This window comes from Deinococcus maricopensis DSM 21211, from assembly GCF_000186385.1.
In the GTDB taxonomy this organism is placed as follows: domain Bacteria; phylum Deinococcota; class Deinococci; order Deinococcales; family Deinococcaceae; genus Deinococcus_B; species Deinococcus_B maricopensis.
Window position 1 is genome coordinate 1,614,704 of the sequence record NC_014958.1, and the last position, 223,678, is coordinate 1,838,381.

Genomic DNA, 223,678 nt, shown 5'->3' on the forward strand with positions numbered 1-223,678 from the left:
CGGGCCATGCACCCCAGCATAGCAAGGGGCGCGGGCCGCAGACGGCCCGCGCCCCTTGCCGCGCCCTGCTTACAGGTTGGCGATCAGCGCGTCCGCGAACTCGCTGCACTTCACTTCGGTGGCGCCGTCCATCAGGCGCGCGAAGTCGTACGTGACGGTCTTCTGCCCGATGGTCTTGCTCATGCTCGCCACGATCAGGTCCGCCGCCTCGTTCCAGCCGAGGTGACGCAGGAGCATCTCACCGCTGAGGATGACGCTGCTGGGGTTCACCTTGTCCTGACCGGCGTACTTCGGCGCGGTGCCGTGCGTCGCCTCGAACACCGCGTGGCCGGTGAGGTAGTTGATGTTCGCGCCCGGCGCGATACCGATCCCGCCGACCTGCGCGGCCAGGGCGTCGCTGATGTAGTCGCCGTTGAGGTTCAGCGTGGCGATCACGTCGTACTCCGCGGGGCGCAGGAGGATCTGCTGCAGGAACGCGTCGGCGATGCTGTCCTTGATGACGATGCCGTTCGGGAGCTGCAGCCACGGGCCGCCGTCGAGTTCCACGCCGCCGAACTCCTCCTTGGCGACCTGGTAGCCCCAGTCGCGGAAGGAGCCTTCCGTGAACTTCATGATGTTGCCCTTGTGCACCAGCGTGACGCTCTTGCGGCCGTTGTCCACGGCGTACTGGATGGCGGCGCGCACGAGGCGCTTCGTGCCTTCCTCACTCACCGGTTTCACGCCGAGGCTGCTCGTCTCGGGGAAGCGGATCTTGTTCACGCCCATCTCGGTCATCAGGAAGTCGCGGAGCTTCTGCACTTCCGCGGTGCCCGCCTGAAACTCGATGCCGGCGTAGATGTCCTCGGTGTTCTCGCGGAAGATCACCATGTCGATGAGCTGCGGCTCCTTCACGGGGCTGGGCACGCCGTCGAAGTACGTGACGGGGCGGACGCAGGCGTACAGGTCGAGTTCCTGGCGGAGCGCCACGTTGATGCTGCGGATGCCGCCGCCGACGGGCGTGGTGAGCGGGCCCTTGATGCCGACGAGGTACTCGCGGATCGTGTCGACGGTGCTCTTGGGCAGCCAGACCTGCTCGCCGTACACCTCGTTGGCTTTATCGCCGGCGTACACTTCCATCCACGCGATCTGGCGTTCGCCGCCGTACGCTTTCTCGACGGCGGCGTCGAGGACGCGCACGGACGCCTGCCAGATGTCCGGGCCGGTCCCGTCGCCTTCGATGAACGGCACGATGGGCTGGTTCGGGACCGTCAGTTTCCCGTTCTGGAGCGTGATCTTCTCGCCTGCGGGGACTTTGATGTGTTGATCCATAGCCGCACCACTGTACCCCACGCGACGCGCGCGCGGCACGCGCCTGTCCACGTTTGAACAGCGTCCAGACTGAACACTCAGGAACCCCCAAGGGAGGGCTCAGGAGCCTGGGGCGCTCGGGAGCCCTGTCACGCCGTTGTGCGGGGAGGCTGGCGGTCCTGCCAGAACAGGCCATCCTGACGCCTACGGACAGTGCGCGGACGGGGTCTAGAGAGCAGACTGTCGCATGATCAGCGCCTCGGGAGGGAGCGCACGGGCTGATTCCGCGGTGCTTGAGCCAGCGCATGGCTCGTGGTCGGATGCCGAGCTCACGAGGCTTTACGGGTCGGTGGCCCCTAAGACCCGCCGTGAAACAGGGGAGGGGCGCAGTGGCGGCGCATGTTCATGCTGCATCAAGGGGCCATACCTTCCGCTTCGGAGCTACAGGTCAAACCATTCACGGATTTAAAACATGTGAACTCTCGCACTGTTAGAAAAATGCAACTGTTTCAGAGTGGCGAGCATGGAGGTGCCCGACACGCCCGAACCCCACACGCCCGATCCGGCCCAGCAGCTCGGCCAGGCCATGCGCCGCCTGCACCGCATCATCTCCACCAACGTCCTCAGCACCATGCAGGACGAACTGCACGACAGCGACGTCGGCTTCACGCAGATGACCGCCATGCACCACCTGCGCGCCCACGCCCCCCTGAGCGTCACGCAGCTCGCCGAACGCACCCGCCTGAGCGTGCCCGCCACCAGCCACCTCGTCGAAAAGATGGTGCAGCGCGGCCACGCCGAACGCCGCGAGAACCCCGAGAACCGCCGCGAGAAACTCGTGGCCCTCACCCGCACCGGCGAGCACCTCGTCACGCGCATGGACGACGCCTTCATCGGCACCTACACCCGCGTGTTCGGCGCCGCGCACCCCGACACGCTGCAGCGCGCCACGGACGCCATCACGGCCCTCATTCACGAGGTCGTCCCCGACGCCCCCCTCTGCGCCCCCCAGGAGAACGCATGACCCACCCCGCCCCCGAGCGCATCAACTACGCCGAAACGCTCGACTTCCCCACCAAACGCATCATTTTGTTTGGCACCCTGCTTGGCCTGTTCCTCGCCGCCCTTGACCAGACCATCGTGAGCACCGCGCTGCCCAAAGTCATCGCGGACCTTCAGGGCATCGACCTGTACTCCTGGGTGACGACCGCGTACCTGCTCACCAGCACCGCCATGGTGCCCATCTACGGGAAGCTCAGCGACATCTACGGCCGCAAACCCATCCTGCTGGTCGGCATCACCGTCTTCCTGCTCGGCAGCGTCCTGTGCGGCGCGGCCGGCGAGGCGTTCCTCGGCAACCTCTTCGGCGGCGGCATGATGCAGCTCATCGTGTTCCGCGGCGTGCAGGGCCTCGGCGCCGCCGCGCTCACCAGCGTCGCCTTCTCGATCATCGCGGACATCTTCGCGCCCGCCGACCGCGCCAAGTACCAGGGCCTGTTCGGCGCCGTGTTCGGCCTGTCCAGCGTCATCGGGCCGCTGCTCGGCGGGTTCCTCACCGACAACATCAGCTGGCGCTGGGTGTTCTACGTCAACGTTCCCATTGGCCTGCTCGCCCTCGCGTTCATCGCCACGCGCATGCCGCGCCTCGCGAGCGGCCTGAAACCCAAGATCGACTACCTCGGCGCGCTCATGATCGTCGTGTTCAGCGTGCCGCTCCTGCTCGCCCTGACGCTCGGCGCCGACAAGACGTACGGCTGGGGCAACACGCTCGTGCTCGGCCTGTTCGCCCTGAGCGTCGCCGCGCTCATCGCGTTCCTGTTCGCTGAACGCCGCCACGAAAGCCCCATCATTCCCCTGACGCTGTTCCAGAACCCCACGTTCCGCTGGGGCGTCATCGCGCGCTTCATGATCGGCGCGGCGTTCCTCGGCGCGATCCTGTTCCTCAGCCTGTACCTCGTGCAGGTGCAGGGCGTGAGTGCCACCGCCGCCGGCACCGCCACCATTCCCCTCACGGTCGGCCTGATCATCGGCAGCGTCGTGTCCGGCCAGATCGCCTCGCGCATCGGGCATTACAAGCCGCTGATCCTCACGGGTCTTGTCGTCATGATCTTCGGCTTCTGGTGGCTGAGCACCCTCAGCGCCGACACCCCGTACGGCCTGGTGATCGTCCGCATGATCATCCTGGGCCTCGGTATCGGTCCCGCCCTGCCGCTGTACAACCTCGCGCTGCAGAACGCCGTGAAACCCTACGAGATCGGTGTGGCCACCAGCGCCGGGCAGTTCTTCCAGCAGATGGGCAGCACCATCGGCACCGCCGTGTTCGGCGCGCTCCTCACCGCGGGCCTCACCGCGAACCTCAGCACGCAGTTCCGCGCGCAGGCGCAGGGGCAACCCCAGGCGGTCGCGGACACGCTCGTGAAAGCCGCCGACAGCGTCAAGAACAGCACCGACAGCGCCAGCCAGGAGCGCGGCCAGACGCCCAAGACGACCGCGCAGATCAAGGCGGACTTCGACGCGCTGCGCGCCAACGTCACCAAAGCCATCCGCGACAACGACCCGAAAGCCATCGCCGCACTCAAGGCCAACAAGGACCTGCCGGCCAGCATGACCAGCCGCCTGGGCGGCCCCAGCATCGCCGATCAGGTGCGCAGCGGCTTCCAGCAGACGTACGCGACCATCGCGGGGGCCGTGAACAGCGGCAACGCGCAGGCCCTCGCCGGCGTCGCCGCGAACCCGCAACTGCCAGCGGAACTGCGTACCCGCCTGAGCCAGATTCCGCCGCAGGCGCTGCGGAGTCCGCAGGCGCGCGCGCAGATCCTGAGCGGCATCCAGCAGGGCCTGAACGCCGCGCAGGGCCAGGCGACGCAGGCTGCGACGGACGCCGCCCTCAAGAGCGCGCTGCAGGGCGTCGACACCGGCGAGAAGGTCACGCTTGCCGTGGCGCGCGCCAGCAAGGTGGCGTTCGCGGACACCATCGCCAGCATCTACCGCGCGGCGATTCTGGTGGCGGTCCTCGCGCTGCTCGCGACGCTGATGATGCCGAACCTGCGCCTCGAAACGCGCAGCCCGGGTGAGCGCCGCGCGCCCGCCCACGTGGAAATCTGACCTGCTCTGCCAGGACGGTCTGAGCCCCGAACTTCAGGCTACACCGTGGGCCGCTGGGAATACCCGGCGGCCCATGGCCTTGCGCCGCTCAACAAACCCAGCGCGCTCAGGAGCGGTGGAACAACCTGCATAGCGTGGCTGGGGGAGACGGCGTTGAGCTATGTACTGAGGAACTGCTGGGGCGCCGACGGTCAGCCGCAGCCCTGCTGACTTTCGCCGCGTGGCCCCACCCGGCCCCTGTAACATGAGCTGATGATGAAAAAAGCATTACTGATCTTAAGCCCCCTCCTCGGCACCGCCACGGCCGCCGCCACCCCCAGCGCGCCCCTGCAGTACCAGACCGGCACCATCAACATCCTCGCCGGCAAAGCCACCATCCAGGCCGACCCCACCCTCCGCTACCTCGACGCCACCAGCGCCCGCCACGTCATCGTGGACCTCTGGGGCAACCCGCCCAGCGCCGCCGAGGACGTCGTCGGCATGCTCATCCCCGGCACCGCCGGGCCCGACACTCAGGCCGGCTGGGGCGTCGTCCTCACGGAAAGCCTCGACGGGCACGTCAGCGACAACGACGCCAGCCGCATCAACTACACCAACCTCCTGCACGACATGCAATCCGGCGAAGCCGACGACAACGCCGAACGCGAGAAAGCCGGGTACGAGGCCGTGCGCCTGCTCGGCTGGGCCGAACAGCCCACCTACGACGCCGCGCAGCACAAGATGATCTGGGCGCGCGAAATCGCGTTCGGCGACGCCAAAGCCGACGAGCACACCCTGAACTACGCCGTGCGTGTCCTGGGCCGCGACAGCATCCTCGAACTGAACGCTGTCGCCGGCATGAACCAGCTGCCGCTCGTGAAGACCGGCATGCAGAACGTCCTGCAGAAGGTCAGCTTCACGCCCGGCCACCGCTACGAGGACTACAACGCCAGCACCGACAAGCTCGCCGCGTACGGCCTCGCCGGCCTCGTCGCGGGCGGCGTCGCCGCGAAGAAGTTCGGCCTGCTCGCCCTGCTGCTCGTCCTCCTCAAGAAAGGCTGGGTGCTTCTGCTGGCCGTGCCCGCGGCCCTCTCGCGCCTGTTCGGCCGCAGCAAGACCGCCTGAACCCAGCCGAATGAACTGCGCCCCGGGTATCCCCCGGGGCGCAGTTCATTCGGGCACGACCGCGAGGGCCCGCAACCGCACGTAATCACTCACCCACGCCGACCCGTCCCACAGGCGCGGCCGAGCGAACGCCTCCGCCTCCCGCAGCACCGCCGCGTGCGCGTCCGCAGCGAGGGGCGCCAGCCACGCCTGACCGAAACTCTCCAGCCACACCCGGAAGCCGTCCTCACCGTCCAGCCGCGAGGGCCGCTCGAACAGCAGCGTGCGCTCTACCCGGAAGCCCGCGCCCTCCAGCAGCGCGCACAACTCCGCCGTGGACGGGAACACCCACGGCGACGCCAGGTCCGGCAGCCCCAGCGTGCGGGTCGCGTGCGCCACCGCGTCCAGCGTCACCTGCACGTTCCCGGCGCCGCCCATCTCCAGCGCGAACCGCGCGCCCGGCCGCAGCGCCGCGCGGATACGCGCGAACGCCACGTCCAGCGGCCGCATCCAGTGCAGGGCCGCGTTGCTGAACGCCGCGTCGAACGGCGCCGGCACGCTCAGCACGTGCACGTCCTGCACCTCAAACGGCACGTCCGGGAATCGCGCGCGCGCCCCGTCGACCATCGCCGCAGACGCGTCCACGCCCAGCGTCTGCGCGCCGCTCCGCGCGATGCGCGCCGTCAGCTCCCCCGTCCCGCACCCCACGTCCAGCACCGCCTCGCCCGCGCGCGGCGCCAGCCACCCGTCCACCAGATCCGCGCTCGCCTCGAACACGAACGCATGCCGCGCACGGTACGTCCCTGCATCCCATTCCGTCATGTACCCTCCCGACCGGCCCCGGGTCGCCCCGCAGGCCCGCTCAGTCCAACGTTCGAAAGTCCCGCTGCGCCGCGCGCCACTGCAGCCGCACGGGCCGCAGGGTCAACGCCACATTCACGTTCGTTTTCGTGCACGCCGCGCGCGCGCCGTCTGGCACGACCGCCAGCGCCGTGAGCGTCGTGTCGAACCTGGACGGCACGTACTGCACGCCCAGCTTCACGCCTCGCAGGCACGCCGGCGCCCCCGACTTCGGCAGGAACGCCGACGGCGGCAGTGCCGGCACCACCTGCGCGTCCGCGACGGGCAGCGGCGCCTTCCCGGAACGCAGCAGTACGAACCGCGACCGTGCCGAGCACGTTCCCGCGCACCACTCGTCGTTCACGACCAGCAGTGCCTCGCCGGCGTTCCGGCGGTACAGTGCCGCGCGCTGCACGCCCACCGTGTCGCGCCCGTCCGGCAGGCGCAGCCCGCCGCGCAACTCCGCGTACGCGTGCTCGTCGTCGAACAGCGACGAGTTCAGCAGCGGCACCGCCGTATCCCAGGGCACGTCCTGCCGCCGTAGCGTCGCGAGCGGCGACGCGTCCCACGCCGCAGGCGACCACGCGTCGTACTGTGCCCGCAACGCCGCCCGGATGCCGCCCGCGGCGGGCGCGGCCAGCACCACGGCCGAGCCGAGGGCCAGCAGCGTCACCGCGCGCAGCAGCAGCATGTCCGGCCATTCTAGCGGGCGGCGCGGCGTGGTCCAGCCGCGCCGCGCCTCACACCAGCACGGCTCCGCGGCTGCCGCTCGTCACGAGGCGCGCGTACCGCTTCAGCCACTTCCCGGGAATCGGCTTCACGACCGGCACCCAGCCTTCACGGCGCGCGTCGAGCTCCTCGGCGCTCACGAGCAGTTCGAGCTGACCGGCGTCCATGTCCACGCGGATGCGGTCCCCGTTGCGCACGAACGCGATGGGGCCGCCCGCGCTCGCTTCCGGGCTGATGTGCCCGATGCTGCCGCCGCGCGTCGCGCCGCTGAAGCGCCCGTCCGTGAGCAGCAGCACCGACTCGCCCAGGCCCATCCCGGCGATGTTCGCGGTGGGGGAGAGCATCTCCTGCATGCCCGGCCCGCCCTGCGGCCCCTCGTACCGGATCACCACGACGTGCCCGGCGCGCACCTGGCCGCCCAGGATGCCCTCGTTCGCGGCTTCCATGCTGTCGAACACGATCGCTTCGCCCTCGAACTGCCGCATGCTCGGCACCACCCCGGCGTACTTGATGACGCCCCCTTCCGGTGCGAGGTTCCCGAACAGCAGCCGCAGGCCGCCCGTGCGGCTGTACGCGTTGTCCCACGTGCGGACGACCTGACCGTCCGCGTCGGGCGCGTCCGCGACGTTGTCCTCCAGCACCTGGCCGGTGGCGGTCATGCAGCCGCGGTGCATGATGCCCTCGTGCTCGAACAGCGCCTTGATGATCACGCTCACGCCGCCGACCTCATCGAGGTCCTGCATGTGGAAGTTGCTCATGGGCGCGAGCTTGCAGAGGTTCGGCACGCGGTCGGACACCTCGTTCAGGCGCGACAGCGGGTACTCCACGCCGATCTCGTGCGCGATCGCGAGGGTGTGCAGCACGGTGTTGGTGCTGCCGCCCATCGCCATGTCGAGCGCGAACGCGTTGTCGATCGCCTCGGCCGTGACGATCTGACGCGGCGTGATGCCCCGCTCGAGCAGCACCATCACCTGTTTCGCCGCCGCGCGCGCGAGCTCGTGGCGGCGCGGGTCGGTGGCCGGGATGGTGCCGTTGCCGGGCAGGGCCATGCCGAGCGCCTCGCACAGGCAGTTCATGCTGTTCGCCGTGAACATGCCCGAGCAGCTCCCGCACGTCGGGCAGGCGTTCTGCTCCATGTCCGTGAGGGTCTCCATGTCGAGCTTCCCGGCCTGGTACGCGCCGACCGCCTCGAACATCTTCGTGAGGTCCAGGCGCTCGCCGGTCTTGCTGAGGCCGCGCATCATCGGCCCGCCCGAGATGAAGATGGTCGGGATGTCGCAGCGCATGGCGCCCATCAGCATGCCCGGCACGATCTTGTCGCAGTTCGGGATGCAGATCATCGCGTCGAACTGGTGCGCTTCCACGACCGTCTCGACCGCGTCCGCGATCAGTTCGCGGCTGGGCAGGCTGTACTTCATGCCGGTGTGCCCCATGGCGATGCCGTCGTCCACGCCGATGGTGTTGAACTCGAACGGCACGCCGCCCGCCGCGCGCACCGCTTCCTTCACGATCCGCCCGAACTCCTGCAGGTGCACGTGCCCGGGGATGATGTCGATGTAGCTGTTGCAGATCGCGATGAAGGGCTTCCCGAAGTCACTTTCGCGCTCGATGACGCCCGTGGCGCGCAGGAGGCTGCGGTGCGGCGCGCGCTCGAACCCTTCCTTGATGGTGCTGGACCGCTGCTTGAGTTGCGGTTTGTCCTTGATGGTCATGCTGTGCCCTCCTGGCGGTGATTGCTTCTGAATGTAGATGGTGCGTGGCGGCGCGCGCGATGGAACACTACACAAGCGGGCGCGCGCGCTAACGTGCAGGTATGCCGACGCCGCTCGTGTTCGTGTACAACGCCGACAGCGGCGTCCTGAACGGCCTCAGGGACCTGTGGGTCAAGACGGTCGCGCCCGAACGGTACGACTGCCCGTTGTGCGCCGTTACGTACGGACCGCTGGGCATGCACCGCCGCTGGCGCGACTTCACGTGCGCACTGCGCCGCGACGTGACGTTCCTGCACCGCGATGAACTCCGGGCGCAGTACGGCCTGAGCGGCGTGCCCCTGCCGTGCGCGTTCGAGCTCACGCCCGGCGGCCCGCGCGTGTGGCTGAGCGCCGAGCAGCTCCGCGCCGCCCGCACCACCGACGACCTGATGGCGCTCGTCCGGGCACGCGCCGAGCAGGACCGTTGAGATTCGCGTGCGCGCACGCCGGGCGTATGCCACGCTGACCGCATGCGCCTCCCCCTTGCCGCCCTCGCGCTGCTGACCCTGACGGCGTGCGCGCCGGACCGCGCCGTCATTCACCGCGAGGTGCCCACCACGAGCGAACTGGCCGCCATTCTCGGCAACGTCCAGACGCTCGCGGTGCGCCCGCCGCCCGGCGCGCGCAGCGTCCTGCTCAGCAGTGGCATCGGCGGTCCTCTGAAGGACGCCGACCTGCCGGGCGGCGCGCTGCGCGTCACGGTGGGCGTCAGCGGCCTCGACTGCCCGGACGGCGGGCGGAACGTCAGGGTGGTCGGCCCGTTCGGCTCCTCGGGCACCTGCGTGCCCATGACGCCGAGTTTCGGCCTGCAGCCGCTCCACGACGGACGAACCACCCCGCTGCCCCTGAACCGCTGGGTGCCCATGGCGGCGCTGCAGCCCACAGTCGCCCGGGGCCTCGGCGTCGTGAGCGACCCTGACCCCGCCCACTGGCACCTCGTGAGCGTGTACTTCAGCGACGCGCCGAACATCCACGCGGACGCGGTGCCCGACGCGTCCACCGCCGCGCAGACGCTCAAGTGACCTCATGACGCGCCCCGCAGGCGCCGGAACTTCTCCAGGCGCGGCGGCACGAGGCGCGCCAGCAGGTCCACGAGGTCCGCGTCCATGAAGTCGTATTTGTCCGGAATGCCGAGCGTGACGAGGCGGTCATCCGGGAGGACCCCGCGGAAGCGCGCGCGGATCAGGTCCCGGTGGCGCTTCTCCATGCACACCGCCACGTCCGCCCAGGCCAGCAGGTCACGTGTCAGGACCGTTTCCGCGTCCCGGTTCGTGCCCGCCGAGGTGACTTCCAGCGTCGCGTCCGCCCGGAAGACCGCCTCGGCGGTGGGGCTGCGCAGCTTGTTCTGCGCGCACACGAACACCACGCGCAGCGGCCCCGGCGTCCGCTCATCAAGCATGCGGCACGCTCACGTCATGCTGCGCCACCGGGAACGGCGCGTAGAAGTGATGCAGCTGTGCCCGCCACGACGCGTACGCGGGCCGCCCGCGAAACCCGACCTTGTGCGCCTCGACGCTGTCCCACTCCACCAGCAGCAGAAACTGATGGTCGTCCTCCACGCAGCGGCGCAGTTCGGTGCGCCGCTGCCCCGCCATGCCCTCAAGGAGGGGCCGGGCGCCCGCGAACGCGGTTAGGTCTGCCTGGCCGGGTTTCACGTTCAGGACCGCCATTTCCAGCACGCCCTCCGCGTCCGTGGTGCTCATGGCGTCATCTGCGTCACGCTGCGGCTCTTCCCGGCGCCCGCGACGATCTGGTTGATGACGCGCAGCCACGCCCGCGCGGACGCCTCCACCACGTCCGTGGCGACGCCCGTGCCGTGCACGCTCATCTCCCCGAACCGCGTATTCACGCTCACCTCGCCGAGCGACTCGGTGCCTTTCGTGACGGCCTGCACGCGGTAGATTTCCAGTTCCGGCGCGATGCCCGTCACGGCGTTGATCGCGTGGAAGATCGCTTCCACCGCGCCGTCCCCGCTCGCCGTCGCCTCGCGCGCCCCGTCGGGCGTGGTGAGGCGCACGAACGCCAGCGGTTGCAGGTCCGTGCCGCTGGTGATCTGGAACTTCTCCAGCGCGAACGCCTCGGGCACGTCCGCGCGGGCCTCCACCAGCGCGCGCAGGTCATCGGCGTAGATCTGCCCCTTGCGGTCCGCGAGGTCTTTGAAGCGCGCGAACAGGTCCTTCACGCGCTCGTCGCTGATGGTGTACCCCAGGTCCCCCAGGGCCTTGCGGAACGCTGCGCGGCCCGAGTGTTTCCCCATGACCAGCACGGCCGCCTCGCGCCCCACCAGTTCGGCGTTCATGATCTCGTACGTTTCGCGCGCCTTGATCACGCCGTCCTGGTGGATGCCGCTCTCGTGCGCGAACGCGTTGTCCCCGACGATGGCTTTGTTCGGCTGCACCGGCATGCCGCTCAGGCGGCTCACGAGGCGCGAGGAGCGGTACAGCTCGCGGGTGCGGATGCCCGTCTCGAACGCGTATACGTCGCGGCGCGTGTGGAACGCCATCACAATCTCCTCCAGGCTGGCGTTCCCGGCACGCTCCCCAATGCCGTTGATGGTGCACTCGATCTGCCGCGCGCCGCCCTCCGCTGCCGCGACGCTGTTCGCGACCGCCATGCCCAGGTCGTCGTGGCAGTGCGCGCTCAGGATCACGTGCGCCGGCAGCTCACCGCGCAGGAACGCGAACAGCGCGCGCATCTCCTCCGGCGTGGTGTACCCGACGGTGTCCGGCACGTTGATGGTCGTCGCGCCCGCGTCCACCACCGCCCGGAAGATGCGCGCCATGAACTGCGGGTCGCTGCGCGTCGCGTCCTCGGCGCTGAACTCCACGTCGTCCACGAACGACCGCGCGAACGTCACGGCTTCCACGGCGCGCTCCACCACCTGCTCCGGCGTCATGTTCAGCTTCTTGGCCATGTGGATCGGGCTGGTCGCGATGAACGTGTGGATGCGGGGCCGCTCGGCGTCCTCCACGGCGCGCGCCGCCGCCTCGATGTCCGCGCGGTTCGCGCGTGCCAGGCCCGCGATGATCGGGCCGCGCACCTCCCGCGCGATGCGCGACACGCCCTCCAGGTCCCCCGGCGACGCGATCGGGAAGCCCGCCTCGATAACGTCCACGCCCAGGCGGGCGAGCTGGTGCGCGATTTCCAGTTTCTGCGCGTGGTTCAGGGCCACGCCGGGGGACTGCTCGCCGTCACGTAAGGTCGTGTCGAAAATGCGGATGCGGTTCGCGTCAGTCATGGGTGTGCTCCTGTCGGGATGAGGGGCGGTAAAAGAAGACCCCCGGAGTTCTTCACTCCGGGGGCGGCTTGGCGTACGACCTTCTGACGCTTCACTCCCACCGGGTGAGCGTCAGAAGAAGTCGGCCGAACGCGTTCATTGCCCGCACTGTACCCGCTCGCCGCGCCCCGCAACGCAAGTTGTGTAGGAGAACAAGCGTTCGTGCTGCGCGCCCATACTCTATTTCCGCGCGTTCCGCCACAGCACATGCGTGCCGCGCCGCCCCGCGCAGACGCTATCCCTGACAACCGTGAACCACCGCACCCTCACCCTGACCGCCCTCATCGCCACCCTCACGCCCGCCGCGAGCGCCGCCACCCTCGTGGACTGCAGCAAGGACGCCCGCAACGTCCACTGCGCGCGCCCCGCCGACCTCGCCCAGAGCGCTGGCACCCTCGGCAGCGGCCCCGCCTTCTACCAGGGCGGCTCCACCGACGACGTCACCGGCGGGTTCGTCACCGCCGACGGCCGCACCTTCATCGGCGCCATCGAGACGCTCAGCGACACCGACGCGTTCGGCGCGATCATCGCCGTGGACCTCAACACCGGCGACCGCCGCCTGATCTCCGGCCGCCTGAACCAGCTCGAGCAGCGCGGCCGGGGCGTCATGAGCGCCCTTGACTACGGCGGTAGCGCCGAACTGTACGACCTCGGCAACATCCGCGACGTGCAGCCCCTCCCGAACGGCGACTACGCCGCCATCAACCGCGACGGCGTCATCATCCGCGTGAACGGCCAGACCGGCGACCGCACCCTGCTGTGGCGCCCCGCCCTCAGCAGCGACACCAAGATCCGCGACGGCGCCGAAGCGAAATACGCGGGCGACCGCGCGCCCGCCACGACCGCCGGGACCGCCAGCACCCCGAACCTCCCGACCATCAATACGCCGCTCGGCAGCGTCAACCTCGGCGGGCTGTTCGCGGCTGCCACGGCACCCGCGCCGACCCCGAAAGCGCCAGCCGCCCCCACGTACTTCTGCCCACCCGCCGTCGCCGACTCCCGCCCCGCCGCGCCCCTCAACCACCTCAGCGCCGACGCGCAGGGCAACCTGTACCTGCTCGGCGGGAACAACCCGCTCGGCAGCGGCTTCGCGCTGTTCAAACTCGACGCGAACGACGACTACCGCTGCAAAGCCGTCACGCAGTTCACGAACGACGGCACGAATGTCCTGGGCAGCGGCCCCACCTGGAACGGTTCCAGCGTCATGACGACCGGCCCGCTGTTCGCGAACCTCGCCCGGAACGGCGACGTCCTCTACGCCGCCGGCGGCCCCAACCCCAACTACATCGTCGTCGGCGTGAACACCCGCACGGGCGAGCGCAGCCTGGTGTCCGGGCAGCGCAGCGGCAACGGCGCGCAGGTGTACAAGCGCGGGAGCGGCGAAGCCCTGATCGGCAGCGCCCTCACGTTCAGCGGCGGCAACCTCTACACCACGCAGGAACAGGTGACCGCCGACGCGTTCACGCTCGTGCGCATCAATCCCGCCACGGGCGACCGCACCGTCATCACGCCCGCGAAAGGCTCCTCGCTGGCCGTGGCCGGCAGCGCCTCGGACAGCGCCCTGTTCGCCATTCCCGGCAGCCCGCTGCTGCTGGTGTGGTTCGCGGACGGCCTGCACCTGCTGGACCCCGCCACCGGCATGAGCAACCTGCTCTCCCGCTGAACCCCACAAGGAGGAAGGACGGGCCGACAACGGCCCGTCCTTCCTCGCGTGCGCTTAGACTTCCAGTTCCTTCTTGCTGATGAACGGCATCATGTCGCGCAGCTGCTTCCCGACCACCTCGAGCGGGTGCTCGCGCATCTCGGTGCGCCACTGCTTCATGTTGCTGAAGCCACCTTCGGCTTCCGCGATGAAGTCCCGCGCGAACTCGCCGCGCTGGATGCGCGCGAGCGCTTCCTCCATCGCCTGACGGCTGGGCTCCGCGACGACCTTCGGGCCGGTCACGTAATCGCCGTACTCGGCGGTGTTGCTGATCGAGTGGCGCATGCCCTCGAAGCCCTTCTCGTAGATCAGGTCCACGATGAGCTTCACCTCGTGCAGCGTCTCGAAGTACGCGATTTCCGGCTGGTACCCGGCCGCGACGAGCGTCTCGAAGCCGTTCTTGATGAGCTGCGTCACGCCGCCGCACAGGACCGTCTGCTCACCGAACAGGTCCGTTTCGGTTTCCTCCTTGAAGGTCGTCTCCAGCACGCCCGCGCGGGTACAGCCGATGCCGCGCGCGTACGCCAGCGCAATGTCGCGCGCCTGACCGGTCGCGTCCTGCTGCACCGCGAAGATGCCGGGCATGCCCGCGCCGTCCACGTACACGCGGCGCAGCATGTGCCCGGGGCCCTTGGGCGCCACCAGGAACACGTCCACGTCCGCCGGCGGCGTGATGCGCCCGAAGTGCACGTTGAAGCCGTGGCCGAACGCGAGGGCCTTCCCAGCGGTCAGGTGCGGCTGGATGCTCGCCTCGTACGTGGCAGGCTGGTTCTCGTCCGGGATGAGCAGCATGATGACGTCCGCCTCGCGGGTGGCGTCCTCGATGCTCGCCACGCGCAGGCCCGCCTGCAGCGCCTTGGCGCGGCTGGGGGAGCCCTCGCGCAGGCCGACGACGACGTTCAGGCCGGTGTCGCGCAGGTTCTGCGCGTGCGCGTGCGCCTGGCTGCCGTAGCCGATGATGGCGATCAGTTTCTCTTCGATGGGGGCGAGTTGGACGTCACGGTCGTAGTACATTTTTGCGGGCATGGGGTTCTCCTTGAAGTGCGCGTGAATGAGGGCGGAAGGGGAGGTCAGAAGAGGTTGCCGACCTCGCGAGCCTGCTGCTCGCGGGCCTGCGGTTCGAGCGCCTGCGTCTGACCGTCGTGGTACACGTGGCTGGGAATGTCGGCGTTGCTGCCGCGCGTGAGCGCCACGCGGCCCGTGCGCATCGTCTCGATGATCCCGAACGGGCGCATCTGCTCAATGAACGCGGTGATCTTGCCCTCGTCGCCCGTCGCCTCGAACGTGAGGGCGTGCCGACCCACGTCCACGATGCGCGCGCGGAAGTCCTCGGCGATCTGCCGCACCTCCACGCGCGTCTCGGGCGTGATGCGGACCTTCACGAGCACCAGCTCGCGGTCCACGAACTTCTCCAGGCCGTGGTCGATGACCTTGATGATGTCGTGCAGCTTCTCGACCTGGCGGATGGCCTGCTCCACGATGCCTTTGCTGCCGCCCACCACGAAGGTCATGCGGCTCACGCCGGGCGCCTCGGTCGCGCCGACCGACAGGCTCTTGATGTTGTACCCGCGGCGCCCGAATAGTTCGGTGATGCGGGTGAGCACGCGCGGTTCGTCGCGCACGAGGACGCTGATCAGGTGGTCCTGGCTGGGGTGTTCGGCCGTCATTTCGTCGCGCCCTCCTGCTGACGTTGCGGTTCCGTTTCGATCATCTCGTGAAGCGCGGCGCCCGCCGGGACCATCGGGAACACGCCGTGTTCGTTCGGCACGACGACTTCCAGCAGGCTGCTGCGCGGGTCCGCGAGCCACGCGTCAATGGCGCCCGGCAGTTCGTCGGCGTTGCTCGCGCGGTACCCGCGGATGCCGTACGCGTCCGCGAGCTTCAGGAAGTCCGGGTTGCTGTCCCCGAGGTACACCTCGCTGTAGCGCCGCTCGTGGAACAGCTCCTGCCATTGCCGCACCATGCCCAGGAAGCTGTTGTTGATGATGGCGATCTTCACGTTGCGGACGTCGTACTTCGTGAGCGTCGCGAACTCCTGAGCCGTCATCTGGAACCCGCCGTCCCCGGCGATCACGACGCTGCGCACGTCCGGCTGCGTGAGCGCCGCGCCGATCGCGGCGGGGAACCCGAACCCCATGGTGCCCAGTCCGCCGGACGTGAGCCAGCGGCGCGGCTTCTCGAAGCGCGCGAGCTGCGCGGCGAGCATCTGGTGCTGGCCGACGTCGGTGCTGAGAATGTCGTCCGGCGCAAGGCGGTCCGTGATGGCCTTCACGCCGTACGCCGCGCCCCACGCGCGCGGCGGCGTGTTCCGGCCCTTCCAGTCCTCGATCTGCGCGCGCCACTCGTGGGACAGGAGGGGCGTGGCGCCGTCCATCAGGGCGCGCGCCGTAAGGGCTGCGTCGCCGCGCACCGGCAGGTGCGCCGTGACGATCTTCCCGATTTCCGCGGCGTCGATGTCCACGTGGATAATGCGCGCGTTCGGCGCGAAGCCGTTCACGCGGCCGGTCACGCGGTCATCGAAGCGCAGGCCGATGCCGAGCAGCACGTCCGCCTCACTGATCGCGCGGTTCGCGGCGACCGATCCGTGCATGCCCGGCATGCCCAGCCACAGCGGGTCCGACGCGGGGAACGCGCCGAGGCCCATCAGCGTCGTGATGGTCGGAATCTGCCATGCCCGCGCGAGCGCCGTGATGTCCGCGGACGCGTCCTGCGACCCGCCGCCCACCATCAACACCGGCTTGCGCGCGGCCCGCAGCACCTCCAGCGCGCGCTCCACGGCGTCCGCGCGCGGCGCGAGCGGCGCGGGCCGCGCGTGCGGGTCCGGGATCATCCCGCCGAACGCCGCGAGCTGCACGTCCTTCGGGATGTCCACCAGCACCGGCCCCGGGCGGCCACTGCGCGCAATGAAGATCGCCTCCGCGATGATGCCCGGCAGGGCGTCCGCGCTGCGCACCACGTAGTTGTGCTTCGTGACCGGCAGCGTGATGCCGGTGATGTCCGCCTCCTGGAAGGCGTCCGTGCCGATCAGGTGCTGCGCGACGTTCCCGGTGATGGCGAGCAGCGGGATGCTGTCCATCATGGCGTCCGCGAGGCCCGTCACGAGGTTCGTCGCGCCCGGGCCGCTCGTGGCGAGCACCACGCCGAGCTGCCCCGTCGCCTTCGCCCAGCCTTCCGCCGCGTGAATAGCGCCCTGCTCGTGCCGCGCGAGGATGTGCCGCACTTCCGGGTGGAAGGTGAGCGCGTCGTACACGGGCATGATCGCGCCGCCCGGGTATCCGAACACCGTGCCCACGCCGTGCGCCGCGAGCGTCGCCCACAGCGCCCGCGCGCCGTTGAAGCCGGTCATGCCCGCCCCCCTGAATGGCGCGCGCGCCACGTGCTCCCGGCAACGTGGCGCGCGACTCCCCGCCCCTGCTGGGCTGAGCCTTGCTGATGCGTGCCTCGTTCACTCATGTCGTCGTCCTTCGTGTGCCCCGGGAAACCGAAGACCCCCGCCCTGGGTGTGGGGCGGGGGTCTGTGCGATACGCGCGCGCTTAGCGTCCAGAGCCCCGGCAGCCAAGAAGTACAAGAATGTTCAGCGCGTTCACGTTCATGACCCCCCCAGCCTAAGAGCACGGGCAGGCCAAAAGCAAGGCGCGTGGCCGTCGCGGTCTACACAAACGAGCGTTCGTCCCAGACGGCATTTTCACCGACTCACGCCGCCCGGCGAGCACCATGAGGCAGGGGAGACCCCCACCCTGCGCCGCATGAACAGGGCGGGGCGAGCATGCGCTCGCCCCGCCCCACCATGCCCGGTTCAGCCGACGGCCGGCTGCCCCAGACCCTCCAGCACCGCCCGCGTGAACTGCGTCGTCGTGGCCGTGCCGCCCAGGTCCCGCGTCGCGTTCCCGCGCATCGCCTGCGCCACCGCGCTTTCCACGCGGTTCGCCGTGTCCGGACGCTTCAGACCGTGACGCAGCAGCATCGCCACACTCAGGATCGCCGCCGCCGGGTTCGCCACGCCCTGACCCGCGATGTCCGGCGCGGACCCGTGAATCGGCTCGAACAGCCCCGGGCCGTCCCCCAGGCTCGCCGACGGCATCACGCCCAGGCTGCCGGGAATCACCGCCGCGAGGTCACTCAGGATGTCCCCGAACAGGTTCTCCGTGACGATCACGTCGTACCGCGCCGGGTCCTTCACGATCAGCATCGCCACGCTGTCCACGTACTCGTGGTTCAGCTTGACGCTCCGGTACTCCCGGTCGCGCAGGTCCTGCACTGTGCCGCGCCACAACTCTGACACCTCCAGCACGTTCGCCTTGTCCACGCTCGTCACGCGGCCCCGGCGCTGCTCCGCCGCCCAGAACGCCACGCGCGACACGCGCTCCACCTCGCTGCGGGTGTACCGCATGGTGTTGTACGCCGTGTCCCCCTCGATCCTGCGGTCCCCGTCGAAGTAGATGCCGCCCAGCAGCTCCCGCACGATCAGGATGTCCACGCCGCGCGCGACCTCCTCCTTCAGCGGCGAGAGCTTCTCGAGGCCCGGCAGGACCCGCACGGGCCGCAGGTTCGCGAAGCAGCCCATCGCCTTGCGCAGCGCCAGCAGTCCCGTCTCCGGCCGCAGCGGGCGCGGGTTGCCGTCCCACTTCGGCCCGCCCACCGTGCCCAGCAGCACCGCGTCTGCACCCAGCACCGCGTCACGCGTCACGTCCGGGAACGGTGACCCGTGCGCGTCCACCGCCACGCCGCCGATCAGGTGCTCTTCGAGCGTCACGTCCGGCGCGACCTCGCGCAGCACCTCCACGGCTGCCGCCGTCACTTCCGGCCCGATGCCGTCCCCCGCCAGTACAACCACCTTAGGCATGCTGATCCTCCTGCGCTTTCATGTACTCCAGCCAGCCGCCCGCGCGCTGCACGTCCAGCGCGAACGGCGGGACTGGCACGAACGTTACCACCTGACCCGTCCGCTTGTTCGTGACAGTCCCGCCCGTGAGGTCCAGGTCCGCCTCATCGCCGTCCATGAACGTCTCCACGATGCCGTCCGCCTCCAACGCCAAGAAGCCGTTGTTGATGGCGTTCCGGTAGAAGATCCGCGCGAAATTCGGCGCGATCACCGCCGCGACGCCCGCGCCGCGCAGCGCCCACACCGCGTGCTCCCGGCTCGACCCGCACCCGAAGTCCGCGCCCGCCACGATGATGTCGCCCGGCTTCACGCGCCGCACGAAGTCCTTGTCGTAATCCTCCATCGCGAACTTCGCGAGTTCCGATTCCACATCCGTCGTGAGGTGACGCGCGGGAATGATTTCGTCCGTGTTGATGTGAGCGCGGCCAAATACGTGCACTGTAGGCATACCTGAACTCCTGAAAGAAAAACGAACCCTGAATTTACTCGCGGGACGCCAGCAGCAGCGCCCCGAACCCAGCCATGAGCGTGCCCGCCACGCGGTCAATCACGCGACGGCCCCGCAGGTACGCGGCCTGCAGGCGCGCCGTGGACATCCCCAGCGCCACCAGCGTGAACCACGCGGCGCTCAACGCCACGATAATCACGAACGCCGCGAGCTTCAGGCCCGGTGCGCTGTGCGCGCCCAGCACGCTCGAAAAGACACTGCCGAAAAACACTGCCGCTTTCGGGTTCGCGATGTTCGTCAGGAACCCGGAACGCACGGCGCGCAGGTCACCACTCGGGGTGTCCACGCCACCGGCTGACGTGTGCACCGGCTGTGGGCGCAGGCTGGCACGCCACAGGGTGTACCCCATGTACAGCAGGTACAGCCCGCCCGCCACCTTGATGAAGCCATGCACCCACGTGAAGTGCTCGAACAGCACCTGAATCCCCAGCAGCGCCAGACCCGCCCAGCACGCAATGCCCATCACGATCCCCAGACCCGCGAACAGCGCCGCGCGGCGCGACCGCGCCACCGCCGTCTGACTGACCAGCAGCACATCCGGCCCGGGCACGACCAGCACCATGATGTGCAGCGCCGCAATCGCCAGCAGGGTCTCCACGCTCAGTCCGCCGCTTCCGTGCCGTCGTTGTACGCGCGCGGGTCGCTGATCACGCCCGCCACGGCACTCGCCGCGACCGTCGCCGGCGACGCGAGGTAGATCTGCGCGGACGGGTCGCCCATGCGGCCCACGAAGTTCCGGTTGCTGCTCGAAATGCACACGTCATCCGGCCCGAGTACGCCCGAGTGCATCCCCAGGCACGCCCCGCACGACGGGTAACTCACGCTCGCGCCCGCTTCCACGAAGATCTCCAGCAGCCCCTCCTGCGCCGCCTGCTTCCAGATCGCCTGCGTCGCTGGCACCACGATCATCTGCACGTTCTCCGCCACCTTCCGGCCCTTCAGGATGCGCGCCACCTCCCGCAGGTCCGAAATGCGACCGTTCGTGCAACTCCCCACGTACGCGTGCGTCACCGCAATCGCGTCCGTGCCCGCCACGCGCCCGTTGCTCGGGATGTGCGGGTACGCCACCGTCGGCTCCACCGCCGACGCGTCAATCTCCACGACGACCTTGTAATTAGCGTCCGCGTCCGACTGGTACTCCGTGTACTGATCAGGCGTCACGCCGCGCGCCGCCATGTATGCCCGCGTCGTGTCGTCCACCGCCACGATGCCCGTCTTGCCGCCCGCCTCGATCGCCATGTTCGTCAGCGTGAAACGCCCCTCCATGTCCATGCGGTCGATGGTCTCCCCGACCCACTCCATCACGAGGTAGTTCGCGCCGTCCGCGCCGATCCGCTTGATGACTTCCAGCACCAGATCCTTCGGCGTTACGCCCGGCTTCAGCTCACCCGTCACGCGGATCAGCATGGTGTCCGGCACCTTGAACCACACCTTCCCGGCGTAGATGGCGCCCGCCAGGTCCGTGCTGCCTACGCCCGTCGCGAACGTCCCGAGCGCCCCCGCGTTACAGGTGTGGCTGTCGCCGCTTACCAGCGTCTGCCCGGGCTTCATCAGGCCCGTGTTCTCCAGGACCACGTGCGCGATCCCGCCGCGCCCCACATCAAAGAAGTGCTTGATGCCCTTCTCCTGCACCCAGCTCTTGAGCTTCTGGTACATCTTCGCCGCCTTGATGTTCATGGCGGGCACACTGTGATCCGGCACGGCCACGATCTGGTCCGGGTTGAATACGCGGTCCATGCCGCGCTCCTCCAGCATGCGCAGCGCCGCCGGCGTCGTGATTTCATGGCACAGCACCCAGTCGGTGGCGCACTCGATAAGCTGCCCTGGCACGACGGTCTCATTGCCGCTGTGGGCCGCCAGAATCTTCTCCGCGATGGTCATTCCCATGTCCCGCACCTCCAACCTGAACGTGTAACGAAAAACCCCCGAACCCTGGAGGTTCGGGGGCGATACGCGAGCGTCAGGGATCAGCTCGCCGCCCCCCAACGAAGAAGAAGAAGACCAAATGTCTTCCCGACCCGCGAGATGAGCGCAACGAACATTGCAGGGAGTGTAAACCCACCCGTCCGGAGAGGCAACAACGCTTGTTTGGATGACTGCCTCAAGCCTGCGCGATTTTCTCGTATTCCTCGATGTCTTTACGGATGACGTCGAGGCTGCTGGTCCAGAACGCTTCGTCGCGCGTGTCGATGCCGAAGCGGGCGGCGAGGGTGGCGGCGTCGGCGAGGCCAGTACTGGCGAGCAGGTCGTCGTACTGGTCGTGGAAGCCGTCGGGTTGCTGCTGGTAGCGGGCGTACAGGCCGAGGCCGAACAGCAGGCCGAAGGTGTAGGGGTAGTTGTAGAAGCTGCGGCCGTAATAGTGGGGTTTCACGGCCCACATGTAAGGGTGCAGCGCGTCGGGGCGGAGGGAGTCGCCGTACGCCCCGCGTTGCGCCTGGAGCATGAGGTCGTTGAGTTCCTGGGGGCTGAGGTCGCGTTCGGCGCGGCGTTCGAACACGGCCTGCTCGAACAGGAAGCGGGAGTGGATGTCGACGACGACCTGGGCGTGCCCGAGGAGTTGCGTTTCGAGGATGTAGAGGCGTTCGCTGCCTTGCGCGTGCTGGAGGGCGGCGCCGACGGTGAGGGTTTCGCAGAAGATGCTGGCGGTTTCCGCGAGGGTCATGGGCGTCTGCCGCTGGATGGGCGTGCGGTTGGCTTTGCAGAGGTTGTGGTAGGCATGGCCGAGTTCGTGCGCGAGGGTACTGACGCTATCGAGGTTCTCGGCGTGGTTGAGGAGGATGCGGCTTTCGCCGAGGTCGGGGCGCCAGCCCATGCAGAACGCGCCGCCGCGTTTGCCGGCGCGGGGGGGCACGTCGAGCCAGTCCTCGCGGAAGGCGCGGGCGGCGAAGTCGCCGAGTTTCGGGCTGTACGCGCGGAACTGCGTTTCGACGAAGTCCTTGGCGGCGTCGTACGTCCATTGGGTGCGGCTCTCGCCGAGGGGGGCGAACAGGTCCCACCAGGGGAGCAGGCCGTCGGCGTGGCCAAGCAGGCGGGCTTTCGCGTGGAAGTACCGGTGGAAGTCGGGGAGGCTGGCGCGTACGGCGCCCGTCATGGCGTTGAGGGTGTCGCGGTCGATGCCGTTGGCGACCAGGGTCGGTTCGAGGTCGTCGGTGTAGCCGCGGCGGCGGTTGAGGGTGCCGACTTCGCCTTTTACGCCGTTCATGCAGGCGGCAAAGGTGACGTCCTGCGCGGCCCAGGCGGTGAGTTCCGCGCGGTACGCTTCCTCGCGGACGGTGGGGTCGGCGTCGCCGGCGAGGTTGCGGATGGCCGTCATGGGGAGCTGCTGGTCGCGGAAGGGGACGCTGAGGTGGCTGCTGACGTTGCCGTGCAGTTTCGACCAGGCACTTCGGCCGGAGAGGCTGAGTTGCGCGGCGAGGTCTTCTTCGCCGGCGGGCATCTGGTGCTGCGCGGCGTACGCGGCGAGGTGCAGGGCGTGCGCGTGCGCGCGGGTGGTGTCGTTGTGGTCGGTGAGCGCCTGGAGGTCCTGTTCGCCCACCCACGCCTGGAAGCGGGTGGTGAGGGTCTGAAGGGGGAGGGCGTGGCGGCTGAGTTCGCTGGCGAGGGCCTGCGCGCGGGCGTTGCTGGCGTCGGTGGTGACGAACGCCTGCACGTACGCGCTGAGGGGCGTGAGGCGGGTGTGGACGGCGTTCAGGCCGTCGAGGGCGCGTGCGGCGGTGGCGCCTGCATCGGTTCGGGCGCTGCCGGCGTGGATGCCGAGTTCGTCGAAGAGCGCGGTGAGGCGCGTGAGGTCCGCGATGAATGTGTCGATGTCGGCCTGCAGGGCGGGGCTGTGGAGGTCCGGGTAGAGCGTCTGGGTGTCCCAGTGGGGCATGGCGGCCGGCGTTGAGGTCATGCGGCAGTCTAACGGGCGTTCGGCGTGAAAGGCGAGGGGTCTTTCGGCGCCTCGCCTTTCACGTGACAGGTTTTGCGCCTTCAGTTGTCGACGGGGTTCGCGTCGAGCTTCGCGAAGACCATGCGGCCCACGTTCGTCTGCACGTTGTTCACGACGATCACGCGCACGCGGCGGTTGCGGTACTTCGCGCCGTCCTCGACGACGATCATGGTGCCGTCGTCGAGGTGCGCGACGCCCTGCCCGGCCTGCTGCCCCGCCCGCGTGATGTTCACCGTGAGGGGGTCGCCGGGCTGCAGCTGCGGGCGGAGGGCCTGCGCGGCCTCATGCAGGCTCAGCACGGGAATGTCATGCAGCTTGGCGATCTTGCTGAGGTTCGCGTCGTTCGTGAGGAGCTTCGCGCCGCTTTCCCGCGCGAGACGCACGAGCTTGTCATCCACGGCGCTCAGTTCGGGCGCGTCCCAGTCCTCCACGCGCAGCGTCGTCACCTGCCGCAGTTCCTCGAGGACGTTCAGGCCGCGTTTGCCGCGCGCGCGGCGTTGCGGTTCGGCGTGGTCCCCGAGGAACTGCAGTTCGCGCAGCACGAACGCGGGTACGACCAGTTCCCCCTCGATGAACCCCGCGCGGGCGAGGTCCAGAATGCGGCCGTCGATGATGATGTTGGTGTCGAGCAGTTTCCCGCCGGGCTTGCGGCGCGGCTGGCCAGTCCAGGCGATCGCGCCGAAGGTGTCGGCGTTGCGCACGGCGAACACCACGAAGAACGCCCCGAGCACCAGGGTGACGAGCAGGTTCCACACCCACGAGTAGAAGGGCACGCTGGCGAGCAGGGTGTTCAGGAGGACGCTGAGCAGCAGCGCCACGACGGCGCCGACGGTGGCGGCCGCGACTGTGCGGGGCGCGAGCGAACCGTACCATTTGCCGAACCGTTCAATCAGTGCGTACGCTCGCCGCTCAATACGGGCTGACAGCAGGAAGCCGGTGAGCAGGCCCGCCAGGCCGAGCGAGACCGTGCCGAACACGTGGTTCAGCCCGTTCCCGCTCGGCAGGAACTGCCCCAGGACCACGCCCAGCAGGAGACCGAGAAGCAGCACAAGCGCGCGAACGAACGACATCCCCGGCAGTCTAACGCACCGTCCCGCGTGAGGTTTGCCACAGCGTCCCGAGGGCCGCCTCGACGCTGGCCGAGCCGCTCACGCCGTCCAGGCCGGGCGGGACGATCAGCTGACGGTATCCGGCGCGGCGCGCCTCCTCGGCGCGCCGCAGGGCGCCCTGCACGGTGCGGACCTCGCCGGCCAGGCCGACCTCACCGAACACGGCCGCGTGCTCCGGGAGGGCCTTGCCGACCACGGCGGAGTACACGGCGAGCGCGACGGCGAGGTCGAGGCCTGGGTCAGGGACCTTCAGGCCGCCGGCGAGGTTCACGTACACGTCGAGGCCGCCGAGGTTCAGGTCGAGGCGGCGCTCCAGCACCGCAAGCACCACGTCCACACGGCGGGCGTCCAGGCCGACCACGACGCGGCGCGGGTTCGGGTACGGCGTTTTCGCGGCGAGCGCCTGCACTTCCAGCAGCAGCGGGCGGTGCCCGTCCATGGTGGCAGCCACGACCGAGCCGGGCACGCCGAGCGGCCGCTCCGCGAGGAACGCGAGGCTGGGGTTCTCCACGGCGACGAGGCCCGTTTCGCGCATCTCGAACACGCCGAGCTCCCCGGCCTGGCCGAACCGGTTCTTCACGCTGCGCAGCAGCCGGAACGACCCGACGGTTTCCAGGAACACGGTGGTGTCCACGATGTGCTCCATGACTTTCGGTCCGGCGACGGTGCCTTCTTTCGTGACGTGCCCGACGAGGACCGTGGCGCTGCCGCTTTCCTTCGCGGCGCGGGTGATGGTGCTCGTCGCCTCGCGCACCTGCGCGACGCCGCCGGGCGCGCCGTCCCCCTCGACCTGCACCGTCTGGATGCTGTCCACGATGGTCAGCGCGGGCGTGTGCTCGCCCATTAGCGCGGCGATGTGCTCCGCGCGGGTGTCGCGCGTCATCTGAATGTCGCCGGTCACGCCGAGCCGGTCGGCGCGCAGGCGAATCTGCTCCAGGGATTCCTCCCCGGCGACGTACAGCACGGGGCGGCCCTGCTGGCTCATCAGGTCCGCGACCTGCAGCAGCAGCGTGCTCTTCCCGATGCCGGGCTCGCCACCAATCAGGGTGACGCCGCCCGCCACGAGCCCGCCGCCGAGCACCCGGTCGAGTTCCGGGATGCCGCTCGGGAGGCGCGGCTCTTCACGCCGCCCGACGGTGGAGAGCGGCGTGAGCTTTCCGCCGCTGATGCCGCCGTACGCGCCGCCCAGGCCCCCGCCGCGTGACGCGATGGCCGGCAGGACCTCCTCGAAGGAGTTCCACGCCTGGCAGTTCGGGCAGCGCCCCAGCGGTTTCGCGGACTGATACCCGCAGGACGTGCAGACGTACTTGGTGGTGCTCTTAGCCACCCTGCGCGTCCCTCGGGGCGCCCGGGCGGCCGCTCGCGCGCCAGTACGCCCGGCCGTCCGGCGTGCGCGTCAGGTAGTCGCCTTCCACTAGTTCGCGGCGCAGCAGGACGTAGTCCTCCAGCGTGCTGTGTTCCTGCAGCAGGGCGTTCACGTCCTGTTCCGTGTAGGAGCGGCCATTCTCGAACAGGTTCACGAGGTGGTCCAGCACGGCCAGTTGGTGCGCGCGGCGCCGTTTGGACGGCCAGGTGGTCACGCGGCCGTACTCGTCAAGGAAGGTGGTGATGCTTTTCGTCATTCGGCCATGGTACGTCACGGACCGCACCCCAATTGGAGCGTCCGCCCGGGTAGCCAAAAAGGGGAGAGTCCGGCCGGACTCTCCCCTGAGGTGGCGCGCTTACGCGAGGATTTGCGGCGGGGCGTTCTTCTTGCGTTCGAACTTCAGGCCTTCGTTGTCGAGGGCGACATGCAGGTCCGCGCTCTCGTCGCCGCTGAGTTCCAGCGCGAGCGGGTCTTCCAGTTCGTCGCGCACGAGCGTGCGCAGCTGACGGCTGCTGCCGAGCGCATGCTTGCTGCTGCGCGCGCGCAGCTTCCCGACCAGCCACTTCGGGATGCCCGCGTCGAACGTGACGTTCAGCTCGCGGCTCGCCAGTTCCTCGCGCATCTCGTCGAGCAGCTGCCCGGCCACGCGCACGAGTTCGTCCTCGCCGAGCGGCTTGAAGCGGATCACGTCGTCCAGGCGGTCCAGGAATTCCGGCGTGAACACGTTCCGCAGCGGCTGCGTGTCTTCGACCGTCACGGGCGAGAAGCCCACGCCCGGGCCGGTGTTGAAGCCGGTGTTGCTCGTCATGATGATGATCGTGCGGCGGAAATCCACCGTGCGGCCCAGGCCGTCCGTGAGGCGCCCATCGTCGAAGACCTGCAGGAACGCGTTGTACACGTCCGGGTGGGCCTTCTCGATCTCGTCGAGCAGGATCACGCTGAACGGCTGGCGCCGCACCGACTCGGTCAGGCGACCGCCCTGCTCGTACCCGACGTAGCCGGGAGGGGAGCCGATCAGCTTGCTGATGCTGTGCGACTCCTGGAATTCGCTCATGTCGAAGCGGATCATGCTGCGCTCACTGCCGAACAGCGAGCGGGCGAGGGCCTTGGCGAGGTGCGTCTTGCCGACGCCGCTCGGGCCGACGAACAGGAAGCTCGCGGCGACGCGCGTGCGTCCACCCAGGCCGACCTTCGCGCGGCGCAGCGCGCTGGACAGCGCGCGGATCGCGTCCGGCTGGCCGTACACCTGCTCGGCCAGGTCACCTTCGAGGTCGGTCATCTGCGTGAACTGCGTGTCGCTGTACACGCCGCCCATGCTGTTGATGACGGCTTCGATGTCTTCGCGGCTCACGAACGGCTCGCCCGTTTCGTCCTCGCTCACGGGTTCGCCGAGGCTGAGGTTCAGGCGCACGCGGCTCGCGGCCTCGTCGATCAGGTCGATGGCCTTGTCGGGGAAGTTGCGGCCCGGCAGGCTCCGCTCACCGATGCGCACCGCGAGTTCGAGGGCGCTGTCGGGGATGTTGACGCCGTGGTGCTCCTCGTAGCGCCCACGCAGGCCACGCAGGATCTGCAGGGTGTCGGCGGGGCTGGGCTCCAGCACGATCACCGGCTGGAAGCGGCGCTCCAGCGCGGCGTCCTTCTCGATGTAGCGGTGGTACTCGCCGGTGGTGGTCGCGCCGATCACCTGAATCTCCCCGCGGCTCAGCGCGGGCTTCAGGATGTTCGCCGCGTCGAGGGTGCCTTCCGCGCCGCCCGCGCCGACGAGCGTATGCAACTCGTCGATGAACGCGATGACCTTGCTGTTGCGGAGTTCCTCGATGATCTGCCGGAGGCGCTCCTCGAACTCACCGCGGTACTTCGTGCCGGCAACAACGCCGCTCAGGTCCAGGCTGACGAGGCGCGCGCCGTGCAGGCTCGCCGGAACACGCTTCTCGTGAATGGCGATGGCGAGACCCTCCACGATGGCGGTCTTGCCGACGCCAGGGTCGCCGATCAGGACGGGGTTGTTCTTGCTGCGGCGCGACAGGATCATCGTGACGCGGCGGATCTCCTCGGCGCGGCCGATGACCGGGTCGAGTTTGCCCTCGCGGGCCTGCTTGGTCAGGTCGCGGCCGTACTCGTCGAGGAACGGCGTGTGCACGGGCTTCGCGGCCTTCTGACCTTCACCGCCCTGCGCGAGAATGCGCCAGCGGATCGTGTCGACGTCTTTGGTCAGCTCCTGCAGGATGCGGTGGGCGACGCCGTCGCCCTCGCGGATGATCCCGAGGAGGATGTGTTCGGTGCTCGTGACTTGCGCGCCGAGGCTGCGGGCCTCGGACGACGCGAGTTCCATCACGCGGCGCGCGCGCGGCGTGATGCTGGGCGCGGCGTCCAGACGGTTGCCTTCACCACGGCCGATAATGTCCTCCACGCGGCGGCGGAGCGTGTCCAGGGACGCACCGAACTCCGCGAGGATCACGGCGGCGGTGCCGCCTTCACGCATCAGGCCGAGCAGCAGATGCTCCGGCCCGACCATCGCGTGGCCCAGGCGGTTGCCCTCCTCGCGGGCGTAGTGGAAGACAAGACGTGCGCGGTCATCGTATCTGTTCATGGCCTCACCCCCAGGTCGGGCGTTGAGCTCGGCGTCAGGGCGATTCCCTCAGCTTGACGTTTTCCTGCTCGACTGGATTCTAGAGTAGCGGTGCATTCCTAAGCGCGTGACATGTCACGTTACGACGAGTCTTCTGACACCCTTGTGACAACGTGAAGGACGCGAAAAACCCCACACAAAACCCATACACGCCAGCCACGCATGTTCGGCCCCAGGGCGTCCCCCTGCCTTCAGGGTCACCATGAGTGGCAGAACGCGCGCTAGACCATGCCCGCCGGCCCTTCGTCAGCCCTGGCTGTACGGGCTGGCGTGCGCCAACGCGGACGGCGTAGCGGGCACGCCGACCACCGCGCCGTCACGCTCTAGAATGGCGCGTCCGCGCGGCACCCCTGCCGCGCCCCAGAAAGGAACCCCCGCCCCCGTGCCCCTCACCCGCATCGACCTCAGCACCGACGGCCTCGACCCTCACCTCCGCGAAGCACTCCTCGAAGTCATCTGGGACACCCTGCGCATCAGCCCCGGCATGGTCAGCGCCGACGGGAACTTCGAATTGACCCTCACGCGCGGCAAGGACGATCCCGAGGACGCCCCGGTGGTCCGCCTGAACGGCCTGCCGTACATCCGCGTCACACCGCAGCGCCTGCACGAACTGCTGCGCCGCCGCGTCCGCTGAATTTAACGGCGGCCCACGTCACTCTGGATGATGTCGTGCAGGATGCGCGCCGTCATGCCCCAGATGTCATGACCCCGCCACGGGTACCGGTACAGCGGATGCCGCGTGCCGTCCGGCAATGCGCGCCACTCCTCACGCACACGCAGCGCCCGCAGCTCCGTCAGGGACGGCATGATGATCTGCGCGACCTCCCCGGTCACCGTGAGCGGCGCGTCCGCGGGTATCCGCGCGAGCACCGGCGTCACGTGAAACCCGACCGGCGTGAACGCGTCGTCCAACTCACCGAGCACCGTCACGCTCGCAGGGTCCAGGCCGACCTCCTCGTCCGCCTCGCGCAGCGCCGCACGCACGACGCTCTCACCCTCCTCCAGGCGCCCGCCCGGAAAGGCGATCTGCCCGCGGTGCGTGGGAAGGTCCGACGAGCGGACCGTCAGCAGCACGCGCGGGTCCGCTTCACGCGTCAGGGCCACGAGGACCGCCGCGCGCCGGTAGTGCGGCAGGTCCAGCGCCTGCCGCTCGCGCGCAGCGAGCCACGCGGACCACGGGTCCGGGTAGGCGTCCCCGGTGGTGGCGTCCGTCACGCGCGCTCCACGTCGACCTCAAGGGCGCGCGCGGTGCGGGCCCGCAGGGCCGTTTCCGGGTCCACGCCGCACGACCGCGCCCACGCGACGACGGCCGCGAGCACCCCCGCCACGCCCGCTTCGTCGTCCGCCGCGCCGTCCACCACGGAGCGCACCGCATCCTTCGTGCCCTTGTCCTGCCCGAGCACCTTCTGCGCCTTCACCTCGCGGGCCAGGGCGCCCAGCTCGCTTGGCACGCGCGCGTTGCCGCGTTTGACGGCGCCACCCTCCTGCGCCTTGATGGCCTGCCAGTTGCGGACGACCTCGTCGGCGTCCTCCACCTGCACCTCGCCGAACACGTGCGGGTGACGCCGCTCCAGCTTCTGCACGATGGCCCCCTCCACGTCCGCGTACGACCAGCGCCCCGCCTCCTCGGCGATGGTGGCGTGGAACGCGACCTGCAGCAGCACGTCCCCCAGCTCCCCGACGATCTCGCGATCGTCCCCGAGCGTGATGGCGTCCACCGCCTCGGCCGCTTCCTCCAGCAGGTACGGGCGCAGGCTCTCGTGCGTCTGCTCGCGGTCCCAAGGGCACCCGTCCGGGGCGCGCAGGTGACGCATGGTGTCCAGTAAACGGTTCATGAGGCCCACTGTACGGCGCGTTCCGGACGTGTACAGCGGCGTAGGGGTGATTTTCCGTGCTCCTTATAGGGCACGGTCCTCATGCGGGGGTCACGTCGCGTCAGAACGCCCGTGGTGGGATGAGCCCATGAGCCGACGCTTTCTTTCCCTGATGCTGCCTGCGCTGCTCGGCTTCGCGGGCCCCGCCACCGCCCAGACCGACCCTGCCCCCATCACGCTCACGAAGGCCAGCCTGAGCGGGGCGCGCTTCGTGGTGCTGCCCGCGCGCGTGGAGGGCGACACGAACGTCGTCTCGTCCGTTCAGCTGCAGCAGGCGGTGGCCGCCATCAACCGCAACCTCCCGGTGTCCCTGAAAGGCCGGTACCCGGGCGCGACCATCACCACCGACGTGAACGACGCCGGCGCCGTGCGCGTCACGCCCGTGCTCGTGGCCCCCAAGGCGCTGAACATCTTCAACCAGCTGGACGCCCGACTGGAACTGCAGATGCCCGGCGACGCCCGAACGTACGTCGTGAAACGTTCGTACGGCCTGCTGAGCCTCGTGACGGCCGGCGGGAACGCCGACATGGTCGTCCTGAACGGCCTCACGACCCAGTTGCCCTGAGCGAGCCCTGCGGGACCGGGGGGAGGGCCGTGGCCCTCCCCCCGGTCCTGTTGACCTTCAGGTCGACGTCAGGGGCGCGGAGCCTCAATTGTGTGTCGGCTTCACGCACGGCGTCCTCACAGGCGTGTTACCTTGCCGCGCATGAAGAGCGCACTGATTACTGGCGGCAGCAAAGGCATCGGGTACGCCACGGCAGAAGCCCTGATCCGCGAAGGGTACGGCGTGACCATCACGGCCCGCAACGCCGCCGAAGTGGAAGCGGCCGCGAAGGCGCTCGGCGAGAACGCCCTCGGCGTCGTCTGCGACGTGCGTGACCCGCAGGCGGTGCAGGACGCCGTCCAGCGTCACGCAGAACGTTTCGGCGGCCTCGACTTCCTGTTCGCGAACGCGGGCGTCGGGCACTTCGCGCCCGTGCAGGACCTCACGCTGGAGCAGTGGCAGCAGGTGATCGACACCAACCTCACCGGCGTGTTCTACAGCGTGAAATTCGCGTTCGAGCACCTGAAGGCCAGCGGCGGGTACGTGATCACCCTGTCGAGCCTCGCCGGCAAGAACCCCTTCGCGGGCGGCGCCGCGTACAACGCCAGCAAATTCGGCTTGAACGGCTTCACCGAGGCGATCATGCTCGACTTGCGCGCGCACGGCATCAAGGTCAGCCAGATCATGCCCGGGTCCGTCAGCACACACTTCAATGGGCACACGCCCAGCGACGCGGACGCCTGGAAGATCCAGCCGGAAGACGTCGCGCAGATCGTCGTGGACCTCCTGAACATGCACCCCCGCACCCTGCCGAGCCGCGTCGAGGTGCGGCCCGCGCAGCCTGCCAAACGCTGAACGCCTCCCGCACGTAAAGGAACATTTGCGCGCGCCCCGGTCCGCACTCAGGGGCGCGGCGCATCATGGCCGCCATGAACCTCATGGACATGCTTTCCGGCGTCATGGCCGGCCCGCAGGGGCACATGATCGGCCAGCAGCTCGGCCTCAGCGACCAGCAGACGCAGGCCGCCATGACCGCCGCTGTGCCCCTGCTCGTGAACGCCCTCGCGCAGAACGCCGAGCAGCCCGGCGGGGCACACGCCCTGTCCGGCGCGCTCGCGCAGCATAACGGCGAGGCCCTCGACCGTCTGGCGAGCGGCACCCTTCCTGACCAGACGGACGGGCAACGCATCCTGGGGCACATGTTCGGCGCGCAGGACACGCAGGCGGCCCAGGCGGTCGGGCGCGCGGCAGGCATCAACCCGCAGGTGGCCATGAGCGTCCTGCAGTTCCTCGCGCCAATTATCCTCGGGGCCCTCAGCCGCCGTATGGGCGGCGCCAGCACCGGCGGGAGCGCGACCCTGCCCGGGCAGGGCGACGCGCCGTTCGACCCATCCGTGCTGGGCGGCGTGCTCGGACAGGAGCGCGCGCACGTCCAGAATCAACTGCCGGGCCTGCTCGGCACGCTCGGGCGCCTCGTGGACCGCGACGGCGACGGCAACCCCCTTGACGACCTCGCGCGCATGATCGGGGGCCGCTGACCATGCGCCGCCCTTACCCCGCGCACGCTTCGCGCAGGACGAATGCTCCTGGCCCTCTCATGTCAGCGCCGTACAATGAAGCCATGAAGGCGCTTGAAGACTTCCTTCAGAAACTGCGCGAGCTGATTCGCGCGGGCACCACCCCGAAACCGGCCCTCGTGCCCGTTCCGGTGCGTACCCGCCAACCCCGCCGCTGACCCCCACCACACCGACGCCCGCCCCGCGCGGGCGTCTGCCGTTGGATTGACGCTAAGATGGCGTGGTGCACGGCATGGAGGACCTAAGGCGCGCAGTGCAGGAGCGCAGCCTGGAGGAACGCGAAAAGATTGAACGCGCCTACGAGTTCGCTCGAGACGCCCACGACGGCGTGCTGCGCAAAAGCGGCGAGCCCTACATCACCCACCCTGTCGCCGTTGCGCTGATCCTCGCGGAACTCGGCATGGACACCGACGCCATCTGCGCCGGATTCCTCCACGACACCGTCGAGGACACCGACGTCACCTTCCAGCAGATCGAGGACCACTTCGGCCGCGACGTTCGCCGCATCGTCGAAGGCGAAACCAAGGTCAGCAAACTCACCAAGCAGACCACCAGCCTGCAGGACCAGCAGAGCGAGAACCTCCGCCAGATGCTCATCGCGATGACGGACGACATCCGCATCATCGTCGTGAAACTCGCGGACCGCCTGCACAACATGCGCACGCTCGGCAGCATGCGCCCCGACAAGCAGCAGCGCATCAGCCGCGAAACCATCGAGATCTACGCGCCCCTCGCGCACCGCCTCGGCATCGGGCAGATCAAATGGGAACTCGAGGACCTCAGCTTCAAGTACCTCGAACCTGAAGCGTACGCGGACCTCGCCCGCCGCCTCCGCACCCGCCAGGACCAACGCGAAGCGCACGTGAAGCTCGCCCTGCAGCAACTCCGCGAGGCCCTCACCGAGGACCTCGAGCTGCCCGAGTGGATCGACAACATCGACATCGCCGGGCGCAGCAAGCACCTCTACAGCATCCACACGAAAATGCGCAAGGAAGGCAAGGCGCTCGAGCAGATCTTCGACCTGCTCGCCATCCGCGTCATCCTCACGCCCAAACCCGTGAACGCCCCCGAAGGCAAACAGAAGGACCGCGCCGAGGAAGTCCGCGAGAAACGCGTCTGCTACCACAGCCTCGGCATCGTCCACAGCATGTGGACGCCGATCCCCGGACGCTTCAAGGACTACATCGCCGTTCCGAAACCCAACGGATACCAGAGCCTCCACACCACCGTCATCAGCACCGAAGGGCAACCCATCGAGGTGCAGATCCGCAGCCGACGCATGCACGAGGTCGCGGAGTACGGCGTGGCCGCGCACTGGATGTACAAACAGGGCGACCGCCTCGGCGAGAAGAACCGCGAAGGGTGGATCGCGCAACTCAAGCAGCTCCAGAGCGAAATCGCCGACGCCAGCGACTTCGTGGACGCCGTCAAGAGCGACATCCTGTCGGGACGCGTGTTCGTGTTCACCCCCAAAGGCGACACGGTCAGCCTCCCGCAGGGCAGCAGCCCGGTGGACTTCGCGTACCACATCCACAGCCGCATCGGCGACACCACCGTCGGCGCGCGCGTGAACGGCAGCATCGTCCCGCTCGGCTCGGAACTCAAGAACGGCGATATGGTGGAAGTCATCACCAGCAAGAACGCCAAACCCAGCCAGGACTGGTTGAAGTACGCCAAGACCCGCAGCGCCCGCAGCAAAATCCGGCATCACTTCCGCCTGCAGGAACGCACCGAAAGTCTCCAGAGCGGCCACGACAGCCTGGAGCGCTACCTGCGCAAACGGCAACTGCCGGTGCGGCAGCTCATGCGCACCAAGCACCTCGAGGAAGCCACCGAGAAACTCCTCGGCACTCGCAACCCCGACGACCTGTACCTCGCCATCCACGCCGGGAAGCTCCAGAGCGCGCAGGTCGCCCGCACGCTCGCGCCGCAACTCGCGCAGGAGCAGCAGCCCAGGAAGGCCGTCACCACCCCCCGCGCCCCGGACGGCGGCACCGTGTACGTGGACGGCATGACCACCGTCACGAAAATGGCGAACTGCTGTAAACCCATCCGCGGCGATCAGGTGATGGGATACCTCACGCGCGGACGGGGCGTCACCGTCCACCGCATCGACTGCCCGAACATGGTCCGCCTCCTGAAGGACGAACCGGAACGCTGCGTGTCCGCCTCCTGGGACCCCGGCAGCAAAGGCAACATGCTCGTGGACCTTGACGTGGTCGCCAGCGACCGCCCCGGCCTGCTGAACGACGTGCTCGCCCTGCTCGTCGAGCAGAAACGCAGCCCGGACCGCGTGGAAGCCGGCGTGAACGGCAAAGGCGACGCGCACATCCACCTGCGCGTCGCGGTGGACGACGGCCGGGACCTGAGCGCCCTCGCGGATGCCATCCGCACGGTCGGCGCGGTCCGCGACGTCCTGCGCGTGCAGGGCCGCAGCAGCAAACGCATCCCCGCGTTCCGCACCAGCGGCGACGACTGAAGTTCGTAGAGCAGCACGAAGGCCACCGCTGGCAGCGGTGGCCTTCTCTGGCGGCGCAGGTCCGTGCAGGTGGGCAGGGGAGAGCTCCCTCAGCGACCGTGACCCTACGCCCGGAACCTTCCAGCGGAACGGCGCCTCACAGGCTGTACAGTTCGCTGTACTTCCCACGCAGGTACGTGAGGTACGGACGCGCGGACAGCGCCTCCCCCGTGGCACGCTGCACCAGCTCGTCCGGCGTGAACCGGCGACCGTGCGCGTACACGTGCTCGCGCAGCCATCCGTGCAGGCGCCCGAATTCGCCGCGCGCGATGTCGGCGTCCAGCGTGGGATGCGCGGCCTGTGCCGCCGCGTAGAACTGCGCACTCAGCACGTTCCCGAGCGTGTACCCCTGGAACGCCCCGCCGATCTGCCCAAAATACCAGTGCACGTCCTGCAGCACGCCGTCTTCGTCACTGGGCGCGCGGACGCCGAGGTTCTGTTCGTACGCGGCGTGCCACGCGTCCGCCAGATCCCGCACGGCGAGGCGTCCGCTCAGCAGCTGCCGTTCCAGCTCGTAGCGCGTGATGACGTGCAGGTTGTACGTCAGCTCGTCGGCGTCCGTGCGGATCAGGCTGCGCGACACGACGTTCACGGCGCGGTACAGCTCCTCCTCGGTCACGTCGTGCAGCTGCTCCGGGAACGCGTCGCGGAACTTCCCGAAGTACGCCGCCCAGAACGCCCGCGAGCGCCCCACGAGGTTCTCCCACAGGCGCGACTGGCTCTCGTGCACGCCCGCGCTGGCGCCCTGCCCGAGCGGGGTGCCCAGGTACGCGTCATCGACGCCCTGCTCGTACAGGGCGTGCCCGGCCTCGTGCAGCGTGCTGTACAGGCATTCCGTCAGATCATGCGGCTTCACGCGCGTGGTGATGCGGACGTCCCGTTCGCCCAGGCGCGTCATGAACGGGTGATGGGTGAGGTCCTGTCGGCCCCGGTCGAAGTCGTACCCGTACGCCCGGATGACGTCCTCGCCGAACCGCAACTGGGCGTCCTGCGGGTAATGCCGATGCAGGAAGTCCGTGCGTGGCGCGGGCGCGTTCGTGACGGCCTCCACCAGGGGCACGAGGGTAGCGCGTAATTCCGCGAAGACCGCGTCGACGCGCGTAGCGTTCATGCCTTCGTCGGACTGGTCCACGAAGTAGTCCATGGGGTCGCTGAACTCCGGGAAGAACGCAGCGGCCTGCCGGCTGAGGTCCAGGGACTTCTCCAGGTACGGGACGACGCGCGCGAAATCGTTCGCGGGCCGCGCCGCCACCCAGGCGCTGTAGCTCTCGCCGCCGTGCTGCGTCCACGTCGTGACGAACGCAGCAGGGACGCGCGCGGCGTCCTCGAAGTGCTTGCGCGCGAGTTGAACGGCGCGCCCCTGCTCGGGGGTGAGGTCCGTGCGGCGCTCGGCGGCGTCCAGCAGCCGCCCGTACGCGGCGTCCGTCGCGCGGGCGTGATGCAGGCCGGACAGCAGCGCCCGCTGCCGCGCGCGGCCTCCGGCCGACGCGCGGGGCATATACGTGCTCTGGTCCCAGCCGAGGAGCGCGCCGATACCGCTGAGGTCCGCCAGTTCCTGCCAGTGTGCCTGCAAGGCCTGCCAGGCCGTGTCATTGTTCGTCATCGCCGTATCGTAAGCCCTCGCTGGGGCGCGGCAGGCTCAACATGCCGCGCGCAGGAACGGCAACGAGGGGGCGGACCGTCCGCCCCCTCATGACGGTTCAGCGGTGTTAGAGGACCTGGAAGGCCGGAACGTACCGGTACGCGTTGCCGGCACGCTGCACGTACCCGACGCCCGGCCACGCGAAGTGGTAGCCGACGACCATGGTGCGGTCGGTGGCAAGTTGGTCGAACAGGCGCGCGCGCGTCGCGGCGGCCTGCGCCTTGTCCATGTCGAACCCCAGGTACTGTCCGGGAAACTGGAACGACAACACGTAATGCCCGCCGGCGTCCGCGAGGTGCAGGAGGCTCGCGCCGCCGTTGTCCACATGCACGGCCAGGTGCCCGGGCGTGTGCCCATACGCGGGGACGGTGGTCACGCCGGGCACAATGCTGGCCCCCTCGCCGACCAGCGTGAAGCGGTCCTTGAGGGCGATCAGGTTGGCCTGCACGGCGGCGTTCGGTTGCGCCTGCGACGCCCACGAGTTGAATTCGGTTTCACCCATCACGAGGCGCGCATTTGGGAACGTCAGGGCGCCGCTCGTGGTGACGCCGCCGATATGGTCACCGTGCCCGTGCGTCAGGAACACCGTGGTGATGTCGGCCGGGGCGTACCCGGCGGCAGCGAGGTTCGCGAGCAGGCGCCCCTGCGTGGCCCCGCGGCCCGTGTCGATCAGCACGCGTTCATTGCCCGTGTCGATCAGCATCGGGTTGAAGTTGTTGATGTACTGCGCGGGATCGAGGAAGTTCTCCCGCAGCGCGGCCACGAACTGGTCCTGCAGTTCGGGGTTCGCGCCCCAGTTCGGCAGGGCCGGGCCGGGGGCGCTCTGACCGTCGCTCAGGACGATGGCGCGGTACGCCCCGACGGGCAGGGTGTAGAAGCCGGGGTTGGTGCGCGCGGGTGCGGTGGGCGCCGACGATGCGGTGGCGCTCTGAGCGCCGGCGAGCGGACTGGCGGCGGCGATCAGCCCGGCGGCGCCCAGGAGTTTCAGGGTGTCGCGGCGTGAACGGGGGTCGTGGGGTTCACTCATACGTTCCTCCTCAAAGACAGCGGACCGTTTCATCTTGAACGATTCCCTGACCGAAACAACGCATCATTCACGACAGAAGCCGCCGAACACTTCCAGTAAAGCGACACAGGTCCTGAGAGTCACACCAAAAAAGAACCGCCCCTGAGGGCGGTTCCGAAGTCCGTGCGGGGTTCAGCGCTTGCTGAACTGGGGCGCGCGGCGGGCCTTTTTGAGGCCGTACTTCTTGCTTTCGACTTCGCGAGCGTCGCGGGTCAGCAGGCCACGGCTCTTGAGCGCGGGGCGGTAGTCGGCGTTGACCTTCAGCAGCGCGCGGGCGATGCCGAGCTTGATGGCGTCCGCCTGACCGCTGGGGCCGCCGCCCGTAACGGTGATGACCGCGTCGAAACGGCCCATGGTGCCCGTTTCACGGAAGGCCTGCAGCGCGTGCACAGCGCGCAGAATGCCACGGAAGTACATCTGGAATTCCTTGCCGTTGACGACGATCTTGCCTTCGCCGGGCTTCAGGAACACGCGGGCGACAGCGGCCTTGCGGCGGCCAGTACCGTAGAACTGCTCCATTACTTGATCTCCAGTTGGGTGGGCTTCTGAGCGCTGTGCGGGTGCGTTTCGCCCGCGTAGACTTTCAGGTGGGTGTGCAGGGCGCGGCCGAGGCGGCCCTTAGGCAGCATGCCGAACACGGCGTGCTCGATGACGCGCTCCGGGTGCTTGGCCAACGCCACACGCGCCGTTTCGGTCTTCAGGCCGCCCTGGTAACCGGTGTAACGGGTGTACACCTTGTTGTCCAGTTTCTTGCCGGTCAGTGCGACCTTGTCGGCGTTCACGACGACCACGAAGTCACCGGTGGACAGGTTCGGCGTGAAGTCCGGGCGGTGCTTGCCACGGATGCGGCTCGCGACAACGGTCGCGAGGCGGCCCAGCGGGATGCCCGCCGCGTCCACGACAATCCAGTTTTGCTCAACGTCTTTGGGAACGTAGGTTTTCACCGTTCACTCCAGAAAAAGGGGATTTGGCGCTCAGCGTCGTCGCTTCACTTCGGGGAAAGATCCACGCGCGCTCCGGTGCCTCCCGGCTGCTTCGGCTCTACCAAGCACGAAACACTAGCGAGGAGTGTACCAGACGCGCGCGCGCAAAAGCAAGTCTGGGCGCACAAAAACCACCCACGAGCGCCACGGGGGCGCTGCCTCAGTGGCGTCCCCCGTGGCGCTCGGCAGTTCAGCCCGTCAGCTCCGTGAGTTCTTCCAGCGCGTAGCGATACCCGCGCGCGCCCAGACCACTGATCTTGCCGCGGCACACGCCCGCCGTGACCGACACGTGACGAAACGCCTCGCGCGCATCCACGTTGCTGAGATGCACCTCCACCACCGGCAGGTCCTGCCCGGAAATCGCGTCGCGCAGCGCGTAGCTGTAGTGTGTCAACGCGCCCGGATTCAGCACGATCCCCCGGAAGCCCTGCTCCGCCGCCTCATGCACCCACTCCAGCAGCTGCCCCTCGAAATTGCTCTGCCGGCACGTCACCGTGACGCCCAGTTCTGCGCCCCACTCCTCGCACTGACGCTCCAGATCTTCCAGCGTGCCCGAACCGTAGACGCCCGGTTCCCGCCGACCCAGCAGGTTCAGGTTCGGGCCGTTCAGGACCAGAATCATGCGTGTTCCTCCGCGTTCATATCGGCCCCTGTCATACCACGCACGTCCGCGCGCCACGCGTCAAAGCACGCGCGCAGCGTGCCCTCCGGCACCCGGGCCAGGTACGGCCGCCCAACCTCGTGCAGCAGCACGAACCGCACGCCCGCATGATCCGCCTTCTTGTCGCGCGCCATGAACGGCCACACGTCCTCGAACGTCAGCTCCGGCAGGGGAGCAGGCCGCTGCCACGCCAGGAACGAGCGTGTGTGCGCCGTCACATCCGCGCCGCCCACCGCAAGGGACAGTAGTGCCGCGTAATGCAGCCCGTACCCGACCGCCTCACCGTGCGGCACCCCATGACGCGTGACCGCTTCCAGGGCATGCGCGAGCGTATGCCCGAAATTCAGGAACGCCCGTTCCCCCTGCTCCGTCAGGTCCCGCGTGACCACGTCCGCCTTCACACGAATCGCGTCCGCGACCGTCCGCGCCAGGCCCGGCCCGCCCGCCCGGAAATCCGCATGCAGCACCCTCGGCAGCAACGTCGCGTCCGCGATCAGGCCGTGCTTGAACACCTCCGCTGCCCCCTCGCGGAACACCCACGCGGGCAGTGAATCCAGCGTCCCCAGATCGCACGTGACGCTCGCCGGCGGCCAGAACGCCCCCACCAGATTCTTCCCCTCCGGCAGGTTCACACCCGTCTTTCCACCCACCGCCGCGTCCACCATGCCGAGCAGCGTCGTCGGCACCGTATGAAACGCCACGCCACGCAGGTAACTGGCCGCCACGAACCCGGCAAGGTCCGTGGTCGCTCCCCCACCGAGGCCCACCACGGCCCCATCACGCGGAAGGTTCGCGCGCGCCAGGCGAGACAGTACCTCCGTCATCACCGCCAACGTCTTGCACGCCTCCCCACTCGGCAGCGCCACCTCAACCGTCGGCCCGAGCGCGCCCCGAACGGACTGCACCAGCGACGCGGGCAGGCGCTCGTCATACAGCAGCGCCCGCGCCAGCTGCGGCACCTCCAACGAGGCGAGCAGCTCCGTCCCTACCTGCACGGCATACGGCGCCGCGCCGCCCACCTCGACGCGCAGTGCGTCATGCTGAGCTTCAGTCACTCGCGCGCTCCCCCTCGTCCCGCGCTTCCGCCCACGCCCACAAGCGCTCCACGATCTCCTCCACGACCTCCTCGCTCGCCCGACCATCGCTGCTCACGTGAATCGTCCCCTCGCGGTACGCCCCCTCCCGCTCTGCCATCAACGACGCAATGCGCGACAACGGATCCTCCGTCTGCAACAGCGGACGCGCGCTGTGCCGCGTCCGCGCGAACACCGTCTCCGGCGTCGCCCACAGCACCACCACCGGCCCACGCGACAACAGCGCCCGGCGGTTCACCTCATTCACGAACGTCCCACCGCCCAGGCTCACCACCGCGTAATCCAGGCGCGTCACGCGCTCGACAACCTCCTGCTCACAGGCCCGGAAGTACGCCTCACCCATCGACGCGAACACTTCCGGCACCGAACGGCCCATCACGCGCGCAATCAACTTGTCGGTATCCACGAAATGCAGTGCGAGCGCCCGGGACAACTCCCACCCGATCCGACTCTTCCCGGTCCCCATAAAGCCCGCCAGTGCGACCCACGTGACGGGGCGCTCGATCAGGCCGGGCTTGTCCATGCCCCGCAGTGTAGTGCTTTCTGCGAGTTCCGCGCTGAGCGCACCCTCCAACGCCGCACGGTCTATCACTGCGCCGTGCGCGTCCACGTCATGCAGCACCGCTCAGTACGCCCGCGCGAACGCCCGCGCCGCTGCCACACGCTCCTGAAGCTCCGGCAGCGTGTCCCCACCGAACTTCTCCAGCATCGCCTCCGCCAGCACCCACCCGATCACCGTCTGCAGAATCACGCCCGCCGCCGGCACGGCCGTCGTATCACTGCGCTCCCGCGCCGCATCTGACGCCTCATGCGTCACCACATTCACGGTCGGCAGCGGCGTCATGAGCGTCGCGATCGGCTTCATCGCCACCCGCACGATCAACTCCTCGCCGTTCGTCATGCCCGCCTCCAGGCCCCCCGCACCGTTCGTGTCCCGCGCGTACGTCCCCTCACGGTAATACACCGCGTCATGCACGCGGCTGCCCGGCTCCACCGCATTCTCGAACGCCCGGCCGATCTCCACGCCCTTCATCGCCTGCACGCTCAGGCACGCCTGCGCAATTCGCCCATCCAGCTTACGGTCCCAGTGCACGTAACTGCCCAGACCCACTGGCAGCCCCCGGAAGCGCACCTCCAGAATCCCCCCGAGCGTATCCCCGTCCTTTTTTGCCTGATCGATCCGCTCCCGCATCCGCGCCGCCGCGTCCACATCCAGCGTCCGCAGGTCGCTCTCCTCGATCTCCTGCACGCGCGCCCACGAGAACGCCTCCTGCGCCTCGATGCCGCCCAGGCTCGCCACGAAATTCGCGCCTTCCACGCCCAGCTCAGACAGCAGCTTCAGCGCAATGCTGCCCACTGCCACCCGCGCCGCCGTCTCCCGCGCGGACGCCCGCTCCAGCACATCCCGCAGGTCCTTATGCCGGTACTTGATGCCGCCTGTCAGGTCCGCGTGGCCCGGGCGCGCGTCCGTCAGTGCCTTTTTGCGCGGCTCCCCGCCCGTTTCCGGACTCATGATCTCCGTCCAATTCCGGTGATCGCGGTTCTCGATCACCAGCGTGATCGGCGCGCCCGTCGTGCGGCCCGCCCGCACCCCACTCATGATCTGCGCCTCATCTGTCTCGATCACCATGCGGCGACCCCGCCCGTACCCGCCCTGACGCTTGCGGAGCCACGGGTCAATGTCCGCGCGGCTCAACGGCAACTGCGACGGCAGCCCCTCCACGATGGCAGTCAGCTGCGGCCCATGCGATTCACCGGCGGTCAAGTACCTCATGCGCGCACACTACCAGACCCCCAACGCCCACCCGGACACTTGACCAAACAAAAGGGGGTGGGCCTGAAGCCCACCCCCCTTGACGCGACGTTCTTAGCGAACGACTGTGCCTGTGATGACCACCAGCAGCTGCGACTGCGTCTTGCTGGTCTGCTCCGTCCCGAACAGGCCTCCGATGACCGGGAGACTCGACAGGAACGGCACGCCCGTGCGGTTGCGGCTCTCGTTCGTGCCGAGCAGGCCACTCAGCAGAACCGTCTGCCCGCTCTTGAACGTGATGGTCGTCTGCGCCTCACTGTTCGTAAAGTTCAGCAGGTTCGGCAGCGTGCCGCCCGTGATCGGGCTCGCCGGCTGGTTCACCTGACCACGAACACGCAGCGTGATGGTGCCGTCTGGCGCGACCTGCGGGTCAATGAAGTCGAGGTTCACGCCGTAATCAATCTGGCGCACGATGTTGCCGCTCTCCGACGGAATCGTCACTTCCAGTCGCCCACCAGACTTGATGGTGGCCGATGCACCGCTTGACGCGTTCTGGGCGCCACCGGCCGTCCCGACGGAGCGCTGACCACTCTGCATGGTCACACTGCCGTCGTAGACGCGCTTGGTCATGTTCTGCGTTTCGAGCGCGTTCAGGGTCGCGCCAAGGTTGATGCCCGCCAGGGCGCGCGTCGGATCGAACAGCGCCTGCAGACCCGTCTGCGCGATGCGCACCACGAAGTTCCCGAAGCCCGCATTCCAGTCCACGCCGAGCGTACGTGCCGCCGTCTCATTGATTTCCTGGATGCGGACCTGCACGTTGATCTGCGGCACCACCTGATCGAGCTGCGGAATGAGTTCCGCAATCTGCGTCACCTGCGCTTGAGTGCCGCGCACGATCAGGCTGTTCGTGCGCTTGTCGCTGATGATCGTCGCGCCGTTCCCCGTCGTGGCCGCGGTTGTGGCCGAAGCGCCCGTCTGAGCGGGGCTGGTGGTCGCCGCGCCACTGGTTGTGCTCCCAGCCGTGTTGCTGGTGGTCGTGGCTGCGGAGGAGGCGGGGTCACCAGTCAGGTCACGTTGCAGGGTGCCTTCCAGCGTCGCTTTCACCTCATCAGCGCCCGCGTTGACGAGCTGGAACACACGCTGCACCACCTGCGGCCCGGACTGTGCCACGACCGGACGGTCCACCTGCGCGAGCAGGCCGAGCGCCGCCTCAATCTGGTTTTGCGGACCGGTGATGACGAGCTGCCCCGTGGACCCGACAGGCGTGACGCGCAGGTTCGGGTATTGCGCGCCCAGCAGCGCCGTAATATCCGCCTGCTGCCCGAGAACGCTGTACACGCGCTGCACAACCTGCGCCCCGGGCGCGGCGGTGGTGCTGCTGCCCCCAGTGGTGGTGCTGGCCGCGTCGAGTTGCGAGGCGAGACGCTGCACTTCCGTTACCTCGCGGTTCGTGCCGCGCACGATCAGGCTGTTCGTGCGGGTGTCCGCGACGATGCGCAGCGTCGGCGAGTCGAGTTTCACGTCCGCGAGCGTGCGGTTCACGCCGGTCACGTTGCCCTGCGCGTCACGCACCTGCGTCTCGCTGTACGTCGGCGTGCCGAAGAACAACTTGATCTGGTTCACGGCGTCGGCAGCACTGGCGTTCTGCAGTTTGATGACCCGCTGAATGGGCGTGGCGCTCACCCGCAAGACCGGTTGTCCGCCAATGGTCTGAATGTCGTAGCTCAGGCCATAAATGTCCATCAGCAGCGGCCACACTTCGTTGAAGGGCTTGTTCGCGAAGTTGTAGACGACGGGGCGGGTACCGCTGGTGGTGCCCGTGGCGGTGGTACCGGTGGTGGCCGTCCCGGCCGCCGGAGTCGCTGCGCCCGTGGTGCCGGGAGCGGCGTCCGTGGTGGTCCCCGCAGGGGCGAGCGCGTCCACGTTCGCGTCCAGGATCAGTTCGTACCCGGCACTCTTGGCGATGGCTGCGAGGAGGCTGCTGAGCGGCCCGGCGTACCGGCCGATCTCAATGGTGACGTTCGCGGTGCTGAGACGCGTGTCAGTGGCGGTCGGAACCGTGGCGGCGGTGCTGGTGGACGGGGTCTGCGCGCTCGCCACACCGAGGGCGGCCGTGAGCAGGAGGGTCAGGGTGCGTTTGTTCATGGCTCACCTTTTGTCGAGTTCAAGGGTTTTGGTGTCGGAACCGAGCGCGAGGGTCACGGATGTGGCGGTCACCTCGCGGATGACGACGTTGCTGTCAGGCAGCGTCTGTCCAGTGGCGACGACCAGGAAGCCGTCGCGGGTCTTGAGGATGCTGGTGTTGACCGGACCGAGGACAACGGCGTTGAAGCTCAGGTCGCGTTCGGTCACGAAGCGGTCGAGGGCGTTGACCTGCGGACCCGTGTCGATCTGGCTGATGACCGGCGGCAGGCTGGGGGTCGTGGTGGGCGCGCTGCCGACCACACCACCTGCGGCCGGAGTGCCCCCCGCCGTGGGACCCGCACCAACGTTGCCGCCGGGCGTGGTGGGCGTTCCCGCAATAGCTTCCCCACCAGGAAGGTCGATGGTACTGACACTCGGCACCTGCACCTGCGGACGCGGGGTGTTGATGGGCGGACGCGGCGTCGCCACGGGCGTGGAAGCTCCCGGATTGCTGGTCGCTCCACTCGTACCCGACGTGCTGGTCGGGCCACCCGTCCCGGTGGCGGTGCTGCCCGGACGTGACGTCGCACCCTGACCGGTGGTCGCCGTCAGAGGCGTACCATCAAACGTTGTGGCGCTCGGGAGGCGCACCGGCGTGCTGACGCCCGGAACCTCAGGTGCCGGCAGCGCGCCCGTCCCCAGGCCCGTCGCCACGGTGGTGGTCGTCGTGGACGTGCGACCCGGCGTGGTGGTGCTGCCGGTCGTCGTACGCACCGGGGTGTTTACCGTGGCGACCGTCCCCGTGGGGGCCGTCGAGATTGGTCGCCCAGCATCGTCCACCGCGCTCGTACCGTTCGCGGTGGCGTCCACCCGCAGCGGCTGGAAGGGGTTGGCCGTAGGGGTCGCGTCACTGCTGGCCAGACTTGGCGTGGCCGTCTCGTCCGTAGAAGTGGTGGCGCCACCTGTGGTGGTTCCTTCGGGCGTCAGGAAGGGAATCTGCTGCACCTGCGCATTCGCATCCGGGCGGACAACGCTGACGCCGCCGTTGCTGGAGGTACTGCTGGACGTTCCGGTGCCGCCAGGTGCGGGGACACTCGTGGCGCCAGTCTGCGAGGTGGTGCCCGTTGACGTGCCTGCGTCGGTCGTGGTTGTGTCGGCGGGGGCCTGCATGTTGCTATAAGCCAGCCATCCACCGACGCCGCCGAACAGCAACAGCCCAGCAAGGGCAATCTTCATGTTGTTCGACAGGCCCCGCTTGCCGTCGCGTGGGGTCGTTACGTCAGTGTCTTTGGTCATTGCGCGCTCCCAGACGCAGGCGTGGTCGGCGCGGCGGGCGCGGCCGGTGCGGCGTTCGGCGTGCCGGCCTGCGGGGTCGCGGCGTCCGGATTGAAGGTGTACACCGTAACGTTCACGTTGCCCGTCAGGTCCGGGTTGAGGCTGGTGGCCTGGCCCAGGTTCATGCTGATCCCCGACACCGTCGTGAAGCGGCTGAGATTCTCCGCGGAACGCACGAACTGGAACAGGCTGCTGAACGGACCCTTCACTGCCAGCGTCACGCCCAGGGGAGAGACACCGGTCGGCAGCGTGGTTGGGCCGTTGGCGGCCTGCGTGACACCGTAAGAGGTGACTTCTGCGCCAGCAAGTTCTGCATTGCTGCGCAGCTCCTCAATGACGGAGCCGATGTTGGCGGTGCGGGGCAGGGCGCGCAGGAAGCTGGCGCGCTGCTCTTCGAGGCGAGAAACCTCAGTGCGCAGATTGGGCAGTTGCGCCGCGGCCTGCTGGTAAAGCGTGAGCTGCGTTTGTGCCTGCGCGAGCGCCTCACGCTGCGTGTCGATACGGGTTTTGATGCCTGAGAACAAAAGGAAGTACCACAAGAGGCCCAGAACCACTGTGCCCAGCAAGGACAGCAGGAACAGATCGCGGCCTTTCAGGTTAGCGAACATCCGTGCTGCCTCCTGTCGCGGGGGGAGTGGCGGGCGCGGCGGGTGCCGCCGCGGGCGTTCCCGCAGCCGCAGTCGTGGTTGCGCTGGCGGGTTGTGCCGGGGCGACAAGGCCAACCACAGCGTTGAATGTGTAGTCCTGGGTCTGCTCGTCGCGCGTGGCGTTGTTGAAGGTAATACCGAACTCCGGACTGCGTTCGTACGCATTCAGGAAACGGACGAGTGCCTGCGTGGAGCGTGCGCGACCGTTCAGGGTGAAGGTTTTGCTGATGGCTTTGCCATCGAAGGGCGTGGCCCCACCGACAGGCGTTGCAGCTGTGGTGGCGGTCCCGACGGTCAGGGACGTCAGAGCGACATCCTTGACCGTCGGAATCTGGTTCACGAATCGCGCCAGGTCACTGCTCCACGAGGTTTTGGTGGCCAGCAGCTGGTCAGCAGTGTTCGTCACCGCCTGCAGTTCCGTGCGGCGGCGGCTGAGCGTATCGAACTCGGTTTTGCTGGGCTGCAGGGCAGCGATCTGCGAGTTTGCATCGTCAACCTGCCGGTTGAGTTCGCTCTCCTGCAAGCTGTACACGACCGTCACCACGCCCATGATCAGCAGCCCGGTGATCGGTAGGCCGATGGCGGCGAACTTCCAGATGTTCGGCTCATTGCGGCGCCGCATGTTCTGCGGCAGCAGGTTGACTTCAACCACGTTGTTGCACCCCCCGCAGCGCCAGGCCGAGCGGCACTGTGAATTCGGGGGCGTTCACCTGGAGGTAGCCAGTGTCGATGTTCGCCTGGTCGGTCTGTACGGTCAGCCAGGGGCTCGCGACTTCCACGCGGTACCCGAGGGCGTCGCTGATCGCGGCCGGCAGGCCGCGCAGTTTCGCGCCGCCACCTGCGAGGAACGTCCGGTCAATGACGATCTCGCCGCTCTGCACGCGGTAGTACTCCAGGGAGCGGCGAATCTCGGTGAGCAGGTCGCCGAGCACGGGACGGATCACTTCGAAGACGCGTGCGGGGCTGTACTGATCGCGGCCCGCGTCGAAGTTCAGCAGGTCCTCTTCGTCCTCGGTGGGGGTCGTGGCGGTCGCGTACCCGACCTTCACTTCTTCCGCTGCGGTGAAGTCGAGGTCGAAGGCGCGTTGCAGGGCCGTGGTGAAGTCGTCGGCGGCGACGCTGATGTTGCGGGTCATCAGGACGCGTTCGCCGCGTACGAGAGCCATCACGCTGCTGCTCGCGCCGATTTCCAGCACCAGCGCTACCTCGTTGTTCTCGGTGTAGTTGCTGCCGGACAGGGTGCTTTTGTTGAGGTGCTCGCCGAGCAGGTTGCCTTTGAGGGCGCGCAGGGTCGCGAACGGCTTCATGTCAACCACGACCGGTTCGAGCCCGGCGAGGCGCAGGACTTCCACCTGGCGAGCGACCGCTTCGGTGGGAGCGGCGGCGATCACGACTTCCATCTGGCCGTCTTCGGGGATCTGGGCGACGTCGTCAAGGACGTCGAAATCCACGGTGACTTCGTCAATGGGGTAGGGGATGTATTTCTCCGCTTCCCATCGAATGGCTTCCTGCAGGTCCTTGAGTTCCATGCGGGGCACCATGATGTTGCGGGTCACGGCCGACTGGTTCGGAATGGACGTGACGGCGTAGCGCGCGTTGATGCGGTGCTGAGCGAGAGCGTTCTTGAGTTCGGTGGCCACCGCCTGTGGCTCGACGACGAGGCCGTCGCGGATGCTGCCCACGGGTGTGGGGATCATCAGGGCGTGCTGCAGGCTGGGCGGTGAACCAGGCTTGAGTGCGACAATCTTGATGGCGCTGGTGCCAATTTCCACGCCGATAGCATTGGGGCGCGGGTTGAGCAGGCGCTGCATGAAACTCGACATAGTGCCTCCGGAAGACGCGGCAAGTTTAGCATTCTTTCATACGGCTTGGATGCAGAGAAATTCATGCTTTTCCGGGCATTCACGGCGTGTGCACTGCACCGTTTGCACGCGCGCGCCAGCTGTGAACCTCACATGTTTCTCGTGTTCCTCATGGGGTGCATTTACTGTACCGAGCAGCTTCTATGCTCGCAACAGCACAGTGAAAAACGCCACATCGCACGATCTGGCCTGATGTACCACCGTAGAGGCCACCAAGGAAAGCGTTGAGGCGTGGGGGTACGGCTGTGCTGCACTCATACCAAGGCAACCAGGAGCAAACTGCGCGCCTCGGAGTCAACCGGTGTGGGCCTCTTTCAGGCAACGAAGAGGCCCGGCGCAGATGCCGGGCCTCCCAACGGACAGGGTTATTTCAGCTGGGCGATCAGGGCGTCCGTGAATTCCTGCGTGCTGGCGGTGCCGCCGAGGTCGCGGGTGCGCGGGCCCTCGACGAGCACGGTGTTCACGGCGTCGTCGAGCTTGCGGGCGATGTCGTGCGCGCCAATGTGGTCGAGCATGAGCACCGCCGCGAGGACCGTCGCGGTGGGGTTCGCGATACCCTGACCGGCGATGTCGGGCGCGCTGCCGTGCACGCTCTCGAAGATGCCGAACTTGTCGCCGACGTTGCCGCTCGCCGCGATGCCGAGGCCGCCGACGAGGCCGGCTGCGAGGTCGCTGAGGATGTCGCCGAACATGTTCGTCATGACCAGCACGTCGAACTGGCTGGGGTTGCGGACCAGCTGCATGGCGGCGTTGTCGACGATCATGGTGTTGACGTTCAGGCCCTCAACAGCCTTGGCCTGTTCCATGACGGTGTTCAGGAAGAGGCCCTGCGTGACGGGCAGCACGTTGGCTTTGTGCACGACCGTGAGCTTCTTGCGGTTGCGTTTCGCGGCGAGGTCAGCGGCGAACTTGCCGATGCGTTCGCTGGCGTCGCGGGTGATGACGGTGTCCGCGATGGCGGTGTCGCCGTACTGACGTTCCTGTTCGACGTACAGCCCCTGGGTGTTCTCGCGGACGATGACGAGGTCGACGTTCTCGTACGCGCCGGGCACGGGGCGGGTGCGGGTGGGGCGGACGTTTGCGTACAGGCCGAACTTGCGGCGCATGAAGCGGATGGCGCCGTAGAAGCCGGGCACCTTCTCGTTGGGGCTGGTGGCCGCGCCGAACAGCGTGGCGTCCGAGGACTGAACGGCTTCCAGGGTCGCTTCGGGCACGCTGGTGCCCGCTTCGAGGAAGTGCTCGTACCCGGCTTGCGCCTCGACGAATTCGGCGTCGAGGCCGGCGGCCTCCAGGACGCGGCGGGCGGCGGGTACGACTTCGTGGCCGATGCCGTCGCCTTCAATTAAGCAGATTCTGTACTTCGCCATAGCGTCCACCAGTCTAGCTGAGTTCGATGTGCTCCTGACACAATCGGCCCTGCCGTCACTCGCGTGGTAACGCCTCCACCAGCGCGCGCGCCTGGAGCGGTCCGAGCAGAAAGCCTTTGCTGCCGAGCCCACACAGCGCCCACCACCCGCCCGGCGTCCGCCCGAACGGCAGCGTGCCTGACAGCCGCGAACCGGTCCACGTGCCCACGACGTTCTGGGGAGGCGAGCCGGTCAGGGCCTGGACCTTCCCGTCCAGCCAGGCGCGTGACGATGCCGGGATCGGCGCCTCCTGAAACGTGTCGGTGGGCGCCTCGAAGGTGGCGCCCACTGCGCCGCCGCGCGCGGCGGGCGTCAGGTACGCCCCGAAGCTGAGGGGCGCCGGGGACAGGGGGGCGGAGGTAAGCAGCACGGACCCGCCCCGGTGCACGCCTCCGAGGCCGGCCCAGGTGGCCCCCACGCTGCCGCCGCACCACACGACCGTGTCCCCTGTGAGGGCCACGCCGCTGGACAGGGTGACGCTCGTCGCCGACCACCCCAGCGCGCGCGCGCGAACGACCCGCGCCTGCGCCGCCCCCAGAAGTGCCCGCGTGAATGCCCCACCATCCAGCCAGCCGCCCTCTGGAAGGCTCAGCGCGTGCGCCCACCCGGGGGCGAGGCCGGACACGCCCGCCGGATCAACCCACGCGTGCAGCAGATCCAGTGGGAGGTTCCGCTCGAACTTCATTCGCGTCCGGTCATCCGGCACGGGCCTCACGATCCCCTCGCGCCCATGCGGAATGTCGAACCCGGCGCGGATGAGTGCCTCCACGAGCGACCACGTGAGGCGCATGCCGGACACGGCGTCTGCGTCCACCCGGCCGCTCTGGCCACGCACGGGGTTCACGAGCGCGCTCGGCACGCGACTTGCGGCGCTCACGCCCGCATCCACGACCGTCACCTCGAACCCAGCCGCGTGCGCGAAGTACGCCACGCTCGCGCCCGCCACGCCCGCCCCGATGATCAGCGCGCGCATCTACGCAGGCCGCTCCGCCACCAGATGCTCGCGCTTGCCCGGCGGGCCCGCTCGTTTCGTCACCTGTAGCCCCGCAGCGAGGAGCGCGCGGCGCACGTCCCCGGCCGCGCTGTACGTGGTCAGCACGCCCCCCGGCGCGAGAGCGCCCGCCAGCCGTTCGGTGAACGCCGGCGTCCACACCTCCGGGTTGCGCGCGGGGGAAAAGCCGTCCAGGTAGATGGCCGTCGCCCACCCCGCCGGCAGGAGCGCGGCCGTCACATCGTCCACGCGCACGTCCAGATGCACACCCGGGTGGTCCACCGTGAGCGGCGCCCCCCAGCTGGCCAGCACTGCAGCCCAGACGTCATCGTTCGTGTCCTCTGCGGCGGCCTCCAGCACCGAGCGGGGCGCCGGGTCGAACTCGAACGCCACGTACGTCAGCGGCACGCCACGCGTGCGCGCGTCTGCGAGGGTCGCGCGGAAGTTGATGCCCAGCCCGAACCCCACCTCCAGCACGCGCGGCGCACCCTGCAGATGGGTGCGCGACCCCTCCACAAAGACGTGCCGCGCCTGCGTGCGCGCCCCGTGCCGTGAGGAGTAATGCTCCCCGAACCTCGCGCTGTACGCCGTGACGCTGCCGTCCGGCGTGCGCAGCAGCCCGTCCGCGCGGGCGTCTTCTGAATCCACCACCCGCTCACTGTAGCGCCGCCCCCTCCGGTACACTCGGGCCATGCGCGTTTCCCGTACTCTTCGCCTGCTGCTGCCCGCCGCCCTGCTGGGCGCCGCCGCGCTGTTCGTGCGCCGCGTGTGGGCCTACCGTGACCCCATCCGCATCACCCCGCGCGAAACGGACGTGCTCGTCAGCCCGACTGACGGCGTCGTCGTGTACCTCCGCCGCATCGAGAATGGCCTCATCCACGCGGACGGCCTGGCTGAGCCGCTGCGCGTGCAGGAGCTCACGCACGCGCCCTGGCCGGCCGACCCGGCACCGGGCAGCGGCTGGCTGCTCGGCATTCACCGGGGCGTCATGGACGCGCACTTCACGTACGCCCCCCTGGAAGCGGACGTGACCGGGAACATGCACCTGGGCGCCCGCGCGAACCTGCGCGCGCTCAACCTCGCGGACGCCGTGCAGCTGAACGCCATGCGCCGCCCCGTGAACCTGCTGGGCCGCCGCTACGCCCTGGAGAACGAGCGCCAGACGTTGTTCCTGCAGCGTGGCGACCTGCCGGTCGCCGTGGTGGACGTCGCCTCCGGCGCCAGCAGCGGTCAGACGTACGTCCGCGCGGGCGAACGCGTCCGCGCCGGTCAGAAGGTCGGATTCCGCGCGCTTGGGGCGCACGTGGACGTCCTCGTGTTCCGCGAGGACGTGGAGTGGCTCGTCGGCGTGGGCGACACGGTCGTGGGGGCGGAAACGCCCCTCGCGCGGCTGAAGTAACCCCGGCAGGCCCGGGCGGACTGGTCGGTCCGCCCGGGGAGCGGTTCGGGAGCGTACGTCCGGGACGTACGGCAGCATGGCGTCCCGGTTCATTCTGAGTGAGGTTCAAGAGGCTCAGGTGGGCGTTCGCAGTCGCTGCGGGTTCTGCAACGAGCGGCACGGGGCGGCTAGTGATGATGAGCTTAGCCCGACCTTCAGGACACCTGACCTGGATGCCGAGCGCGGCCACCATACAGGGACGTCGCCTCCGTGTAGGTTCGCGGAGCCGCCACGAACCCGCATGCACTTGAGCGGCCCTGATCGGTGCATCAGGGCCGCTCGGAGGGGGAGCGTTTCAGAGGCTGCCGAACGTCATGTCGCGCAGCAGGTTCCGGGCGGCGTCCAGCTCGTCACGGATGATGGTGTGCGGCATGCCCGGGTAAATGCGCGCGTCCACCTGCGCGCCCTGTCGGGTGAGGACCTCCACGGTCTGTTCGTGCCGCGCGAGCGGAATGTGCGCGTCACGGTCGCTGTTGCCGATGAAGACGGGCGTGCCGCTTAAAGTGCGGGTGTGGTCGAGCGTGATGAGGCCACCGCTGAACAGCACCAGCGCGCCGAACCGTCCGCCGCGCCGCGCCACGAACTCGGAGGCGAGGCACGCGCCCTGTGAGAAGCCCAGTACCGCTACGCGCTCCGCCGGGATGCCTGCTTCCGCGAGCTCGGTGAGGGCTGTTTCGAGGCGGGCGAGCGCGCCCTCGAGGTACGGCTGGTTCTGGGCGACGGGCGCCAGGAAGGAATGTGGGTACCACGTGTGCCCGTCGGCCTGTGGGGCGACGTACGCAAACGCGGAGAGGTTCAGGTCGTCGGCGAGGGTCAGGAGGTCAGCGGCGCTTCCGCCCCGGCCGTGCACCATGAGGCACGCGACGCGGGCGTCATGGAGGTCGTGGCCAGCGGTGAGGGTGGGTCCGCCCGCGTGGGGGAGGGCGGTCACTGGGCGCCGCCGATCTCGGTGTGGTACTCGCGGTTCACGATGCGGGGGACGTGCCGTTCGATCAGGTGACGTTTGCTTTCGAACCACGCGGGGAGTTTGAGGGTGCCGCCGAGCTGCTCGACGGGTTCGTCGTCAGGGAAGCCGGGGGCGTCCGTGGCGATTTCGAACAGCACGCCGGACGCGTCGCGGAAGTAGATGCTGTGGAAGTACTGTCGGTCTTGGACGGGTGTGGCGGCGTACCCGGCGGCGCGCAGCTGCGCCATGTACGCGGCTTGTTCGGCGTCGTCACGGGTGCGGAGGGCGACGTGGTGGATGGTGCCGGCGCCGCTGCGGCCGGCGCTCTGCCCGGGGCGTTCGACGGCGTCGACGTACAGGCCGACCTGGGCGCCGGCGCCGCGGAAGCGGTAGCGGGTGCCGCCGGCGGCGGCGTCGGGTTCGTGGCCGACTTCGGTGAAGCCGAGCTGGCCGACGAGGAGCGCGCGGATGCTGCGGACGTCGTCCACCCAGGCGGTGACGCTGTGGAAGCCGCCCAGCATGTGTTCGGTGGGGACGGGGCCGTTGGGCCAGGGGTGGGGTGCCTGGACGTCCTGGTCCGCGATGAGGTCCACGAGGGTGCCGTCGGGGTCTTCGACGGTGAGGGTGGCGGCGCCGAAGCGGGTGGCGTGCTGGACGGTGAAGCCGGCGTCTTCGAGGCGGGCCTGCCAGTAGGGGGCGCTGCGTTCGGGCATGCGGTAGGCGGTGGCGACGACCTCGCCGTTGCCACGGGTGCCGCGTTTGGCGTGCGGCCAGGGGAAGTGGGTCATGATCGTGCCGGGGGTGCCGACCTCGTCGCCGTAATAGAAGTGGTACGTGCCGGGGTCGTCGAAGTTGACGGTGACCTTCACGAGGCGTTGGCCGAGGGTGACGCTGTAGAAGTCGATGTTGTGTTGGGGGTGGCTGGCGATCACGGTGACGTGGTGCAGGCCCTGAACGGGGGATGGGGTCGTGGTCATGCCCAAAGCATAATCGTTCAATGTTAAACGAATATGTGAGGCGTGACACAACGAAAACACATGCATTGTGGTGGCGCGCCCAACCACCGTCATCCCCGCGCGCCTAAGCTGACAGCAACCACGGCCATGACCACGCCCGCCCCCCCACGCCGCCACCCCGACCGGCTGCTGCTGGCGGCGCTCCTTGCCGTCGCCATCGCCGAACTGATCTTCACGCACCTGCCCGGCCGCACCGACACCCTCCGCAGCGTCGTCGGCAACCTCGCCTTCCTGCCCCCCTACCTCCTCGGCGCCACCCTCGCCCTGCGCGCCGCCCGGCGCGTCCCCACCCAACGTCACCTCTGGGCCGCCGTCGCCACCGGCCAGCTCCTCTGGACCGCCGGCCAGGTCCTCTACACCTCCCAGCACCTTAACCGCACCGCCCAGCCGTTTCCCTCCATCGCGGACCTGTTCTTCCTGCTGCTCGCCCCCTGCGTCCTCATCGGCCTCCTCACCCAGCAGCGCCGCCCCATCCCCACCGCCCAGCGCCCCCTGTTCCTCCTCGACCTGATCATCTGCCTCGCCGCCTTCGCCGCCGTGTCCTGGTCGGTCAGCAGCGCCCCCACCACCCCCTTTGAACTCGCCATCGCCGTCGCGTACCCCATCGCGGACCTCGCCACCCTCGCCACGCTGTTCAGCCTGATCGTCTGGCGCCCCCGCGACTTCGCCTCCCCCAGTACCCTCGCGCTCACCCTCGGCCTGCTCAGCCTCCTCACCGTCGACGTCCTGTACCAGCGCCAGATCGCCTGGGGCGCCTACAACATCGGCTTCCCCCTCGATAACCTCTGGGTGCTCGCCAGCGTCTGCTTCGGCCTGGCCGCCGCCCTCGCCACCCGCCAGACCACGCTGCACGCCTGGCTGCGCGCCGCCGCCGTGCTCCGCCTGGCGCTGCCGTACCTCGGGCTCAGCGGCGCCGTCCTCCTCGCCCTCACCAGCCCGCAACTCAACCTCATGCGCGCCCACGGTCACATGGACACCCCACTGCTCATCGCCGTGCTGCTGCTGCTGCTGTCCGGTGCGCGTCAGCTGCTCACGCAACTCGAAAGTCGCCGCCTGCACCGCCAGCTCCGCCAGCGCGAACAGTACGACGCCCTCACCGGCCTGCTCAGCCGCACGCACTTCACGCACGTGCTGCACGGCGCCCTGCGCCGCCCCCTCGCCCTGCTGCTCGTCGATCTCGATGGGTTCCGCCGCGTCAACGACACCCTCGGCCACCCCACCGGCGACGCCCTCCTGCAGGAAACCGCGCGCCGCCTGCGCCGCGCCACCCCGCCCGACGCCACCCTCGCCCGCCTCAGCGCCGACGAATTCGCCGTCATCCTCCCGCACGAAACCGCCGCGACCGCAGGACGCGCCGCCCACCGCGTCCTGAATGCCCTGAACGAACCCTATCCGCTCGATCAGGACACCGCCCCCGTCCGTGTCACCGCGAGCATCGGCCTCACCTTGTGCCCTGACGAGGCCGTCGACGCCACCAGCGCCCTGCGCAACGCCGAATTCGCCGTGCAGGACGCCAAGCGCCACGGCCGTCAGCAACTGCGCGCCTACAACCCCGCCCGCCAGGCGGACGTCACCGCCCACCAGCGCCTCGAAACGCACCTGGAACGCGCCGCCGACCGTGGCGAACTGCACCTCGCGTACCAGCCCATCGTGGACCTCGGCAGCGGCCGCATCGTCGCCGCCGAGGCGCTGCTGCGCTGGACGTCCGCCGATCTGGGCCGCGTGCCCCCCACGCAGTTCATCCCCGTCGCCGAGGAGCGTGGCCTGATCGGCGACCTCGGCTTGTGGGCGCTGAACGCTGCCATCCGTCAGGCGCGCGCGTGGCGCGACCAGGGGCACACGCACCTGCGCGTCAACGTGAACGTCTCCCCGCTGCAGTTTGGCCACGGCGACTTCGTGCAGCACGTGCAGCGCGCCCTCGACCAGCATGGCGTGCCGCCCGCCGCGCTCGCCCTCGAACTCACCGAAGGTGCCCTGATCCGCGACGTGCACGCCTCCAACGACACCCTGCGCCGCCTGCGCGCGCTCGGCGTGTGCATCGCCCTGGACGACTTCGGCACCGGCTACAGCAGCCTCAGCTACCTGCAGGCGCTGCCCGTCGACGACGTGAAGCTCGACAAGTCCTTTGTGTCCGCCATGACGCAGAGCGGCCCGGCGCTCGTCGAGGCCATCGTGCGCGTCGCGCACCACCTGGGCCTCAGCGTCGTTGCCGAAGGCGTCGAGACGCCCACCCACCGCGACGACCTGCGCGCCCTCGGCACCGACCGCGCGCAGGGGTTCCTGTTCGCGCGGCCCCTGGACGCCGAGGACCTCACGGCGCGCCTCGCGGTGACGCCGGCACTGCTGTGAACAGCCGCGCCCCGCTCAGGCAGGGTCGTCCATCAACGACAGGCCCAGCTTGCGCGTGAGCGCCGCGAGCTGCGCGAGCTCCGCTGCGTCCAGCGCCGCGAACACGTCCACGATGCCCGCCACGTGCGGCGGCATCACCCGCATGATCAGCGCCCGCCCCTGCTCCGTGAGCGACACCGTGAACACCCGGCGGTCCCGCGCGTCGCGCTCGCGCCGCACCAGCCCGTCGCGCTCCAGGTTGTCGATCACCAGCGTGAGGTTCCCGCTGGACTTCAGGATCTTGCGCGCAATGGCCCGCTGACTCAGCGGACCAACGTGATACAGCGCCTCCAGCACGCTGAACTGGCTGAGCGTCAGTCCGTACTCGCTCAGGTGCCGGTTGGCCTGCACTTCCACGGCGTGCGCCGCGCGCCACAACTTGATGTAGGCATCCAGCGCGGCGCGCTCCGCTTCCGTTCCTTCAAAACGCGTCGGCATGAGCCCCCACTTTGCGGGGTGCGCCGCATGAAATCAAGGGTGGTTTCACATCCAACGAACGGGGGAGAGCGCCGGCGAGCCCTCCCCACGCTCCACCCCCGGTCGCGCGCCGGACCGTCACTGCACCCGCACGACGTGCGGCGACAGCAGCAGCGTCCGCTCGCGGAACAGCTCCGCCAGCACCGGCGTGAACGTCACGCCCGCCGCCTCCCGCGCGAACTCCGGCAGCTTCCCGCCGCGCGGCGCGTCCACGTGCCACACCGCGCTCCCGTACGGCAGCCCTGCCAGCTCGCACGCGCGCTCCACGCCCGCCCGCAGGTCACCCAGCTCGTCAATCAGGCCGTGCGTCAGCGCGTCCTGCCCGCTCCAGATGCGGCCACGCCCCAGCTCGTCCACGCGCGCCACACTCAACTTGCGGCCCGCCGCGACGCGCGCCGTGAACCGCGCGTACACCTCCTCGATGCTGCGTTCCACCAGCGCCAGCTCCCCTTCCGAGAACGGGCGGCTGCTGCTGTACATCAGCGCGTGCTCCTGCCGCGCCACCCGTTCCGGGTTCAGGCCGTGCCGCGCATTGAACGCCTCCAGCACCGGCTTGCCCGTCACGACGCCGATACTCCCCGTGATCGTGTACGGGCTCGCCAGGATGCGTTGCGCGCCCGCCACCACGTAATACCCGCCGCTCGCCGCGACCGCGCCCATCACCGCCACGACCGGCTTCTCGGACGTCTGCACCTCCCGCCAGATCAGGTCGCTCGCGAGCGCGCTTCCCCCCGGCGAATCCACGTACAGGACAATCGCGCGCGTGGCCTTGTCCGCCTTCGCGCGGCGCAGCGCCGCCACGACCGTATCGCTGCCCGCCATCGCGCCGCCCACCAGCGGAATCGGCAGCGGGTTGTTGCGGCTGCGGCCCGTCACGATCGACCCCTCCACCGATACGACCGCCACGCGCCCGTCGCCCTTCGCGCGGCGCGGCGCCTGCGGCTTCGCGGTCAGGTACTGCGCCGTCTGCGCGAACGTCCGCACGGCCGGCGTCACCAGCTCGTCCTCGTACGCCACGCGGTCAATCAGGCCACGCGCCCGCGCGCCGTCCGCGCTCGTGACCGGGTCCGTCAGCCACCCGCGCACCGTGTCCTCCGGCACGCGCCGCGCGCGCGCCAGTTCCTCCACCCACGCCGCCTCCGTGCCCGCGAGCAGCGCGGAGAGCTGCTCGCGGTTATGCGCGTCCATGCCCTCGTCACTGAAGCGCGTGAGCGCCGCCTTGAACTCGCGGATGCGGACGTTCTCGAACGCCACCCCATGCTTCTTAAGGAACGCCCCCAGGTACGTCGTTTCCATCGCGAAGCCCTGCAGCATCACCTCCGCGCTCTCCGGCGACGTGATTTCCCGCGCGCCGCTCGCCGCGAGCAGCGTCGTCGCGTTCAGGTGTGGCACGAACGCCACAGTGCGCTTGTGCTCGTTCAGGCGCGCTATCGCGCGCGCCAGGGCACGCGCGCGCACCAGGCCGCACGTCAGCTCCCCGAAGCGCAGCAGCACACCGTGCAGCCACGGCGCGTTCCCGAGCTTCTCCAGTTTCGCCTCGAACGCCGCGAGGGTGTCCTCGCGGCTCAGGAGCTGCTGAACGGGATGCCCGCTGCCGCGCAGCTTGTACTCGCCCGCGACGTCCACCACCACCCAGGTGGGGCGCGTCACGCCTTTCGGCAGGTCGGCGGGCGCGTCGTCGGAACGGGAGAACGGCAGGTTCTTGAAGACACTCATGCCCTACGGTACGCGCCGCTCATGAGCGCCGTTCCCGCGCAGCCGCGCCGCCATCGCGCGCGCCCGGCCCGACAGGGCCTGCGCTGCCGCGGCAGGCAGGTGCGCCGCGCACGCCGCCTCGAAGTGCGCGAGCCAGCGCGCCACGTGCTCGCCGCGCACACCCAGGCCCGCATGCACCCCGTTCAGGTTGCCGCGCCACGCGGGCGGGCCGCCCAGCATCGTCACCCAGAACGCCGTCACGCGCGCCTCGTGCGCCGCCCAGTCCTGCACGTGCGCGGCGAACACCGGGCCGAGCACTTCGTCTGCGCGGCACCGCGCGTAGAAGTCCGCGACGAGCGCCGCCAGGCCCGCCTCGCCGCCCACCTGCTGCAGCAGGGACGGCGCGCGCGTCGTCGCCTCGGGCAGCTCCCCCAGGAACGCGCGCAGCAGTGCCGGGGGTGGGGCCTGGCTCACCACGGCGAGCGCGGCACCGTGACGCCACCGGGCTGGCACGTCACCCCACCCGGCCAGCAGCGTCGCCCCGCGCGGCACGGCGCTGATCTCGGCCGCCAGGGGCGCGCGCGGAGGGGGCGCGCCGTCATCCGCCCACCAGCGGCCCAGCGGCCCAGCCGGGTGCACGGGCGCACCCAGCGCGCGGCCCAGCAGCGCCGCCCCGGAGCCCCAGGCGAACACCGGCACGCCCGCGCGCACCGCGCCGGCCACCACGCTGAGCGTCGCCCAGCGATCCGGGCGGTCCCGCACGTCCGCGACGGGCAGCGCGTCGTGCGGCACGAACAGCGCCCGCGCCGACGATAACGCCCCCGCGCTCGCCGGGGTGGCCGGCACCGGGAAGTCCACCGGAAGTGGCGCCGTCGTCAAGAACATAGCCACAGGATACGGAAGCGCCCGGCATCAAGGCCGTGCGGGCTCGGGGGTGCCCCCGAGCCCGCACGGCCTTGATGCTTCAGTCCAGCGTGCGGATGTACGCCTGCAGGTCCGGGATGGCCTCGTCCGGAATCTGCTCTTTCGAGAAGCGCGGCATGGCCGTGCTGAGCTGCCGCTCGGGCGTCTTGCCTTCGCGCAGCGTCGCCGTGAACTGCGCCAGCGTCCACGTTTTCGGGCCGTCGTTGCCGTTGATGGCCGGGCCGACGACGCCCTCGCCGTTCGAGCCGTGGCAGCCCGCGCACGTCGCGAAAATGGCCTTGCCCTGCTCCGGGTTGCCGGTCCGCGCGACCTGCTCGGCCTCGCTGGTGTTGCTGGCGGACGGCGCGCCGCTGCCCGCCGGGGCGCTCGCGTCCGGCTGGGCCGTCGCGGTGCTGCTTTCCTGCGCTTCCTGGACGGTCGCGCCGTTCGCACCGTTCTCGGTCTGGCCGGTCGTGGAGTCGCTCGCGCCCGTGCCGCTCTGGCCGTTCGAGCTGGTGCCCTGGTCGTCCGGGTTGTTCCCGTCGTCGCTGCCGCTGCTGCCCGCCGCACTGCCCGGCGTGCCCGTGGCGTCCGTGCCGGTGTTCCCGGCCTGCTGCCCTTCCGGCGACGCGTCCTGCGACGGGTTCGTGCCGCCCTCCAGGGCCGTGCCGCCCTGCGCACCCGTGCCGCTTTCGGCGCCCTGCTCGTTGCCTTCAGGCTGGCCCATTTCGCCGTTCGCCTGGTTCTGGCTGCCCTCGCCGGTGTTCGCCGTGTTCGGCGCCTTGTCGCCCTCGGCGCTGCTCTCGGCGCCCGGCGGTTCCGCCGTGGCCACGCGGTACCCGAACACCCCGCCGCCCACCGTCAAGGCCAGCAGCAGGGTCACGCTCACCCAGAATGTGCTTTTCGTGCCGTTCATGCCGTCAACGTACCACACGGCCCCAGCAGGATTGTCCCGCGCAGCACGCCCTCAAGGCCCCATGAAGCCCCACGCTCAGGCGTAGCATGGATGCGTGCGCGTCGCCTCCCTCACCCCCAGCAACACCGAGATCGTCACGGCCCTCGGGCTCGCCCACACCCTCGTTGGCGTGGACGACCACACCGACGACCCGCAGGCCGCGCACGCCGCGCGCCTCGGCCCGGACCTCAGCATCGACGTGGACCGCCTCGCGGCGCTCCGCCCGGACCTGGTCCTCACGTCCCTCAGCGTGCCCGGCATGGAACGGGTCGTGGAGGCCGTGGAGCGCGCCAGCCTCCCGCACCTCACCCTCGACCCAGTGACGCTCGCGGACGTCACGCGTGACCTGCACACCGTCGGCGCCGCCCTCGGCGTGCCGGACCGCGCCGACGCCCTCGCCCGCGACTTCGAACGTGACCTCGCCGCGTGGCGCGTGCACGCGCCCACGCCGCCACGCGTGCTCGTCGAGTGGTGGCCCAAGCCTGTGATCGGCGCCGCCCGCGACTCGTGGATCACGGACCTGCTCGCGGGCCTCGGCGCCCAGAACGCCCTCGCGCACCTGCCGGTGCGCAGCGCGCCCCTCACGCCCGAAGCGCTGCGTGACCTGCAGCTCGACCTGCTGGTGCTGTCCTGGTGCGGCGCCCGCAAGCTCCGCCCTGAAGTCGCGCACGCCCGCGGCCTCGGCGTGCCCGTCGCGTGCATTCACGAGCGTTACCTCGGGCGGCCCGGCCCGAACCTGCGTGAGGGCGCGCGGCTCATCGCTCAGGCGCTCGGCGTGCCCGCCTGACCATGCTGCGCGCCGCCCTGCTCGCCCTCGCCCTGAGCGCGGCCCCCACCACCTTTGACGCGCCGCGCGGCTCCGGCGACCGCCTGTACCCGAAGCTCGGCGACGCCGCCCTGGACGTCACGCACTACGACCTCGCGCTGCGCACCGACCCCGGTGTGGATCACCTGGACGGCCAGGCAACCCTCACGATCACCGCGCGCGCCGCCCTACAGCAGCTGAACCTCGACCTGCTCGGCCCCACCGTGCGCACCGTCACGCTGAACGGCGCGCCCGCCTCGTTCCGCCACGCGAACGGCAAACTCATGATCCGCACACCCGCAATCATCCCGACCGGCCGGACCTTCACTGTCCGCGTCACGTACGCCGGGCCGAGCGGCGTGGTCACGGACCTCACCAGCGTGGGCGGCGACCGCATCGGCTGGCTCACCACCACGCGGGGCAGCTACGTCCTCGCGGAACCTGACGGCGCGCGCACCTACTACCCCGCGAACGATCACCCCGCCGACGGTGCCACGTACACGCTGCACGTCAATGCCCCCCGCGCCGTGCAGGTGGTCGCGAGCGGCGAACCCGCGGGGCAGGACACGGCCGGCGCGCGCACCACACACCACTTCCGCGTTACGCAGCCCATCCCCTCGTACGCCCTCACGGTCCACGTGAACCGCCTCGACGTCGTCACGCGCGCCGGCCCGGACGGCATCACCCTCCGCGACGCGTACCCGGTGGGCCTGCCCGCCGCGCAGCGCGCCCCGTTCGCCCGCACCAGCGAGATGCTCACGTTCCTGCAGGACCTGCTCGGCCCGTATCCGCACCGCACGTACGGCGTGGCCATCACGGGCGAGCGGCACTCCGCGCTCGAAACGGCCACGCTCAGCACCTTCCCAGGCGGCCCCACGAGCGAACGCGTCGCCGTGCACGAACTCGCGCACCAGTGGTTCGGCGACAGCCTCCGCCTCGGCGACTGGAGCGACATCTGGCTCAACGAGGGCTTCGCCACGTACACCGAACTGCTGTGGGACGAAGCGCACGGCGCCAACACCGACGCGCTCGTGGCCCGCTGGGTGCGCCGCGCCCGCCAGGCACCCCGGCCGCTGCTCGCGCGCACGCCCGCCGAGCTGTTCGATGCCACCACCTACGACCGGGGCGCCCTGACCCTCCACGCGCTGCGCCGCACCGTCGGCGACCCGCCCTTCCGGCGGATCCTGCGCGCGTACGTGGAACGCTTCACGGGCCGCGCCGTCCGCACTGACGACTTCCTGAGCGTCGTGCGGGACGTGGCAGGGGAGAGCGCCGTCACCACCCTGCGCCCCTGGATCGACGCGCGCGAGGTGCCCGCCCTCCCCTGAGGGGCGCGCCGCTCAGCCCGCCCGCGCGCTCGTAAAGCCCAGCAGCGCCCGCAGCCCCGCGAGGCACACCGCGCGGTATACGTCCAGGTCCGGCGCGTCGTCCGCCAGGAAGCGCAGGCTCAGGCCGTCCACCAGCGCGCGCAGCTGCTGCGCGCGCGCTTCCACGCCCGCAGCGCCACTCAGGCGCGCGAGCTCCTCGTCGAGCGCGCGCGACTCCGCCAGGAACGCCCGCTGTACCCGCATCAGCGCGTCACTCTTCGTGCTGGCCGACAGGAAGTCCACGTACACCGTGTAGAACCGCCGCGTGCTCTCCAGCCCGTAGAACTGATGCTCCACGAACGCCACGAGTTTCGCGTCGGGCGTGCCCGCGAGGCGCACCGCGCGGCGCGTGCTGACCGCCACGGTCCGCACGAACCGCCGCATCACCGCCTCAATCAGGCCCTCCTTGCTCCCGAAGTGATAGGCGAGCGTGCCCTTCGCGACGCCCGCGTGCCGCGCGACGTCCGCGAGCGTCACCCGCGCGTACCCGTGCTGGTAGATCGCGAGGTACGCCGCTTTCTCCAGACCTGCGCGCCGCCGCCGCTCCGCCACCACGTCCACCGTTCGCGCCATCCCGCCCAGAGTACGACGCGGCACCCCCATAGGGGCGCCGCGTCGGGGTGCGCGCGGATTACTCTTTCGGAGCGGCTTCGGTCACGAGGTCCTTGAAGACCTCCACCTTGACCTTCACAAGCTGCGCGTTGATGTACTTCTGCGCGGCTTCGTTCGCGAGCGTGTCGCGGATCTGATCGGCGGCTTCCGCGAGCGGCGCGAGGCCCGCGTCCGTGCGCTTCGTGACGACCACGAGGTGCGTGCCGAACTGCGTCTTGACGGTCTGCACGGTGTTCAGGGGGCCTTTGAAAACCGCCGCGTCGAACTCCGGCACGGTGTCGCCCGGCGCGAGGCAGCCGAGGTCGCCGCCCTGGCCCTTGCTGCCCGGGTCCTCGCTGACTTCAGCCGCGACCTTCGCGAAGTCCTCGCCCTTGCTCAGGCGCGCCGCGACGGTCCGCGCGGTCGCGTCGTCCTTCAGCAGGATGTGCTTCGCGCACGCCTCGGCGGGCCGCGTGAAGTCCGCCTTGTGCGACAGGTAGTAACCGTTCACGACGCTGTCGCTGAACTTGAACTTCCCGCGGATGGTGTCGAGGTACGCGCGGTACAGCTGCGCGTCCGCGATGCTCTGGCGGAGCGCCGCCTCGCTCACGTACCCGCTGCCTTCGAGGGCGTCGGTGTAGTCCGCGTCCGCCGGGTACTCCTTGCGGAGGTCCTCGATGGACTGATCGACTTTCGCGGTGTCCACCTTCAGGCCGCTGTTCGCGGCGAGCTGCAGGACCGCACGCTGACGCGCAACCTGCTCCAGGATTTCCGGGCGGTACTGCACGAAGTACGGGAGCACGTCGGCGCTGAGCGGCACGCCCTGCGCGTTCACGACCTGCGCGACCGCCTGGCGGTACGCGCTCTCGAAGTCCGCGAGCGTCAGCGTCTGCGTGCCGATGCGCGCCACGACCGTCTGCGGGTCGCGGGCGGGCGCCGCCGCGGTCGTGGCGGGGGCAGGCGTGGGCGCCGGAGTGGTTTGCGCGAGGGCCGCGCCGCCCGCGAGCAGCGCGAACGTCAACAGAACTTGTTTCACCCGCCCAGGATACCCCAGGCCCCCACGGGGCGCGCGTGAGGCGGCGGTGAGGACACCTCCACGTGCGGCAACGCGGACCGCAAGGGGCAGTACAATTCACGGCGTGCGCATTGAGCTGCAGGAAATCACCGACGCCCACGCCTACGACGCCGTCGTCGCCGCCCTCCCCATCACCAGCGCCCTGCAGGGCTGGGGCTACGGAGAAGCGCGGCGCGTGCTGGGCCAGACGCCGCAACGCTACCTGCTCCGCAAGGCCGGTCGCACGGTCGGCGCGCTGCAACTGCTGCGCAAGCCGCTCGTGGCCGGCCTCACGACCCTGTACGCGCCGCGCGGCCCCGCCCTGGAAACCCTGGATGACCTCCCGCTCGTCGCCGACGCCCTCAAACGCGTCGGCGGCGTGAACGTGAAAATCGAACCGCCCGTCCCCGTGGACGCCAGCGACGTCATCCCCGAAGCGCTCGGGCCGTTCACGCGCGCCGAAGCGGAACAGCCGGAACACACCATCCTGGTGGACACCACCCGCACCGAAGCGGAACTGCTCGCGGACCTGCACAGCATGGCGCGGCGCAACGTGAAGGCCTACGCGAAAAACGGCGTGACCGTCGGCCGCGACGACGACTTCGAGGCGTTCTGGGAGATCTTCACCGCCACGAACGAACGCGCGAAACTCGGCGCGTTCCCCCGCGCATACTACGAAACCATGCTCCGCGAGGGCGGCCGGTACGGCGGCGAGGCGTACCTGATTCTCGCGCGGCACGAGGGGCGCGCCCTCGCCGGGGGGTTCTACCTCGCGCTGGGCGGCACCACCAACTACCTGTACGGCGGCAGCATCCGCGACGACCGCCCCGGCGAGAACGGCGAGCCCCGCAAGGACGTGAAGGCCCCCACCGCGTTCTACTGGGGCAGCATCCTGGACGCCAAGGCGCACGGCTACCGCGCACTGGACCTGTGGGGCATCCCCCGCGTCCTCGACGAGAGCAAGCACAGCTTCGGGGTGTTCAAGATGAAGGAGAACTTCGGCGGACGCAAGGTCTGGTTCCCCGGCTACCAACTGGCCCTCAGCCCGCTCGCCGGCGCGCTCACGCGCGCGCAGCGCCTCCGCAAGGACCTGAACAACTACCGCAAGCGCGGCACCACCAAAGACGTCCTGTGAGCCCGTACCGTGCGGAGGCGCCCGCACGGTACACTCGCCATTGATGACGTCCCCCCTCGACGCGCCCATCGCCCTGGTCGGGTACGCCGCCGACCAGGCGCGCGCCCTGCGTGACCTCGGCCTGCTCGCTGTCGCCGTGCCCACCGCGCCCCTCAGGGACGTGCTGGACGCCGCCCGCACCCTGCGCTTCGCGGGCGCGCTCGTCGCGCCTGCCCACGAGGACGACGCGTTCGGCGCCGCCACGCCCGACGCGCCCGCCCGCAAGGTCGGGCGCGTCGACGCCGTCGCCTTCGCGGGCGGCGCGCACGGCACGCACACCTTCGAGGACGCCCTCGTGAGCGCCGTGGAGGACAGCGGGTACGCCGTGCGCGGCGCCACCGCCCTGCTCGTCGGGGACGGCGCCCCGCTCGTGAGCGCCCTCGGGCTCGCGCGCCTCGGCCTGCGCGAACTGCTGATTCTCGCGCCGGACCGTCCCGCCGCGGAACGCGCCGCGCGCACCGTCCCGCACGGCGTGCGCGCCCACGCCGTCGCGCACGCCGACCCTGCCGCCGTGGCGTTCGCGCAGCGCGCCGACCTCGTGGTCATCGCCGGTACCCGCGCGGCCCTGCCTGCCGGGCTGCTGCAGCCGTACCACACGCTGCTCGACCTGGGCGGCACGTACGCCGCCGACGCGCACGCCGCGGGCGCGAGCAGCCTCCCCATCGGCGACCTGCACGCGCGGCACCTCGCGGCGCGCCTGACGCACGCCACCGGGCAGCGCTTCACGCCCGAAGCGCTCATGGACGCCGCGCGCGCCCTCCAGGCCACCTGAACCCAGGCGGCCTGGGGGACCCACACTCGGGCCGCCTGCACACGGGCGCGCCCGGAGGGTACACTCCGCGCATGAACCTCAGCCGCGTCCGCGACATCAGCCGCAGCCTCACGCCCGGTCACCCGAACTGGCCCGGCGACGCCCCGTTCAGCGTCGAACCGGCCGCGCGCATCGCGAACGGCGACACCGTGAACACCGGCGTACTCAGCACCAGCACCCACACCGGCACGCACGTGGACGCCCCCTGGCACTACGACGACGCGGGCGTGCGCCTGCACGACGTGCCGCTGGACGTGTACCTCGGGCGCGCGCGCGTCATCCACGCGACCGGGCATGCGTTGGTGCCCGCCAGCGTCCTCGACGGCCTCGACGACCTGCCCGAGCGGCTGCTCGTGTACACCGGGCAGCCCGCGCACTGGGCGGACTTCCCGCAGGACTTTACGGCCCTGTCGCCGGAGTTCGTGCGCGCCGCCCACGCGCGCGGCGTGCGTCTGGTCGGCACGGACAGCCCCAGCGTAGACCCGCTGGACAGCAAGACGCTCGACGCGCATCACACCTTCGCGGAAACGGGCCTGTTCATCGTGGAGGGCCTGAACCTCGCAGGCGTGCCTGAAGGGGAGTACGACCTCGTGTGCCTCGCGCTGCCGCTGCACGGCGTGGACGGCTCGCCCGCCCGCGCGATCCTGCTGGAGCGCGACGCTTGAAGCGCGACGCGTTCCCCCTGCCGCCCGGCGTGTACATGGACGGCAACAGCCTCGGCCTGATGCCGCACGCCGCGCGCGCCGCCGTGCTGCGCCGCCTCGACGAGTGGGCGACGCGCGCCGTGAACGGCTGGGACAGCTGGTTCGGCCTCGCGGAGTCCCTCGCGCCGTCCGTTGCGCGCCTGGTCGGCGCGGAGCCGCACGAGGTGGCCGTGACGGGCAGCATCACCTCGAACCTGCACGCCCTGCTCGCCACCCTGTACCGCCCGCACGGCGAGCGGCGGCACCTGCTCGCCACCGCCCTCGACTTCCCCAGCGACGTGTACGCCCTGCAGTCCTGGGCGGAACGGTACGGCGCGGAGGTGCGTTTCGTGCCCAGCCGCGACGGCCACACCCTCGACGACGCGGACATCGAAGCCAGCCTCACGTACGACGTCGCCGTGGCGCTCCTCCCGAGCGTCCTGTACCGCAGCGGCCAGCTGCTCGACATCCCCCGCCTCACGCGCGCCGCACACGAACGCGGCATCCTGATCGGCTGGGACGCCGCGCACTCCGCCGGCAGCGTCCCGCACGAGCTGCACGCCTGGGACGCGGACTTCGCCGTGTGGTGCCACTACAAGTACGTGAACGCCGGCCCGGGCGCGCCCGGCGGGCTGTTCCTGCACGAACGGCACCATGACCTCGCGCCCGGCCTGCGCGGCTGGTGGGGGAACCACAAGGGCACGCAGTTCGACATGACGCACACGTACCACAAAGCCGAAGGGGCGGGCGCGTACCAGCAGGGCACCCCGCCGATCCTCGCGCTCGCCGCGCTCGAAGGGGCACTGGAGGTGTTCGACGAGGTCGGCATGCCCGCCATTCGCGCGCGCAGCCTGGACCTCACGGCGCACTTCATGCGCGCCGTCGACGCGCACCTGCCGGAACTGCGCGTCGTGACGCCCCGCGAGGAGGCGCGCCGGGGCGGGCACGTGGCCCTCGCGCACCCGGACGCGCACCTGCTGTCGCTGGGGTTGCGCGCGCGCGGCATCACGCCGGACTTCCGCGCGCCGGACATCCTGCGCCTCGCCCCCGTCGCGCTGTACAACGACGAGCGCGACATCGACCTGACCGTGCAGGCGTTGCGGGCGCTGCTGGACGCCGGTCACCTGGAGCAGTACCGCGCGCACGAACAGGCCGTGCGGTAACGCCACGCCCAGGGGCGCCCGGAGTTTCAGGGCGCCCCTGACGCGCTGGGCTCAGCGGGCTGTTTCCGGGTGGAAGCCGAACCGCGCGAGCAGTTCCGCGGGGGGCGCCTTGGGCCGCCCCGTCTCGGGATGCACCCACACCCACTGCGTCTCGCACGACGCGAGCAGCGTCCCGTCTGCGCGGTTGGCGGTGTACGTGCGCGTGGCGCGCACCCCGCGCGACTCGGTGATGACGGTCGTCACGTGCACCTCGTCGCCGAGCAGGGCGGGGCGGTGGTAATGGATGGTGTGCGTCCGCGCGACGGGCACCACGCCGAGCGCGCGCAGCGTCGGGAGGTCCGCGCCGACGCGGTCCGCGTGCGCGCGCGCGACGCCCTCGAACCAGCTGAGGTACACGGCGTTGTTCACGTGGCCGAGGTCGTCGATGTCTGAGGGCTGCACGCTGAGCGTGAGCGTGTGCGTGCGTTCCGGGGTGAGGGCGTCGGTCACGCCGCGCACGCTAGCACGTCATGGGCGAGCCGGACCGTGCGGGGTGGGGGCGTCGCCGGGGTCGGCGCGGTCCGGCTGCTGCACGTGAATTTCGCGTTCGAGGAAGTAGTTGAGCAGCGTGCGGAGCGCGGCGATGGCGGCGAGCTTGCCGATGTCGTCCCATGAGGGCGCGACGGCGGTGCGCAGGATGTCCGCGGCGAGCAGCAGCTCCAGCGCGACCGCCAGCCAGCGGCCCAGCATGAGGCGCAGGTGCTCCGGTCGGTCCCGGCCCACGAACGCGAGGGCGGTGCGCACGCACGCCTGAATGACGGCGATGGCGATGATGATGGCCGCGGCGCCCTCCACGAGCGAGGAGAGAACGAACGTGCCGTCGCGGATGACGTGGTCCATGCGTGCATCTTGGCAGGACAAAACGGCCTTGACCGCCCGGCATTCGTGAGTGTTCACTTACGAATGAGGTGGCGAACCCCCTTCTTTCGATGGATGACGCCCCGAAACGTCCACGCCAAAGATGAGCGCGACCTGTGACGACCCTCACGGCCGCCCACCCCCAGAACGCCGCGCCCGCCGCCGGTCACGCTGCAGCCCGCCCGACGCCATGCGGGACAACCCCACCCACCAAGGAGCCCCATGCACCCACCCCGCCCGCCACGCCTCACACTGGCCCTCACGGCCCTACTGTGCGCCGTCGCGCATGCCCAGACCACCACGACGCCCCCCGCCGCCCCGCTCACGCTGCCCGACGTGCTCCGCGACCTGCACGCCGCGCCCGCCTGGCAGAGCGCCGACCTGCAGTACCTCGCCGCGCAGCAGGCCCTCGACGCCGCCCGCGCCCGCACCGGCCTGACCCTCACCACGGGCGCGGACCTCGTGAGCGCCGGCGCGGACGGCACGTGGCAGACCGGCCTGACCGCCAGGGTGAACGCCTCCGCCACGGTCCTCCCCTGGAGCCCCGCGTACGACGCCGTCCGCAGCGCCCAGCGCGCCCTGGAACGCGCCGCCCTTGAGCGCCGCGACGCGCGCGCGACCCTCGTGATCAACGCCGCGCAGCAATACACCGCCGTGCGCCTCGCCGCGCTCGACGCGGACCTCGCCAGCGCGCAGCTGCGCCTCGCGCGCCGCGCCCTCGACATCACCGCCGCGCAGCGCGCCGCCGGCGCCGCCACCGCCGACGCCGTGCTGGAACGCGAAGCGGACGTCGGCAGCGCCGCCGCGTCCGCCGACGCCGCGCAGGCCACACTCACCCTGAACGCCGCGACCCTCGCGAACACCCTCGGCCGCGACCTGACCGGCGCGGCCCTCACCACCACGCCCGACGACGCGCCCGCCCCCGCCCCCCTCGCGGACCTGGTGGCGCGCGCCCTCACCCAACGCGGGGACGTGCGCGGCGCCGAAGCGGCCCTCGCGGACGCCCGCGCGCAACTCGCCGCCGCCACCCGTGAACGCGCCCTCCCGAACCTCACGGCGAACGCGCAGTACGGGCAGCTGAGCGCCGGGCAGGGCGCCGCCGGCACCGTCGTGAGCGGCGCCCTTGACCTGAAAAACGGCGTGGCGACCGGCAGCGTCAGCGTGCCCCTGCGCGCCAGCAGCCAACCAAACGCCGTCGCGCTCGGCCTGAGCGCCAGCTTCAACCTGCTCGACCCGGTCGCGGACGCCAGCGTGAACAGCGCCCGCACGGCCGTGGCGAGCGCCGAACGCGCCCTGAACACCGCCCGCGCCGCCGTCACCCTCGACGTGCAGGCCCGCCGCGCCGACCTCGAGGCCGCCCGCGCGCAGCTGCCCCTCGCGGCCGCCGCCGTCAGCCGCGCGCGCGCGAACGCCGACACCGCCCGCGCGCGCGAAGCCGCCGGCGTCGGCACCGCCCTCGACACCAGCCGCGCCGACCTGGCCGTCACGCAGGCCGAACGCGCCCAGCTCGCCGCGCGCGTGAACGCGTACCTCGCGCAACTCCGCCTGCAGGCCGCCACCGGCGACCTCACCCCCTGACCCGCGCCCCCTCACCCTCAGGAGCCCTCATGAACCGCACCCTTGCCTTCACGCTCACCGCTGCCCTGCTCGCCGCGCCCGCCAGCGCCCAGAGCGCCCTCACGCTGCCCGGCGCCGTCACGCGCGCGCTGAACGCCAACGCGGACCTCGTCACCGCCGCCGCGAACCTCCGCAAGGCGCAGGCCACACTCAGCAGCAAACAGGCCGACCCGACCACCCTGATCCTCGACCTGACCGCCGCGCAGCAGGACGTCGCCCGCGCGCAGGCGACCGTCGCGGGCACCCGCCTGAACGTCCTCCAGACCGTCGTCACGCAGTACACGGCGCTCGCCGAAACGAACGCCCGCATCGAACTCAACACCGCGCAGATCAACCTCGACACCAAGAACGTCCAGATCGCGCAGGCGCGGCTGCGCGCCCGCAGCGGCACCGCCCTCGACGTGACCCGCGCGCAGAACACCCTCGACCAGGACCGCCAGGAACTCGCGAACGCCCGCGCCAGCCTCGGCGTGCAGAGCGCCCAGTTCGCCAAGACGCTCGGCCTGAACGCAGGCGCGACCTTCACGCTCGCCGCGGCGCCCGCCGCGCCCGCCCTGAACACCCGCCTCGACGCCCTCCAGACCGGCCTCGACAGCCGCCTGAGCAGCCTCATCGGCGCGGGGCAGGCCGTGCAGACCGCGCAGCTCCAGGTGCAGCTCAGCAACAACGACTACACGCCCCGCCGCACCCTTGAGGACGCCCGCACCGCCCTCGCCAACGCCGAACGCGACCTCGACACCGCCCGCGCGGGCGCCGTCACGCAGGTGCGCGACGCGTACCGCACCGCCCAGGACGCGCAGGAACGCGTCGCCCTGGCGCGCGCGACCCTCCGCACGCAGCAGACCACCCTCGCCCAGACGCAGACCCGCTACCGCAGCGGCACCGTCGCCCAGATCGACGTGCAGAGCGCCCAGGTGAACGTCCTGAACGCGCAGTTCGGCGTGACGCAGGCGCAGCACACCCTCTGGAAGGCCCTCGCGGCGCTCAGCGTCGCCGCCGGCCGCGACGTGACCGGCCTCGCCGGCCAGTAACCCCCACCCCTGGAGAGCCCATGAAAACCCCCGCCCTGCTGCTCACCCTCACGCTCGCGCTCGTCGCGTGCACGCCGCCCGGCCCGAAAACCACCGACGCGAACACCATCAACCTCGACGCCAAACCCGCCAAGACCGCCGCGCTGAGCGTCACCACGCTGAGCGCCACGCGCGGCACCCTCGACGCCACCCGCACCGTCACGGGCACCGTCAACGCCGCGCGTGACAGCAACGTCGCTGCGCGCGCCAGCGGCGTCGTCACGCGGGCCCTCGTGCAGGAAGGCGACGCCGTCCGCGCCGGGCAGACCCTCGTGCAGCTCGACGACACCGCCCTGCGCCAGGCGGCCGACAGTGCCCGCCTGAGCCTGCAGAGCGCCCGCATCAACCTGCAGCAGGCGCGCACCACCACCGCCGGGTCCGGCACGGCCCTGCAGAGCGCCGTGCAGGCCGCGCAGGCGAACCTGCAAAAAGCGCAGGCGACCGCCGCGGCGAACCGCGACCTGTACGCCCTCGGCGGCCTCAGCCGCGCCGACCTGAACGCCGGTGAGGCCGCGCTCGCGCAGGCCCAGGCGGACCTCGCGCAGGCCCGCAACAACCTCACGCAGAACGGCCGCAGCGGCAGCGGGAGCCTCGCTCTGCTCGAAAACCAGGTGCAGAGCGCCCAGGTGGCCCTGGCGCAGGCCGAATCGAACCTCGCGAACGCCCGCGTGCGCGCGCCGTTCGCGGGCGTCGTCGCAGGCGTCACGGCGAAAGTCGGCGAGTTCGTGAACACCGGCGCCAGCGTCGCGCGCATCGTGGACCCCGCCACGCTCGACGTGGACTTCAGCGTGCCGCCCACCGACGCGGTCAGCCTCGGCGCCGGACGGACCGTCACCCTCAGCAGTGGAGGCCGCACCTTCACCGCCCGCATCCGCGAGAGCAGCCGCGTCGCCGGCACGGACCGCCTCGTGCCTGTCACCGCGCGCCTCACGGACGCCGCCCTTCCCGTCGGCGCGACCCTGCAGGTCCGCTACACCGTGCAACTCGGCAGCGGCACCATCATCCCCGCGTCCGCCCTGCAGAACGACGACGGCGGCAACGCCGTGTTCGTCGCCGAGAACGGCGCCGCCCGCCGCGTGAACGTCACCGTCATCGGCGAAAGCAACGGCCGCGTCGCCGTGACGGGCCTGCCGAGCGGCGCGCGCATCATCAGCCCCGTGCCGCCCAGCCTGCAACCCGGCGTGGCCATCAACGTCACCAACAGCGCGGAGCGCGCCAAATGACCGACGAGCACCGCCCGCCCGTCACGGACGCGGTCAGGCCCGAGGAGGCCGAGGTCCGCATCAACCCGGCTGTGGGCTTCAGCGTCCGCCGGTACGTGTTCAGCATCGGCGTGTTCCTCGCGGTCGTCCTGTTCGGCCTGCTCGCCACCACCCGCCTCGGCGTGGAACTCCTGCCCAGCTTCGAGGTGCCCGTCGTCGCCGTCAGCACGCCCTACACCGGCGCGACACCCGACCAGGTGGACCGTGACGTGTCCCGACAGATCGAGGACGCCGTCAGCACCCTGTCCGGCGTGAGCGACATCAGCAGCACCAGCACCACGGGCCGCAGCGTCGTCATCATCACCTTCACGAACGACACCGACATCAACAGCGCCGCGAACAGCGTCTCGCAGAGCGTGGCCGCCATTCGCGGCGCACTCCCGAGCGGCAGCGACGCGCCCATTGTGCAGAAGTTCGACCCGAACGCCCAGCCGATCATCACGCTCGCGCTGTTCGGCGGCGCTGCTCCCCTGCGCGACGTCACCACCTACGCGAACGACACCATCAAAACGCGTCTCGAACGCGTGAACGGCGTCGCGGACGTCACCGTGAGCGGCGGCCCGGAACGCCAGGCGCAGGTGCTCCTCGACCCCGCCCGCCTCAGCGCGTACAACCTCAGCCCGAACCGCGTGTCCGGCGCGATCAGCGCGTCCGCCCTCGACGTGCCCGCCGGCAGCCTCACGCAGGACGGCAACCAGGTCGGCTTCAGCACCCGCACCACCCCCACGTCCCTCGCGGACATCGGGAACATCCTGCTCGACCCGGCGCGGGGCCTGCGCGTCCGCGACGTCGCCACCATCCGCGACAGCACCGAACCCATCACGCAGTACGCCCGCGTGAACGGCCAGCCTGCCGTGCTGCTCGGCATCCGCAAAGGCAGCGGCACCAACAGCGTCCAGGTGGCCGACAACGTCCGCGCCGCCATGCGCGAACTGAACCTGCCCGGCGGGTATCAGCTGATCGCCGCGAGCGACGAGACGACCGTCACGCGCGCCACCGTCGAAGACACCTTCAAGGAGTTCCTGATCGGCATCTTCGCCGTGGGCGTCGTCGTCCTGCTGTTCCTCGGGCGCCTGAACACCGTGTTCGCGGTGATTCTCGCCATCCCGATCAGCGTATCGGCCGCGCCGCTGCTCTACAGCCTGTTCGGGTTCACGTTCAACATCATCTCGCTGCTCGCCATCATCGTCGCCATCGGCATCGTCGTGGACGACAGCATCGTCGTCGCGGAGAACGTCCAGCGGTACCGCGACAAGGGCTACAGCCTGATGCGCAGCGTCCTCGTGGGCGGCAGCGAAGTGTTCAGCGCCGTCACCGCCGCGTCCTTCTCGCTGCTCGCCGTGCTGATCCCCCTGTCGTTCATGCCCGGCATTCTCGGGCAGTTCTTCCGGCAGTTCGGCCTCGGCCTCGCCGCCGCCATCGCGTTCTCGTGGCTGGAAAGCCTGCTGTTCCTCACGGTCCGCATGGCCTACACCAGCGACCCGGAACCCATCGACTGGCGCACGTACGGCGCGCGCCTGCGCCGCCTGCCCGACAGCTTCCGCTGGGGCCTGCGCGCGTGGCGCGCCCCGTGGGGCCTCGTGGGCCTGCTGGTCCTCGCGGGCGCGCTGTTCGCCGCGAGCCGCACCGCCGGCCCGGCCGTGTGGGCTGCGCTGCTGCTGTACCCACTGCTGCTCGGCCTGGTCCGCGCCGTGCTGATCATGCTGCTGGGCCTGCTGGAAGCCGTCACGCACACCCTGCACGGCGCCACCGAACGCGTCGTCTCCCGCATCGCGGACGTGTACGCCCGTAGCGTCGCCGCCGTCCTGCCCCGCAACCTGTGGGTGATCCTCGGCGCCGTCGCGTTCCTGCTGAGCGGCGCGCTCGCGGTGAGCCGCGTCGGCTTCGCGTTCACGCCGCAGAGCGACAGCGGCCTGTTCAGCGTGGACGCCACGCTCCCCAGCGGCACCAGCCTCGACGCCACCAACGCCCTCGCGCGCCGCCTCGAAGCGAACCTCCTGAACCGCGACGAAGTGGACCTCGTGAGCACCACCGTGAACGCCGGCAGCGCCAGCTTCACCGTCACCCTCAAACCCCGCGACGAACGCCCGAACCTCTTCACGCTGCTGCCCACGTACCGCCGCGAACTGCAGGCGCTCGCGCAGAACGTGAACGGCGCGAACGTCACCGTCGGCGCCGAAGACGTCGGCCCGGGCGGCACCAGCGACATCAGCCTCGCCCTCACCGCGCCCACCCAGGCGCTGCTCGAAACGCGCAACCGCGACCTGCTGCGCCTGCTCGGCCGCGACCCGAACCTCGCCAGCGTCAAGAGCAGCCTCAGCGAAACCCGCCAGGAACGCAACTTCGTGCCGGACGCCGCGCGCCTCACCGGCACGGGCCTCACCAACGACGACCTCGCGCAGGCGCTGCGCACGTACAACAACGGCACCACCGCCGGCACCCTCCGCGCCGCGGATGACAGCGTCGACATTGTCGTGAAACTCGACCCGGCCCTCGTGAGCAACGAGCAGAGCCTGCTGTCGCAGACGGTGTACGCCCAGCAGCTCAGCGCGAACATCCCCCTCAGCCAGCTCGGCACCTTCCAGCTGCAGCAGGCGCCCGCCACGCTGCGCCGCTACAACAAGGCGTACACCAGCACCATCGACATCAACCTGAACCCCGGCGCGCCCGGCGCGTTCGAGTACCAGAAGACCGTCGTCAAGAACGCCCGCGACGCCGGCCTGCTCCAGAACGGCGTGACACTCGGCGACAGCAGCAGCTTCGGCGCGAGCGGCCTCACCGGCGACCTGCTGTTCTACGGCCCGGTCGTGATCGTCCTCGCGGTGCTCCTCACGTACCTGGTGCTCGGCTCGCAGTTCAACAGCTTCCGCTACCCCGTGTACCTGATCCTGCCCGTGCCGCTCGCCATCGTCGGCGCGCTGTGGACGCTCGCGCTGTTCCGCACGAACCTCGACGTCATCACCGTGCTTGGCATGGTCATCCTGCTCGGGTTGTCCACCAAGAACAGCATCCTGTACCTGGAGTTCGTGGTGGAGCGCCTGCGCGTCATGCCGCTGTACGAGGCGCTCGTGGACAGCGCCCGCCTGCGCTTCCGCCCGATCCTCATGACGACCCTCACGGTCCTCGTCATCAGCGTCCCGCTGGTGTTCGGGCACGGCGAAGGCGCCGAATTCCGCCGCGGCCTCGGCATCGTGATTCTCGGCGGCGTCATCACCAGCACGCTGCTCACCTTCTACGTGATTCCCAGCGTCTTCTACCGCTTCGAGCGCAAACGCCAGCCCATCCTGGGCGGCGCGCCCGCCCCCGCCACCGACTGACCCCGCGCGGGGCGCCCTTGCGCCCCGCGCCGAAAGGACCCCAGCATGCCCCGCCCCCGCGTGATCCCCGACGAGCAACTCCTCGACGCTGCCCGCAGCGTCTTCGCGGAGCACGGCTACTCGGCGACCACCGCCCAGATCGCCACGCGCGCCCGCGTCAGCGAAGGCACCCTGTTCAAACGCTACGCCACCAAAGAAGCCCTGTTCCTCGCGGCCGTCGGCGTGAGCGGCACCCCCGCATGGCACGACCTTCTGCGCGACCCCGGCACCGGCGACGCCGTCGCGGACCGCCTGGAACGCGCGTGCCTCGCCGCCGTCGCGTACGCCCGCGCCGTCGTCCCGCAGCTCGTGGCGTTGTGGTCGCGCGGCACCGCGTCCGCCACGTTCAACCCGGAGGCGTTCGGCGACCCGGTCAGCCGCGACCTGCGCGCCTTCGAGGCGTACCTGCACGGCGAAGTGCAGGCGGGCCGCCTGCGGGCGCACCACACGCCGTCCGTCGCGCGGCTGCTGCACGGCGCCCTGCTGCACCACATCATGCTGGAGCTGCGCGCCGAAGCGTGCGCGGTGAGCGCCACCCCCCTCGACCGCGCCCGCATCGACGACGCCACGTTCGTCCGCACGGTCGTCCACGCCCTGATCGGCGGCCTGCACCCCGCCGCATAGCCTTGACGGGCCGTGCATACCACGGTACTCTGAAGGTATCAGCGCCCCAAGTGGGCGCTTTTGCTGTTGGGCGCGCAGACCGGGGCCTCAGCTGTCCGTCGTGTGCTGCAGCCCCAGGTACCGCACCTCCGGGAACCCCGCCGCGAGGTCCGCCCAGAAGCCCGCCCGGAACACGGCCGGGCGGACCTCCAGGTCCGCCCGTTCCGCGCACGTGAAGAACCGCGCGTCCACCAGGAAGTCCCGCTCGTCCTCCACGCGGTGGGCGAGCGACAACGCCCCGCCCACTTCCGTGCACAGCACGAAACTCTTGAAAATCCGCTTGCCCGGCTCCAGCAGCTCCTGCACGTACAGCAGCCGCTCCGCGCGCACCACCAGCCCCGTTTCCTCGTGCACCTCCCGGGCCGCGCCCTCCAGCAGACTCTCGTGCCCCTCCAGCCCGCCGCCCGGCGGCAGCCAGAAGTCATACCGCCCGGCCCGCCGGTGATGCACGAGCAGCACCCGCTCCTCCCGCAGGACCACGCCTGCAACACTGATTCGGTGACGCATCCGCTCAGGGTAACGCCGGGCAGTATGCTGGGCCGCATGACTGTCGTGACCCGCATCGCGCCCAGCCCGACCGGCGACCCGCACGTCGGCACCGCGTACATCGGCCTGTTCAACTGGGCCGTCGCCCACCAGAACGGCGGCCGCTTCATCCTCCGCATCGAGGACACCGACCGCACCCGCTACGTGCCCGACAGCGAACGCCGCATCTTCGAAATGATGCAGTGGCTGAACCTCACGCCCGACGAGAGCCCCCTGCAGGACGGCCCGAACGGCCCGTACCGCCAGTCCGAACGTTTCGACCTGTACGGCCAGTACGCCGAGCAGCTCGTCGCCAGCGGCCACGCGTACCGCGCGTTCGAAACGCCCGAGGAGCTCGCCGCGCTGCGCGAAACCGCGCAGGCTGAAGGGCGCGTCATTCACGTGCCCAGCCGCGACCTCAGCCCCGAGGACGCCCAGCGCCGCGCCGACGCGGGCGAAGCGCACGTCATTCGTCTGAAGGTCCCCCGCGAAGGCGTGACCGTCGTGCGCGACCTCCTGCGCGTGAAAACGGAAGAGGGCCAGCCGGACCGCTACATCGAGATCCAGAACGCCGAAATCGACGACAAGGTCCTCCTCAAGGCCGACGGCTTCCCCACCTACCACCTCGCGAACGTCGTCGATGACCACCTCATGCAGGTCACGCACGTGATCCGCGCGGAAGAATGGATCAGCAGCACCCCCATTCACGTGCTGCTGTACCGCGCGTTCGGCTGGGACGAGCCGGTGTTCGCGCACATGCCGCTGCTGCGTAACGCCGACCGCAGCAAGATCAGCAAACGCAAGAACCCCACCAGCGCCGAATGGTACCGCCAGCAGGGCTACCTGCCCGAAGCGCTCCTGAACTTCCTTGCCACCATGGGCTGGACGCACCCGGACGGCCGCGAGATCTTCGACCGTGACGAGTTCGCCCGCGCCTTCCGCCTGGAGGACGTGACGCTCGGCGAGCCCGTGTTCAACCTCGACAAGCTCAAGTGGATGAACGGCAAGTACCTCCGCGAAGTCCTCACGCCCGAGGACGTGGAGGGTCGCCTGCGCGCGTACCTCACTGAACTGAAAGCCGACGTGCCGAGCGGCGAGGCGCACGGCCCCGTGGACTTCAGCGCCGTGGTGCGCATGATGACGCCCCGCATGGACGTGTTCGCGGATTTCCTGCCCAAAACCGCGTTCTTCTGGACGGAACGCTACCCGTTCGACGAGAAGGCCCAGAAGGCCGTCCGCGACGCCCGCGACCTCCTGCCGGAGATCGCCGCGCGCCTCCGCAACCTGCCGGACTTCACGCCCGAAGCGATCAAGGCCGCGTTCGTGACGCTCGCCGAAGAACAGGGCCTGAAGCTCGGCAAGGTCATGCCGCCCGCCCGCGCCGCCGTCGCCGGCACGAACGAAAGCCCGGACCTCGCCGAGATGCTCGCCGCGCTCGGACAGGCGCGCGTCGTCGCCCGCATCGAACGCGCCCTGAACGAAGTGCAGTAACCCAAGCGTGGGAGAGGGGCGCCCGGAGGTTCGGGCGCCCCTCTCGCCTACGCCCTCAGCGGCTGAACACCCAGGTGTGCCCCTGCCCTGTCAGCGTCAGCACGTCCGCGTTCACGCTGAACGTCGCGCCCGCGCGCAGCAGCGCCGTCAGGCTCGGGAAGTCCGCCGGTTCCGGGCAGGCCATCAGCGTCTGCGGAAGCGGCCCGGCCGCACGCAACGTCGAACCGCTCACACGGTACGTCCCGCCGAACGCGTTGCAGCCGTCATTGCCGCCCACCTGCGGACCTTCGAAGTTCAGCGTGATCGCCCGCGGACCCTGCGGCGCGCGGTCATCCACCGTCCGCAGCGTCCAGCCGCCCTCCAGCGACGCGCCCGTGACCGCGCCCGAACCGCTCGCCCGGCGGAATGTGAGGGTCGTCCCGTCGCGCGCCACCACGACCAGTTGCTCCCCGCGCAGCTCGAACGCCCGCGCCGCACGCAGCGCTCCCAGGAACGCTGTCTCCAGCTGGTTGCCCGCGTCGGTGGTGCACAGGCGCCGCGTGCTCGCCACTGGCCCCACCTGAATGGCGCCGTTCACCACGCCGAACGTCGCGCTGTACGTGTTGCACGGCGCGTTCCCGCTGAGGCGCGCGCCCTCCACGGTCAGCGTCACGGGCCGGTCACCCTGCACGTTCAGGGCGCGCCCCGCCACGTTCACGCCCGCGAGTTCCCACGCGCCCGCGTAGCGCGTCGCCGTCTGCGTGACGTCGCTCACGCGTCCGCCCTGCACGAACTCCATCCGGTCGTTGCCTGCATGCAGCACCAGCGTACGCCCGCGCAGCTCGTAGCGCCGCACGCCGCGCAGCACGTTCAGGTACCGCTCCTCCAGGCTCAGCACCTGATCCGGGCAGGCCTTCTTCGTCGTGATGACCCGCGCGAACGTCAGCAGGTCCGCGCGCGCCGCGTACGACGCCGTGTACGTGTTGCACCCGGCCAGGCCGGAGACGCGCGTGGCGTCGAACCGCAGGGTCGGCGCGACCTGCGCGTTCACGCTGATCAGCCGTCCCGCATCCGTGATGCTCGTCAGTCGCCACTCCCCGGTCGGCTGGGCGTTCGCCGCGCCGAGCAGCAGCGCTCCAAGCGCCATGAACTTCAAAGGTCCTCGAATCATGCGCCCGTTGTACCCGGCGGACATGACGCGCGTATGAAGTGCCGCGTCACCTCCCGCTCACCCGCCGCCCGTCGGGACGAACGCCGCGCGCACACGCGTCGCGCGTGCCGTATGGTGAGGGCATGTCATGGTTCGACCGTCTGCGTGACGGCCTCAGCAAGACCCGCCAGCAACTCAACACGTCCGTCGGGTTCCTCGGCACGGACCTCAAAGACGTCTTCACCAACCGCCTCGACACCCTCGAGGACCTCGAGTACGCCCTGATTGCCGCTGACGTCGGCCGCGCCGCCACCGAGGAAATCCTCGAGGACATCAAGAACAGCGGCAAGACCAACCTGCAAGAAGCGCTCATGGACGCCATGACGCTGCAGCTCGAGCCGGACGCGAAACGCGCGCAGTTCCGCAAGCTCGGGTTCACGCCCGACGCCCGCCGCAGCACCGTCCAGCCCGAAGGGCGCGTGATCATGATGATCGGCGTGAACGGCGTCGGCAAAACGACGACCATCGCGAAGCTCGGCCAGTACTACGGCTCGCGCGGGCAGAGCGTCATGTTCGCCGCCGGCGACACCTTCCGCGCGGCGGCCGGCGCGCAGCTCGGCGTGTGGGGCGAACGCCTCGGCATTCCGGTCGTGCAGGGCCCTGACGGCGGCGACCCCGCCGCCGTGGCGTTCGACGCCGCGCAGGCCCGCCGTGCGCGCGGCACGGACTTGCTGTTCGTGGACACCGCCGGACGCCTCCACAACAAACACAACCTCATGGAGGAACTCAAGAAGGTCCGCCGCGTCATCGACAAGGCCGATCCCGGCGAGCCCGCCGAGGTGTGGCTGGTGCTGGACGCCGTCACCGGCCAGAACGGCCTGCAGCAGGCCAAGAAGTTCCACGAGAGCATCGGCCTGACCGGGGTGGTCGTCACGAAACTCGACGGCACCGCGAAAGGCGGCATTGTCGTCCCCATCGTTCGCGAGCTGGGCGTGCCCATCAAGTTCATCGGGGTGGGGGAGAGCGCCGACGACCTGCAGCCCTTCGACAGCCGCGAGTTCGTGCGCGCGCTGTTCGACGTGAAACTCCCCGAGGACCGTTGACGCTCCCGCCGGACCTCCTCGCGTACCACGCACGCCTCGCCGCGCTGCGCCGTGACCTGCGCGGCGCGACGGTCCTGCACGCGCCCGGCACGCCCCTGATCGGCGCGAACGCCGCGTACGTCGAGTCCGACGAGGGCCTGCTGCGCGCACGCCTATGGTTCGCCGGGCAGGGCGTGCCCGCCGTGTTCGCGGACACGCGCGCCCTCACCGGCGCGCGCACCGTGCTGGACGCCAGCGTCGGCACGTACGCGCCGCAGGCCGCTCCCGGCAGCGTGCGCGTGGAGCAGACGAGCCGCCTGCACCTGCGCGCCGCCGCCGACCTCCTCGCGCGCGTCTGGGACGCCCCGGACTGGGCGGACCCGCTCGCCGCGCACCTGAGCCGCACCCTGGAAGGCGCCCGCGACTTCACGCTGCTGCTCGCGTACGACGCGGGCGAACCGTGCGGCGCGCTGCTGCTCCTGCGCGAAGGCGCGCACGTGTGGGGCGTCACGCACGCGCCCGCGCTGCCCGCCCTGCTGAACGCCGCCGCCGACCTGAACGGCGGAACCGTCCGCACCACCCTCACGCCCGAGCATCCGCTTACCCTGTCGGACGTCACGCGCGTCACGTACAGCCACGCCGACACCCCGGCATCACAGGAGCCCACATGACTGCCCCCCGCCCGTTTGGCGCCGTGCTGTTTGACATGGACGGCGTGCTCGTCGACAGCGAGCACGCCGCGAACCAGGTGTGGGTGCGCCTGCTCGCGCAGCACGGCCTGCACCTCACCCCCGACGTGTTCATGACGTACAGCGTCGGCGCGACCCTGACGACCCTGTACGCGCACCTGGAACGCGACCACGGCTGGACCCGCCCCGGCACGTTCGACGCGCTGCTCGACGCCGAGATGCACGAAACGTTCCGCGGCGTCCCGCAGGTGCCCGGCGCGGAAGACACCCTGCGCGCCCTCGCGCACGCCCACGTGCCTTTCGCGGTGGCGAGCAACAGCCGCGCGGACCGCCTGCAGCACAAACTCACCGAAGCGGGCCTCGCCGACCACACGGCCGGACGCGCGTACCACCCGCAGGACGTCGGTGGGCACGGCAAACCCGAACCGCACCTGTACCAGCACGCCGCGCGTGAACTCGGCGTGGACCTCACCCGCTGCCTCGTGGTGGAGGACAGCGTTCCCGGCGTCACCGCCGGCGTCGCCGCTGGCGCGACCGTGTGGGGCTTCCTGGGCGGCAGCCACGGCGCGAACGGCGAGGCGCTGCTCGCTGCGGGCGCGGCCCGCCTGATCGCCAGCCACGCCGACCTCCGCGCGGCCCTCGGTGTGCACGTTCCCGAAATCGCCTGAGTGACCTTCACGCAGGGGCGGCACGACCAATGGCCGTGCCGCCCCTGCAGGTTCGGGCTTCCGCGCGTTACTTGCGTTCCATGTCCGCCATGACGCGCAGGCCGGTGGGCGTCTGCGCGAGGCCGCCTTCCGCCGTTTCCTTGAGCTGCAGCGGCATCATGCGGCCCACCTGCGCCATCGCCGTGATGACCTCGTCCGGCGGAATGAAGCTCTCCAGCTGCGCGAGCGCCAGCTGCGCGCTGCTGACCGCGTGCACCGCGAAGAACGCGTTGCGGCTCACGCACGGCACCTCCACGTACCCGCCCACCGGGTCGCACACCAGTCCGATGGTGTTCATCAGGGCGAGCGCGGCCGCGTGCGCGCTCGCGCGGCTTGTGCCGCCCAGCAGTTCCGTGACGGCGGCGGCGGCCATGGCGGCGCTGCTGCCGATTTCCGCCTGGCAGCCGCCCGCGGCGCCGCTGATGAACATCTGGCGGCTGATGGCGCGCCCGACGCCCGCCGCGAGCACCATGGGCATCACGAGCGCCTCGTCGTCCAGACCGAGGTGGTCTGCGACGCCGATCAGCGCGCCCGGGATGGTCCCGGCACTGCCGGCGGTGGGCGCGGCGACGATGCGGCCCATGCGGGCGTTCTCCTCGTTCACGGCCATCGCGTAGGCCTGCACGCGCTTGAGGAGCGGCGCGTCGAGTTTGTCCTGGGCGTTCCACAGGCCCTTGGCGTTCCAGCCCACCATGCCGGTGATGCTCTTGGCGTCGCTGTTCAGGCCGCGCGTGATGCTGTCGCGCATTTCGCGGATGCGGCCCCGCATCACGTCCTTGACCTGTTCCGGGTCGAGGCCGCTCTCCTGACAGTCGGTGGCGAGCACCCAGGCACTCGCGGGCGTGGGGGCATTTTGAATGTCGTCGAGCGTCATATAGACATACTTCCAAACACTTGTTTGGTTCTCAAGCCGTCAAGTGACGTTTGATGCCAGTCCAAGCGCGCCGCCGCGCCGGTTCAGCCGTCCATCACCTTCGGCAGCATCCGAATCCACGCCATTTCCGGCCAGCGAGACAGCATCCGCACCGCCTCGTCACTGAGCGGCGCGTCCAGCTCGATGCTGAGCATGGCCGCGCCGCCGCGCTTCTCGCGCGTGCAGTTCAGCGTGGCGATGTTCACGCCGTCCGACGCGATCAGGCTCGCCACGCGCGCGATGATCCCGATGGCGTCCGTGTAGCGCGTCAGCAACGTCGGCGAGGCGCCCGTGAACTGCACCCGGAACCCATCCACGCGCACCACCTCGATGGCGCCGCCGCCCGTACTGCTCGCGGTCACGTCCGCGCTGCCGCCCCCGCCGGTCACGCGCAACCGCGCCGTGTTCGGGTGCACGTCCCCCAGGTCCACGTCCTCGAACGTGAACGCGAGGCCTGCCGCCTGCGCCTCCTCGAACGCGCGCGGCAGGCGAGGGTCGTCCGGCGCGAACCCCAGCAGGCCCGCCACGAGCGCGAGGTGCGTGCCGTGCCCCCGGCCGGTCTTCGCGAAACTGGCGTGCAGGCCAATCACGGCGGATTCGGGGCGGTGCCCCAGCAGGTGCCGCGCAATCAGCCCGATGCGGCACGCGCCCGCCGTGTGGCTGCTGGACGGGCCGATCATCACGGGGCCGATCATGTCGAGCAGGCTCATGCCCCTAGTATAGGCAGCGCCGCGCGCGCGAGCGCCCGCGCCGACACTCCCGGCGCCGTGCACGCCGCGCGCGCCAGCGGCGCCCGCACCCGCATGGGCGCCCGCGCGAACAACCGCAGCATAATGCGCGCCAGTTCGCCCGCCGGCGTGCGCGGCGCCAGGAACGCCCGCCACTGCGCGGCCGGCAACGCGAAGAACGCCTCGAAGAACGCCGGCAGGTGCGCGCCCGGCAGGCCCAACAGCGCCTCCACGCCCAGCAGCTGCACCGCGCGCGTCTCACGCCGCGCCGCCGGCCACAGCGCCGCCCACCCCGCACGCGACGCCGCGTCCGGCCCGAACGGCAGGTGCGCCGCAAGCGCGTCCGCGACCAGGGGCGCGTCCGCGAGCGCCCCCGCCACCTGGAAGCCCGACACCGGCTGCACCAGCCCCCCGGCCGCGCCGAACGCCAGCAGCCCCCCGCCCGCGTCCGGCGCGGGCGCGTTCATGGGGAACGCGCACACCTCGGTGCTCAGCACCTCCGCGCACGGCGTGCCCTGCGCTTCCAGGCGCGCGCGCAGCCGCGCGCGCAACGCCTCCACGCTCAGCGCCGGCCGCGCCACCAGCGACGTCTCCTCCACGAAATACACGTCCCCGCCGAGGTGCATGGCGTACAGGAAGGACGGCGCCGCGCCGAATGCCCCGCCCGGCAGATGCGGATGCCGGTAATCCATCCACACCATCGCGCCCGGCGCGCTCGGCGGCACCCGGAAGCGCCCCACCAGGCCGTACGCCGTCTGCAGCGCCGCCCCGCGCCGGAACGCCACGCGCCGCAACGTCCCCCCGTGCCCGCTCGCGTCCACCACGACCCGCGCGCGCCACGACCGCCCGCCCTCACTGTGCACGCGCCACACGCCCGCGTCGCGCTGCGCGCCCACCACCCGCCCGACGTCCCACCACAGGCCGCCCGGCTCCGCGCGCCCCAGCAGCGCCGACAGCAGCTGCGCGTTCTCCAGCAGGGCGTAGGGCCGCAGCAGCGGCGTGACCGCCCGGCCCGCATGCACCCGCACGTCCGACCACGCGTGCGCCACGCTCCCCCGCGCCCACTCCGGCAGGTCATCGAGCCACGCGCCGTACGTCGCCGGGAACGGCTGCGGCGCGTGCGGCGCGACCACCCGCACCGTGAGGTTCCGCGCAGCGACCTCCGCCGCGAGCGCCACGCCGGACGGCCCGCCCCCCACCACCAGTACGTCCGTCACCGTCCCGCCGGCCTTCATGACGCGCAGCGTAGCAGCGCGCCGCGCCCGGGAGTGTACGCGACCCCCTCGTTTTTAAACCGCTCTTAAGCGCACACGGGGAGGCGCCGCACCTCCCCCCGCTAGCCTGGGTGGATGAACCGACCCCTGATCGCCGCCGGCCTGCTGCTCGGCGCGGCCGTCACCTTCACGGCATGCTCCCCGGTCGGGGCGCTCAACGCCGTCACGAACACCGCCGGCCTGCGTGTCACCCGCGACCTCAAGTACGGCCCGGACGTCCGCAACGTCCTCGACGTCTACGCGCCCGACAACGCCAGGAGCGCCCCCGTCATGCTGTTCATCCACGGCGGCTCCTGGACGAGCGGCAGCAAGGACGAATACAAGTTCATCGGGGACAGCTTCGCGCGCGCCGGGTACGTCACCGCCGTCATGAGCTACCGCCTCGCCCCCCAGAACCGCTACCCCACCTACATTCAGGACGCCGCGCAGGCGCTCGCGTTCCTCCGCAAGAACGTCCGCGCGTACGGCGGCGACCCCGACCGCCTGTTCGTGAGCGGCCACTCCGCCGGCGCGTTCAACGCCGTCGAGGTCGTCATGAACGAACGCTGGCTGCGCGAAGCGAACGTGCCCCGCAGCGCCATCCGCGCCGTCGTCGGCATCGCCGGGCCGTACGCGTACGACTACCGCAGCTTCCCCAGCCGCAACGCCTTCCCCGAAGGCAGCTCCCCCGAGCAGACCATGCCCGACCGGCACGTCCGCAAGGACCCGCCGCCCACCCTGCTCGTCGTCGCCGCGAACGACCGCACCGTCGCGCCGGAAAATGCCACCCGCATGGAAGAAGCCCTGCGCGCCGCTGGCGCGGACGTCACGCGCACCGTCATCCCCAAACTCGACCACTACACCATCATCGGCAGCGTCGGCCGCACCCTCACGTTCCTCGGCCCGACCCGTCAGGTCATCCTCGACTTCCTCAAACGCCACCCCTGACCCGAAGGCCAACAAAGGAGCGGGCCCGCGCGGGCCCGCTCCTTTCGGCCATCCGGCCGCGTAAACGTTCATTCGTAAAAGCCACAAGTTCCCCAAACGCGCCGCGCCCACACTGACGCCATGAACGTCCTCTCCCCACGTCAGCACGGCCTGGTGGACTATGCCGCCTGCGCCGCCATGCTCGCCGCCCCCACCCTCCTCAACCTCAACGGCGCCGCCCGCACCGCCTCGTACGCGTTCGCCGGGTCGTACCTGCTCGTGAGCGCCCTCACGGACTACCCCGTCGCGCTGCGCCGCGTCCTCCCGTTCCCCATGCACGGCAAGATCGAACTGGCCAGCGCTCCCGCCCTGCTCGCCGTCCCCGCCCTGCTGGGCGCCCTCAAGGACAACCGCGCCCGCGCGTACTTCGTGGGCCTGACCGGCATGGTGCTGGGCACGTATGCCCTCACCGACTGGGACGCCGACCCCGACGAGTAACCCCCGGACGCCCCGTACAGGCGCGGGAGGCTGCCGGTTCAGCCCGGCGGCCTCCCGCGTCCGGCTTAAGGGCGCGTCAGGTGCCGTTCACGCCGGGCGGACCCCCGCATGCTTCCCTGGGAGGCATGCCCTGGCCCCGACGTGTGCCCCCCCTGCTCGCGGCCCTCGCTCTGCTTACCGCGACGGTCGCGCACGCCGCGACCGTCACCGTCCGACCTGGTGACACGCTGTTCCGCATCGCCACGCGCGCCGGCACCACCGTCCAGAACCTCAAACGCCTCAACGGCCTGCGCGGCGACACCATCCGCGCCGGGCAGGACCTGCGCGTCAGCGGTGCCCCCACCCCCCGCGCCACGCCCGCGCAGTTCGCGATCATCACTGTCCGCCGCGGCGACACCCTCGGCGTCCTCGCCACGCGCGCCCGCACCACCGTCGCCGCCCTCAAAGCCGCGAACGGCCTGCGCAGCGACACCATCCGCGTCGGGCAGGTCCTGCGCCTCCCCGGCGCGACCGTTCGCGCGGCGCCCAGACCCACGACCGTCACGCGCGTCATCTACTCGTTCGTGACCGTCACCCCCGGCCAGGACCTCACCTTCCTCGCCCGCACGTACCGCACCAGCGCCGCGCACCTGCGCAACATCAACCACCTGCGCGGCAACAGCACCTACGCCGGCCAGCGCGTCCTCGTGCCCAAACGCGTGCCCGTCGCCATCCCGCCACGCCCCGTCCGCGCGCCCATCACGCTCGCGCGCGGCGTGAGCCTCGGCGTGCCCGTCCGCATCGTCCGCGTGGACCTCCGCCACCCAGACGTGCGCGTCACGCCCATCGCGCCCCCCAGCGGCTTCGGGACCGGCCTGCGCGTCGGCGACCTCGCCCGCACCACCGCCGCGAGCGCCATCATCAACGGCAGCTACTTCCACCCACGCACCTACGCGCCCGCCGGCGACCTCGTGCTCGGCGGACGGCTCCTCGCATGGGGCCGCGTGCCGTACGCCCTCGCCATCACCCCCGACAACCGCGCCACCATCCGCGCGAAAAGCGCCACGTGGCGCGGCTTCGAAAGCGTCGTCGCGAGTGGCCCCCGCATCCTCGTCGGCGGGCGCGTGCAACGCACGTTCAGCCCCATCTTCCGCGATCAGGCGCTGTACCGCCGCGCCGCGCGCAGCGCCGTGGGCGTGCGCGGCAACCGCGACCTGATCTTCCTGAACACCAGCGCGGCCCTCACCGTCACCGAAACCGCAAAGATCATGCAGCGCCTCGGCGCCACAGACGCCCTGCTCCTCGACGGCGGCAGCAGCGCCGGCCTCGCCTGGAACGGCCACGCCCTCAAGGACAGCGCCCGCCGCGTCGCGTACGGCATCGCCATGTACGCCAACTACACCGGCAAACGCTACGCCCGCTGAAGCGCCACGGCCAGGCCGAGCCCGCCCACCGACCACGCGGGCCTACAGCCGCTTCATTCGCTGACGGCGCGACGCTCGGCACGCTGCAGCCGCCACGCGATCACGAACGCCGTCAGCGCCCCCGCCACATTCACGATCAGGTCCTGCATGGTGTCCCGGTACAACACGCTCACGTCCACGCCCCCGCGCCTCAGGCGCCACGCGAACTCGAACATCTCATTCGCGTTCCCGATCAAGGCACTCAACCCCAGCACGAACACCAACGCGAACCCCACCGAGCCGCGCAGCACCCCACGATACGTGGGCAGCAGCAGCACGAGCACCGCCGTCATCCACCCCCAATGCTCCAGGCGATTCAGCCACCACCACGAGTACGCCATGACGTCCCGACTGATCAACCACTTCAGCGCGAACTCCCACGCGGGAAAAACCAGCAACGTCACCCACCACGCCCGCCGCGCACCGGGCGGCGCGCGCCGCATGGCGGACCACGTGCCCAGCGCGAGCGCCGCCCACGCCACCATCACCAGCACATCGAAGCGCGCGAACGCCCACGCGTACGCCACGACGCTCACGGCGCCCCACGCCGCCACGATCAGCAGGGACGGCCGGAGCATGCGCGCTCAGCGGCCCTCGCGGGCGTCTTCCAGTAATTGCCCCGCGAGGTGAAGCGCCGTCGGCCCGAGCGGGCTGCGCGTCAGCCCGAGCAGCGTGCTGAGCTTGTCGCGCTTCGCGGCGGACAGATGCCCCCAGTTCGACACGTCCCCGCCGTGCGTGCGCGCCGCCTCATCCCGTAGGTACCGGACACTCCCGTCGTAATACCCCGCCTGGAACGCCGCGCGCGCGCGCTTCTCCTGCGCGACCAGCCCCAGCCCGCGCGTCGCGAGCAGCACCTTGCGCGCCTCGTCCTCCCCGCCGAACCCGTACAGGCCGTCCAGGTGGTACACCGCCTTCGGGAACCGCAGGCCCGAGGCCGCCCGCCACGCGTGCGGCAGGCGAATCTCGAACTCCGGCCACGCGTGGATGTGCGTCAGCAGCGCCGGGTACAGGTCCTCCAGCGCCACGCTACGCGCCAGGATCAGGCACTGAATCTGCTCGGGCACGCCATGACCGGGCCGCGCGAGGTCCCGCCGGGCAGTCGTGAGGCGGTCCAGCCCGCGCGTCAGCAACTCCTCACGATGCGCGGCGCGCTTCTCGTCACTCAGGGTCCACAGCGTCCGCTGAATGCGGCCATAATGCCCGGTCGGATCGTACGCTACGCGGCTGGTGGCCAGCATGGACAGCGGCGCGTCCTGCCGCGCCTGATCCCAGTCGCGCCACGCCTCCAGGCTCTCGTACGGGAAGCGGTGCACGGTCACGCCCGCGCGGGACTCCACGTGCGGCGAGAGGATGCCGCGCTCGAAGGTCACGAAGGTGGGTTCGCTGCCACCCCAGGCGTTCTCGGTGCCGTACCCGCCCGCCCACGCGACGGCGCGCACCTTGCGTTCCGCCACCAGGCGTTCCAGGGTTTTCTCGGCATCAAACACGAGCTTCAGGATAAAGCCTTCACATGAGCTGTGCGCGTCCTGCATCACGAACCGCGCCTCAGGGCCTGCGCCGGTTCACCCTGATGCCTTCGAAACAAGTGAAGTTCAGTTATGGTTGCTGGACAGGCGTGCCGCTCGGGAGAGATCCCGGGCTCCTGTCTGCCTGTGCGGACTTACCGTTTCTTGGGCTGCTGGACTCTGCGGGAGTCGCAGGGTCCAGCAGCCCTCAGAGGACAAAAGCAGCATGAAGCAAGGCCCGCTCTCATTGAATGACGAGGAGCGGGCCCGCGTGAACCGACCGCCGGGGCGTTACAGGCCCAGCCAGTCGGTCGCTTCGGCTTCCACGTCGTCGCGTTCCGTGGCGGCCTGCACCTCGTCACGGCGCGTGGCCCATGCGGGGAACGGGAAGGTGACCGTCACGGGGCTCGGCACGTCCGGCTGCATGACCAGCATCGTGCCGGGCTGCAGGATGCCGGCGCGCACGCGGTAGCTCTGCGGCAGGAACCGGTACTCGGGCCGTTCCGCTTCCGCGAGGTCCAGGCGGCCCACGACGCGCACGGCGGCGTTGCTGACGATGCGGCGTTCCACCTCGCTGGCGGTCTGCTGAGCGCCGATCAGGATGATGCCCAGGCTGCGTCCGCGTTCCGCGATGTCCAGCAGCACGTCCTTGATGGGGCTTTCGCCGTCGCGCGGGGCGTACTTGTTCAGCTCGTCGAGGACCACGAACACGGTGTTCTGCCGTCCGACGCGTTCCTTGTGCTCGAACAGCTCCTTGAGCAGGACGCCCACCACGAACATCTGCGCGAGCGCGCCCAGCTGGTGGATGTCCACAACGCTCACCTGCGCGTCCGCGCGCAGGACGTCCGGTTTGTACCGCGCGGCCTGCTGCGGGGAGACGTCGCCGCGCACGAGCGGGGACAGGTGCTTCTGCACGCCGCGCAGGCGGCGCAGGAACGCCTGCACGGTCCCCTGGTTCTGGTTGCTGAGCCATTTGGGGTCGCCCGCGCCGTCGTTCTGCTCGCTGAGCTTGTACTGCAGGTAATCGATGAGGTCCTCGAAGCTCATCAGGCTCGTGACGCCCACGGCGCCCCACGACGCGGTGTCCGGTACGGGGCCGCCTGCGCGGAGGTCCTCGCCGGCGCTGCGGTCCCAGTCGGGTACGCGCACGCCGGCCGCGCCGTCCGGCGTGGCTTCCGCGAGGCGCGCGAGGCGCTCGGTGACGTTCGAGATCAGGAACTCGACGTTGGCGCTCACGTCCTTCCCGACGAACGCGTACGGCAGCATCCGCCCGGTGCAGAACGCCCGCACGGTCCACAGGTACGGCGTGACGCCCATGGACCGCTGCTCCACGTTCGGCACGATGGTGGTGCCCGTGCCGGGGCGGGGCGGCGCCATGAACTGCACGTCGGTGAACGGCGCGCGGGGGAGCCCCATGATGGTGTAGCGGTCCGAGAGGCCGCGCGAGCGCGTCACGCGGCCCTCAATTTCGTTCAGGCGCGCGTTCGGCTTGTCGAGGAAGAACAGGTCCTCGCCTTTCACGTTGAAGATCACGGCTTTGGCGTTCGCGCGTTCCGGGCCGACCGCGCCGGAGTTGAAGATGCTGTACAGCAGGAACAGCGCGTAGCTGGTTTTCGTGGCGACGCCGCTGATGCCGCTGATGTTGATGTGTCCGCCGCGCGCGCCGTTCACGAACTCGTAGTTCAGCGGCACGACCTCCCCGGCGCGCGTCACGCCTGCCGGGAAGGAGCGGTCCATCTGGTCCTGCGACAGGGCCCGTCGCAGGTCCTCGCCGCGCGCGTGCCGTACGGCGTCGCCCGGCTGCGGCGGAATGAAGTCCTCCGGGTCCACGCGCGTCACGAGCACGCGCGCGGCGTAGGCGACGCTGGCCGGCAGGACGCCCGCGACGACGTCCTCGACGTCTGATTCGAACGTAACGCCTTCGTGCCGCTTGCGCACCTGATCCACCACGCCGTAGAACGCGACCTCGCCGCCGTCCGGCTTGGTGGTGCGCGCCACGACGAGGTCGTCGAGTTGCACGCTCGCGCCGTGCCGCACGGAGAACCAGAAGTTCAGCGGCGTCGCTTCCTCGGTGCCCAGTACCCGCCCGATGGGGGAGACGTCATTGAGCGGGGCGCTCATGCGCTCAGCCCCACGGCGACCCCCAACTCCTGCGCGATGTGCGCGCGGATGCGGCGCGTGATGAGCGTCGCGTCCCCCATGGCGCGGCCCATGGCCTGCTCCAGCGCGCCTGTCGGGATGAGGTTCTGCGGCGCGCGGGGGTCCTTGTGGGCGTGCCCGGCGAGGCGGCACAGCAGCGTGCCGCTCAGGTCCGCGATGCGCTGCACGTTCACCGGCACGAAGTCCTCGTCGTGCGGGGCGTGCATCTCGAGGCGCATGACGCCCGCGAGGGGGTGCAGGTAGAACGGCGCGTCGCACAGGCGCACGAACCACGTGAAGCGCGCCTGCCGCCCGCCGCCGTACTCGAAGCGCATCACGGGTGTGCGTTCGCCCGGCTTGAGGCTGGTGAGGAGGCCCATGCGGTCCGCGCCGAGGTAGTCGGTGTGCAGCGTCTTCACGCACCCGACGACCGCGCGGCCCGCCTGGCCGACGCGCACCGGTCCGTCCTGCAGGATCAGGGCCGTGAGCGGCGCGGCTTCGTCGGTTTCGTCGAACTGCACTTCCGCGGCGAGGTCCTGCGCGAACGTCTGTTCCTGCTCCAGCATCAGGCGCTGCACCTGCGCGCGCGCGCCTTCCACGTGCGCGCCCTCGAACGGCGCGGGCGTGTACTCCAGCTGCCCCGTGTGCGGGTTGCGCGGCGACAGGCGCGTGGGTTCCACGCGCGCGTCCCCGGCGTACGCGAAGACGCGGCGCGCGCGGACGTTCAGCAGCTCGGCGGCGCGCGAGCCGTGCGGGCACAGGTCCACCGCGCCCACCACGTACGCGCCGTATCCCGCGACCGAGAAGCCGCCGTGCTCGTCTTCGAGCAGCAGCCGCGCTTCCATGCGGGGTTTGCCGTCCACGACGCACACGCGCGTCAGGGACTCGGGGATGGGCCGCGCCGGGATGGCGGCCCAGGTCGGCGTTTCCGCGTCGAACACATCGCCCGCGAAGGGCGTCAGCTTCAGTTGCCCATCCATGGTGTCAACGGGCCAGGGGTCAAGGCGGATGCGCATAACGGGCATTCTACGCGAGCCGCGTACTCGGCCGCTTCCGTTTCGGCGTGGGGTGCTGGCCTCAACAGAAGGGCGCGGGCCATGGCCCGCGCCCTTCTGTGACGTGAATCAGTGGAAGTTGATGCCGAGGCGCGCGCCGAGCGTGAAGGGCAGGACGGCGGAGCCCGCACCGAAGTACACGCTGGGGCCGCCGTTCAGTTCGAGGAACGGACGGACGCTGCCCTGCGTGTTGAACTCGGCGTTCAGCAGCGCGAACGGACGCACGAAGCCCACGCCGGCACTCGAGCCGCCAGACGTGGCAAACGCGACGCCGGCGCCCAGGCCCGCGCCGTACATCCAGCGGCCACTGTCGCTCAGGTTGCCGCCGCGCGCCAGGTACGAGACGTCGCCCGTGAGGGCCAGGGCGATCCCGTCCCCGCCGGCGTAGCCGAGGGGCAGGCCGATGCCGTAACGGACGGCGCTGTCGCCGTTCTCGACGGTGTACTGGCCGCCGAGCACGTACAGACCGTAGTAGGATTCCGCCGACGCGACGGACGCACCGGTGGCAAGGGCCAGCATCATTAAGGCTTTTTTCATGAGAACCTCCGATGAGGAAGGTAGCACGTGCGCTGGGCGGTGCAAGCCAGAATGTTGCAAATCGCACCATGACGAGGTGCGGGGGGCGCACCCTGGCGCGGCCTCCATGAACGAGGGGCCGTGTGATCTCCACACGGCCCCTCAGGGCAGGCCTTCAGTCCAAGACTTCGGGGTAATTCAGTTGCAGGTCATTCCAGGTGAGCAGGCGCATGCTGCCGCCTTCCTCGTCGACCAGCCAGTAGCGGTCGACGCTGTCCCGGTAGATGACGCTGCCGTCCGTTGCGACGCGCGTGCGTTCGCATTTCTTGAGGTGCGCGCGGCACTCCTCACCTTGAACCACGAGTTCTTTGATCATAGGGATCGCCTCGCGCCGATGGCGCGGCGTACCCCCATCGTACGCCCTCGCGCGCCCAAACGTGTGAGCAACCTGACGCGCACCTCAAGAAAACCCCGCTTGAAAAGTTAAAGCAGCCCTGCCCTGAGGGCCTTTACGGCCGCGTGCGTCCGGTCGGACGCGCTGAGTTTCGTCAGGATGTCCTGTACGTGCACCTTCACGGTGCTGACGCTCACGCCGAGATCCCGCGCGATCTCCTTGTTGCTCAGGCCGTCCGCGACGCGCCGCAGCACCTCGGTTTCCCGGTCGGACAGCGCGCTCACCTCGCCGTCCGGCGCGCGCACGACGCCCAGCACGAGATGCGCGACCTGCGGATCGAGGTACGCGCTGCCCGCCGCCGCCGCCTGAATGGCGAGGGGCAGCAGCGCCGGGTCGCCGCTCTTGAGGCAGTACGCGTCCGCGCCGGACGCGAGCGCCGCGAACACCTCCTCGCGCAACTGATGCGCGGTGAGCATCACGATGCGCAGCGCCGGGAACGCGGCCTTCACGCGCGCGGCCGTTTCGACGCCGTCCATGCCGGGCAGGCCGATGTCGAGCACAACGACGTGCGCGTGGGCGTGCGGAAGGCGCTCCAGGGCCTCCTCGCCGCTGCGCGCCTCGCCGGTCACGCGCAGGCCCGGCGTGAAGTTGATGGCGGCGCGCAGACCCTCGCGCGTGAAGGCGTGATCTTCCACGAGGAACACGTGAATGTGGGGCTCGGTCATGCTGGGTCTCCTTGTGCGGGCGGGCGGAGGGGCACGCGCACCTCGAAGCACGTGCGGTCCCCGCGATGGTAACGGACGGTGCCGCCGTGGGCCTCCACGATGCCGCGCGCGAGGTACAACCCCAACCCGCTGCCCGCGCCCGCCCCGGCGCCCCGGAAGCGCTGGAACAGCCGGGCGCGCACCTCACCCGGCACGCCCGGCCCGTCGTCCAGGACCTGCAGAACGGCCTCCCCGCCCTGCGCGTCGGTGCGGACGGTGACCGTGCCGCCCGGCGGGGTCCACTTCCCGGCGTTCTCGATCAGGTTCTGCACGACGCGGCGTAACTCGGTCGCGTCCCCGTGCACGGGCAGCGGGCCGGGCGCGTGCACGTCAAGGTGCGCGCCGTGCGCAGTGAGCGCGGCGCGCATGGCGTCGGCGCGGTCCACGGCGAGCGCCGCGAGGTCCAGGGGGCGGTGCTGCAGGTGGAACTCACCGCCCTCCAGCTTCGCGACGAGCAGCAGGCGTTCCGCGAGGGCGAGCAGGTCCTCGTTCGCCTGGACGCTGCTGCCGAGCGCCGCGCGGTACGTGTCGCCGAGCGGGCCGTACGCGCCCGCCAGCGCGAGGCGGGCGCTCATGAGGTTCGCCAGGATGGGCGTGCGCAGGTCATGCGAGAAGGCGTACACGAGGTCCCTGATGACCGCGCCGCGCCGCTCGGCGCCCTCGCGTTCCGCGCGGACCTGCGCGAGCAGCGCGGCCGTGTCGAGCTGCGGCGCGACGAGGGCCGCGCCCTCCGCGAACAGGCGCGCACTCCCGGACGGGCCGAACGCGACCGCGAGCACGTCCTGCCCGGCCCGCTGCCGCCACCGCACGGCGAGCGTGCCGCGCGCATCCACCACGAGCGCCTCGCCCGGCTGGGTGGGGGAGGCCAGCCACGCGCCCGGCAGTGGCACGCCCGCCTGCACGCCCGGGAACGCCGGCGGCTCCACCGCAGCGCCCGGCGCGAACACGTTCCCCTGCACGACGCCGACGGCCACGGCGTCCGCGCCGATCAGGCCGCGCAGGCCACGCGCGGCGCGCGCGAGCAGCTCCCCGGGCGTGTGCGGGCCACTCACGCCCTCCACCAGCGCCCGCAGCGCCCGTTCCTCACGGGCGCGCGCGTCCGCGATGCGCAGCGCCGCCACGCGCGCGGACGCCTCGCGCAACTGCAGCGTCAGGACGCCCACCAGCAGGTACGACAGCGCCGTGAACGCGCGGTTCACGAGCGCGGTGGTATCCCAGCCGCCCTGAGCGGGGCCGTTCAGCACGCCGCTCAGGACGTTCGCGGCGAGCGCGAACAGCATCATGCGTTGCGTCAGCACGCGTGACAGCGCCAGCCCGGACAGCGCGATGGGAACGTTCAACAGAATGCTCACGACCAGCGACGCAGGCGTGAGCACGTCCAGCAGCAGCCCGGCCACCAGCAGCAGCGAACTGAGCAGCGTAATGAACCTCGGGTGCACGCCCAAGTGTAGAGGCCGGCGGCTCGTCCCTCCTGGCCAGATGGCCACCGGCGCTGCCCAACCGGGGATGAGCGGCGCGCGCGGCGCGGCGCAGCATGGGCGCGTATGAGCCTGTTTCTGCTGGTGCTGGTGGTGGCGCTCGGCGCGTACCTGCTGTACGCGCTGCTGCGCCCGGAGAAGTTCTGATGCCCGGCGTGCTGATCGGCGCGCTGGTGCTGCTGGCGCTGTTCGCGGCGTGTTTCGCCTTCCTGCTCCTCGCTGAGCGCCTCGACTGAGCGGCGCGGAAAGAGTCCTGATGACCATTCTCTTTACGTACCTGCTGGTGTTCGCGCTCGCGTGGCCGCTGGGCGGGTACATCGCGCGCGTATTCCGCGGCGAACGCACCCTCACGGACGCGCTCGCGCCGCTGGAGCGCGCCCTGGTGCGCCTGATCGGCGCGAACCCCGACCGCGGCATGACGTGGCAGGCGTACGGGCGCGCGCTGCTGCTCAGCAACATCCCGTTGGCCCTGCTCGCGTTCCTGGTGTACGCCTTTCAGGCGCCGCTGCCTCTCAACCCGGACCGTATCGGGAACATGCCGTGGTTCGTGGCGCTGAACACCGCCGCGAGCTTCATCACGAACACGAACTGGCAGAACTACAGCGGTCAGGCGCAACTGGGTTACCTCGCGCAGATGTTGGGCGTCACGGCGCTGCAGTTCATTACGCCGGCCGCCGGCATCGCGGTGCTGTTCGCGATCCTGCGTGGCCTGAACGGCGGCGTGAACGCGGACGCGCCCGCCGGCGCCCCGCGCGACTTCGGGAATTACTACGTGGACGTGGTGCGCGCCCTGACGCGCGTGCTGCTGCCCGCGTCGGTCGTGCTGGCGCTGCTGCTGACGTGGCAGGGTGTGCCCAGCACCTTCAGCGGCGCGAAAACGGCGGCGCTGCTGGAACCGCAGACCGTGACGGTGAATGGCGCGGCGCAGCCGGTCACGACGCAGACCATCCCGGTTGGCCCGGTCGCTGCGATGGTCGCCATCAAGCAGCTCGGCACGAACGGCGGCGGCTGGTACGGCCCGAACAGCGCCGTGCCGCTCGAGAACCCCACGGCACTCAGCAACGTGCTGGAGGGCGCCGCAATCCTGGTGCTGCCGGTCGCGCTGGTGTTCGCGACGGGCGCGTTCCTGCGCCGCCCGAAGTTCGGCGTGATGATCCTGGGCGTCATGACGCTCCTGAGCGCCGCGCTGGTCGCGCTGAGCGTCGTCGCGGAGCGCGCCCCGAACCCGGCCTTCGCGGGGCTGGCGAGTGGCGCGAACCTCGAAGGGAAGGAGTTGCGCCTCGGCGTGGACGCAAGCGCCTTCTGGGCGGCCATCACGACGCAGACCAGCAACGGCAGCGTGAACGCCATGCATGACAGCCTCAACCCCCTGACGGGGGCCGTGCCGCTCGCCGGGCTATTCCTGAACGACGTTTACGGCGGCCTGGGGGTGGGCGTCATCAACTTCCTGCTGTTCGTGCTGCTCACGGTGTTTATTGCGGGCCTGATGGTGGGCCGCACGCCGGAACTGTTCGGCCGCAAGATCGAGGCGCGCGAAATCAAGCTCGTGTCGCTCGCGCTGCTGCTGCAGCCCCTGCTGATTCTGGGCTTCACGGCGGTGACACTCGCCATGCCCGCCGTCACCGCGAACAGCAACCCTGGCTTCCACGGCCTCTCGCAGGTGCTGTACGCGTACACGAGTCAGTTCGCGAACAACGGCAGCGCCTTCGCGGGCCTCGGCACGGCAAACAGCGTCTGGCATAACGTCACGGGCGCCGCCGTGCTGATCCTCGCGCGGTACATCCCGATGCTCGCGCCGCTCGCCATCGCCGGGTCCCTCGCGCGCAAACGCGTCGCGCCGCACACGCTGGGCACGCTGCGCGTAGACACGCCCGTGTTCGCGGGGACGCTGCTGAGCGTCATGCTGATCCTCACCCTGCTGAACTTCCTGCCCGCCCTGATGCTCGGCCCGGTCGGTGAGCACGTCACCGCCCGCGCGGGCACCTTCCAAGGAGCCCCCAGATGACCGCCCCCGCCCAGACGCCCGGCGCCACCCCCGCGCCGAGCAGCGTGTTCGCGCCGGACCTCCTGCGCGCCGCCGCCCTCGCCGCCTTCACGAAACTGAACCCCGTGCAGGTCGCCCGTAACCCCGTCATGTTCGTCGTGGAGGTCGGCGCGCTGCTCACCGCGTACTTCACGGTGGCCAACGCCGTGGCGGGCCGCGCGTTCGGGTACGAACTGAGCGTGACACTGCTGCTGTTCGCCACGGTGCTGTTCGCGAACTTCGCGGAAGGCCTCGCGGAAGCGCGTGGGAAAGCGCAGGCCGCGAGCCTCCGCCACGCCCGCGAGGGCACCGTCGCGCGCCGCCTCGCGGGGGGCCGCGAGGAACACGTCAGCAGCGTGCAGCTCCGCAAGGGTGACCTCGTGATCGTCGAGGCCGGGCAGCTGATTCCTGGTGACGGCGAGATCGTCGAGGGCATCGCCACCGTCGACGAGAGCGCCATCACGGGGGAGAGCGCGCCCGTCGTCCGGGAGGCCGGCACGGACCACAGCGGCGTCACCGGCGGCACGAAGGTCCTCAGTGACCGCATTGTCGTGCGCGTCAGCACCGAGCCGGGCGAGAGCTTCCTGGACCGCATGATCGCGCTCGTGGAAGGCGCCAGCCGCCAGAAAACCCCGAACGAGATTGCGCTCAGCATCCTCCTGAGCGCCCTCACGCTGGTGTTCCTGATTGTCGTCGCGGCGCTGCCCGCCATGGCCGGGTTCGTGCACCTCCGTGTGCCCGTCGTGACGCTCGTCGCCCTGATCGTGTGCCTGATTCCCACCACCATCGGCGGCCTGCTGCCCGCCATCGGCATTGCCGGCATGGACCGCGCCCTGCAGGCGAACGTGATCGCCAAGAGCGGCAAGGCCGTGGAGGTCGCGGGCGACGTGGACACGCTGCTGCTCGACAAGACCGGCACCATCACCGTCGGGAACCGCATGGCGACGGCGTTCCGGCCGGTGGCGGGCGTGGACGAGGCGGACCTGGCGCGCGCCGCGCTGCTCGCGTCCCTCGCGGACCCCACCCCGGAAGGCCGCAGCATCGTGACGCTCGCCGGGGAGCGCGGCGTGCGCGAGGCGCCCGGCGACGTTGCTGACGCGCAGTTCGTCGAGTTCACCGCGCAGACCCGCATGAGCGGCGTGGACCTGCCGGGCGGGCGCCGCATCCGCAAGGGCGCCAGCGACCGCGTCACCCGGGACGCCCGCGACCTGGGTCAGCCCATCCCGGCGGACCTCGCGGGGCACGTGGACGACGTGGCGCGCGGCGGCGGCACGCCCCTGGTCGTCACGGACGACGGGCGCGTCCTGGGCGTCGTGGCGCTCAGCGACATCATCAAGCCCGGCATTCGCGAGCGCTTCGCGCAGCTGCGCGCCATGGGTCTGCGGACTGTCATGATTACCGGCGACAACCCCCTGACCGCCGAGGCCATCGCGCGCGAGGCGGGCGTGGACGGCTTCCTCGCCGAGGCGACGCCCGAGGACAAGCTGCGCATGATCCGCGAGGAGCAGGAGAAAGGCAAGCTGGTCGCCATGATGGGCGACGGCACGAACGACGCGCCGGCGCTCGCGCAGGCGGACGTGGGCCTCGCGATGAACAGCGGCACGCAGGCCGCCAAGGAAGCCGGGAACATGATCGACCTCGACAGCGACCCGACCAAGCTGCTGGAGGTCGTTGAGATCGGCAAGGGGCTGCTGATCACGCGCGGGGCGCTTACCACGTTCAGCATCGCGAACGACGTCGCGAAGTACTTCGCGATCCTGCCGGCGCTGTTCGCTGCGCAACTTCCGGCGCTCGGCGTCCTGAACGTCATGCGGCTGCACTCGCCCACGACGGCCATCCTGGCGGCCGTGATCTTCAACGCGCTGATCATTCCCGCGCTGATTCCCGTGGCGCTGCGCGGCGTGCGCTACACCGCCAGCAGTGCCGACGCGCTGCTCGCCCGGAACCTGCTGCTCTACGGCCTGGGCGGCGTGATTGCGCCGTTCGTCGGCATCAAGCTCATCGACCTGGCCCTGGCGGCCCTGGGAGTCTGATCATGTCCTCACCTCATGCGGAACTCGACACGCGCGGCGGCAGCGCCCTCACGTTCCTGCGGTTCACGCTGGTGCTTGTGGCCCTCGCGGGCCTGGTGTACCCGGTCGTCACGACGCTGCTGGGCGGCGCGCTGTTCCCCCGCCAGGCGAACGGGAGTCTGCTGGAGCGGGGCGGGCGCGTGATGGGTTCCCGCCTGGTCGGGCAGCCGTTCTCGGGCGCGCGGTACTTCATCGGGCGGCCCAGCGCGGCGGGCGCGGGCGGGTACGACCCGATGAGCGCGAGCGGCAGCAATCTGGCGGCCAGCAACCCGGCGTTGCGGGCGCGCGTGCAGGCGACGGCTGCGGCAATCGCGGCGCGCGAGGGCGTCCGGGCGGAGCAGGTGCCGCTCGACCTGCTCGCGGCGAGCGGCAGCGGCCTGGACCCGCACATCAGCCCGGCGTCTGCGGCGTTGCAGGTGCCGCGCGTGGCGCGTGCGCGCGGCGTGAGCGACGCTGTGGTGCGCGCGGCGGTCGCGCGGCACACGCGGGGGGCGGTGCTGGGTGTGGGGGAGCCGCGCGTGAACGTTCTCGAACTGAACCTTGAGCTGGACGGCGGGCGGTAGGACCGAACGGGACGGAGGGCCCGCGCACGTGCGCGGGCCCTCCGTCCTGGCGGTTCAGTTGACTTTGAGGCTGTTGCGGAACGCCAGGATGGTGCCGAGGTTCTTGGTGTAGTCGGTGGCGAGGCCGCTGATGGTCAGGATCAGCATGCGGCCGCCGGCGCTGGTGACGAGCATTTCGCGGCGGACGTCGCCGGTCTTGCCGGGCGCGGTGATCACGAATTGCGCCCACTGGGTGCCGTTGAGTTGCAGGGCGCCCTGCGTGAGGCTCTTGAGGTTGGGGACCTGCTTGCGCAGCACGGCGGGGAACTGCTGCACGAGGGTGCCCACTTCGGTGGTGCGGAGGCTGGTGGGGCGCCACTCGAAGCTCATGACGACGCGCTGGTCGCCGGTGAGCAGGACCGCTTCGGGGCGGTTGACGCCCGGGAAGAGTTTGGAGATGCCCCCGGCGTTGAGTTCCAGCAGGCTGGGTGCGTCCACGCTCACCGGCAGGTTCGGCAGCGCCACGCGTTCGGCGTGGGCCGCGCCTGCAGTGAGGAGGGCGGCCAGGGTCAGAGTCAGTCGGTTCATCCCAATGAGATTACGTGGCTGAACATGACGCCTCGTGTGCGGAACATGAGTGAATTCAGCGCGCTGTGGTGGGGCCTGCTGGAGTGGTGGCCGGTGGAGGAGACTGGACATTCGTTCGTTATTTCGCTAAACTCCAAATTAGCAAAACGCCGAACTACGGCGTGGAAAGGTGCCCCATGCCCCTCACGACCCTGACCCTCACCACCCTGCTCGCCACCTCGGCCCCCTCCTTCACCGCCGAACCCACCACCCTCACCATTGGCACCGTCACCCTCCACGGCACGCTCGACCGGCCGACCAGCCCAGGCCCGTACCCCGTCGCGCTGATTATCGCCGGCAGCGGCCCCACCGACCGCGACGGCAACAGCGCCGCCCTGCCCGGACGCAACGACAGCCTCAAGGCCCTCGCCGAGGACCTTGCCTGTCAGGGCGTCGCCACCCTCCGCTACGACAAACGCGGCATCGGCGCCAGCACCACCACCCAGCAGGAACAGGACATCACCCTCGACACCTTCGTAAACGACGCCACCGCCTGGCTTCAGCAGCTCCAGCGCGACCCCCGCTTCGCAAGCGTCAGCGTCATCGGCCACAGCGAAGGCAGCCTGATCGGCATGCTCGCCGCGCAGCGCACCCCCATTCGCGCGTTCATCAGCCTCGCCGGCCCCGGCGAGAACCTCGCCGACACCCTCCTCCGCCAGCTCCGCGCCAACCCCAACAACCCCGCCGACCTCATCAACGACGCCGAACGCATCCTCGGGAACCTCCGCGCCGGCCACCCCACCCCCGACGTCCCCCCGCTCCTCGCGCCGCTCTTCCGCCCCAGCGTCCAGCCCTACCTCATCTCCATCCTCCGGCACGACCCGGCGCAGGCCCTCACGCGCGTGCCCGCCCGCATCCTGATTCTCCAAGGCGACCGCGACCTCCAGGTCACCCCGGACGACGCCCGCGCCCTCGCCGCCGCCCGCCCCGACGCGAAACTCGTCATCCTTCCCGGCATGAACCACGTGCTGCGCACCGTCGGCGACGACCCCACCCTGAATGTCCGCAGCTACACCGACCCCTCCGTCCCGCTCGCCGGCGACCTCGCCCGGCACATCGCCACCTTCATCCGCGGCACCATGACCCCATGAACGACGTCTTCAAAGCCCTCGCGGACCCCACCCGCCGCGAGATCCTGCGCGCCCTCAAGCAGGGCGAGAAAAGCGCCGGCGAACTCGCCGCGCTGTTCCCCCTGAACAAAAGCACCCTCAGCGGCCACTTCAACGTCCTCAAGGCCGCCGACCTGGTCATCACCGAAAAACGCGGCACGACCGTCATCTACCGCCTGCACACCACCGTCTTCGAAGACGTCCTCGCCAGCCTGCTGCACCTGTTCAGCCGCGACCCCACCACGGAGGACCCCCAGACATGACCCGCGAACCCCTCACCATTCTCGGCTTCGCCGCCGCCCTCCTGATCGGCGCGGTCCTCTGGTCCAGCACGCCCGAGACCCTCCCCGTCCACTGGGGCCTGAACGGCCAGCCGGACCGCTACGGCACCCGCCTCGAGGGGCTGTTCGCGCTGCCGGCCGTGCTGCTGCTCGCCGCACTCATGACGCGCGTCATGCAGCGTTTCAGCGAGAGCGGCGCCCGCAACGCCACCATCCTCCGCACCGCCCGGCTGTCCCTCGCCCTGCTCGCGCTCCTGCTGCAGCTCCGGCTGCTGCTCAACGCGGACGTGCCCCGCAGCGCCACCCTCGGCCTGGGCCTGACCTTCCTGCTCATCGGCAACGTCCTCGGCAAAGCCGAACCCGACGCCCGCCTGGAACGCGCCCCCACCTGGACCGACGAGCGCCGCCGTGCCTGGTACGTCGCCGCGCGCCGCAGCGCCCACCGCCTGTTCGCCCTCGGCGCCCTCCTGCTCCTCGCGGGCCTGTTCACCCCGCAGGCCTGGCTGGTCCCCTGGGTCTCCCCGGTCGGCCTGATCGCCCTGGTGCTCGTGTTCGCCGTCTGGACCGCCGTCGAACACCGCGCCCTCCGCCCCGCCCGCTGACCCCACGCCGCGCCGGCCCGTCCGGCGCGGTAGACTCGGGGGGAAGCCGCACGCGGCCCGCCTCCCATGAGCGACCCCACCCCCGAACGACAACCGGAACGCCTGACGCGCCCCGACGCCGAACGCGCCCGCGGCCACCACAAGATCTTCGTCGGCGCCGCCGCCGGCGTCGGCAAAACCTACCGCGCCCTCACGGAACTGCGCGAACACCGCGAAGCCGGACAGGACGCCATCATCGGCGTCCTCGAAACGCACGGCCGCCAGGACACCGCCCGCGCCGCCGACGGCCTCCCCATCCAGCCGCGCCGCGAAGTGAAATACAAAGGCGTGCAGCTCAGCGAAATGGACCTCGCCGGCCTGCTCGAACGCCGCCCGGACATGGTCCTCGTGGACGAACTCGCGCACAGCAACGCGCCCGGCAGCAAGAACGAGAAACGTTACGAGGACGTCGAGGAACTGCTGCAGGCCGGCATCAACGTCATCAGCACCGTCAACATCCAGCACCTCGAGAGCCTCAACGACCTCGTCGCGCGCCTCACCGGCGTGCGCGTCCGCGAACGCGTGCCGGACCACGTCGTTCAGGACGCCGACGAGGTCATCCTCGTGGACGTCACCCCGCAGGTCCTGCAGGACCGCCTGCGCGCCGGGAAGATCTACGCCGCTGATAAGGTCGAGCAGGCCCTCAAGAACTTCTTCACGGACGAGAACCTCGGCGCGCTGCGCGAACTCGCGCTGCGGCAGGTGGCCGAAGCCGTGCAGGCCGAAACCGAGGAGACCACCGAGCACAGCAGCGGCGTGAAGGAACGCATCCTCGTGGCGCTCGGCGCCGAGCCGGAAAGCGGACGGCTGCTGCGCCGCGGCGGACGCATGGCCAAACGCCTCGGCGGGGACTTGATCGCGCTGTACGTCAGCACCGGCCGCCTCTCGCGCGACCAGAGCAAGACCCTTGACGGGCTGCGCGCCATCACGGAAAGTCTCGGCGGCACGTTCGTCACCGCGCCTGCGCGCGGCGGCGTCGGCCACACGCTCGTGCAGTACGTCCGCGAGCACGGCGTCACGCAGGTCATCCTCGGCGAAAGCAGCCGCACGCGCTTCCAGGAGTTCCTGCGCGGCAGCATCATCCATCAGGTGCTGCGCGACACCCGCAACGTCGACGTGTACGTCATCAGCCGCGACAAGTAGACCCGGCGATCCCGCCCGGCCACGCCGCGCGCCGGCCTGGCCGGGCGAGCATGATGACGCCCGCATGAACGGCCCTTGGGGCAACCGAGGCAGAGGGGTGGACGTCGCTGAAGGAACGGCAAGTCCTGGCGCGGCGACCGGCCCCTAGGCTACAGACGGGCCACCGCCCGAAAGGAGCCGCCATGTCCGACCCCCGCACGCTCGACTTTGACGTGCAGCGGTACCGCGAGGACTTCCCGATGCTGCGCCAGACCGTTCACGGTCGCCCGCTCGTGTACCTCGACACGGCCGCGACCGCGCAAAAACCCCAGGTCATGATGGACTGCCTGAACGCCGTGTACACCACGCACTTCGCCAAGGACGCCGAGCAGCACACCTTCAGCCAGGGCATCACCGACGCTGTGGAGGCCGCGCGCGCCACCATCGCGCGCTTCGTGCACGCGCCCGAACCCGACAACATCGTGCTCCTCCAGAACGCCACCGAGGGCCTCGCCATCGTTGCCGAGGGCCTCCAGCGCACGCACCTGCGCGCCGGCGACGAGATCGTCCTCACCGGCCTAGAGCACCACTCGAACATCATCCCATGGCTGATTGCCGCGGAGCAGACCGGCGCGGTCCTGCGCGTCGCGCCCGTAAGTGATGCCGGCGAGGTCCACGCGGACGACGTGGCGGCCCTGCTGAGTGACCGCACGAAAGTCGTGGCCGTGTCGCACGTATCGCACGTCCTCGGAACGATCCTGCCTGTCCGCGAGATCGCCGAGGTGGCGCACGCCCGCGGCGCCGTCGTCGTCGTGGACGGCGCGCAGGCCACCCCGCACGTGCCCCTCGACCTGCAGGCGCTCGGGTGCGACTTTTACGTCATGTGCGGCCACAAGATGTACGGCCCCACCAGCGTCGGCCTGCTGTACGGCACGCGCGAGTGGCTGGAGCGCCTCCCCGCGTGGGAGGGCGGGTCCGACAACGCCAAAACGGTCACGTTCGGCGGCTGGACGCCCAAGGCGCCCCCGAAGAAGTTCGAGGCGGGCACGCAGGCGCTCGCCGACATCATCGCGCTCGGGCAGTCCGTCGAGTACCTGAGCGGCATCGGCATGGACCGCATCCTCTGGTACGAACAGACGCTCGCGCAGGACATGATCCGGCGCCTGCGCGACGTTCCCGGCGTGCGCGTCCTCGGAGACCCGCAGGAACGCGTCGGCCTCGCGTCGTTCGTGATTGACGGCGTGGACGACCCGAAGACCGTCGAGCAGTTCCTTGACCAGGAGTACGGCGTGGCCGTGCGCGGCGGGGACCTCACCGCGCAGCCCCTTATGGAGCGCTTCGGGGTGCCCGGGGCGGTCCGCGCGTCCCTCGGGCTGTACAGCACGCGCGCGGAAATCGACACGCTCATCGAGGGCGTCGAGGCGTTTGTGCGCGCGCACCGCGCCTGAGCGGCAGGGGAGGGGCGCGGGGCCGCGGCCCCACACCCTTCAGGCGCGCGCGATGAAGTCCGCGGCGCGCGCGCCGATCATCATGGCGGTCGCGTTCGTGTTCGCGTGGATGATGCGCGGCATCACCGACGCGTCCGCTACCCACAGGCCCGGCACGTTGCGGACGCGCAGCTGCCGGTCCACGGCGGCGCCGTCGTCGTCGCCCAGGCGGGCCGTGCCGACTGGGTGGTACAGCGTCGCGGCTTCGTGCCGGACGTGGTGGACCGTGTCCGGGTGAGCGGGCAGCACCTCCCCGCCGTTCGCGCGGCCCAGCTCGCCGGTGCGCGCGATCTCCCGCGCGAGCGCCACGCCGCGCACGAGGGCGTCCACGTCGCGTTCATCCGCGAGGTAGTTCGGGTCGATGAGGGGCGCGGTCGTCGGGTCGCTGCTGGCGAGCGTGAGGCGACCGCGCGAGTGGACGTCCACGAGCACCGGGCCGACACTGAAGTGCGGGCCGCGCGCCAGCTGAAACCCGTGGTCCCGGAAGTACAGCGGCCCGAAGTGGAACTGGATGTCCGGGTCGGGCAGGTCCGGGTGCGTGCGCGTGAACGCGCCCGCTTCCGCGAGGTTGCTGGTGAGCGGTCCGCTGCGCCGCGCGAACCACTCCGCGAACGCGCCCGCAAGGGCGGGCGGCGTGAGCCGCTCGTTCAGGCTCGGCTGCGTGGAACGGAAGATGACGGGCACCGCCAGGTGGTCCTGCAGGCCCTCGCCGACGCCGGGCACGTGCGCGTGCACGTCCACGCCGTGGCGGGTCAGTGCATGGCGCGCGCCGATGCCGGACAGCAGCAGCAGGTGCGGCGTCTGCACGGCGCCCGCCGTGAGCGCCACCGCGCCGCCCCGCAGGTCCTCGGTGACGCCGTCGGCGCGGCGCACGCGCACGCCGGTCGCGCGGCCGTGGTCCAGCAGGACCTTCAGGGCGCGCACGCCGGTGCGGACGGTGAGGTTCGGGTGGTGCAGGACGGGCTGCAGGAACGCGCGGAACGCGGAGTACCGCTCGCCGCGCAGGTGGTTGCTTTCGTACAGCCCGGCGCCCTGCAGGTTCCCGTCATTGAAGGAGCCCACGACGGGGACGCCCAGGGCCGCGCCGGCGCTCTGCACGAAGGCGTGCGACAGCGGGTGGCTGGCGTGGCGGTGCCCGACGGGCAGGCCGCCGCCCTCGCCGCGCGTGCCGGCAGGGTCGCCGCTGTACGTTTCGAGGTCGCGGAAGGCGGGGAGCACGTCTGCCCACGTCCACCCTTCACCCCAGGCGTCGAAGTCGCGTTGGGACCCGCGGATGTAGATGGTGGCGTTGATGGCGCTGGACCCGCCGAGCACGCGTCCGCGCGGCCAGAAGAAGCTCCGCCCGCCCGCGTGGGGTTGCGGGACGGTGTGAAACGCCCAGTCGAAGGGGGTGCGGAACAGTTTCGGGAAGGCGGCGGGTGCGCGCACGAGAGGGCTGGTGTCCGCGCCGCCCGCTTCGAGGAGAAGCACGCGGGCGCCTGCGTCAAGGAGGCGCCGCGTGAGGATGCAGCCGCCGGAGCCGGCGCCGACCACTATCACGTCAGGATGCATGTGCGTTCAGTATACGCCCCTGCACGCCTACTGGTCTGACCTCTGCGGGCGTGCTTGCCTCAAGGGCGCCCCTGCAAACGATGGCTGCCCCTTAAGGGCACTATTACCTTTCAACATCTCCCGCCACCTGTAATAGCAACCTGTAAGGTCCGGCGCACCCCGCGCCCCTCACGCACACCGCACCCCACGGGAGGGAACCATGAACGCACCCCAAGTCGCGCGCGCCCTCGGCTGGTTTAGCCTCGGCCTCGGCCTCGCCGAACTCATCGCCCCCGGCAAACTCGACCGCGCCCTCGGGCTCGGCGGCCACACCGGCCTCGTCCGCAGCTACGGCGTCCGCGAAATCGCCGCCGGCGCCGGCCTGCTGCTGCAACCCAACCCCACCCCCTGGCTGTGGTCCCGCGTGGCCGGCGACGTCCTCGACCTCGCCTCCCTCGGCCGAGCCGACCCCCACCACCCCCACCAGCGCTACCGCCTGAGCCGCGCGATCGCCGCCGTCACCGCCATCACCGTCGTCGATGTCCTCACCGCCCGCGCCCTCACGCCCAAGCCCGCCTAAGGAGCCCCGCATGACCCGCGACAACCACCCCCAGAACGCCAGCGCCACCGAACGCATCGTCTTCGGCGGCCTCGGCGCCGGCCTGATCTTCCTCAGCCTCCGCCGCGCCGACAAGCTCGGCCTCCTCCTCGGCACCAGCGGCGCCCTGATGCTCAGCAGCGCCGCCATGGGCAAAGGCCCATACAACAGCGCCGTAAACCTCCGCCGCTCCAAGCAGGACGGCGGCATCCAGGTGCAGAAGGCCATCACCATCGGCGTGCGCCCCGAACAGCTCTACACCTTCTGGCGCAACTTCGAGAACCTCCCCAAATTCATGACGCACCTCCAGAGCGTCACCGTGCAGACGCCCGGCGGCACCCGCTCCCACTGGATCGCCAACGCCCCCGCCGGCCTCAAGGTCGAGTGGGACGCCGACATCACCGAGGACGTCCCCAACGAACGCATCGCTTGGCGCGCCCTCGAAGGTGCCCAGGTGCCCAACGAGGGCCACGTCGAATTCCACGAGGCGCCCGGCGGGCGCGGCACCGAACTCCGCGTGAATCTCACCTACCACCCCCCCGGCGGCACCCTCGGCGCCGGCGTCGCCCGCATGTTCGGCGAGGAACCCAACCAGCAGATCACCGACGACCTGCGCCGCCTCAAACGCATCATCGAAATCGGGCAGGAACCCACCACCGAAGGGCAGAGCGCCGGCCGCAAGAGCCCCATCGGCAAAGCCGCCGCCGCCATGTACGACAACCGGAGGACCTCGTGAAAGCACTCATCTGGCAGGGCATCAACCGCGTCAGCGTCGAAAACGTCCCCGACCCCGAACTCATCCAGCCCACCGACGCCGTCGTGCGCGTCACCGCCACCGCCATCTGCGGCTCGGACCTGCACCTCGTCGACGGCTACGTTCCCAGCATGGCGCCCGGCGACATCCTCGGGCACGAATTCATGGGCGAAGTCGTCGAAGTCGGCAGTGACGTCAAACGCATTAAGGTCGGCGACCGCGTCATCGTCCCGTTCCCGATCTCCTGCGGGAAATGCTGGTACTGCCAGCGCGGCGAAACCTCCCTGTGCGACAACAGCAACCCCAACCCCAAACTCGCCGAGGCCCTCTGGGGCTATTCCCCCGCAGGCATCTACGGGTACTCCCACATCACCGGCGGGTACGCCGGCGGGCAGGCGCAGTTCGTCCGCACCGCCTTCGCCGACGAGAACCTCTACAAGGTCCCCGAAGGCCTCACCGACGACCAGGTCCTGTTCCTCACGGACATCTTCCCAACCGGGTACATGGCCGCCGAGAACTGCAACATCGAACCCGGAGACACCGTCGCCGTGTTCGGCTGCGGCCCCGTCGGCCTGTTCACCATCATGAGCGCCTTCCTGCTCGGCGCGGAACGCGTCATCGCCATCGACCGCTTCCCTGAACGCCTCGACCTCGCCCGGCAGTGCGGCGCTGAAACCATCAACTACGAAGAAACCGAAGTCTTCGAGGCGCTCAAGTTCATGACCGGCGGTCGCGGCCCCGACAGCGTCGTCGACGCCGTCGGCCTCGAAGCGCACGGCACCGGCGTGGGCGGCGTATACGACGCCGTCAAGCAGACCACCCGCGTCGCCGAAACCGAACGCCCACACGCGTTCCGCGCCGCCATCATGGCCTGCCGCAAGGGCGGCACCGTCAGCGTCCCCGGCGTGTACGGCGGCCTCGCGGACAAGATCCCCCTCGGCGCGTTCGTGAACAAGGGCCTCACGCTGCACACCGGCCAGACGCACGTGCACCGCTACCTCGACCGCCTCACCGACCACATCGTGCGCGGCGACGTGGACCCGACCGTCATCATCACGCACCGCATGCCGCTCGACGAGGCGCCCGAAGCGTACAAGCTCTTCAAGCACAAGCACGACAACTGCATCAAGTGCGTCCTCGACCCCTGGGCCGACCCGAAGGACCACGCGCCCATGAAGGCCAGCGAGGCCATGCCGCAAGCGAACGACTGAACCCAGCAAAGAGCCGCAGCGGACCCCAAGGGGTCCGCTGCGTTTACTTCGCCTGGATGCGTTCCAGCAGGTGCGTGTGCCGGGCGTCGCGCGCGCGGGTGGCAGCGGCGCGCCACGCACTCTCCGACCCGACGCCGATGAACCGCTCGCGCGCCCGCGTGAGGGCGGTGTACGCGAGGTTGCGGTTCAGCATGGGGCCGTGCGCTTCGTGCAGCACGCCCAGCACGGTCGGCCACTCGCTGCCCTGACCGCGGTGGACGGTGAGGGCGTACGCGAGGTTCAGGTTCCACAGTTCCGCGCCGCTGAGCGTGACGACGTTGCTGTCGAAATCGATGGTGAGGGTGTTGCCTTCCATGTCGAGGACCGTGCCGACCGTGCCGTTGAAGATCTCGTTCTGGTAGTCGTTTTTGGTCTGCACGACCAGGTCGCCCGGGCGGGCGTGCGTGTCGCCGATACGGACGCCGCCGTCCCCCGGGTTGAACAGCGTCTGCAGGTGCGTGTTCAGGGTGTCCATGCCGAGCGGGCCCTTGCGCATGGGCGTGAGCACCTGTACCTTGCCGGGCCCGCCGAGTTCGCGGACGAGCAGGGCCACGCGGCGCGCGCCCGTGTCCGTCTCGACCGCGTGGAACTGCAGCCGGGGGTCGCCGAACGTCGGCGCCTGCGCGTGCATGATGGCGTGTGCCGCCCCGATGATGGGGTTGTCCATCGCCTGGCGGTACACGCGGCTGAGGCGCACGGTGGGCGCGGCGGCGGTGAGTGCCGCGAGCGGCAAGCCCGCGTCCACCGGGGGGAGCTGGTCACTGTCGCCCACCAGCAGGATGCGCGCGCCGGGCGGGACGGCCTGCAGCAGCGCGAGCATCAGCGTGTCGCCCATCATGCTGACTTCGTCGACGATGATCAGGTCGAACATGACGGGTTCCATCGCGCCGAACCGGAAGCCTTCCGGGCCGTACCCGAGCAGGCGGTGCACGGTGCTGGCCGTGCGGCCCGTCACCTCGCCGAGGCGCCGGGCGGCCTTGCCGGTCGGCGCGCACAGCCCGACTTCCAGGCCGAGCTTCTCCGCGAGGTCCGCGACGGCGCGCGTCGTGGTGCTCTTGCCGGTGCCCGGACCGCCCGTCAGGACGACCAGGCGGTGGTGTTCGAGCAGGTGCAGGACCTGCTCCTGCTCGTCACTGAGGCCTTTCGCGGCGCCCCGCTTGACGGTCCATTCGTCCTGCGGGGGCGTGGCGAGCAGCGTGCGGACCGTCTGCGCGAGTTTTTTCTCGGCGCGCAGGGCGTGCGGGAGGTAGATGCGGCCATCGTCGTCGGCGAGGCGGCCGAAGGTGGTGGCGTTCTCCAGCGCGGCTTCCGCGAGGCCCTCGTTCACGCGGGTGTAGTGCATCAGGCCGCGCACCGCGCGCGGGCGGGGGAGGTAGGTGTGCCCGCCGCTGGTGCCCGCGAGTTGCAGGGCGTACACGGCGGCGGCGGTGAGGCGGCGCGGGTCGTCCTGCGGCATGCCCTGTTCCTGCGCGAGCTTGTCGGCGGTGAGGAACCCGATGCCTTCGACTTCGGTGAGGGCGTACAGGTCCGTCTGGAGGCGTTCGATGGCGGCGACCCCGAAGTGTTTCAGGGCGCGCTGCGCCTGCCCGACACTCAGGCCCATGCCCTGCAGGGCGGCCAGGGTGCGGCGCTCCCCGCCCTGCTCCTCCCAGGACACGAGGATCTTGTGCAGGGTGCTCTGGGTGACGCCGGGCACCTGCAGCAGGCGTTTGGGGTCGTCGGTGAGGATGTCGAAGGTCGCGGACCCGAACGCACGGGCGATGCGTCCGGCGAGGACGCGCCCCACGCCGCCGACGCGCGCCTCCAGGTACGCGGCGACGCCGGCCTCGTTCAGGTCCGTGGGGTGCGCGTCAAGGATCATGCCGATGACCTTGTATTGCGGGCCGTATTCGCGGTGCTCCTCGACGACGACGGTGGCGGTGAAGGCGTCACCGGCTTCGAGGGGGGGGACGGGGCCGACGAGGGTGGCGTCGGGGTCCTCGCCGTGGTCGTTGCGGATGCTGGCCGTGAGCACGGCGAAGCCGCTGTCCGCGCGGTAGCGGACTTTCTGGACCGTACCGGTGACTTGCAGGTGGGGTTGTGCGGTGGGGGTGCGCTCGGTCACGTTACGTGTGCAGCATAGCGCGGGGTGGGGGGATGAAGTGTCGAGCATGCACCTCCTCCGGCCGGCACGCGGACCCGGGCACTCCAGCCTGGTCAAACCTGTGTGCGGGCCTTCCAGAAACCTTCTACACTCGCGTATGCGGAAGTTCACCATCGAGGACGTCGCCCGCGCCGCCGGCGTCAGCACCGGCACCGTCAGCCGCGTCCTCAACGGCCACAGCAACGTCGCCGCCCGCACGCGCGACCGCGTCCACGCCGTCATGAACGACCTCGGGTACGCTCCCGACCCCGCCGCCCGCCACCTCTCGTGGCGCACCGGTCGCACCCTCGGCGTGTCCAGCCACCTCACGCTCAGGCCGTACAGCGTCCCGTTCGCCCGCGCGCTCGAACGCGCCGTCGCCACCAAAGGCCTCCAACTGCTCACGTTCAGCGACGACCTGCGCGGCCTCCAACGCTTCCCGAGCGCCATGCTGCTCCTGCACGTCCTCGACGACGACCCACGCGTCCCCCTGCTCCGCGCGCGTGGCGTGCCCGCCGTCGTCGTCGGCCACCACCCCGGCGGCAGCTGGGTCGCGCCGGACGACACGCCCGGCGCGTACCTCGCCACGCAGCACCTCACGCTCGCCGGGCACCGCCGCCTCGCCCTGCTCGGCGACGGCCCCAGCCAGGTGCAACGCGCGCGCCGCGCCGGCTTCGAAGCCGCCGCCCGCGAGGCCAGGGCCCACACCACCCTGCTGCCCGGCGGCTTCAGCATGCTCGGCGGCTACCGCGCCGTCCGCCAGGCCTGGGAGGGCGGCGCGCGCTTCTCCGGCCTGTTCGCCGTCGGCGACGAACTGGCGGCCGGGGCCATCGTCGCCCTCGCGGACCTGGGCGTGCGCGTCCCCGAGGACGTCAGCGTCATGGGCTTCGACGGCCTGCCCGAACTGCCCCTGGACCGCGCGCTCAGCACCGTCGTGCAGGACATCCCCCGCATCGCCGCCGAAGCGCTCACGCTCGTGCTCGAAGCCCTGCGCCACGAAGCGCCGCGCGGCGTGCGCGTCCCCGTACGCCTCCACCCCGGCGGAACCGTACACCCCGCCCCGCGCAGCGCATGAGCGCGTCCATGTCCGGCGGCCGCCCCCCCGCCCCCCCGACGCCCGCGTCCGCCGAGGTGCGCGCAGCGGTGCTGCGCGGCGACCCGCCGCGCGCCTGGGCCGCCTACACCCACCTGCACGCCCCCGCGCCCGCCGACACCGTCTGGGCCGTGCGCGCCCTGATGCTGCTCCGCGAGGAGCACCGCGCCCACGACCTTATCCGCGCGCCCGTCGGCGCGGACGCCCCCGGCGCCCGCGCCGAACTGGCCCGCATCCTGCTGTTCCTCGGCCGCCCCGACGACGCCCTCCGCACCCTCGACGCCGAACGACCCGAACGCCTCACGCCGCTCGACGAGGCCGTCTGGTGGCGCACCCGCGCCCGCACGCTCGCCTTCAGCCGCTCGTACCGCCTGGGCCTCGATCACGCCGAACGCGCCTGGGACGCCCTGCAGCGTGCCGCGCCCGACGAGATCGCCTGCTACGCCCCCATGGTTCTCGGGCAGGTTGGCGAATTCCAGCTGTACACCGGCGACGCGCACGGCGCGCACCTCACGCTCAGGCAGGCGCTCGCCCGCGTCACCGACGGCAGCAGCGGCGCTCCATACCTGCACGCCATCCTCGTGGAAGGCGCCCTGCACCTCGCCCGCTGGGACGACGCGCTCGACCACCTCCTGAAACTCGGCGCGGCGCGCGGCGCGTGCCAGCAGTACCGCACGCGCTACAGCTGGGGACGCTACTTCCTGGCCATCGGGGACCTCGACCGCGCAGAACGAGAAATGCAGCTCGTGGCGTCCGCCGCGTTCGAACAGGTGCACCGCGACCTCGAATTCTGGGCGCGCCTGACCCTCGCGTCCCTGCGCGCCCACGCCGGCGACGCCCCCGCCTGCGAGGCCGCCCTGCTGCGCGCCGAGGAGCTGCTGCGCACGCTGCCCTCCAAGGAGCACCACGCCGGGTTCGCCCTGCGCCGCGCCGCCTGCCTGCTGCGCCTCGGCGCGCCGCCCGACGCGACCATTGAGGACCTGCTGACCCGCGCGCACGACGTGCACGCCCACATCGATCTGCCCCTGGACGCCGGGGTGGCGCTGCTGCACCAGTGCGAACTGTACCGCTGCCGCGGCGACGCGGCCCGCCTGGGCGCCACCGTCACGGCCCTGCGGGCGCTGTGCGCGCGCCTGCGCAACCCACGCTTCCTGGACCGCGAGTTTCCGCTGCTGCCCGAACTGCGCGCGGTCCTCGCCGGCACCCTCGAAGGGCTGGGGCCGGAGCGGCCCGTGCTGGAACTCACGACCCTGGGCGCGGAACGCCTGCACCTCGCAGGCCACGCCGTGCACATCCCGATGCGGCGCGCGCTGGAGGTGCTGGCGTACCTGACGGAACACGGCGCGGTGCCCCTGAACGTGCTGCTCGCCGACGTGTTCGGGGAGATGTCCCCCCGCGCGGCCCGCAACTACTTCCATCAGGTGCGGCACGAGGTCGCGCAGCGCCTTCCGCAGGTGCGCGTCCTTTACGACGCGGCCAGCCGCGAGTACCGCCTGGAAACGTCCCTGCGGATCGTATGGGACGTGGCGGAGGTGCGCGCCGGGCGGCGCGCGCTGGGTGGGCGGCTGTTCCTGCCGGGCAGCGGATCGTGGTGGGCGGAACAGGTGAACGCCGAACTGCAGGCTGCGTGGGACCCCAGCGGCTGGCCCTGAGGACCGACGGCGCTTGCCGGGCGTGGGCGAGCGCCAGACCGGTCAGAGCCGCCTCCAGGTTCATGTAGAACGCACACTAAACGCGCACTAAACGCCCACCGCGTACAGTCAGCGTCACCCCCACTGACCCACCGCGCCGGGCCTGCCGCCCGGCCGGACGAACATCCACGCCCCGCTCTCCACGCGCCGCAGGCCCGTGGTCGCGCCCGTCATGCGCCCCTCAGGAGGCCCCATGCTCACCCGTCAACTGCCCATCGGTCTGGCCCTCACCCTGCTGCTCGCCGCCTGCCAGACCACCACCACCGCCCCCATCCCCACGACCGTCGCCGGCACGACCGGCACCGCCGCCGCGCTGCCCGCCGGCACCTGGACGTTCGCCGGCACGCCCGACCAGTACGCGTACGTGCAGCTCACCCGCGACGAGCGCGGCGCGCGCGTGAACGCCACCATGCCCGGCGACTACCGCCTGCGCGACGGCGACCGCACCCTCACGTACCACGCCGAAGGCCCCCGCACGGGCCGCCTGAACCTCACCGAAGTCAGCCTGAACGCCCGCCCGGACGCGAGCGGCTGGGTGGAACTCTACAACGGCACCGGCGAGCCCCTGAACCTCCGCGACTACGCCCTGCGCGCCCCCGCCCGCACCACGAACGGCGCCACCGCCCCCCGGACCTTCGCGCTGCCCGACCAGACGCTCGCGCCTGGCGCGTACGTCCTCGTGACCGGCCGCCTCGACCCGAATGCGCAGAACGGCCCCCAGGCCGTGTTCATCGGCGACGCGGACCACCTGCCCGCCTGGCAGGACCACGCCACCGTGCAGCTCCTGCGCGGCGAGGCCGTGCAGGACACCCTGCAGTTCAACGAGGGTCTGAGCGCCAGCAGCGCCGGTACCGTGCGGGTTGCCCGCGTGGGCGCGTCCGCCGTCAGCTCCGTCGCGCGCACCCCCGACGCCCTCCGCTCGGCCCTGGGGGCCAGCAGCGCCGACCAGTGGACGCAGACGCTCGCCCCCAGCCCCGGCGCGCCCAACAACGACGCCCTCAGCAGCGCCGCCGCGCAGGGCCTCGCGCCGCTCGCCACCGGCGACACTGACAACGACGGCATCCCGGACACGTACGAGACGGCCACGTCCGGCCCGTACAACGGCATCTACGTGTACAACCTGGGCGCCCGCGTGAACCAGCGCGACATCTTCCTGGAACTCGACTGGATGAACTCGTCGTCGGCGTTCATCCAGCCGCAACGCGCGGGCATCGACAAGATGGTCAACGCGTTCCGCGTCGCCGGGTACGCGCTGCACGTGGACGCCGGGTACGCCTTCAGCGCCGGGTTCTCACCCGAGAACTACAACCTCGGCGGCGGCAACCAGCTCGGGTACAGCGCGTGCATCAGCATCGGGTTCGCGTCGTCGAGCTGTGGGGGCATCCTGAATTACAAGTACGGCACGACCCGCTACAGCGACGGGTCCACCCGGAACAACTTCAGCCTGAACCGCCTGAACCTGTTCCGGTACGGCGTGATCGGCAACTCCCAGCAGTCCAACGGCTCGAACGGCAGCAGCGGCGTCGCGGAAATCGCCGGGAACGACTTCGTCGTGACCATGGGCGGCTGGTCGTACGCGAGCCTCACGCAGGTGGCGAACCAGCAGGGGTCCACGATCATGCACGAGTTCGGGCACACCCTGAACCTCCGCCACGGCGGGTTCGAGAACACCAACAACAAACCCAACTACTACAGCATCATGAACTACACCTACCAGCTCGCGGGCCTGGACGACACGCCGGACCGCGTGTGGGAGCGCGCCAAGCAGCGCCTCGGCAGCTGCTCGGCCCTCACGTACAACGACCCGTGCATGACCAGCTTCAAAATGGACTACTCGTACGGGCAGGGCGGACGCATCGACGAGGGCGCCGTAAACGAGAACAACGGCATCAACCGCGGCGCCGCCTGGATCGACTGGAACAACAACGGGTACGTGAACACGAACGTCCGTGCGGACGTGAACGGCGACGGGTACGTTTCGACCGGCACGTACAGCCTGAACGACTACAACGACTGGGCGAACATCCGCGCGACGTTCGGGTACGTGAACCCGAACGACCCGAACACCGACGTGAACGGCGCGGGCGTGGCCCTGCCGCGCCTGGACGTCGCCGCGAACGACACGCAGCCGGCCATCACCGAAACCAACCACGAGTAAGCCGTGGCAGGAGGGCCGGGCGCACGCGCCCGGCCCTCCTGCCTTTGTGGTTACTGCGGTTGCTGGAAGCGGCGGATGTTCCCCGACGCGATGTACGATTTGCCGTCCGGCCCGGTGTTGACGGTGTCCACCACGAACAGCGTGCCTTCCTGGCGGATGCCGCGCGGGAAGCGCATGTTCCAGTTCGGGTCGTACCCGTCACTCACGACGCGCGCGCGCAGCTTGCCTTTGTCCTTCACGCACTGGATCAGGACGCCGGACCCGACGGTGTCCGTCTCCTCCAGGTCCGCGAGGGTGGTGGGGGCCTTCACGGCGCGCGGGGCGCTGCTGACGCTGCCGCGCGTGAACGACGCGAGCGGGTCGCTCTCGCCGGGGCGCACGAGGCGCGTGATCTGCCCGCGCGCGCGGTAGAAGCTGCCGTCCAGGCTGCGTTCCAGCGACTCCACGACGTAGTGCGCGCCTTCCGCGCGGATCGTGCGGGGGAACTGCACGTTCAGCGTCTCGTCGTGGCCGGGCGTGATGACCTTCACGCGCAGCTTCCCGCCTTCGCGGAAGCACACGAGTTCCACGCCGCTGCCGACGTCGCTCACAACCGGCAGGGCGCGCGCCGCGTCGTCCACGGTCACGCCGCGGCCGCTGAGGTCCGCACGCGCGCGGCGCCCCTGGAACGCCTGATCGCGGAGTTCCTTGCGGTCCGCGTTGCCGAGCGTGCGGCGGGCGAGGCGGTCCGCGTAGTGCGTGAGCTGGTCGATTTCCTCGGCGATCTCGAAGTGCTCGTGCAGGCCGCGCGCGGTCAGGCTGGCCGTCAGGGCGCGCAGCAGTTCGGCGGCGTCCGCGTGCTGCCCGGCGTCCGCGAGGTCCACGGCGCGTTCCTTGTCGCGCGCGATGCGCAGCCGCGCGAGGTCCAGGGTGTTGCCCGCGCCGGCGGCGGCGACCGCCTCGATGCCGGCGGCGGTCGCCTGCAGGGGCAGTTCGCCCGTGAGCGTCTCGATCTGGCCGTCGCGGATGGCGTCCGCGCGGTACGTGACGTGCAGCAGGTCGTGGGTGCCCGCGGCGAGCGCCGACACGTGCAGTTGCACGCCGAGGAGTTTGTCCTCGTTCTCGTATACGTCGCCGAGGTGCAGGGTAACGCGGCCGTCCGCGCCGGTGTCCGTGCGGGCGAGGCTGAGGATGTCCGCGATCTGCACGCCGGGCGCGGGCGTCAGCGTGACCGTGAGGTTCTGCGCGGCAACGGCCTTCATGGTGTCGAGCTCAATGCCGAACACGTCCGCGGCGTCGTCCATGCTCTGAATGAAGTAGAAGTTCCCGCCGGACGCGCGCGCCATGCCGATCAGCAGGTCCTCCTCGAAGGAACTGCCGAACCCGAGGGTGGTGGTGCTCACGCCCGCCTCGGCCTTGCTCGCGGCGGTCTTGATGAGGACGCCGGTGTCGGTGACGCCGTGGTTCGCCTGTCCGTCCGTGAGCAGCAGCACGCGGTTCACGGCGTCGGCGCGGCGCGCGCCCGCGACGAGTTCGCAGCCGCGCAGCCAGCCGCCGCTGAGGTTCGTGATGCCGCCGGCGCGGACGCCCTTCAGGAGGTCCTTGATGGCGGCCTTGTCGCGCACGGGCTGCGCGTCCAGCAGGGTGTCCACGTCGTCGTCGTACACGACGATGGACAGCACGTCCGTTTCGGTGAGGCGGTCCACGAAGTCCGCGGCGGCCTTCAGGGCGTACCGGAGGGGCGAGCCGGCCATGCTGCCGCTGCGGTCGATGACGAGCGCGACGTTCAGGGGGCGGCGCGTGGCGTTCGGGACGTCCTCGCGGAAGCGCAGGAGCAGGTCGGTGGGGGCGGGCGTCCCTTCGAGGACGACGGGCGTGGCGGGCGTGGCGGTGATCTGCATGGGGGCCTCCTGGGTCGGCAGCGCCGGAGCGCTGCGCGGTGCTGTCAAGGTAGACGCTCGCGCGGTGCTTGGCGCGCGAACTTGGGAAATTGGCGGGAGGCTCAGGCTTCCTGCACGGGGCGGTAGTCGCGTTCGTGCTCGAACCCGGCGAGCCACGCGGCGGCGCGGCGGCACGTGCGGATGTGCGGTGGGACGCGCAGGACGTAGGCGTGCCCGGTGGACGGGCAGTGGACCTTCACGGCGATGATCGGTTCGTCGTTGTCGAGAGGAATCATGATCAGTTGGCGTTCGCCGCCCGCGTCGCGGTCCCGGTCCATGATCAGGCCGCCGACCTCGCGCACGAACCGGTCCAGGCCGAAGCGGTCGAGCAGGACGCGGCGGCGCGTGACGTTGCGGGTGTGGAGGATGTCGGCGGCGCGCAGCTCATCCGGGTGGAACGCGGCGCGCGCGTCGATGGGCGTGCCGCGCCAGTGCAGGGGGGCGCGCAGGCCGCGCGGGAGGCCGCTGAGGCCACTGCCGGCCACGTCGATGGGGCCGCTGAGGTGCGTGCCGTCCGGTAGGGCGTGCAGGTTCGGGCAGTCGCTGACGTTCAGGCTGGTGGCCGTGAGGCGTTCCGGCAGGCGCGTGAGGTGCGTGTGCCCGCGCAGGTCCACAGGGCCGCGCACCAGCCAGTCGCCGTGCAGTTCGCGCGCGCCGGTGCGGGCGGCGTTCACGCTCGCGGCGCGCAGGACGTCCGGGAACACCGTGAGGTTCGGGCAGTCGCTGACGTTCAGGTGCGTGCATTCCAGGGTGCGCGGCAGCTCGTGGAGGCGCGCGGTGCCGGAGAGGTCGAGTGCGCCGTCGACGCGCAGGTCGTCGGGGGCGCGGCCCGTGAGGATCAGCGTGCGTGCCTGCGCGGGCGTGCAGGGGGCGTGGGGGGCAGTGGGGGCGGGGCGCGGCTCGCGTGGGGTGAGGCTGGGGCGGGACGTGATGCGGAACACGCGGAACCTCCGGGCGCGGGCAGCGCTGGTCGGGCGTGGGATAGTGGGGTTCAGTCGAGGAGGACGTGGGGGCGCGCGGTGGGGTCGGCGCGCTGCGTCCAGACGTGGTACGTGCCGCCGGGGAGGCGCATGGAGCGGTGGTGCGCGTCCACCAGGGTGGCGTGGGGGGCGGTGACCTGCAGGTACAGGGCGCCGCCGTGTTCGAACAGGTGGGCGGCGCCGAGTTCTTGGATGTGGGGGCCGGCGCCGGGGTGCGGGGCGGGGGAGAGGTGGAGGTCGGCGCGGCGGGTGGCCCCTTCGGGCACGCCCGTGGTGGGGGCGACGAGCGTGTCGCCGTGGCGGTAGAGGGGGGTGGGGTGGACCATGCGGGACCTCCGGGGCGAAAAGGGAGCCTGAACACCTTGAAACCTACACCACAATTGTACGCCAATAGCGTAAAAATGTCAAAGACTTCGGAGGAATGCAGGCCTCAGTCTTCGCCCAGGGCGAAATGCTACCCTCAACAACAATGCGCGTCCTTCACACCGCCGACTTCCACGCAGGCCGCACCCTGCGCGGCGTGGACCGGACCCCCGAAATCCACGCCGCTCTCACCGAAATCGCCGACCTCGCCCGCACCGAACGCGCCGACGCCGTCCTCGTCAGCGGCGACCTCTTCGACAGCGTCAACCCCAGCGCCGACGCCGAAGCCGCCATCTTCCAGTTCTTCCTCGCCCTGCGCGACGCCGGCATCCCCAGCATCGTCATCGCCGGCAACCACGACAGCGCCAACCGCCTCGCCAGCCTCAGCGGCCTGCTCGGCTGGGTCGGCGTACAGATGGTCGCCCAGGTCGGCACCAACCCCCAGGCGCTCGTCCGCACCATCACCGCCCGCGACGGCACCACCCTCACCGTCGGCGCCCTCCCGTACCTCAGCGAACGCCGCCTGATCCGCAGCGCCGACCTGCTCGGCCAGGACGTCGGCGCGTGGCGTCAACGCTACCGCGAAGGCATCAACTTCTTCCTGCGGCAACTCGAACGCGGCTTCCGCGGCGACACCGTCAACATGCTCATGATGCACGCCACCCTGGACGGCAGCACCCCCAGCGGCAGCGAACGCAGCTTCCTGTTCGATCTCACCAACGCCTACACCATCTCCCCACTACAACTCCCCGCCAGCGCCCAGTACGTCGCCCTCGGCCACGTCCACAAAGCCCAGCAGCCCGGCGAAGCCCCCCCCGCGTACTACCCCGGCAGCGTCATCCAGCTCGACTTCGGCGAGGCCGGCGAGCGCAAACAGGTGAACCTCGTGGAGGTCGAACCCGGCCGCCCCGCCCGCGTCCACGCCCTCCCGCTCAGCGCCGGCCGTGAACTCCGCACGGTGCGCGCCACCCTCGACACCCTCGACCGGAAACTCGAAAGCGTGCAGGGCTTCGGCGGCCTCGTGAAGGTCATCATCGAGGCGCCCGGCGGCACCGCCATGCCCGGCCTGAAAGACCGCGTGCTGCGCGCCACGCCGAACGCCATCGCCGTGGACCTCGAACGCGTAGGCGAAGGCACCGGCGCCGCCCCCAGCGCCCGCGAGGGCGTCAGCATGACCGAACTCTTCACCCGCTACTACGAAGCCCGCAAGGGCGCCGTGCCGCCCGCCCTGCTCGACGCCTTCCGCGAAGCGGACGCCGCCGCGCAGCCCGGCGAGGACGAGGCGGTGAGCGCATGAGACCGCTGCGCCTCACCGTGCAGGGCTTCATGCCCTTCCGCCAGCACGCCGACGTGGACTTCAGCGACATGGAACTCTACGCCATCCAGGGCCAGACCGGCAGCGGCAAAAGCGCCCTGCTGGACGCCATGACGTTCGCGCTGTACGGCAGCACGCCCCGCCTCGGCGCGCGCGGCCTCGACGCCCTCATCAGCCAGGGTGAGCGCGGCCTCGCCGTCAGCTTCGAGTTCGAATCCGGTGGCGAAACGTACCGCGTCGCCCGCACGCACGGCCGCAAGCAGGCCGAACGCGAGGTGCGCTTCGAACGCCTCGTCGACGGCCGCTTCGTCAGCCTCGCCGAAAACAAGAAGGCGCAGATTCAGGAGCACATCACCCGCGCCGTCGGCCTCGACTACGACGCGTTCACCCGCGCGATCCTGCTCCCGCAGGGGCAGTTCGACCGCTTCCTGCGCGGCAGCGGCCGCGAACGCCAGGAACTGCTCGGCGCGCTCATGAACATGGAGCACGTGCGCCGCATGGCCGAATACGCCGGCGCGAAACGCAGCGGCCTCGCGCACGAACTCGCCGCCCGCAACGCCCTCCTCGACGGCGAGTACCGCGACCTCAGCGACGACGTGATCGCCGCGTGGGACGCCGAACGCGACGCCGCCCTCGCCGACGCCGAACGCCTCGGGCAGGACCGCGAGCGCCTGAACGCCACCCTCGCGCACGAACGCACCCGCGAAGGCTGGCACGCCGACCTAAACCGCGCCCGCGCGCGCCTCCGCGACCTCCGCACCCGCACGCCGGACGTGCAGGCCGGCGCGCAGCGCGCCGAACGCGCCCGCAGCGTCGCCGGGCTCCTGCCGCTCCTCGACACCCTCGCCCGCGCCGAAGAGGGCGTCCGCCGCGCCGGGCAGGCCGTCGAAGCGCGCACCGCCGAAGCGCAGCGCGCCGCCGCGCAGCTCACCGCCGCGCAGGACGCCTTCCAGCGCGCGGACGGCGCCGCGAACCTCATTCCCGAATGGGAAGCGCGCGCGGACGCCCTGCGCGACGCCGAACGCGACGCGCGCCTGCTCCGCCAGTACGGCGGCACCCCCGACCTCACCCACACGCACCCCCTCGCGTGGGACGAGGACGCGTACCTGCGCGCCCGCGACGCCGCCACGCGCCTCGACGTCCTCAAGCGCGAACGCACCGAAATCACCGCCGAACGCGCCGGCCTGAACGCGCAGGCGACCCGCCTGCAGACCGAAGAGGCCCTGCAGGCGCAGCAGCTCGCGGAACTCGAACGCGTCAAGGACGAGGGCGTGCGCGTCAAGGGCGCACTGGACGCGGCGCAGGCCCGTCTGCTCGCCGCGCGCGAACGCGCTGGCCTCGCCGCGCACCGCGCGCACCTGCACGTCGGCCAGCCGTGCCCGCTGTGCGAACAGACGGTCCGCGCACTCCCCAGCGGTCCCCTGGAGGACCTCGGCGCGCTCACTGCCGAGGTGAGCGCCCTCGAAGCCACCCGCGACCGCCTGCGCGAACGCTTCGCGGACCTGCGCGCCGGCACCCGCGAACGCGACGCACGCCTCAAACGCGAACACGCCGAATACACCGACTGGACTGCCGCCGTGGACGCCCGCGAACGCGAAGCGCAGCAGCAGGCCGCCACCCTCACCGGCGACCCGCACGACGACGCCCGCCGCATCCTGACCGGCCTCGCCCGCACCGTGCGCGCGGCCGGCGGTGACCCCGCCGGGGCTCGCCGCGCCCTCCTGAACCAGATTGCCGGCGCGCGCACCGCCTTGGACGCCGCCCGCGCGGACCTCAGCGCGGCGCAGACGGCCACCGCGACGGCCACCGCCACGCTCGACGCCGCCCGCGTCACCCTCGGTGACCGCGAGGCCGAACGTGCGCACGTGCACCACGACGCCACCGCCGCCCTCACTCGCCTGAACCTCACCGCCGACGCCGCCCGCGCCACCGCCCTCCCCGACGCCGAAATCACGCGCCTCGAGGGCGCCGCCCGCACGCACGCCGCCGACCTCGAGCGCCTACACGCCGAGGAACGCGACCTGCTCGGCAAACTCGGCGACGCGCCCTTCGACCCGGCCCACCTGCGGCAGCTCGAACGGGACCTCGCGGACCTCGACGGCCGCATCCGCGCCGTCCGCGAACGCGCCGGCGCCCTTGGCGAGCAGGTCCGAGCGGGCCGCGAGAAACTCGCCCGCAAACGCGACCTGGAGCGCGAAGCGGCGCGCCTGTCCCGCGACCTCGACACCTGGACGGCCCTTACGAACGCCCTGAAAACCAACGAGTTCCAGCAGTACCTGCTGCAGGAAGTCGAGCAACAGCTGCTCGCCCGCGCCGGGGAACTGCTGTTCGAGATCAGCGACGGCCGCTACCGCCTGGTGCTCGACGGTACCGAGTACAGCGTGCAGGACCTCTGGAACGCCGGTGAGACGCGCGGCGTGAAAACCCTGTCCGGCGGTGAAACGTTCCTCGCGAGCCTCGCCCTCGCCATCGCCCTGAGCGATTACCTCGCGGGCACGCGGGTGCTGGGCGCCCTGTTCCTCGACGAGGGCTTCGGCACGCTTGACCCGCAGGCCCTGGACGCCGTGGCGGGCGCCCTGGAGAACCTGCGCACGCAGGGCCGCATGGTGGGCGTCATCACGCACGTCGATAGCCTCAGTGAGCGCCTTCCCGCGCGGTTCCTCGTCACGAAAAGCGTGGCGGGCAGCAACGTCCAGAAGGTCGAAGGCTGAGCAGGCCAACAGGGGAGGCCCCGCCGACTGGCGGGGCCTCCCTTCGGTTCAGTGTCTCGCTTAGAGGCGCTTCATCAGGTCGCTGAGGCTCTGGGTGTTCGCCCAGCTCATGCCCTGCGTCACGTACGTGCGCGCGGTGGCCTTGTCGCCACGCTGCAGCGCGATGTACGCGAGTTTCGCGGCGCTCAGCGCGGCCCACTGCTTCTCCTGATCGCTCAGGGTGCCGAGGCGCGTCCAGGCGTTGTACGCGTTGATCCACCACTGGGTCTTGGTGTAGAGCTGCGCGAGGTACGCGGCGTAGTCGCGGTTGCTGGTGTCGCCGGCGCTCGCCATGTAGGCGTTGTCCACGGCCGCCTTCCAGAGGGTACGGTCGTAGAAGGCCTGCGGGTAGGCCACGTCGGCCTGCACGGCCAGCTCCTGCGCGCGGGCGTAGGACTCGGCGGGCGTCATGGTGGGCGCCTGCGCTTCGGTGTTCGTGCCCGTGTCGGTGGTGGTGCTCGTGTCCGTGGTCGTGCTGGTGTCGGTCTGGGTGGTGTCCGTCGTGGTGCTGGTGTCGGTCTGGGTGGTGTCGGTGGTGGTGCCCGTGTCGGTCTGGGTGGTGGTTTCAGTGGTGGTCGTGGTCGACTCCTGCGCCGAAGCGAGGGGAGCCATGCCGAGGAGCGCCGTCAGAATGAGAACCTTTTTCATATCGACTCGCATCTTAAGAGCCTGTCTGGGCGCGCGTCCACCATCGTGGAGAGCGTCTCATGAGTCCTTTAAGGCTTCGTAAAGGTCATTCGCCGCACATGAGGAGAACATCACCGGGGCTGACGCCCACCTTCAGATTCGGGTCCCTTACAGCACCCGCCCAGACCCGTCCGCGCCGCACCAGCACACGGTCACAAAACACGCATGGTTTTTCATGAACATGCGGCACAATCCGAAGAGCATGAAGAAGCAACTCACCCTGGCGCTGGCGCTGCTGCTCGGCTCCGCCACCGCCGCCACCGCCCCGCAAGTGGCCTGGCTCAAAAACCTCAAGGTCCTCGGCTCCATCAGCATCGCTGAAAACGGCGACCTGGTGTACATCGGCACGGACGCCCGCGCCCACCGCACCGACGCGAACGGCAAGGAAAAATGGAACTTCGCGCTCGGCGACGTCGGCCGCGCGCAGCCCATCATCACGCCTGCCGGGAAGGTCATCATCGGCGCGTACGACGACTACCTCATTCAGCTGAACGCCGCCGGACAGGTCGACTGGCGCGTGAAACTCGACGGCGACATCGTCGCCAGCCCCGCCCTGCGCGCCGACGGCAGCGTCCTCGCGGCCAGCAGCAGCGGCACCCTCTGGGCGCTCAGCAGCACTGGCCAGCCCCTGTGGAGCTTCAAGGCCGGCGGCGGCATCTACAGCAGCCCCACCGTCGCGGCGGACGGCACCATCTACTTCGGCGCGCAGGACAACCAGCTGTACGCCCTCACGCCCGCCGGCGGGCGCAAGTGGGCGTTCCGCGCGAACTCCTTCATCTTCAGCAGCCCCGCCGTGGACGCCCAGGGCAACGTGTATTTCGGGTCCAGCGACCGCAACATCTACGCTGTCGACGCGAACGGTCAGCTTCGCTGGCGCGTCCCCGCAAACCTCTTCGTGAACGCCAGCCCGATCATCACCAGCACCGGCCTGATCGTCGTCGGCAGCTACGATGGCAACGTGTACGCCATCGACAAGAACGGCGCCGTCGAATGGACCTACAAGACGGGCGCGCCCGTCGCGGCGCCCGCCGTGGAACTCACGAACGGCGACGTCCTCGTGGGTGACCTGCAGGGCACCCTGCACGCCATCAACGCGAGCGGGCGCGGGCAGTGGACCATCAAGACCGGCAAACGCATCGACACGACCGTCGCCGTCAGTGACGCCGGCACGTGGTACTTCAGCACGAACGACGGGCAGCTCAGCGCCATCCAGCGCCAAGCACCCATCGCCACGGGTGAGTGGAGCTTCTACCGCAGCGTCCCCAGCGGCTGGGGCCGCACGCTCACCGCCACCGAAGCGACGAACCGCCGCAGCCGCACGCAGGCCGCGCAGGCTGCCGCGCGCCCCACCACCCCAGCGCCCACGCCCACCACGCCCGCGCCGCGCCCCACCCCGGGCGGCACCGCCACGACCCCCGCGCCGCGGCCCACCACGCCGACCCCCGCGGTTGACCCGGTGGCCGCCGCCACCCGCGCGGGCCGCGCAGCGCTCGTCCGCGACGGCCAGGTGTACCTGCCGCTCACGGACCTCGTGGAGGCCCTCGGCGCGCGCGTGCGCGTCACCACGTCCGTCACCACCACCCTGGAATTCGCTGGGCGTCCCGTGACACTCACCGTCCGCTCCATCGACGGCCGCGCGTACGTTCCGCTCGCCGCGCTCACCCTGCTGCCCGACGCGGCCCCCGCGTACGATGCGCGCGCCCGTGCGTACCGCCTGCGCGTGCCCGGCCGCACCGTCAGCCTCCCGCTCGACTTCGCGCGTCTCCTGCGCCCCGTCTACACGCCCCGCTGAACCACACGCCAGCAGCGAGGCGCCCCGGGAACCCGGGGCGCCTCGCTGCTGTGGGGGCGCGTGGCCCCCACCGACATCACCAGAAGTTGCCGATGCGGAACGCGAACTTGCCGCGGTTGTTCACGGGGCTGAACCCGTAGTCGAAGCGCAGGTTCAGGCCGAGGTTCAGGTTCAGCTGCACGCCCGCGCCGTAGCCGACGTTGACGTTGAAGGCGTTGCTGGCGTCGCCGGGCGTCCAGGCGTCCCCGGCGTCCACGAAGGCCACGCCGTACAGACCCTGCGCGAAGCCCGCACGCAGCCCAAAGTCGTACCGGTACTCGGCGCTCGCCGTGAAGTAGTTGCGGCCCGTGATGGACCCCGGCTCGTACCCGCGCAGCTCGTACGCGAAGTTCGGCGTGCTCGACCCGATCGAGAAGCGGGTGCCGGAGCCCGGCTGGCCGAGGATCGTGCCGGCGTTCAGGCGCACCGCGAAGACGTGCTGCTTCCCGCCGCCTTCCATGGCCCGTCCGAACCCGAAGTAGGTGCGCGCGCCGCCTTCAAGCTGCGTCCAGCGCAAGTTGTCGTTCCCACTGCGGCCCACGCCGAAGCCGGCGCTGGCGTCCGCGCGCACGCCACTGCTGGGCGCGTCGAACCGGTCGGTGTTGTCGAAGCTGAGCGCGCCGCTGGTGTACGTCGTCACGCCGCTCTTCGGCAGCAGCGTGGTCGCCTGCTCGTCCTTGGTGTAGTCGAAGGTGGAGTCCTTCACGGGCTTGTCGCCGTCTTTGACGGGCTCCAGGTAGTACGTGCTGTAGCTGGTGGACACGCCTACGCGCGCGTTCAGGAACTGGTTGATGTTCCGCCCGAGCGAAATGCCGAAGCCGGTGTTGCGTACCGTGTAGTCGCGGCCCGTGTCGGCGCTGTCCTGAATCTGCGGGGTGCCGTCCGCGTTCTTCAGTTCATTGCCGTTCGCGTCCTTCTTGACGACCTTGCCGGTGAGCGCCTGGTTGCCGACGGCGCTGCTGCTGGCGTTGAAGCTCACGCCCGTGCGCTTCTCGCGGAAGTCGAGGAAATCGATGTCGATCCACGGGATGGTGTAGTTGATGTTGCCGCTCCACACCTGTCCGGCGTCGTTCTGGTTCGCCCCCACGGACGCGCCGAAGCCGTTGCCGGTCCCGAGGAAGTTACCGGTGCTGTACCCCAGTTCCCCGCCGAAGCCGACGAGCGTGTCGTACGTGAGGCTGGCCGTAACCGGAATGCCCGCCGTCTCGCCCGCGAGGCTCAGGACGACCGTGAGGTCCTGCGGACGCTCGGGGTTGTCGCTGCGCGTCTGGACGTTCGTGACCTTGAGGTAGTCAAGGCGCTGGAGCGTCTCAATGCCGCCGCGGAAGCTCTTATCGTTGAAGAGCGTACCGGTCTTCGGCAGCTCGCGCGTGATGACGCGCTCGCCCGTGAGGGCCTTGTTGTCCGCCCACTGCAGCTCGTACTTCGCAATGCGCACTTCACGCAGGTTGAAGGTGAGCGTGCCGTTCTCGAACGCGATCGCGTCGGGCGTCGCGGCAATCTCGTAGCCGCGGTCGTTGTAGAGCTTCTGGATGGCGTAGAAGTCCTGCTGCACCAGTTGCGGCGCGGCGGTGTCCCCAACCTTGGTTTTCACGACGGCGAGGATGTCGGCGGTGGGCACGACCGTGTTGCCGCTCACCTGAATCTGCTGCACGGGGCCGCTGAGGGTGTTCGCGGCGGCGAAACGCACCACGACGCGGCCCGGGTTGTTGTTCTCGGGCGCGGCTTCCCAGCCGACGGCCTTGCCGGTGGCGTTCGAGAGGGCGCGCACGTCGTCGTTGAGGTTGTTGAAGTTCAGGGCCGCGCCGGCCTTGGTCTTCAAGGCGACGTTCACGGTGCCGAGCGCGGACGTGTCGATGTTCGTGACGATCGGCTCGACGAGCGTGACCTTCAGGACGCCCGCGTCGAGGTTCGCCTGGACGTTCTCGGGGCGGAACGCGAACCCGCGGTCGCTGTACGCGCGGCCGAGCGTGTCGAGGACCGCGCGGTACGACTCGATCGTGAAGCGCTTGTTGTCCACCAGCGGTTTGAAGGTGTCGCGGATGACGTCCTGCGGCAGCAGGGTGTTGCCGCTCACCTCGACGCGGCTGACCGGCGCGGTCTCGTCGACGACGTACGTGACGCTGACCTTGCCGTCCTTGTCGGTTTTCACCTCGGCGCTGATGTTCGGCGTGAACGGGAAGTTCTCCGCGCGGTAGTTCTGCGCGAGGAGCTCCTTGCTCTGCTCGATGCGCGCGGTGTTGAGGGTCGCGCCCTCGGCGATGTTCAGGCGGTCCGCGAGGGCACCCTTGAAGCCCTCGACGGGGAAGAATGTGAGGCCCTGAACGGTCACGCTGCTGATGGTGGCGTTCGGCGTGACGTTGATGACCAGGACGTCACGGCCGTTCTGCGTCGTGAGGCTGGCGGTCGCGGTCTTGAAGAAGCCGGTGGCGAGCGTGTCCTGTTCGACCTGACGCAGGTTGACGCTGCTCAGCGCCGCGCCGGGCTGCGTGCTCAGGTTGACCTTCAGGTAGTTGGCGAGCAGGTCGGGGGCGCCCTGCACGACGATGTCGTCGAGGGTGGCGGTGGTCTGCGCGTACGCGTGGGGCGCAGCGACCAGCGCGACCGTGACGGCAAGGGTAAGTGGGTGTCTCATACAGCCTCCTAGCATGCCACGCTCGCAGGGTGCGCGCTGAGAAACGTGAAGTTCTCTTGATTGGGCCTGAATGTGCGTGGGCGCGCGCTTGCCGTGCAGGCATGTGCGCGGCAGAATGCGAGCGTGAGTCCGCTCTCAAGTTCATTGGCCCCTGTGTTCATGCGCGGGCGAGCATGAGCGTCCCGGACGTCCTGCGCGGCCTGCGCGCCGCCGAGGAAGCCGCGGGCCGCGCGCCCGGCAGCGCCCGCCTGGTGGCCATCACGAAGGGGCATTCAGTGGAGGAGATCACCGAGCACGTGCTGCAGCACGGCACGTTCCCGCTCGGTGAGAACCGCGGTCAGGAGCTGCGCGACAAGGCGCGCGCGCTGCCCGGGCAGGACTGGCACTTCATTGGGCCGCTGCAGCGCAACAAGATCAAGTACCTCGCGCCGGTCACGCTCGTGCACACCCTGGAGGTGGCGTGGCAGGCCGAGGAGATCGCGCGGCATGCAGAGGCCTGGGGCCGCGCGCCGGACGTGCTGCTGCAGGTCAGCAACGGCGAGCGCCAGAAGCACGGCGTGTCGGCGGAAAACCTGCGGGCGTTGTACGATCAGGTGCGCCAAACAGGACTGAACGTGCGTGGATTGATGGTCATGGCCCCGTATGACGACCCGGCAGCGGCGCGCGCGGTGTTCGCGGACACGCAGGCGCGCGCGCACGATCTGGGCCTGTCGGAACTGAGCATGGGCATGAGCGACGATTACCCCGAGGCGGTGCGTTACGGTGCGACACTCGTCCGGGTGGGGAGGGCGTTATTTCAATGAAACTCACACCACTGGACATCCGACATCAGGACTTCGCGGGCGCGCTGAGCGGCTACCAGCGCCGTGACGTCCGCGCGTTCCTGGAGAACGTCAGCGACCAGTTCGAGGCGCTGCTGCACGAGGTGCAGGGCCAGGCCGAGCGCATCCGTGAACTGGAAGGTCAGGTGGAGATGTACCGCCAGGCCGAGGACGAGCTGCGGCGGACGGTCGTGGCGGCGGAACGCATCGGCAACGACATGAAGGTGAACGCGCAGCGCGAAGCGGACCTGCTGCTGCGCGAGGCGCACGAGGCGCGCGACCGCTTGCTTATCGAGACTGAGGCGCGGCGCGTGGAGCTGGAAGCGCGGCACGAGGCGCGGGCCACGGAGCTGGAGGCGCGCCATGGCGCGCGCATGACCGACACTGAAGCGCAGTTCCGCTCGCGGTTCGCGGAGCTGGAGGGCGCGTACCAGCGGCGTCACCATGAGCTGGAGGAAGGGTACAGTGCGCGGCGTGCGCTGCTGGAGCGGACGTTCGTGCAGCGGCACGCGGAGCTGACGCAGGTGCTGGCGCAGGCGCGCGCGGAGCACGCGCAGTTCGTGGCGCAGTTCCGCGGGCTGGTGCGGTCCTTCGCGGAACTGGCGGCGAGCCATCCGGAGCCGGACGTGACGGCGCTGCCGTCGGACCTGAGCGGGGAGCTGTCGGTGGTGGAGCAGCCGCAGGCGGAGCCGGACGCGCCCGAAGGGCAGCCGCAGCTCGATCAGCAGTTCGTGTAAGACGCCGGACGGTGCGTTCAGGCAGGCGGGGGAGACCCCGCCTGTTGTCGTGTTGCGCGCGGGACGTACGTGTGGAACGTCAAGTGTGCTTGACTATATGTCAATGTCCCTTTACGCTCGGGGCCAAGGAGAGTTGACATGACGCCCCCACGCCGGAGCCGCCCATGACCCGCGACCAACGCACCGCCCGCGCCTTCACCAAAGGCCTCCTCAGCATCACCGTCGTCACCCTGCTCGTCCTCGCCTTCAGCCTCCTCGCCCACCGCCTCAACAACGACTTCAGCCACGGCCTCACCGTCGGCGGCCTCACCGGCCTGATCCTCGTCCTGCTCGGCACCTTCGTGCGCCTCTACCTCACCATGGACGAATACGGCCAGCGCCTCCACCAACGCGCCGGCAGCCTCGCCTTCGTCATCACCATGACCGCCGTCGCCCTCACCTACACCTTCCAGAGCGCCCTGCACTTCACCTGCCCACTCTGGATCATCTACGCCTTCGGCATGACCACCTGGGGCCTGTGCGTCGCCCTGCTCAGCGCCCGCGACGCCCGCAGCGCATGACCCCACCAGGACCCCGCGCATGAACAACCGCATCCGCGTCCTGCGCACCGAACGCGGCTGGACCCAGGCCGACCTCGCCAACCACCTCGACGTCTCCCGACAAACCGTCAACGCCCTCGAAACCGGCAGGTACGACCCCAGCCTCCCCCTCGCCTTCCGCATCGCCCGCACCTTCGCCCTCCCCCTCGAAGCCATCTTCACCCCCGACGACTAACCCGAAAGGCCCCACATGCTCGACGTCCAACACCTCAGCAAAACCTACGGCCAGCACCGCGCCCTCCACGACGTCACTTTTGCCGCCCACGACGGCGAAATCTTCGGCCTGCTCGGCCCCAACGGCGCCGGCAAAACCACCCTCCTGCGCACCCTCGCCACCCTCCTCACCCCTACCAGCGGCACCGCCCTCCTCAACGGCATCGACATCACCCGCGACCCCGAACGCGTCCGCCGCATGCTCGGCGTCGTCAACGGCGGCATGGGCCTCTACGACCGCCTCACCGGCCGCGAAACCCTCCGCTACTTCGCCGGCCTCTACGGCCTCACCCGCACGCAGGCCGACAGCCGGATCGAACAACTCAACGCCGCCCTCGACCTCAACGACACCCTCGACCGCCGCGCCGCCGAATACAGCACCGGCATGCGCCAGAAAATCGTCATCGCCCGCGCCGTCATTCACGACCCCGCCGTCCTCATCCTCGACGAAGCCGCCAGCGGCCTCGACATCCTCGCCCGCCGCGCCCTCCTCGACTTCGTCCAAGCCATGCGCGCCCCCGGCCGCCTCGTCCTGTACAGCACCCACGTCATGAGCGAAATCGAAGAAGTCGCCGACCGCGTCGCCATCATCGAACGCGGCCAGCTCCTCGCCCTCGACACCGTCCACGGCATCCTCCACGCCACCGGCCAGACCGGCCTCGAACGCGCCTTCTTCCACCTCCTCCAACAACGTGCCCAGGAGACCCAATAATGCGACTCCCCTTCATCTGGCAGGTCACCTACAAAGAACTCCTCAGCACCCTCCGCGACCGCCGTACCCTCATCAGCACCATCCTCATCCCCCTGCTCCTCATTCCGCTCTTCACCGTCGGCATGCCCGCCCTGCTCGGCGGCATCATCGGCGGCGCCCAACAAACCCGCCAGAACGTCGGCATCGTCGGCCACGACCACCTCCCCCCCGAACTCCGCGCCCGCCTCACCAGCGATGTCCGCGACGCCAAAGGCCACGTCATCGGCGCCGGCATCAACCTCGTCCCCGTCACCGACCCCCTCAAAGCCGTTCAGGACGGCAGCTTCGACGTCGCCATCAGCGTCCCCACCGCCCTCCCCACCGAAGCCGGCACCCAGAACGCCACCATCAAGCTCTACACCAAAACCGGCAGCCTCAAAGCCGAAACCGGCGCCAGCACCAAAATCCGCGCCGTCATCGACCAATACAACCAGCAACTCGTCGCCCGGAAACTCCGCACGCTCGGCCTCAACGAACGCACGCTCACCCCCGTCCGCACCGACACCATCGACGCCAGCACCACCGCCGAAAAACGCAGCGGCCAACTCGCCTTCCTGATCCCCATGTTCATGGTGCAGTTCATCCTCGCCGGCGCCATGGCCACCGCCATCGACAGCACCGCCGGCGAAAAAGAACGCGGCACCCTCGAAGCCCTCCTCGTCAGCCCAGTCCGCCGCACCGAAGTCGTCACCGGCAAACTCGTCGCCACCACCCTCTTCGCCCTCATGTCCGCCCTCTTCAGCGTCATCGGCCTCGCCATCGCCGCCCCCGTCGCCCGCCTCGTGAACGGCGCCAGCAGCAGCGCCGACATCACCGCTGCGTTCGGTGGCACCCTCAGCGTCACCCCCACCGACTTCCTCATCCTCCTCGCCATGCTCATCAGCGCCGCCCTGCTCATCAGCGCCATCCTCATCGCCATCGCCATCTTCGCCCGCTCCTTCAAAGAAGCGCAGACGTACATCGCCCCCCTCACCATCCTGATCGTCCTCCCCGCCGTCGCCCTGCAATTCGCGGACTTCCTCACCCGCAACGCCACCCTCTACGCCATTCCCCTCATCAACGCTCTGCTCGTCATCCTCGACACCGTCAAAGGCCAGGTCGTTCCCGGCAACGCCGGCCTCGCCATCCTCGTGAACCTTGCCGCCACTGTCGTCGTCACCCTCATCGCCGTGCGCAGCTTCAGCCGCGAACAGGTCATCTTCCGCAACTAAACCGAAACGCACAGGGGCGCCGCTCGACCTTGAGCGGCGCCCCTGTGCGTTCCGGGGGTCAGAACCTGCTCCCCCCAGACATGATGGATGGATTCCGCCACACGCCTCTTGGCATCCGCCATAGCGTTACAGCAGCGAGCGGAGTTGAGCCCGTATAGGCCCCGCCCACGCCGCGTAATCAGCAGGCAGAGCAGGTTCATCATGGGTGTCCACCGCCCCAAAGCCCGAGCTGAGGGCCTGAACGTCCGGCGGGGCGCCCGCCAGCAGGTGGCGTGCATACCAGTACGGACCGCCGAAATGCATCAGGGTTCCCCAGTACATCTCGACGCTCTCCTCGTCGTCCGGGTCGGGCAGAAACTCCGCCATGTCTGCCCTGAAGTACGACACCACCAATTGTTGAGCCACGGCATGCGGCAACTGGAAGTAATGCTTCAGGACTTCGATGATCTCAGCCGTGAACAGCCGCTCATCTCGGAGCTCTGCGGCAATGAAGTCCAGGCCATACGCGTCCTGCATCACTGCAGTCCCTTATGGAAGAGGGCCGCAAGAGCAGGACTGTGAATGGAAATCTGATTGAATTTCGGGAACTTCATCGGCTTGGTCGCGTCATGATCAGGTTTGTACGTTTTCGCTGCTGGGCCATAGACGAAATCGTACCGGTGATGCTCCTTGTCGGCGCGGTGCCATTCAACGAACGAAGCCCAGGCGTCGTTCGCCTCAAGGAACTCGCGGCCTGAGTAAGCCAGCATTTCTCGCGTGTTGACTTTGAAGTGCAGGACGGTGGCCGCCAGCTGCGCGTTCGTGTAGGTATTGCGCCCCTGGTCGCGCTCGGCTGTGCGGAACTTCGAGGTCCGCCCAGACATCTGCTCGGCGTGAACCTTGTTGAAGGTCACATAGAACCCTTTGCCGAAGTCCATGGGGCGGGTGGCATACCGCAGATCGATCCCGCCACTGCGGATGTTCTCTGCGAACACCTCAATGGTTCCGTGGAAGAAATCGTAGTGGTCCTCGACGAAGTACGTCGGTTTCGGTCCGCCTTCGAGTTGGACGCTGGGCGTGTCGCCCTCCGGGTTCAGTTTGCCGTGAATGTGGTACCTCTTGCCGCCCTCATTGATCAGGCGCAGGCTTTTGAGGCCGTGGCGTTTCTGAATCCCTGGCAGGGCACGTTTGACGGCTGCTGGGGTCGTGCCTTGGACGCTGAGCAGGGCGCCCGCCTCTGTGAGTGCCGCATTCAACACCTTCTGTTTCGCGGCCAGGTCCGGTGTGACGCTCTGGCCTTTCGGGAGGGCTTTGGTAGTCCGCCCCCCGGGCAGCGCCTTCCCGATCTTCGCCACCAGGCCCGCGATCTTGTCCATGACTTTGTCGCGTGCGCGGTCGAGTTTGCTCTTCACGCGCGTCATGACGCCCTTGACTTTCCCGCCGATATTGCCGAGACGTAGGAGGCGGCTGAGGAAGTTCAGGGCGAGGGGAATGCTGCCCGCCAAGCTCCGCTCGATGCCGCTCACGGCGCTGCTGATATTCCCGCTCGCGATGGCGCCGACACTGTTCACGGCGGTGCTCACGACGGCCATGATGTCGCGGCCCTTGTCCATCAGGAACTTGACGGTGTCGAACGCGCTGATCAGGGCGTTCACGAAGCCGCCCCCGGGCACGAACATCGTGACGAGCTTCTGCGTAGCAGCGACAATCACGGTATTGCGGACCTCGTCCTTGACGCCATCAACGACGGTGCTTTTCACGTCGCCGCTGTGGGCTTTGACGTCGTCAGCGAAGAGCAGCCCCTTGCGGGCGATGCCTCGGACCAGGTCCACTTTCTGCTCCGCGAGGGCCGTCTGCTCACGGCCCAGTTTACGGACCATGGCCGCGCGGAAGTTCTGGTAGGTCAGCCCAAGCACTGTCAAGACTGTGCTGAAAACGCCCGCCACATCGAGCTTCGCGGGGAACGTGAACCCGCTGGAGCCGCTCAGCCACGTCCCGAGGCCGTTCTGGAGGTGCGTTCGGGCAGAACGCCCGAACGCACGGAACCCGCCGGTCACGGCCTGAATGAGGTTGCGGGCGAACGCGGCGGGGTTCTTGAGGACCTGGAGGAGGACGTTGCCGCTGCGTTTGAGGCCAGCGATGACCTGCCGCGCTGCGGGGCCGAGGCCCGCGCCGACGGCGTCCAGGGCGATCTCGGCGAGTTTCGTGGCGCTGCCGCTGACGATGCTGCGCATGCGGGTGATGCGGGCGGTGACGGCGTCCCGGGCTTTGCCGAGATTGGCGCTCTTCAGGGCGTTCGCGATGTCGGGCAGCAGGCCGCCGACGTTGAGGGCGGCCAGTTCCCCTTGCAGCCACGCCCACGCTTTCGGGATGGCGTTCGATTCGCGGAGGTGTTCGGCAATGCCGCGCAGGGGCGCAGGCAAGAACTTCGTAAGGGCGGTCAGGATGGCGTTCGGGTTTTGCGCCATGGCCTTGCCGGTGACGAGGTCACGGCCGAACACGGCGCACAGCTCACGGTAGCCGGGGATGACGGTGAGCCCCTGGGCGATCAGTTCGCGGCCTTTGTCGAGCACGGCACCGAGCGGATTCCAGCGCTGGACGGTGGGGTCCGCGTGACGTTGGAGGGCTCGGAACGGCCCGTGCAGGGCAGCCTGGACGGCGCCATGCTGGGCGCGGTGCAGGGCCGCGGCGGGCGTGTACACGCCGGGTGCGTGGGGTGGCGGTGCGAAAAGCGTTCGGGGGTGCGGAAAGGGCTGGGCGAGCCGTGCGCCCGCGTCGCGCGCTTCGGTTTCCAGGCTGGCGTCCGGGTCGATGCCGGGGGTGACCCGGCCCTGTGCCTGCTGCACCGTGTGCGTGACTTCGTGCGCGAGGAGTTCCAGGCCACTGCGCGTGTTGGGCGTGTACGTGCCCGTGCGGAAGAAGATGTCGTTGCCACTGGTGAAGGCGAGGGCGTGGACGCTCTTGGAGAGTGTGTGCGCGGCGGTGTCCGTGTGGACGCGTACGCGGCTGAGGTCCGCGTTCAGGCCCAGTTCCAGGTGGCGGCGGACGTCGTCGGGCAGGGGGGCGCCGTGGCCGCGGCGGGCCTCGATGCGTTCCGTGAGGGGCCGCGCGTGGTCCGCATCGAGGGCGGCGAGGTGGGCGTGCAGGTCGTGGAGTTCGAGGGCCTGCGCGTCCTGGGTGTCCTCGGCGGCGTGGCGTTGCACGGCGGCCGTCATAGCGCGCTGGACGCCGGGGCGTTCGCTGGTGGGGAGGAGGTGCAGGACCATGCGGCTGATGGGGGCGCTGCCCGGGTGGCGCTGCAGGGTGGCGAGGCGTTCCCCATACGTGGCGTGCCGCACGGCGGCGGGGGCGGTGTCACTCCGGAAGGCGGCGACGAGATGTTGGGTGGCCGCGTGCAGGGTGGCGGTGTGCTGCGTGTATTCGGCAGCGTTGAGGGGACGGGAGCGCTCGGGGTGGTGCGGGTCCTGCGTGTGTTGGGCGGCGTGCAGGGCAACCCTCACCCAGTCTTCGGGGGTGGTGGGGCGCGCAGGGCGGGCGGTGGGCGCGCGGCGGGCGACCTGTCGCTGCTGCGCGGCCTGAAGGGCGCCGTCGGGCAGGGCGTGGTGCAGGGCGTCCATGCGGGCGAGCAGGGCGGCGCGGGCGTTGTGCTCGTCGCGTTCCGTGTCCGCATGCAGGCGCGCGGCCGTCAGGATGGGGTGGACGGCCTGACGTTGCGTGCGGGCGGGCCGGGAGGTGTGGGCGTTCAGGTGGCGCTGCAGCGCGGTGCGTTTGGCCTGCGCGGCGGGGACGACCGGGCGCTGCAGGACGGGTTTGGGGTCCAGAACCTGCGGGGTCCGGGTGCGAGTTTTGCGCTGCATGTACATGAACGACCCTCCTTGTCTGGACGCTAGCGGACGCGTGGGGAAAGTCAAGGCGAAAACAGGAGGCCGGGGCATGAGGTTGCCCCTGTGGGCGGGCTGGGTCTCACGCGGCGCAGGCGCTAGGGTGTGGGGGTGTTGAGATCCGTTGCGCTGATGTTGGCTGTTCTCCTGCCGTCCGCGGTGGCCGCACCCGTGACGCCCCGCGAGGCGCTCCTGCCCACGCCAGCGGCCCTGGGGGCCGCGTGTCTCGCGGGGGTGGACGCGGCGGCCGCGCCCGCGCGTGCCGGAGAGGTCGAGAAGTACATTTTCACGCTGTCGGACGATGACCTTCAGCTGCTGGGTGGCGAGGCGCTCGCGTTCAGCCGCTGCCGCGCGGACGGGCGCGCGCCGGACGCGCCGTGGTCCGCGGAGGCGCTCGGCCTGCGTCTGGTTGCGCGGGGTGCTGTGCTGGACCTCGCGGACGCCGCGGCGTGGACGGCGGCGCTGGTGATCGACGACGCGGCTGGCCGCGAACTGGCGCGGCTACAGCCGACGTCCGTGGACGCCGGAGGGGTGGACAGCTGGACGCAGGATTGCGATACGGGCGCGTGCGGGTGGGAGGGCGCGAACACGTACACTTTCGGACTGGAGGGGCTGACGGCGGAGCAGCGGGCGGCGGTACAGGCGGACGCGCGGGTGCGGGTGGAGGTCACGCGACGGTACGGGCTGGAGACGTTCACGCTCAGCGGTGAGCAGCGGGGCGACTGAGCGGTGACGCCGGACTTCTCGCTGGAGCGGCAGCATTGGGCGCGCGGGTTCTTCCGCGTGGCCGGCGTGGATGAGGCGGGGCGAGGCGCGTGGGCGGGCCCGCTGACGGTCGCAGCCGTGATCCTGCCGGCGACGCCCACGGACCTGCCGTTCCGGGACAGCAAGACGCTCAGTGCGGCGCAGCGCGAGGCGCTCGCGGCGGAGGTGCGCCGCGTGGCGGTCGCGTGGGCGGTGGAGTTCGCGGAAGCGGACGAGATCGACCGGCTCAACGTGCTCGGGGCGACGCACGCGGCGGCGTTGCGGGCGCTGCGGCGGCTGGAGGTGGCGCCGCAGGCGCTGATCACGGACTACCTGCGGCTCCGGACGGACCTGCCGCTGCTGGCCCCGCCCCGGGCGGACGCGCTGAGTTACAGCGTGGCCGCCGCGAGCCTGCTGGCGAAGACCGAACGGGACCGGCGCATGGTGGAGCTGGACGCGCTGCATCCGGGGTACGGGTTCGCGGCGCACAAGGGGTACGGCGTGAGCGCGCACCGCGCCGCCCTGGATCGCCTGGGCGTGAGCGATGAGCACCGCCGGAGTTTCGGGCCGGTGGCGCGCGTGGCGCAGCAGGGTCAGCTGTTCGCGGCCCCGGAGTAGGCCGGGTGTAAGAAATTCGTGAGGTGACGTGCGGCAGCATGGGCTCACCGCCGAAACGATGCTGCACGAGCACGTGCGCGCCAGCTGCCCTGCCCATAGGGCGCGTTTTCGTGCCCCACCCCCTCAGGAGTTGTAGTTGTCATGAAGCACCTGCGTTTCGCCCTGCCCGTCCTGCTGCTCGCCACCTCGTCCGCGCTGGCGCTGCCGCTCACGTCCATTCAGAAAGCCGGCGTGCTCCGTCTCGCCACTGCCGGCGACAACGTACCGTACACCTCGGAGGTGAACGGCAAGTTCGAAGGGTTCGAGGTCGACCTCGCGAACCTGATCGCCGCGGAACTCGGCGTGAAGCCGCAGTGGGAGCGCGTGAGCCGCGATCGCCTGCTGGGCGGCCTCGCGGATGACCGGTTCGACCTGGCGGTGTCGTCGCTGGGTATCACGAGCACCCGTGAGAACAAGGTGGACTTCACGCAGCCGATGTACTGCGCGTCCGTGGTCATCATCAGTCGGGACGCCGCCATCCAGAAGCACACGGACCTCGAAGGCAAGACGGTCGGCGTGCCCGCCGGGTCGCTGCTGCAGTCGTACATCCAGAAGCTGCCGTTCCCGAAAAAGACCCTGGTGTACGGGAGCGGCAAGGAGATCGTGACGGCCATGCTGAGCGGCGCTATCGACGCGGCGCCCGTGTACCGCCTGGCGGGCCTGGCGGCGCTGAAGGCGTACCCGAAGGCGAACTTCCACGTGGGGCCGGTGCTGTGGTCCGTGCCGACCGGCATTGCCCTCGCGGAGGACAACACCGCCCTGCGCGACGCCGTGAACGTCGCCCTGACGAAACTTCAGAACGACGGGCGGTACGAGAAGCTCTCCCGCAAGTACTTCGGCGAGAACATTCGCTGCGGCTGACGCGCGCCGCGCGTCAGCGGGGGAGGGCGTCCAGCCAGCGTTTCAGCTGCGCGGCGCCCAGCGGGCCGTACTGCACGGCCTTGAGGGCGCCGCGTGTGTCCACGAGGGCGCTGGCGGGCAGGCCGGGCAGCGGCCACGCGTTCAGTTCTGCGGGGCCGGCGAAGGCCACCGGCAGCGCTCCAAGGCCCGCGCGCTTCAGGTACGCGCGCACCTGCGCGGGCGACTCGCCGTAATTCACGGCGAGGACCTGCACGCGTCCGCCTCGCGCCGCTTCGGCGAGGCGCGGGAGTTCCTCGCGGCAGGGTGGGCACCACGTCGCCCAGAAGCTCAGCAGGAGGGGGCGCGTGGTGGGTTTGACGAGGCGCGCGCGGCCGGCGTCGTCGCGGACGCGCAGGGGCGGCGCGACCTGCAGGGCGGTGAGGGCCACCAGGGTCGACAGCATGCGTTCACTGTGCCGCCTACTGAAGCGGCCCGCAAGCGCCTGACCGGACGCTGACATGTTCCTCCGGCGCGACCGTCAGGCGCCCCTGGGCGCCTGACACGCAGCAGACGCGAGCCTGAACGCCCGCTGACACACGCCGCGAAGAGTGAGGGCCGTATGAAACCGTTCCTCACCCTGCTCACCGCAACCCTCGCCCTCAGTGGCCTCGCGAGTGCCGCCGACCTCAAAATCTACCCGTACGACGGCGCGCATGTCCTCGCCGGCCAGCGCTTCGACCTGCGCGTCGAAGCGGGCAGCGTCAAAGGCGCCGGGGACGCCACCGTCACCCTCGACGGCCAGCCCGTCGGGAACCTCGTGCGCAGCAGCGCCGGCGACGGCAAAGCGGAATGGACCCTGCGCGGCACCAGCCTCCCCAGCGGCAACCACACCCTCCAGGTGACCTTCAAGGACGACAGCGGCACCAGCACCGCCCAGGCCGCCTGGACCGCCGACGCGCCCACCACCGGCCCCGCCAAGAAAGTCATCTTGTTCATCGGGGACGGCATGGGCTGGAACACCGTCCGCGCCGCCGAACTCATCGCCAAGGGCTACAACCCCGCCAACGGCATGCCCCGCGGGCGCCTCGCCATGGAAGAAGGCCTGGGCGGCATGGCGACCGTCACGACCAGCAGCTACGACAGCTTCCTCGCGGACAGCGCCAACACGGCGTCCAGCATCGCCAGCGGCCAGAAGATCGCTGTGAACGCCCTGAACGTCTACCCGGACAACACCCCCGACACGCTCGACAACCCCCGCATCGAGACCATCACCGAAATCCTCAAGCGCACCCGCGGCGCCGGCGTCGGCCTCGTCACCAACGCGTACGGCGCGGACGCCACGCCCGCCGCGTTCGGCGCGCACACCTTCAAGCGCGGCGACTACGCCGCCATCGTCGACCAGTACTTCAAGGGCGCCGCCAGCCCCGACGTGCTCCTGATGGGCGGCAGCCGCGACTTCATTCCGCAGAGCGCCCCCGGCTCCCGCCGCAAGGACAACACCGACTGGATCACCGACAGCCAGAAGCTCGGCTTCACGCTCGCCACCACCCGCGCGGAACTGAACGCCGCGAAGGGCAGCAAACTCCTCGGCCTGTTCAACTACGACAACCTCAACTACTACCTCGACCGCGCGCAGTACCAGGACCCCAAAGTCCTCGGGGACTTCAAGGACCAGCCGTACCTCTGGGAGATGACCCAGAAGGCCGTCGCCACCCTTGACCAGAACCCCAACGGCTACTTCCTGATGGTCGAAGGCGGCCTGATCGACAAAGCCGAACACCCCCTCGACTGGCAGCGCGGCGTGTTCGACGTCCTCGAACTCGACAAGGCCGTCGCGTGGGCCAAGGATTACGCCCGCACGCACCCCGACACGCTCGTGCTCGTGACCGCTGACCACGCGCACTCCATCAGCACCTTCGGCGGGTACGACACCACCATGGGCGCCGGCAACCGCGAAGCGGTCGGCACCTACCAGGACGCCAAGTTCCCCACGTACGGCGACAAGCTCGACGCGAACGGCATCCCCATGGTGAACACCCCCCGCACGCTCGCGGTCGGCTTCGCCGCCACGCCCGACTACTGCGAGACCTTCGTGAGCCGCAGCGTCTTCAAGGACCCGTCCGTCAGCGACGGCCAGGGCGGCTACGTCCCCAACCCCGATATCTGCGGTGAAACCGGCGCGTATTTCCGCATCGGCAACCTCCCCAAGAGCGCGAACCAGGGCGTCCACACCGCCGACCCCCTGCCGCTCTTCGCGTTCGGCGCGGGCGCCGGCAACTTCATGGGCCTGATGGACCAGACCGACATCTTCTTCCAGATTGCGCGCGCCATGGGCGTCGACGCCACCAAAACCAAGTAACCCCCCTGCAGCGCGCGGGCACCCCCAGGGTGCCCGCGCGCTCAGACCGTCCCCTGACACGCGCGATCACGCCCTGACACGTCCCATGACAATTCCCTGGAACCATACCGCCATGCGCCTCCCCGCCCTTCTGCTCGCCACGCTCGCCTTGACCGCGCCGCTCAGCGCGGCGCGCGCACAGGCAATCCTCAAATTCAGCGAGCTGTACAGCAAAGTCACCATCCGCGGCATCGAGTTCAGCCCGAAACTCAAGGCGCTCAGCGGTCAGAAGGTCGACATCACCGGCTTCATGGCGCCGCCCCTGAAGCCGAAACTCGACTTCTTCGTGCTCACCAAGCAGCCGATGAGCACCTGCCCGTTCTGCAGCAGCAGCGCCGACTGGCCGCCCGACATCGTCCTCGTGATCATGCCGAACGGCAAGACCCTCGACCCCAGCACCGGCCCGATCCGCGTGCGCGGCCGCCTCGAAGTGGGCGTGAAACGCGACGACGAAACCGGCTTCGTCAGCCTCGTGCGCGTGTACGCCGACCAGGTCACGGACCTGTGAGCGCCGCGGACCTCCTCGTTCGGGGCGTCACGCACGCGTACGGCGCCGACGTCACCCTGACGTACCCGGACTTCACCGCCCGCGCCGGCGAGCACCTCGCCATCACCGGCCCGAGCGGCGCGGGGAAGACGACGCTGCTACACTTCATCGCGGGCCTGCTCACGCCCACGAGCGGCGACGTCACGTACGGTCACACGCGCGTGAACGCGCTCAGTGAAGCCGCCCGCGACGCGTACCGCGCGCGCACCGTCGGGTACGTCTTCCAGGACTTCCACCTCATGCCCGGCTACACCGCCCTGGAGAACGTCATGCTCGGCCTCGGCCTCGCCGGCGTCCGCGGCGCCCGCGCCCGCGACGCGGCCCGCGCCGCCCTCACGCGCCTCGGCCTGGGTGAGCGGGCGCACCACACGCCCCGCCAGCTCTCCACCGGCGAGCGGCAGCGCGTCGCGCTCGCCCGCGCGGTCGCGCACGGCCCGGGCCTGCTGCTCGCGGATGAACCGACGGCGCACCTCGACCGTGCGCGCGCCACGCAGGCCCTCACGCTCCTGCAGGACACCGCCCGTGACCTCGGCGCGACCCTGATCGTCGTCTCGCACGACCCGCTCGTCATTGACGCGTTCGCTCGGCACCTTCACGTCGGCGACCGCGCCGCGCCCGCACTCACGGCGGTGGTCGCATGACCCTGTGGGTCACCCTGCGGAACCTGCGCGTGCGCGGCCTCGCCACGCTCATCACCACGTTCGCCGTCGCGCTCGCTGTCGCCACCGCCCTGATCGTTCCGCTCGTCACCCGCCAGGTGGAACGCGGCGCGCAGGACGCCGCGCAGGTCTTCGACCTGCTCGTCACCGCCAAGGGCAGCCCCACCCAGGCGGTTCTCAGCAGCCTCTTCTACCTTGACGTGCCCATCGGCAACATCCCGTACGCGCAGTACGAGCACCTGCGGGACGACCCGCGCACCGCGCGCGCCGTGCCGCTCGGCTTCGGCGACAACTACCACGGCTTGCCCGTCGTCGGCACGAACGCCGCGTTCTTCGACCAGCGCCTCAAGCCCGGCGCGCCCCTGTACTTCCGCGTGGCCCGCGGCCGCCTGTTCCGCGCACCCTTCGAGGTCGTGCTCGGGCCGGCGGCCGCGCAGCAGGCCGGGCTGCGCCTCGGCAGCACCTTCAAGAGCGCCCACGGCCTCGAGGAGCACGAGGGCGTCGAGGAGGAGGAGCACGATGCGGCGTACACCGTCGTCGGCATCCTCGCGCCCACCGGCGGGCCCGCCGACCGCGCGGTGTTCACGTCCATCGAGAGCCTCTGGCAGATTCACGGGCAGCTCGCGCCCGCCTCGCGCGGCGTCACGGCGGTGCTGTACACCGCCCGCGCGCTCGGCGACCTGTACGCCGTCGCGCAGCGCGTGAACGCCCGTCCGGACACGCAGGCCGTGTTCCCCGGTCAGGTGTTCGCGCAGGTGCGCGGCTTCGTGCTGCAGGGTCAGGCCGCCTACGCCGCCCTCGGCGTACTGATGCTGCTGCTCGCGGCCCTCACCATCTGGCTGAGCGTGCACGCTGCCGGGCTGGAGCGCGCGCGCACGGTCGCGCTGCTGCGCGCCCTCGGCGCGGGCCGCCGCACCGTGTTCGGCGTGGTGCTGCTCGAAACGGCCGTCACGGTCCTCGTGGGCCTCACGGCAGGCGTGCTGCTCGCGTTGCTGCTCGGGCACCTCGGCGGTGGCGTGCTCGCCGCGCGGCTCGGCTTCACGCTCCCCGCACCGAACCTCGACGCGCCCCTGCTCGCGCGCGTCGCGTGGCTGCTCCCCATCGGCCTGCTCGCCGCCTTACCGCCCGCGCTCGGCGCGGCCCGCGCGCACCCCACCCGCCACCTGTAACGGCCCCGCGGACCCTGGTGCGCCGGAGCCCGTCTACACACCCGCCCGCACGCCGCGCCACGCGCGGTACGCTGAGCGGCATGGCCGCGCCCTCCGCCCCCCTCGCCCGCACCGCCTCCTGGCCCACCGCCGCCCGCTCCGCGCTGCTGCTGGTGGGCCTGCTGCTGTTCGGCGCGTCCGTGCGCCTCATGCTCGACGCGCGCGTCGGCGTCGGCCCATGGGACGCCCTGAACGCCGGCCTGGTGCAGCACGTGCCCATCACCTTCGGGCAGGGCAGCATCCTGATCGGCGCGGTCCTCGTGGCGCTTGCGTACGCGTGGCTGCGGGTCCGCCCGGGCCTCGGCACCGTCCTGAACATGGTGCTGATTGGCGTGTTCATCGACCTGCTCGCGCCGTTCTCCCCGCACCCGACCGCGCTGCCCGTGCAGTGGGCGCAGTTTGCGTTCGGGGTGCTGCTGATGGGCTTCGCCACCGGCACGTACATCGCCTCGCGCTTCGGCGCCGGTCCGCGCGACGGCCTCGTCCTTGGCCTCGGTGAACGCTACGCGTGGCCGGTTGCGCGCGTCCGCACCGGCGTGGAACTCCTCGTCGTCGCTGTTGCCGTGGTCCTCGGCGGGCCCGTCGGGTGGGGCACGCTGGCGTTCGCGCTCAGCATCGGCCCTAGCATGGCCCTCGGCCTGCGCCTCTACGGCCTGGAACGCCGCAAGTAACCGCAAGCCTGGTGCAGCGTCCGCTCACCGAATTCCCGGCCCGCGTGCCGTAGGGTAGCGGCATGATGCACCTCACCGAAGGCGGCACCCTGTACGACCGCATCGGCCCGGAGCGGCTGCATGACCTGCTCACGCGCTTCTACGCGCACGTCCGCGCCACGCCCGACCTCGCGGCCATCTTCCCGGGCGACTGGGACACCACCCTCGAAAAGCAGGAGGCGTTCATGACCGGCTTCACCGGCGGCCCGCCCCTGTACCACGAACGCTACGGGCACCCGCGCCTCCGCGCCCGCCACCTCCCGTTCCCGGTGACGCCCTCCCGCGCGCGCCTGTGGCTCGCCTGCATGCGCCGCGCCCTCGACGACACGCTCGGCATCGACCGCGACACCGCCGCCGAGCTGTACGCGGCCCTCACACGCGTCGCCACGCACATGGTCAACACCCCCGAGCCCACCCCCGAGGAGGTCCCCGCATGACCACCACGCCTGCCGCGCCCGCCACCAACCGGCCCGCCACGGACCTTCCCACCGGCGCCGGCCCCGTCACGGTCCGCCGCTACTGGGTGGAAGTCCAGGGTGCGCGCCACACGCCTGAGCGGCTGCTGGAGTACATGCTCACGCACCTCGACCGCGTGAGCCCCAACCTGCTCGCCCGCTTCACGCACGAACAGGGCCGCATGCGCGCTCCGCAGCTCGGCGACACGTACCACATCCAGATGTTGCTCCTGCGCCCCGCGTACGTCCGCCTGGAAGCGCGCTCCGACCTGACCGTGCGCCTGCGCACCCTGCGCCCCCACCCGGAAAGCGGCTGGATCGAGTACCGCGTGCACCCCCAGGGTCCAGGGCATTACCGTATCGAGATCGAGTCGCGCGTGCGCTCCAGCAACGCCCTCGACCGCGCCGCGTACCTGCTCGGCGTGAGCTTCGCGCAGCGCCTCACGTGGGAAATCACCATGCGGCGGGTCGCGCGCGCCAGCGGCGGTCACGTCATCCGCAACGGCCAGTCCACCGAGGAGCACGCCTGGCCGCTCGACCCGAGCTTCCCCCGCGGCACCCTCCGGTAACAGGGGCGGTGAGGCCCCCTCGGCCTCGCCGCTCTCAGGTGAGCGGGTAGCGGCGGACCTCGATGAGCGCGCCCTGATGCTCGCGCGTCAGCGCCACCTCCCGCACCCGCCAGCCCATCAGGGGGGGGTCCAGCAGCGCCACCTGCGCCCACAGCGGGTTCTCCGCCCACGAGCACACGCCGAGCGCCATCGTCAGGTGCGGAATGAACCCGCTGCCGTCGCGCGTGCCGCCCGGCAGGGCCTCCACCGCCAGCGCCCGCTCGTGCAGGTCCAGCAGCTCCGGCGTGCGCTGCATCTCCAGGAAGAACACGTGCGGGAAACGCCGCCACCCCTTCACGCGCACGTCGAACGGGCGCACGCCGTCCAGGGCCCGCCGGAAGCGCGCGGCGAGGTCCGACTCGTCCCCGTCCCACTGAAAGGGTGTGCGGACGTTCAGGTGCGGCGGCCCGTACCCCGCGACGCCCAGCGCCGCCTGATGCCGCGTCAGCCAGCCGTCCAGTTCGTCCGGCGGCCACACCACCAGGCTGTACAGCGACACGCCGTCACCCGATCCGGTAGCGGCAGCTCGGTGCCGCGCACGCGATGCGCGTCTCGCGCGTGACCGGCACGCCCAGCAGCTCGCGGTACAGGTCCAGTTCGGCCGCGCACAGCTCTCCGTAGCGCCGCGCGACCGTCAGGTTCGGGCAGTTCCCCTCAATCAGGTACCAGTGCCCGTTCTCGAAGGTAGCCCGAGCCGCGTACCCCGCGTCGCACAGCAGCTGCGCGAGCCGCGTGAGCTTCTCGGGCAGATCGCCTTGCAGCAGCGGCGCCCACTCGCGCGCGAGCTGCGCGCGGCGCGCGTCCATGACCTGCAGCACCGCCCCCTCCCCGAACAGGGCCTGCACGTGCTCCAGCACGTCCACGCACAGCGACGCGTAGCGCTTCGGGAACGACGCCTCGCCGCGCTCCGTCAGGCGGTACACGTTCTGCGGACGCCCACGCCCGAACGGCTTCTCGGTGCTGGGCTCCACGAGGCCCGCCTCGGTGAGGTCCGCGAGGTGCCGGCGCGCTGCCGGCACGCTGACGCCCAGCTCATCCGCGAGGGCCTGCACGGTATGGCAGCGCTGCTGCTTGAGCAGCTCCAGCAGCCGCGTCTTGGTGCGTTCCGGCGCGGCGGGCGCCGGGGCAGAGGGAACAGCGCTCATGGGTGACTCCTCAGACCATCGGCAGGACGTCGAGCGCCTGCACGCTCACCCGGCCCGCCAGGGTACGCGCCACCGAACGCAGCGCCACGCTCGCCGCGCTCTGCGGGTGCGCGAGCACGCTCGGCACGCCGCCGTCCGCGTCCTGCCGCACTTCCGTGTCGAGCGGCACCTCGCCGAGGACCGTCAGGCCACCCAGTTTGCGCGCCCCACCCCGCCCGAAGATGTCGTACGTGATCCCGGTGTCCGGCGCGACGAAGTAGCTCATGTTCTCGACGACGCCCAGAATCGGCACGCTCGCCTTGCGGAACATGTCCACGGCGCGCGCCGCGTCGATGAGCGCCACGTCCTGCGGCGTCGTAACGATCACGGCGCCCGTCACGTTCACGCTCTGCGTGATGGACAGCTGCACGTCGCCGGTGCCGGGCGGCAGGTCCACGATCAGGTAATCCAGTTCGCCCCACGCGGCGTCCTTCAGGAACTGCTGCACGGCGGAGTGCAGCATCGGCCCGCGCCACACCAGCGCCTGCCCGGCGGGGGAGAGGTTCCCCATGCTGATGAACTTCACGCCGTGCCGCTCCAGCGGACGCATCTTGCGGTCCTCGGTGGCGGTGACCTTCTCGCCGCTCGCGCCCATCATGTGCGCGATGCTTGGCCCGTACACGTCCGCGTCCATCAGGCCCACGCGCGCGCCGTCCGCCGCGAGTGACGCCGCGATGTTCGCCGCGACGCTGCTCTTGCCCACGCCGCCCTTGCCGCTGCCGACCAGCAGCACGTGCTTCACGCCCGGCAGGGCCGGCTGCGCCGGCGGCGCGACGCGCGCACTGAACTCCACGCGCACGTCCCGCGCGCCAGCGGCCTCCACGGCGCGGCGCACGTCCGCTTCGATGGTGCCGCGCAGGGGGCAGGCGGGCGTCGTGAGTTCCACGTGGACGTCCACGCGGTCCCCGTCCACGCGCACGCCCTTCACCATGCCCAGCGACACGAGGTCACGGTGGAGTTCCGGGTCGTTCACCGTGCGAAGGGCCGCGAGCACGTCGTCTTGATGCATGACCGGAGTTTTAGCGCATGACCCGCCCCGCAGCAAGGCACGCTCTCACAAATGCTCATGCGCGCGCGGCTCCCAGGCGGGCCGCGCCGTATACTTGCCGCACATGCCCACCGCCCCTGGACCCCGCTCCCACCGGAGTGCCGCATGAAAATGGCCGGGCCGTACGTCCTCACGCACACGCTTATGACCGGCCAGGTGCGCGTTTCCCGCGCCGTGGACCGTCTGACCGGCATGCCCGCCCTGCTGTACCAGCCGCGCACGCCGTTCACGCCGACGCTCCCGGACCACCCGAACCTCCTGCCGTACACCGCCGCCGGAGACGACTACCTCGTCGCGGACCTCGCGCCGCACGCGGAGCACGCGACCGACGCGACCCTCGCGGCAGACGGGGCGCTGCGGGCCCTCGCGGCGCTGCACGAGCACGGGCTCGTGCACGGCGGCGTCCACGAGATGAACCTGTGGGAGCTGGACGGCGAGGCCCTGCTGGCCGGCGCGGGCCTTGCGTGGGGGCCGCTCGGCGAGGACCGCGACGCGCCAGAAGGCGGCAAGAGCGCGTTCGCGGACCTGTACGCGCTCGGGCGGGCCCTTCAGCGCCTCGGGAACATGCCGCCGACGCTTACGCCGCTCCTCGACCCGGACCCGTACCGCCGCCCCGCCGCCGCAGCGGCCCTGCTGCTGCTGCACGCTCCAGAACCGGAACCGGCCGCGCTCACCCCCGCCGAAGCCACGCTCCGCGCGGAGGCGCCCGCGCCCGCCTCGGGGGGGCCGGTGGTGCCCGCCACGCCGTTGGTGACACTGGACCCCCCGCCCATCATCGTGATCGAGGCGGAACCGGCTCCGGGGTCTGCCGAGGTCATCACTGCTGAGCTCCCGCGCAGCGTGCCGGACCTTGTGGAGGCCCCGGAGCCCACGCCACTGCCTGAACTGGCATACGAGGACTTCGAGGAGAGCGTCACGGTCGTTCCCGCCGCCAGCACCCCGATGGCACCCTCCCGGCCTGCCGACGATGACCCTGACCCGGAACGCCCCGCCGACCGCGCGCCCGACGACGCGGCCCGTGCGCGCCACGCGCCCATCCGCATCGGCTGGGAGGAGGACCACTCCTGGCGCGTCGTGAAAAGCCCCACGGACCCCGCCACGCCCGCGCGGTCGCGCCCCCCGCTGGTGTGGCTCGCCCCGGTCGTGCTGCTGCTCGCGCTGCTCGGCGGCGTGTACCTCGCCGCGCGTGACCCCGCGCCCGCCGTGACCACCTGCTGCACCGTCGAGTTCCGCGTGCAGGGCGCCACCACACCCGTGAACGTCCGCGTCACGCGCGCGCCAAACGGCAGCATCCTGCGCGCCGGCGACCTGCTCGGCGTGGCTCCCGGTCTGCTGCGCTTCCCGGACACGCCCGGCACGTACCGCCTCCGCGCGGAAGCGACCAACTACGCCCCCATTGAATTCAACCTGACGATCCCCACGGCGCGGCCCATCACCATCAACGTCGGCCAGTGACCGCCCCTGCCTGACTGGGCCCGGGGGCCCCACGCGGCCCCCGTGTCAGAATGGCGCTCGTGAGTGTCGTCATCCTTGACTTTGGCTCCCAGTACACGCGCCTGATCGCGCGGCGTTTCCGGGAACTCGGTACGTACAGCGTCATCCTGCCCGGCAACGCCCCCCTGGAACGCATCCAGCGTGAGAACCCCGTCGGCATCGTCCTGTCCGGCGGGCCCAGCAGCGTGTACGACGAGCGTGCCCCCCGCCCCGCCGACGGCGTCCTCGACCTCGACGTGCCCATCCTCGGCATCTGCTACGGCATGCAGTTCCTCGCGCAGCAGGCCGGCGGCGACGTGAAACGCGCCGGGAAACGCGAGTACGGCAAGGCCGACCTCACCCGCTACGGCGGGCAGCTCTTCCAGGGCATCCAGGGCGAATTCGTCGCGTGGATGAGCCACAGCGACAGCGTCACCCGTCTGCCTGAAGGGTACGACGTCGTCGCGGAAACCGAGGACACGCCCGTCACGGCCATCGAGAACGTCACCACGCGCCGTTACGGCGTGCAGTTCCACCCGGAAGTCGTGCACACCCCCAAGGGCACGCTGCTGCTCGAGAACTACCTGAGCATCTGCGGCGCCGCACGCGACTGGAATGCCGAGCACATCATCGACGAACTCATCGAGGGTGTCCGCGCGCAGGTCGGCGACGGCCGCGTCCTCCTCGCCATCAGCGGCGGCGTGGACAGCAGCACCCTCGGCCTGCTCCTCGCGCGCGCCGTCGGCGAGAAACTCACGGCCGTGTTCATCGACCACGGCCTGCTGCGCCTTGGCGAGCGTGAGCAGGTCGAGGCGGCCCTGCGTCCCCTCGGCGTGAACCTCGTGACGGTGGACGCGCGCGAGCAGTTCCTCGGCGCGCTCGCGGGCGTCAGCGACCCCGAGCAGAAACGCAAGATCATCGGCCGCGAGTTCATTCGCGCGTTCGAACGCGAAGCGCGCGAGTACGGCCCGTTCGACTTCCTCGCGCAGGGCACGCTGTACCCGGACGTCATCGAGTCCGCCGGCGGCGAGGGCGCCGCGAACATCAAGAGCCACCACAACGTCGGCGGCCTGCCCGACGACCTCGCGTTCAAGCTCGTCGAGCCGTTCCGCACGCTGTTCAAGGACGAGGTGCGCGAGATCGCCCGCCTGCTCGGCCTGCCCGACCACATCCGCATGCGCCACCCGTTCCCCGGCCCGGGCCTCGCCATCCGCGTGCTCGGCGAGATCACGCCCGAGAAGCTCGACATTCTCAAGCGCGTGGATGACATTTTCATCAGTGGGCTGCGCGAGTTCGGCCTGTACGACGGGTGCTCGCAGGCCCTCGCGGTCCTCACGCCCATCCAGTCCGTCGGCGTGATGGGTGACGAGCGTACGTACAGCTACACCGCCGCGTTGCGCGCCGTCACCACTGACGACTTCATGACGGCCGAGTGGGCGCGTCTCCCGTACGACTTCCTCGCGACCATGAGCAACCGCATCGTGAACCAGGTCCACGAGATCAACCGCGTCGTGTACGACATTACCGGCAAGCCGCCCGCCACCATTGAGTGGGAGTAACCCCCGGAGAAGGGCGGGGCCGACACGTCATCGTGTCGGCCCCGCCCTTCGTGTTCACCATCCATGATTATGTCGCGTTCTGTGAGGGTCCGCTGTGCATTACTCACCTGACGCGTTCATGACGCGTGGCTTATGATCGCACCACCGAAGAGCAATCAACCAACTGCCTCTTCGGCGAAAGAGGTGACATTGTGCACATCTATAAGCTGACTGGACGCAACGTCGAAGTCACGGACGCCCTACGGGATTACGTCGAGACGAAACTCACGCGACTGGACCGCTTCAACGGGCAGGTTACGGACGCGCGCGTCACGCTCACCGTCCGCGACGTCCGCGACGCCAGCCGCCGCAACCGCGTCGAAGTTCAGCTGAACGTGCCCAACGGCATTATCCGCGCCGAAGAACACCACGCCGACATGTACGCCGCCATCGACAAGGCCGGTGACGTCCTCGAACGCCAGCTGCGCAAGTTCAAGACCAAGATCATGCGTCACCGCCACGACGCGCAGCCTGACGACGCGGCCCCGCCCGCACCGGCCAGCGGCGACGACGTGAGCGAATTCACGCCGGAAATCGTCCGTCAGAAACGCTTCGACCTGCGGCCCATGACCGCCGAGGACGCCGTCACGCAGATGGAAGCGCTCGGGCACGACTTCTACGTCTTCAGGAACATGGACACCGAGGGCTGCGCGGTCGTGTACCGCCGCCGCGACGGCAACTACGGCCTGATCGAACCCAGCGTGTAACGCCCGGGCTGGGGCGGGCACGTGCCCGCCCCAGCCCGGCGCGCCGCCCAGCCTCAACGGGCGGGCCTGAGGGGAAGTCAGGCCTGCCCGCGCCTCACAGCACGCCACGCAGGGCCGCGCGCGCCTGCGCCTGATCCTCGTGCAGCTGGGCCTTCAGAGCGTCCAGCCCACTGAAGCGCTGCTCGGCCCGAAGGTGCTGGTAGAACTTCACGACGATCTCCTGCCCGTACAGGTCACCCTCGAAATCCAGCACGTTCACCTCAAAGCGCCGCTCCGTGCCGTTCACGGTCGGGCGCATGCCGATGTTCGCCATGCCGCCGTACCGCCCGTGATCCGTCGTGACGCTCACCGCGAACACGCCCAGCGGCAGCGCCTTCCCCTCGGGCACGCGGATGTTCGCGGTCGGGAAGCCAATGGTCCGCCCCAGCTGATCCCCGCGGACCACCACGCCCGCCGCGTCGTAATGGCGGCCCAGGAACCGGTTCGCGCTCGTCACGTCGCCCTGCTGCAGGTGCGCGCGAATGCGGGTGCTTTTGATGTCCTCGCCGTTCAGGCCGTGCATGGGCAGCGGCACGACGTCCGCCGTCACCTCGCGCAGGTCCGCCACGCCGCCCGCGCGGCCCCGCCCGAAATGGAAGTCCTCGCCGACCACCAGCGCGCGCGGCCGCAGCGTCCGCAGGTCATCCAGGAACGCGTCTTTCGGGCGCGCCGCGAACTCCCGCGTGAACGGCACGGCAATGACCTCATCCACCCCGAACCGCGCGAGCAGGTCGAGCTTCTCGGGCAGCGTCGACAGGAACTCCACGCCCTGCATCAGCACGCGCGTGGGCGGGTCGAACGTGTACACGACGCTCGGCACGCGGTAATGCCGCGCGCGTTCCTTCAGGCGCGCCAGCAGTGCCTGGTGACCCAGGTGCACGCCGTCGAAACTGCCGACCGCCACGACCGTTTCCGTGTCCGGCCGCTGGGTGGGGGAGACGTACGTCTTCACGCGCCTGCGTCCTCCCGCACCACGCCCGGCGCACTCGCGTCCCGCGCATGCAGCTCCTCCAGGGCGTACAGCGCGGCCGCCACCGTCGTCGCACTGCCCTGCAGGGTGCCCTCCCGCAGGCCGCGCAGGACCTCGCGCGGGTCGAGCCACAGCACCTCAATGTCCTCGTCCTCGTCCATGGGGAGCCGCGCCTCACGCAGGTCCGTGGCGAGGAACAACGAGAGGCGCTCGTCGCAGAAGCCCGGGCTGCTGTAGAACTGCGTCAGAAGGCGCATGTGCCCGTCCAGGCCGACCTCCTCCTGCAACTCCCGCCGCGCGGCCTCCTCGGGCGTCTCCCCCTCGTCCACCAGCCCGGCGGGGGCCTCCACCGTGAACGCCCCGACGGCGCGCCGCTGCTGCTTCACGAGCACCATCTCGCCACGGTCGTTCAGGGCGAGGATGCTCACGGCGTCCGCGTGCCGCACGACCTCCCACTTGCCCTCCAGCAGTTCCAGACGGACGATCTTCCCGTCGTACACGACGTTCGTGTCACTCATGCCGCCCACTGTACCGCGCGCGCCACCCCGAACCTCAACCCGCACCCCCGCCGGAAGAGTCGACGTCACACGTGAACGGCAGCTCCAGGGCACCCGGGTGCGCCACGTGCCCCGCCTCACAGGGGGGCGCGTGGCCGTGCGTCCGCTCGGCTGGTGCCCCCTCACAGGGAGCGAAGTTCGTCGACGGCGACCAGAACGGTGCTGGAGGCGGAACGGTAGCCCGCCTCCGCCCCTGCGCCCGGTCCGGGCGGGGCGCGGTCAGCAACAGCCCGATGATCGCCACCGCCAGAGTCAGCATGAACAGCCACATACCGTCACCTCCTGAACCGCAACGGCGGCCCAGAGGACCATACACTCGGCGGGCGGCAAGGTTCCCACACACGAGCGGGGGCGGTCCGTGGACCGCCCCCGCTCACATATGCGGGTTACTCGCGTTCGACCTGGCGGAGGAACGCGGGGATGTCGTAGTCGCGGGCGTCGTACGCGCTCACGGCCGGTTTGGTGGGGGCGGCGCCCCCACGAATGAAGGTGTCGAGCGTGCTGTGGCGCGGCGCGCCCGGCATGAACGACGCGGGGCTGTCGTTGAAGCCCGTGGCGATGACGGTCACGCGCACCTCGTCGCCGGCGTTCTCGTCGAACGCCACGCCGAACAGCATGTCAGGCTCCTCGGAGCCGGTCGCCTCGCGGATCTTCTCGACGATCTCGTTCGCTTCGTGCATGCTCAGGTCGAAGCCGCCCGTGACGTTCACGAGGATGCGGCGGGCGCCCTCGATGCCGCGCTCCAGCAGCGGGCTGTTGATAGCGCTCGCCGCGGCCTCCTCCGCGAGCTTCTCGCCGCGGCCCGCGCCGATGCCCATCAGGACGCTGCCGGCGTTCATCAGGAGGTTGCGGACGTCCGCGAAGTCCACGTTGATCATGCCCTCGACGTTGATGACGTCGCTGATGCCTTTCACGCCGTAGTACAGGACGCGGTCCGCGATCAGGAACGCCTCACGGAAGCTGACCTTCTTGTCGACGGCCGTGAGCAGTTTCTCGTTGTTGACGACGATCATGCCGTCGACGCGTTCGCTGAGTTTGCTGATGCCTTCCTCGGCGATGCGCAGGCGTTTGGGACCCTCGAACCGGAAGGGGCGCGTGACGATGGCGATGGTCAGGATGCCCATCTCCCGCGCGATTTCCGCGACGACGGGCGCGCTGCCCGTGCCAGTGCCGCCGCCCATGCCGGCCGTGATGAACAGCATGTCCGTGCCGTCCAGGTATTCCTTGATGCGCTCGCGGTCCTCCAGGGCGGCCTTCTCGCCGACATCCGGGTCGGCGCCCGCACCGAGGCCGCGCGTGAGGCGGTCCCCGAGTTGAATGCGCACTTCCGCGTGGCTCTTGGCGAGCACCTGCGCGTCGGTGTTCCCAGCGATGAACTCCACGCCCTCAAGCCCCGATTCGATCATGCGGTTCACGGCGTTGTTCCCCGCTCCACCCAAGCCAATCACGCGAATTCTCGCCGCCTGCATCATCAACTCCTTCTGCGCGCGCCCCGTGGAGCGCGTGTTAACCCGTGTAGTCTAACGCAGGATACCCCGGAAGTGCATACGCAGACGGGAGCGGCCGCTGCCGACCGCTCCCGTGCACTCAGGGCGCCTTAAATCCAGTCCTTGAAGAACTCGCGGGCGCGTTCCCAGATGGATTTCCCGTCCCCTTTGGGTTTGCTGGGTTCCGCGGCCGGCGGGGGCGTCCGTGGCTCCTCGGCAGCCTTCGGCAGGGGCGCGACGACAACGTCCGGCTCGGGGGACGTGGCCTCGACCGGCGCTTTCGACGTGCGCGGCATAGGCGTGCCGGACCCGCTTGAAGCCCCGTACAGGCCGAGACCGACGGCCGTGGCATGGCCGGGACCGCCCACGATGTCCGTGAGGCCCCCCACACCGCGCGGCCGGCCGATGCGCACCGCCAGGCGGAACCGCTCACGCGCCAGCTCGGACGTGCCGCGCAGCAGGCTGCCGCCGCCCGTGAGGACCACGCTGCCCGCCACGAGCTCCACCGGGCCGAGCGCCGCGTCAATCTCGTCACGCACGAGGTTGTAGATCTCCGCGATGCGCGGCTTGATGACGCGCGACAGCTCGAACGCGCTGATCGCGTGCGTCTGCCCGCCCGCCGTGGTGATCTCCAGCGTCAGGTCCGGGTCCGCGAGTTCCGGCAGCGCCGCGCCGTACTTGCGTTTCACGTTCTCGGCTTCCTCGGTCGGGATCTTGAGGATCTGCGCGAGGTCGGCGGTCACGTGATCCCCACCGATGGGGATGCACGCACTGTGCGCGAGGTTGCCCCGCTTGAACACCGCCACGTCGGTGGTGCCGCCGCCCATGTCGACGACGACGACCGTGCCGTCCTGCTCGGTCATGTCGAGCGTGGCGAGGCCCGCCGCGTACGACTCGAGCACGAACCCGCGCACGCTCAGGCCCGCTTCCTGCACGCAGCGGCGCAGATTCGCCAGGGGCCCGGCGGCGCCCGCGACGATGTGCACGTCCACTTCGAGGCGCACGCCATGCATGCCGACCGGGTTCTTGATGCCTTCCTGCCCGTCGACGACGTACTCCTGCGCGAGCGCGTGAATGACTTCCAGGTTCGGGTCGAGCGGGACCGCGCGCGCGTTCTCGATGGCGCGGTCCACGTCCGCCTGACTGATCTCCTGGTGGCGACGAATGGCGGCGAGGCCATGACTGGTGAGGGCGCGCGTGTGACTGCCGCTCACGCTCACGAACACCTCGTGCACGCGCACGCCGGCGACGCGCTCGGCAGCGGCGACGGAATGCCGGATGGCCTGCGTCGTGCGTTCCAAGTTCACGACCGCGCCGCGCTTGATGCCCTCGCTCGGCACGGTTCCTTCACCAATAATATCCACAGTGCCGTCGGCACCGATTTCTCCGATAACGGTGGTGATCTTGGTGGTGCCAATGTCCAGCCCCACGGTGATCAGGTTGTCTCTCATTCCTGGACGCTCACCCCCCAAGGGTAAATGTTGATTCGCTTACCGGGAAACATTGTGACACCCATAGCATACTTCCGCAAGGAATCCAGATTGCCGCTCCACAGCGTTCCGCGCGCGGTTTCCACCGTCACCCCGCTGGGGGTGTACGCCACGGACTTCACACCGAGCGGCGTGAGCGTCCGCGCGACGCGCACGGCGTCCCCCAGACGGTCCGGGCCCCACCCGGTCAACAGCGGCCCCGTGGGCGCCGCGCCCGGCAGCACCACACGGTCCGCTGCGACCACCACGGTGCGCCCGTCTGGGCGGCGCCAGCGCGCGAACGGCAAGCGCTCTTGCACGTGCACCTCCACGCGGTCCGGGAACACCTGCGTAATCTTCACGCCCTGCACCCACGGGTGCCGCCGCAACGCCTGCGCGCGCCAGCCCCCGTAGAACACCCAGCCGAACTGCGGCGTCAAGCCCGCCAGTTCACGCACGCGCGCCTCCCGAAGCACCTGGTTGCCGCTCACCACGACCGTCCGCACCGGCAGGCCGTACCACAGGCCCGCGAAGATCCCGCCGAACAGGGCCAGCACCAGCATCACGCGCAGCACCGGCCAGCGGCGCCGCGCGCGCGGCGCCGCCTCGGTCAGCTCCGGCGCCTTCTTGGGACGCCGCGCGCGTTTGTTCACGGCCACAACTCGTACTCCAGCTCAAGATCCACACCGACGCGCGCGCGAATCAGGTCCAGCAGCGCCAGCACGTCCGCGCTCGTCGCCCCGCCGAGGTTCACGATGAAGTTCGCGTGCTCCGGCGCGATCATGGCGTTACCGACGCGCGTGCCCTTCAGACCCGCCTCGTCGATCAGCTTCCCGGCGCTCACGCCGCCCGGGTTTTTGAAGGCGCAGCCGGGCGTGCGCATTTTCGGCTGCCCCTTGCGGGCGGCGTCCGCCGCGTCCATTTTCGCCTGCACGTCCTCCGGCGCTCGCCGCACCAGTTTCAGGCGCACACGCGTCACGACGTGGTTGCGAGGAATGCCGCTGTTCCGGTACCCCCACGCGAGGTCGTCCGGCGTGACGACGCGCGTGCCGCCGGGCGTCACGATTTCCAGGGTGTGCAGCCCGTCGAACATCTCGCCGTAGCGGGTGCCGGCGTTCATCCACACCGCGCCGCCCACCTGCGCGGGCACGCCCACGGTCCCTTCCAGGTTCGACAGGCCCAGCTTCTGCAGGGTGCGGAGCAGCCCGGGCAGCGGCACGCCGCCGCCCACCCAGCCGGTCACGACCACCGCGTCGTCACTCAGCGCCGGGTCCGGTTCGAGGTCCTTCTGCGCGAACGCCCCGGTGAGGCGCACCACGCGCTCCTCGACGCCCGCGTCCGCGACCACCAGGTTGCTGCCGCCGCCCAGCACGCGGTACGGGGCTTCCATGGCCTCCGCGAGCTGCGCGTGGTTCTCCACGAACCACACCTCCGCCTCGCCGCCCACGCCCACGGTCGTGAAGCGCGCCAGCGGCAGGCGCTCCACGCGCGCGCCCGTGCGGCTCAGGGTGCCCGCCGTCACGCGCCCACCGCCACGCCCGCGAGTTCCCGCGACAGGCGCCACACATCCCCGGCACCCATGGTCACGATCACGTCACCGGGCGCCGCCGTCTCCCGCAGGTACTGCACCACCTGCGCGCGGTCCGGACTGTACCGCACGCCTGCGTGCCCCTCTTCGCGCATCCGGTCGCTGATCAGCGTCGCGTGAATCCCCTCGATGGGCGGCTCCGACGCCGCCGCGATGTCCAGCAGCAGCACCTCGTCCGCGCCCATCAGGCTCTGCGCGAGGCGCGGCCAGGACTGCTGCGTGCGCAGGTACCGGTGCGGCTGGAACACCACCCGCACGCGCCGCCCCGTCTGGTGCGCCGCCTCGATGGCCGCCGCGACCTTCGTGGCGTTGTGCGCGTAATCGTCGATGACGAGCGCGCCGTTCAACTCCCCGATGTGCTGCCAGCGCCGCCCCGGCCCGGTGAACGCCGCGAGCGCCGCCGCCGCCGCGGGGAAGTCCGCGCCGTGCAGGTCCGCGACCGCGAGGGCCGCCAGACCGTTCAGGACGTTATGCGTTCCCGGCAGGCGCACGCGCGCGGACCCCAGCACCTCACCGCGCCGCTCCACCGTGAACGATGTGCCGTTCGCGTCCGGACGAACGTCGACCGCGCGGTACGTGCAGTCCGCACCCGTCCCGTACGTCAGCACCTCGCGCGCGCCGACCAGCAGCGCGTCCAGGCTGCGCCCTTCCGCGTCCACCCAGTCGGCGCACGCCAGCACCCGCTCGGCCTGCCGCACGAACCGCGCGAACGCCGCGTGCTGCGCCTCCACGCTCTCCCAGTACGTCGCCTGCGCGGTGCCGGCCCCGCCGATGTGGTCGTCCTCGGCGTTCGTGAACACCGCCGTGCCGCACGCGAGTTCCTGGAATTTCGGGTCGCTCTCGTCCACTTCCGCCACGAACGGGCCGGCGCCGACGCGCGCGTTGCTGCCGAACTCCGGCACGATGCCGCCCACGAACGCCGCCGGGTCCAGGCCCGCGCCTGCGAGCGTCACCGCGATCATGCTGGTCGTCGTCGTCTTGCCGTGCGTGCCGATCACGCCGACGCTCGGCCCGCCCGCCAGCAGCTCTCCCAGGAGCCGCATGCGCGGCTGCACCTCCACGCCCTGCGCGTGCGCCGCCGTGAGCTCCGGGTGGTCTTTCGGGACCGCTTCCGACGCGACGAGCACGTCCACGCCCCGCACGTGCGCGGCGTCATGCCCGGCGTGCACCGGGATGCCTTCCGCGCGGAGTTGTTCGGTGAGTTCCGACGGGTGCTCGTCGCAGCCCGTCACTTGATAACCACGGGCCGCCAGCAGCCGCGCGAGCGCGCTCACGCCGATGCCGCCGACGCCCATGAAGTGATAGTGAGGTTTGGTCATAACAGTCGCTCGGGATGCGGCACTCACACCTGAGCGCGCGCGGCGCCCACGAGCGTCTCCTCAACCAGATCCGCGAGTTTCCCCGCCGCACCCTGCGGAGACCGCTCGCGCGCCCGCACGCCCATGCTCGTCCGCACGTCCGACGGTACACACTCTAACACCGTCTGCGCGAGGCTCCCGCTGAGCGCGTCCTGCGGCACCATCCGCCCCGCGCCCTTCGCCTCCACCGCCTCCGCGTTGCGCACCTGATGGTTCTCCGCGCTGCTCGGCAGCGGCACCATCACGACCGGCACCCCATGGAACGCTGCTTCCGCCAGCGTCCCCGTGCCCGCCCGCGTGATCGCCAGGTCCGCCGCAGACCACGCCGCCACCGCGTCCAGGTACCCCACCGCGCGGTACCACGGCAGGTCCGCGACGTCCGGCAGCACCTCACCCAGCCAGCGCGGCCCAGTCGAGTGAATCACCTGCACGCTCCCATCCGCGAACAGGCCCTCCTGCCCGAATGCCGCCCGCAGCGCGCTCGGCACCGCGCGGTTCAGCGCGAGGCTGCCCTGCGACCCGCCCATGATCAGGATCGTGAGCGGCCCGTCCTGCAAGCCCAGCTTCGCCAGCGCCGCCCGCCGCTCCAGGCGCGCCTCACGTACCGGCATACCCACCAGACGCCCACGGCCGTCCGGCAGGCCGCGCACCTGCGCGTACGCCGTCCCGACCGCGCGTGCGCGGCGCAGCGCCAGACGCTGCGTCAAGCCCAGTTGCGCGTTCTGCTCATGCAGCACCGTTGGCAGGCCCAGCGACTGCGCGCCCAGCACGCCCGGCAGGCTCGCGAACCCCCCGAAGCCCACCACGCCCAGCGGCTGCAGGCGCGCCAGCACGCCGCGCGCCTCCGCGAAGCCGCGCGCGGCGCGCAGCACCTGCCGCGGGTCCGGTTTCTCCCGCGCGAGCTTCCCCGCCGTCACGCCCACAAACTCCAGGGCGCCTTCCCGCGCGATGCGTTCCTCCATGCCGCCCGCCTGCCCCATCAGGACGGGCGCGTACCCTCGGGCCTCCAGCACACCCGCCCCCGCCACCGCCGGGTAGATGTGCCCACCCGTGCCGCCTGTCGCCAACACCACTCGCTTCACGCGCGACAGTCTAGAGCGCCCGGCCGCCCCGCGCGTGCCGGCCCGCCCCAACGAACAGCGGCGCGGAGCCTGGCCCCGCGCCGCGCCGGTCGTGCGCGCGTCAGTCCGTCGCGGTCGGCACCGCCTCGGGCTGCACGTCCGGCAGGTGACGGCGCACCTCGCGCAACGCCGAGTGAATCAGCGCGAACGCCACGCTCATGCTCAGCATGCTGGAGAACCCGTCACTCACCAGCGGCAACGGCACGCCCGTCACCGGGAAGATGCCCGCCGCGACCGCCAGGTTCACGAACGCCTGCCCCACGATCATGTACATCGCGCCCGTCGCCATCACGGACGCACCGTGCAGGTCCGGCGTCATCGGCCTCACCCTCGCCGCCCAGTCCGCGACCTGCAGGCCCGACGCGACCACCAGCCAGTACGCGAAGATCACCATGCCCACGCCCAGCAGGCCTGTGCTGAACCCTACCGACGCGACCACCATGTCCGTCGCGTCCGCGCTGTACTCGTAGCGGGGCGCGTCCGGCCCCTGCCCCCAGAATCCGCCGCTGCTGAGGTCGCGGTGCGCCGCGAACAGCTGATACCCGGCGTTCTGCGTGTCCCCGCCGCGCGCCTCCGCGTGCCCGCGAATGCGGTCCAGGATGTACGTGTGCTTCTCCAGGTACACGCTCGCGAACGGCAACGCCAGCAGCATCAGCGCCAGCAGGAAACCCGTGATGCTCGTGAACTTCACGCCCGCCGCGTACATCAGCACCAGCCCCAGGCTGAACGTCAGCACCGTCGTCCCCAGGTCCGGTTCGAGCAGGATCAGCATGGTCGTGACCATGATCATCCCGACGGCGCTGATCAGCTTGCGCTGCACGCCGCGCCGCGCGAAGAAACTCGCGAGCTGCAGGATCAACCCGATCTTCGCGAACTCCGACGGCTGGAACGACACCGCCCCCAGCGGCAGCCAGCGCTTGACGGGACTGCCGTTGCCGCCCACGCCGATGAACAGCACCAGCACCAGCAGCGCCAGCGTCACCACCCAGAACGGCGTGGCGAGCCGCAGGAACGCTTTGGGCCGCAGGCGTGACAGCCCGAACGTCACGACGAGCGCCATGATGATCTTCCCGGCGTGCTCCGGGACGCTCCCGCTGTCGGCCGTGGCGACGCCCAGCAGCCCCAGCGTCAGCAGCAGCACCTGCGCGATCACGAGGTTCAGGCTCACGGCTGCACCTCCGCCACGAGCGCACGCGCCGCGTCCGCGAACGCCGCGCCGCGCGCCTTGTAGTCCCGCCACAGGTCGAAGCTCGTCCCGATGGGCGCGAGCAGCACCGTGCCCTCGCCCGGCAGGCTCGCGTACGCGGCGCGCACCGCGTCCGCCATGACGCGCGCGGCGTCCGCGCCGGGCACCAGCGTGACCGGCACGCCGCACGCCGCGTCGAAGTACCCGGCGAACGCCGGGCCGTCCTGCCCGAACGCCACGACGCGCGCCACCTTCTCCCGCACGACGCCTTCCAGCGCCGCGAGGTCCGCGCCCTTGTCGATGCCGCCCACCAGCCACGCGACCGGCCCGCGCGCCCGCGTGAGCGCCGCCTGCACCGCGATGGTGCGCGTGGCAATGCTGTCCTCCACGAACGCCACGCCGCCCGCCCGCGCGACCGTCTCGAACCGGCCCGGTACGGGCTTCGCGGCGCGCACCGCCTCCGCCCACGCGGGCACCGGCACCGCCCGCCCGCACGAACGCAGGAACGCCTCCGCGGCCAGCAGCGCCGCCGCGACGTTCGCCGGGTGGTGCCCTTCCGGCACGTCCGCCACGCTCAACACCGCCTCGCCGTCCAGGTTCACGAGGTGCGCGCCGTCAAACCGCACGGTCGTCGCCGCGGACGGTGCGTTCACGCCCGCCGGCAGCACCAGCGTGTCCTGCGGCGTCATGCGCCGCGCCAGGTTCAGCTTCGCCGCGTGGTACGCCTCCACGCTCCCGTGCCGGTCCAGGTGGTCCACGCCGAGGTTCGTGATGACGCCCACCACCGGGCGGAAGTCCTGCACGCGCTCCAGCTGGAAGCTGGAAATCTCGCACACCGCGACCTCCGCGCCGTCGATGACGTCCAGCAGCGGCGGGTCGAAGTTCCCCCCCAGGTGCGCCCGGACGCCCAGGTGCGCCAGCAGCTGCTGGATCAGCACGCTCGTGCCGCCCTTCCCGGCCGTGCCCGTCACGCCGATGATCGGCACGGCCCGGCGCCGGAAGGCCAGCTCCAGCTCCCCGATCACCTCCGCGCCGCGCGCGCGCAGCGCCACCAGATCCGGGTGATCAATCGGCACGCCCGGCGCGGCCACCACCGTCCGGTACGTCCGGGACACGTCCCCACGCCCAAAACCCAACTCCTGCGTGAGCCTCAGGTCCTCCTCGGCCGGACGCGCGTCCACCCACTCGGCCGCAAGGCCCTCCCGCGCCAGGAAACGAGCGACGCCCCGCCCGGAACGCCCCAGGCCGTAAATCAAGTAATCCGCCACGCCTCAAGCTACCGGAAAAGCGCACGCACACGTGAGAAAACCCCGCCGTGCCCGCGCGGACGCGCCACCGCCCCGGCGGGACGCCCGGCACACACGCCCCGCACGCCCTCCGCGCGCCCGGAAAGGCGACTCTGCGCCGGCATTCGACGCGGACACGACCGTGTCATGGTACGCCGTCCCCGAATGGCCGCACCCTTCGCGGGATTCCTCAGCGCGCCCGCCCGCTCCGTACGCGGGCGATCCGCCACGTCGCCGCGTGCGGCAGGCCAGACGGGGGGCGACGGGGACGCCTGCGTTCGCGGCGTGGCCTGAGGCGAACGGGCCGTCATGGCGTGCGGGGCGACGGATGTCCGTCGCCCCGCACATGTCAGCGATGTTAGGGTCGTCCACCGAGCAGCCACCATGCCGCCGCCGTGCCCACTGCCGTGACAATCCAGAAGCGCATCGTCACCTGCGTCTCCGGGATGCCCACCAGCTCGAAATGGTGGTGGATGGGCGTCATGCGGAAGATGCGCTTTCCGCCGGTGCGCCGGAAGTACGCGACCTGCATGACGACGCTCAGCACCTCCACGACCGGGATGATCGCCGCGACCGGCAGCAGCCACACGTCCGCGTACAGGATGTACGCGCCCGCGATGAGCGCCCCGATCGCGTGACTGCCCATGTCACCCATGAATACGCGCGCCGGGTGCGCGTTGAACCACAGGAAGCCCAGCAGCGCTCCGGCCAGCAGCGCCGCCGCGGGGGAGAGGACCAGCAGCGGCAGCAGGATGATCAGGCTGACGCCCGCGAGCAGCCCGTCCAGGCCGTCCGTGAAGTTGAACGCGTTCACGCTGCCGATCATCACGAGCGTGAACAGGATCGTCTCCGCGACGCGGCCCAGGTTCAGGCCCAGGTCGTGCGACGCGAGCGGCGCCGCGAAGTACGCGAACGCCAGCCCCACCAGGAACTGCAGCGGGAACTTCTCACGCGCGAGCAGTTCCTTCTTGCCGCTGCCGCGCATGCGCGAGCGGATCTTCAGGACGTCGTCCACCAGGCCGATCAGGCCCATGCCGAGCGCCGCGAGGACAATCAGCGCCTCGCGCGGGTCGGTGGCGAACCCGGCCACGCGGTACCCGAGCCACACGATCAGCATCGCGAGCACGAACCCGACGCCGCCCGCCGTGGGCGTCCCACTCTTCGCGAGGTGCGATTCCGGACCGTCCGCGCGGACCGTCTGCCCCCACCCGTACCGCTTCGACGCGGTAATGAACCCGCCCACCATGAGCCATGACAGCAGCGCCGCGATGATCATGCGCGCCCCCCAACGCTTAGCACTCCAGCCATAAACCCAAGCAGGCTACCACGCGCCCCGCACCTCACCGGACGGGCGAAAGGTCCGCCGTGAACGCCCGCACGCGGCCGTCCTCGCTGACCGTCACGATGTATGGCCCGCTCACGCCGACGACGCCCGGGCCGTGCGGTACGCGCGCGCGCACGACGCCCGTCGCGTCCGCGCGCTCCAGTGCGTCCCCGGTGAGGCGGTAGGTGCCGTCCGGCGTGACGACCGTGGGGACGTTCGCGGTGGTCGCCTCGCGCGTCGTGATGACCAGTTGCGGCTTCGGCACGCTGTCGAGGCGCACGCCGTCCGACACGCGCACCAGCCGGCCGCCCAGCAGCGCGTAATCGAGGCCGTCGCCGCTCGTGACGACCCGGTCCGGGCCGCCCACCACGCCCGTCGTAACGCTCCCGTCGTACGTGACGGCGCTGCCGTCCTCGCGGTACGCGCGTGTATTGCTGAGACGCACAACGCGTCCGGCGGGGCGCACGCGCGGCTCCCCTGCGAGGGAGATCAGCAGGGCCGCGTCCGGCAGGGCCGCGTACGGCGTGCCGCGCCACCAGCCGGCGTCCGCGGCGGGCGTGGGTACGCGGACGTTCAGCGGCGCGAACGCCGGCGCGAACGCCACGTACGCCCGCCCGCCCTGTACCCACGCCACCCCCGCCGTGTCGAACGCCGCGCGGATCGCCGAGGAGGACGCGCCGCCCGCCCCCGTGGCGGCCGGCGCGCACGCGCTCAGCAGCGCCAGACCCGCCAGGAGCAGCCGCTTCACGCGTCGCCCCGCGCGCGCAGCAGCGCGTCCACGACGGTATCCAGGCCTACGCCCTCCTGCGCGCGCCGCTGCGGCGCCCACGAGATCCCACGTGACGCTTTCACCAGTACCACGTCGCCGTCGCGGACCTCCGCGAGCAGGTCCGCGAGCAGGTCCGGCACGGTCGCGTGGGCGCGCTCCCCGAGTTCCGACGCGAACGCGCCCACGCCGAACGTCACGTCCGCGCGTTGGCGGGCGTACGCGCCGACCTGCGCGTGCAGTTCCCGTTCCGTGTCGCCCAGTTCCAGCATGCGCCCCAGCACGCTGACGTGCCGCCCCGGCAGTGCCGCGAGCGCGTCCAGCGCGGCACGCACGCTCAGCGGCGACGCGTTGTACGCGTCATCAATCACCGTGAAGCGCCCGGGCAGCACCCGGTACCGCCCGCCGGGTACGCTCACGCCCGCGAGGCGCTCTGCCGCCGTCCCCACCGGCACGCCCGCGACCTCCGCGAGGGCGAGGCCCAGCACCGCCGCTTCCGCCTGCACCTTCGACGCGTGCGGCAACGCCACGGGCACCTCTCCATACACGAACGCCGCGGCCTCGGCGCTCACCTGCAGCGCGTCGCCCGCGAACGTCGCCTCCCCGAACCCGTACGTGTCCCGCCCGGGGTAGAAGGGGCTCGCCTGCACGCCCACCAGCCCACGTGGCGCCTCCAGAATCACGCCCTTCTCGCGCGCGATGGTCTCCACCGTCCCGAACGCCTCCAGGTGCGCCTCGCCGATGCTCGTGACCACGCCCACGTCCGGGCGCACGAGGTCCACCAGTTCCCGCATCTCCCCGAGCCGGTCAATGCCCATTTCCACGACGAGCGGGCGGGCGGAGCGCCCGAACTCGATCAGGAAGCACGCAATGGCTGGCATGGTGTTGAACACCGGCATGAAGTGCGCGTCCAGCGCCGCCGCCGCGTACGCCTTCGCGGTCGTCTTCCCGACCGATCCGGTGATGCCCACCACCAGCGGGTTGTGCGCCCGCTCCGCCCGCGCCCACGCGAACAGCGCCACCTGCGCGTCCGGCACGCGCACGGCGCGCGGCGCGTCCAGGTCCGTCAGCACGAACGGCGCGCCCGCCGCGAGCGCCGCCTCCACGAACGCGTTCCCGTGCATGCGCTCGCCAGGCAGCGCCACGAACGCCACGTTCGGCCCCGCCTCCCTGGAATCCCAGGTGAGGCGAACGGCCGGGCGGGCCTCGGGATGAACGGCAGCATCGAACGGAAGGGCAGTCGGATCAAGCATGCGGCGAGGATACCCGCTGCGCGTGAGCGCACCGCTCCGCCATCACGCGTATGCCGGGCGCGCGGCGCATTCCTACACTGCGGGGCATGCCGATGGACCTGACCCCTCCCGAACGTCAGCGGGCCCTGCGCCTCCCGGACGGGCGCACCTTTGCGTGGTCCGAATGGGGCCCGCCGGACGGGCTGCCTGTCGTGTTCTGCACCGGCGCCGCCATGAGCGGCACCCTCGCGTTCGGCACGGCGCACCTGCGGGCGCTCGGCGTGCGCCTGATCAGCCCGGACCGCCCGGGTCTGGGTCGCAGCGACCCGCACCCAGCCAAGACCCTGAGCAGCTGGGCGGACGACACGCGGCACCTCCTGAGCGCCGAGCGCCTGCCATCCGCCCGGGCCGTGGGGTTCTCGCAGGGCGCCCCGTTCGCCCTGGCCCTCGCGGGCGCGGGGCTCGTGGACGCCGTGGCGCTGGTGTCCGGCCAGGACGACCTCGCGCACCCCGACCTGCGCGCCCGGCTGCACCCGGACGTGGCGGGCATGGTCGACGCCGCGCAGCACGACCCGGACGGTTTCGAGGCGCACTTCGCGAGTTTCGCTACGGCGGACGGCCTGTGGCAGCTGATCCTCGGTATGAGCGGCGAGCGCGACCGCGCGCTGTACCTCGATCCGGCCTTCCACGCCGCGTACCGCCGCGCCCTGGGCGAAGGCTTCTCCAGAGGCGCGGCTGCGTACGCCCGGGATCTCGTGAACGCCCTGCGGTCCTGGCCCACGCCTCCCGAGCAGGTGACCGTGCCCGTACACCTCTGGTACGGCGCGCAGGACACCAGCATCGTCCACTCCCCGGACTTCGGCGAGACGCTCGCCTGGCGCCTCCCGAACGTCACGCGCGTCCTCGACCCGGACGAGGGCGGCTCGGTCCTGTGGACGCGCGCGCACGACATCCTCCGCACGCTCCTCGCCCGCCCCACCTGAAGCGCGGAGGGCCGGGCCACCCTGGCCCGGCCCTCCGTTGATCGGCAGCGTCCCGGTTACAGCTCGCCGCGCGCGAACGCGCTCATGATGCCCGGCGCGGCCGAGTCGAACCCCACGACGTCCAGCATGCCCGCGTCGTTCGGGTCCGCAATCGTGAACTGCGTGGCGGTCATGCCGACCACAACGAGCCGCGCGGGAATCCCGGTCGCCTGGCGGTACTGGTCCAGCGCCACTTTCGGGTGTACCGCGCCCGCCCAGGTTTCGTTGTCGGTGTACACCACGAACGTGTCCACCTCGATCTTGTGCTGGCGCGCCCACAGCATCGGTTGCGCGCAGTCCGTCGCGCCGAAGCTCGCCGCCTGCGTCTTGCGCATCGCCGCGTCCAGCGTGTCCGCCGGGGTGATGCCGAGGTTCCGGAAGCCATCCGTGAAGCCCATGGTGAGCGTGAACGGTTCCGTGCGGGCCGTCACCATGCTCATGGCGCTCGCGGCGACGTTCGGGCTGAGGCCGGGCACGCCCGCCACGGTCCCCCACGTCATGCTGCCGCTCACGTCGATGCCGAGCAGGAACCGCTTGTCCGCACGCTGCACGTGCCCGAAGCTGGTGTAGAACGCCGTTTCCAGCGCGTCCACCACGCGCGGCACCGTCAGCCACTCGCCCTTGCCGCGCACGCCCCGCCCACTCGCGTACACGAGGCGGGCCTTCAACGCGTCAATCGGGTGGATGCGGCCCTTGCGGAGCGCCGCCGGGTCGGTGAGGCGCGCCACGACCTCCTGAAGGGTGGCGGTGTCGTTCGGGGTGAGCACGCCGACGCGGCTCAGGTTCCCGAGGTTGCGCATCAGCCACGTGAGGCCGTTCGTGCGCATCGCCGCGCGGTACACGCGCGGACCGCGCGCCGGCGTGGGAATCGCCTCGATGGGCAGGCCGTACTCGTGCATCAGGGCTGCCGCGTCCGCATCGGCGCTGACCGCGAGGGCCTTCACGTGCCCCTCGATGACCCGCAGGGCCGGGTCGGTGGCGTCCGCGAGCACGCCGTCCACCATGAAGCGGAACACCGCGTTGCGGACGGCGTCCGTGGTTTTCGGGTGCGCAAGACGGAGCGCGTCCGCCTGACTCCACCCGTCACGGGCCTTGTACTTCACCGCCCACAACGCGAGCTTCTCGATGGGTGCGTCCTCGTAGACGCGCGCCACGCCGCGGCGCGTCAGGCGACCCCATCCGCCCAGCCCCTGCGCGAACGCCAGGAAGTGCAGCAGCATCGTTCCGGTGCGCGCCACTTCCGGCAGCGCGTCCCACGCGGCCTTGCGCGCCTCCAGACTGCCGGTTTTCGCGACGAGCGCGAGCGCCAGCAGGGCCGGGTCCATCTTCGGGGCGCGGCCCGCGCGGACGACGTCCAGGATGACCTGCACCATGCGCGCGCCGTCCAGCTGCGCGAACGTCCGCAGGAAGTCCGTGGCCTTCACGGTGTGGTCCCGCTCGGACGCGTAGAACGTACCGCCGTCCGTCCCGAGCACCAGGAACCGCGTCAGGCGCATCTCGTCGGACACGGCGTACACGAAGCCGCCCGCGTGGTTCTTCTGCTGGTTCGGGTCGAGTCGTTCGCGCTGGGTGCGGGCCTGAGGGGTGATGGCGTTCAGGTAGTTCTTCATGCGTCGGCCCTCCGTCGGGGCATTAAGGTGAAGCGCCAGATTCGCTGGCGTCGAGGTGCGCGGCGTGTGCCGCGCTCGGGTCAGGGGCGGCGGGGTCGAACCGCCAGCAGCGCACGCTGCCGCTCCCGTTGAGCGCCTGGTCCTGATAAAGGTGGGCTGCATGCAGCAGCCCGGAAGGCGAGGAGGCCGAAGGTCAGGCCGCCTGAGCGCCACAGGCACCTCCCGCTGTGCGGGAAGGGGCGCGCGGAACGACCGGCGGCCTGACGTGAGAGGAGTGGGGGGCGGGCAGGACTCGAACCTGCAACCCGGCCATTAACAGTGGTAACCCTCGAACTTCGGCCCGGTGCGGGCAAGGGACGCCCGAGGGGATTTCCTGCTCTACCGTTGAGCTACCGCCCCGAATGGTGGAACTGCTGAACAAAGGGTGGAGGACGGGCAGGACTTGAACCTGCAAATCTCGCGATGGATGAACCAGATCACCTTCCGCCGGTCGGCCCGCGTGCGGGCAACAGGGTGGGGAAGGGCGCCACGGGGGCGTCATGTGCGTCTACCAATTCCGCCACCGTCCTCACGGTGCGCCGGTGCTGCCGGCATGGTCGGGACTTCGGCCGGGCGAGCGGGAATCGAACCCGCGACCTTATGGTCCAGGTAAGCTTCCGGCTGCGGCCCACACGTGGACAAGGAGCCCCAGAGGCCAGTCATATGCTCTCCCGCTGAGCGACCGCCCGGTGAAGTCCGGTGGATGGAGTGAGAGTTGAACTCACGCAGCCCTCAAGGGCTCCAGATTTACAGTCTGGCGCGACTCGCCGTCTTCGCCGCCCATCCGTGGGTGTGCCGGAATTGGCCCTCCGGCGGGGCTGTGGGGTGGGTGTCAGGAGTCGAACCTTGGAGAACCGTAACCCTCCCGCGTCGGCCCGCAAGCGGGCGAGTGGGGCTGGAGGGACTCACCCACCATGGAGCAGGCTGGTCGGAGTTGCACCGCCGTTTCCCGGCTGGTTGCCGGGCGTCTTGCTGCTAGACGAAACCTGCAGGGTGCCCGGATGACCCTCCGGGCAGGGTGCGAGGGCAAGGGACGTTCACGGAGCGGGCCACCTCTGTGGAGGGAATCGAACCCTCAGCGCACGGGGGTGCGCTTCCGCCCTGATGAAGGCGTCGCCGCCGTTCAAGCTGAGATCACCGTGGAACTTCGGCCCTGCGCGGTGGTGGTACGCCCAGCCAGATTCGAACTGGCGTTGCCCGAGAGAAAGTCGGATGTCCTCGGCCACTGGACGATGGGCGCGTCAGGGAACGCCCGGGCAAGGGGTGACGCAGGGGGGCATCCTGGGTAAGGTAACCCTGCGTCTTCGGCCCGGGCGGGGTGGGTGCACCCGGAGGTGCGCTCACCTGGGAAGTACTCTACCGGCCCGCGCGCGCAGCGACATTCGCCGCATGGCGCACCCGCCTGCTCCGCCGAGCGGGGGAGGGCCCCTACGACAAATGGCGCGCTGACATCAGCGCGCCATGTCGCCCGGGGGCGTTACTCCAGCGTCACGAGGTAGTCGTACAGGTCCGGGCCGCCCGTGTGCGCCTCGACCTCCGCATTCGGGAAAGCCTCCTGCAGGCGCGTCACGAGCGCGTCGGACGCCTCGCCTTCCGTGCGCGGGCCGCTGAACACCGTGATGATCTCCTGGCCGGCGTACGCCTGCTGCAGCATGCTGACGACGGCGTCCTCGGGCGTGCCGCCCGCATGCACCAGCTCGTCGTCGCGCAGGCCGATCACGTCGCCGTCATGGATGTTCAGCGTCCCGGCCGGCGTGTCGATGCTGGTGGTGCGGCTCGCGCGCGTCACCTCGAACGTCGTCACGGCGCTGCTCGCGTCCTGCATGACGCTCAGCAGCTCGTCGGCGTTCGCGTCCGCCTGGAAGTTCAGGGCCGCGCCGATCCCCTGCCCGAGCGTGCGCGTGGGCAGCACGAGCGCGCGCCCGCCCAGCAGCTCCGCAGCCTTCTGCGCTGCCAGCAGCACGTTCTTGTTGTTCGGCAGGACGATCACCTTGTGCGCGCTGACGCTGTTCACCGCGTCCACGATGTCCTGCACGCTCGGGTTCGCCGTCTGACCGCCCGACACGATGCGCGCCCCGAAGCTGCGGAACAGCTTCACGAGCCCGTACCCGCTCGCGACGGCCACGAGGCCGCTCTGCGGGATCTCCTCCTCAGCGCGCGCCGCCGCGCCCGCCATGCTGAGGATTTCCGTGTGCTGCTCGCTCATGTCCTCGACCTTCGTGCGCAGCATGCGCCCGTGCCGCCCGACCGTGGCGAGCAGCTGATCCGGTTCGTTCGTGTGGATGTGGCCCTTCACGAACCCTTCCGCGCCGACCACCAGCAGGCTGTCCCCGAACGGCGTGACGAGATCGCGGATCTGCTCGATGGGCAGCGTGGCGTTCTCCATCAGGAACTCCGTGCAGTACCCGAATTCCTCATGCTCGAACTGCTCCTGCGCGTAACTCTCGACTTTCGGCGCTTCAGGCAGCTGGTCGCCGCGCAGGCTGGCCAGCATGCCCTGCACGACGTACAAGTACCCCTGGCCGCCGCTGTCCACGACGTTCGCCTGCTTCAGCGCTGGCAGCATCTCCGGCGTCTTGTCGAGGTACTCCTGCCCTTTGAGCAGCGCGTTTTCCAGCACCGCGTCGGGCGACTCGCCGCCCGCCCCCTCCGCCACGCCACGCGCCACAGTCAGGATGGTGCCCTCGACGGGCTTCATGACAGCGCTGTACCCGCACTTGCGGGCGTCGTCGAGGGCGCGCGCGAGCGTTTTCGCATCGACGGTGCTCGCGTCGCGAATCGCCTCCGCGAAGCCCTTGAGCAGCTGACTGAGGATCACGCCGCTGTTGCCGCGCGCGCCCAGCAGCGCGCCGTAACTGATGGCGCGCGCGACGCTGCCCATATCGTTCTCGTCGCACGTGTCCAGTTCGCGGCGGACGCTCTGCATGGTCAGGTGCATGTTCGTGCCCGTGTCGCCGTCCGGCACGGGGTACACGTTCAGGGCGTTCACCTGATCCTTGTACACGCCCAGCCAGTCGGTGGCGTAGCGCAGCATCTGCGCGAGGTCGCGCGGCGCGAGCGTCTCAGCGGGCATTCGTGACCCCCACGGCGTGCACGCGCGTCGACGCGAGCTCAATGCCGGCCTGCGTGCGCACGGCGTGCTCCACGCGCTCGCTGATGTTCCGCGCGACCGTCGGGATGGACACGCCGTACGCGAGCACCACGAACAGGTCCGCGGTGTACCGCGCGCCGTCCCGGCCGATCAGGACGCCGTCGCGGGCGTGCGCGCGCCCGAGGACGCGTTGGATGCCCTCGCGGAAGTTCGCGGGGGCCATGCCGACCACGCCGGGCACCTCGTGCGCGGTCAGGCCGATCAACGAGGCGAGCGCCGCCTCGGTAATGGTGATGTTTCCGTTCAAGACCTTATCCTCCGATACCCGCGATTATACGCGCGGGGTCAGAATACACACGTGCTGATGGGCGTGCGTGCCCACCCGATGAACGCCCCTTGAGCGAGCGCCACTCAGCGTTCCCCGGTGAGCCACGCCGCGAGCGCCAGGGCGCACGTGGCCCGGTCCGGCTGGAGCTGCGCGACGTCCGGCGGCGTGAGCGTCAGCAGGCCCTCGCGCGCATCGAACGCGAGCCGGAACCCGAACGGCGCGAGCAGGCCCCGCACCGGCACGCGCACGCCGCCCGCGCGGCGGTCCGCGGCGACTGGCAGGTCCGGGGCGCGCAGCATGCGGGGCGCCCCGCCGGGCGCGGGCATGAACGCCACGCGGACGCTGCCTGCACGCACGCGCAGGCAGCCGACATCCACCACGTCATGGATGTCGTCCGTACGGACCGGCAGACCCAGACGCCCGAGCGCGTCGAGCGGCAGCATCAGCTGGCCGCGCTGGACGCTGGCCGCGACAGGCTCCCCGGTGCGCGCGCCAATGCGCACGCGCACGTCCAGTGCGGACGCGTGGGGGAGAGCGGCGAGCGCGGCGAGGCTGAGAACAAGCAGGGGGACGCGCCGTGGGCGACTCATGCGCGCCATGGTAAACCAGCCACATGAGCAGCCAGGCACCATAAACCTCAGGTGCCGGGAATGACGAGGGGACCCCCGGTGAGCCGGGGGTCCCTCCTCGCGCATGGTCAGGTCGCGCTGACCTCCGCGCTTACTCCTGCGCCGTGCGTGGCACTTCCGGGTTCTCGATGAACTCGGTCGGGTCGAGTTCCGAGAAGCCGATCTCGTTCTCGTAATCCTGAATCTTCACGTGCAGGCGGCGCACGTCCCCTTCGACGGAGCCGTAGTCGAACGTGTCCCAGATGATCGTCTGCACGCGGCTGTCGTCCTCGAAGTCCGGCACCTCGCGCGTGGCCTTGATGCCTTCCTCAAGCTTCTTGCGGCTCTCAATGCCGAGGTTCCGGAACGCGACCTGCATCACGTCGCGGCTGAAGTCGCGCGGGCCGTAGATGCCGGCGCGGTACACCGTTTCGAAGAACTCCTCCCAGTTCGGGACGAGCGTCGCGGCGGGCATCGAGAACTGCGCAATCACATTCTTGATGGCCTGCAGCGTCTGCTGCGGGTAGTAGTACAGGTACAGGCGCACCCCTTCCAGGAAGAAGTTGTAGTGCGCGGCCTCGTCCACGGCGATGGTCTGCGCGACTTTCGCGAGGACCGGGTCGCGCACGTCCTTGAGGTGCGGCTTGTCGCTCTTGCCCTGCGCGATCTTCATCAGGTTCAGGTAGTTCAGCTGCGTCGCGCGCTCCTGGAAGACCGTGTACACGAGGTTATGGATGGCGTCCGGGAACGGCAGTTCCCACTGCTTGCTCTTCAGGCGTTCCTTGTACTCCGCGATCCACTCGGGGCTGCGCTGGCGGCTGAACAGCACCGCGTTCTCCCAGGCGTCCGCGTGCTTCTCCTCTTCGCTGCCCCAGCGCATCTGGAAGTGGCTGCGGCCGTGGCTGCGGCGCACGAGGTTCACGAGGCTGCTGGTGTAGTCGGGCGCGTACTGCTCCACCGCGAAGAAGCCCTGCACGACCGTGATGATCTCCCCCGGAAGGTCATGGTTCATGGCGCGCCAGTCGAAGCTCTTGTCGGCGTTCCAGTTGCGGGTTTCCTGGCTGCGCGCGGTGTACCAGCGGTACAGGCCCAGGAAGGCGCGTTCGATCAGGCGATCCTTTTCGCGGTTGCTGAGCAAGCCGGCGGGCGTGCGGGGAATGTCACCGAGGACGTTGGGGGGGATAATGGCACTCATGGGTCTCTCCTGCACTTGATTCAAGGCGCCGCGGGCGCGGCGGGAACGTCACGGAACGCCTCATGCTAGCAAGGCAGGGCGTGAGAAAACCCCCCTGTAGACACGGTCCAAAAGCCGCCGCCCAAAGGAAAACTTCAGGTAACGCTCAACCAGGGATGTCCGCATCAAGCAGCTGACCGTCCGCACCGAACACGCCCTGCACGACATGCCCTGCGAACACCTGATGATGATCGTCATAGTACGCCGTGACCGTACCGTCCACATCCACCGTCAGGGACGTCAGCGTCAACAGCGCCGCGAACGCATCCGCCGTGAGCGGCCCGGCGTCGTCCTGATCGGGGGCGTTCTCGAACCACGAACGCGCGAGCGGCAGCAACCGCGCCGCCACCAGGGCCCGCCGGTCCGGCATTTCCGCCAGGAACGCCCGCACCGCCGCGCCCGCGCTCGCCAGCCGCTCCTCCGTGAGCGGCTCGTCGTACAGCACGACCTCCACATCGCCGTGGTCCGTGCGGGCCTGCGCGGACCACTGCACCAGCGGCGCCGGCCACCCCTCGAACTCCTCGCGCCGCAAGGTCCCCACGCCGTCCAACACGTACGCCCCCGTCATGCGCCCAGCCTACGCCATCAGCGGAGCGCCACGTGCAGGCGCCGACGCTCCGCGTCCGCAACCTCGAAGTAGTAGATGCCGCGAATCATGCGCCCCTGCCCAGCCATGCGCAGCGTCGCGGGGGCCTGCACGGCGTACGGGTGCAGCGCGCGCAACTTCACGATGCGTGCGGGCGACAGGTCCGTGCGCACGTACGGAATCAGGCGTTCCGCGAACGCGTTCAGGCGCGAGGGATTGTCCAGCGGAATCCGCCCGAGTTCCTGCAGCAGCGCGCGCACGACCGCCTGCTGACGGCGCTCCCGCCCAAAGTCACCGTCCGGGTCGAGCTTGCGCATCCGCGAGAACGCGAGCGCCTGCACGCCGTTCAGGTGCATCGCGCCCGCAAATGTCTGCCCCTCGTACGTGAACGGGAACGGCGACGTTACGTCCACGCCCCCCACCTCGTCGATGGCCTGCCGGAACCCACCGTAACTGACCTCCACGTAGTACTGGAACGGGAACCCCAGGAACAGCTGCAGCGTGCGGTTCAGCAGGCGCGCCCCGCCGAACGCGTACGCGTGGTTCACCTTGTCGACGCCGCGCCCCGGGATGAACATGCGCGTGTCCCGTGGGATGCTCAGCACCCGGAGTTGCTGCGCGCCCGGATCGAGCGTGAGCAGCATGATGGAATCCGCGCGGCCGGCGCCGATGCGTTCCTGGTCGTTCGCGATCAGGAGGATGTGCACGCGGTCCGTGAACGGGTTCGGTCGGCTGCTGCCGGCATCCAGATCCGGACGGACTGCCGGCGCGGTCACTGCCGCTGCGGCCTCGGGCGCAGCCGGAGCCGGGGTGGCAGCAGGGGACGCCGAAGCCGATGAGACTGCGGCGGCCTGCTGGATGGGTGTCGGAGCCGCCGAAGGCGTGGTCCGAGCGGGCGTCACGGTGGCCGTGCGTCCGGCCACCGCCGCAGCTGGGGTCGCCGCTGGCGCGCGTGACGTCGGCACCGCTGCTGGCGCGGACGTGGCCGCTCTAGCTGCTGGCGTGGAGGGGGGCGGCGTGACGGCACGCCCCGGGCGGGGCGTCTTCCCGGACTTGTCCGCCTGCGACGTGGCTTTTCCTGGGCGCAGGTCCTGGAACAGCGGCTCACTCAAGATGGCCGGGTCGATGCCGGCGTCCTTCGGTTGCAGCTCCTCCCACAGCGCGCGCGCGATCTCGCCACTGCGGGCCTTCAGGTGATACGCGTACGCACCCGCCACGAGCAGCAGCGCCGCGAGGATCCACCCCACCAGGCGCCGCGCGCGCAGTCGGCGGTCGGGAACAGCAACGTCAGGACGGCTCATGCTGCCCTCAGGGTAGTGGCCGCGCGCCACCCCAGCGACTGAGCGAGTGTTGCTCAGCTCGGACCGAGCGCCGATGTCCCCACACTTCCGCCCGGCCCTGCACTCGGCGGTGGGGGCGCGGGTGGCGCCTGCACGCGAATAAAACCTTCATCACTAAGCCACCCGGCGCACGGTTCCCCCACGCCACGCCCGTATACTTCAGGGCGTGCCGTTCGATTCTCACGCCCTCGACACCCTCGATTTCCCCCGCATCCGGGAGGCGCTTGCCACGCGCGCTGCCACCCGCATGGGCGCCGAACGCGCCCGCGCCCTCCTGCCCAGCGATGACGCGGGCCGCATCGCGCGCGAACTGGACGAGGTCGAGGACGCCCTGTTCGGCGTGAGCCTCAGCTTGGGCGGAATCCAGGACATCCGGCCGCACTTCGACCGCGCCCGCGAGGGCCGCGTGCTGCAAGGCAGCGAAGTGCTCGAAGTCGCGTACACCCTGGACGCCGCCATGACCGTGCGCCGCGCCATCCACACCAATTCCCGCGGCCCCCTGAAAGACGTTGCGCTCGGCCTGGGTGAACACGGCCTCGTGGTCCGCCGCGCCCTCGAAAGCCTCGACCGGGACGGGCAGGTCCGCGACGACGCCACCCCGAAACTCCGCGAGCTGCGCCGCCGCGCCGGCCCGCTCCGCGACCGCATCCGCGAACGCCTGACCGCCACGCTGGAACGCTGGGCGGACCAGCTGCAGGAGCACATCGTCACGCTGCGCCGCGACCGCTACGTCCTCCCCGTGAAGGCCAGCGCCGTCAACCAGGTGCAGGGCATCATCGTGGACGCCTCCGCCACCGGCCAGACGTACTTCGTGGAGCCCGCGACCATCACGCCGCTCAACAACGAACTCGCGCGCCTTCTCCTCGACGAGGAAGCCGAGGTGCGCCGCATCCTCACCGAACTGAGCGTCCTGATCGCCGACGACGCCGACATCCCCATGACTGTCGAGACGCTCGGTGAACTCGACCTGATCGCCTCGAAGGCCCGCCTCGCCCGCGACTGGCGCCTGAACCGCCCCACCCCCAACCCTGACGGGCAGTTCGACCTCGCCGAGGCCCGCCACCCGCTCATCGAGCATCCTGTTCCGAACGACCTGCGCCTCGGCGACACGAAACTGCTGCTCATCACCGGCCCGAACATGGGCGGCAAGACCGCCACCCTCAAAACGCTTGGCCTCGCGGTCCTGATGCACCAGTGCGGCATGTACGTCGCCGCCGCCAGCGCGAAACTCCCCGTCGTGCGTGACCTGCTCGTCGACGTTGGCGACGAGCAGAGCATCGAGGCGAGCCTCTCCACGTTCGCTGCGCACCTCCAGCACCTCCGCTCCGTCCTGCAGCACGCCGCGCCTGACACCCTCGTCCTCATTGACGAGCTGGGCAGCGGCACCGACCCCGCCGAAGGGGCGGCGCTCGCACAGGCGCTCATCGAACAGCTGCTCACGCAGAACGCGCGCGGCGTCATCACCAGCCACCTCGCGCCGCTCAAGCTGTTCGCGCTCGAAACGCCCGGTCTGAAAAACGCCAGCATGGGCTTCAACGTCGAGGACCTCGCCCCCACGTACCGCCTGCAGGTCGGCACGCCCGGCCGCTCGTTCGCGCTCGCCATCGCGCGCCGCATGGGCCTCCCGGAACCCCTCATCGCCCGCGCCGAAAGCATCCTCGGCCCGGAAGGCGGCCTGCTCGAGAAACTCCTCGAAGAACTCGAACGTGACCGTGACCAGCTCAAAACCGAACTGGACACGGCCGTCAGCGCCCGCCGCCACGCCGAAGCGGAACTCCAGCGCGCCCGCGAGGACCGCGCCGACCTGCAGAAACGCCAGAACGAACTGATCGCCCAGGCCACCCAGAAAGCCGAGGCGCTGTACGCCGACGCGCTCGAACAGGTGCGCGGCCTGCGCGCCCGCGCCCGCGAGGACGCCGCTCGCCCCCGCGTCATGGAGGAACTGCGGCAACTGCGCCGCGCCGCCCAGGCGGAACGGCCCAAACTGCCCCAACCGGAATTCAAAGGTGACCCCCTCAAAGTCGGCAGTCAGGTGACCGTCCCCGCATACGGCGCGGCCGGGCAGGTCCTGGAAGTGCGCGGTGACGAACTGGTCGTGCAACTCGGCGTCATGAAGATCAGCGTGCGCCGCCGCGACGTCCGCCTCGTGCAGGAAGACAAGAACCCCAAACCCAAAACCACCTTCACGGGCACGGCGCCCACCACCTTCCAGAAGGAACTGCAACTGCGCGGCCTGGGCGTCGAGGAAGCCGTCGAGGAACTGCGCAGCGCCATCGCCGAAGCGGCCGCCCTGCGTGAAACGCCGCTCCGCGTCGTCCACGGCAAGGGCCAGGGCGTACTGCGTCGCCTGATCCGCGACTACCTCAAGACCGAGAAGCGCGTCGCCAGCTTCCACGACGCCGAACCAAACCAGGGCGGACACGGCGTCACCATCATCAACATCAAGAGCTGAACGACGCCGCCCGCCAACCCTGAACTTCCTAAAGGCGCCCGCGCCGCCCATCCGCCTACAGTGGGCCATGACGCCCTCCGCGCCGGCGGCGCCGCGCCCCGCGGCGCGCCTCACATTCGCGCTCACGGTCATCCTCCTCGCCGCGCACCTCCTGTGGGTGCTCGTGGCGTGGGGGAGCGAGGGGTTCCGCCTGACCGTCAGCGCCCTGATCTACATCCCCACGTTCCTGCTCGGCGGCGCCACCTGCATCCTCAACGCGCCCCGCGCGCCGCACGACGCCAGCGCGTGGCGGACCCTCGGCGCCGGCCTCGTGTCCTTCGGCCTCGGGCAGGGCATCTACGCGTACCTGCTGCTGGTTCTCAAGGACCCGCCGTTCCCGAGCGCCGCCGACGCCCTCTTCCTGCTCGCGCTCGCCCTGTACGCCTGGGGGTTCCTGCGGTTCCGCCGCACGCCCGGCACCACCCTGGAACGCCTGCGCCTCGGCGTGGACGTCGCCGTCATCATCGCCGCCGTCGGCGTCTTCGCCTGGAAGTACGTCCTGTACGGCGTCCTCACCGGATACGCCGGACAACCCCTCGCCGCCATCATCGGTCTCACGTACCCGTTCGGGGATCTCGCGCTCCTCAGCGTGCTCCTGCTGGTCGCCCTGCGCGGCGGCGCCCCCCTCGGCGCGCGCGACGCCACCCTCGGCTTCGGCCTCGCGTGCCTCATCGTCGCCGACCAGGCCTTCATCGTCCTCGGCGCGAACGGCACGTACCAGGAAGGCTCCTGGGTCGACGTGTTCTGGGCCGCTGGTGCCACCCTGTTCGCCCTCGCCTCCTTCGCGCCGACCACCACGCAACGCCCCTCACGCCGCCCCGCCCTCGTGCAGCACACCGCGCCGTACCTGCCGTACCTCGCGCTCGGCGCCGCCTTCGCGCTGCTCATCAGCGGCGACCGCAGCACCAGCGCCGCGCAACGCGGCGTGCTGTGGGGCACCGTCCTCGTCACTGCCCTCGTCGTCGTCCGCCAGATCATCGCGTTCACCGAAAACGCCCGCCTCACCGACGCCCTGCGCCGCCTCTCCGGCGAACTTGAAGGGCGCGTGCAGGAACGCACGCGTGAACTCGACGTCGCCAACACCGCCCTGCGCGGCCTCACCGAGGACCTCGAACTGAAGGTCCGCGAACGCACCGCCGAACTCGAAGCGAGCCAGGCGCGCCTCGCGCACCAGGCGCAACACGACGTCCTCACCGGCCTTCCCAACCGCGCGCTCTTCCAGGACCGCGTAGAGCGCGGCATCGCCAGCGCCGCCCGCGAAGGCGGCCGCCTCGCCGTCATGTTCATCGACCTGGACGGCTTCAAAGCCGTGAACGATACCCTCGGCCACGCCGCCGGCGACGAACTCCTGCGCGAGGTCGCCTCCCGCCTGCAGGACAACGTGCGCCGCAACGACACCGTCGCGCGCCTCGGCGGGGACGAATTCACCGTCATGCTGCTCGGCGTCAACACCGCCCAGGACGCCGCCAGCGTCGCCCAGAAAATCCTCCGGGCCCTGCGGGAACCCATCCACCTCGCGGACGGCGCCGCGCACGTCTCCGGGTCCATCGGCGTGAGCCTCTACCCGCAGGATGGCGCAGACGCCACCGACCTGCAACGCCACGCGGACATCGCCATGTACCGCGCCAAACAAGGCGGCAAGAACAACATCACCTTCTACGCCCCCGAAATGAACGCCGTGGACGCCGCCCGCTCCGCCGTCGAACAGCACCTCCGCGGCGCCCTCGACCGCCACGAACTCACCCTCGCGTACCAACCGCTCCACAACGCCCAGGGCCTCGTCGTCGGCGTGGAGGCCCTGCTACGCTGGCAGAACGCCGCCCTCGGCAACGTCCCACCCACCACGTTCATTCCCGTGGCAGAAGACACTGGCCTGATCATCCCCATCGGGCAGTACGTCCTCAACGAGGCGTGCCGCCAACTCGCCGCCTGGCGCGCCCACGGCACAGCCGTGGACCGCATGAGCGTGAACGTCTCCCCGGCGCAGTTCGCCCGCGAGGACTTCGTCGACATCGTCCGCCGCGCCCTCCAGCACCACCGCCTCGACGGCCGCGACCTCGAACTGGAACTCACGGAACGCCTCATTATCCGCGACGTGCCCGGCGTCTCGCGCAAAATGTCAGAACTGCGCGCCCTCGGCGTGCGCCTCAGCATCGACGACTTCGGCGCCGGCAACTCCGCCCTTAATTACCTCATGACGCTCCCCGTCAACACCCTCAAGGTCGACCGGGCGTTCGTGCAGGCCCTCGACCAGACGCCCGGCGCGCACCGCATCGTCCAGGCCATCGTCGCCCTCGGCCACGCTCTCGGCCTGGACGTCGTCGCCGAGGGCGTCGAAACACCCGCGCAACTCCTGCAGGTCCGCGAACTCGGCTGCGAACGCACGCAGGGCTTCCTCCTCGGCCAGCCCGTCCCTCCCGAGAACATCCGGGCCTGAAGGCCCACCGTCAGGAAGGCCACCCGCAGCCAAACCATGACCTCCCATAGGAGCTTCGCGAACGCTCGGCTGATTTGAACGTGAGTCGGCGCTGATCGCCTGCATGAATTCCTCACGTCGCTCAGAGGGGCCTATGGGCACCATGAAACCGTGACCCGACGCCTCCTGCCCGCAGCGCTGCTGGCCGTGGCCGCCAGCAGCGCCACCGCGCAAACCGCGCCGCCCTTCCTGCCCCGCGACTACTTCCAGCGCTACGCGAACGAATTCCCCGAACCGGTCTACACCGGCGGCCTCGGCCTGCGCCGTATCCCCGTCCCGTTCCCCATTGACCTACGCCTCACCTACGTCCGGCACCCGCTCTACACCGAATTCGGCGCTGAAACCCGCTACCGCGACACCACCTTCGCGCTCGGGCGTTTCCGCAACGACGCGCGCGGAGCGACCCTCGGGGCCTTCCGCGTCGAACTGACGCACGACCCTTCCAACGGCTTGCAGTTCGGAGGATTCGTTCGTGACAGCGGTCAGATCTGCACGAACGACGCGGGAACCAGCATTGACCCCGCCGACCCCATCAACAACGTGTGCCGACGCTATGTTTCCACAGACAATTACGGGAAGTTCAGTGTCGGCTACGCGAAGGTCTACGGTCCATTCCGGCTGCTCGGTGAGGGTGGCTACGCCTTTCAGGGCGCAGCCAGCACGCCTTATGCCCGGGCTGAAGCCTTCGCTGGAGTCGCCGCCGATAAAGGTCAGTTTGCCTACAACACGTATGCGGTGACCCGCATCTTCGCCGGTACGAACGGCAAGGCGCAGCTCAGCGCAGACGCGTACCTGAGTGGAACGATCCGCCCGGAGCCGAACTTCAGCGTGACCCTCAGTCACTTCGAGCGGCAGGTCGCGGGCGACGCACCCATCGGCTTCTTCAATCTCGGCAATTACCGCCGCACGAATCTCGACACGACCCTCACGCTGGACGCCACGGCCGGCCCCCTGACCCTCCGGAACGTGCAGTACCACGCGGAGCGCGTCTGGTACGAGAAGCGTTTCAGCCGGAACGAGTTGAGTGCGGCCTTCAAAGTAGACCTCAACGCGGCGTACCTGAACGTCGTTCCGCGGTATGACTTCAGCCTGCATACGGCCGGCGTGCGCACCGACGTCCTTCTGCGTACACCCACGGGGGCGTTCGGCCCGACCATTGATTACGCTCGCACGCCCGCCGCGAACAACACTGTGACGACGGCGTGGCGGTTCGGGATTACCTTCGGGCCCAGGTGACGGGGCTGTCAGAATCCTGAAAGGGGTGTCCTTCTACCCTGGAGGCAGACGAGGTTCCTCCCCCCACCCCGTCCCTGGTCGAAGAACCCACCCCCGAGCTGCGCGCCGTGCGGGTGGGTTCTTCGTGATGGTGGGGAGGGCCGCCAGAAATCCGGGCGACGTCCGGCCTGCCCGGTCAGGGCTGAGTGCTGGGCGTGAACGTGCCCCGGACTTTATCCCACTGGAAATAGGCCAGGGAAATCAGCTGATCCCGGTAGGCGGGAGCCACCGCCTGGTTCAGGACCGCCACGGTCAGGCTGGTGCCCTTGCGGGGCAGGACGCCCATCAATTCGAAGTCCCCCGGGGCGCTCAGGCGTGGGCGGGCGTCGCGTGCGCGCTCAATGAATGCGCGCATGACGTTCGGTGGGAGTAGTTCCTCGGCTTTCACGCGCGAGTACAGGGAACTGCAGACTTCGGAGATCACGCCGGTGTCCCGGCGGTTGGAGGGACGTAGGGTGCGCCCATCATGGAAAGCGAATTCCACGACGGGGGTGCACGGCCAGTCACCGCAGGTCGGGGAGCGCGGGAGGATGCTGCTGACGCCAATGAGTGCCTTCCCGTTGGTGGTCCGCCAGATGGCCATCTCGGAGAAGTCGCCCGTGCGGTCCGCGCCGTAGCGCAGGTAATCGTTTTGCGTGTCGAAGACGGTGGGTTTGCTGTTCTGCGTGACGTATCCGTAAAGGATGCGGAAGTTGCCGAGTCGATCACTTTCGTTCGGGGTGCGCGCGACGGCGTTCAGGTAGGCCTGCGTGCTGAGGCGCGCCGCTTGGGCGGGACAGATCAGCAACAGGGTCAGGAGCGTCCAGGGAAGATGCCGGCGGAACTTCAGCATGGCCGGAACGTAGCGCGCCAGCGATCAACGGGGAGGCGAATGTCAGCGGCAAGCGTACCCCAGGCACGGTCAGGGCTGCGGGCGCCCTCTACACTGATCTGATGCAGTCACTCCTTGACCTTCACCCTGATCAGTACCCCCTGGACGGTTACCGCCGCAAGCAACTGCTGCAGTGGGTGTTCGAGAAGGGCGCAGGCCGCTTTGAGGACATGACGAACCTGCCCGCGAACGTCCGCGCTGAACTTGCCGCGTCGTACAGCCTCGACCCGTTCCTGCATACGGAAACGGCCCGCAGCCGCGACGGCAGCGTCAAGTACCTGTTCACCCTGCACGACGGCAAGCAGATGGAAGCCGTGTACATGCCGTACCTGGACCGCAAGACCGTGTGCGTGTCCACCATGGTCGGCTGCCCCGCGAAGTGCGCGTTCTGTGCGACGGGCGCAATGGGGTTCGGGCGCAACCTGACGGCCGGCGAGATCGTCGGGCAGGTCCTGGCCGTCGCGCGCGGCGAGGGCCTCCCCCCGCGCGACATTCGCAGCCTCGTGTTTATGGGGATGGGGGAGGGGCTCCTGAACTACGACAACGTGATGCTCGCCTCCCGCATCCTGCTGCACCCGCTCGCGTTCGACATGAGCAAGCGTCGCGTGACCCTCAGCACGGTGGGTCTGCCCAAAGGCATCCGTAAGCTCGCGCGTGAAGACGACCTCGGCATCCGTCTGGCCATCAGTCTGCACGCGCCCGACGAGGAGACCCGTCAGCGCATCATTCCGACCGGGCACCGCAACAGCATCGCGGACATCATGGACGCTGCCCGCGAATACCAGGACGTTACGGGTCGCCGCATCACCTTCGAGTACAGCATGCTGCGCGGCGTGAATGACCACCTGTGGCAGGCGGAGGAACTCGCGGGCCTGTTGCGCGGTCTGGTGGCGCACGTGAACCTGATTCCCATGAACCCCTGGGAGGGCAGCGGGTTCGAGGAGAGCACCGAGGCGCAGATTCAGGCGTTCTACGACGTCCTGTCCGCGCGTGGTGTGGAGGTCAGCGTGCGCCGCTCGCGTGGGCGCGACGCGGGGGCTGCGTGTGGTCAGCTGGCGCTCAAGCGGCCCCCACAGGGGCAATCCCTCATGCAACTCGCCTGAGGCTCATGAGTTGATCAGGCCCGCGCCCTCGCACTGGGCGCGGATTTTTTCGCTGTTTTCCCCCAGGGTCCCCATGCTAAAGTGAGCGGTACTTACCCCGAGGAGGAACAGGTGGCTCACAGCGTTCCCACAATCCTGCTGACAGCGTGCCTCACCCTAGGTGTCGCATCCGCCCAGGCAACCCCTACATCCACTCCGCCGGCGCCCACTGCGCCGAGCGTCACCAGCACGGCTGACCTCAGCGCCGCGCAGCGCGCCCTGCAGGAAGGCCGCTACCGCGACGCCCAAACGGCGTTCGAGGCGCTCATCGCCCGCGACTACAACAACGCCGAGGCGCACTTCGGCCTGGGCCTCACCCTGTACGCGCTCGGCGACCTCACAGGCGCGCGCTTCGAGTTCACGCAACTCACGGCGCTCGCCCCGGACCGCTTCGAGGGCTTCTACAACCTCGGCGTTCTCGCAGCCCGCCAGGGTCAGTACGATGAGGCCCTCGCCAACTACCAGAAGGCCCTCACCCTCGCGCAGGGCAAAGCCAGCCCGACCAGCGTCCGCCAAGTTCTGGACGCCCTCGCCGGCGAGCAGACCCGCCGCGGCGACTACCCCGGCCTGATCACCACCCTCACCGCCACCCTCGCGCTCGCGCCCAACGACGCCGCGCTGCAACTGCGCCTCGCCGACGCGCAATACCGCGCCGGAAACGGCACGCAGGCCCTGCCGGCCCTGTACGCGCTGCTGCAGGCGAACCCCGCCAACGCGGACGCGGCGCAACTCCTCGCGGACGTCTACACCGCGCAGAACCTCCCGGACCGCGCGATCCGCGAACTCGACAAGGCCGTCGCCGCCACGCCCAACGGCACCGTGCAGGCCCGCCTGCTCCTGCGCAAAGCCGACCTGCTCGCCCGCCAGAACCGCACCCGCGACGCCGTCCTCGCCGTGCAGGACGCCGTCAAGGCCGACAGCCGCAACGCCGCCGCGCAGGCCCGCCTGGGCGAACTGCTCCTCGCGCGCAACGACCGCACCGGCGCCCGCACCGCGTACCAGAACGCCGCGCGCCTCGACCCGCAGAACGCCAGCTACCGCGCCAGCCTCGCGCTCGTCGAACTGAACCTCGCGCAGTACGACGCGGCCCGCCGCGACGCCCAGCTCGCCGTGCAGGCGGCCCCGGACCAGCTCACGCTCGCCCGCGCGCAATTCGTGCTCGGCGTGGCCGCGTACCGCCAGGGGCAGTACGCTCAGGCGCGCAGCGCCCTGCAATCCAGCGCCCTGAAAGTCCCGGACGCCGAAACGAACCTCTGGCTCGGTCTCGCCAGCTACGCCCTCAAGGACTACGCTGGCGCCATCACCGCCCTCGAGGCGAGCGCCAAGGTCAACCCCAGCGTCAATGCCCGCCAGAACCTCGGCGCGGCCCTGCTCGCCGCCGGACGTTACCAGGAGGCCGAAGCGACCCTGCGCGGCGTCGTCACCGACGCGCCCAAAACCGCCATCGCCTGGTACCAGCTCGGCTGGACGCTGCGCAACCTCGACCGCGAAGCCGAAGCGCGCACCGCCTTCCGCACCGCCCTCAATCTCGGCTATACCCAAGCGAGAGGAGCCCTGCGTTGACGTTCATCAAGCGCCGCTGGCCCGACCTGCTCATCGCCACCCTCGTCGTCCTCCTGCTCTTCGGCTTCGGCACGCTGCTGCTCGGCAACAACCGCAGCGCCCCCACCGCCACCACGGAACCGACCCCGGAAACCACCACCACCGAACCCACGACCACCACCGCGACAGCCCCGACGACCACACCGGACACTGCTACCGGCAGTGACAGCACCGCCGCGCCCAGCAGCACTCCGGAAGAGCAGGGCACCATCCCCACGGCGCCCGTCACGGACCTGCCCACCATTCCCGCGCAGCCCGTCACGCCCGACACCACCCCCACGCCGCCCGCCACCACCGACGAAACGGCCACCGCCACCCCCGAGGAAACCCCGACGCCCGGCACCACCAGCGTCACCCCCCGCGACGGCGGCGCCGTCGCCACCAGCGACAGCCGCACCCCCACCCGGAACGACTACCGCATCAGCCTCGGCACGTACGCCAACGCCGACGACGCCCGCGCGAAACTCAGCGGCGTCACCGCACTTGGCTACACCGTATACCCCATCGACATCGGCAGCGGCGTCGTCGCGCAGGTCGGCCCCTTCGCCGACGCCGACCGCGCGCAGGAAGCCCTCGCGGACATTCAGCGCGCCGCCCCTGGCGCCCTGGTGTACCGTCCGCGCAACGCCCCCGCCACCGCACCCACCGAGAACACGGGCACGACGGCCACCACTCCGAGCACACCAACACCCCCCGAAGCCGCCACCCCAGCTCCTGAAACCACCCCCGCCAGCCCCAACACGCCCGTGTACCTGCAGGTGGGCGCATTCAACAGCGTCGAGCGCGCCCAAACGCTCGTCCAGCAACTCCGCGACCTTGGCTACGCCCCCACCGTCAACGCCCCCGCCGGCGGCAAAGTCACCGTCCTCGTCGGCCCCTACACCAGCGGCCCCCTCGAACGCACCGAAACGCGCCTCGGCGAAAACGGCATCGAGCACTTCCGCGTCCGGTAACCCATGACCAGCGGCATTCCCACAGCAGCCATCAGTCGGCTCGTCACCTACCTCCGCATCCTCGAACACCTCGAAGCGGAAAACGTCAGCCGCACCAGCAGCAACGACCTCGCCGAACGCGCCAGCGTCACCGCCTTCCAGGTCCGCAAAGACCTTGCCTACTTCGGCCGCTTCGGCACGCGCGGCATGGGCTACACCGTCCCCGTCCTCAAACGCGAACTCGTCCGCGTCCTCGGCCTCAACCAGACCTGGAATGTCGTCATCGTCGGCGTCGGCCGACTCGGACAGGCCATCGCCAACTACCCCGCCGCCAGCGATTACCAGTTCACGTACGTCGGCCTCTTCGACGTGAACCCCGACCTGATCGGTCAGGAAGTCCGCGGCCTCACCGTCCAGCACATCAGCGAACTCCCCGCCTTCGCCCGCACCACCCGCATCGACATGGGCTTCCTCGCCGTCCCCCCGGACCGCGCGCAGGACGCCGCACAATCGCTCGCGGACGCTGGCGTGCGCGGTATCCTCAACTTCGCCCCCATCGTCATCCAGCCACGCACCCACGACACCGACGCCGGCCCGGACCTCTCACCCGAATGGCGCGGCGTCACCATCGAAAACGTCGACTTCCTCGCCGGCATGAAACGCCTTGCGTTCTACATCCTCAATCCGCACCTGCAACACATCCAAACGGAGGAATGACACACATGAAGAAATGGATGCTTCCCGCTCTCGGGGCCCTTGCCCTGACCGCCTGTACCCCTGGTGGAGGGGTCAATATCGGCCAAGGTTTTGCGATGGATGGTAGCCTTGCGCAAGCCGAAATCGCCGTTGATCTTGTGTACGTCCTCGACAGCGCAGGCAACGTCGTCGACGGTGAAACCTCTTACGTGGTGACGCAACCAGTCGTCACGTTCAATGTTAAGCCCCAGAGCGTGGGCTTGAACCTGACGAGCGCCGATGTTGAGATTCTTGACGAATCCGGGAACCGCTATGCCGACATTGCAGGACGCTACCTCCGCAACTACAGCGCACGTGTTCCCGGCGGATTCACGTGCGGCACCTCGGAGGCTGACACTGATCAGTGCGCACCTGCCCAGAAGACCCCGATCGCTCGCGCCTATCGTCCCGCCAGCCAATCAGGCTCGTTGCCCCTGATTGGCGATGAGGTTGGACGCCGCGTTGCTCAGGATTGCTTCACAGGTGACTGCCCGACATTAAAAATGCGGGTCATCTTCAACGGCACAGATGAAGCCAACAGGCCACAAAGCGTCAACGTTCCGGCTGCGAACCTGATCGTGCGAGTCAACTCGGTCACTACGAAAAAAGAGGAGTAGTTCATGCAATTGAGCAAAAAATCATCCCTGCTGTGGGCAATGACTGTCCTGATGACAGCGTGCAACAGCACCGTAACGCCCCCAGCAACCTCCAACGTTAAGCCCGAAGTCATTGTTAAACGTTCTAACGGTACCTCCCCGGCTTCTACCTACCTCAGTGCTACAGAAACGCTCTCTGTATCGGCCACAGACCTTGATGGTCAGATCACCAAGCTTCGCTGGGTGATTGATGGTGGTACGTCGCACGAACATTCAGGGGATTTCAGCAGCATCAAAGGCAACCTGTCTCTCGCGCTGCCTAGTCTGAGTAGCGGGCTGCACACCCTCTCGATCACAGCCACCGACAATGCAGGGGCCACTGGGAATGTCACTACCGACATCCGTATCGACGCTGAAGCGCCAGTCATCTCCAGCGTGATGTTGGGCGACCAAGCATTGACTGCTGGGGAGAACCGCACAGTCACAGGGAATGAAGAGCTGAAAATCAGCGCGAGTGATCAGCGCGGAAATGGTGATGTGAGCCCGTCTACGGCTCGAATCAGCGTTTTCGTAGATGGTGTTAAGGTCGGACAAGCGACTGACGCCGTCACACTCAAAATGAGTGATCTGGTGGGTACTGCTGCTGGGACAAAGACCGTTAGCATTGTTGCCCAAGACAGTGTGCTGAACAGCAGTTCCACCTTCTCGTTCAAGACCACCGTCACTGCCAGTGGAACCGGTGGTGGCACCACGGTCACGGCGCCAGCTCCCATCCTGACGTTGAACACCCAGGGGACAGGACCGTTTGGCGGAATTCTCAGCTTTACTGCGTCGGCAAATATCGATCCCAAGACGCAAGTTCAGAAGATGATTCTTGAGGTCAAGGACGCTCAGGGAAATATTGACGGCACCTCATACGTCACTACGCAACCCAATGCCACGTTCAGTGTCGACACAAGTAAATATCCAGATGGACCACTGGTATTCACCATTTATGTGCTCGCGACCGATTCTACGGGCGTGGCGTACGAGGGACGTTCAAGCGCCACCACTGTGCAAGTGCGCAACCTGTCCGCTCCCGCAATTGCGATCTTAAGTCCTGACAACAGCAGCACTATCTCGGGTCCAACAGCCGTTCGTGTACAGGTCCGCCAGCGGAATACTGCCTTCGTGATGCCATCCAACAGCATCTTTGTGGATGTTCGTGATGAACGTGGCCAAATCGTGAAGACGGTTGAAGCTCCTACATATGTTGCAAGCGACGGTGTGCTTGAAGCAATTGCCTCTATCGACCTGACGAGTGCCGGTTTACCAAACGCGAATTACACCCTTGAGGCGCATGCCCAAGTTCAACTGGCAGGTGAGACTCAAGTCCGCTCAATCGGAACGGCCGCCAGCGTAAAATTCCAAACCAATGGCACTTTACCGCCTGCTGTGAACGTATACATGCCTATTTACCATGAGGATCCATACGCCAATGTTAATGTGCGCGCGATTCTCAGCCGTGGCAGTGCTGTCATGCTACAAACCAGTGATGACAATAGTGTTAGCGAAATTCGTGTTGGCTTCTATTGTGATGAAGCAACCAAGCTGCCTACGCAAGTATGCCCTAGCAGTGCATACCAATTTAATTATCCTGTAAAGCTTTCGGGCTTGATCTACAGGATGTTCAAGATTGGTGATCTTCTAGATGGCCAACCTTATGTCCAAAATGGGAACTACACATTGCGTTTCAGCGTTACTGACGGTGAAAATACAACTGTTCAGGAGTTCCCCGTTCGTATCGACCGGACGCAAGACACCATCCAAAATCTCAGTTACAACGATGTATCCGTGACGTACAACGACACCCCTGGCCAGCTGAACCCCACATCCGCCACATGGCAGGTTCTGGGAACAACGGTCAACCCCTCGCGAGTGGTTTCGCTTTACACCGAAGGAGGGCCTGTAGAAGAGCCCATCCGTATTGGGACGAGCTCCTACCTGCCTGCAGGTGCCACTATTGCATCAGGCATGGCGTTTGCTGCTGAAGGGTCATATAGAATTGACTTCCTTGTACAGGACTTGGTGACTGGAGTGTTGCGGTATTACCCTGGGTCTTACGTTAATGTCAAGACGAACCCAGCTAAAACCACACCTTAACCCAATCCTGCCCACTGCCCCCATTTCACGATGGGGGTTTTTTCGTGCCTGTTACACTGCGGGCATGAAGCTTGTGTTGGCAGTGATTCAGGATGCGGATGCGGGGGCGCTCGTGCGGGTGCTGGCGGAGAACTCGTTCGAAGTGACGAAGCTCGCGAGCACGGGCGGGTTCCTGCGCGAGGGGAACACCACGCTGATGATCGGCGTGCAGGGTGACCGCCTGGAGGCCCTCAAGAGCCTGATCGGGCAGACGTGCCGCGCGCGGACGCGTCTGGTCACGCCGGGCGTGCCGATGGGCGAGCAAGGTGAGGGGATGGTGCCGGAGCCGGTGGAGGTGCCGGTGGGCGGTGCGGTGCTGTTCGTGCTAGGCGTGGACGAGTTCGTGCGCGTTTGACGGATGCCCTGGGTGGGCCGCGCCGATAGAATGCGCGAATGCTGATTGATGGTGTGGTGCGTTTCGTGGGGTGGGTGTCGTGGAGGGGTTGATGCTGGCGCGGGTGCTGGCGGACCTTCAGGGGCACCTGCCCGCGCGGACGCTCGGGTGGGTGTTCCCGGATGAGACGACGGCGGCGTTGTTGCTGGACGGTGTGGGGAACCTGGTGTTCGCGTACCGGCCGCCGCAGCCAGTGCTGTACGTGAGCCGTGAGCGGTTGCGGGGTGAGCCGAACAATCCGTTCCAGCGCCTACTGGCGAACCGTGTGCGGGGGGACCTGTTGAGCGCGGAGCAGTTGAAGCTGGACCGCGTGGCGGTGTTCGCGTTCGGTGGGGAGCGGGGGTTTGTGGATGTGGCGCCCGCGCGGCTGCTGTTCGAGTTGACGGGCCGGAACACGAACCTGCTGGTGCTGGAGTCGGGCGAGGGGTTTGAGGGGCGGATTGTCGCGGCGGGCCGGGAGATCACGGGGAGCCGCAACCGGTTCCGGACGGTGCGGAGTGGTGGGGTGTACACGCCGCCGCCGCCATACGAGAAGCTGGATCCCCGGACGCTCGCGGATGAGGAGGCTTTGGCGCTGGCGGGCGTACCGGTGGGGCGTTGGCGGGACCGCGTGGACGGTCTGGGGCTGGCGCTCAGTGCGGAGTTGGCGCGCCGGGCAGGATTGACCCTTGCGGAGGCGCCGGAAGGGCGCCTGCCGGAGGTGGTGGCGGCGTTGCGGTCGCTGGTGGCGGATCCGACGGTGGAGGCCGGGACGCTCAGTGAGGGCGCGCGGGAGGCTTCGCGTGCGGAGAAGGCCGCGCAGTTGCGGAAGGCGCTGCGTGAACCGGTCGAGAAGCGCGTGACGTTGCTGCGCAATCAGGTGGCGGACGTGGAGCGCGCCACTGTGGGCCTGAGTGACGCGGAGCGGGAGCGGAATGAGGCGGACCTGTTGATGGCGTACGCGCATCAGGTGCCTGCGGGGGCGAACGAGGTGACGCTGCCGGACTTCAGTGGGGACGGGGAGGTGCGCGTCTCGCTGGACCCGACGATGAATGCCGTGGCGAATGCGGAGCGGCGTTATGGGCGCGCGCGGCGCCGCGAGGAGGTGTTCTTGCGCCTCGCGGAGCGTGAGGCGCAGCTGCGTGCGGACCTTGCGGATGCGGAAGCGCGCCTCGCGCAGCTGGATACGGCGACGCTCGCGGACCTGGAGGCGCTGGAACGCCGGCTGGTGGAGGAGCGCCCCGAGAAGAGCCCGTATGGGATGCGGTACGTGTCGCCGGGCGGGTTTGAGGTGCTGGTCGGCCGGAATAACAAGGAGAACGCGACGCTCACGCACAAGGTGGGGCGCAGTACGGATTACTGGTTTCACGCGCAGGGGTACGCGGGGTCGCACGTGCTGGTGCGCGCGGGTGGTCGTGACTTGCCGCTCGACGACCTGCTGATGGCGGCGCGCCTGGCGGCGTACCACAGCAAGGCGCGGCAGAGCAGCAATGTGCCTGTGGATTACACGCGCGTGAAGCATGTGTGGCGCCCGAAGGGGGCGCCGGCGGGGCGGGTGCTGTATACGCAGCAGAAGACGGTGTACGTGGACCCGGCCGTGCCGGAGTGAGGCTGCGGGCGTCTGCGTCGTGACTCGCGGACGCGTCGGACGGTCTCTGCGATGACCGCTTGTGCAGGGGTCGGCGCAGTCTCCTGAAGGCCGGGCGCGGGGCCGCGCGTGGACCAATAGTGTGCGGGGGGCTATGTGGGGGCGTCCGAGCCCCTACAATGGTGCGTCGTGGAACGCATCATGTTTCGAGCGAAGATCCACCGGGCGACCGTCACGCAGGCCGACCTGGATTACGTGGGCAGCGTGACCATCGATCAGGACCTGCTGGACGCGGCGGATATTCTGCCGAACGAACGCGTGGACATTTACAACATCACGAACGGGAACCGCCTGAGCACGTACGCCCTGGTGGGCGCGCGCGGCAGCGGCGTGATCGGCATCAATGGCGCAGCGGCGCATCTCGTGCAGCCGGGTGATCTGGTGATCATCGCGGCGTACGGGAACTTCACGGAGGAGGAGGCGCGCACGCTGGAGCCGAAAGTGGTGCTGGTGGACGCCCGGAACCGCATCGTGGATCTCGTGCCCGCCTGAGCGCAGGCGGTAGAGTGGGCGCGATGACGGACGCCCCAGTCACGTTCGGCCGTGTGCGCCTCCAGCCGCTCACGGCCCTGACGCCCGCCGATTGGCGCACGATGTACGGGTACTTCCGGGACCGCGAGCTGGCTGACTGGAACGGCGCGCAGCCGATCCGGTTGCCCGAGTGGGTGTTCCGCCGCGTCATGATCGACGAGGAGCGGGGCGGGGAGCGCTACGGGTTCGGCGTGCTGGATGAGGCGGGGCGGCTGATCGGCAGTGTGGAGCTGTACGATCTGCGGCCCAGCCCGCCGCTGACGGCCACCACGGCGACGCTCGGGGTGATGATCGGCGAGCGGGCGTTGTGGGGCCGGGGGTATGGGCGGGAGGCAGTGGGGGCGGTGCTGCGCTTCGCGTTCGAGCGGGTGTCGCCGCCGCTGGAGCGGGTGCGCCTGCGGACGTTCGCGCATAACCGCCGCGCGCAGCGGGCGTTCCTGGCAAGCGGCTTTCAGGAGGTCGCGCGCGAGGTCGGCCGTGAGCGGACGGACGTGCTGATGGAAATCACGCGGGACGCGTGGTATGCCCGGACGCATGAACGTCCTGATTCCTGACCTGCCGGCTTTCCGCTCACTTGCCGTGCCCGGCGTGACCTTCACGCCGTACGGCCCGGAGGGAGCGTCGGCGGCCGTAGCGGACGGCGTGGTCCTGTGGGGCGTGCGCCGTGAGCACCTGTCGGCGCTGCTGCGCACGCCGGGCCTGCAGTGGGCGCTGACGCTCACGGCGGGGGTGAACCACGTTACGCCGCACCTTCCGGAGCACGTGACGCTGTACAACGCGAGCGCGCTGCACGAAAACGCCGTGGCGCAGCACGCGACCGCGACGATCCTCGCGGCGGCGCGTGGGTTGCACCGCGCCCGGGACGCGCAGCGTGAGGGGGTGTGGCGCCCGGAGCGGAACCTGTGGACGCTCGATGACCGCTCGGTGGTGATCTGGGGCATGGGGCACATCGGCCGGCGCCTCGCGCGGCACCTGGAGGTGCTGGGCGCGCGTGTGACGGGCCTCACGAGTGGCAGCGCGGTGGGCGAGGTGGACGAGGCCCTTGCGGGTGCGGACGTGCTGGTGCTGCTGCTGCCGAGCACGCCGGACACGCGCGGGCTGGTGGGGGAGAGCGTGCTGGCGCGCCTCTCGGCGGGGGCGTGGGTGGCGAATTACGGCCGGGGGGACCTGATCGTCACGGACGCCCTGGTGGCGGCTCTGCAGGGCGGACATCTGGGCGGCGCGATTCTGGACGTCACGGACCCGGAGCCGCTGCCGCCGGGGCACGCGCTGTGGGCCCTGGAGAACGTGATCCTGACGCCGCATACCGCTGGCACGACAGCGGACGTGGCAGAGCGCGGCGCAGCGTACGCGCAGCGGGTGGTGGCGGCCCTCGCGGCCGGGGAGGACGTACCGGGCCGGGTCGACCTGAGTCGAGGTTACTGAGGACCGGGGCGCGCTGCTGGAGGTGATCTGACCTGTTCATCTGGGGTTGACGTTCACTTGTGGAGGTGCTGTGTTCGCGGGCCCCTTCAGGTAAAATGCGGCGTTTCAAGCCTGGAAGTAGTTCCAAAAGTTCTCGGCTTCAGGAAGGGAGTTCCATGACCATCACACGCTCCAGCGGCGTCCTGCTGCACCCAACCAGCCTGCCCGGCCCCTACGGCATCGGCGAACTCGGCGACGCCGCCTACGCCTTCGTCGACTGGCTCGCCCGCGCCGGACAGGCGTACTGGCAGGTCATGCCCCTCGGTCCCACCGGCTACGGCGACAGCCCCTACCAGTCCTTCAGCGCCTTCGCCGGCAACCCCTACCTCATCAGCCTCGACGCCCTGCGCAAACACGACCTGCTGCTCGCTGCCGACTTCGACGCCGCCCCCGCCTTCGACGCCGCGCACGTCGACTTCGGTCTGCAGTACATCTGGCGCAACCAGATGCTCGACCGCGCCTTCGCGCACTTCGAAAGCGGACGCGGCGCGCACCTCAAAGCCGACCTCGACACCTTCGTGAACGCGGAACGCGCCTGGCTCGACGACTACGCCCTGTACACCGCCATCAAGGCCGAACAGGGCGGCCTCCCCTGGAACGCCTGGCCCGAAGCGCTCCGCACCCGCGACGCCCAGGCCCTCACTGACGCCCGCCAGCGCCTCGAACGTGACATCCGCCGCGTGCAGTTCACGCAGTTCCTGTTCTTCCGACAGTGGAACACCCTGCGCCGCTACGCCCACGAACGCGGCATCCAGATCATCGGGGACATCCCCATCTTCGTCGCCATGGACAGCGCCGACGCCTGGGCGAACCCCGAACAGTTCCTGTTCGACGAAAGTGGCCAACCCACCGTCGTCGCCGGCGTCCCACCCGACTACTTCAGCGAAACCGGGCAGCTCTGGGGCAATCCCCTGTACCGCTGGGACGCCATGCAGGCCGACGGCTTCCAATGGTGGATCAACCGCTTCCGCGGCAGCCTGAACCTCTACGACATCATCCGCATCGACCACTTCCGTGGATTCGCGGCCGCCTGGCAGATTCCCTACCCCGCCGAGAACGCCATCCAGGGCGCGTGGGTGCCGTCCCCCGGGCACGCCCTGTTCCACGCCGTGAAGGGCGCCCTCGGGGACTTCCCGATCATCGCCGAGGACCTCGGCGTCGTCACGCCCGACGTCGAGCAGCTGCGCGACGACTTCGCCTTTCCCGGCATGGCCGTCCTGCAGTTCGCGTTCGCCGGCGGTGACTTCAGCGTGAACGCCTTCCTGCCGCACAACCTCCGCCAGAACCAGGTCGTGTACACCGGCACGCACGACAACGACACCACGCGCGGCTGGTGGGCAACCGCCACGCAGGACGAAAAGCACAACCTCGGCACGTACCTCGGCCGGTACGTGGACGACGCCACCATCGCGTGGACGCTCACCGAGGTCGCGTTCGAGAGTCGCGCGAACCTCGCTGTCGTGCCCCTGCAGGACCTCATGAACCTCGGCACCGAGGCGCGCATGAACCTCCCTGGCACGCTCGGCCCGCACAACTGGACGTGGCGCTACGCGCCCGGCGCGCTCACGCCCGACCTCGCCGACCGCCTGCAGGCCCTCACGACCCGCACCGAACGCCGCCACCCGTAAGCCCCGCCACAACGAACGCGCCAGGGAAATCCCTGGCGCGTTACGCTGGAAGGCATGAAACTCTACACCCGCACCGGCGACGCCGGGCAGACCGGCCTGTACGGCGCCGACCGCGTCAGCAAAGCGCACCCGCGCGTCGAGGCGTACGGCACCGTCGACGAAGTGAACAGCGTCCTCGGACTCGTCCGCGCGCACCTGCACGCGCAAGGCGGCGACGACGCCATGGACGCCGACCTCGCGTACCTCCAGAACGCCCTGTTCGACCTCGGCGCGGACCTCGCCACGCGCACGGAAAGCCCCTACGCGAAAAACGTCGCCCGCATCGACGCGGACGACGTCCAGCATCTCGAACAGCTCATCGACCAGTACCAGGCGGGCGCGCCGGAACTCAAGCAGTTCATCCACCCCGGCGGCACCCCCGCGAGCGCCGCCCTGCAGGTCGCCCGCGCGGTCGCGCGCCGCGCCGAACGCGAAGTCATCCGTCTCGCGCACGAGGAGGACGTGAACGCCCACGCGCAGGTCTACCTGAACCGCCTGTCCGACCTGCTGTTCATCATGGCGCGCGCCGCAAACGCCCGCGCCGGCATCCGCGAAGAGGAATGGCACGTCAAGGGTCGCCGCGCCTGAACGCCCACCCCAGCGTCTGAGCCGAAACGAAAAGCGCCCCCGCTGGATGTCCAGCCGGGGGCGCGCACGTCACGCCCCGCTCCGAGGGTCACTTCACGTTCAGGAAATCGCAGATGCCGTCCGCGATCGCGTCCGCCAGCCGGTCCCGGTACGCACCCTGCGCGAGCTTCGCGCCCTCCACTGGATGCGACCCGAACCCAATCTCGATCAGGATGGCCGGCGTCGTCGGGTTGCGAATCACGTAGAACGCCTCCTGCTGCACGCCCCGGTTCACCGCGCCCGTCGCGGCAATCAGGTGACTCTGCACGCGCGTCGCCAGCTGCTTGCTGAACGCGATCTTCGCCTGCGCAATCAGGTCCCCCAGAAGGTTCTGCGCCGTGCTGGTCGCCTGACGCGTCAGGTTCTCACCGAGCGTGCCGCCCCCGTTCTCACGGACCGCCAGCGTCCGGTTCCGGCTCTCCAACGGCCGACCGAAATAGTACGTCTCAATGCCCTGCGCGGTCGGCCCCGCCGCATTCACATGGATACTGACGTACGCGTTCACGCGGTCCGCTTTCGCCATGCGGCTGCGCGCCTCCAGGTCCGTGGTCTTGTTCACGCTGAGCTGCGTATCGCGGTCGCGGGTCATGATGACGTTCACGCCACGCGCGCGCAGCAGCGCACGAACGCGCAACGCCACATCAAGCGTCACTTCCTTCTCGGTCACCCAGCGGCTCGCCATGCCGCCATCCACGCCCCCGTGACCGGGATCGAGCAGAACCGTGAGGGCAGGTGGACGCGTGGTCGGGGCGGGCGCGGCGAGAGCCAGGCTGGACAGCAGCAGAGCGAATGCAAGACGCTTCACGTTGCGCGCAGTGTACCGCCCACGCCAACCCGCAACGGCGCACGGCGCTACGAACTCCGCCCACCTGACGCGCGCCTGAACGCCCCCCTCAGTGTTTTCAGGTGCCCAACGCTATGGTGAAACGCATGACCCGCCTCCTGCTCCCCCTCGCCCTGCTGACCGGCACGGCCCTCGCCGGCACGTTCGGCGGCTTCCAGATCAAACCGTACGGCAACGAACGCCTCGACCTCGGCACCGGCCTCACCACGCTCGACAAGGGCGGCGTCGCCACCGACAGCAAAACTGGCCTCAGCATCGACGCGAAAACCATGCAGTACAAGGACGGCGTGAACCTCAAAGCGCAGAACGCCACCCTCAAAACCCGCGAAGGCGGCACCCTGCGCGCCCAGAACACCACGTACGACGTACCCACCGGCGTCCTCACCGCCCAGGGCGACCTGAAATACGGCGACGGTCGCGTCCGCGACCTCACCGCCGACACCGTCCAGTACGACAGCAAAAAAGGCATCGTCATCGCCCGCGGCAACGTCCGCGTCGCCGAGCCGAACCTGCGCGGCAACCTGCTCGTCGCGGACCTCAACAGCAACCGCGCCGTCCTGTACGGCAACTACGCGTACGCGAGCGGCGGCACCAAACTCTCCAACGCCAAAAACGACGCCACGCTGCTGATCACCTTCACCGGCAGCAAATCCAGCGCCACCACCCGGCCCCTGCCGGAAGCGCTCGCGCCGTTCAAGGCGTACCTCAAGTAAAACGCTCATGCCGCCCGGTACACTGGGCGGCATGTTCCGCTCCGCGCTCACCGTGCTGACGGCGCTCCTGATCGGGAGCGCCGCCGCGCAGGCCACCGCCACCCCGCCCCCACCGGATGCGAGGAACGCGACGTTCAACTGGACATCGAGAACGTCGGCACCGCCCGCGCCGACGCACTCGACACCGACGGTGACCTGACGGTCCTCACGCACGCCTGCTTCACGCAGGGCGACCTGACCCTTGACGCGCCCGAACTGCGCACCGAAAGGGACGTCACCACCGCCCAGACCCTGCGCGTCTTCGGTCAGGCCCTGAACGGCACCGCTGCAGGGCTCCGCGCGGACGCGACCGGCACACACCTCCAGGGCCTGCGCGCACACCTCACACTGCCGAACGCCGCGCTGCCCGGCCTGCCCGTGCCCGCCGGGGAGTACGACCTCGTCAGTCCCGACCTGACCCTGAAAAGCGGAACGCTGCGCACCACGGACCTCACGCTCACCGCGCGCGATGGCCGCGTCACCCGCCTCTCAAACGCCGACGTCTCCGAGCGCAACGTCCGCGCGGACGCCGTCCAGCTCGGCCGCGTGCAGGCGACCGGCGTACAGGTCACCCCCAACCTGCTGGTGGCGCAGCGCGCCCGCGTCAGCCTGTGCCGCGACCCACGCGCCACCGGCCTCACGCTCGACGCGCAGGGCGTGACGGCCACACCCACCGGCACGCACCTCCAGAGCGGCACGTTGCAGGCCGGTGGGCTGCGACTCCCCGCCAGCGGGACGTTCCCCGTGCGGGCCAGCGGCCCAACCGTCGCGGCCACCGTGCAGACGCTGCAGGCCGACGCGGACGCCCTGATTAACCGCGTGCAGGCCAGTCCGCCGCAATTCATCGTGGGGGCCGACGCGGTCGGGATTCGCAACGTCCCTCTGCTGGACGCAGGCGACACGCGGTTCAGTGTCGTCTACCATTCGACCTTCCCGGAAGTGAACTTCACCCGCACCATGTACGGCGCGTCCGTCCGCGCGGGCGTCTTCAATGATGACGGGAACCCCCTGCCGGAGTTCAGCGTTGCTCGGCGCCCACCGACTGGCTTCGTGGGCCTCCTTGCTCTGCGCGGCAACCTGTACCTCACGGAAGCGCGCGCTGGCTACGCGGGCACACTCGGCCCCGTGGCCTGGATCGGGGAGGTCGGTGCGGGTCACCAGCTCGAGGAGGTCACGCAGAACAAGGTGACGACCCTCGTCCTGGGCGAAGCCACCTTCGCGCACGCCCAGGCCAGCGTGGGCCGGACCCTGACACTGATCCCTGGCGTGAGCGTCGGCGGGACCCTGATCGCCGACGGCCTCGCGTTCTCCAGCGGTGAACGGCAGGGCGCTGTGGAGGCGCAGGTGCGCGGTACCGCCACGGAAGGCGCATTCAGCGTCACGCTCGCCCACACTGCCCGTTTCGTGGCCGGGACCAGCCCCTTCAAAGCGCTGCGCAGCTCGAACCTGCAGACCAGTGTGCTGGACGCCCGCTTTGCTCCTCCCAGTGCCGAGCCCATTCGACTGGACGCCATCAGCGCTCACGCGAAGTACAACTGGCTCACCAGTACGTGGGAGGAGGCGACCGCGACCGTCGGCGCCCGCTTGGAAAGCGCCGATGGTGCCCTCGCGCCGCGCGTCAGTTACGACGCCGTGGCCCGCGCCGTCACCGTCGGCACGGACGCCTTGCTGTACAGCGACTGCTTCGCGTACGGCCTGGCGCTCGACTACACCTTCCCGAATACGCCTGCCACGCCCGCACAGCAGACCAGGGGCACCTTCAAGGCGTCCCTGAAATTCAACTTCCGCTGAGCGCGGCCTTTAGGCCCCTTGGGCGTCTGACTGTGCGGCAGAGCCTCAGGGACGAGCCCAGAACGGGCCAGCAGGTCGGCAACGCTCCGCGGGCATGCACGCACCTCAAGACGCCATCAGCAGGGGAACACCGGACACGGCGTCCCCCTGCTGATGCGCCCATTCAGGGATTCAGGACGTCGTGGATGGCCGCGTTGATCCACGTGAAGGCCGTACGCGTGAGCGGCATCGTGTACGTTTCGTGCGCGCCGTGCTGCATGAAGGCGTACACCACATGCCGTCCGTCCAGGGTTTCCAGATAGCCGGTGTACGTGAGGATCTCCCAGCCGTTGCCGCCTTTCCCGCCGAAGTACCGGACGGGCACCTGCAGGCGGGAGCGGCCGTAGCCACTGCTCATCACGTCACGCTGCACGGTGCGGCTGGCGGGGCTGAGGCCGGGGCGGAGGAACTCGTGCGCGACAAGCGCCGCGAATTCCGCCGGGGTGCTCACGTTGTGCGTGCCGAGGTCCGCGTCCGGGTGGTAGCGTTCCTCGAAGTAACGGTCCAGGCGCGTCTGGAGGTAGTCCGCGCGGTACGTCTGCGCGTCGGCGTCGAGGGCGTGGGCGAGGCGGGAGCGGTCCTCGCCGGTGGCGCTGGCGAACACGGACGCGCCGGGGAAGGCGCTGCTGAGGCCCGCCTGCGCCACCCACCAGTCCTTGGTGGGCAGGATCAGGCGGGTGCGGCAGAGCTTCAGGTCGTCGGCAACGCGTTGCACGGCGTCCAGGCCGACGCGGCGGTGCAGGAGGTCCGTGGCGGTGTTGTCGCTGTTGTGGATCATGCGCCGCGCGAGCGTCAGGACGTCGCTGTGGTCGAACGGGTATGCGCCGAGGCTCTGGCTGGCGGTGGTCACCTCGAACCGTTCGCCGAGCGGGAGCGTGCCGGCGTCGTGGGCGCGCAGGAGCGCCCACAGAACGGCCTGTTTGTAGCTGCTGGCGAGGGGGTACACGCCGTCCGGGTCGCGCGCGACGGCGCGTTTCACGCGCAGCGTGGCCGGATCGATTTCCGCGACGAACAGCCCGAGGCGGCCGGTGAGGCGCGCGGGCGGCGGCGGGGCGGGCGTGAACGCGGGCGTGACGGCGCACCCCGCCGCGTGCGCGCCCGGGGAGCGGGCGGCGAGTCGGGCGGCGTCGCCGGGCGCAGGGTCGCGCCAGGCGAACCACGCGCCCGCGGTCGCGAGGGCCAGCAGCAGGTAGCGGCCCTTGCGGCGCAGTGCGCGCGGCGCGCCCCGCCGCTTAGACCTGCGCGGGTTCAAGCACCGCGCCGTACGTGCCCGGCCCGGCGTGCGTGCCGACGACCGCGCCGAAGTGGTGGTCGCCCATGTCGGTGTAGTTCACGCCGGCAAGCGCGGCGCGCAGCTCCACGACGGTGCCTTCGCCGCCGTCCGTGGCGAGGAAGGCGACGTTCGCGCCGGGGTGCTGCTCGGCGTACTTGCGGACGTGTTCGGCGATGTCCGCGAGGGCTTTTTTGCTGCCGCGTGCGCGTCCGGCACTTTCGACGCGGCCGCCGCGGACCGCCAGGATCGGCTTGATGTTCAGGAGGCCGCCGAGGAGCGCCTGCGCCCCGCCGATGCGGCCGTTCAGGCGCAGGAATTCGAGCGTGTCGACCGTGAAGCGGATGTCCTGCTGCGCCTGCACGCGCTCCAGGGCGGACACGATGTCGGCGGCGCTTCGGCCTTCCCGGGCGAGGCGCGCGGCGCGCAGCGCCTGGAGACCCAGGCCGAGCGACACGGTGCGGGAGTCCACGACCGTGACCTTCCCACCGAATTCCTGCGCGGCGAGGCGGGCGCTGCCGACGGTGCCGGACAGCTGCCCGCTGATGTGGATGCTCAGGACCTCGTCGGCCGTTTCGAGCGCCTCGCGGTACACCGCGGCGAATTCGGCGGGGCTGGGCTGGCTGGTGGACGGCGTCTTCTTGCCGGCCTTGATGCCTTCGAACAGGGCTTTGGTCTGAATGTCAATGCCGTCCTTGAGCATCTGCCCGTCGAACAGGACGTAGAGGGGCACACTGCGGATCTGCTCCTGCGCGCGCAGCGCCGGGCTGAGGTCCGCGGTGGAGTCCGTGACGATCGAAATCATTCCCACACTCTACTGTGTGGCCCGGAACGCGGGTAGCGGACCTTCAGGGGCGGTGCAGGGGGCCGTACACGTATGCGAGGTCCCGCGCGAGGCGCCCGAGGTGGAAGTCGTCGCCTTCCTCGTGCTCGACGATCCAGCCGTCCGCCTGCGGCTGCAAGGCGATCAGCGCGAGGACGCGCCCGCCAGCGTGGCGGACGTGCACGTGCGGGTGCCCGGACCAGCGGGCCGCCTGCTCGGGCGTGAGGACCGCCCAGGCGCTGTCGGAGGCGCGCAGCCCCAGCTGCACCTCGGGGACGCCCGCGCGGGGGAGTGCCTGCGCGAGGTGTGCGACGACGTCCGCGCGGCCGGACAGGAGGCCCCGGCGGATGTGGGGCCGCGCGGCGTTCAGGGGGATGGCGGAGCCGCTGCGCCGCACGGTCACGCCACCGTTCGCGCGCACGAGCGCCATGCCCGCCGCGATGTCCCACTCGCTGCGGGCGCTCATGGTGAAGGTCGCGTCTGCCTCGCCGGCGGCGATGCGCGCGAGCTTCAGGGCGATGCTGCCGCTCGGGTGCAGGCCCGTGAGCGCGTAGCGGTGCAGCTCGACGCGGTACTCGGTGTCGGACACGGCGATGATGGCGGCGTCCACAGGCCGGTCGCTGAAGTTCACGGGCGCGCCGTTCTTCATGACGCCCGCGCCGACGACGCCCGCGAACAGTTCGTTCGTGGCGGGCGCAAGCACCACGCCGAGCGTGGCCTCGCCGCGCACCGCGAGGCCAATGCTGACGCTGAAGTCCGCGCTGCCGTTCACGTACTCGCGTGTGCCGTCGATCGGGTCGATGATCCACACGCGCTCGCGCGCGAGCCGCTCCGGGGTGTCCGCGAGTTCCTCACTGAGTACGCCGTCCTCCGGGAACGCGGCGCGCAGCGCCCGGACGATCAGGTCGCTCGCTTCGCGGTCCGCGATGGTCACGAGGTCTTCTGCGCTGGATTTCTGGGTGACCTGCAGGTCGCGCGCGCGGTGGTGCAGCAGCAGCGCGCCCGCCTCGCGCGCTAGGCGCACGGCCACGTCCAGTTCATGGTGAAGGGAAAGGGGAGGGGTCACGTCCCGAGTGTACGGGCCGGCGCGGGCGCGGCGCGCAGATGCAGACAACTGCGCGCGCAGCGCTTGACCGTCGGGCCGGCGGCCCGTACACTCGCCGTCAAGATGCACGCGGCGAACCTCAACGATAATGACTCCCGGTAGGGGGTCGTCTCGCCGCATACCTGCGCGCCCCCGGTCGAAGCAAACGACCGGGGGCGTTTCCTTCTCACTCAGGAGCACCCGCATGACCACCCCCGCACCCCGCACGACCCTTCCCCGCACCTTCACCCGTGATCTCGCGCCGCACGATGGCCAGACCGTCCGCCTGCAGGGCTTCGTGCATGCCCGCCGTGACTTGGGCGGCGTGCAGTTCCTCGTGCTGCGCGACGTGACCGGCATCGCGCAGTGCGTCGGCCAGAACCTCACGCTGCCCATGCCGGAAAGCAGCGTGGAAGTGATCGGCACCGTCAAGGCGCACGCCAAAGCGCCCGGCGGGTACGAAATTCAGGCGCAGCAGGTCCACGTCCTGAGTGAGGCGGTGCAGGCGCCGCCCGTGGAAATCCCGAAAATGGAGTGGAACGTCAACCCGGAAACGACGCTCGACTACCGTTACGTCACCGTGCGTGGCCTTAAGGAGCGCGCCACGCTGAAGGTGCAGGCTGAGATCGTCGCGGCGTTCCGCGAGCACCTGATCGACGAGGGCTTCACGGAAATCTACAGCCCGAAAATCGTGTCTGCCGGGGCGGAGGGCGGCGCGAACCTGTTCGAGCTGGATTACTTCGGGCAGCGCGCGTACCTTGCGCAGAGCCCGCAGCTGTACAAGCAGATCATGGTGGGCACGTTCGAGCGCGTGTTCGAGGTTGCGCCCGTGTTCCGCGCCGAGGAGCACGCCACCAGCCGCCACCTGAACGAGTACCTGTCTCTGGACGTGGAACTGGGCTTCATCGAGTCCGAGGAGGACGTCATGGACGTCGAGACGCGCTTGCTCAGCGCGATCATGACGCGCCTGCGTGCCCGCGCGAGCGCCGAGTTCGACCTGCTCGGCGCGGCCATCCCCGACGTGCCGCAGCACATCCCCCGCATTGAGCTGCTGGAGGCCCGCCGGCTCGTGCAGGAGCGATACGGCCACGCCGTCGGCGGGAAGGACCTCGACCCGGAAGGGGAGCGGCTGCTCAGCCAGCATTACGCGGAGCAGCACGGCACGGACTTCGTGTTCGTCACGAAGTACCCGAAGGCGGCTCGCCCGTTCTACGCGTACCCGGAAGGGGACCTCACGCGCGGCTTCGACCTGCTGTTCCGCGGCATCGAGATCACCAGCGGCGGCCAGCGCATCCACGAGCACGCGATGCTCCTGCAGAGCCTGCGCGAGTACCGCATCGACCCGGCGCAGATGGAAGGGTACACCGAGGTGTTCAAGCACGGCATGCCGCCGCACGGGGGGTTCGCGATCGGCGCGGAACGCCTCACGGCGAAGCTGCTTGGCATCGCGAACGTCCGTTACGCCCGCGCGTTCCCGCGTGACCGCCACCGCCTGCTGCCCTGAGCGCCGCACGTGAAGGAACGGCACGCGCCTCCCTGCGGGGCGCGTGCTTTACACTCCGCGTCATGGAAACCTTCGCGTCCATGACCGTGGATGGGCAGCGCGTGTACGGCATGCTGCACACCCCGGATACGCCGGCCCCGGTCGGCGGCCACCCGAGCGTCCTGATGCTGCACGGCTTCACCGGGAGCCGCTCCGCCGACCACCGGCTGTTCCCGCTGCTCAGCCGGTACCTGGTGCGTCTGGGCATCGCCAGCCTCCGCATCGATTTTCGTGGCAGCGGGGACAGCGAAGGTGACTTCAGCGAGATGACCGTGACGCGCGAGGTGGAGGACGCGCACGCCGCCATGGCGTACCTGCGCCGCCAGCCCGGCATCGACCCGGAGCGGGCCATGCTGCTCGGGTTCAGCCTGGGCGGCATGGTGGCCGCGCTTGCCGCGCCGGACGTGCGCCCCCACCGGCTGGCGCTGTGGGCGCCGGCGCTGCCGGAAGTCATGCTGCCGCACCTGCGCGGCGGCCTGATGCCGTCGGCCATCAGTGATTTCGGCGGGTGGCCGCTTGGGCGGGCGTTCCTGCAGGAACTGCCGCGCCTGAAGCCGCTGGAGGCCGCGGGCCGCTGGGGCGGCGTGGCGCGTGTGTTCCACGGCGACGCGGACCGGAGCGTGCCGCCCGAGATGGGCGTGCGGTACGCCCGCGCGCTTGGGTGTGACGCGGTGGGCATTCCCGGCGCGAACCACACCTTCGACAGCCTGGGCGCGGTGGAGATGCTGCACCGCGAAACGGCGCGCTTCCTGGCGGGCGACTGACGCCGCGCACAGGGGAGGCGAGCGAGGAGGGCGGCCGTGGCTTGTGCACGGCCGCCCTCCTGCGCGGGGGTTACTTGTGGCCCTTGCCGGGCTTCTCGCCCCGTTCGGGCTTCTCGGGCTTTTCCGGTTTCTCGGCGTTCTCCGGGCGGCCGCGGTCCTCGGTGGCGTCCGTGCGGTTTGCGTTCGCTTGACGGTTCGCGATGGCGCTGAGCGGCAGGGCGAGGGTGCGGCCGTCCGGCTGCGTGAATGCGAGCTTGATGGCGCCAGGCTTGGACAGGTCCCGCGCGAGCGTGTACGTCGTGGCCGTGCCGGTCCCGGTGGGCGGCGTTACGCGGACGCTTTTGGCGTCGGCGAGGGTGGCCGTGCCGGTCAGGGTGACGGTGCCGTCCGCGTTCACGGTGCCGATGGGTTGACCGTCAGCGCCGAGGAGCTGGACGGTCCCGCCGGCGGCGAGGAAGGCTTTGAACGTGTCGGTTTGCGTGCGGGTCACGGAGGCGGGGATCTTGCCGGGCAGTGGCACCGTCGTGGTGGGGGCGGGCTGCGTCTGAGCACCGGCGAGGCCGAGGGTCAGGGCGGCAGTGGCGATCAATGTCGTCATCGGATGTTTCATGCATGGACCTCCTGTGGGTTGGGATGACGTCAGTGTGCCGTGGCTGACTGATGTGACACTGACCGTGTGCGGAATTGCACTTGGGTGTTCTGCCATCTGCATCACGGGCATCTATGATTTCTCACGTGCCAGCGTGCTGTTGCTAGCATCCTACTAAGCTAGACCTATGGCTCGGGACCCCAAGCAGCAATTCAACGTCTACCTCCCCCCAGACCTCGTTCGCCGCATCAAATACGCCAGCATCGACGCCCGCCTCAGCCTCAGCGCCTACGTCGAACGCGCCCTGCGCAACCAGCTCGAACGCGACACCCAGGAACCCGAAGCGCACCCCTAACACCCGCGCACACCCATCACCGGCAGCCCCCCCGCACGCTGCTCAGCGGCCCGCGCATCTGCCGCATGGCGGACGGCCACCACCCCGCTCACCGCCTACGCTGAAGGTACCGTGACCAGCACCGCACCCCACGCCCCGCCGCCCGCCCAGCCGGACCGTGACCTCATCGTCCGCGTCCGCGACCTCCGCAAGCAATACGACGTCCACGAAAAGGACCCCGGCTTCCTGGGCAGCCTCCGCGCGTTCGTGCGCCGCCAGACCCGCACCGTCCACGCCGTGCGCGGCGTCAGCTTCGACCTGCACGCCGGCGAGGTCATCGGCTTCCTCGGCCCGAACGGCGCCGGCAAAACCACCACCCTCAAGATGCTCAGCGGCCTCCTGCACCCCAGCGGCGGCGAAGTCCGCGTCGGCGGGTTCGAACCGCGCCGCCGCCAGACAGCCTTCCTGCGCACCATCACCCTCGTCATGGGCCAGAAGCAGCAACTCCTGTGGGACCTCCCCGCCCTCGACTCCTTCCGCGTGAACCAGGCCGTGTACGAGATTCCCGACGACCAGTTTCACGCCACCATGCGCGAATTCGACGACGTCCTGAACCTCGGCCCCATCCTCCGCAAACAGGTCCGCAAGCTCAGCCTCGGCGAACGCATGAAATGCGAACTCGCTGCTGCGCTCCTGCACCGCCCCAAAGTACTGTTCCTCGACGAGCCCACCATCGGCCTCGACGTCAACATGCAGCACAACGTCCGCGAATTCATCCGCGCGTACAACGAACGCGAGCGCGCCACCGTCATCCTCACCAGCCACTACATGGCGGACGTCACCGCCCTCGCGCGCCGCATCCTCATCATTGACGGCGGCGCCATCCGGCACGACGGTGACCTCGCCGACCTCACCGCGCGCGGCACCGGCCGCAAAACCATCAAGCTTCAGCTGACGCGCCCCATCACCGCGGAAGCGCTCGCCCCGTACGGCGACGTCATCCGTGCCGACGGCCTCGACGCGGAACTCAGCGTCCCCCGCGCGGACGTCAGCGCCCGCGCCGCTGCGCTGCTCGGCGCGCTCGAAGTCGCCGACCTCACCGTCGAGGACCCCCCCATCGAGGACGTCATCGGGCAGCTCTTCGGCCACCCCGAAGGAACGCAGCCATGACCGCCACATGGCGCAAGGTGCGCGTCCTCCTCGCCACGCAATTCGCGCACATGACCGCGTACCGCGCGGAAATCGTCATCTGGATGCTCAGCGGCACCCTCACCCTCGTCATGATGCTCCTGTGGCGCGACCTCACCGCGCAGTCCAGCAGCGGCACCATCGGCACGTACGACGCGCGTGACTTCACGACCTACTTCATCGGCACGTGGCTCGCCGGGCAGATGCTCGTCGTGTGGGTCGCGTGGGAACTGAACTTCCAGATCAACCAGGGCACCCTCAGCCCGCAGCTGCTGCGTCCCATCGACCCGTTCTGGATGCATTACTTCGCGCACTGGGCGGAGCGGTTCGTGCGCGTCCCCCTCATGATCGTGCTCGCCTCGGTGTTCACCGCCACGTTCGGCGCGCACTTCACGGCGAGCGTCAGCGCGTGGCTCGCGTTCATCGTCCTCGTCGCGCTCGGCTTTACCGTGCGTTTCCTGTGGGAGTACTGCTTCGCGCTGCTCGCCTTCTGGACGCAGACAGCCACGGCCTTCGCGGAACTCACGTGGCTCGCGTACGCCGCGCTCGGTGGAATCTTCGCGCCCCTCAGTCTCTACCCGCCCGCCGTGCAGGCCGTCGCGCGGTTCACGCCGTTTCCGTACATGCTCGGCCTGCCCAGCGACCTGATCAGCGGCAAAGCGGACCTCGCGGACGCCGCGCGCGGCGCCGCCGTGCTGCTCGCGTGGCTCGCCGCCCTCAGCGTCCTGCGCGCCGCACTGTGGCGCGCGGGGCTGCGGCGGTACGGCGCGGTGGGCGCATGAAACGCGCCCTGCGCCTCATGCGCCTCTTCCTCGGCGCGAGCCTCAGCGCCCAGCTGGAGTACCGCGCGAACTTCATCGGCAGCGTCCTCGCGGCCATCGGCGAGGCCCTCACCGCCCTGCTCGGCCTCTCGCTGATCTTCTCCCGCCCGGAAATCAAGACGCTCGGTGGCTGGACGCTCCCCGAAGCGGTCATTGTCGCCGGGTTCTTCATGCTCACGCAGGGCGTCATCGCCACCGCGTTCCAGCCGAACCTCAGCAAGATCGCCGAGGGCGTCCGCACCGGCAGCATGGACTTCAATCTCCTCAAGCCCATCGACGCGCAGTTCCTCGTCAGCACCCGCAACATCAACTTCCTGCGCAGCATCGACGTTGCGCTTGGCCTGGGCATCATCGCGTGGGGCGTGGCGCAGCTCGGCGGCGTGACGATCCTCGGCGCCGCCACTGCCGCCGCACTGTACGTCAGCGCCCTCCTGATGGTGTACGCCATCTGGTTCATGCTCAGCACGACCGCGTTCTGGTTCGTGAAGGTCGAGAACGTCACCGCCCTGTTCGACGGCGTGTTCGGCGTGGGCCGCTACCCCATCCAGGCGTTCCCCGCGTGGCTCCGACCGGCCCTCACGTTCGTCGTGCCGGTTGCGCTCATCACGACCGTGCCTGCGCAGGCCCTCACCGGTCGCCTCACGTGGACGCTCGCGCTCGCCAGCCCCGTCATCGCCGCGCTGCTGCTCGTGCTCGCGCGCGCGCTGTGGGTCCGGGCGCTCGCCAGCTACACCAGCGCCAGCAGCTGAACGCATGACCGAACGGATCCCCGTACTCAATCAGCTGTACTCCGGTGGGGAAGCGTGCCTTGAGCTGGACAGCGGCGACGACCATCGGCGCACCTCCATCTGCGTGGACCAGCACCATGACGGTACGTTCTGGTGTGCCGCTTTGCCATGGAGGCGGCCTGTGCAGCGGGGACTACGACCTGAGTGACAGCGTCAAACAGGACGTTACCGAAGTTGAGGTGCAGGATCTGGAGTCCCTTCAGGTGGCGCTCGCGGAGCCCTTCGGGGTCTCGCTGACGCAGGTCCGCTCGCCCTGGCGCGTGGGCTGCCCCTTCTGAGCGCGCCTCTCCCGCTCAGAAGGGGCAGCCCAGCGGACCTCCCATACAGGCGACGCGCGGCCTCCTTGTCGTTTACCGCCGGCCCGTGATGCTGAAGTGCGTCACGATGACGCGCCCGCCCCGGTACGCTTCTTTCAGCGTGCCGGACCCACGCGCGCTGCGGACGCTGAACGTGAGCGTCCCCGCGTACGTCCGCGTCGCGTCCGCATCGCGGCTGACGCTGCTGAACGCGCCGGTGCTGCCGCGCAGCGCGCCGCTCAGGCCGTACCCACTCAGGTACACGCGCCCACCCCGCACCACCTGCGTGATGCGGGCCTTCTGCGTGAGGACCGTGCCGTCCTCGCCCCGGGCCGTGAACGTCCACGCGCCCGTGTAGTTCGGCGCGGCGAGGGCGGGGGAGAGCGTGAGCAGCAGGAGCAGGGCGGCGCGTCGCATGCGCGCATGCTACGGCACGGGCGCGCGGGGCCCCCAGACACGACCGGGGCCCCCGGTCATCCCGGGGGCCCCTTCGGCAATCCCCTCAGAGGGTGCGGACGTCGAAGGTCAGGCCCGCATCGGCCGTTTCGGCGTTCGGGTTGCGGCCTGCGACGGTCGCGTTCGCGGCGGCGTCCGCGCGCAGGTACGTGCTCGCCACGCGCCGCAGGTCGTCCTGCGTCACCGCGAGCAGCCGCGCCTTGTACGCCTCCTGCACGTCGGCGGTGTACCCACCGAGGTCGCCGTAGAAGCGCAGGCGCCCCACCGTGTCCGGGCTGGTAAGCGGGTCGAGCTGCTTGCTGGCGGACAAGATCGCCTCGGTGAGGTCGCGGTCCGTGAGGCTCGCGAGGGCGCTCTGCGCGCGGTCGAACACGCCGTACGTGCGGGCGATGTGCGGGTCGCGGTAGCTGGCGAGGCCGAACACGCCGCCGCGCGGGTCAAACGTGGCGTACCCGCCGTACGCGCCGCCCCGCTCACGCAGTTCCTTCTGCAGGTACGTGGTGCGCAGCAGGCGGCTGAGGACGAGCAGCGCCGCGTTGTCCGCGTGCGTGTACGGCACGCCCGGGTACGCGCGGACGTTGTACGCGACGGGCGTATCCACGGTGTACGCCACCGGCGTGCGCGGGCTGAGGGCCGCGCTCACGGGCGCGTCCGGCGCGGTGCCCTGGAACGCCTGCGTGACGGCCGTGAGGTCGAGGTTCAGGTCGGCGTCCTGCGCGGTGAGGCACACGCGCGCGCGGCCGTCGAGCAGGGCGCGCTGAAGCCGCGCGAACTGATCGAGCAGCGCCGCGATGGCCTCGTCCGTCTGGGCGGCTTCGAGGGTGCGCAGGTGCGTGATGCCGCCCTGGCGTTCGTCGAGGGCGCCTTCGGGCGTGAGCTGCGCGGTGGCGGTGCGCAGGGCGTAGTCGGTGCCGCTGCTGACGACGCTGGCGCGCAGCGCCGTGACGCGCTGGCGCAGCAGCTGACGCACACGTTCCGGCGTGAACTGCGGGGCGGTCAGGTAGTCGTGCAGGACGCTCACGAGCGCGTCGGCGTTGCGGGACAGGGCCTTGCCGCTGAGCGTGAACGCGGCGCGCAGGTCCTGCAGTTCGCTCGGCGCGACGCCGCTGCCGACGCTGGCGCTGACGCCGCCCGTCACGGCCTCCACGCGGCGCGTCATCTGCACGTCCGTCAGGCCCGCCGCGCCGCTGCGCGTGAGCGCGAACGCGTACAGCGGCAGCAGGTCCAGCAGGTCGCCGGGCAGGTGGTTCACGCGGACCTGCACGTCCAGGTACACGAGACCGCTGGTGGGCTGCGGGACGCGCCCGATAATCGCGCCGGGCGTCTCCTCGGTCGTGTACGCGGGGCGGGGCACGCCCGTGGGGATGTCGGCGGTGCTGAGCGTGGGGAGGACGCCGTGGTCCACGTCCGCCTCACGCATCGCGTCAAGCGCGGCGTTCTCGTCGAGGACGCGCTGGCGGTCCTCGTCCGTGAAGGTCGCCGTCAGGCGCTCCACGAGCGCGCGCTCCTCCGCTTCGGTGCGCGCCGCGAGGTCCGCGTCGGGCGTGAGCGTGATGGTCGCGCGGTGCGGGTTGCGCAGCAGTTCCGCCTCGATGACCTCCTCGAACAGGCGCGGGTGCTCAGCGCGCGCGGCCTGCAGGCGCGCGAGCTCCACGTCGATGTTCAGGGCGCTGATGGGGTCGCCGCCGTGCAGCCACGGCCCGAGGCCGCGCATCATGAGCTTCAGCCCGTACGGCCAGCCGGCGTTGCTGACTTCCTTCTGCGCAATCTCGAACTGGTGCAGGGCGCTGTCCACGAGTTCCGCCGGGATGCCGTCACGCGCGATGGTTTGCAGGGCGTTCAGGACGAGGGCTTCCACCTCGTTCACGCGCGCGGCGCTCACGCCCTTGAGACCGACCGTGAACGCGCCCTCGCGGAAGTTGTCGTGGTAGCCGCTGGCGTCCGCGAGGCTGCTGCCCACGCCCGACTCGATCAGCGCGTGGTACAGCGGCGCGGCGGGGTTGCCGAGCAGCAGCTCCGACAGGACGCTCCACTTCAGGTTCTCGCTCGCGTCGAAGCTCCGCCCGAGCTTCCACGCGACCGTGCCCTGCGCGCCGCCCTCCAGGTCCGTGCCCGGGTAGCTGAGCGCGAGCGCGCGCGGCTCCGCGAACGGCGTCTGGTCGGGGATGCTCACGTCCAGCGCCTGTGGCGTGAACTTCGACATGACGCGCTCCTCGATCACCTGCAGGCTCTGCTCGAGCGGCAGGCTGCCGTACGTGTAGAAGAACGCGTTGCTGGGGTGGTAGTGGCGCGCGTGGAAGGCCCGCAGGTCCTCCCACGTGAGGCTCGGGATATCGTTCGGTTCGCCGCCGCTGTTGTTCGCGTACGTCAGGTCCGGGTAGAGCGCCTTCCCGATCGCGCGGTACATGATGCTGGCGGGCGCGGCCATGGCGCCCTTCATCTCGTTGTACACGACGCCGCCGAGCTTCAGGGCGCTTTTCGCGTCGCCGGGCGTCTCGAACTCCAGGCGGTGACCGTCTTGCCGGAAGCTCTCGTACCGCAGCAGCGGGAAGAACGCCGCGTCCAGGTACACGCTCAGCAGGTTGAAGTAGTCCTGCGTGTTGCGGGTGCTGAACGGGTACGCCGTCCAGTCGCTGGACGTGAACGCGTTCATGAACGTGTTCAGGCTGCGCGGCAGCATCGCGAAGAACGGGTCCGGCACCGGGTAGTTCGCGCTGCCCATCAGGGCGACGTGCTCCAGGATGTGCGCCACGCCGGTGCTGTCCTGCGGGACGGTGGGGAACACCACGCCGAACGCGAGGTTGTCGTCCGCGCGGTGCACGTGCATGTGCCGCGCGCCGAGGTCATGCCGGAGGAACGTGATGCGCGCGTCGATTTCAGGGAGGTCCTGCACGCGCTCGACGGTGTACCGCCCGAGCTGCACGCCGGGGCGGAGGGCGTCTTGAATGGTCATGCCCCGCATTCTAGGGGGCGCCGCCCACCGGGAACCGTTCCCGCGTGAGGATTCCGGGCGCGCCGCTCATGCGCGCACGGTACACTGCGCCTCATGCGAACACGCAGTTGGCGGGCCCCGGCGGCCCTCGCGCTTCTCGCGCTGACGCTCGGCGCGTGCGGGTCCACGACCGGCACGTCCGGCAGTTTCAGCACGTACCGTGACGCGCTGAACTTCGGCAGCACGAACCTGCCCGTGGCGTACACGAACGAGCCGTACACCGCGCCGCTGAACATCGCGGGCGGCACCAGCCCGTACACGGTGCGCGTCGTGAGCGGCACCTTGCCGCCCGGCCTGAAACTGAACGGCACCACCCTGAGCGGCACGCCCACAGCGGGCGGCACGTACACGTTCACGCTGGAGGCGGGCGACGCGAACCTCAGCACGAAGGTGCAGCCCTTCAACATGTCCGTGAGCACCCTGCCGCCCACGGCGCTCGTGCCGACCCTGCCGAGCACGGACCTGCGCGCCGAGACGCGCGTGCCGCTGGTCCTGAACTACCCGCGGCAGACGCGCGCACTGCGCTTTACGTGGCCGCTGCCCGAAGGCGTGACCGTGAGCGCCGTGACGCCCGGCGACGGCCGACCCGTGGTGTTCTGGAAGCAGTCGGGCCGCACGCTCAGCGTGGACATGGGCTTCCGCGCCGCGCCGAAGACCGGCGCGCGCGTCGCGCTCGTGACGCTGAAGCCCGCGAAGGCCGTGCGCCTGAGCGCCGAAGGCACTACCATCGCCGCGCGCAACGGCGAAGGGAAACTGATCGGGCAGGCGCCCGCCCCGGCCACGCCCGACAAGCCTGCCGACAAGGCGCCCGCCGTGGACGGCAAGACGGACACCCCGGCGCCCACCCCGGGCACTACTGGCACGCCGGCCGCCACCCCGACGACGCCCGCAGACGCGCCCACCACGCCCGCCCCGGCCCCGACCGACGGCGGCGCCCCGACGCCCGGCGCAACCCCCACCCCCCCGGCGGACGGCACGACCACGCCGCCCGCCCCGACGCCCACGCCGCAACCCGGAGGCAAATAATGCACCGCACCGTCGCCACCGCGCTGCTCGCCGCGTCCGCCCTCGCGGGCGCCACCAGCGTCCGTCCGCTCACCTTCGCGCAGCAGGCCCGACAGGCCGAAGTGATCGTGCGCGCCACCGTCGGCGCCGGGCAGACCGTCACCGAGGACGGCCTCACCTGGACGGTGTACCCGCTGACCGTGGCGGAAACCATCGCGGGGAACGCCGCCGACCTGCCTCGCCGCGGCGATCAGCCCGCGCTGTACATCCTGAACGGCGTGGATGACGCACCCACCTTCAAGGCGGGCGCGGAAGCGGTTCTGCTGCTGTACAAAGCGCGCCTCGACAGCCCTATCGTGGGGTTCAACGCGGGCCTGTACCCGGTGGAGGATGGCAAGGTCACGCGCGGTGACACGCCGGACCTCGCCGCCTTCAAAACGGCGCTGCTCAAGGCGCGGGAGGCGCAATGACCGCGCGTCTTCTCGCGCTGCTGGGCGCGGCCGCGCTGGGCGTGTCGGGCGCCGCGAACGTCCCGCTGCGGCCCCAGGGGGACGACGTCATCAAGGCTGTGCAGGCGGCCCTGAAGAGCCTGGAGAGCGACGGCGTGACGTTCCGCCTCGTGGACGGAGACGTCCTCGTGCGCGGCGGGCGCGCGCCGTTCAACCCGGACGTGATCGTCCGCACGCTCACCGTGAACGGGGAGCGCCGCGTGGAACTCAACCCGAACGTCCCGCTGAACGAGGCCGTGCGCGTCGCGCTGACGCGTCAGCTGGGCCTGAGCGCCTTCACGCCCGAAGCCGCAAAGGCGAAGTACAACGGCGCGGACCTCAATAATGACGGCACCGTTGACACGGCGGACCTCGCGCTGCTCATGAACAACTACAACAAGGCCGGCACGGCGCTCAGCGGCGACCTGAACGGCGACGGCAAGGTGAACGACGCGGACATCACGCTGTTCAGCAAGGTGTACAAGCTCCCCTGAGGGACTCGTGGAGCGTCCGGAGGGCGGCCCCAAATCGGGAGCCGCCCTCCGGTGTTTCAGTTGCAGGTGCCGGTCTTGTAACTGCAGGTGGCGGCGCCCAGGAAGCGCATGGAGAAGCCGTCCGGCAGGAATTCCACCTGCAGCAGGCGCGAGTCCGCTTTGAAGTTCAGGCCCATGACCTTGCCGGCGCCGGTGGCTTTCAGGCACGCGGCGTTCACGCGGTACGTGTGGCCGACCTGGAAGGTGGGCAGGCCCTGCCCGAGCTTGATGGTGTGGGCGCCTTGAGGGTTCAGGTACACGTCGCCCGTGCGGGTGGCGTCCTCCCACACCTGCACGCGGACGCGCAGGCACGGGGACGCGCCGCTCTTGACGCGGAGTTCGCCGTTCAGGCCGGGCAGCGCCAGCGCGGGCGAGGCGACGAGGACGGAGGCCAGGACGGCCAGCAGACGGGCAGGCAGGGGGGCCATGAATCAGTATTTATTTCCACACCTTACTTTTCCATGACAAATAATTTTCACTTCCCGGCGTGCGGGTCCGCGCGCCACGCCCGACGCATACTGAACGCCATGGATCAAGACGTCATGGACCTGCAGGACTACCTGAAACTCCGCGGCCTGGTGGACACCGGCGGCGTCGCCAAAATGCTCATCCAGGGCGGCTACGTCCGCCTCAACGGCGAGATTGAAACGCGCCGCCGCAAGAAAATCAGACGCGGCGACGAACTCGACGTGGACGGCATCCCCCACACGGTGGACTGGTGAACGCCCCCGACGCCCACGCTGCGCTCCTCGCGCACCGCGCCCGCAAGGACGCCCACTTCCGCACGCCCCAGGGCCCCCTGCGCGCTGCCGCCCTGCGCGACTTCACCGGCCTCGCGTACTACCCCCCCGACGACCGCTACGCTCTCAGCGTCCCGGTCATGCGCGCCGCACCGGAAACCATCACCCTCCCCACCACCACCGGCGAAGAACGCCCCTTCACCCGCTACGGCACCGCCCACCTCCGCACCCCCGAAGGCGACGCCACCCTCACCCTCTACGCACCCGACGGCGACGATCGACCCGACCGCGTGTTCATCCCCTTCCGCGACGCCACCAGCGGCACCGAAACCTACGGCGCCGGCCGCTACCTCGACGCGCCCCTCACGCACGACGCCGACGAAACCACCGTGCACCTCGACTTCAACTACGCCTACCACCCCTACTGCGCCTACGGCGACGGTTGGAGCTGCCCCCTGCCGCCCCGCGACAACTGGTTGGGCGTGCCCATCCGCGCCGGCGAACGCAACCCCTGAACCCCACCCGGCACGGTAGGCGAGGGCGGCGACCCTGTTGGCGTCGCCGCCCTCGCCTACCGTGCGACCACCGCGAACCGAATCTCCTGCGCGCCCGCCGCCGTGAGCGCCGCCGCGCACTCGGCCAGCGTCGTCCCGGACGTCAGGACGTCATCCACCAGCAGCACCCGCGCCGGCGGCGTCGCCACCGCCCGGAACGCCCCCGCCAGGTGCGCGCGCCGCTCGCTGCCACTCACCTTGGCCTGCTGCCCCGCCTGCGCGCTCGTCCGCGCCAGCAGCGGCAGGTACGGCACGCCCAGTTCCCGCGCGATCACCCGCCCCAGCAGCGCCGACTGGTTGAACCCGCGCTCCGCCTCCCGCGCGCGCGGCATCGGCACGCTCGTCACAACCTCCACCGCCCACGCCGGCGGTACGCCCCGCGCGAGCGCCACCCCCAACGGCACGCTCACGTCGCGCGCGCCCGCATACTTCAGGTCCCGCACCGCCCGGCGCACCACACCCCTATACGTCCCCAGGCTCACGAGATGAGGCGTCACCTCCCGCGTGAGCGGACTGTGCGCACTCACCTGCGCGTGCAGCAGCGCCACGCACGACGCGCACAGCCCCCGCGCCCCACCCAAACTCCCGCCGCACCCGGCGCACGGCCGGGCCAGCAACGCTCGCAGGGGAGACCAGACACTCATCCGCGCGTCACTCCACGTGCGCCAGCGCGTCAACGAACATCGGCAGGTGCACCGCGTCCAGCCGCGCGAACGTCCGCTCCAGCGTCCCCGCATCCAGGCCCGGCGCGGCCAGCCGCAGGCACGTCAGGTAATAGTTCGCGACCGTCAACGCCCGCGCCTCCCCCAGACGCAACCGCTCCGACGGCGTGAGCAGCCGCAGGAACGCGTCCGTCCGCTCCAACGCCGGATGCCCGCCCATACGCGCCGCGCCCCGCAGGAACGCCGCCACCTCCGACGGGTTATGCCAGAACCCGAACGACATCTCATCCGTCAGCCGATCAATCTCGCGCAGGCCCGCCAGCGGAATGCGCTTCTGCACCAGCGCCTGCGCCAGCTCCTGACGCTCCAGGCGCTTACGCGCGTACAGCGCCAACGTCAGCACCGGACCGCGCGGCACCAGCCGACCCCCCACGGCGCGCCGCAACCGGTCCGCCATGACGTAATCCTGGTACTCCCGCAACAACGTACTCACTGGCACGGCCACCCCTCAATTCTAGCGGCCCGCCCGCGCGCCGCGCCGTGAACGCCTCCACGGTTCCCACCCTATGCTGAGCGCGTGCGCGCCCACCCGCCCCCCCTCCTCGACGCCGAACCCGGCGAGACGCAAGCGCGCCGCGCGTACCGCAGCCTCCGCACCGCCATACTGGACGGCCAGGCGCGCGCCGGCGACCGCCTCCCCGGCGTGCGCGCCCTCGCCGCCCACTGGGGACTCGCACGCAACACCGTCGCGGACGCCTTCGAGCGCCTCCACACCGAAGGGTTCCTGCACACCCGCGAACGCAGCGGCACCTTCATCAGCCACGCCGGCCGGCCCGCCACCACGCCCCCACCCGCCGAACGCGCCCCACTGAGCGCCTGGGCGCGCCGCGCCCTCGCCGGCGACCACCCCGACGCGGGCCAGCCGTCCCCGCTGGACTTCCGCCTCGGGCGCACACCCACCGGGCTGTTCCCGTCGCGCGCGTGGGCGCTGAGTCTCGCCCGCCGCGCGCCCGACGCGGCCCGCGCCACCCCGCACGACCCGCTCGGCCCGCTCGAAACGAGGTCCGCCCTCAGCGCCCACCTCGCCCGCGAACGCGGCATTCAGGCGACGCCCGACATGATCATGCTCACCGGCGGGACCGCCGCGAGCCTCGACGCACTCGCCCGCACGTACCTCGAACCGGGCCGCGTCGTCGCTCTCGAGGACCCCGCGTACCCGCCCGCCCGCGCCGTATTCCAGGCGACCGGCGCCACCCTCGCGCCCGTCCCCGTCGATCAGGACGGCCTGCGCCCCCACGACCTCCCCGACGACGCCAGCCTGCTGTTCCTCACGCCCGCGCACCAATTCCCGACCGGCGCGCACCTCAGCGCGCCCCGGCGCCTGCAGGTGCTCGCCTGGGCGGACCGCGCGCGCGCGTGGATCATCGAGGACGACTACGACAGCGACTTCCGCTTCGACGCGCGCCCCGCCGCGGCCCTCCAGGGCCTCGCCCCGCACGCCGTCCTGCACGTCGGCAGCTTCAGCGTCAGCCTCGCCCCCGCCGTCCGCGCCGGGTTCCTCGTCGCGCCCGAACACGTCCTCGACACGCTCGCCCGCACCCGCCCGCTCGCCGCGCGCGCCCCCGCCACCCTCGACGCCCTCGCCCTCGCCGACTTCATCGGCGGCGGCGGGTACGCCCGGCACGTCCGCCGCGCCCGCACCCACGTCGCCGAACGCCACGCCGCGCTGCGCGCCGCCCTGCAGCGCCACCTGCCCGACTGGGCGCTGCCCGGCACGCACGGCGGCCTGCACCTCGCCGCGCGCCTCCCCCCACCCCTCACCGAAGACGCCGTGCAGGCCCGCGCGGCCCGCGCCGGCATCGGCGTGAGCGTCCTCGGCGCGTACACCAGTCGCCCGCACGACCCCACCATCCTGCTCGCGTACGCGCACCTCACGCCGGACGACATCGAACGCGGCGTCCGCACGCTCGCCCGCGCCGTCCACCAACCAACCTGAACGGAGCAAACGCCCGCAGGCGCCCCACCCCCGCCTACGCCTACCCGATCAGGCGACCATCCTGCACCACCGGCGGGATCGGCTTCTCCGCGCTGTTCGTGCCGCGCTCCCGGTAACTCATCAGGTTCGTGTGCGCGTCCACGCGCAGGTGACTGTGCACCCGGTCCGCGAGCCCCGGCAGCAGGTCGTACAGCACCGGGAAACCCTGCGCGAGCCGCAACGGGTAGATCACCGGACGGTACACCTCCATGGCGTCCACCACCGCGCGCGCCACCTGCGTCGCCTCCTGCACCGGCCGCACCAGGTGCGCGCCCCGCCCGCCCGCCTTCACGTTCACGCCCACGTCGAACAGCGGCGTCCGCACCGCCGCCGGCAGCAGCGCACTCACGCGAACGCCCGTCCGCTCAATGTGCATCAACTCCTGCCGCAACGCCTGCGTCAGCACCTCCACGAACGCTTTCGTCCCTGCATACACGCCCGTGTACGGGAACGCCACGCGCCCCTCCACCGACGCCGTGTTGATGATGTGCCCGCCCCCCTGGCGCCGCATCACCGGCAGCGCCGCCTGCACGCCGTACAGCACGCCCATCACGTTCACATCAATCAGCGCGCGCACCCGCGCCTCCTCGCTGTGCTCCACGCTGTCCACGAAGTAATCCCCCGCGTGATTGAACATCACGTCCACCCGCCCGAACCGGTCAACCGCCGCGTCCACGAGCGCCTGCACCTGCGCGCGGTCCGTCACGTCCGTCGGCACCACCAGCGCCTCCGCGCCCAGCGCGCGCGCATCCTGCGCCACGCGCTCCAGCTGCACCTCATCCCGCGCGGCCAGCACCACCCGCGCGCCACGCTCGGCACTCAGCAGCGCCACCGCCCGCCCCATCCCCGTGGACGCCCCCGTGATCACCACGACCCGCCCCCGCAGGGACTGACGGGTACGAGCGCGACGGAACTCCCACGCGGCCACGCAGGCCAGCGCAGCGGCAGTCAAGGTCAGGCGTTTGGCAAACATGGCTCACCGTACGCGCCCACCACGAGAAGCACCTGACAGCCCCATGAAGGCCACCCCGGCACGCCCCCACCCTCAACGAAACCCCAACGCGCCCCCCCAACCCACGAGACTACGGTGGGGCATGAACCTCGGCTACATCCTGATCCTGCTCGGCCTGATCCTGCTGATCGTCAGCGGCGTCACCGCCGCCCGCAACTGGCGCGTCAGCAAAACCGTCCGCAACACCGAACTGGTGTACATCGCCGTGAGCGTCATCATGATCGGCCTCGGCATCTACATGCTCGCCGCCGTCCCGCCCGTCCCCGCGTTCGGCGAACCCACCCCGAAATAACCCGCCCGCCGTCCCCCTGGCGCGCGGGGGCGCCCGGCGACACCCCTTTCCCGCAGAACGCCAGACTCAGAGGCCGAACTCCTTCGCCAGCCATGCTCGCTGCCCACCCTCCGCCTCCAACGCCTGCCCGGCGCCGTCCAGGAACCGCTCGCGCGCCACCCGCGCCTCCGCCGCCGTCACCCCGAACGCCTCGGGCGCGCGCTCCACATCCCGCAGGAACGCCAGCACCGGCACGTCCTCATGCACCACACCCCGCACCGCCACGTTCGCGCGCCAATGCACGAGGTAATCCAGCGCGAACAGCGCCGGCTCCGTCACACACCCACCCCGGTACGGCACGATGCCCGGCGCGGGAAACTCAATGGCCTGCGATTGCGGCGTCATGCCTGAGCTTAGCGGCCCCGCCCTCAGGAGCGTCAACTCCGCGCGACGATCCGCGCCGCCCATGTCACCCTGAGGCATGACGACCGACGCGGTCCCCTGGACGCAGGCGGAACTGGAACACTGGATGGCACAGCACGAGGCCGCCCTCGCCAACGACGAGCGCCTTCAGGCGTGGCTGCGCGTCGCCACGCACGGTCTTGCTGCCGAACCCCAGCGCCGCTTGAGCCGCGAGATCCGCGAACAGGTGCGCCGCTCCGCACAGACGCACCAGCAGCACGGGCGCACCGCCGAAACCGCCACGGTCGCCGCCCTCACCACCCTCGGCGACCCTCGCCACGCGCGCGTCCGCTGGGCCGCCCGGGAACTGACCGCCGCCGAGGAGCGCAGCCTGCGCGCCCACGCCCCGAACCCCCGCCAGGACGCGGCCCTGGGCTTCTTCTGGACGACCACGGCCTTGTTTCCGCTGACCACCGCGCACCCTGCCCTCATTGTCTTGGGCGCGGGCTTTTTCGTGCGCTGGGCCTTCTGGTGGATAATTTGGCGGCGACGCCCGCGCGCGCACGCCTGGCGCGCGTGGCTGTTGCTGGAAGTCCTGCTGGCTCTTTTGGCCTTGGCCGTGTTCCTGCTGAACCTGCATGCCAGCGGACCCGCTCACTGGTGGATGTGGCCACTGCTGCTGGCGGTCATGGTCCCGGCGGTCCATCAGTCCCTGCTCGTCCGCCGTGCCCTCAGGAAGCAGGTGGCCCGCAGGGTAGACTGACGTGCGCGGTCGTTCACCGTGCCTAGCAAGAAGCCACGCGGCAAGGCTCAAGCGTCGGGAGAGAGACGCACCCCCGGGCCATGCAGGCTAGATTTGGTCAGGGAACCGGCGTTCGGAAAATATTCAGGTAAGAGCCTGCGGATAAAACGGTCGGCGGCGTCAAATTTGTCTGTTGTTGACGCTGACGCTCCAAAACACTGCGCGTTTTGTCCTCAAGGTCTAAATCGGCAGCCGGCTGGACTGTGCGTCTGACATGATGGGTGAATGCCGGACAGGGTGGAGCGCGCATTCCAGAGAGCGGCCTGGGAAAGCTGGGCCATGGAACGGGGCGGAGATGCTCGGCAGGCGCAGCTGCTGATGAACTGGGCCAACGCTGTCACGCGAAACCTGGCTGCTGAGGCCCGAAAACGTGTGATTTCGGAGGTTCAGGCCACACTCGAGTCAGCTGTGGCTGCTGCACGGATGCAGGGAACGGCTACGCCGCGAGCCTGGGATGACGCGCTTGAGGCTCTTGGCTCACCCGATGCTGCACGTAAGCAGTACGAAGCAGGGGTTTTCACAGCTTCTGAAGAGAGCATCATCAGCGGCGCGACTGAATTCGGCTCGATGAATGTATTATGCATAGCTTTTGGATTAATCTGTTTAAGTGAAGCGTCTCTTTTGGTAAATGTATCAGGTTTTATTCTGATTATGCTTCAAATTTATAAAAAATATATTCTTGTAAAGAGTAGCCGCACAAATATCCTCTTGCCTACAATACATAGCCTGAGTATCTTGTTGCTGATGTTTCTTTATTATTTATTGAAAGATGGATATATAAAGTATGCCATTTTAATTCTTGGATTAATGGGTATGTTCAGTGTCCTCAAGACATACAGGAAGGCAATGCGTCTGCAGCAAATCGTCGAATAAAGTAAGCGCGGCGCGGCGTGAAAGTCCTCGCAACCATGAACATGAACCGTGAAATGACGCGAGGGGACGGGGTGATGTCACCCCGTCCCCTCGTTTTGCCAATCAGTCTTTGCGCAGCAGGATGCTTTTCAGGTACAGGCTTTCCGGGACGGCGAGCAGCCACGGGTGATCGGCCGGCTGGTACGTGACGTCCAGAACTTCCGCGCTTGCGTCCGCCTCGCTGGCTGCCACGCGCGCAGCGTCCAGCAGGTCGTCCACGCGGATGTAATGCGCGCACGTGCTGATCAGCAGGTGCCCGCCGGGCTTCAGCATGCGCAGCGCGCGGGCAGTGCCGTCCGTGAAGACGCGCTTGGCGCGCGGCACGTCGTCCTTGCGTTTGGCGAGGGTGGGCGGGTCGAGGACGACCGCGTCGAACGTGCGCCCTTCCCGTTCAAGCTGCGTGAGCACCTCGATCGCGTCGCCGAGGCGCACGCCCGTGTGGCGGTCCAGGCCGTTCGCGCGCGCGACCGCTTCGAGCGTGCCGAGCGCCACGGGGTCCTTGTCCACCGCGACGGCTTTCGCGCCCGCGCGGGCCGCGTGCAGACTGAACCCGCCCGTGTAACTGTACGCGTCGAGGAACGTGCC

213 protein-coding genes and 6 tRNA genes (2 of these 219 cut by a window edge) are annotated in these 223,678 nt (G+C 70.0%); 104 read left to right on the top strand and 115 right to left on the bottom strand.

Annotated features, from left to right (window positions below):
- A protein-coding gene (locus DEIMA_RS07600) for a hypothetical protein (protein WP_148234923.1) crosses the window boundary here: on the bottom strand, nt 1-8 show its 5' portion. The gene continues 205 nt to the left of window position 1, outside the view; only the first 8 of its 213 coding nucleotides appear in the window; the start codon lies at nt 6-8; its stop codon lies off the left edge, out of view.
- A gap of 61 nt (nt 9-69) precedes the next feature.
- Entirely contained in the window at nt 70-1,308 is a 1,239-nt protein-coding gene (gene icd, locus DEIMA_RS07605; protein ID WP_013556653.1) for an NADP-dependent isocitrate dehydrogenase, read from the bottom strand.
- Nucleotides 1,309-1,810: 502 nt separating this feature from the next.
- Here icd and DEIMA_RS07610 point away from each other — a divergent pair.
- From DEIMA_RS07610 to DEIMA_RS07620, 3 genes are all read left to right on the top strand, one after another.
- Nucleotides 1,811-2,311, top strand: coding sequence for a MarR family winged helix-turn-helix transcriptional regulator (locus tag DEIMA_RS07610; RefSeq protein ID WP_013556654.1), 501 nt, complete (start codon nt 1,811-1,813; stop codon nt 2,309-2,311).
- Nucleotides 2,308-4,392 (top strand): DHA2 family efflux MFS transporter permease subunit, encoded by a 2,085-nt coding sequence (locus DEIMA_RS07615; protein ID WP_013556655.1) that lies wholly within the window; start codon nt 2,308-2,310, stop codon nt 4,390-4,392. The genes DEIMA_RS07610 and DEIMA_RS07615 overlap by 4 nt, the downstream gene beginning before the upstream one ends.
- 255 nt (nt 4,393-4,647) lie before the next feature.
- A complete protein-coding gene (locus DEIMA_RS07620) occupies nt 4,648-5,496 on the top strand; it encodes a DUF2167 domain-containing protein (RefSeq protein WP_013556656.1) in 849 nt (282 codons plus the stop codon).
- 45 nt (nt 5,497-5,541) lie between these two features.
- Here the strand turns inward: DEIMA_RS07620 and DEIMA_RS07625 are convergent, their stop codons facing one another.
- The 3 genes from DEIMA_RS07625 to ilvD are packed head-to-tail and all read right to left on the bottom strand — an operon-like array spanning nt 5,542 to nt 8,756.
- Nucleotides 5,542-6,297 (bottom strand): class I SAM-dependent methyltransferase, encoded by a 756-nt coding sequence (locus DEIMA_RS07625; protein WP_013556657.1) that lies wholly within the window; start codon nt 6,295-6,297, stop codon nt 5,542-5,544.
- A 40-nt stretch (nt 6,298-6,337) separates the two neighbouring features.
- On the bottom strand, nt 6,338-7,006 hold the full coding sequence (locus DEIMA_RS07630; RefSeq protein WP_013556658.1) for a hypothetical protein: 669 nt from the start codon (nt 7,004-7,006) through the stop codon (nt 6,338-6,340).
- A gap of 49 nt (nt 7,007-7,055) precedes the next feature.
- Nucleotides 7,056-8,756: a dihydroxy-acid dehydratase gene (gene ilvD / locus DEIMA_RS07635; RefSeq protein ID WP_013556659.1), complete on the bottom strand. Its 1,701-nt coding sequence runs from the start codon at nt 8,754-8,756 to the stop codon at nt 7,056-7,058.
- 101 nt (nt 8,757-8,857) lie between these two features.
- On the opposite strand from ilvD, the gene DEIMA_RS07640 reads away from it, so the two are divergent.
- Both DEIMA_RS07640 and DEIMA_RS07645 read left to right on the top strand, forming a co-directional pair.
- Nucleotides 8,858-9,223 carry a hypothetical protein gene (locus tag DEIMA_RS07640; RefSeq protein ID WP_013556660.1) on the top strand — a complete coding sequence of 122 codons (366 nt, stop codon included), beginning with the start codon at nt 8,858-8,860 and terminating at the stop codon, nt 9,221-9,223.
- Between the two features lie 42 nt (nt 9,224-9,265).
- On the top strand, nt 9,266-9,817 hold the full coding sequence (locus DEIMA_RS07645) for a hypothetical protein (RefSeq protein ID WP_013556661.1): 552 nt from the start codon (nt 9,266-9,268) through the stop codon (nt 9,815-9,817).
- Between the two features lie 2 nt (nt 9,818-9,819).
- On the opposite strand, the gene DEIMA_RS07650 is transcribed toward DEIMA_RS07645, so the two are convergent.
- From DEIMA_RS07650 to DEIMA_RS07660, 3 genes are read right to left on the bottom strand one after another with little or no spacing between them, the layout of a single operon-like run.
- Nucleotides 9,820-10,194 carry a low molecular weight protein tyrosine phosphatase family protein gene (locus tag DEIMA_RS07650; protein ID WP_013556662.1) on the bottom strand — a complete coding sequence of 125 codons (375 nt, stop codon included), beginning with the start codon at nt 10,192-10,194 and terminating at the stop codon, nt 9,820-9,822.
- Complete coding sequence (locus tag DEIMA_RS07655) at nt 10,187-10,498, bottom strand: antibiotic biosynthesis monooxygenase family protein (protein ID WP_013556663.1); 312 nt, start codon at nt 10,496-10,498, stop codon at nt 10,187-10,189. Before DEIMA_RS07655 ends, DEIMA_RS07650 begins: the two co-directional genes overlap by 8 nt.
- Nucleotides 10,495-12,033 (bottom strand): 2-isopropylmalate synthase, encoded by a 1,539-nt coding sequence (locus DEIMA_RS07660; protein ID WP_013556664.1) that lies wholly within the window; start codon nt 12,031-12,033, stop codon nt 10,495-10,497. Before DEIMA_RS07660 ends, DEIMA_RS07655 begins: the two co-directional genes overlap by 4 nt.
- Nucleotides 12,034-12,322: 289 nt before the next feature.
- Here DEIMA_RS07660 and DEIMA_RS07665 point away from each other — a divergent pair, with 289 nt between their 5' ends.
- A complete protein-coding gene (locus DEIMA_RS07665; protein ID WP_148234924.1) occupies nt 12,323-13,735 on the top strand; it encodes a hypothetical protein in 1,413 nt (470 codons plus the stop codon).
- A 54-nt stretch (nt 13,736-13,789) separates the two neighbouring features.
- Here the strand turns inward: DEIMA_RS07665 and ilvC are convergent, their stop codons facing one another.
- From ilvC to DEIMA_RS07725, 12 genes are all read right to left on the bottom strand, one after another.
- Complete coding sequence (gene ilvC, locus DEIMA_RS07670; protein ID WP_013556666.1) at nt 13,790-14,800, bottom strand: ketol-acid reductoisomerase; 1,011 nt, start codon at nt 14,798-14,800, stop codon at nt 13,790-13,792.
- 44 nt (nt 14,801-14,844) lie between these two features.
- Nucleotides 14,845-15,441, bottom strand: coding sequence for an acetolactate synthase small subunit (gene ilvN / locus DEIMA_RS07675; RefSeq protein WP_013556667.1), 597 nt, complete (start codon nt 15,439-15,441; stop codon nt 14,845-14,847).
- Complete coding sequence (ilvB, locus tag DEIMA_RS07680; protein WP_013556668.1) at nt 15,438-17,120, bottom strand: biosynthetic-type acetolactate synthase large subunit; 1,683 nt, start codon at nt 17,118-17,120, stop codon at nt 15,438-15,440. Before ilvB ends, ilvN begins: the two co-directional genes overlap by 4 nt.
- 451 nt (nt 17,121-17,571) lie before the next feature.
- Nucleotides 17,572-18,618, bottom strand: a complete 1,047-nt coding sequence (leuB, locus tag DEIMA_RS07685; RefSeq protein ID WP_013556669.1) for a 3-isopropylmalate dehydrogenase — start codon at nt 18,616-18,618, stop codon at nt 17,572-17,574.
- Nucleotides 18,611-19,105, bottom strand: a complete 495-nt coding sequence (locus DEIMA_RS07690) for a 3-isopropylmalate dehydratase small subunit (RefSeq protein WP_013556670.1) — start codon at nt 19,103-19,105, stop codon at nt 18,611-18,613. Before DEIMA_RS07690 ends, leuB begins: the two co-directional genes overlap by 8 nt.
- 34 nt (nt 19,106-19,139) lie before the next feature.
- Complete coding sequence (locus DEIMA_RS07695; RefSeq protein WP_013556671.1) at nt 19,140-19,763, bottom strand: LysE family transporter; 624 nt, start codon at nt 19,761-19,763, stop codon at nt 19,140-19,142.
- 2 nt (nt 19,764-19,765) lie between these two features.
- Nucleotides 19,766-21,052 carry a homoaconitate hydratase family protein gene (locus DEIMA_RS07700; RefSeq protein WP_013556672.1) on the bottom strand — a complete coding sequence of 429 codons (1,287 nt, stop codon included), beginning with the start codon at nt 21,050-21,052 and terminating at the stop codon, nt 19,766-19,768.
- 214 nt (nt 21,053-21,266) lie between these two features.
- Nucleotides 21,267-23,057, bottom strand: a complete 1,791-nt coding sequence (locus DEIMA_RS07705) for a M3 family oligoendopeptidase (protein ID WP_013556673.1) — start codon at nt 23,055-23,057, stop codon at nt 21,267-21,269.
- Nucleotides 23,058-23,137: 80 nt separating this feature from the next.
- On the bottom strand, nt 23,138-24,166 hold the full coding sequence (locus DEIMA_RS07710) for a PIN/TRAM domain-containing protein (protein WP_013556674.1): 1,029 nt from the start codon (nt 24,164-24,166) through the stop codon (nt 23,138-23,140).
- Nucleotides 24,167-24,176: 10 nt separating this feature from the next.
- On the bottom strand, nt 24,177-25,532 hold the full coding sequence (gene radA, locus DEIMA_RS07715) for a DNA repair protein RadA (protein WP_013556675.1): 1,356 nt from the start codon (nt 25,530-25,532) through the stop codon (nt 24,177-24,179).
- Nucleotides 25,525-25,827, bottom strand: a complete 303-nt coding sequence (locus tag DEIMA_RS07720) for a DUF2087 domain-containing protein (RefSeq protein ID WP_013556676.1) — start codon at nt 25,825-25,827, stop codon at nt 25,525-25,527. Before DEIMA_RS07720 ends, radA begins: the two co-directional genes overlap by 8 nt.
- A gap of 99 nt (nt 25,828-25,926) precedes the next feature.
- Nucleotides 25,927-28,161 (bottom strand): ATP-dependent Clp protease ATP-binding subunit, encoded by a 2,235-nt coding sequence (locus tag DEIMA_RS07725; protein WP_013556677.1) that lies wholly within the window; start codon nt 28,159-28,161, stop codon nt 25,927-25,929.
- 421 nt (nt 28,162-28,582) lie between these two features.
- Between DEIMA_RS07725 and DEIMA_RS07730 the strand changes: the two genes are divergently transcribed.
- Nucleotides 28,583-28,834, top strand: coding sequence for an NADH-quinone oxidoreductase subunit NuoE family protein (locus DEIMA_RS07730; RefSeq protein WP_043817202.1), 252 nt, complete (start codon nt 28,583-28,585; stop codon nt 28,832-28,834).
- A 2-nt stretch (nt 28,835-28,836) separates the two neighbouring features.
- Here the strand turns inward: DEIMA_RS07730 and DEIMA_RS07735 are convergent, their stop codons facing one another.
- Nucleotides 28,837-29,415 (bottom strand): NUDIX hydrolase, encoded by a 579-nt coding sequence (locus DEIMA_RS07735; RefSeq protein ID WP_013556679.1) that lies wholly within the window; start codon nt 29,413-29,415, stop codon nt 28,837-28,839.
- Nucleotides 29,412-30,035 carry a MazG family protein gene (locus DEIMA_RS07740; RefSeq protein ID WP_013556680.1) on the bottom strand — a complete coding sequence of 208 codons (624 nt, stop codon included), beginning with the start codon at nt 30,033-30,035 and terminating at the stop codon, nt 29,412-29,414. Before DEIMA_RS07740 ends, DEIMA_RS07735 begins: the two co-directional genes overlap by 4 nt.
- A 127-nt stretch (nt 30,036-30,162) precedes the next feature.
- Here DEIMA_RS07740 and DEIMA_RS07745 point away from each other — a divergent pair, with 127 nt between their 5' ends.
- The 4 genes from DEIMA_RS07745 (at nt 30,163) to DEIMA_RS07760 (ending at nt 34,674) form a co-directional block, all read left to right on the top strand.
- Nucleotides 30,163-30,639: a hypothetical protein gene (locus tag DEIMA_RS07745; protein WP_013556681.1), complete on the top strand. Its 477-nt coding sequence runs from the start codon at nt 30,163-30,165 to the stop codon at nt 30,637-30,639.
- Between the two features lie 141 nt (nt 30,640-30,780).
- Nucleotides 30,781-31,473, top strand: a complete 693-nt coding sequence (locus DEIMA_RS07750) for an SDR family oxidoreductase (protein ID WP_013556682.1) — start codon at nt 30,781-30,783, stop codon at nt 31,471-31,473.
- A gap of 74 nt (nt 31,474-31,547) precedes the next feature.
- Complete coding sequence (locus tag DEIMA_RS07755; protein ID WP_043816561.1) at nt 31,548-32,156, top strand: DUF937 domain-containing protein; 609 nt, start codon at nt 31,548-31,550, stop codon at nt 32,154-32,156.
- A 271-nt stretch (nt 32,157-32,427) separates the two neighbouring features.
- The gene (locus DEIMA_RS07760) at nt 32,428-34,674 is read left to right on the top strand and encodes a RelA/SpoT family protein (protein WP_013556685.1); all 2,247 of its coding nucleotides are present in this window, start codon (nt 32,428-32,430) and stop codon (nt 34,672-34,674) included.
- A gap of 136 nt (nt 34,675-34,810) precedes the next feature.
- Here DEIMA_RS07760 and DEIMA_RS07765 read toward each other — a convergent pair whose 3' ends face one another.
- From DEIMA_RS07765 to mnmC2, 16 genes are all read right to left on the bottom strand, one after another.
- Nucleotides 34,811-36,316 (bottom strand): carboxypeptidase M32, encoded by a 1,506-nt coding sequence (locus DEIMA_RS07765; protein WP_013556686.1) that lies wholly within the window; start codon nt 36,314-36,316, stop codon nt 34,811-34,813.
- A gap of 106 nt (nt 36,317-36,422) precedes the next feature.
- Entirely contained in the window at nt 36,423-37,382 is a 960-nt protein-coding gene (locus DEIMA_RS07770; RefSeq protein ID WP_013556687.1) for an MBL fold metallo-hydrolase, read from the bottom strand.
- Nucleotides 37,383-37,553: 171 nt separating this feature from the next.
- Nucleotides 37,554-37,940 carry a 30S ribosomal protein S9 gene (gene rpsI / locus DEIMA_RS07775; protein WP_013556688.1) on the bottom strand — a complete coding sequence of 129 codons (387 nt, stop codon included), beginning with the start codon at nt 37,938-37,940 and terminating at the stop codon, nt 37,554-37,556.
- On the bottom strand, nt 37,940-38,365 hold the full coding sequence (rplM, locus tag DEIMA_RS07780) for a 50S ribosomal protein L13 (protein ID WP_013556689.1): 426 nt from the start codon (nt 38,363-38,365) through the stop codon (nt 37,940-37,942). The genes rpsI and rplM overlap by 1 nt, the downstream gene beginning before the upstream one ends.
- 229 nt (nt 38,366-38,594) lie before the next feature.
- Nucleotides 38,595-39,026 carry a type II 3-dehydroquinate dehydratase gene (aroQ, locus tag DEIMA_RS07785; protein ID WP_013556690.1) on the bottom strand — a complete coding sequence of 144 codons (432 nt, stop codon included), beginning with the start codon at nt 39,024-39,026 and terminating at the stop codon, nt 38,595-38,597.
- Complete coding sequence (gene aroB, locus DEIMA_RS07790) at nt 39,023-40,120, bottom strand: 3-dehydroquinate synthase (RefSeq protein ID WP_013556691.1); 1,098 nt, start codon at nt 40,118-40,120, stop codon at nt 39,023-39,025. Before aroB ends, aroQ begins: the two co-directional genes overlap by 4 nt.
- Nucleotides 40,113-40,781, bottom strand: a complete 669-nt coding sequence (locus DEIMA_RS07795) for a shikimate kinase (protein ID WP_013556692.1) — start codon at nt 40,779-40,781, stop codon at nt 40,113-40,115. The genes aroB and DEIMA_RS07795 overlap by 8 nt, the downstream gene beginning before the upstream one ends.
- A 3-nt stretch (nt 40,782-40,784) precedes the next feature.
- Nucleotides 40,785-41,933 carry a chorismate synthase gene (aroC, locus tag DEIMA_RS07800; RefSeq protein ID WP_013556693.1) on the bottom strand — a complete coding sequence of 383 codons (1,149 nt, stop codon included), beginning with the start codon at nt 41,931-41,933 and terminating at the stop codon, nt 40,785-40,787.
- 93 nt (nt 41,934-42,026) lie between these two features.
- The gene (locus DEIMA_RS07805; RefSeq protein ID WP_013556694.1) at nt 42,027-44,057 is read right to left on the bottom strand and encodes a secretin N-terminal domain-containing protein; all 2,031 of its coding nucleotides are present in this window, start codon (nt 44,055-44,057) and stop codon (nt 42,027-42,029) included.
- Nucleotides 44,058-44,060: 3 nt separating this feature from the next.
- On the bottom strand, nt 44,061-45,332 hold the full coding sequence (locus DEIMA_RS17850) for a hypothetical protein (RefSeq protein WP_013556695.1): 1,272 nt from the start codon (nt 45,330-45,332) through the stop codon (nt 44,061-44,063).
- Complete coding sequence (locus tag DEIMA_RS07820; RefSeq protein ID WP_013556696.1) at nt 45,329-45,979, bottom strand: type IV pilus inner membrane component PilO; 651 nt, start codon at nt 45,977-45,979, stop codon at nt 45,329-45,331. The genes DEIMA_RS17850 and DEIMA_RS07820 overlap by 4 nt, the downstream gene beginning before the upstream one ends.
- On the bottom strand, nt 45,969-46,670 hold the full coding sequence (locus DEIMA_RS18230; RefSeq protein WP_013556697.1) for a hypothetical protein: 702 nt from the start codon (nt 46,668-46,670) through the stop codon (nt 45,969-45,971). Before DEIMA_RS18230 ends, DEIMA_RS07820 begins: the two co-directional genes overlap by 11 nt.
- Nucleotides 46,663-47,841: a type IV pilus assembly protein PilM gene (gene pilM / locus DEIMA_RS07830; protein ID WP_013556698.1), complete on the bottom strand. Its 1,179-nt coding sequence runs from the start codon at nt 47,839-47,841 to the stop codon at nt 46,663-46,665. The genes DEIMA_RS18230 and pilM overlap by 8 nt, the downstream gene beginning before the upstream one ends.
- A gap of 404 nt (nt 47,842-48,245) precedes the next feature.
- Nucleotides 48,246-49,247: an isocitrate/isopropylmalate dehydrogenase family protein gene (locus tag DEIMA_RS07835; protein ID WP_013556699.1), complete on the bottom strand. Its 1,002-nt coding sequence runs from the start codon at nt 49,245-49,247 to the stop codon at nt 48,246-48,248.
- A gap of 55 nt (nt 49,248-49,302) precedes the next feature.
- The gene (locus tag DEIMA_RS07840) at nt 49,303-50,259 is read right to left on the bottom strand and encodes an NAD(P)/FAD-dependent oxidoreductase (protein ID WP_013556700.1); all 957 of its coding nucleotides are present in this window, start codon (nt 50,257-50,259) and stop codon (nt 49,303-49,305) included.
- A complete protein-coding gene (gene mnmC2 / locus DEIMA_RS07845; RefSeq protein ID WP_425358180.1) occupies nt 50,260-50,925 on the bottom strand; it encodes a tRNA (5-methylaminomethyl-2-thiouridine)(34)-methyltransferase MnmC2 in 666 nt (221 codons plus the stop codon). It abuts the gene before it with no gap.
- A 43-nt stretch (nt 50,926-50,968) separates the two neighbouring features.
- Between mnmC2 and DEIMA_RS07850 the strand changes: the two genes are divergently transcribed.
- On the top strand, nt 50,969-51,676 hold the full coding sequence (locus tag DEIMA_RS07850) for a phosphatidylserine decarboxylase (protein ID WP_013556702.1): 708 nt from the start codon (nt 50,969-50,971) through the stop codon (nt 51,674-51,676).
- Nucleotides 51,677-52,010: 334 nt separating this feature from the next.
- On the opposite strand, the gene DEIMA_RS18650 is transcribed toward DEIMA_RS07850, so the two are convergent.
- Both DEIMA_RS18650 and DEIMA_RS18655 read right to left on the bottom strand, forming a co-directional pair.
- Nucleotides 52,011-52,646 (bottom strand): alpha/beta hydrolase, encoded by a 636-nt coding sequence (locus DEIMA_RS18650; protein ID WP_013556703.1) that lies wholly within the window; start codon nt 52,644-52,646, stop codon nt 52,011-52,013.
- Complete coding sequence (locus tag DEIMA_RS18655; protein WP_013556704.1) at nt 52,643-53,638, bottom strand: ring-cleaving dioxygenase; 996 nt, start codon at nt 53,636-53,638, stop codon at nt 52,643-52,645. Before DEIMA_RS18655 ends, DEIMA_RS18650 begins: the two co-directional genes overlap by 4 nt.
- A 126-nt stretch (nt 53,639-53,764) precedes the next feature.
- Between DEIMA_RS18655 and DEIMA_RS16890 the strand changes: the two genes are divergently transcribed.
- Nucleotides 53,765-56,026, top strand: coding sequence for a putative bifunctional diguanylate cyclase/phosphodiesterase (locus DEIMA_RS16890; protein WP_013556705.1), 2,262 nt, complete (start codon nt 53,765-53,767; stop codon nt 56,024-56,026).
- 15 nt (nt 56,027-56,041) lie between these two features.
- Here DEIMA_RS16890 and DEIMA_RS07870 read toward each other — a convergent pair whose 3' ends face one another.
- The 4 genes from DEIMA_RS07870 to DEIMA_RS07885 form a co-directional block, all read right to left on the bottom strand.
- Nucleotides 56,042-56,503, bottom strand: coding sequence for a MarR family winged helix-turn-helix transcriptional regulator (locus tag DEIMA_RS07870; protein ID WP_013556706.1), 462 nt, complete (start codon nt 56,501-56,503; stop codon nt 56,042-56,044).
- A gap of 117 nt (nt 56,504-56,620) precedes the next feature.
- Complete coding sequence (locus DEIMA_RS07875) at nt 56,621-58,258, bottom strand: S49 family peptidase (RefSeq protein ID WP_013556707.1); 1,638 nt, start codon at nt 58,256-58,258, stop codon at nt 56,621-56,623.
- Nucleotides 58,259-58,261: 3 nt separating this feature from the next.
- A complete protein-coding gene (locus DEIMA_RS16895) occupies nt 58,262-59,122 on the bottom strand; it encodes a group III truncated hemoglobin (RefSeq protein ID WP_013556708.1) in 861 nt (286 codons plus the stop codon).
- A 79-nt stretch (nt 59,123-59,201) separates the two neighbouring features.
- Nucleotides 59,202-60,056, bottom strand: a complete 855-nt coding sequence (locus DEIMA_RS07885) for a c-type cytochrome (protein WP_013556709.1) — start codon at nt 60,054-60,056, stop codon at nt 59,202-59,204.
- A gap of 94 nt (nt 60,057-60,150) precedes the next feature.
- On the opposite strand from DEIMA_RS07885, the gene DEIMA_RS07890 reads away from it, so the two are divergent.
- Entirely contained in the window at nt 60,151-60,882 is a 732-nt protein-coding gene (locus DEIMA_RS07890) for a helical backbone metal receptor (RefSeq protein ID WP_013556710.1), read from the top strand.
- Between the two features lie 2 nt (nt 60,883-60,884).
- Nucleotides 60,885-62,228, top strand: a complete 1,344-nt coding sequence (locus tag DEIMA_RS07895; protein WP_013556711.1) for a M1 family metallopeptidase — start codon at nt 60,885-60,887, stop codon at nt 62,226-62,228.
- A gap of 12 nt (nt 62,229-62,240) precedes the next feature.
- On the opposite strand, the gene DEIMA_RS07900 is transcribed toward DEIMA_RS07895, so the two are convergent.
- Both DEIMA_RS07900 and DEIMA_RS07905 read right to left on the bottom strand, forming a co-directional pair.
- Nucleotides 62,241-62,840: a TetR family transcriptional regulator C-terminal domain-containing protein gene (locus tag DEIMA_RS07900; protein ID WP_013556712.1), complete on the bottom strand. Its 600-nt coding sequence runs from the start codon at nt 62,838-62,840 to the stop codon at nt 62,241-62,243.
- Nucleotides 62,841-62,898: 58 nt separating this feature from the next.
- Nucleotides 62,899-63,894, bottom strand: a complete 996-nt coding sequence (locus DEIMA_RS07905; protein WP_013556713.1) for a peptidylprolyl isomerase — start codon at nt 63,892-63,894, stop codon at nt 62,899-62,901.
- A 103-nt stretch (nt 63,895-63,997) separates the two neighbouring features.
- On the opposite strand from DEIMA_RS07905, the gene DEIMA_RS07910 reads away from it, so the two are divergent.
- From DEIMA_RS07910 to kynU, 4 genes are all read left to right on the top strand, one after another.
- The gene (locus DEIMA_RS07910) at nt 63,998-65,047 is read left to right on the top strand and encodes a lipid II:glycine glycyltransferase FemX (protein WP_013556714.1); all 1,050 of its coding nucleotides are present in this window, start codon (nt 63,998-64,000) and stop codon (nt 65,045-65,047) included.
- Between the two features lie 43 nt (nt 65,048-65,090).
- A complete protein-coding gene (locus tag DEIMA_RS07915; RefSeq protein WP_013556715.1) occupies nt 65,091-65,858 on the top strand; it encodes a hypothetical protein in 768 nt (255 codons plus the stop codon).
- A 71-nt stretch (nt 65,859-65,929) separates the two neighbouring features.
- Nucleotides 65,930-66,562, top strand: coding sequence for a cyclase family protein (locus tag DEIMA_RS07920; RefSeq protein ID WP_013556716.1), 633 nt, complete (start codon nt 65,930-65,932; stop codon nt 66,560-66,562).
- Nucleotides 66,559-67,743, top strand: coding sequence for a kynureninase (gene kynU, locus DEIMA_RS07925; RefSeq protein WP_013556717.1), 1,185 nt, complete (start codon nt 66,559-66,561; stop codon nt 67,741-67,743). Before DEIMA_RS07920 ends, kynU begins: the two co-directional genes overlap by 4 nt.
- A gap of 51 nt (nt 67,744-67,794) precedes the next feature.
- Here kynU and DEIMA_RS07930 read toward each other — a convergent pair whose 3' ends face one another.
- Both DEIMA_RS07930 and DEIMA_RS07935 read right to left on the bottom strand, forming a co-directional pair.
- Entirely contained in the window at nt 67,795-68,232 is a 438-nt protein-coding gene (locus DEIMA_RS07930; RefSeq protein ID WP_148234925.1) for an acyl-CoA thioesterase, read from the bottom strand.
- Nucleotides 68,233-68,250: 18 nt separating this feature from the next.
- Complete coding sequence (locus DEIMA_RS07935) at nt 68,251-68,622, bottom strand: DUF1622 domain-containing protein (RefSeq protein ID WP_013556719.1); 372 nt, start codon at nt 68,620-68,622, stop codon at nt 68,251-68,253.
- Nucleotides 68,623-68,862: 240 nt separating this feature from the next.
- On the opposite strand from DEIMA_RS07935, the gene DEIMA_RS07940 reads away from it, so the two are divergent.
- The 5 genes from DEIMA_RS07940 to DEIMA_RS18485 are packed head-to-tail and all read left to right on the top strand — an operon-like array spanning nt 68,863 to nt 76,569.
- Nucleotides 68,863-70,218 (top strand): TolC family protein, encoded by a 1,356-nt coding sequence (locus DEIMA_RS07940; protein WP_013556720.1) that lies wholly within the window; start codon nt 68,863-68,865, stop codon nt 70,216-70,218.
- 29 nt (nt 70,219-70,247) lie between these two features.
- Nucleotides 70,248-71,288: a TolC family protein gene (locus DEIMA_RS07945; RefSeq protein ID WP_013556721.1), complete on the top strand. Its 1,041-nt coding sequence runs from the start codon at nt 70,248-70,250 to the stop codon at nt 71,286-71,288.
- A 20-nt stretch (nt 71,289-71,308) separates the two neighbouring features.
- On the top strand, nt 71,309-72,550 hold the full coding sequence (locus tag DEIMA_RS07950) for an efflux RND transporter periplasmic adaptor subunit (RefSeq protein ID WP_013556722.1): 1,242 nt from the start codon (nt 71,309-71,311) through the stop codon (nt 72,548-72,550).
- Complete coding sequence (locus tag DEIMA_RS07955; protein WP_013556723.1) at nt 72,547-75,906, top strand: efflux RND transporter permease subunit; 3,360 nt, start codon at nt 72,547-72,549, stop codon at nt 75,904-75,906. Before DEIMA_RS07950 ends, DEIMA_RS07955 begins: the two co-directional genes overlap by 4 nt.
- A 45-nt stretch (nt 75,907-75,951) precedes the next feature.
- Nucleotides 75,952-76,569, top strand: a complete 618-nt coding sequence (locus DEIMA_RS18485; RefSeq protein ID WP_013556724.1) for a TetR/AcrR family transcriptional regulator — start codon at nt 75,952-75,954, stop codon at nt 76,567-76,569.
- A gap of 87 nt (nt 76,570-76,656) precedes the next feature.
- Here the strand turns inward: DEIMA_RS18485 and DEIMA_RS07965 are convergent, their stop codons facing one another.
- Nucleotides 76,657-77,115, bottom strand: coding sequence for an NUDIX domain-containing protein (locus DEIMA_RS07965; RefSeq protein WP_013556725.1), 459 nt, complete (start codon nt 77,113-77,115; stop codon nt 76,657-76,659).
- 36 nt (nt 77,116-77,151) lie between these two features.
- Between DEIMA_RS07965 and gltX the strand changes: the two genes are divergently transcribed.
- Nucleotides 77,152-78,624, top strand: a complete 1,473-nt coding sequence (gltX, locus tag DEIMA_RS07970; protein WP_043816571.1) for a glutamate--tRNA ligase — start codon at nt 77,152-77,154, stop codon at nt 78,622-78,624.
- A gap of 55 nt (nt 78,625-78,679) precedes the next feature.
- On the opposite strand, the gene DEIMA_RS07975 is transcribed toward gltX, so the two are convergent.
- Complete coding sequence (locus DEIMA_RS07975) at nt 78,680-79,774, bottom strand: META domain-containing protein (RefSeq protein WP_169311931.1); 1,095 nt, start codon at nt 79,772-79,774, stop codon at nt 78,680-78,682.
- A 122-nt stretch (nt 79,775-79,896) separates the two neighbouring features.
- On the opposite strand from DEIMA_RS07975, the gene ftsY reads away from it, so the two are divergent.
- Genes ftsY through DEIMA_RS07990 form a run of 3 tightly spaced genes read left to right on the top strand, consistent with a single transcriptional unit; the run spans nt 79,897 to nt 82,192 of the window.
- The gene (gene ftsY / locus DEIMA_RS07980; RefSeq protein WP_013556728.1) at nt 79,897-80,856 is read left to right on the top strand and encodes a signal recognition particle-docking protein FtsY; all 960 of its coding nucleotides are present in this window, start codon (nt 79,897-79,899) and stop codon (nt 80,854-80,856) included.
- Entirely contained in the window at nt 80,853-81,506 is a 654-nt protein-coding gene (locus DEIMA_RS07985; RefSeq protein ID WP_013556729.1) for a hypothetical protein, read from the top strand. Before ftsY ends, DEIMA_RS07985 begins: the two co-directional genes overlap by 4 nt.
- Nucleotides 81,503-82,192: an HAD family hydrolase gene (locus tag DEIMA_RS07990; RefSeq protein WP_013556730.1), complete on the top strand. Its 690-nt coding sequence runs from the start codon at nt 81,503-81,505 to the stop codon at nt 82,190-82,192. Before DEIMA_RS07985 ends, DEIMA_RS07990 begins: the two co-directional genes overlap by 4 nt.
- 67 nt (nt 82,193-82,259) lie before the next feature.
- Here DEIMA_RS07990 and DEIMA_RS07995 read toward each other — a convergent pair whose 3' ends face one another.
- The 3 genes from DEIMA_RS07995 to DEIMA_RS08005 form a co-directional block, all read right to left on the bottom strand.
- Nucleotides 82,260-83,105 carry an L-serine ammonia-lyase, iron-sulfur-dependent, subunit alpha gene (locus DEIMA_RS07995; protein ID WP_013556731.1) on the bottom strand — a complete coding sequence of 282 codons (846 nt, stop codon included), beginning with the start codon at nt 83,103-83,105 and terminating at the stop codon, nt 82,260-82,262.
- Nucleotides 83,106-83,188: 83 nt separating this feature from the next.
- Nucleotides 83,189-83,854, bottom strand: a complete 666-nt coding sequence (sdaAB, locus tag DEIMA_RS08000; protein WP_013556732.1) for an L-serine ammonia-lyase, iron-sulfur-dependent subunit beta — start codon at nt 83,852-83,854, stop codon at nt 83,189-83,191.
- Complete coding sequence (locus DEIMA_RS08005) at nt 83,851-85,107, bottom strand: lycopene cyclase family protein (protein ID WP_013556733.1); 1,257 nt, start codon at nt 85,105-85,107, stop codon at nt 83,851-83,853. The genes sdaAB and DEIMA_RS08005 overlap by 4 nt, the downstream gene beginning before the upstream one ends.
- A 114-nt stretch (nt 85,108-85,221) precedes the next feature.
- On the opposite strand from DEIMA_RS08005, the gene DEIMA_RS08010 reads away from it, so the two are divergent.
- The 3 genes from DEIMA_RS08010 to DEIMA_RS08020 all read left to right on the top strand — a co-directional run bounded on the left by DEIMA_RS08010 (nt 85,222) and on the right by DEIMA_RS08020 (nt 87,953).
- The gene (locus DEIMA_RS08010; protein WP_013556734.1) at nt 85,222-86,073 is read left to right on the top strand and encodes an alpha/beta hydrolase; all 852 of its coding nucleotides are present in this window, start codon (nt 85,222-85,224) and stop codon (nt 86,071-86,073) included.
- A gap of 120 nt (nt 86,074-86,193) precedes the next feature.
- A complete protein-coding gene (locus DEIMA_RS08015) occupies nt 86,194-86,550 on the top strand; it encodes a hypothetical protein (protein ID WP_013556735.1) in 357 nt (118 codons plus the stop codon).
- Nucleotides 86,551-86,675: 125 nt separating this feature from the next.
- Nucleotides 86,676-87,953, top strand: coding sequence for a LysM peptidoglycan-binding domain-containing protein (locus DEIMA_RS08020; RefSeq protein WP_013556736.1), 1,278 nt, complete (start codon nt 86,676-86,678; stop codon nt 87,951-87,953).
- 53 nt (nt 87,954-88,006) lie between these two features.
- Here the strand turns inward: DEIMA_RS08020 and DEIMA_RS08025 are convergent, their stop codons facing one another.
- From DEIMA_RS08025 to DEIMA_RS08060, 8 genes are all read right to left on the bottom strand, one after another.
- Nucleotides 88,007-88,570: a hypothetical protein gene (locus DEIMA_RS08025; protein ID WP_013556737.1), complete on the bottom strand. Its 564-nt coding sequence runs from the start codon at nt 88,568-88,570 to the stop codon at nt 88,007-88,009.
- 6 nt (nt 88,571-88,576) lie between these two features.
- Nucleotides 88,577-89,524, bottom strand: a complete 948-nt coding sequence (locus DEIMA_RS08030; protein WP_013556738.1) for a hypothetical protein — start codon at nt 89,522-89,524, stop codon at nt 88,577-88,579.
- 264 nt (nt 89,525-89,788) lie between these two features.
- Nucleotides 89,789-91,618 carry an ATP-binding protein gene (locus DEIMA_RS18660; RefSeq protein ID WP_013556739.1) on the bottom strand — a complete coding sequence of 610 codons (1,830 nt, stop codon included), beginning with the start codon at nt 91,616-91,618 and terminating at the stop codon, nt 89,789-89,791.
- On the bottom strand, nt 91,615-92,652 hold the full coding sequence (locus DEIMA_RS08040) for a DNA double-strand break repair nuclease NurA (RefSeq protein WP_013556740.1): 1,038 nt from the start codon (nt 92,650-92,652) through the stop codon (nt 91,615-91,617). The genes DEIMA_RS18660 and DEIMA_RS08040 overlap by 4 nt, the downstream gene beginning before the upstream one ends.
- A gap of 108 nt (nt 92,653-92,760) precedes the next feature.
- Nucleotides 92,761-93,228, bottom strand: a complete 468-nt coding sequence (locus DEIMA_RS08045; RefSeq protein WP_013556741.1) for a hypothetical protein — start codon at nt 93,226-93,228, stop codon at nt 92,761-92,763.
- A 154-nt stretch (nt 93,229-93,382) separates the two neighbouring features.
- Nucleotides 93,383-93,583: a hypothetical protein gene (locus DEIMA_RS08050; RefSeq protein ID WP_013556742.1), complete on the bottom strand. Its 201-nt coding sequence runs from the start codon at nt 93,581-93,583 to the stop codon at nt 93,383-93,385.
- 107 nt (nt 93,584-93,690) lie between these two features.
- The gene (locus DEIMA_RS08055) at nt 93,691-94,326 is read right to left on the bottom strand and encodes a response regulator (protein ID WP_013556743.1); all 636 of its coding nucleotides are present in this window, start codon (nt 94,324-94,326) and stop codon (nt 93,691-93,693) included.
- Nucleotides 94,323-95,804 (bottom strand): sensor histidine kinase, encoded by a 1,482-nt coding sequence (locus DEIMA_RS08060; protein WP_013556744.1) that lies wholly within the window; start codon nt 95,802-95,804, stop codon nt 94,323-94,325. The genes DEIMA_RS08055 and DEIMA_RS08060 overlap by 4 nt, the downstream gene beginning before the upstream one ends.
- Nucleotides 95,805-95,909: 105 nt before the next feature.
- Between DEIMA_RS08060 and kdpF the strand changes: the two genes are divergently transcribed.
- The 4 genes from kdpF to kdpC all read left to right on the top strand — a co-directional run bounded on the left by kdpF (nt 95,910) and on the right by kdpC (nt 100,501).
- A complete protein-coding gene (gene kdpF / locus DEIMA_RS18945; RefSeq protein ID WP_076736857.1) occupies nt 95,910-95,990 on the top strand; it encodes a K(+)-transporting ATPase subunit F in 81 nt (26 codons plus the stop codon).
- Nucleotides 95,991-96,099: 109 nt separating this feature from the next.
- Complete coding sequence (gene kdpA / locus DEIMA_RS08065; RefSeq protein WP_013556745.1) at nt 96,100-97,848, top strand: potassium-transporting ATPase subunit KdpA; 1,749 nt, start codon at nt 96,100-96,102, stop codon at nt 97,846-97,848.
- Nucleotides 97,845-99,899, top strand: a complete 2,055-nt coding sequence (gene kdpB / locus DEIMA_RS08070; protein ID WP_013556746.1) for a potassium-transporting ATPase subunit KdpB — start codon at nt 97,845-97,847, stop codon at nt 99,897-99,899. The genes kdpA and kdpB overlap by 4 nt, the downstream gene beginning before the upstream one ends.
- Before the next feature lie 2 nt (nt 99,900-99,901).
- Complete coding sequence (gene kdpC / locus DEIMA_RS08075; protein WP_013556747.1) at nt 99,902-100,501, top strand: potassium-transporting ATPase subunit KdpC; 600 nt, start codon at nt 99,902-99,904, stop codon at nt 100,499-100,501.
- Between the two features lie 54 nt (nt 100,502-100,555).
- Here kdpC and DEIMA_RS08080 read toward each other — a convergent pair whose 3' ends face one another.
- The gene (locus DEIMA_RS08080) at nt 100,556-101,068 is read right to left on the bottom strand and encodes a hypothetical protein (RefSeq protein ID WP_013556748.1); all 513 of its coding nucleotides are present in this window, start codon (nt 101,066-101,068) and stop codon (nt 100,556-100,558) included.
- Between the two features lie 176 nt (nt 101,069-101,244).
- Here DEIMA_RS08080 and DEIMA_RS08085 point away from each other — a divergent pair, with 176 nt between their 5' ends.
- From DEIMA_RS08085 to DEIMA_RS08105, 5 genes are all read left to right on the top strand, one after another.
- Nucleotides 101,245-102,198 carry an alpha/beta hydrolase gene (locus DEIMA_RS08085; RefSeq protein WP_013556749.1) on the top strand — a complete coding sequence of 318 codons (954 nt, stop codon included), beginning with the start codon at nt 101,245-101,247 and terminating at the stop codon, nt 102,196-102,198.
- The gene (locus tag DEIMA_RS08090) at nt 102,195-102,479 is read left to right on the top strand and encodes an autorepressor SdpR family transcription factor (RefSeq protein ID WP_013556750.1); all 285 of its coding nucleotides are present in this window, start codon (nt 102,195-102,197) and stop codon (nt 102,477-102,479) included. Before DEIMA_RS08085 ends, DEIMA_RS08090 begins: the two co-directional genes overlap by 4 nt.
- Nucleotides 102,476-103,099: a DUF1648 domain-containing protein gene (locus DEIMA_RS08095; protein ID WP_013556751.1), complete on the top strand. Its 624-nt coding sequence runs from the start codon at nt 102,476-102,478 to the stop codon at nt 103,097-103,099. The genes DEIMA_RS08090 and DEIMA_RS08095 overlap by 4 nt, the downstream gene beginning before the upstream one ends.
- Nucleotides 103,100-103,165: 66 nt before the next feature.
- A complete protein-coding gene (locus tag DEIMA_RS08100; protein WP_013556752.1) occupies nt 103,166-104,281 on the top strand; it encodes a universal stress protein in 1,116 nt (371 codons plus the stop codon).
- Between the two features lie 182 nt (nt 104,282-104,463).
- Nucleotides 104,464-105,708, top strand: a complete 1,245-nt coding sequence (locus DEIMA_RS08105) for an aminotransferase class V-fold PLP-dependent enzyme (RefSeq protein WP_013556753.1) — start codon at nt 104,464-104,466, stop codon at nt 105,706-105,708.
- Nucleotides 105,709-105,747: 39 nt separating this feature from the next.
- Here DEIMA_RS08105 and DEIMA_RS08110 read toward each other — a convergent pair whose 3' ends face one another.
- Nucleotides 105,748-107,298 (bottom strand): GMC family oxidoreductase, encoded by a 1,551-nt coding sequence (locus DEIMA_RS08110; protein ID WP_013556754.1) that lies wholly within the window; start codon nt 107,296-107,298, stop codon nt 105,748-105,750.
- Between the two features lie 199 nt (nt 107,299-107,497).
- Between DEIMA_RS08110 and DEIMA_RS08115 the strand changes: the two genes are divergently transcribed.
- From DEIMA_RS08115 to DEIMA_RS08125, 3 genes are read left to right on the top strand one after another with little or no spacing between them, the layout of a single operon-like run.
- A complete protein-coding gene (locus tag DEIMA_RS08115; RefSeq protein ID WP_013556755.1) occupies nt 107,498-107,857 on the top strand; it encodes a hypothetical protein in 360 nt (119 codons plus the stop codon).
- A 10-nt stretch (nt 107,858-107,867) separates the two neighbouring features.
- Nucleotides 107,868-108,611 carry an SRPBCC family protein gene (locus DEIMA_RS08120; protein ID WP_013556756.1) on the top strand — a complete coding sequence of 248 codons (744 nt, stop codon included), beginning with the start codon at nt 107,868-107,870 and terminating at the stop codon, nt 108,609-108,611.
- On the top strand, nt 108,608-109,840 hold the full coding sequence (locus DEIMA_RS08125) for a zinc-dependent alcohol dehydrogenase (RefSeq protein WP_013556757.1): 1,233 nt from the start codon (nt 108,608-108,610) through the stop codon (nt 109,838-109,840). Before DEIMA_RS08120 ends, DEIMA_RS08125 begins: the two co-directional genes overlap by 4 nt.
- 43 nt (nt 109,841-109,883) lie before the next feature.
- On the opposite strand, the gene recD2 is transcribed toward DEIMA_RS08125, so the two are convergent.
- Nucleotides 109,884-112,031 (bottom strand): SF1B family DNA helicase RecD2, encoded by a 2,148-nt coding sequence (gene recD2 / locus DEIMA_RS08130; protein ID WP_013556758.1) that lies wholly within the window; start codon nt 112,029-112,031, stop codon nt 109,884-109,886.
- 88 nt (nt 112,032-112,119) lie between these two features.
- Here recD2 and DEIMA_RS08135 point away from each other — a divergent pair, with 88 nt between their 5' ends.
- The 3 genes from DEIMA_RS08135 to DEIMA_RS08145 all read left to right on the top strand — a co-directional run bounded on the left by DEIMA_RS08135 (nt 112,120) and on the right by DEIMA_RS08145 (nt 116,943).
- Nucleotides 112,120-113,076, top strand: a complete 957-nt coding sequence (locus DEIMA_RS08135) for a LacI family DNA-binding transcriptional regulator (protein ID WP_013556759.1) — start codon at nt 112,120-112,122, stop codon at nt 113,074-113,076.
- Nucleotides 113,077-113,084: 8 nt separating this feature from the next.
- The gene (locus DEIMA_RS08140; protein ID WP_148234926.1) at nt 113,085-114,746 is read left to right on the top strand and encodes a hypothetical protein; all 1,662 of its coding nucleotides are present in this window, start codon (nt 113,085-113,087) and stop codon (nt 114,744-114,746) included.
- Nucleotides 114,747-114,978: 232 nt separating this feature from the next.
- Complete coding sequence (locus DEIMA_RS08145; RefSeq protein WP_013556761.1) at nt 114,979-116,943, top strand: hypothetical protein; 1,965 nt, start codon at nt 114,979-114,981, stop codon at nt 116,941-116,943.
- Between the two features lie 50 nt (nt 116,944-116,993).
- On the opposite strand, the gene DEIMA_RS08150 is transcribed toward DEIMA_RS08145, so the two are convergent.
- The 3 genes from DEIMA_RS08150 to DEIMA_RS08160 all read right to left on the bottom strand — a co-directional run bounded on the left by DEIMA_RS08150 (nt 116,994) and on the right by DEIMA_RS08160 (nt 120,168).
- A complete protein-coding gene (locus tag DEIMA_RS08150; protein WP_013556762.1) occupies nt 116,994-118,823 on the bottom strand; it encodes a vWA domain-containing protein in 1,830 nt (609 codons plus the stop codon).
- 101 nt (nt 118,824-118,924) lie between these two features.
- Nucleotides 118,925-119,803: a DUF6745 domain-containing protein gene (locus DEIMA_RS16900; RefSeq protein WP_013556763.1), complete on the bottom strand. Its 879-nt coding sequence runs from the start codon at nt 119,801-119,803 to the stop codon at nt 118,925-118,927.
- A gap of 50 nt (nt 119,804-119,853) precedes the next feature.
- Nucleotides 119,854-120,168 (bottom strand): hypothetical protein, encoded by a 315-nt coding sequence (locus tag DEIMA_RS08160; protein WP_013556764.1) that lies wholly within the window; start codon nt 120,166-120,168, stop codon nt 119,854-119,856.
- Between the two features lie 143 nt (nt 120,169-120,311).
- Between DEIMA_RS08160 and DEIMA_RS08165 the strand changes: the two genes are divergently transcribed.
- On the top strand, nt 120,312-121,502 hold the full coding sequence (locus DEIMA_RS08165) for a metallophosphoesterase family protein (protein ID WP_013556765.1): 1,191 nt from the start codon (nt 120,312-120,314) through the stop codon (nt 121,500-121,502).
- The gene (locus tag DEIMA_RS08170; protein WP_013556766.1) at nt 121,499-124,231 is read left to right on the top strand and encodes an AAA family ATPase; all 2,733 of its coding nucleotides are present in this window, start codon (nt 121,499-121,501) and stop codon (nt 124,229-124,231) included. The genes DEIMA_RS08165 and DEIMA_RS08170 overlap by 4 nt, the downstream gene beginning before the upstream one ends.
- 60 nt (nt 124,232-124,291) lie before the next feature.
- On the opposite strand, the gene DEIMA_RS18235 is transcribed toward DEIMA_RS08170, so the two are convergent.
- Complete coding sequence (locus DEIMA_RS18235; RefSeq protein WP_013556767.1) at nt 124,292-124,918, bottom strand: hypothetical protein; 627 nt, start codon at nt 124,916-124,918, stop codon at nt 124,292-124,294.
- Between the two features lie 241 nt (nt 124,919-125,159).
- On the opposite strand from DEIMA_RS18235, the gene DEIMA_RS08180 reads away from it, so the two are divergent.
- Nucleotides 125,160-126,749 carry an outer membrane protein assembly factor BamB family protein gene (locus DEIMA_RS08180; protein ID WP_043817215.1) on the top strand — a complete coding sequence of 530 codons (1,590 nt, stop codon included), beginning with the start codon at nt 125,160-125,162 and terminating at the stop codon, nt 126,747-126,749.
- A 76-nt stretch (nt 126,750-126,825) separates the two neighbouring features.
- Here DEIMA_RS08180 and DEIMA_RS08185 read toward each other — a convergent pair whose 3' ends face one another.
- A complete protein-coding gene (locus DEIMA_RS08185) occupies nt 126,826-129,423 on the bottom strand; it encodes a BamA/OMP85 family outer membrane protein (protein WP_013556769.1) in 2,598 nt (865 codons plus the stop codon).
- Between the two features lie 173 nt (nt 129,424-129,596).
- Between DEIMA_RS08185 and DEIMA_RS08190 the strand changes: the two genes are divergently transcribed.
- The 6 genes from DEIMA_RS08190 to DEIMA_RS08215 all read left to right on the top strand — a co-directional run bounded on the left by DEIMA_RS08190 (nt 129,597) and on the right by DEIMA_RS08215 (nt 133,755).
- Nucleotides 129,597-130,226: a YggS family pyridoxal phosphate-dependent enzyme gene (locus DEIMA_RS08190; RefSeq protein ID WP_013556770.1), complete on the top strand. Its 630-nt coding sequence runs from the start codon at nt 129,597-129,599 to the stop codon at nt 130,224-130,226.
- Nucleotides 130,223-130,981 carry a DivIVA domain-containing protein gene (locus DEIMA_RS08195; protein ID WP_013556771.1) on the top strand — a complete coding sequence of 253 codons (759 nt, stop codon included), beginning with the start codon at nt 130,223-130,225 and terminating at the stop codon, nt 130,979-130,981. Before DEIMA_RS08190 ends, DEIMA_RS08195 begins: the two co-directional genes overlap by 4 nt.
- Nucleotides 130,982-131,145: 164 nt before the next feature.
- Entirely contained in the window at nt 131,146-131,541 is a 396-nt protein-coding gene (locus DEIMA_RS16905) for a hypothetical protein (protein ID WP_013556772.1), read from the top strand.
- Nucleotides 131,542-131,560: 19 nt separating this feature from the next.
- Entirely contained in the window at nt 131,561-131,755 is a 195-nt protein-coding gene (locus tag DEIMA_RS08205) for a helix-turn-helix transcriptional regulator (protein WP_013556773.1), read from the top strand.
- A 15-nt stretch (nt 131,756-131,770) separates the two neighbouring features.
- Nucleotides 131,771-132,505: an ABC transporter ATP-binding protein gene (locus tag DEIMA_RS08210; protein WP_013556774.1), complete on the top strand. Its 735-nt coding sequence runs from the start codon at nt 131,771-131,773 to the stop codon at nt 132,503-132,505.
- Nucleotides 132,505-133,755 carry an ABC transporter permease gene (locus tag DEIMA_RS08215; RefSeq protein ID WP_013556775.1) on the top strand — a complete coding sequence of 417 codons (1,251 nt, stop codon included), beginning with the start codon at nt 132,505-132,507 and terminating at the stop codon, nt 133,753-133,755. The genes DEIMA_RS08210 and DEIMA_RS08215 overlap by 1 nt, the downstream gene beginning before the upstream one ends.
- Nucleotides 133,756-133,881: 126 nt before the next feature.
- Here the strand turns inward: DEIMA_RS08215 and DEIMA_RS08220 are convergent, their stop codons facing one another.
- On the bottom strand, nt 133,882-134,274 hold the full coding sequence (locus DEIMA_RS08220; protein ID WP_148234927.1) for a hypothetical protein: 393 nt from the start codon (nt 134,272-134,274) through the stop codon (nt 133,882-133,884).
- Nucleotides 134,271-137,591 carry an eCIS core domain-containing protein gene (locus tag DEIMA_RS08225; RefSeq protein ID WP_148234928.1) on the bottom strand — a complete coding sequence of 1,107 codons (3,321 nt, stop codon included), beginning with the start codon at nt 137,589-137,591 and terminating at the stop codon, nt 134,271-134,273. The genes DEIMA_RS08220 and DEIMA_RS08225 overlap by 4 nt, the downstream gene beginning before the upstream one ends.
- Nucleotides 137,592-137,747: 156 nt before the next feature.
- Here DEIMA_RS08225 and DEIMA_RS08230 point away from each other — a divergent pair, with 156 nt between their 5' ends.
- The 3 genes from DEIMA_RS08230 to DEIMA_RS08240 all read left to right on the top strand — a co-directional run bounded on the left by DEIMA_RS08230 (nt 137,748) and on the right by DEIMA_RS08240 (nt 139,877).
- Nucleotides 137,748-138,341 (top strand): hypothetical protein, encoded by a 594-nt coding sequence (locus DEIMA_RS08230; RefSeq protein WP_148234929.1) that lies wholly within the window; start codon nt 137,748-137,750, stop codon nt 138,339-138,341.
- Nucleotides 138,342-138,344: 3 nt separating this feature from the next.
- Nucleotides 138,345-138,977 (top strand): ribonuclease HII, encoded by a 633-nt coding sequence (locus DEIMA_RS08235; protein WP_013556779.1) that lies wholly within the window; start codon nt 138,345-138,347, stop codon nt 138,975-138,977.
- Between the two features lie 141 nt (nt 138,978-139,118).
- Nucleotides 139,119-139,877 carry a substrate-binding periplasmic protein gene (locus DEIMA_RS08240; protein WP_013556780.1) on the top strand — a complete coding sequence of 253 codons (759 nt, stop codon included), beginning with the start codon at nt 139,119-139,121 and terminating at the stop codon, nt 139,875-139,877.
- A 13-nt stretch (nt 139,878-139,890) separates the two neighbouring features.
- Here the strand turns inward: DEIMA_RS08240 and DEIMA_RS08245 are convergent, their stop codons facing one another.
- A complete protein-coding gene (locus DEIMA_RS08245; RefSeq protein WP_013556781.1) occupies nt 139,891-140,319 on the bottom strand; it encodes a TlpA family protein disulfide reductase in 429 nt (142 codons plus the stop codon).
- A gap of 156 nt (nt 140,320-140,475) precedes the next feature.
- Here DEIMA_RS08245 and DEIMA_RS08250 point away from each other — a divergent pair, with 156 nt between their 5' ends.
- The 7 genes from DEIMA_RS08250 to DEIMA_RS17875 all read left to right on the top strand — a co-directional run bounded on the left by DEIMA_RS08250 (nt 140,476) and on the right by DEIMA_RS17875 (nt 146,402).
- A complete protein-coding gene (locus DEIMA_RS08250) occupies nt 140,476-142,215 on the top strand; it encodes an alkaline phosphatase (protein ID WP_013556782.1) in 1,740 nt (579 codons plus the stop codon).
- Nucleotides 142,216-142,327: 112 nt separating this feature from the next.
- Nucleotides 142,328-142,762 (top strand): hypothetical protein, encoded by a 435-nt coding sequence (locus DEIMA_RS08255; protein WP_169311933.1) that lies wholly within the window; start codon nt 142,328-142,330, stop codon nt 142,760-142,762.
- Nucleotides 142,759-143,442, top strand: a complete 684-nt coding sequence (locus tag DEIMA_RS08260; protein WP_013556784.1) for an ABC transporter ATP-binding protein — start codon at nt 142,759-142,761, stop codon at nt 143,440-143,442. Before DEIMA_RS08255 ends, DEIMA_RS08260 begins: the two co-directional genes overlap by 4 nt.
- Nucleotides 143,439-144,629 (top strand): ABC transporter permease, encoded by a 1,191-nt coding sequence (locus DEIMA_RS08265; RefSeq protein ID WP_013556785.1) that lies wholly within the window; start codon nt 143,439-143,441, stop codon nt 144,627-144,629. Before DEIMA_RS08260 ends, DEIMA_RS08265 begins: the two co-directional genes overlap by 4 nt.
- An 80-nt stretch (nt 144,630-144,709) precedes the next feature.
- A complete protein-coding gene (locus DEIMA_RS08270; RefSeq protein ID WP_013556786.1) occupies nt 144,710-145,339 on the top strand; it encodes a YczE/YyaS/YitT family protein in 630 nt (209 codons plus the stop codon).
- Between the two features lie 62 nt (nt 145,340-145,401).
- Entirely contained in the window at nt 145,402-145,815 is a 414-nt protein-coding gene (locus DEIMA_RS08275; RefSeq protein WP_013556787.1) for a globin domain-containing protein, read from the top strand.
- Entirely contained in the window at nt 145,812-146,402 is a 591-nt protein-coding gene (locus tag DEIMA_RS17875) for a hypothetical protein (RefSeq protein ID WP_013556788.1), read from the top strand. The genes DEIMA_RS08275 and DEIMA_RS17875 overlap by 4 nt, the downstream gene beginning before the upstream one ends.
- 34 nt (nt 146,403-146,436) lie before the next feature.
- Here DEIMA_RS17875 and DEIMA_RS08285 read toward each other — a convergent pair whose 3' ends face one another.
- Genes DEIMA_RS08285 through DEIMA_RS08295 form a run of 3 tightly spaced genes read right to left on the bottom strand, consistent with a single transcriptional unit; the run spans nt 146,437 to nt 148,634 of the window.
- On the bottom strand, nt 146,437-146,940 hold the full coding sequence (locus tag DEIMA_RS08285; RefSeq protein WP_013556789.1) for a 2'-5' RNA ligase family protein: 504 nt from the start codon (nt 146,938-146,940) through the stop codon (nt 146,437-146,439).
- Between the two features lie 4 nt (nt 146,941-146,944).
- Nucleotides 146,945-147,586 (bottom strand): helix-turn-helix transcriptional regulator, encoded by a 642-nt coding sequence (locus tag DEIMA_RS08290; RefSeq protein ID WP_013556790.1) that lies wholly within the window; start codon nt 147,584-147,586, stop codon nt 146,945-146,947.
- 10 nt (nt 147,587-147,596) lie between these two features.
- Nucleotides 147,597-148,634: an Mrp/NBP35 family ATP-binding protein gene (locus DEIMA_RS08295; RefSeq protein WP_013556791.1), complete on the bottom strand. Its 1,038-nt coding sequence runs from the start codon at nt 148,632-148,634 to the stop codon at nt 147,597-147,599.
- A 144-nt stretch (nt 148,635-148,778) separates the two neighbouring features.
- Here DEIMA_RS08295 and DEIMA_RS08300 point away from each other — a divergent pair, with 144 nt between their 5' ends.
- From DEIMA_RS08300 to hpf, 3 genes are all read left to right on the top strand, one after another.
- Nucleotides 148,779-150,128, top strand: coding sequence for a hypothetical protein (locus tag DEIMA_RS08300; protein ID WP_013556792.1), 1,350 nt, complete (start codon nt 148,779-148,781; stop codon nt 150,126-150,128).
- Nucleotides 150,129-150,187: 59 nt separating this feature from the next.
- Nucleotides 150,188-151,705: a glutamine-hydrolyzing GMP synthase gene (gene guaA, locus DEIMA_RS08305; protein WP_043817224.1), complete on the top strand. Its 1,518-nt coding sequence runs from the start codon at nt 150,188-150,190 to the stop codon at nt 151,703-151,705.
- Nucleotides 151,706-151,896: 191 nt separating this feature from the next.
- Nucleotides 151,897-152,451, top strand: a complete 555-nt coding sequence (hpf, locus tag DEIMA_RS08310) for a ribosome hibernation-promoting factor, HPF/YfiA family (RefSeq protein WP_043816584.1) — start codon at nt 151,897-151,899, stop codon at nt 152,449-152,451.
- A 94-nt stretch (nt 152,452-152,545) separates the two neighbouring features.
- On the opposite strand, the gene ribF is transcribed toward hpf, so the two are convergent.
- The 13 genes from ribF to murF form a co-directional block, all read right to left on the bottom strand.
- The gene (gene ribF, locus DEIMA_RS08315) at nt 152,546-153,442 is read right to left on the bottom strand and encodes a riboflavin biosynthesis protein RibF (RefSeq protein WP_013556795.1); all 897 of its coding nucleotides are present in this window, start codon (nt 153,440-153,442) and stop codon (nt 152,546-152,548) included.
- Nucleotides 153,439-153,978, bottom strand: a complete 540-nt coding sequence (locus DEIMA_RS08320) for an NUDIX domain-containing protein (RefSeq protein ID WP_013556796.1) — start codon at nt 153,976-153,978, stop codon at nt 153,439-153,441. Before DEIMA_RS08320 ends, ribF begins: the two co-directional genes overlap by 4 nt.
- A 425-nt stretch (nt 153,979-154,403) precedes the next feature.
- Nucleotides 154,404-155,486 (bottom strand): cell division protein FtsZ, encoded by a 1,083-nt coding sequence (ftsZ, locus tag DEIMA_RS08325; RefSeq protein WP_013556798.1) that lies wholly within the window; start codon nt 155,484-155,486, stop codon nt 154,404-154,406.
- 128 nt (nt 155,487-155,614) lie between these two features.
- The gene (ftsA, locus tag DEIMA_RS08330) at nt 155,615-156,955 is read right to left on the bottom strand and encodes a cell division protein FtsA (RefSeq protein ID WP_013556799.1); all 1,341 of its coding nucleotides are present in this window, start codon (nt 156,953-156,955) and stop codon (nt 155,615-155,617) included.
- Entirely contained in the window at nt 156,952-157,632 is a 681-nt protein-coding gene (locus tag DEIMA_RS08335) for a cell division protein FtsQ/DivIB (RefSeq protein WP_013556800.1), read from the bottom strand. Before DEIMA_RS08335 ends, ftsA begins: the two co-directional genes overlap by 4 nt.
- Nucleotides 157,623-158,495: a UDP-N-acetylmuramate dehydrogenase gene (locus DEIMA_RS08340; protein ID WP_013556801.1), complete on the bottom strand. Its 873-nt coding sequence runs from the start codon at nt 158,493-158,495 to the stop codon at nt 157,623-157,625. Before DEIMA_RS08340 ends, DEIMA_RS08335 begins: the two co-directional genes overlap by 10 nt.
- Nucleotides 158,492-159,880 (bottom strand): UDP-N-acetylmuramate--L-alanine ligase, encoded by a 1,389-nt coding sequence (gene murC / locus DEIMA_RS08345; RefSeq protein WP_013556802.1) that lies wholly within the window; start codon nt 159,878-159,880, stop codon nt 158,492-158,494. Before murC ends, DEIMA_RS08340 begins: the two co-directional genes overlap by 4 nt.
- Before the next feature lie 23 nt (nt 159,881-159,903).
- Nucleotides 159,904-161,001, bottom strand: coding sequence for an undecaprenyldiphospho-muramoylpentapeptide beta-N-acetylglucosaminyltransferase (murG, locus tag DEIMA_RS08350; protein WP_013556803.1), 1,098 nt, complete (start codon nt 160,999-161,001; stop codon nt 159,904-159,906).
- Nucleotides 161,002-161,101: 100 nt separating this feature from the next.
- A complete protein-coding gene (locus DEIMA_RS08355) occupies nt 161,102-162,208 on the bottom strand; it encodes an FtsW/RodA/SpoVE family cell cycle protein (protein ID WP_013556804.1) in 1,107 nt (368 codons plus the stop codon).
- Nucleotides 162,205-163,494 (bottom strand): UDP-N-acetylmuramoyl-L-alanine--D-glutamate ligase, encoded by a 1,290-nt coding sequence (gene murD, locus DEIMA_RS08360; protein ID WP_013556805.1) that lies wholly within the window; start codon nt 163,492-163,494, stop codon nt 162,205-162,207. The genes DEIMA_RS08355 and murD overlap by 4 nt, the downstream gene beginning before the upstream one ends.
- Nucleotides 163,495-163,870: 376 nt before the next feature.
- A complete protein-coding gene (locus DEIMA_RS08365; RefSeq protein ID WP_013556806.1) occupies nt 163,871-164,788 on the bottom strand; it encodes a phospho-N-acetylmuramoyl-pentapeptide-transferase in 918 nt (305 codons plus the stop codon).
- 64 nt (nt 164,789-164,852) lie between these two features.
- Nucleotides 164,853-165,584 carry a hypothetical protein gene (locus DEIMA_RS08370; protein ID WP_013556807.1) on the bottom strand — a complete coding sequence of 244 codons (732 nt, stop codon included), beginning with the start codon at nt 165,582-165,584 and terminating at the stop codon, nt 164,853-164,855.
- Entirely contained in the window at nt 165,581-166,855 is a 1,275-nt protein-coding gene (gene murF, locus DEIMA_RS08375; RefSeq protein WP_013556808.1) for a UDP-N-acetylmuramoyl-tripeptide--D-alanyl-D-alanine ligase, read from the bottom strand. The genes DEIMA_RS08370 and murF overlap by 4 nt, the downstream gene beginning before the upstream one ends.
- A gap of 86 nt (nt 166,856-166,941) precedes the next feature.
- On the opposite strand from murF, the gene DEIMA_RS08380 reads away from it, so the two are divergent.
- Entirely contained in the window at nt 166,942-167,817 is an 876-nt protein-coding gene (locus DEIMA_RS08380; protein ID WP_174264903.1) for an alpha/beta fold hydrolase, read from the top strand.
- 56 nt (nt 167,818-167,873) lie between these two features.
- Here DEIMA_RS08380 and rsr read toward each other — a convergent pair whose 3' ends face one another.
- The 13 genes from rsr to DEIMA_RS17900 form a co-directional block, all read right to left on the bottom strand.
- Nucleotides 167,874-169,466: an RNA-binding protein Rsr gene (gene rsr / locus DEIMA_RS08385; protein WP_013556810.1), complete on the bottom strand. Its 1,593-nt coding sequence runs from the start codon at nt 169,464-169,466 to the stop codon at nt 167,874-167,876.
- 277 nt (nt 169,467-169,743) lie between these two features.
- A tRNA-OTHER gene (locus DEIMA_RS17880) sits at nt 169,744-169,865 on the bottom strand.
- Between the two features lie 28 nt (nt 169,866-169,893).
- A tRNA-OTHER gene (locus tag DEIMA_RS17885) sits at nt 169,894-170,035 on the bottom strand.
- 39 nt (nt 170,036-170,074) lie between these two features.
- A tRNA-OTHER gene (locus tag DEIMA_RS17890) sits at nt 170,075-170,194 on the bottom strand.
- 11 nt (nt 170,195-170,205) lie between these two features.
- A tRNA-Tyr gene (locus DEIMA_RS08390) sits at nt 170,206-170,291 on the bottom strand.
- Between the two features lie 129 nt (nt 170,292-170,420).
- A tRNA-Gly gene (locus DEIMA_RS17895) sits at nt 170,421-170,495 on the bottom strand.
- 174 nt (nt 170,496-170,669) lie between these two features.
- A tRNA-Glu gene (locus DEIMA_RS08395) sits at nt 170,670-170,745 on the bottom strand.
- A gap of 237 nt (nt 170,746-170,982) precedes the next feature.
- Nucleotides 170,983-172,578 carry a DAK2 domain-containing protein gene (locus DEIMA_RS08400; RefSeq protein ID WP_013556811.1) on the bottom strand — a complete coding sequence of 532 codons (1,596 nt, stop codon included), beginning with the start codon at nt 172,576-172,578 and terminating at the stop codon, nt 170,983-170,985.
- Complete coding sequence (locus tag DEIMA_RS08405; RefSeq protein ID WP_013556812.1) at nt 172,568-172,903, bottom strand: Asp23/Gls24 family envelope stress response protein; 336 nt, start codon at nt 172,901-172,903, stop codon at nt 172,568-172,570. The genes DEIMA_RS08400 and DEIMA_RS08405 overlap by 11 nt, the downstream gene beginning before the upstream one ends.
- Nucleotides 172,904-173,007: 104 nt before the next feature.
- Nucleotides 173,008-173,514 (bottom strand): hypothetical protein, encoded by a 507-nt coding sequence (locus tag DEIMA_RS08410; RefSeq protein ID WP_043816586.1) that lies wholly within the window; start codon nt 173,512-173,514, stop codon nt 173,008-173,010.
- A 130-nt stretch (nt 173,515-173,644) separates the two neighbouring features.
- Nucleotides 173,645-174,727 (bottom strand): acyl-ACP desaturase, encoded by a 1,083-nt coding sequence (locus DEIMA_RS08415; protein ID WP_013556814.1) that lies wholly within the window; start codon nt 174,725-174,727, stop codon nt 173,645-173,647.
- 145 nt (nt 174,728-174,872) lie between these two features.
- Complete coding sequence (locus tag DEIMA_RS08420) at nt 174,873-175,334, bottom strand: DUF2262 domain-containing protein (protein ID WP_013556815.1); 462 nt, start codon at nt 175,332-175,334, stop codon at nt 174,873-174,875.
- Between the two features lie 17 nt (nt 175,335-175,351).
- Complete coding sequence (locus DEIMA_RS17900) at nt 175,352-176,653, bottom strand: LCP family protein (protein ID WP_148234930.1); 1,302 nt, start codon at nt 176,651-176,653, stop codon at nt 175,352-175,354.
- A 205-nt stretch (nt 176,654-176,858) separates the two neighbouring features.
- On the opposite strand from DEIMA_RS17900, the gene DEIMA_RS08430 reads away from it, so the two are divergent.
- From DEIMA_RS08430 to DEIMA_RS08440, 3 genes are all read left to right on the top strand, one after another.
- Nucleotides 176,859-179,144 (top strand): endonuclease MutS2, encoded by a 2,286-nt coding sequence (locus DEIMA_RS08430; protein ID WP_013556817.1) that lies wholly within the window; start codon nt 176,859-176,861, stop codon nt 179,142-179,144.
- A 67-nt stretch (nt 179,145-179,211) separates the two neighbouring features.
- Entirely contained in the window at nt 179,212-181,620 is a 2,409-nt protein-coding gene (locus DEIMA_RS16910) for a putative bifunctional diguanylate cyclase/phosphodiesterase (RefSeq protein WP_013556818.1), read from the top strand.
- A 150-nt stretch (nt 181,621-181,770) separates the two neighbouring features.
- Complete coding sequence (locus DEIMA_RS08440) at nt 181,771-182,895, top strand: hypothetical protein (RefSeq protein WP_013556819.1); 1,125 nt, start codon at nt 181,771-181,773, stop codon at nt 182,893-182,895.
- 175 nt (nt 182,896-183,070) lie between these two features.
- Here DEIMA_RS08440 and DEIMA_RS08445 read toward each other — a convergent pair whose 3' ends face one another.
- Nucleotides 183,071-183,766, bottom strand: a complete 696-nt coding sequence (locus tag DEIMA_RS08445; protein WP_013556820.1) for a hypothetical protein — start codon at nt 183,764-183,766, stop codon at nt 183,071-183,073.
- Between the two features lie 101 nt (nt 183,767-183,867).
- Here DEIMA_RS08445 and rlmN point away from each other — a divergent pair, with 101 nt between their 5' ends.
- The 13 genes from rlmN (at nt 183,868) to DEIMA_RS08500 (ending at nt 197,264) form a co-directional block, all read left to right on the top strand.
- The gene (gene rlmN / locus DEIMA_RS08450; protein ID WP_013556821.1) at nt 183,868-184,908 is read left to right on the top strand and encodes a dual-specificity RNA methyltransferase RlmN; all 1,041 of its coding nucleotides are present in this window, start codon (nt 183,868-183,870) and stop codon (nt 184,906-184,908) included.
- A gap of 111 nt (nt 184,909-185,019) precedes the next feature.
- On the top strand, nt 185,020-186,510 hold the full coding sequence (locus DEIMA_RS08455) for a tetratricopeptide repeat protein (protein WP_013556822.1): 1,491 nt from the start codon (nt 185,020-185,022) through the stop codon (nt 186,508-186,510).
- A complete protein-coding gene (locus DEIMA_RS18855; RefSeq protein ID WP_013556823.1) occupies nt 186,507-187,502 on the top strand; it encodes an SPOR domain-containing protein in 996 nt (331 codons plus the stop codon). The genes DEIMA_RS08455 and DEIMA_RS18855 overlap by 4 nt, the downstream gene beginning before the upstream one ends.
- Nucleotides 187,503-187,505: 3 nt before the next feature.
- Nucleotides 187,506-188,198 (top strand): redox-sensing transcriptional repressor Rex, encoded by a 693-nt coding sequence (locus tag DEIMA_RS08465; RefSeq protein WP_013556824.1) that lies wholly within the window; start codon nt 187,506-187,508, stop codon nt 188,196-188,198.
- 5 nt (nt 188,199-188,203) lie between these two features.
- A complete protein-coding gene (locus tag DEIMA_RS17905; RefSeq protein WP_013556825.1) occupies nt 188,204-188,833 on the top strand; it encodes a hypothetical protein in 630 nt (209 codons plus the stop codon).
- Between the two features lie 3 nt (nt 188,834-188,836).
- Nucleotides 188,837-190,954, top strand: coding sequence for a PKD domain-containing protein (locus tag DEIMA_RS17910; RefSeq protein ID WP_013556826.1), 2,118 nt, complete (start codon nt 188,837-188,839; stop codon nt 190,952-190,954).
- Between the two features lie 64 nt (nt 190,955-191,018).
- A complete protein-coding gene (locus DEIMA_RS08470) occupies nt 191,019-191,348 on the top strand; it encodes a cyclic-di-AMP receptor (RefSeq protein ID WP_013556827.1) in 330 nt (109 codons plus the stop codon).
- Nucleotides 191,349-191,439: 91 nt separating this feature from the next.
- The gene (locus tag DEIMA_RS08475; RefSeq protein ID WP_013556828.1) at nt 191,440-192,975 is read left to right on the top strand and encodes an Rqc2 family fibronectin-binding protein; all 1,536 of its coding nucleotides are present in this window, start codon (nt 191,440-191,442) and stop codon (nt 192,973-192,975) included.
- 168 nt (nt 192,976-193,143) lie between these two features.
- Nucleotides 193,144-193,506: an aspartate 1-decarboxylase gene (gene panD, locus DEIMA_RS08480; RefSeq protein ID WP_148234931.1), complete on the top strand. Its 363-nt coding sequence runs from the start codon at nt 193,144-193,146 to the stop codon at nt 193,504-193,506.
- A gap of 23 nt (nt 193,507-193,529) precedes the next feature.
- Nucleotides 193,530-194,099, top strand: coding sequence for a GNAT family N-acetyltransferase (locus tag DEIMA_RS08485; protein ID WP_013556830.1), 570 nt, complete (start codon nt 193,530-193,532; stop codon nt 194,097-194,099).
- A complete protein-coding gene (locus DEIMA_RS08490; RefSeq protein WP_043816588.1) occupies nt 194,080-194,970 on the top strand; it encodes a D-2-hydroxyacid dehydrogenase in 891 nt (296 codons plus the stop codon). The genes DEIMA_RS08485 and DEIMA_RS08490 overlap by 20 nt, the downstream gene beginning before the upstream one ends.
- 155 nt (nt 194,971-195,125) lie before the next feature.
- The gene (gene malQ, locus DEIMA_RS08495) at nt 195,126-196,637 is read left to right on the top strand and encodes a 4-alpha-glucanotransferase (protein WP_013556832.1); all 1,512 of its coding nucleotides are present in this window, start codon (nt 195,126-195,128) and stop codon (nt 196,635-196,637) included.
- 54 nt (nt 196,638-196,691) lie between these two features.
- Nucleotides 196,692-197,264: a cob(I)yrinic acid a,c-diamide adenosyltransferase gene (locus DEIMA_RS08500; protein WP_013556833.1), complete on the top strand. Its 573-nt coding sequence runs from the start codon at nt 196,692-196,694 to the stop codon at nt 197,262-197,264.
- A gap of 88 nt (nt 197,265-197,352) precedes the next feature.
- On the opposite strand, the gene DEIMA_RS08505 is transcribed toward DEIMA_RS08500, so the two are convergent.
- The gene (locus DEIMA_RS08505; RefSeq protein WP_052303297.1) at nt 197,353-198,108 is read right to left on the bottom strand and encodes an N-acetylmuramoyl-L-alanine amidase family protein; all 756 of its coding nucleotides are present in this window, start codon (nt 198,106-198,108) and stop codon (nt 197,353-197,355) included.
- Between the two features lie 125 nt (nt 198,109-198,233).
- On the opposite strand from DEIMA_RS08505, the gene DEIMA_RS08510 reads away from it, so the two are divergent.
- The 3 genes from DEIMA_RS08510 to DEIMA_RS08515 all read left to right on the top strand — a co-directional run bounded on the left by DEIMA_RS08510 (nt 198,234) and on the right by DEIMA_RS08515 (nt 200,690).
- Nucleotides 198,234-198,860 carry a hypothetical protein gene (locus DEIMA_RS08510; protein ID WP_043816590.1) on the top strand — a complete coding sequence of 209 codons (627 nt, stop codon included), beginning with the start codon at nt 198,234-198,236 and terminating at the stop codon, nt 198,858-198,860.
- 31 nt (nt 198,861-198,891) lie between these two features.
- The gene (locus tag DEIMA_RS18240) at nt 198,892-199,059 is read left to right on the top strand and encodes a hypothetical protein (RefSeq protein WP_169311934.1); all 168 of its coding nucleotides are present in this window, start codon (nt 198,892-198,894) and stop codon (nt 199,057-199,059) included.
- 218 nt (nt 199,060-199,277) lie between these two features.
- Nucleotides 199,278-200,690, top strand: coding sequence for a hypothetical protein (locus DEIMA_RS08515; protein ID WP_013556836.1), 1,413 nt, complete (start codon nt 199,278-199,280; stop codon nt 200,688-200,690).
- A 163-nt stretch (nt 200,691-200,853) separates the two neighbouring features.
- Here DEIMA_RS08515 and DEIMA_RS08520 read toward each other — a convergent pair whose 3' ends face one another.
- From DEIMA_RS08520 to DEIMA_RS08530, 3 genes are read right to left on the bottom strand one after another with little or no spacing between them, the layout of a single operon-like run.
- A complete protein-coding gene (locus tag DEIMA_RS08520) occupies nt 200,854-201,981 on the bottom strand; it encodes a serine hydrolase (protein WP_013556837.1) in 1,128 nt (375 codons plus the stop codon).
- Entirely contained in the window at nt 201,962-202,804 is an 843-nt protein-coding gene (locus DEIMA_RS08525; RefSeq protein ID WP_013556838.1) for a DegV family protein, read from the bottom strand. The genes DEIMA_RS08520 and DEIMA_RS08525 overlap by 20 nt, the downstream gene beginning before the upstream one ends.
- 43 nt (nt 202,805-202,847) lie before the next feature.
- Complete coding sequence (locus DEIMA_RS08530) at nt 202,848-203,888, bottom strand: 3'(2'),5'-bisphosphate nucleotidase CysQ (protein WP_013556839.1); 1,041 nt, start codon at nt 203,886-203,888, stop codon at nt 202,848-202,850.
- A gap of 223 nt (nt 203,889-204,111) precedes the next feature.
- On the opposite strand from DEIMA_RS08530, the gene aspS reads away from it, so the two are divergent.
- Together aspS and DEIMA_RS08540 are read left to right on the top strand one after the other, a co-directional pair.
- Nucleotides 204,112-205,410, top strand: coding sequence for an aspartate--tRNA(Asn) ligase (gene aspS, locus DEIMA_RS08535; RefSeq protein WP_013556840.1), 1,299 nt, complete (start codon nt 204,112-204,114; stop codon nt 205,408-205,410).
- Between the two features lie 62 nt (nt 205,411-205,472).
- Nucleotides 205,473-206,213, top strand: a complete 741-nt coding sequence (locus tag DEIMA_RS08540) for an alpha/beta hydrolase family protein (protein WP_013556841.1) — start codon at nt 205,473-205,475, stop codon at nt 206,211-206,213.
- Between the two features lie 70 nt (nt 206,214-206,283).
- Here the strand turns inward: DEIMA_RS08540 and DEIMA_RS08545 are convergent, their stop codons facing one another.
- Complete coding sequence (locus DEIMA_RS08545; RefSeq protein WP_013556842.1) at nt 206,284-206,823, bottom strand: hypothetical protein; 540 nt, start codon at nt 206,821-206,823, stop codon at nt 206,284-206,286.
- Between the two features lie 166 nt (nt 206,824-206,989).
- On the opposite strand from DEIMA_RS08545, the gene DEIMA_RS08550 reads away from it, so the two are divergent.
- The 5 genes from DEIMA_RS08550 (at nt 206,990) to DEIMA_RS08570 (ending at nt 210,211) form a co-directional block, all read left to right on the top strand.
- Nucleotides 206,990-207,157: a ribbon-helix-helix domain-containing protein gene (locus tag DEIMA_RS08550; protein WP_013556843.1), complete on the top strand. Its 168-nt coding sequence runs from the start codon at nt 206,990-206,992 to the stop codon at nt 207,155-207,157.
- Nucleotides 207,158-207,268: 111 nt separating this feature from the next.
- The gene (locus tag DEIMA_RS08555) at nt 207,269-208,306 is read left to right on the top strand and encodes an ABC transporter ATP-binding protein (RefSeq protein WP_013556844.1); all 1,038 of its coding nucleotides are present in this window, start codon (nt 207,269-207,271) and stop codon (nt 208,304-208,306) included.
- Complete coding sequence (locus tag DEIMA_RS08560; protein WP_013556845.1) at nt 208,303-209,106, top strand: ABC transporter permease; 804 nt, start codon at nt 208,303-208,305, stop codon at nt 209,104-209,106. The genes DEIMA_RS08555 and DEIMA_RS08560 overlap by 4 nt, the downstream gene beginning before the upstream one ends.
- On the top strand, nt 209,103-209,894 hold the full coding sequence (locus DEIMA_RS08565; RefSeq protein WP_013556846.1) for an ABC transporter permease: 792 nt from the start codon (nt 209,103-209,105) through the stop codon (nt 209,892-209,894). Before DEIMA_RS08560 ends, DEIMA_RS08565 begins: the two co-directional genes overlap by 4 nt.
- Nucleotides 209,895-210,010: 116 nt before the next feature.
- Nucleotides 210,011-210,211 (top strand): hypothetical protein, encoded by a 201-nt coding sequence (locus tag DEIMA_RS08570; RefSeq protein WP_013556847.1) that lies wholly within the window; start codon nt 210,011-210,013, stop codon nt 210,209-210,211.
- 72 nt (nt 210,212-210,283) lie between these two features.
- On the opposite strand, the gene DEIMA_RS08575 is transcribed toward DEIMA_RS08570, so the two are convergent.
- Complete coding sequence (locus DEIMA_RS08575; RefSeq protein ID WP_013556848.1) at nt 210,284-210,646, bottom strand: hypothetical protein; 363 nt, start codon at nt 210,644-210,646, stop codon at nt 210,284-210,286.
- A gap of 85 nt (nt 210,647-210,731) precedes the next feature.
- Entirely contained in the window at nt 210,732-213,638 is a 2,907-nt protein-coding gene (locus DEIMA_RS08580) for an insulinase family protein (RefSeq protein ID WP_013556849.1), read from the bottom strand.
- 93 nt (nt 213,639-213,731) lie between these two features.
- Here DEIMA_RS08580 and DEIMA_RS08585 point away from each other — a divergent pair, with 93 nt between their 5' ends.
- The 3 genes from DEIMA_RS08585 to DEIMA_RS18245 are packed head-to-tail and all read left to right on the top strand — an operon-like array spanning nt 213,732 to nt 215,664.
- Nucleotides 213,732-214,703, top strand: coding sequence for an Ig domain-containing protein (locus tag DEIMA_RS08585; RefSeq protein WP_013556850.1), 972 nt, complete (start codon nt 213,732-213,734; stop codon nt 214,701-214,703).
- Complete coding sequence (locus DEIMA_RS08590; RefSeq protein WP_013556851.1) at nt 214,703-215,152, top strand: hypothetical protein; 450 nt, start codon at nt 214,703-214,705, stop codon at nt 215,150-215,152. The genes DEIMA_RS08585 and DEIMA_RS08590 overlap by 1 nt, the downstream gene beginning before the upstream one ends.
- Nucleotides 215,149-215,664: a hypothetical protein gene (locus DEIMA_RS18245; protein ID WP_013556852.1), complete on the top strand. Its 516-nt coding sequence runs from the start codon at nt 215,149-215,151 to the stop codon at nt 215,662-215,664. The genes DEIMA_RS08590 and DEIMA_RS18245 overlap by 4 nt, the downstream gene beginning before the upstream one ends.
- Before the next feature lie 56 nt (nt 215,665-215,720).
- On the opposite strand, the gene DEIMA_RS08600 is transcribed toward DEIMA_RS18245, so the two are convergent.
- Nucleotides 215,721-216,131, bottom strand: a complete 411-nt coding sequence (locus tag DEIMA_RS08600; RefSeq protein ID WP_013556853.1) for a hypothetical protein — start codon at nt 216,129-216,131, stop codon at nt 215,721-215,723.
- 99 nt (nt 216,132-216,230) lie between these two features.
- On the opposite strand from DEIMA_RS08600, the gene DEIMA_RS08605 reads away from it, so the two are divergent.
- Together DEIMA_RS08605 and DEIMA_RS08610 are read left to right on the top strand one after the other, a co-directional pair.
- Complete coding sequence (locus DEIMA_RS08605) at nt 216,231-216,425, top strand: RNA-binding S4 domain-containing protein (protein ID WP_013556854.1); 195 nt, start codon at nt 216,231-216,233, stop codon at nt 216,423-216,425.
- On the top strand, nt 216,422-216,958 hold the full coding sequence (locus DEIMA_RS08610; protein WP_013556855.1) for a DUF1684 domain-containing protein: 537 nt from the start codon (nt 216,422-216,424) through the stop codon (nt 216,956-216,958). Before DEIMA_RS08605 ends, DEIMA_RS08610 begins: the two co-directional genes overlap by 4 nt.
- Before the next feature lie 56 nt (nt 216,959-217,014).
- Here the strand turns inward: DEIMA_RS08610 and DEIMA_RS08615 are convergent, their stop codons facing one another.
- Together DEIMA_RS08615 and DEIMA_RS08620 are read right to left on the bottom strand one after the other, a co-directional pair.
- Nucleotides 217,015-217,545, bottom strand: coding sequence for a ComF family protein (locus tag DEIMA_RS08615; RefSeq protein WP_342622106.1), 531 nt, complete (start codon nt 217,543-217,545; stop codon nt 217,015-217,017).
- A 103-nt stretch (nt 217,546-217,648) separates the two neighbouring features.
- Nucleotides 217,649-218,164: a hypothetical protein gene (locus tag DEIMA_RS08620; RefSeq protein WP_245528305.1), complete on the bottom strand. Its 516-nt coding sequence runs from the start codon at nt 218,162-218,164 to the stop codon at nt 217,649-217,651.
- A 72-nt stretch (nt 218,165-218,236) separates the two neighbouring features.
- On the opposite strand from DEIMA_RS08620, the gene pdxR reads away from it, so the two are divergent.
- Nucleotides 218,237-219,655, top strand: a complete 1,419-nt coding sequence (gene pdxR / locus DEIMA_RS08625; RefSeq protein WP_013556858.1) for a MocR-like pyridoxine biosynthesis transcription factor PdxR — start codon at nt 218,237-218,239, stop codon at nt 219,653-219,655.
- Between the two features lie 40 nt (nt 219,656-219,695).
- On the opposite strand, the gene DEIMA_RS08630 is transcribed toward pdxR, so the two are convergent.
- Nucleotides 219,696-220,667: an SDR family NAD(P)-dependent oxidoreductase gene (locus tag DEIMA_RS08630; protein ID WP_013556859.1), complete on the bottom strand. Its 972-nt coding sequence runs from the start codon at nt 220,665-220,667 to the stop codon at nt 219,696-219,698.
- Between the two features lie 121 nt (nt 220,668-220,788).
- Between DEIMA_RS08630 and DEIMA_RS08635 the strand changes: the two genes are divergently transcribed.
- Nucleotides 220,789-220,998: a hypothetical protein gene (locus DEIMA_RS08635; protein WP_013556860.1), complete on the top strand. Its 210-nt coding sequence runs from the start codon at nt 220,789-220,791 to the stop codon at nt 220,996-220,998.
- Between the two features lie 66 nt (nt 220,999-221,064).
- Here DEIMA_RS08635 and DEIMA_RS08640 read toward each other — a convergent pair whose 3' ends face one another.
- Nucleotides 221,065-221,382 carry a hypothetical protein gene (locus tag DEIMA_RS08640; protein ID WP_013556861.1) on the bottom strand — a complete coding sequence of 106 codons (318 nt, stop codon included), beginning with the start codon at nt 221,380-221,382 and terminating at the stop codon, nt 221,065-221,067.
- Nucleotides 221,383-221,458: 76 nt separating this feature from the next.
- On the opposite strand from DEIMA_RS08640, the gene DEIMA_RS08645 reads away from it, so the two are divergent.
- On the top strand, nt 221,459-222,142 hold the full coding sequence (locus DEIMA_RS08645; protein WP_013556862.1) for a hypothetical protein: 684 nt from the start codon (nt 221,459-221,461) through the stop codon (nt 222,140-222,142).
- A gap of 264 nt (nt 222,143-222,406) precedes the next feature.
- On the top strand, nt 222,407-223,054 hold the full coding sequence (locus tag DEIMA_RS17925; RefSeq protein WP_148234933.1) for a hypothetical protein: 648 nt from the start codon (nt 222,407-222,409) through the stop codon (nt 223,052-223,054).
- Between the two features lie 102 nt (nt 223,055-223,156).
- Here DEIMA_RS17925 and DEIMA_RS08650 read toward each other — a convergent pair whose 3' ends face one another.
- Nucleotides 223,157-223,678, bottom strand: partial view of a class I SAM-dependent rRNA methyltransferase gene (locus DEIMA_RS08650; protein WP_013556863.1) — the final stretch only. The gene runs 648 nt beyond the window's last position; 522 of the gene's 1,170 nt are visible here — the last part of the coding sequence; its start codon lies beyond the right edge, outside the window; its stop codon occupies nt 223,157-223,159.

Excerpts from the sequence above, each read along its gene's own strand:
- icd (WP_013556653.1), bottom strand. The coding sequence starts at position 1,308 with ATGGATCAACACATCAAAGTCCCCGCAGGCGAGAAGATCACGCTCCAG.
- DEIMA_RS07610 (WP_013556654.1), top strand. The coding sequence starts at position 1,811 with ATGGAGGTGCCCGACACGCCCGAACCCCACACGCCCGATCCGGCCCAG.
- DEIMA_RS07615 (WP_013556655.1), top strand. The coding sequence starts at position 2,308 with ATGACCCACCCCGCCCCCGAGCGCATCAACTACGCCGAAACGCTCGAC.
- DEIMA_RS07620 (WP_013556656.1), top strand. The coding sequence starts at position 4,648 with ATGAAAAAAGCATTACTGATCTTAAGCCCCCTCCTCGGCACCGCCACG.
- DEIMA_RS07625 (WP_013556657.1), bottom strand. The coding sequence starts at position 6,297 with ATGACGGAATGGGATGCAGGGACGTACCGTGCGCGGCATGCGTTCGTG.
- DEIMA_RS07630 (WP_013556658.1), bottom strand. The coding sequence starts at position 7,006 with ATGCTGCTGCTGCGCGCGGTGACGCTGCTGGCCCTCGGCTCGGCCGTG.
- ilvD (WP_013556659.1), bottom strand. The coding sequence starts at position 8,756 with ATGACCATCAAGGACAAACCGCAACTCAAGCAGCGGTCCAGCACCATC.
- DEIMA_RS07640 (WP_013556660.1), top strand. The coding sequence starts at position 8,858 with ATGCCGACGCCGCTCGTGTTCGTGTACAACGCCGACAGCGGCGTCCTG.
- DEIMA_RS07645 (WP_013556661.1), top strand. The coding sequence starts at position 9,266 with ATGCGCCTCCCCCTTGCCGCCCTCGCGCTGCTGACCCTGACGGCGTGC.
- DEIMA_RS07650 (WP_013556662.1), bottom strand. The coding sequence starts at position 10,194 with ATGCTTGATGAGCGGACGCCGGGGCCGCTGCGCGTGGTGTTCGTGTGC.
- DEIMA_RS07655 (WP_013556663.1), bottom strand. The coding sequence starts at position 10,498 with ATGAGCACCACGGACGCGGAGGGCGTGCTGGAAATGGCGGTCCTGAAC.
- DEIMA_RS07660 (WP_013556664.1), bottom strand. The coding sequence starts at position 12,033 with ATGACTGACGCGAACCGCATCCGCATTTTCGACACGACCTTACGTGAC.
- ilvC (WP_013556666.1), bottom strand. The coding sequence starts at position 14,800 with ATGCCCGCAAAAATGTACTACGACCGTGACGTCCAACTCGCCCCCATC.
- ilvN (WP_013556667.1), bottom strand. The coding sequence starts at position 15,441 with ATGACGGCCGAACACCCCAGCCAGGACCACCTGATCAGCGTCCTCGTG.
- ilvB (WP_013556668.1), bottom strand. The coding sequence starts at position 17,120 with ATGACCGGCTTCAACGGCGCGCGGGCGCTGTGGGCGACGCTCGCGGCG.
- leuB (WP_013556669.1), bottom strand. The coding sequence starts at position 18,618 with ATGCCTAAGGTGGTTGTACTGGCGGGGGACGGCATCGGGCCGGAAGTG.
- DEIMA_RS07690 (WP_013556670.1), bottom strand. The coding sequence starts at position 19,105 with ATGCCTACAGTGCACGTATTTGGCCGCGCTCACATCAACACGGACGAA.
- DEIMA_RS07700 (WP_013556672.1), bottom strand. The coding sequence starts at position 21,052 with ATGGGAATGACCATCGCGGAGAAGATTCTGGCGGCCCACAGCGGCAAT.
- DEIMA_RS07705 (WP_013556673.1), bottom strand. The coding sequence starts at position 23,057 with ATGACCTCAACGCCGGCCGCCATGCCCCACTGGGACACCCAGACGCTC.
- DEIMA_RS07710 (WP_013556674.1), bottom strand. The coding sequence starts at position 24,166 with ATGTCGTTCGTTCGCGCGCTTGTGCTGCTTCTCGGTCTCCTGCTGGGC.
- DEIMA_RS07720 (WP_013556676.1), bottom strand. The coding sequence starts at position 25,827 with ATGACGAAAAGCATCACCACCTTCCTTGACGAGTACGGCCGCGTGACC.
- DEIMA_RS07725 (WP_013556677.1), bottom strand. The coding sequence starts at position 28,161 with ATGAACAGATACGATGACCGCGCACGTCTTGTCTTCCACTACGCCCGC.
- DEIMA_RS07740 (WP_013556680.1), bottom strand. The coding sequence starts at position 30,035 with ATGAACCGTTTACTGGACACCATGCGTCACCTGCGCGCCCCGGACGGG.
- DEIMA_RS07745 (WP_013556681.1), top strand. The coding sequence starts at position 30,163 with ATGAGCCGACGCTTTCTTTCCCTGATGCTGCCTGCGCTGCTCGGCTTC.
- DEIMA_RS07750 (WP_013556682.1), top strand. The coding sequence starts at position 30,781 with ATGAAGAGCGCACTGATTACTGGCGGCAGCAAAGGCATCGGGTACGCC.
- DEIMA_RS07755 (WP_043816561.1), top strand. The coding sequence starts at position 31,548 with ATGAACCTCATGGACATGCTTTCCGGCGTCATGGCCGGCCCGCAGGGG.
- DEIMA_RS07760 (WP_013556685.1), top strand. The coding sequence starts at position 32,428 with ATGGAGGACCTAAGGCGCGCAGTGCAGGAGCGCAGCCTGGAGGAACGC.
- DEIMA_RS07765 (WP_013556686.1), bottom strand. The coding sequence starts at position 36,316 with ATGACGAACAATGACACGGCCTGGCAGGCCTTGCAGGCACACTGGCAG.
- DEIMA_RS07770 (WP_013556687.1), bottom strand. The coding sequence starts at position 37,382 with ATGAGTGAACCCCACGACCCCCGTTCACGCCGCGACACCCTGAAACTC.
- rpsI (WP_013556688.1), bottom strand. The coding sequence starts at position 37,940 with ATGGAGCAGTTCTACGGTACTGGCCGCCGCAAGGCCGCTGTCGCCCGC.
- aroQ (WP_013556690.1), bottom strand. The coding sequence starts at position 39,026 with ATGATTCTGGTCCTGAACGGCCCGAACCTGAACCTGCTGGGTCGGCGG.
- aroC (WP_013556693.1), bottom strand. The coding sequence starts at position 41,933 with ATGAGGTACTTGACCGCCGGTGAATCGCATGGGCCGCAGCTGACTGCC.
- DEIMA_RS07805 (WP_013556694.1), bottom strand. The coding sequence starts at position 44,057 with ATGAACAAACGCACCCTGACCCTCCTGCTCACGGCCGCCCTCGGTGTG.
- DEIMA_RS17850 (WP_013556695.1), bottom strand. The coding sequence starts at position 45,332 with ATGACCAAAGACACTGACGTAACGACCCCACGCGACGGCAAGCGGGGC.
- DEIMA_RS07820 (WP_013556696.1), bottom strand. The coding sequence starts at position 45,979 with ATGTTCGCTAACCTGAAAGGCCGCGATCTGTTCCTGCTGTCCTTGCTG.
- pilM (WP_013556698.1), bottom strand. The coding sequence starts at position 47,841 with ATGTCGAGTTTCATGCAGCGCCTGCTCAACCCGCGCCCCAATGCTATC.
- DEIMA_RS07835 (WP_013556699.1), bottom strand. The coding sequence starts at position 49,247 with ATGGCGAAGTACAGAATCTGCTTAATTGAAGGCGACGGCATCGGCCAC.
- DEIMA_RS07840 (WP_013556700.1), bottom strand. The coding sequence starts at position 50,259 with ATGCGCGCGCTGATCATCGGGGCGGGCGTGGCGGGCGCGAGCGTGGCG.
- DEIMA_RS07850 (WP_013556702.1), top strand. The coding sequence starts at position 50,969 with ATGCGCGTTTCCCGTACTCTTCGCCTGCTGCTGCCCGCCGCCCTGCTG.
- DEIMA_RS18655 (WP_013556704.1), bottom strand. The coding sequence starts at position 53,638 with ATGACCACGACCCCATCCCCCGTTCAGGGCCTGCACCACGTCACCGTG.
- DEIMA_RS16890 (WP_013556705.1), top strand. The coding sequence starts at position 53,765 with ATGACCACGCCCGCCCCCCCACGCCGCCACCCCGACCGGCTGCTGCTG.
- DEIMA_RS07870 (WP_013556706.1), bottom strand. The coding sequence starts at position 56,503 with ATGCCGACGCGTTTTGAAGGAACGGAAGCGGAGCGCGCCGCGCTGGAT.
- DEIMA_RS07875 (WP_013556707.1), bottom strand. The coding sequence starts at position 58,258 with ATGAGTGTCTTCAAGAACCTGCCGTTCTCCCGTTCCGACGACGCGCCC.
- DEIMA_RS16895 (WP_013556708.1), bottom strand. The coding sequence starts at position 59,122 with ATGTTCTTGACGACGGCGCCACTTCCGGTGGACTTCCCGGTGCCGGCC.
- DEIMA_RS07885 (WP_013556709.1), bottom strand. The coding sequence starts at position 60,056 with ATGAACGGCACGAAAAGCACATTCTGGGTGAGCGTGACCCTGCTGCTG.
- DEIMA_RS07895 (WP_013556711.1), top strand. The coding sequence starts at position 60,885 with ATGCTGCGCGCCGCCCTGCTCGCCCTCGCCCTGAGCGCGGCCCCCACC.
- DEIMA_RS07900 (WP_013556712.1), bottom strand. The coding sequence starts at position 62,840 with ATGGCGCGAACGGTGGACGTGGTGGCGGAGCGGCGGCGGCGCGCAGGT.
- DEIMA_RS07915 (WP_013556715.1), top strand. The coding sequence starts at position 65,091 with ATGACGTCCCCCCTCGACGCGCCCATCGCCCTGGTCGGGTACGCCGCC.
- DEIMA_RS07920 (WP_013556716.1), top strand. The coding sequence starts at position 65,930 with ATGAACCTCAGCCGCGTCCGCGACATCAGCCGCAGCCTCACGCCCGGT.
- DEIMA_RS07935 (WP_013556719.1), bottom strand. The coding sequence starts at position 68,622 with ATGGACCACGTCATCCGCGACGGCACGTTCGTTCTCTCCTCGCTCGTG.
- DEIMA_RS07940 (WP_013556720.1), top strand. The coding sequence starts at position 68,863 with ATGCACCCACCCCGCCCGCCACGCCTCACACTGGCCCTCACGGCCCTA.
- DEIMA_RS07945 (WP_013556721.1), top strand. The coding sequence starts at position 70,248 with ATGAACCGCACCCTTGCCTTCACGCTCACCGCTGCCCTGCTCGCCGCG.
- DEIMA_RS07950 (WP_013556722.1), top strand. The coding sequence starts at position 71,309 with ATGAAAACCCCCGCCCTGCTGCTCACCCTCACGCTCGCGCTCGTCGCG.
- DEIMA_RS07955 (WP_013556723.1), top strand. The coding sequence starts at position 72,547 with ATGACCGACGAGCACCGCCCGCCCGTCACGGACGCGGTCAGGCCCGAG.
- DEIMA_RS18485 (WP_013556724.1), top strand. The coding sequence starts at position 75,952 with ATGCCCCGCCCCCGCGTGATCCCCGACGAGCAACTCCTCGACGCTGCC.
- DEIMA_RS07965 (WP_013556725.1), bottom strand. The coding sequence starts at position 77,115 with ATGCGTCACCGAATCAGTGTTGCAGGCGTGGTCCTGCGGGAGGAGCGG.
- gltX (WP_043816571.1), top strand. The coding sequence starts at position 77,152 with ATGACTGTCGTGACCCGCATCGCGCCCAGCCCGACCGGCGACCCGCAC.
- DEIMA_RS07975 (WP_169311931.1), bottom strand. The coding sequence starts at position 79,774 with ATGATTCGAGGACCTTTGAAGTTCATGGCGCTTGGAGCGCTGCTGCTC.
- ftsY (WP_013556728.1), top strand. The coding sequence starts at position 79,897 with ATGTCATGGTTCGACCGTCTGCGTGACGGCCTCAGCAAGACCCGCCAG.
- DEIMA_RS07990 (WP_013556730.1), top strand. The coding sequence starts at position 81,503 with ATGACTGCCCCCCGCCCGTTTGGCGCCGTGCTGTTTGACATGGACGGC.
- DEIMA_RS07995 (WP_013556731.1), bottom strand. The coding sequence starts at position 83,105 with ATGACGCTCGACGACATTCAAAATGCCCCCACGCCCGCGAGTGCCTGG.
- sdaAB (WP_013556732.1), bottom strand. The coding sequence starts at position 83,854 with ATGAGCCTGCTCGACATGATCGGCCCCGTGATGATCGGCCCGTCCAGC.
- DEIMA_RS08005 (WP_013556733.1), bottom strand. The coding sequence starts at position 85,107 with ATGAAGGCCGGCGGGACGGTGACGGACGTACTGGTGGTGGGGGGCGGG.
- DEIMA_RS08010 (WP_013556734.1), top strand. The coding sequence starts at position 85,222 with ATGAACCGACCCCTGATCGCCGCCGGCCTGCTGCTCGGCGCGGCCGTC.
- DEIMA_RS08015 (WP_013556735.1), top strand. The coding sequence starts at position 86,194 with ATGAACGTCCTCTCCCCACGTCAGCACGGCCTGGTGGACTATGCCGCC.
- DEIMA_RS08020 (WP_013556736.1), top strand. The coding sequence starts at position 86,676 with ATGCCCTGGCCCCGACGTGTGCCCCCCCTGCTCGCGGCCCTCGCTCTG.
- DEIMA_RS08025 (WP_013556737.1), bottom strand. The coding sequence starts at position 88,570 with ATGCTCCGGCCGTCCCTGCTGATCGTGGCGGCGTGGGGCGCCGTGAGC.
- DEIMA_RS08030 (WP_013556738.1), bottom strand. The coding sequence starts at position 89,524 with ATGCAGGACGCGCACAGCTCATGTGAAGGCTTTATCCTGAAGCTCGTG.
- DEIMA_RS18660 (WP_013556739.1), bottom strand. The coding sequence starts at position 91,618 with ATGAGCGCCCCGCTCAATGACGTCTCCCCCATCGGGCGGGTACTGGGC.
- DEIMA_RS08040 (WP_013556740.1), bottom strand. The coding sequence starts at position 92,652 with ATGCGCATCCGCCTTGACCCCTGGCCCGTTGACACCATGGATGGGCAA.
- DEIMA_RS08045 (WP_013556741.1), bottom strand. The coding sequence starts at position 93,228 with ATGAAAAAAGCCTTAATGATGCTGGCCCTTGCCACCGGTGCGTCCGTC.
- DEIMA_RS08050 (WP_013556742.1), bottom strand. The coding sequence starts at position 93,583 with ATGATCAAAGAACTCGTGGTTCAAGGTGAGGAGTGCCGCGCGCACCTC.
- DEIMA_RS08055 (WP_013556743.1), bottom strand. The coding sequence starts at position 94,326 with ATGACCGAGCCCCACATTCACGTGTTCCTCGTGGAAGATCACGCCTTC.
- kdpF (WP_076736857.1), top strand. The coding sequence starts at position 95,910 with ATGAGCCTGTTTCTGCTGGTGCTGGTGGTGGCGCTCGGCGCGTACCTG.
- kdpA (WP_013556745.1), top strand. The coding sequence starts at position 96,100 with ATGACCATTCTCTTTACGTACCTGCTGGTGTTCGCGCTCGCGTGGCCG.
- kdpB (WP_013556746.1), top strand. The coding sequence starts at position 97,845 with ATGACCGCCCCCGCCCAGACGCCCGGCGCCACCCCCGCGCCGAGCAGC.
- kdpC (WP_013556747.1), top strand. The coding sequence starts at position 99,902 with ATGTCCTCACCTCATGCGGAACTCGACACGCGCGGCGGCAGCGCCCTC.
- DEIMA_RS08080 (WP_013556748.1), bottom strand. The coding sequence starts at position 101,068 with ATGAACCGACTGACTCTGACCCTGGCCGCCCTCCTCACTGCAGGCGCG.
- DEIMA_RS08085 (WP_013556749.1), top strand. The coding sequence starts at position 101,245 with ATGCCCCTCACGACCCTGACCCTCACCACCCTGCTCGCCACCTCGGCC.
- DEIMA_RS08090 (WP_013556750.1), top strand. The coding sequence starts at position 102,195 with ATGAACGACGTCTTCAAAGCCCTCGCGGACCCCACCCGCCGCGAGATC.
- DEIMA_RS08095 (WP_013556751.1), top strand. The coding sequence starts at position 102,476 with ATGACCCGCGAACCCCTCACCATTCTCGGCTTCGCCGCCGCCCTCCTG.
- DEIMA_RS08100 (WP_013556752.1), top strand. The coding sequence starts at position 103,166 with ATGAGCGACCCCACCCCCGAACGACAACCGGAACGCCTGACGCGCCCC.
- DEIMA_RS08105 (WP_013556753.1), top strand. The coding sequence starts at position 104,464 with ATGTCCGACCCCCGCACGCTCGACTTTGACGTGCAGCGGTACCGCGAG.
- DEIMA_RS08110 (WP_013556754.1), bottom strand. The coding sequence starts at position 107,298 with ATGCATCCTGACGTGATAGTGGTCGGCGCCGGCTCCGGCGGCTGCATC.
- DEIMA_RS08115 (WP_013556755.1), top strand. The coding sequence starts at position 107,498 with ATGAACGCACCCCAAGTCGCGCGCGCCCTCGGCTGGTTTAGCCTCGGC.
- DEIMA_RS08120 (WP_013556756.1), top strand. The coding sequence starts at position 107,868 with ATGACCCGCGACAACCACCCCCAGAACGCCAGCGCCACCGAACGCATC.
- recD2 (WP_013556758.1), bottom strand. The coding sequence starts at position 112,031 with ATGCTCGACACTTCATCCCCCCACCCCGCGCTATGCTGCACACGTAAC.
- DEIMA_RS08135 (WP_013556759.1), top strand. The coding sequence starts at position 112,120 with ATGCGGAAGTTCACCATCGAGGACGTCGCCCGCGCCGCCGGCGTCAGC.
- DEIMA_RS08140 (WP_148234926.1), top strand. The coding sequence starts at position 113,085 with ATGTCCGGCGGCCGCCCCCCCGCCCCCCCGACGCCCGCGTCCGCCGAG.
- DEIMA_RS08145 (WP_013556761.1), top strand. The coding sequence starts at position 114,979 with ATGCTCACCCGTCAACTGCCCATCGGTCTGGCCCTCACCCTGCTGCTC.
- DEIMA_RS08150 (WP_013556762.1), bottom strand. The coding sequence starts at position 118,823 with ATGCAGATCACCGCCACGCCCGCCACGCCCGTCGTCCTCGAAGGGACG.
- DEIMA_RS08160 (WP_013556764.1), bottom strand. The coding sequence starts at position 120,168 with ATGGTCCACCCCACCCCCCTCTACCGCCACGGCGACACGCTCGTCGCC.
- DEIMA_RS08165 (WP_013556765.1), top strand. The coding sequence starts at position 120,312 with ATGCGCGTCCTTCACACCGCCGACTTCCACGCAGGCCGCACCCTGCGC.
- DEIMA_RS08170 (WP_013556766.1), top strand. The coding sequence starts at position 121,499 with ATGAGACCGCTGCGCCTCACCGTGCAGGGCTTCATGCCCTTCCGCCAG.
- DEIMA_RS18235 (WP_013556767.1), bottom strand. The coding sequence starts at position 124,918 with ATGAAAAAGGTTCTCATTCTGACGGCGCTCCTCGGCATGGCTCCCCTC.
- DEIMA_RS08180 (WP_043817215.1), top strand. The coding sequence starts at position 125,160 with ATGAAGAAGCAACTCACCCTGGCGCTGGCGCTGCTGCTCGGCTCCGCC.
- DEIMA_RS08185 (WP_013556769.1), bottom strand. The coding sequence starts at position 129,423 with ATGAGACACCCACTTACCCTTGCCGTCACGGTCGCGCTGGTCGCTGCG.
- DEIMA_RS08190 (WP_013556770.1), top strand. The coding sequence starts at position 129,597 with ATGAGCGTCCCGGACGTCCTGCGCGGCCTGCGCGCCGCCGAGGAAGCC.
- DEIMA_RS08195 (WP_013556771.1), top strand. The coding sequence starts at position 130,223 with ATGAAACTCACACCACTGGACATCCGACATCAGGACTTCGCGGGCGCG.
- DEIMA_RS16905 (WP_013556772.1), top strand. The coding sequence starts at position 131,146 with ATGACCCGCGACCAACGCACCGCCCGCGCCTTCACCAAAGGCCTCCTC.
- DEIMA_RS08205 (WP_013556773.1), top strand. The coding sequence starts at position 131,561 with ATGAACAACCGCATCCGCGTCCTGCGCACCGAACGCGGCTGGACCCAG.
- DEIMA_RS08210 (WP_013556774.1), top strand. The coding sequence starts at position 131,771 with ATGCTCGACGTCCAACACCTCAGCAAAACCTACGGCCAGCACCGCGCC.
- DEIMA_RS08215 (WP_013556775.1), top strand. The coding sequence starts at position 132,505 with ATGCGACTCCCCTTCATCTGGCAGGTCACCTACAAAGAACTCCTCAGC.
- DEIMA_RS08225 (WP_148234928.1), bottom strand. The coding sequence starts at position 137,591 with ATGCAGCGCAAAACTCGCACCCGGACCCCGCAGGTTCTGGACCCCAAA.
- DEIMA_RS08230 (WP_148234929.1), top strand. The coding sequence starts at position 137,748 with ATGTTGGCTGTTCTCCTGCCGTCCGCGGTGGCCGCACCCGTGACGCCC.
- DEIMA_RS08240 (WP_013556780.1), top strand. The coding sequence starts at position 139,119 with ATGAAGCACCTGCGTTTCGCCCTGCCCGTCCTGCTGCTCGCCACCTCG.
- DEIMA_RS08245 (WP_013556781.1), bottom strand. The coding sequence starts at position 140,319 with ATGCTGTCGACCCTGGTGGCCCTCACCGCCCTGCAGGTCGCGCCGCCC.
- DEIMA_RS08250 (WP_013556782.1), top strand. The coding sequence starts at position 140,476 with ATGAAACCGTTCCTCACCCTGCTCACCGCAACCCTCGCCCTCAGTGGC.
- DEIMA_RS08255 (WP_169311933.1), top strand. The coding sequence starts at position 142,328 with ATGCGCCTCCCCGCCCTTCTGCTCGCCACGCTCGCCTTGACCGCGCCG.
- DEIMA_RS08265 (WP_013556785.1), top strand. The coding sequence starts at position 143,439 with ATGACCCTGTGGGTCACCCTGCGGAACCTGCGCGTGCGCGGCCTCGCC.
- DEIMA_RS08270 (WP_013556786.1), top strand. The coding sequence starts at position 144,710 with ATGGCCGCGCCCTCCGCCCCCCTCGCCCGCACCGCCTCCTGGCCCACC.
- DEIMA_RS08275 (WP_013556787.1), top strand. The coding sequence starts at position 145,402 with ATGATGCACCTCACCGAAGGCGGCACCCTGTACGACCGCATCGGCCCG.
- DEIMA_RS17875 (WP_013556788.1), top strand. The coding sequence starts at position 145,812 with ATGACCACCACGCCTGCCGCGCCCGCCACCAACCGGCCCGCCACGGAC.
- DEIMA_RS08290 (WP_013556790.1), bottom strand. The coding sequence starts at position 147,586 with ATGAGCGCTGTTCCCTCTGCCCCGGCGCCCGCCGCGCCGGAACGCACC.
- DEIMA_RS08295 (WP_013556791.1), bottom strand. The coding sequence starts at position 148,634 with ATGCATCAAGACGACGTGCTCGCGGCCCTTCGCACGGTGAACGACCCG.
- DEIMA_RS08300 (WP_013556792.1), top strand. The coding sequence starts at position 148,779 with ATGAAAATGGCCGGGCCGTACGTCCTCACGCACACGCTTATGACCGGC.
- DEIMA_RS08320 (WP_013556796.1), bottom strand. The coding sequence starts at position 153,978 with ATGAGTGACACGAACGTCGTGTACGACGGGAAGATCGTCCGTCTGGAA.
- ftsZ (WP_013556798.1), bottom strand. The coding sequence starts at position 155,486 with ATGCAGGCGGCGAGAATTCGCGTGATTGGCTTGGGTGGAGCGGGGAAC.
- ftsA (WP_013556799.1), bottom strand. The coding sequence starts at position 156,955 with ATGAGAGACAACCTGATCACCGTGGGGCTGGACATTGGCACCACCAAG.
- murC (WP_013556802.1), bottom strand. The coding sequence starts at position 159,880 with ATGACCAAACCTCACTATCACTTCATGGGCGTCGGCGGCATCGGCGTG.
- DEIMA_RS08365 (WP_013556806.1), bottom strand. The coding sequence starts at position 164,788 with ATGATCATCGCGGCGCTGCTGTCATGGCTCATGGTGGGCGGGTTCATT.
- murF (WP_013556808.1), bottom strand. The coding sequence starts at position 166,855 with ATGCTTGATCCGACTGCCCTTCCGTTCGATGCTGCCGTTCATCCCGAG.
- DEIMA_RS08380 (WP_174264903.1), top strand. The coding sequence starts at position 166,942 with ATGCCGATGGACCTGACCCCTCCCGAACGTCAGCGGGCCCTGCGCCTC.
- rsr (WP_013556810.1), bottom strand. The coding sequence starts at position 169,466 with ATGAAGAACTACCTGAACGCCATCACCCCTCAGGCCCGCACCCAGCGC.
- DEIMA_RS08400 (WP_013556811.1), bottom strand. The coding sequence starts at position 172,578 with ATGCCCGCTGAGACGCTCGCGCCGCGCGACCTCGCGCAGATGCTGCGC.
- DEIMA_RS08410 (WP_043816586.1), bottom strand. The coding sequence starts at position 173,514 with ATGAGTCGCCCACGGCGCGTCCCCCTGCTTGTTCTCAGCCTCGCCGCG.
- DEIMA_RS08415 (WP_013556814.1), bottom strand. The coding sequence starts at position 174,727 with ATGAGTGCCATTATCCCCCCCAACGTCCTCGGTGACATTCCCCGCACG.
- DEIMA_RS08420 (WP_013556815.1), bottom strand. The coding sequence starts at position 175,334 with ATGACGGGGGCGTACGTGTTGGACGGCGTGGGGACCTTGCGGCGCGAG.
- DEIMA_RS17900 (WP_148234930.1), bottom strand. The coding sequence starts at position 176,653 with ATGAGCCGTCCTGACGTTGCTGTTCCCGACCGCCGACTGCGCGCGCGG.
- DEIMA_RS16910 (WP_013556818.1), top strand. The coding sequence starts at position 179,212 with ATGACGCCCTCCGCGCCGGCGGCGCCGCGCCCCGCGGCGCGCCTCACA.
- DEIMA_RS08445 (WP_013556820.1), bottom strand. The coding sequence starts at position 183,766 with ATGCTGAAGTTCCGCCGGCATCTTCCCTGGACGCTCCTGACCCTGTTG.
- rlmN (WP_013556821.1), top strand. The coding sequence starts at position 183,868 with ATGCAGTCACTCCTTGACCTTCACCCTGATCAGTACCCCCTGGACGGT.
- DEIMA_RS08465 (WP_013556824.1), top strand. The coding sequence starts at position 187,506 with ATGACCAGCGGCATTCCCACAGCAGCCATCAGTCGGCTCGTCACCTAC.
- DEIMA_RS17905 (WP_013556825.1), top strand. The coding sequence starts at position 188,204 with ATGAAGAAATGGATGCTTCCCGCTCTCGGGGCCCTTGCCCTGACCGCC.
- DEIMA_RS17910 (WP_013556826.1), top strand. The coding sequence starts at position 188,837 with ATGCAATTGAGCAAAAAATCATCCCTGCTGTGGGCAATGACTGTCCTG.
- DEIMA_RS08470 (WP_013556827.1), top strand. The coding sequence starts at position 191,019 with ATGAAGCTTGTGTTGGCAGTGATTCAGGATGCGGATGCGGGGGCGCTC.
- DEIMA_RS08475 (WP_013556828.1), top strand. The coding sequence starts at position 191,440 with ATGCTGGCGCGGGTGCTGGCGGACCTTCAGGGGCACCTGCCCGCGCGG.
- DEIMA_RS08485 (WP_013556830.1), top strand. The coding sequence starts at position 193,530 with ATGACGGACGCCCCAGTCACGTTCGGCCGTGTGCGCCTCCAGCCGCTC.
- DEIMA_RS08490 (WP_043816588.1), top strand. The coding sequence starts at position 194,080 with ATGAACGTCCTGATTCCTGACCTGCCGGCTTTCCGCTCACTTGCCGTG.
- malQ (WP_013556832.1), top strand. The coding sequence starts at position 195,126 with ATGACCATCACACGCTCCAGCGGCGTCCTGCTGCACCCAACCAGCCTG.
- DEIMA_RS08500 (WP_013556833.1), top strand. The coding sequence starts at position 196,692 with ATGAAACTCTACACCCGCACCGGCGACGCCGGGCAGACCGGCCTGTAC.
- DEIMA_RS08510 (WP_043816590.1), top strand. The coding sequence starts at position 198,234 with ATGACCCGCCTCCTGCTCCCCCTCGCCCTGCTGACCGGCACGGCCCTC.
- DEIMA_RS18240 (WP_169311934.1), top strand. The coding sequence starts at position 198,892 with ATGTTCCGCTCCGCGCTCACCGTGCTGACGGCGCTCCTGATCGGGAGC.
- DEIMA_RS08525 (WP_013556838.1), bottom strand. The coding sequence starts at position 202,804 with ATGATTTCGATCGTCACGGACTCCACCGCGGACCTCAGCCCGGCGCTG.
- aspS (WP_013556840.1), top strand. The coding sequence starts at position 204,112 with ATGACCACCCCCGCACCCCGCACGACCCTTCCCCGCACCTTCACCCGT.
- DEIMA_RS08540 (WP_013556841.1), top strand. The coding sequence starts at position 205,473 with ATGGAAACCTTCGCGTCCATGACCGTGGATGGGCAGCGCGTGTACGGC.
- DEIMA_RS08545 (WP_013556842.1), bottom strand. The coding sequence starts at position 206,823 with ATGAAACATCCGATGACGACATTGATCGCCACTGCCGCCCTGACCCTC.
- DEIMA_RS08550 (WP_013556843.1), top strand. The coding sequence starts at position 206,990 with ATGGCTCGGGACCCCAAGCAGCAATTCAACGTCTACCTCCCCCCAGAC.
- DEIMA_RS08560 (WP_013556845.1), top strand. The coding sequence starts at position 208,303 with ATGACCGCCACATGGCGCAAGGTGCGCGTCCTCCTCGCCACGCAATTC.
- DEIMA_RS08565 (WP_013556846.1), top strand. The coding sequence starts at position 209,103 with ATGAAACGCGCCCTGCGCCTCATGCGCCTCTTCCTCGGCGCGAGCCTC.
- DEIMA_RS08570 (WP_013556847.1), top strand. The coding sequence starts at position 210,011 with ATGACGGTACGTTCTGGTGTGCCGCTTTGCCATGGAGGCGGCCTGTGC.
- DEIMA_RS08575 (WP_013556848.1), bottom strand. The coding sequence starts at position 210,646 with ATGCGACGCGCCGCCCTGCTCCTGCTGCTCACGCTCTCCCCCGCCCTC.
- DEIMA_RS08580 (WP_013556849.1), bottom strand. The coding sequence starts at position 213,638 with ATGACCATTCAAGACGCCCTCCGCCCCGGCGTGCAGCTCGGGCGGTAC.
- DEIMA_RS08585 (WP_013556850.1), top strand. The coding sequence starts at position 213,732 with ATGCGAACACGCAGTTGGCGGGCCCCGGCGGCCCTCGCGCTTCTCGCG.
- DEIMA_RS08590 (WP_013556851.1), top strand. The coding sequence starts at position 214,703 with ATGCACCGCACCGTCGCCACCGCGCTGCTCGCCGCGTCCGCCCTCGCG.
- DEIMA_RS18245 (WP_013556852.1), top strand. The coding sequence starts at position 215,149 with ATGACCGCGCGTCTTCTCGCGCTGCTGGGCGCGGCCGCGCTGGGCGTG.
- DEIMA_RS08600 (WP_013556853.1), bottom strand. The coding sequence starts at position 216,131 with ATGGCCCCCCTGCCTGCCCGTCTGCTGGCCGTCCTGGCCTCCGTCCTC.
- DEIMA_RS08605 (WP_013556854.1), top strand. The coding sequence starts at position 216,231 with ATGGATCAAGACGTCATGGACCTGCAGGACTACCTGAAACTCCGCGGC.
- DEIMA_RS08630 (WP_013556859.1), bottom strand. The coding sequence starts at position 220,667 with ATGTTTGCCAAACGCCTGACCTTGACTGCCGCTGCGCTGGCCTGCGTG.
- DEIMA_RS08635 (WP_013556860.1), top strand. The coding sequence starts at position 220,789 with ATGAACCTCGGCTACATCCTGATCCTGCTCGGCCTGATCCTGCTGATC.
- DEIMA_RS08640 (WP_013556861.1), bottom strand. The coding sequence starts at position 221,382 with ATGACGCCGCAATCGCAGGCCATTGAGTTTCCCGCGCCGGGCATCGTG.
- DEIMA_RS08645 (WP_013556862.1), top strand. The coding sequence starts at position 221,459 with ATGACGACCGACGCGGTCCCCTGGACGCAGGCGGAACTGGAACACTGG.
- DEIMA_RS17925 (WP_148234933.1), top strand. The coding sequence starts at position 222,407 with ATGCCGGACAGGGTGGAGCGCGCATTCCAGAGAGCGGCCTGGGAAAGC.